At 71.2% G+C, this 230,686-nt stretch carries 191 protein-coding genes, 3 tRNA genes, 1 other RNA gene and 1 riboswitch (2 of these 196 running past the window's edge); of the genes, 125 read left to right on the top strand and 70 right to left on the bottom strand.

From position 1 onward, the window contains the following. A protein-coding gene (locus ABIC29_RS03815; protein WP_199471325.1) for a LacI family DNA-binding transcriptional regulator crosses the window boundary here: on the top strand, window positions 1-742 show its 3' portion. The gene continues 293 nt to the left of window position 1, outside the view; only the last 742 of its 1,035 coding nucleotides appear in the window; the start codon falls outside the window, past its left edge; the stop codon is at window positions 740-742. A 68-nt stretch (window positions 743-810) separates the two neighbouring features. On the opposite strand, the gene ABIC29_RS03820 is transcribed toward ABIC29_RS03815, so the two are convergent. The 5 genes from ABIC29_RS03820 to ABIC29_RS03840 all read right to left on the bottom strand — a co-directional run bounded on the left by ABIC29_RS03820 (window position 811) and on the right by ABIC29_RS03840 (window position 8,065). Further along, on the bottom strand, window positions 811-2,427 hold the full coding sequence (locus ABIC29_RS03820) for a glycoside hydrolase family 43 protein (RefSeq protein WP_354242894.1): 1,617 nt from the start codon (window positions 2,425-2,427) through the stop codon (window positions 811-813). Beyond that, a complete protein-coding gene (locus ABIC29_RS03825) occupies window positions 2,424-4,790 on the bottom strand; it encodes a beta-xylosidase/alpha-l-arabinosidase (RefSeq protein ID WP_502915462.1) in 2,367 nt (788 codons plus the stop codon). The genes ABIC29_RS03820 and ABIC29_RS03825 overlap by 4 nt, the downstream gene beginning before the upstream one ends. 62 nt (window positions 4,791-4,852) lie before the next feature. Next, on the bottom strand, window positions 4,853-5,722 hold the full coding sequence (locus ABIC29_RS03830) for a carbohydrate ABC transporter permease (protein WP_354242898.1): 870 nt from the start codon (window positions 5,720-5,722) through the stop codon (window positions 4,853-4,855). Beyond that, on the bottom strand, window positions 5,719-6,756 hold the full coding sequence (locus ABIC29_RS03835; protein WP_116080913.1) for a carbohydrate ABC transporter permease: 1,038 nt from the start codon (window positions 6,754-6,756) through the stop codon (window positions 5,719-5,721). Before ABIC29_RS03835 ends, ABIC29_RS03830 begins: the two co-directional genes overlap by 4 nt. A gap of 13 nt (window positions 6,757-6,769) precedes the next feature. Then, the gene (locus ABIC29_RS03840; RefSeq protein WP_354242900.1) at window positions 6,770-8,065 is read right to left on the bottom strand and encodes an extracellular solute-binding protein; all 1,296 of its coding nucleotides are present in this window, start codon (window positions 8,063-8,065) and stop codon (window positions 6,770-6,772) included. A 135-nt stretch (window positions 8,066-8,200) separates the two neighbouring features. On the opposite strand from ABIC29_RS03840, the gene ABIC29_RS03845 reads away from it, so the two are divergent. Further along, complete coding sequence (locus tag ABIC29_RS03845) at window positions 8,201-9,400, top strand: ROK family transcriptional regulator (RefSeq protein WP_116080914.1); 1,200 nt, start codon at window positions 8,201-8,203, stop codon at window positions 9,398-9,400. Window positions 9,401-9,469: 69 nt separating this feature from the next. Here the strand turns inward: ABIC29_RS03845 and ABIC29_RS03850 are convergent, their stop codons facing one another. Further along, complete coding sequence (locus ABIC29_RS03850) at window positions 9,470-10,054, bottom strand: TetR/AcrR family transcriptional regulator (protein ID WP_354242903.1); 585 nt, start codon at window positions 10,052-10,054, stop codon at window positions 9,470-9,472. A 56-nt stretch (window positions 10,055-10,110) separates the two neighbouring features. Between ABIC29_RS03850 and ABIC29_RS03855 the strand changes: the two genes are divergently transcribed. From ABIC29_RS03855 to ABIC29_RS03900, 10 genes are all read left to right on the top strand, one after another. Continuing rightward, window positions 10,111-11,823, top strand: a complete 1,713-nt coding sequence (locus tag ABIC29_RS03855) for an FAD-binding protein (protein WP_354242906.1) — start codon at window positions 10,111-10,113, stop codon at window positions 11,821-11,823. A 297-nt stretch (window positions 11,824-12,120) separates the two neighbouring features. After that, window positions 12,121-13,395 (top strand): multidrug effflux MFS transporter, encoded by a 1,275-nt coding sequence (locus tag ABIC29_RS03860; protein WP_116080917.1) that lies wholly within the window; start codon window positions 12,121-12,123, stop codon window positions 13,393-13,395. Window positions 13,396-13,490: 95 nt separating this feature from the next. After that, window positions 13,491-14,294 (top strand): phosphatase PAP2 family protein, encoded by an 804-nt coding sequence (locus ABIC29_RS03865; RefSeq protein ID WP_354242909.1) that lies wholly within the window; start codon window positions 13,491-13,493, stop codon window positions 14,292-14,294. 153 nt (window positions 14,295-14,447) lie between these two features. After that, window positions 14,448-15,479 carry a LacI family DNA-binding transcriptional regulator gene (locus ABIC29_RS03870; RefSeq protein WP_116080918.1) on the top strand — a complete coding sequence of 344 codons (1,032 nt, stop codon included), beginning with the start codon at window positions 14,448-14,450 and terminating at the stop codon, window positions 15,477-15,479. Window positions 15,480-15,849: 370 nt separating this feature from the next. Beyond that, complete coding sequence (locus ABIC29_RS03875) at window positions 15,850-17,181, top strand: ABC transporter substrate-binding protein (protein ID WP_354242913.1); 1,332 nt, start codon at window positions 15,850-15,852, stop codon at window positions 17,179-17,181. A 19-nt stretch (window positions 17,182-17,200) separates the two neighbouring features. Continuing rightward, window positions 17,201-18,217, top strand: coding sequence for a carbohydrate ABC transporter permease (locus ABIC29_RS03880; protein ID WP_354242916.1), 1,017 nt, complete (start codon window positions 17,201-17,203; stop codon window positions 18,215-18,217). Next, on the top strand, window positions 18,217-19,158 hold the full coding sequence (locus tag ABIC29_RS03885) for a carbohydrate ABC transporter permease (protein WP_116080920.1): 942 nt from the start codon (window positions 18,217-18,219) through the stop codon (window positions 19,156-19,158). Before ABIC29_RS03880 ends, ABIC29_RS03885 begins: the two co-directional genes overlap by 1 nt. Before the next feature lie 95 nt (window positions 19,159-19,253). Beyond that, window positions 19,254-20,765 (top strand): arabinosylfuranosidase ArfA, encoded by a 1,512-nt coding sequence (arfA, locus tag ABIC29_RS03890; protein ID WP_116082352.1) that lies wholly within the window; start codon window positions 19,254-19,256, stop codon window positions 20,763-20,765. Beyond that, the gene (locus ABIC29_RS03895) at window positions 20,741-21,754 is read left to right on the top strand and encodes an arabinan endo-1,5-alpha-L-arabinosidase (RefSeq protein ID WP_116080921.1); all 1,014 of its coding nucleotides are present in this window, start codon (window positions 20,741-20,743) and stop codon (window positions 21,752-21,754) included. The genes arfA and ABIC29_RS03895 overlap by 25 nt, the downstream gene beginning before the upstream one ends. 72 nt (window positions 21,755-21,826) lie before the next feature. Further along, entirely contained in the window at window positions 21,827-23,104 is a 1,278-nt protein-coding gene (locus ABIC29_RS03900; protein WP_354242920.1) for an FAD-binding protein, read from the top strand. Window positions 23,105-23,208: 104 nt separating this feature from the next. Here ABIC29_RS03900 and ABIC29_RS03905 read toward each other — a convergent pair whose 3' ends face one another. Next, on the bottom strand, window positions 23,209-23,457 hold the full coding sequence (locus ABIC29_RS03905; RefSeq protein ID WP_354242923.1) for a MoaD/ThiS family protein: 249 nt from the start codon (window positions 23,455-23,457) through the stop codon (window positions 23,209-23,211). 73 nt (window positions 23,458-23,530) lie between these two features. Here ABIC29_RS03905 and ABIC29_RS03910 point away from each other — a divergent pair, with 73 nt between their 5' ends. Then, the gene (locus ABIC29_RS03910) at window positions 23,531-24,745 is read left to right on the top strand and encodes a ThiF family adenylyltransferase (protein ID WP_354242926.1); all 1,215 of its coding nucleotides are present in this window, start codon (window positions 23,531-23,533) and stop codon (window positions 24,743-24,745) included. Between the two features lie 40 nt (window positions 24,746-24,785). Continuing rightward, window positions 24,786-25,400, top strand: a complete 615-nt coding sequence (locus tag ABIC29_RS03915) for an FMN-binding negative transcriptional regulator (protein WP_354242929.1) — start codon at window positions 24,786-24,788, stop codon at window positions 25,398-25,400. Here ABIC29_RS03915 and moaA read toward each other — a convergent pair. The 3 genes from moaA to ABIC29_RS03930 all read right to left on the bottom strand — a co-directional run bounded on the left by moaA (window position 25,385) and on the right by ABIC29_RS03930 (window position 28,713). Then, window positions 25,385-26,449 carry a GTP 3',8-cyclase MoaA gene (moaA, locus tag ABIC29_RS03920; protein WP_354242931.1) on the bottom strand — a complete coding sequence of 355 codons (1,065 nt, stop codon included), beginning with the start codon at window positions 26,447-26,449 and terminating at the stop codon, window positions 25,385-25,387. The genes ABIC29_RS03915 and moaA overlap by 16 nt on opposite strands. A gap of 88 nt (window positions 26,450-26,537) precedes the next feature. Further along, window positions 26,538-27,773, bottom strand: coding sequence for a DNA polymerase domain-containing protein (locus ABIC29_RS03925; protein ID WP_354242934.1), 1,236 nt, complete (start codon window positions 27,771-27,773; stop codon window positions 26,538-26,540). A gap of 10 nt (window positions 27,774-27,783) precedes the next feature. Beyond that, the gene (locus ABIC29_RS03930; protein ID WP_354242936.1) at window positions 27,784-28,713 is read right to left on the bottom strand and encodes a helix-turn-helix domain-containing protein; all 930 of its coding nucleotides are present in this window, start codon (window positions 28,711-28,713) and stop codon (window positions 27,784-27,786) included. 184 nt (window positions 28,714-28,897) lie between these two features. Between ABIC29_RS03930 and ABIC29_RS03935 the strand changes: the two genes are divergently transcribed. The 4 genes from ABIC29_RS03935 (at window position 28,898) to ABIC29_RS03950 (ending at window position 32,613) form a co-directional block, all read left to right on the top strand. Beyond that, a complete protein-coding gene (locus ABIC29_RS03935) occupies window positions 28,898-29,353 on the top strand; it encodes an SRPBCC domain-containing protein (protein ID WP_116080928.1) in 456 nt (151 codons plus the stop codon). A gap of 99 nt (window positions 29,354-29,452) precedes the next feature. Next, window positions 29,453-29,944, top strand: a complete 492-nt coding sequence (locus ABIC29_RS03940; protein WP_354242939.1) for a hypothetical protein — start codon at window positions 29,453-29,455, stop codon at window positions 29,942-29,944. Between the two features lie 72 nt (window positions 29,945-30,016). Next, window positions 30,017-31,891 (top strand): helicase HerA-like domain-containing protein, encoded by a 1,875-nt coding sequence (locus ABIC29_RS03945; RefSeq protein WP_354242942.1) that lies wholly within the window; start codon window positions 30,017-30,019, stop codon window positions 31,889-31,891. A gap of 56 nt (window positions 31,892-31,947) precedes the next feature. Continuing rightward, complete coding sequence (locus tag ABIC29_RS03950) at window positions 31,948-32,613, top strand: GNAT family N-acetyltransferase (protein WP_354242945.1); 666 nt, start codon at window positions 31,948-31,950, stop codon at window positions 32,611-32,613. A 79-nt stretch (window positions 32,614-32,692) separates the two neighbouring features. Here ABIC29_RS03950 and ABIC29_RS03955 read toward each other — a convergent pair whose 3' ends face one another. Next, entirely contained in the window at window positions 32,693-33,247 is a 555-nt protein-coding gene (locus ABIC29_RS03955) for a hypothetical protein (RefSeq protein ID WP_354242948.1), read from the bottom strand. A gap of 149 nt (window positions 33,248-33,396) precedes the next feature. Between ABIC29_RS03955 and ABIC29_RS03960 the strand changes: the two genes are divergently transcribed. Continuing rightward, window positions 33,397-33,972: an AAA family ATPase gene (locus ABIC29_RS03960; RefSeq protein WP_354242950.1), complete on the top strand. Its 576-nt coding sequence runs from the start codon at window positions 33,397-33,399 to the stop codon at window positions 33,970-33,972. Between the two features lie 80 nt (window positions 33,973-34,052). Here the strand turns inward: ABIC29_RS03960 and ABIC29_RS03965 are convergent. Further along, window positions 34,053-34,140: transfer RNA gene (locus ABIC29_RS03965), tRNA-Ser, on the bottom strand. Beyond that, window positions 34,139-34,235, bottom strand: an RNA gene (ffs, locus tag ABIC29_RS03970) — signal recognition particle sRNA small type. The genes ABIC29_RS03965 and ffs overlap by 2 nt, the downstream gene beginning before the upstream one ends. Window positions 34,236-34,263: 28 nt before the next feature. On the opposite strand from ffs, the gene ABIC29_RS03975 reads away from it, so the two are divergent. From ABIC29_RS03975 to ABIC29_RS03995, 5 genes are all read left to right on the top strand, one after another. Next, on the top strand, window positions 34,264-34,674 hold the full coding sequence (locus ABIC29_RS03975) for a hypothetical protein (protein WP_354242953.1): 411 nt from the start codon (window positions 34,264-34,266) through the stop codon (window positions 34,672-34,674). A 71-nt stretch (window positions 34,675-34,745) separates the two neighbouring features. After that, window positions 34,746-36,911 (top strand): phosphate acetyltransferase, encoded by a 2,166-nt coding sequence (gene pta / locus ABIC29_RS03980; protein ID WP_116080935.1) that lies wholly within the window; start codon window positions 34,746-34,748, stop codon window positions 36,909-36,911. Beyond that, window positions 36,908-38,116 (top strand): acetate/propionate family kinase, encoded by a 1,209-nt coding sequence (locus tag ABIC29_RS03985; protein ID WP_116080936.1) that lies wholly within the window; start codon window positions 36,908-36,910, stop codon window positions 38,114-38,116. The genes pta and ABIC29_RS03985 overlap by 4 nt, the downstream gene beginning before the upstream one ends. A gap of 104 nt (window positions 38,117-38,220) precedes the next feature. Then, a complete protein-coding gene (locus ABIC29_RS03990) occupies window positions 38,221-38,862 on the top strand; it encodes an ArsR/SmtB family transcription factor (RefSeq protein WP_158551757.1) in 642 nt (213 codons plus the stop codon). Further along, on the top strand, window positions 38,859-40,439 hold the full coding sequence (locus ABIC29_RS03995; protein WP_354242958.1) for an MFS transporter: 1,581 nt from the start codon (window positions 38,859-38,861) through the stop codon (window positions 40,437-40,439). Before ABIC29_RS03990 ends, ABIC29_RS03995 begins: the two co-directional genes overlap by 4 nt. Window positions 40,440-40,474: 35 nt before the next feature. Here the strand turns inward: ABIC29_RS03995 and ABIC29_RS04000 are convergent, their stop codons facing one another. Continuing rightward, the gene (locus tag ABIC29_RS04000) at window positions 40,475-40,849 is read right to left on the bottom strand and encodes a TraR/DksA family transcriptional regulator (RefSeq protein WP_354242961.1); all 375 of its coding nucleotides are present in this window, start codon (window positions 40,847-40,849) and stop codon (window positions 40,475-40,477) included. A gap of 79 nt (window positions 40,850-40,928) precedes the next feature. On the opposite strand from ABIC29_RS04000, the gene ABIC29_RS04005 reads away from it, so the two are divergent. From ABIC29_RS04005 to ABIC29_RS04015, 3 genes are all read left to right on the top strand, one after another. Continuing rightward, the gene (locus ABIC29_RS04005; RefSeq protein WP_354242964.1) at window positions 40,929-43,499 is read left to right on the top strand and encodes a DNA polymerase III subunit gamma and tau; all 2,571 of its coding nucleotides are present in this window, start codon (window positions 40,929-40,931) and stop codon (window positions 43,497-43,499) included. A 3-nt stretch (window positions 43,500-43,502) separates the two neighbouring features. Beyond that, window positions 43,503-44,099: a recombination mediator RecR gene (gene recR, locus ABIC29_RS04010; protein WP_055855830.1), complete on the top strand. Its 597-nt coding sequence runs from the start codon at window positions 43,503-43,505 to the stop codon at window positions 44,097-44,099. A gap of 82 nt (window positions 44,100-44,181) precedes the next feature. Continuing rightward, window positions 44,182-44,544, top strand: a complete 363-nt coding sequence (locus ABIC29_RS04015) for a nuclear transport factor 2 family protein (protein WP_055855833.1) — start codon at window positions 44,182-44,184, stop codon at window positions 44,542-44,544. A gap of 20 nt (window positions 44,545-44,564) precedes the next feature. Here the strand turns inward: ABIC29_RS04015 and ABIC29_RS04020 are convergent, their stop codons facing one another. Continuing rightward, a complete protein-coding gene (locus ABIC29_RS04020; protein ID WP_116080940.1) occupies window positions 44,565-45,065 on the bottom strand; it encodes a hypothetical protein in 501 nt (166 codons plus the stop codon). Window positions 45,066-45,200: 135 nt separating this feature from the next. Then, on the bottom strand, window positions 45,201-48,056 hold the full coding sequence (locus ABIC29_RS04025; RefSeq protein ID WP_354242968.1) for an alkaline phosphatase family protein: 2,856 nt from the start codon (window positions 48,054-48,056) through the stop codon (window positions 45,201-45,203). A gap of 246 nt (window positions 48,057-48,302) precedes the next feature. Between ABIC29_RS04025 and ABIC29_RS04030 the strand changes: the two genes are divergently transcribed. The 5 genes from ABIC29_RS04030 to ABIC29_RS04050 all read left to right on the top strand — a co-directional run bounded on the left by ABIC29_RS04030 (window position 48,303) and on the right by ABIC29_RS04050 (window position 54,520). Beyond that, window positions 48,303-49,577: an aspartate kinase gene (locus ABIC29_RS04030; protein WP_354242971.1), complete on the top strand. Its 1,275-nt coding sequence runs from the start codon at window positions 48,303-48,305 to the stop codon at window positions 49,575-49,577. Between the two features lie 214 nt (window positions 49,578-49,791). Further along, entirely contained in the window at window positions 49,792-50,847 is a 1,056-nt protein-coding gene (locus tag ABIC29_RS04035) for an aspartate-semialdehyde dehydrogenase (RefSeq protein ID WP_354242974.1), read from the top strand. A gap of 56 nt (window positions 50,848-50,903) precedes the next feature. Then, on the top strand, window positions 50,904-51,653 hold the full coding sequence (locus tag ABIC29_RS04040) for an SGNH/GDSL hydrolase family protein (protein ID WP_354242977.1): 750 nt from the start codon (window positions 50,904-50,906) through the stop codon (window positions 51,651-51,653). 75 nt (window positions 51,654-51,728) lie between these two features. After that, a complete protein-coding gene (locus ABIC29_RS04045) occupies window positions 51,729-53,369 on the top strand; it encodes a sensor histidine kinase (protein ID WP_354242980.1) in 1,641 nt (546 codons plus the stop codon). Further along, window positions 53,366-54,520, top strand: coding sequence for a diguanylate cyclase domain-containing protein (locus ABIC29_RS04050; protein WP_354242983.1), 1,155 nt, complete (start codon window positions 53,366-53,368; stop codon window positions 54,518-54,520). Before ABIC29_RS04045 ends, ABIC29_RS04050 begins: the two co-directional genes overlap by 4 nt. Window positions 54,521-54,542: 22 nt before the next feature. On the opposite strand, the gene ABIC29_RS04055 is transcribed toward ABIC29_RS04050, so the two are convergent. Further along, on the bottom strand, window positions 54,543-55,139 hold the full coding sequence (locus ABIC29_RS04055) for a hypothetical protein (RefSeq protein ID WP_354242985.1): 597 nt from the start codon (window positions 55,137-55,139) through the stop codon (window positions 54,543-54,545). Window positions 55,140-55,323: 184 nt separating this feature from the next. Here ABIC29_RS04055 and ABIC29_RS04060 point away from each other — a divergent pair, with 184 nt between their 5' ends. Beyond that, window positions 55,324-56,820, top strand: coding sequence for a glycosyltransferase (locus ABIC29_RS04060; RefSeq protein ID WP_116082363.1), 1,497 nt, complete (start codon window positions 55,324-55,326; stop codon window positions 56,818-56,820). Window positions 56,821-56,968: 148 nt separating this feature from the next. Beyond that, complete coding sequence (locus tag ABIC29_RS04065) at window positions 56,969-57,337, top strand: hypothetical protein (protein ID WP_147309122.1); 369 nt, start codon at window positions 56,969-56,971, stop codon at window positions 57,335-57,337. Window positions 57,338-57,418: 81 nt separating this feature from the next. Here the strand turns inward: ABIC29_RS04065 and ABIC29_RS04070 are convergent, their stop codons facing one another. The 7 genes from ABIC29_RS04070 to ABIC29_RS04100 form a co-directional block, all read right to left on the bottom strand. Next, window positions 57,419-58,318 (bottom strand): esterase/lipase family protein, encoded by a 900-nt coding sequence (locus ABIC29_RS04070; RefSeq protein ID WP_354242988.1) that lies wholly within the window; start codon window positions 58,316-58,318, stop codon window positions 57,419-57,421. A 45-nt stretch (window positions 58,319-58,363) separates the two neighbouring features. After that, on the bottom strand, window positions 58,364-59,254 hold the full coding sequence (locus ABIC29_RS04075) for a response regulator transcription factor (protein ID WP_116080949.1): 891 nt from the start codon (window positions 59,252-59,254) through the stop codon (window positions 58,364-58,366). 15 nt (window positions 59,255-59,269) lie between these two features. Further along, window positions 59,270-60,481, bottom strand: a complete 1,212-nt coding sequence (locus ABIC29_RS04080; protein WP_354242992.1) for a glycoside hydrolase family 6 protein — start codon at window positions 60,479-60,481, stop codon at window positions 59,270-59,272. Window positions 60,482-60,545: 64 nt separating this feature from the next. Continuing rightward, complete coding sequence (locus ABIC29_RS04085) at window positions 60,546-60,929, bottom strand: RidA family protein (RefSeq protein ID WP_067874113.1); 384 nt, start codon at window positions 60,927-60,929, stop codon at window positions 60,546-60,548. A 46-nt stretch (window positions 60,930-60,975) separates the two neighbouring features. After that, window positions 60,976-61,707, bottom strand: coding sequence for an IclR family transcriptional regulator (locus ABIC29_RS04090; protein WP_158551758.1), 732 nt, complete (start codon window positions 61,705-61,707; stop codon window positions 60,976-60,978). Window position 61,708: 1 nt separating this feature from the next. Continuing rightward, entirely contained in the window at window positions 61,709-63,436 is a 1,728-nt protein-coding gene (locus tag ABIC29_RS04095) for an N-acyl-D-amino-acid deacylase family protein (RefSeq protein ID WP_354242997.1), read from the bottom strand. Then, window positions 63,436-64,767: a type III PLP-dependent enzyme domain-containing protein gene (locus tag ABIC29_RS04100; RefSeq protein WP_354243000.1), complete on the bottom strand. Its 1,332-nt coding sequence runs from the start codon at window positions 64,765-64,767 to the stop codon at window positions 63,436-63,438. The genes ABIC29_RS04095 and ABIC29_RS04100 overlap by 1 nt, the downstream gene beginning before the upstream one ends. Before the next feature lie 154 nt (window positions 64,768-64,921). Between ABIC29_RS04100 and ABIC29_RS04105 the strand changes: the two genes are divergently transcribed. From ABIC29_RS04105 to ABIC29_RS04150, 10 genes are all read left to right on the top strand, one after another. Continuing rightward, window positions 64,922-65,818, top strand: a complete 897-nt coding sequence (locus ABIC29_RS04105) for a sugar kinase (protein WP_354243002.1) — start codon at window positions 64,922-64,924, stop codon at window positions 65,816-65,818. Beyond that, on the top strand, window positions 65,815-66,492 hold the full coding sequence (locus ABIC29_RS04110; protein ID WP_354243005.1) for a bifunctional 4-hydroxy-2-oxoglutarate aldolase/2-dehydro-3-deoxy-phosphogluconate aldolase: 678 nt from the start codon (window positions 65,815-65,817) through the stop codon (window positions 66,490-66,492). Before ABIC29_RS04105 ends, ABIC29_RS04110 begins: the two co-directional genes overlap by 4 nt. 350 nt (window positions 66,493-66,842) lie before the next feature. Further along, window positions 66,843-68,507 (top strand): ABC transporter substrate-binding protein, encoded by a 1,665-nt coding sequence (locus ABIC29_RS04115; protein WP_116082368.1) that lies wholly within the window; start codon window positions 66,843-66,845, stop codon window positions 68,505-68,507. Between the two features lie 51 nt (window positions 68,508-68,558). Beyond that, the gene (locus tag ABIC29_RS04120; RefSeq protein ID WP_354243008.1) at window positions 68,559-69,563 is read left to right on the top strand and encodes an ABC transporter permease; all 1,005 of its coding nucleotides are present in this window, start codon (window positions 68,559-68,561) and stop codon (window positions 69,561-69,563) included. Then, on the top strand, window positions 69,556-70,653 hold the full coding sequence (locus tag ABIC29_RS04125) for an ABC transporter permease (protein ID WP_116080956.1): 1,098 nt from the start codon (window positions 69,556-69,558) through the stop codon (window positions 70,651-70,653). The genes ABIC29_RS04120 and ABIC29_RS04125 overlap by 8 nt, the downstream gene beginning before the upstream one ends. Continuing rightward, window positions 70,650-71,549, top strand: coding sequence for an ABC transporter ATP-binding protein (locus ABIC29_RS04130; protein ID WP_354243011.1), 900 nt, complete (start codon window positions 70,650-70,652; stop codon window positions 71,547-71,549). Before ABIC29_RS04125 ends, ABIC29_RS04130 begins: the two co-directional genes overlap by 4 nt. Then, entirely contained in the window at window positions 71,546-72,394 is an 849-nt protein-coding gene (locus ABIC29_RS04135) for an ABC transporter ATP-binding protein (RefSeq protein WP_354243014.1), read from the top strand. The genes ABIC29_RS04130 and ABIC29_RS04135 overlap by 4 nt, the downstream gene beginning before the upstream one ends. 68 nt (window positions 72,395-72,462) lie before the next feature. Beyond that, window positions 72,463-73,617 (top strand): ROK family transcriptional regulator, encoded by a 1,155-nt coding sequence (locus tag ABIC29_RS04140; protein ID WP_354243017.1) that lies wholly within the window; start codon window positions 72,463-72,465, stop codon window positions 73,615-73,617. A gap of 105 nt (window positions 73,618-73,722) precedes the next feature. Next, window positions 73,723-74,982, top strand: coding sequence for a family 4 glycosyl hydrolase (locus ABIC29_RS04145; RefSeq protein ID WP_354243020.1), 1,260 nt, complete (start codon window positions 73,723-73,725; stop codon window positions 74,980-74,982). Then, window positions 74,979-75,992 (top strand): N-acetylglucosamine kinase, encoded by a 1,014-nt coding sequence (locus ABIC29_RS04150; protein ID WP_502915442.1) that lies wholly within the window; start codon window positions 74,979-74,981, stop codon window positions 75,990-75,992. The genes ABIC29_RS04145 and ABIC29_RS04150 overlap by 4 nt, the downstream gene beginning before the upstream one ends. A 28-nt stretch (window positions 75,993-76,020) precedes the next feature. On the opposite strand, the gene ABIC29_RS04155 is transcribed toward ABIC29_RS04150, so the two are convergent. Beyond that, entirely contained in the window at window positions 76,021-76,641 is a 621-nt protein-coding gene (locus ABIC29_RS04155; protein WP_116080962.1) for a MerR family transcriptional regulator, read from the bottom strand. Window positions 76,642-76,724: 83 nt separating this feature from the next. On the opposite strand from ABIC29_RS04155, the gene ABIC29_RS04160 reads away from it, so the two are divergent. The 7 genes from ABIC29_RS04160 to ABIC29_RS04190 all read left to right on the top strand — a co-directional run bounded on the left by ABIC29_RS04160 (window position 76,725) and on the right by ABIC29_RS04190 (window position 85,189). Then, complete coding sequence (locus ABIC29_RS04160) at window positions 76,725-77,144, top strand: hypothetical protein (protein ID WP_116080963.1); 420 nt, start codon at window positions 76,725-76,727, stop codon at window positions 77,142-77,144. Window positions 77,145-77,229: 85 nt separating this feature from the next. Continuing rightward, complete coding sequence (locus ABIC29_RS04165) at window positions 77,230-78,729, top strand: malate:quinone oxidoreductase (protein WP_354243026.1); 1,500 nt, start codon at window positions 77,230-77,232, stop codon at window positions 78,727-78,729. Between the two features lie 304 nt (window positions 78,730-79,033). Beyond that, window positions 79,034-80,935: an ATP-binding cassette domain-containing protein gene (locus tag ABIC29_RS04170; RefSeq protein ID WP_354243029.1), complete on the top strand. Its 1,902-nt coding sequence runs from the start codon at window positions 79,034-79,036 to the stop codon at window positions 80,933-80,935. Window positions 80,936-81,011: 76 nt separating this feature from the next. Further along, the gene (locus tag ABIC29_RS04175; RefSeq protein ID WP_354243032.1) at window positions 81,012-82,076 is read left to right on the top strand and encodes an Rv2578c family radical SAM protein; all 1,065 of its coding nucleotides are present in this window, start codon (window positions 81,012-81,014) and stop codon (window positions 82,074-82,076) included. A gap of 114 nt (window positions 82,077-82,190) precedes the next feature. Next, a complete protein-coding gene (locus ABIC29_RS04180) occupies window positions 82,191-83,387 on the top strand; it encodes a sensor histidine kinase (RefSeq protein WP_354243034.1) in 1,197 nt (398 codons plus the stop codon). Next, window positions 83,384-84,544: a hypothetical protein gene (locus ABIC29_RS04185; protein WP_116080968.1), complete on the top strand. Its 1,161-nt coding sequence runs from the start codon at window positions 83,384-83,386 to the stop codon at window positions 84,542-84,544. Before ABIC29_RS04180 ends, ABIC29_RS04185 begins: the two co-directional genes overlap by 4 nt. Before the next feature lie 30 nt (window positions 84,545-84,574). Beyond that, a complete protein-coding gene (locus ABIC29_RS04190; RefSeq protein ID WP_354243037.1) occupies window positions 84,575-85,189 on the top strand; it encodes a thymidine kinase in 615 nt (204 codons plus the stop codon). Window positions 85,190-85,235: 46 nt separating this feature from the next. Here ABIC29_RS04190 and ABIC29_RS04195 read toward each other — a convergent pair whose 3' ends face one another. Beyond that, window positions 85,236-85,910, bottom strand: a complete 675-nt coding sequence (locus tag ABIC29_RS04195; protein WP_354243040.1) for a CPBP family glutamic-type intramembrane protease — start codon at window positions 85,908-85,910, stop codon at window positions 85,236-85,238. A gap of 153 nt (window positions 85,911-86,063) precedes the next feature. Here ABIC29_RS04195 and ABIC29_RS04200 point away from each other — a divergent pair, with 153 nt between their 5' ends. From ABIC29_RS04200 to ABIC29_RS04245, 10 genes are all read left to right on the top strand, one after another. Continuing rightward, complete coding sequence (locus ABIC29_RS04200; protein ID WP_354243043.1) at window positions 86,064-87,566, top strand: tyrosine-protein kinase domain-containing protein; 1,503 nt, start codon at window positions 86,064-86,066, stop codon at window positions 87,564-87,566. Further along, complete coding sequence (locus ABIC29_RS04205) at window positions 87,563-88,165, top strand: arsenate reductase/protein-tyrosine-phosphatase family protein (protein WP_354243046.1); 603 nt, start codon at window positions 87,563-87,565, stop codon at window positions 88,163-88,165. Before ABIC29_RS04200 ends, ABIC29_RS04205 begins: the two co-directional genes overlap by 4 nt. Further along, the gene (locus tag ABIC29_RS04210) at window positions 88,155-89,081 is read left to right on the top strand and encodes a beta propeller repeat protein (protein WP_354243048.1); all 927 of its coding nucleotides are present in this window, start codon (window positions 88,155-88,157) and stop codon (window positions 89,079-89,081) included. The genes ABIC29_RS04205 and ABIC29_RS04210 overlap by 11 nt, the downstream gene beginning before the upstream one ends. A gap of 26 nt (window positions 89,082-89,107) precedes the next feature. Further along, on the top strand, window positions 89,108-90,544 hold the full coding sequence (locus tag ABIC29_RS04215) for a sugar transferase (RefSeq protein ID WP_354243051.1): 1,437 nt from the start codon (window positions 89,108-89,110) through the stop codon (window positions 90,542-90,544). Window positions 90,545-90,735: 191 nt separating this feature from the next. Next, window positions 90,736-91,704 carry a glycosyltransferase family 4 protein gene (locus ABIC29_RS04220; protein ID WP_354243054.1) on the top strand — a complete coding sequence of 323 codons (969 nt, stop codon included), beginning with the start codon at window positions 90,736-90,738 and terminating at the stop codon, window positions 91,702-91,704. After that, a complete protein-coding gene (locus tag ABIC29_RS04225) occupies window positions 91,704-92,771 on the top strand; it encodes a polysaccharide pyruvyl transferase family protein (RefSeq protein WP_354243057.1) in 1,068 nt (355 codons plus the stop codon). Before ABIC29_RS04220 ends, ABIC29_RS04225 begins: the two co-directional genes overlap by 1 nt. Further along, a complete protein-coding gene (locus ABIC29_RS04230) occupies window positions 92,768-93,862 on the top strand; it encodes a hypothetical protein (RefSeq protein ID WP_354243060.1) in 1,095 nt (364 codons plus the stop codon). The genes ABIC29_RS04225 and ABIC29_RS04230 overlap by 4 nt, the downstream gene beginning before the upstream one ends. Then, window positions 93,859-94,947 carry a glycosyltransferase gene (locus ABIC29_RS04235; protein ID WP_354243063.1) on the top strand — a complete coding sequence of 363 codons (1,089 nt, stop codon included), beginning with the start codon at window positions 93,859-93,861 and terminating at the stop codon, window positions 94,945-94,947. Before ABIC29_RS04230 ends, ABIC29_RS04235 begins: the two co-directional genes overlap by 4 nt. A 96-nt stretch (window positions 94,948-95,043) precedes the next feature. Next, window positions 95,044-96,240, top strand: a complete 1,197-nt coding sequence (locus tag ABIC29_RS04240; protein WP_354243066.1) for a polysaccharide pyruvyl transferase family protein — start codon at window positions 95,044-95,046, stop codon at window positions 96,238-96,240. Between the two features lie 81 nt (window positions 96,241-96,321). After that, window positions 96,322-97,320: a glycosyltransferase family 2 protein gene (locus ABIC29_RS04245; RefSeq protein ID WP_354243069.1), complete on the top strand. Its 999-nt coding sequence runs from the start codon at window positions 96,322-96,324 to the stop codon at window positions 97,318-97,320. A gap of 83 nt (window positions 97,321-97,403) precedes the next feature. On the opposite strand, the gene ABIC29_RS04250 is transcribed toward ABIC29_RS04245, so the two are convergent. After that, on the bottom strand, window positions 97,404-98,381 hold the full coding sequence (locus ABIC29_RS04250; RefSeq protein ID WP_354244595.1) for a glycosyltransferase: 978 nt from the start codon (window positions 98,379-98,381) through the stop codon (window positions 97,404-97,406). Between the two features lie 775 nt (window positions 98,382-99,156). Between ABIC29_RS04250 and ABIC29_RS04255 the strand changes: the two genes are divergently transcribed. The 6 genes from ABIC29_RS04255 (at window position 99,157) to ABIC29_RS04280 (ending at window position 107,808) form a co-directional block, all read left to right on the top strand. After that, window positions 99,157-100,551: a Coenzyme F420 hydrogenase/dehydrogenase, beta subunit C-terminal domain gene (locus ABIC29_RS04255; protein ID WP_354243072.1), complete on the top strand. Its 1,395-nt coding sequence runs from the start codon at window positions 99,157-99,159 to the stop codon at window positions 100,549-100,551. Between the two features lie 36 nt (window positions 100,552-100,587). Then, the gene (locus ABIC29_RS04260) at window positions 100,588-102,057 is read left to right on the top strand and encodes a lipopolysaccharide biosynthesis protein (RefSeq protein ID WP_354243075.1); all 1,470 of its coding nucleotides are present in this window, start codon (window positions 100,588-100,590) and stop codon (window positions 102,055-102,057) included. A 418-nt stretch (window positions 102,058-102,475) separates the two neighbouring features. Continuing rightward, the gene (locus ABIC29_RS04265; RefSeq protein WP_354243078.1) at window positions 102,476-104,203 is read left to right on the top strand and encodes a DUF4012 domain-containing protein; all 1,728 of its coding nucleotides are present in this window, start codon (window positions 102,476-102,478) and stop codon (window positions 104,201-104,203) included. A gap of 94 nt (window positions 104,204-104,297) precedes the next feature. Continuing rightward, the gene (locus ABIC29_RS04270) at window positions 104,298-104,798 is read left to right on the top strand and encodes a hypothetical protein (RefSeq protein ID WP_147309124.1); all 501 of its coding nucleotides are present in this window, start codon (window positions 104,298-104,300) and stop codon (window positions 104,796-104,798) included. Between the two features lie 120 nt (window positions 104,799-104,918). Then, a complete protein-coding gene (locus tag ABIC29_RS04275) occupies window positions 104,919-106,016 on the top strand; it encodes a heparan-alpha-glucosaminide N-acetyltransferase domain-containing protein (RefSeq protein ID WP_354243082.1) in 1,098 nt (365 codons plus the stop codon). A gap of 1 nt (window position 106,017) precedes the next feature. After that, window positions 106,018-107,808, top strand: coding sequence for a glycoside hydrolase family 15 protein (locus tag ABIC29_RS04280; protein ID WP_354243085.1), 1,791 nt, complete (start codon window positions 106,018-106,020; stop codon window positions 107,806-107,808). Here ABIC29_RS04280 and ABIC29_RS04285 read toward each other — a convergent pair. Continuing rightward, window positions 107,742-108,224 carry a VanZ family protein gene (locus ABIC29_RS04285; protein ID WP_354243088.1) on the bottom strand — a complete coding sequence of 161 codons (483 nt, stop codon included), beginning with the start codon at window positions 108,222-108,224 and terminating at the stop codon, window positions 107,742-107,744. The two genes, ABIC29_RS04280 and ABIC29_RS04285, sit on opposite strands and share 67 nt — an antisense overlap. 242 nt (window positions 108,225-108,466) lie before the next feature. Between ABIC29_RS04285 and ABIC29_RS04290 the strand changes: the two genes are divergently transcribed. Beyond that, a complete protein-coding gene (locus tag ABIC29_RS04290; RefSeq protein ID WP_116080988.1) occupies window positions 108,467-109,714 on the top strand; it encodes a hypothetical protein in 1,248 nt (415 codons plus the stop codon). 87 nt (window positions 109,715-109,801) lie between these two features. Here ABIC29_RS04290 and ABIC29_RS04295 read toward each other — a convergent pair whose 3' ends face one another. The 7 genes from ABIC29_RS04295 to ABIC29_RS04325 form a co-directional block, all read right to left on the bottom strand. Further along, window positions 109,802-111,103, bottom strand: a complete 1,302-nt coding sequence (locus tag ABIC29_RS04295; RefSeq protein WP_116080989.1) for a UDP-glucose dehydrogenase family protein — start codon at window positions 111,101-111,103, stop codon at window positions 109,802-109,804. 50 nt (window positions 111,104-111,153) lie between these two features. After that, window positions 111,154-112,917 (bottom strand): S8 family serine peptidase, encoded by a 1,764-nt coding sequence (locus ABIC29_RS04300; protein WP_354243090.1) that lies wholly within the window; start codon window positions 112,915-112,917, stop codon window positions 111,154-111,156. 93 nt (window positions 112,918-113,010) lie between these two features. Then, complete coding sequence (locus tag ABIC29_RS04305; RefSeq protein ID WP_354243093.1) at window positions 113,011-114,144, bottom strand: glycosyltransferase; 1,134 nt, start codon at window positions 114,142-114,144, stop codon at window positions 113,011-113,013. After that, window positions 114,141-114,740 carry an acyltransferase gene (locus ABIC29_RS04310; RefSeq protein ID WP_199471332.1) on the bottom strand — a complete coding sequence of 200 codons (600 nt, stop codon included), beginning with the start codon at window positions 114,738-114,740 and terminating at the stop codon, window positions 114,141-114,143. Before ABIC29_RS04310 ends, ABIC29_RS04305 begins: the two co-directional genes overlap by 4 nt. A 4-nt stretch (window positions 114,741-114,744) precedes the next feature. Then, window positions 114,745-116,058, bottom strand: a complete 1,314-nt coding sequence (locus ABIC29_RS04315; protein ID WP_116080992.1) for a wax ester/triacylglycerol synthase domain-containing protein — start codon at window positions 116,056-116,058, stop codon at window positions 114,745-114,747. Continuing rightward, window positions 116,055-116,990 (bottom strand): glycosyltransferase family 2 protein, encoded by a 936-nt coding sequence (locus ABIC29_RS04320; protein ID WP_158551766.1) that lies wholly within the window; start codon window positions 116,988-116,990, stop codon window positions 116,055-116,057. Before ABIC29_RS04320 ends, ABIC29_RS04315 begins: the two co-directional genes overlap by 4 nt. Continuing rightward, window positions 116,974-118,188, bottom strand: a complete 1,215-nt coding sequence (locus ABIC29_RS04325; RefSeq protein ID WP_354243097.1) for a glycosyltransferase family 4 protein — start codon at window positions 118,186-118,188, stop codon at window positions 116,974-116,976. The genes ABIC29_RS04320 and ABIC29_RS04325 overlap by 17 nt, the downstream gene beginning before the upstream one ends. Window positions 118,189-118,450: 262 nt before the next feature. Here ABIC29_RS04325 and ABIC29_RS04330 point away from each other — a divergent pair, with 262 nt between their 5' ends. From ABIC29_RS04330 to ABIC29_RS04360, 7 genes are read left to right on the top strand one after another with little or no spacing between them, the layout of a single operon-like run. Then, the gene (locus ABIC29_RS04330; RefSeq protein WP_116080995.1) at window positions 118,451-119,305 is read left to right on the top strand and encodes a YveK family protein; all 855 of its coding nucleotides are present in this window, start codon (window positions 118,451-118,453) and stop codon (window positions 119,303-119,305) included. 7 nt (window positions 119,306-119,312) lie between these two features. Beyond that, complete coding sequence (locus tag ABIC29_RS04335) at window positions 119,313-120,935, top strand: O-antigen ligase family protein (protein ID WP_354243100.1); 1,623 nt, start codon at window positions 119,313-119,315, stop codon at window positions 120,933-120,935. Further along, a complete protein-coding gene (locus ABIC29_RS04340; RefSeq protein WP_354243103.1) occupies window positions 120,932-121,792 on the top strand; it encodes a glycosyltransferase family 2 protein in 861 nt (286 codons plus the stop codon). Before ABIC29_RS04335 ends, ABIC29_RS04340 begins: the two co-directional genes overlap by 4 nt. Beyond that, complete coding sequence (locus ABIC29_RS04345; RefSeq protein ID WP_354243106.1) at window positions 121,789-123,444, top strand: lipopolysaccharide biosynthesis protein; 1,656 nt, start codon at window positions 121,789-121,791, stop codon at window positions 123,442-123,444. Before ABIC29_RS04340 ends, ABIC29_RS04345 begins: the two co-directional genes overlap by 4 nt. Further along, window positions 123,441-124,307 (top strand): SGNH/GDSL hydrolase family protein, encoded by an 867-nt coding sequence (locus tag ABIC29_RS04350; RefSeq protein ID WP_354243109.1) that lies wholly within the window; start codon window positions 123,441-123,443, stop codon window positions 124,305-124,307. Before ABIC29_RS04345 ends, ABIC29_RS04350 begins: the two co-directional genes overlap by 4 nt. Then, window positions 124,304-125,272 (top strand): glycosyltransferase, encoded by a 969-nt coding sequence (locus tag ABIC29_RS04355; RefSeq protein WP_354243112.1) that lies wholly within the window; start codon window positions 124,304-124,306, stop codon window positions 125,270-125,272. The genes ABIC29_RS04350 and ABIC29_RS04355 overlap by 4 nt, the downstream gene beginning before the upstream one ends. 40 nt (window positions 125,273-125,312) lie before the next feature. Further along, the gene (locus ABIC29_RS04360; RefSeq protein WP_199471335.1) at window positions 125,313-126,272 is read left to right on the top strand and encodes a glycosyltransferase family 2 protein; all 960 of its coding nucleotides are present in this window, start codon (window positions 125,313-125,315) and stop codon (window positions 126,270-126,272) included. Here ABIC29_RS04360 and ABIC29_RS04365 read toward each other — a convergent pair. The 5 genes from ABIC29_RS04365 to ABIC29_RS04385 form a co-directional block, all read right to left on the bottom strand. Further along, window positions 126,221-127,378, bottom strand: coding sequence for a glycosyltransferase (locus ABIC29_RS04365; protein WP_116081002.1), 1,158 nt, complete (start codon window positions 127,376-127,378; stop codon window positions 126,221-126,223). The two genes, ABIC29_RS04360 and ABIC29_RS04365, sit on opposite strands and share 52 nt — an antisense overlap. A gap of 37 nt (window positions 127,379-127,415) precedes the next feature. Beyond that, window positions 127,416-128,933, bottom strand: a complete 1,518-nt coding sequence (locus ABIC29_RS04370) for a sugar transferase (RefSeq protein WP_116081003.1) — start codon at window positions 128,931-128,933, stop codon at window positions 127,416-127,418. Window positions 128,934-129,257: 324 nt separating this feature from the next. Further along, a complete protein-coding gene (locus tag ABIC29_RS04375; RefSeq protein WP_116081004.1) occupies window positions 129,258-130,475 on the bottom strand; it encodes a glycosyltransferase in 1,218 nt (405 codons plus the stop codon). Continuing rightward, window positions 130,472-131,032 (bottom strand): acyltransferase, encoded by a 561-nt coding sequence (locus tag ABIC29_RS04380; RefSeq protein WP_116081005.1) that lies wholly within the window; start codon window positions 131,030-131,032, stop codon window positions 130,472-130,474. The genes ABIC29_RS04375 and ABIC29_RS04380 overlap by 4 nt, the downstream gene beginning before the upstream one ends. 136 nt (window positions 131,033-131,168) lie before the next feature. Then, window positions 131,169-132,410 (bottom strand): polysaccharide pyruvyl transferase family protein, encoded by a 1,242-nt coding sequence (locus ABIC29_RS04385; RefSeq protein WP_158551768.1) that lies wholly within the window; start codon window positions 132,408-132,410, stop codon window positions 131,169-131,171. Between the two features lie 235 nt (window positions 132,411-132,645). Between ABIC29_RS04385 and ABIC29_RS04390 the strand changes: the two genes are divergently transcribed. From ABIC29_RS04390 to ABIC29_RS04410, 5 genes are read left to right on the top strand one after another with little or no spacing between them, the layout of a single operon-like run. Next, complete coding sequence (locus tag ABIC29_RS04390; protein ID WP_158551769.1) at window positions 132,646-134,373, top strand: fatty acyl-AMP ligase; 1,728 nt, start codon at window positions 132,646-132,648, stop codon at window positions 134,371-134,373. Continuing rightward, window positions 134,370-136,130: an acyl-CoA dehydrogenase family protein gene (locus ABIC29_RS04395; protein WP_354243119.1), complete on the top strand. Its 1,761-nt coding sequence runs from the start codon at window positions 134,370-134,372 to the stop codon at window positions 136,128-136,130. The genes ABIC29_RS04390 and ABIC29_RS04395 overlap by 4 nt, the downstream gene beginning before the upstream one ends. Beyond that, window positions 136,127-137,875 (top strand): acyl-CoA dehydrogenase family protein, encoded by a 1,749-nt coding sequence (locus ABIC29_RS04400; RefSeq protein WP_354243122.1) that lies wholly within the window; start codon window positions 136,127-136,129, stop codon window positions 137,873-137,875. Before ABIC29_RS04395 ends, ABIC29_RS04400 begins: the two co-directional genes overlap by 4 nt. Then, window positions 137,872-138,123 (top strand): acyl carrier protein, encoded by a 252-nt coding sequence (locus ABIC29_RS04405; protein ID WP_116081009.1) that lies wholly within the window; start codon window positions 137,872-137,874, stop codon window positions 138,121-138,123. The genes ABIC29_RS04400 and ABIC29_RS04405 overlap by 4 nt, the downstream gene beginning before the upstream one ends. Further along, complete coding sequence (locus ABIC29_RS04410) at window positions 138,120-138,851, top strand: 4'-phosphopantetheinyl transferase family protein (protein WP_354243125.1); 732 nt, start codon at window positions 138,120-138,122, stop codon at window positions 138,849-138,851. Before ABIC29_RS04405 ends, ABIC29_RS04410 begins: the two co-directional genes overlap by 4 nt. A 121-nt stretch (window positions 138,852-138,972) precedes the next feature. Here the strand turns inward: ABIC29_RS04410 and ABIC29_RS04415 are convergent. The 3 genes from ABIC29_RS04415 to ABIC29_RS04425 all read right to left on the bottom strand — a co-directional run bounded on the left by ABIC29_RS04415 (window position 138,973) and on the right by ABIC29_RS04425 (window position 142,734). Next, a tRNA-Pro gene (locus tag ABIC29_RS04415) sits at window positions 138,973-139,046 on the bottom strand. Window positions 139,047-139,108: 62 nt separating this feature from the next. Then, window positions 139,109-140,086: a metallophosphoesterase gene (locus ABIC29_RS04420; RefSeq protein ID WP_116081011.1), complete on the bottom strand. Its 978-nt coding sequence runs from the start codon at window positions 140,084-140,086 to the stop codon at window positions 139,109-139,111. Next, window positions 140,083-142,734, bottom strand: coding sequence for a transglycosylase domain-containing protein (locus ABIC29_RS04425; protein ID WP_116081012.1), 2,652 nt, complete (start codon window positions 142,732-142,734; stop codon window positions 140,083-140,085). The genes ABIC29_RS04420 and ABIC29_RS04425 overlap by 4 nt, the downstream gene beginning before the upstream one ends. Window positions 142,735-142,900: 166 nt before the next feature. Between ABIC29_RS04425 and sp36 the strand changes: the two genes are divergently transcribed. The 13 genes from sp36 to ddaH all read left to right on the top strand — a co-directional run bounded on the left by sp36 (window position 142,901) and on the right by ddaH (window position 158,213). Beyond that, the gene (sp36, locus tag ABIC29_RS04430; protein ID WP_116081013.1) at window positions 142,901-143,134 is read left to right on the top strand and encodes a Sp36 family protein; all 234 of its coding nucleotides are present in this window, start codon (window positions 142,901-142,903) and stop codon (window positions 143,132-143,134) included. Next, window positions 143,134-143,604, top strand: coding sequence for a RidA family protein (locus ABIC29_RS04435; protein WP_116081014.1), 471 nt, complete (start codon window positions 143,134-143,136; stop codon window positions 143,602-143,604). The genes sp36 and ABIC29_RS04435 overlap by 1 nt, the downstream gene beginning before the upstream one ends. Window positions 143,605-143,678: 74 nt before the next feature. Continuing rightward, window positions 143,679-146,162 carry an ATP-dependent helicase gene (locus tag ABIC29_RS04440; RefSeq protein ID WP_116081015.1) on the top strand — a complete coding sequence of 828 codons (2,484 nt, stop codon included), beginning with the start codon at window positions 143,679-143,681 and terminating at the stop codon, window positions 146,160-146,162. Beyond that, the gene (locus ABIC29_RS04445; protein WP_116081016.1) at window positions 146,159-146,701 is read left to right on the top strand and encodes an NUDIX domain-containing protein; all 543 of its coding nucleotides are present in this window, start codon (window positions 146,159-146,161) and stop codon (window positions 146,699-146,701) included. Before ABIC29_RS04440 ends, ABIC29_RS04445 begins: the two co-directional genes overlap by 4 nt. Continuing rightward, window positions 146,698-147,810: an FUSC family protein gene (locus ABIC29_RS04450; protein ID WP_116081017.1), complete on the top strand. Its 1,113-nt coding sequence runs from the start codon at window positions 146,698-146,700 to the stop codon at window positions 147,808-147,810. Before ABIC29_RS04445 ends, ABIC29_RS04450 begins: the two co-directional genes overlap by 4 nt. Window positions 147,811-147,955: 145 nt before the next feature. Then, complete coding sequence (sucC, locus tag ABIC29_RS04455; protein WP_055856035.1) at window positions 147,956-149,122, top strand: ADP-forming succinate--CoA ligase subunit beta; 1,167 nt, start codon at window positions 147,956-147,958, stop codon at window positions 149,120-149,122. Between the two features lie 21 nt (window positions 149,123-149,143). Next, complete coding sequence (gene sucD, locus ABIC29_RS04460) at window positions 149,144-150,046, top strand: succinate--CoA ligase subunit alpha (RefSeq protein ID WP_116081018.1); 903 nt, start codon at window positions 149,144-149,146, stop codon at window positions 150,044-150,046. Between the two features lie 186 nt (window positions 150,047-150,232). Then, on the top strand, window positions 150,233-151,828 hold the full coding sequence (locus ABIC29_RS04465; protein WP_147309125.1) for a hypothetical protein: 1,596 nt from the start codon (window positions 150,233-150,235) through the stop codon (window positions 151,826-151,828). A gap of 31 nt (window positions 151,829-151,859) precedes the next feature. Next, window positions 151,860-153,431 (top strand): cell division protein PerM, encoded by a 1,572-nt coding sequence (locus tag ABIC29_RS04470; protein WP_354243133.1) that lies wholly within the window; start codon window positions 151,860-151,862, stop codon window positions 153,429-153,431. 9 nt (window positions 153,432-153,440) lie between these two features. Beyond that, window positions 153,441-154,031: a phosphoribosylglycinamide formyltransferase gene (gene purN / locus ABIC29_RS04475; protein WP_116082376.1), complete on the top strand. Its 591-nt coding sequence runs from the start codon at window positions 153,441-153,443 to the stop codon at window positions 154,029-154,031. Continuing rightward, window positions 154,028-155,638 (top strand): bifunctional phosphoribosylaminoimidazolecarboxamide formyltransferase/IMP cyclohydrolase, encoded by a 1,611-nt coding sequence (gene purH / locus ABIC29_RS04480; protein ID WP_354243136.1) that lies wholly within the window; start codon window positions 154,028-154,030, stop codon window positions 155,636-155,638. The genes purN and purH overlap by 4 nt, the downstream gene beginning before the upstream one ends. Before the next feature lie 188 nt (window positions 155,639-155,826). Then, a complete protein-coding gene (locus tag ABIC29_RS04485; RefSeq protein WP_354243139.1) occupies window positions 155,827-156,927 on the top strand; it encodes a Glu/Leu/Phe/Val dehydrogenase family protein in 1,101 nt (366 codons plus the stop codon). Window positions 156,928-156,959: 32 nt separating this feature from the next. Next, window positions 156,960-158,213, top strand: a complete 1,254-nt coding sequence (ddaH, locus tag ABIC29_RS04490) for a dimethylargininase (protein ID WP_116081023.1) — start codon at window positions 156,960-156,962, stop codon at window positions 158,211-158,213. Here ddaH and ABIC29_RS04495 read toward each other — a convergent pair. The 4 genes from ABIC29_RS04495 to ABIC29_RS04510 are packed head-to-tail and all read right to left on the bottom strand — an operon-like array spanning window position 158,185 to window position 165,756. After that, on the bottom strand, window positions 158,185-158,883 hold the full coding sequence (locus ABIC29_RS04495) for an ABC transporter ATP-binding protein (RefSeq protein ID WP_354243142.1): 699 nt from the start codon (window positions 158,881-158,883) through the stop codon (window positions 158,185-158,187). The two genes, ddaH and ABIC29_RS04495, sit on opposite strands and share 29 nt — an antisense overlap. Continuing rightward, window positions 158,880-159,947: an ABC transporter ATP-binding protein gene (locus ABIC29_RS04500; RefSeq protein ID WP_354243145.1), complete on the bottom strand. Its 1,068-nt coding sequence runs from the start codon at window positions 159,945-159,947 to the stop codon at window positions 158,880-158,882. The genes ABIC29_RS04495 and ABIC29_RS04500 overlap by 4 nt, the downstream gene beginning before the upstream one ends. Then, a complete protein-coding gene (locus ABIC29_RS04505; protein WP_354243148.1) occupies window positions 159,944-162,724 on the bottom strand; it encodes an FtsX-like permease family protein in 2,781 nt (926 codons plus the stop codon). Before ABIC29_RS04505 ends, ABIC29_RS04500 begins: the two co-directional genes overlap by 4 nt. Continuing rightward, complete coding sequence (locus tag ABIC29_RS04510; RefSeq protein WP_354243151.1) at window positions 162,721-165,756, bottom strand: hypothetical protein; 3,036 nt, start codon at window positions 165,754-165,756, stop codon at window positions 162,721-162,723. Before ABIC29_RS04510 ends, ABIC29_RS04505 begins: the two co-directional genes overlap by 4 nt. Before the next feature lie 450 nt (window positions 165,757-166,206). Here ABIC29_RS04510 and ABIC29_RS04515 point away from each other — a divergent pair, with 450 nt between their 5' ends. Together ABIC29_RS04515 and ABIC29_RS04520 are read left to right on the top strand one after the other, a co-directional pair. Then, window positions 166,207-168,105 carry an ABC transporter ATP-binding protein gene (locus ABIC29_RS04515; protein ID WP_354243154.1) on the top strand — a complete coding sequence of 633 codons (1,899 nt, stop codon included), beginning with the start codon at window positions 166,207-166,209 and terminating at the stop codon, window positions 168,103-168,105. Beyond that, entirely contained in the window at window positions 168,102-169,907 is a 1,806-nt protein-coding gene (locus ABIC29_RS04520; RefSeq protein ID WP_116081029.1) for an ABC transporter ATP-binding protein, read from the top strand. Before ABIC29_RS04515 ends, ABIC29_RS04520 begins: the two co-directional genes overlap by 4 nt. Window positions 169,908-170,044: 137 nt before the next feature. On the opposite strand, the gene ABIC29_RS04525 is transcribed toward ABIC29_RS04520, so the two are convergent. Together ABIC29_RS04525 and ABIC29_RS04530 are read right to left on the bottom strand one after the other, a co-directional pair. Then, window positions 170,045-171,460 carry a type III PLP-dependent enzyme gene (locus ABIC29_RS04525; RefSeq protein ID WP_354243157.1) on the bottom strand — a complete coding sequence of 472 codons (1,416 nt, stop codon included), beginning with the start codon at window positions 171,458-171,460 and terminating at the stop codon, window positions 170,045-170,047. Then, on the bottom strand, window positions 171,457-172,029 hold the full coding sequence (locus ABIC29_RS04530; RefSeq protein ID WP_116081031.1) for a hypothetical protein: 573 nt from the start codon (window positions 172,027-172,029) through the stop codon (window positions 171,457-171,459). Before ABIC29_RS04530 ends, ABIC29_RS04525 begins: the two co-directional genes overlap by 4 nt. Window positions 172,030-172,247: 218 nt before the next feature. Between ABIC29_RS04530 and ABIC29_RS04535 the strand changes: the two genes are divergently transcribed. Further along, complete coding sequence (locus ABIC29_RS04535; RefSeq protein WP_199471338.1) at window positions 172,248-172,910, top strand: response regulator; 663 nt, start codon at window positions 172,248-172,250, stop codon at window positions 172,908-172,910. Next, entirely contained in the window at window positions 172,910-174,718 is a 1,809-nt protein-coding gene (locus tag ABIC29_RS04540; protein ID WP_354243161.1) for a sensor histidine kinase, read from the top strand. Before ABIC29_RS04535 ends, ABIC29_RS04540 begins: the two co-directional genes overlap by 1 nt. Before the next feature lie 60 nt (window positions 174,719-174,778). Here ABIC29_RS04540 and ABIC29_RS04545 read toward each other — a convergent pair whose 3' ends face one another. Together ABIC29_RS04545 and ABIC29_RS04550 are read right to left on the bottom strand one after the other, a co-directional pair. Beyond that, on the bottom strand, window positions 174,779-175,093 hold the full coding sequence (locus ABIC29_RS04545; RefSeq protein WP_116081033.1) for an MGMT family protein: 315 nt from the start codon (window positions 175,091-175,093) through the stop codon (window positions 174,779-174,781). A gap of 55 nt (window positions 175,094-175,148) precedes the next feature. Further along, window positions 175,149-175,601: a GNAT family N-acetyltransferase gene (locus ABIC29_RS04550; protein WP_055856075.1), complete on the bottom strand. Its 453-nt coding sequence runs from the start codon at window positions 175,599-175,601 to the stop codon at window positions 175,149-175,151. Between the two features lie 196 nt (window positions 175,602-175,797). Between ABIC29_RS04550 and ABIC29_RS04555 the strand changes: the two genes are divergently transcribed. The 9 genes from ABIC29_RS04555 to ABIC29_RS04595 all read left to right on the top strand — a co-directional run bounded on the left by ABIC29_RS04555 (window position 175,798) and on the right by ABIC29_RS04595 (window position 186,914). Continuing rightward, window positions 175,798-177,015 carry an NADP-dependent isocitrate dehydrogenase gene (locus ABIC29_RS04555; protein ID WP_116081034.1) on the top strand — a complete coding sequence of 406 codons (1,218 nt, stop codon included), beginning with the start codon at window positions 175,798-175,800 and terminating at the stop codon, window positions 177,013-177,015. 132 nt (window positions 177,016-177,147) lie between these two features. Then, window positions 177,148-179,031 (top strand): heavy metal translocating P-type ATPase, encoded by a 1,884-nt coding sequence (locus tag ABIC29_RS04560; RefSeq protein WP_354243166.1) that lies wholly within the window; start codon window positions 177,148-177,150, stop codon window positions 179,029-179,031. Window positions 179,032-179,107: 76 nt separating this feature from the next. Beyond that, window positions 179,108-180,343 carry an ROK family transcriptional regulator gene (locus ABIC29_RS04565; protein ID WP_116081036.1) on the top strand — a complete coding sequence of 412 codons (1,236 nt, stop codon included), beginning with the start codon at window positions 179,108-179,110 and terminating at the stop codon, window positions 180,341-180,343. A 64-nt stretch (window positions 180,344-180,407) separates the two neighbouring features. Next, entirely contained in the window at window positions 180,408-181,655 is a 1,248-nt protein-coding gene (locus ABIC29_RS04570) for an extracellular solute-binding protein (RefSeq protein WP_116081037.1), read from the top strand. A 130-nt stretch (window positions 181,656-181,785) separates the two neighbouring features. After that, the gene (locus ABIC29_RS04575; RefSeq protein WP_354243169.1) at window positions 181,786-182,769 is read left to right on the top strand and encodes a carbohydrate ABC transporter permease; all 984 of its coding nucleotides are present in this window, start codon (window positions 181,786-181,788) and stop codon (window positions 182,767-182,769) included. Then, window positions 182,766-183,695 (top strand): carbohydrate ABC transporter permease, encoded by a 930-nt coding sequence (locus ABIC29_RS04580; protein ID WP_354243171.1) that lies wholly within the window; start codon window positions 182,766-182,768, stop codon window positions 183,693-183,695. Before ABIC29_RS04575 ends, ABIC29_RS04580 begins: the two co-directional genes overlap by 4 nt. Then, window positions 183,692-185,221 (top strand): glycoside hydrolase family 3 protein, encoded by a 1,530-nt coding sequence (locus ABIC29_RS04585; RefSeq protein ID WP_354243173.1) that lies wholly within the window; start codon window positions 183,692-183,694, stop codon window positions 185,219-185,221. The genes ABIC29_RS04580 and ABIC29_RS04585 overlap by 4 nt, the downstream gene beginning before the upstream one ends. Further along, window positions 185,218-186,144, top strand: coding sequence for an ROK family protein (locus tag ABIC29_RS04590; RefSeq protein WP_116081041.1), 927 nt, complete (start codon window positions 185,218-185,220; stop codon window positions 186,142-186,144). The genes ABIC29_RS04585 and ABIC29_RS04590 overlap by 4 nt, the downstream gene beginning before the upstream one ends. After that, a complete protein-coding gene (locus tag ABIC29_RS04595; protein WP_116081042.1) occupies window positions 186,129-186,914 on the top strand; it encodes a glucosamine-6-phosphate deaminase in 786 nt (261 codons plus the stop codon). Before ABIC29_RS04590 ends, ABIC29_RS04595 begins: the two co-directional genes overlap by 16 nt. Window positions 186,915-186,918: 4 nt before the next feature. On the opposite strand, the gene ABIC29_RS04600 is transcribed toward ABIC29_RS04595, so the two are convergent. Next, on the bottom strand, window positions 186,919-187,509 hold the full coding sequence (locus ABIC29_RS04600; protein ID WP_116081043.1) for a TetR/AcrR family transcriptional regulator: 591 nt from the start codon (window positions 187,507-187,509) through the stop codon (window positions 186,919-186,921). Between the two features lie 98 nt (window positions 187,510-187,607). Between ABIC29_RS04600 and ABIC29_RS04605 the strand changes: the two genes are divergently transcribed. Beyond that, the gene (locus ABIC29_RS04605; protein WP_354243176.1) at window positions 187,608-188,660 is read left to right on the top strand and encodes an ABC transporter permease; all 1,053 of its coding nucleotides are present in this window, start codon (window positions 187,608-187,610) and stop codon (window positions 188,658-188,660) included. Between the two features lie 81 nt (window positions 188,661-188,741). Here ABIC29_RS04605 and ABIC29_RS04610 read toward each other — a convergent pair whose 3' ends face one another. The 9 genes from ABIC29_RS04610 to ABIC29_RS04650 all read right to left on the bottom strand — a co-directional run bounded on the left by ABIC29_RS04610 (window position 188,742) and on the right by ABIC29_RS04650 (window position 198,123). After that, entirely contained in the window at window positions 188,742-189,107 is a 366-nt protein-coding gene (locus tag ABIC29_RS04610) for a YrdB family protein (protein WP_354243179.1), read from the bottom strand. 131 nt (window positions 189,108-189,238) lie between these two features. After that, the gene (gene purU / locus ABIC29_RS04615) at window positions 189,239-190,111 is read right to left on the bottom strand and encodes a formyltetrahydrofolate deformylase (protein WP_116081046.1); all 873 of its coding nucleotides are present in this window, start codon (window positions 190,109-190,111) and stop codon (window positions 189,239-189,241) included. 61 nt (window positions 190,112-190,172) lie between these two features. Then, on the bottom strand, window positions 190,173-192,062 hold the full coding sequence (locus ABIC29_RS04620; protein WP_354243182.1) for a sigma-70 family RNA polymerase sigma factor: 1,890 nt from the start codon (window positions 192,060-192,062) through the stop codon (window positions 190,173-190,175). Between the two features lie 345 nt (window positions 192,063-192,407). Further along, the gene (locus ABIC29_RS04625; RefSeq protein ID WP_116081048.1) at window positions 192,408-193,574 is read right to left on the bottom strand and encodes an N-acetylglucosamine-6-phosphate deacetylase; all 1,167 of its coding nucleotides are present in this window, start codon (window positions 193,572-193,574) and stop codon (window positions 192,408-192,410) included. Continuing rightward, window positions 193,571-194,359: a DeoR/GlpR family DNA-binding transcription regulator gene (locus ABIC29_RS04630; protein ID WP_116081049.1), complete on the bottom strand. Its 789-nt coding sequence runs from the start codon at window positions 194,357-194,359 to the stop codon at window positions 193,571-193,573. Before ABIC29_RS04630 ends, ABIC29_RS04625 begins: the two co-directional genes overlap by 4 nt. Beyond that, on the bottom strand, window positions 194,356-195,210 hold the full coding sequence (locus ABIC29_RS04635; protein ID WP_116081050.1) for a class II fructose-bisphosphate aldolase: 855 nt from the start codon (window positions 195,208-195,210) through the stop codon (window positions 194,356-194,358). The genes ABIC29_RS04630 and ABIC29_RS04635 overlap by 4 nt, the downstream gene beginning before the upstream one ends. Next, on the bottom strand, window positions 195,207-196,229 hold the full coding sequence (locus tag ABIC29_RS04640) for a 1-phosphofructokinase family hexose kinase (protein WP_354243186.1): 1,023 nt from the start codon (window positions 196,227-196,229) through the stop codon (window positions 195,207-195,209). The genes ABIC29_RS04635 and ABIC29_RS04640 overlap by 4 nt, the downstream gene beginning before the upstream one ends. Window positions 196,230-196,237: 8 nt before the next feature. Continuing rightward, entirely contained in the window at window positions 196,238-197,251 is a 1,014-nt protein-coding gene (locus tag ABIC29_RS04645) for an ROK family protein (RefSeq protein WP_116081052.1), read from the bottom strand. A gap of 2 nt (window positions 197,252-197,253) precedes the next feature. Then, window positions 197,254-198,123, bottom strand: a complete 870-nt coding sequence (locus ABIC29_RS04650) for an SIS domain-containing protein (protein ID WP_116081053.1) — start codon at window positions 198,121-198,123, stop codon at window positions 197,254-197,256. A 397-nt stretch (window positions 198,124-198,520) separates the two neighbouring features. On the opposite strand from ABIC29_RS04650, the gene ABIC29_RS04655 reads away from it, so the two are divergent. The 3 genes from ABIC29_RS04655 to ABIC29_RS04665 all read left to right on the top strand — a co-directional run bounded on the left by ABIC29_RS04655 (window position 198,521) and on the right by ABIC29_RS04665 (window position 201,758). Beyond that, window positions 198,521-199,765, top strand: coding sequence for an extracellular solute-binding protein (locus ABIC29_RS04655; protein ID WP_116081054.1), 1,245 nt, complete (start codon window positions 198,521-198,523; stop codon window positions 199,763-199,765). A gap of 179 nt (window positions 199,766-199,944) precedes the next feature. Next, the gene (locus ABIC29_RS04660) at window positions 199,945-200,847 is read left to right on the top strand and encodes a carbohydrate ABC transporter permease (protein ID WP_354243189.1); all 903 of its coding nucleotides are present in this window, start codon (window positions 199,945-199,947) and stop codon (window positions 200,845-200,847) included. 2 nt (window positions 200,848-200,849) lie between these two features. Beyond that, window positions 200,850-201,758 carry a carbohydrate ABC transporter permease gene (locus ABIC29_RS04665; RefSeq protein WP_354243192.1) on the top strand — a complete coding sequence of 303 codons (909 nt, stop codon included), beginning with the start codon at window positions 200,850-200,852 and terminating at the stop codon, window positions 201,756-201,758. A 120-nt stretch (window positions 201,759-201,878) separates the two neighbouring features. Here the strand turns inward: ABIC29_RS04665 and ABIC29_RS04670 are convergent, their stop codons facing one another. Together ABIC29_RS04670 and ABIC29_RS04675 are read right to left on the bottom strand one after the other, a co-directional pair. Next, window positions 201,879-202,775: a DUF559 domain-containing protein gene (locus ABIC29_RS04670; protein WP_354243195.1), complete on the bottom strand. Its 897-nt coding sequence runs from the start codon at window positions 202,773-202,775 to the stop codon at window positions 201,879-201,881. A gap of 240 nt (window positions 202,776-203,015) precedes the next feature. Then, window positions 203,016-204,746, bottom strand: a complete 1,731-nt coding sequence (locus tag ABIC29_RS04675; RefSeq protein WP_354243197.1) for a beta-N-acetylhexosaminidase — start codon at window positions 204,744-204,746, stop codon at window positions 203,016-203,018. A gap of 143 nt (window positions 204,747-204,889) precedes the next feature. Further along, window positions 204,890-204,971: riboswitch (ZMP/ZTP riboswitch) on the top strand. 71 nt (window positions 204,972-205,042) lie between these two features. Between ABIC29_RS04675 and glyA the strand changes: the two genes are divergently transcribed. From glyA to ABIC29_RS04700, 5 genes are all read left to right on the top strand, one after another. Beyond that, entirely contained in the window at window positions 205,043-206,317 is a 1,275-nt protein-coding gene (gene glyA / locus ABIC29_RS04680; RefSeq protein ID WP_116081057.1) for a serine hydroxymethyltransferase, read from the top strand. 7 nt (window positions 206,318-206,324) lie between these two features. Next, a complete protein-coding gene (locus ABIC29_RS04685; RefSeq protein ID WP_354243199.1) occupies window positions 206,325-207,200 on the top strand; it encodes a bifunctional methylenetetrahydrofolate dehydrogenase/methenyltetrahydrofolate cyclohydrolase in 876 nt (291 codons plus the stop codon). 185 nt (window positions 207,201-207,385) lie between these two features. Next, complete coding sequence (locus tag ABIC29_RS04690; RefSeq protein WP_354243202.1) at window positions 207,386-208,693, top strand: cytidylyltransferase domain-containing protein; 1,308 nt, start codon at window positions 207,386-207,388, stop codon at window positions 208,691-208,693. 16 nt (window positions 208,694-208,709) lie between these two features. Beyond that, window positions 208,710-209,582 (top strand): N-acetylneuraminate synthase family protein, encoded by an 873-nt coding sequence (locus ABIC29_RS04695; protein ID WP_116081061.1) that lies wholly within the window; start codon window positions 208,710-208,712, stop codon window positions 209,580-209,582. After that, the gene (locus ABIC29_RS04700) at window positions 209,582-211,105 is read left to right on the top strand and encodes a DUF6716 putative glycosyltransferase (RefSeq protein WP_354244599.1); all 1,524 of its coding nucleotides are present in this window, start codon (window positions 209,582-209,584) and stop codon (window positions 211,103-211,105) included. The genes ABIC29_RS04695 and ABIC29_RS04700 overlap by 1 nt, the downstream gene beginning before the upstream one ends. Here ABIC29_RS04700 and ABIC29_RS04705 read toward each other — a convergent pair. After that, complete coding sequence (locus ABIC29_RS04705; protein WP_354243205.1) at window positions 211,061-211,597, bottom strand: gamma carbonic anhydrase family protein; 537 nt, start codon at window positions 211,595-211,597, stop codon at window positions 211,061-211,063. The two genes, ABIC29_RS04700 and ABIC29_RS04705, sit on opposite strands and share 45 nt — an antisense overlap. A gap of 32 nt (window positions 211,598-211,629) precedes the next feature. Beyond that, window positions 211,630-212,943 (bottom strand): APC family permease, encoded by a 1,314-nt coding sequence (locus tag ABIC29_RS04710; RefSeq protein ID WP_116082386.1) that lies wholly within the window; start codon window positions 212,941-212,943, stop codon window positions 211,630-211,632. Window positions 212,944-213,016: 73 nt separating this feature from the next. Between ABIC29_RS04710 and ABIC29_RS04715 the strand changes: the two genes are divergently transcribed. Both ABIC29_RS04715 and ABIC29_RS04720 read left to right on the top strand, forming a co-directional pair. Beyond that, on the top strand, window positions 213,017-213,511 hold the full coding sequence (locus ABIC29_RS04715) for a YbaK/EbsC family protein (protein ID WP_116081064.1): 495 nt from the start codon (window positions 213,017-213,019) through the stop codon (window positions 213,509-213,511). After that, window positions 213,508-214,098 carry a GNAT family N-acetyltransferase gene (locus ABIC29_RS04720; RefSeq protein ID WP_354243209.1) on the top strand — a complete coding sequence of 197 codons (591 nt, stop codon included), beginning with the start codon at window positions 213,508-213,510 and terminating at the stop codon, window positions 214,096-214,098. The genes ABIC29_RS04715 and ABIC29_RS04720 overlap by 4 nt, the downstream gene beginning before the upstream one ends. 16 nt (window positions 214,099-214,114) lie before the next feature. Here the strand turns inward: ABIC29_RS04720 and galK are convergent, their stop codons facing one another. Continuing rightward, window positions 214,115-215,278, bottom strand: a complete 1,164-nt coding sequence (galK, locus tag ABIC29_RS04725; RefSeq protein WP_354243212.1) for a galactokinase — start codon at window positions 215,276-215,278, stop codon at window positions 214,115-214,117. Beyond that, complete coding sequence (galT, locus tag ABIC29_RS04730; RefSeq protein WP_354243215.1) at window positions 215,275-216,534, bottom strand: galactose-1-phosphate uridylyltransferase; 1,260 nt, start codon at window positions 216,532-216,534, stop codon at window positions 215,275-215,277. Before galT ends, galK begins: the two co-directional genes overlap by 4 nt. An 82-nt stretch (window positions 216,535-216,616) precedes the next feature. Between galT and ABIC29_RS04735 the strand changes: the two genes are divergently transcribed. Both ABIC29_RS04735 and ABIC29_RS04740 read left to right on the top strand, forming a co-directional pair. Further along, window positions 216,617-217,504, top strand: a complete 888-nt coding sequence (locus ABIC29_RS04735) for a DeoR/GlpR family DNA-binding transcription regulator (RefSeq protein ID WP_116081067.1) — start codon at window positions 216,617-216,619, stop codon at window positions 217,502-217,504. After that, entirely contained in the window at window positions 217,501-218,433 is a 933-nt protein-coding gene (locus ABIC29_RS04740) for an aldose 1-epimerase family protein (protein ID WP_116081068.1), read from the top strand. The genes ABIC29_RS04735 and ABIC29_RS04740 overlap by 4 nt, the downstream gene beginning before the upstream one ends. A gap of 10 nt (window positions 218,434-218,443) precedes the next feature. Here the strand turns inward: ABIC29_RS04740 and ABIC29_RS04745 are convergent, their stop codons facing one another. Further along, on the bottom strand, window positions 218,444-219,622 hold the full coding sequence (locus ABIC29_RS04745) for a MarP family serine protease (protein WP_354243218.1): 1,179 nt from the start codon (window positions 219,620-219,622) through the stop codon (window positions 218,444-218,446). A gap of 310 nt (window positions 219,623-219,932) precedes the next feature. Here ABIC29_RS04745 and ABIC29_RS04750 point away from each other — a divergent pair, with 310 nt between their 5' ends. The 3 genes from ABIC29_RS04750 to ABIC29_RS04760 all read left to right on the top strand — a co-directional run bounded on the left by ABIC29_RS04750 (window position 219,933) and on the right by ABIC29_RS04760 (window position 222,565). Continuing rightward, window positions 219,933-220,982: an LLM class F420-dependent oxidoreductase gene (locus ABIC29_RS04750; protein ID WP_116081070.1), complete on the top strand. Its 1,050-nt coding sequence runs from the start codon at window positions 219,933-219,935 to the stop codon at window positions 220,980-220,982. Window positions 220,983-221,446: 464 nt separating this feature from the next. Continuing rightward, window positions 221,447-221,519: transfer RNA gene (locus tag ABIC29_RS04755), tRNA-Lys, on the top strand. Between the two features lie 401 nt (window positions 221,520-221,920). Beyond that, window positions 221,921-222,565 (top strand): DNA-directed RNA polymerase subunit beta, encoded by a 645-nt coding sequence (locus ABIC29_RS04760; RefSeq protein ID WP_116081071.1) that lies wholly within the window; start codon window positions 221,921-221,923, stop codon window positions 222,563-222,565. Window positions 222,566-222,864: 299 nt separating this feature from the next. Here ABIC29_RS04760 and ABIC29_RS04765 read toward each other — a convergent pair whose 3' ends face one another. Continuing rightward, complete coding sequence (locus ABIC29_RS04765) at window positions 222,865-223,848, bottom strand: transglutaminase-like domain-containing protein (RefSeq protein ID WP_354243222.1); 984 nt, start codon at window positions 223,846-223,848, stop codon at window positions 222,865-222,867. 77 nt (window positions 223,849-223,925) lie between these two features. Next, window positions 223,926-224,780, bottom strand: coding sequence for a MerR family transcriptional regulator (locus ABIC29_RS04770; protein ID WP_116081073.1), 855 nt, complete (start codon window positions 224,778-224,780; stop codon window positions 223,926-223,928). A 120-nt stretch (window positions 224,781-224,900) separates the two neighbouring features. On the opposite strand from ABIC29_RS04770, the gene ABIC29_RS04775 reads away from it, so the two are divergent. From ABIC29_RS04775 to ABIC29_RS04785, 3 genes are all read left to right on the top strand, one after another. Next, window positions 224,901-225,782 carry an aminodeoxychorismate lyase gene (locus tag ABIC29_RS04775; protein WP_116081074.1) on the top strand — a complete coding sequence of 294 codons (882 nt, stop codon included), beginning with the start codon at window positions 224,901-224,903 and terminating at the stop codon, window positions 225,780-225,782. 166 nt (window positions 225,783-225,948) lie between these two features. After that, window positions 225,949-228,462 carry a helix-turn-helix transcriptional regulator gene (locus ABIC29_RS04780; RefSeq protein WP_354243225.1) on the top strand — a complete coding sequence of 838 codons (2,514 nt, stop codon included), beginning with the start codon at window positions 225,949-225,951 and terminating at the stop codon, window positions 228,460-228,462. Between the two features lie 103 nt (window positions 228,463-228,565). Continuing rightward, window positions 228,566-230,686: the 5' portion of a glycosyl hydrolase family 18 protein gene (locus ABIC29_RS04785; RefSeq protein ID WP_354243228.1), read on the top strand. 468 nt of this gene lie beyond the right edge of the window; only the first 2,121 of its 2,589 coding nucleotides appear in the window; it begins with the start codon at window positions 228,566-228,568; its stop codon lies off the right edge, out of view.

The following is a 230,686-nucleotide window of genomic DNA, read 5'->3' on the forward strand; positions in this document are numbered from 1 at the left end:
CGTGCTCACCGTCAGCGGCGACCGTCATGCGCCCGATCCCGACTGGATCGACGGCGTCATCCGCCGCCGGCCCGTCGGCGTGGTGCTCGTCTTCTCCGAGCTCTCGCCCGAGTACCGCGAGCGCCTGCACGCGAGGGCGATCTCGTACGTGATCGTCGACCCCGCCGGCGACCCTTCGCCCGACGTGCCGAGCGTGGGCTCGGCCAACTGGTCAGGCGGGCTCGCCGCCACCCGGCACCTGATCGAGCTCGGCCATCGCCGCATCGCCGCGATCACCGGGCCGGAGGACATGATGTGCTCGCTCGCGCGGCTCGACGGCTACCGGAGCGCCATGAACTCGGCGGGGCTGGCCATCGACCCCGACTGGATCCACTTCGGCACCTTCGAGGTGGGCGGCGGACGCGACCACGCGAGGGCGGTGCTCGCGCTCCCCGCCGAGCAGCGCCCCACCGCGATCTTCGCGGGCAGCGACCTGCAGGCCCTCGGCGCGCTCGACGCGGCACGCGAGGCCGGCCTCTCGGTGCCGGCGGACCTCTCGATCGTCGGCTACGACGACATCACGCTCGCGCCCTGGGTGAGCCCGCCGCTCACGACCGTGCACCAGCCGCTGCGTCGCATGGGCGAGGAGGCCGCCCGCCTCGCGATCCGGCTGAGCGGCGAGCCGCAGCCCGAGACCACGCCGCGCATGGACCTCGCGACGAACCTCGTCGTGCGCGAGAGCACGGCGCCGCCCGCGGCGTAGGGCGGCGCCCGCGGGCGCGCGCCCGCCGCGGCACGCCGTGGCGGGCGCCGTGGCGCATGTCGCGGCCGTCAGGCGGGGTGCACGAGGCTGAGCAGGTCGAAGTCCGCCCACGCCGCACCGACCGCGCCGACTCCGCCGACCGGTGCGCCCGCGTCGACGGCGAACACGCCCGCGACCACCCCGACGAAGCCGCCGGCCTCGCTCGGGCTGAGCGGAGCGAGTCCGGCTTCGCCGACGACGACGCGGCGCTCGTCGTGCCCGATCCGCGCGACGGCGTCGAATCCGTCGATCTCGAGGGAGAGGGCCACGGGTCCCGCGGCCGCCTCGGTGCGGCCGAGCAGCCGATCCTCGCCGTCGACGTGGAGGACGAGTTCGACGACGCGCCCCGCGGCGGCCTGGCGCACCCCGAACGTCAGGTGGCGGCGTTCGGACAGCCGTAGCGCGAGCCCGGCGAGCAGGCCGGCCGGCGCGGCATCCGAAACCTCGACCACGGTCGCGACCGTCGCACGCACCTGCTCGAGGCGGAAGCCAGCGAAGGCGTGCGGCGTGCCCTCGCCGAGGCCGCGCGAGACGGGGTGCAGGCGCAGGTGCCCTGGCCGCACGCCGAGCTGCCACCGCCGGACGGCGGGCATCGTGCGCACGGTCAGCAGTTCGCGATGCGGAGCCGGCCCGTCGAAGTCGTCGAGGACGGTCCTCCCCCGGGCGCCCGGCCCGGTCGTCGGCCCGCTCGCCGGCGAGTCGGCCCACGGCACGTCGACCTCGTCCGCGAGGAGGCCGGTTCCCGGGGCGAACACGGGCCAGCCGTCCTCGAACGCGACAGGGACCAGCCAGGCCTCCCGGCCCTGCAGGGCGTCGGCGCGGCCTCCGTCGAGGGGCAGTCGCCTCGTCGCGAGCGCGGTCGCCCACCAGCCGCCGCGTCCGTCGTCGACGAGGTCGGCGTGCCCGACGTTCGCCACCGCGGCGTCGCCGCCGAGATGCCGGTGGGTGAGCAGCGGGTTGGCCCGCGACCCGGTGAAGGGCCCGGCCGGGCTCGCGCCGCGCGCCGCGCTCACGGCGTGGTGTCGCTCCGTGCCGCCCTCGCTGGCGAGCAGCAGCACCCCGTCGGCATCGCGGTAGAGATGCGGTCCCTCGGCCCAGACCGCGCCCTCGACCGCGCCATGCCAGACGACGTGCTCGTCGCCGATGAGCGACATCGTGGCGAGGTCGAGCTCGCGCACCCACACCTCGGTCTGCTCCGGCCAGGTGCCCGGGTCGGCGAGCCGCGTGCCGCACCACCAGGCCCGCCCGTCGTCGTCGAAGAGGATCGACGGGTCGATGCCCGGTGCGTGCTCGATCCACGCGGGCTCGGACCACGGCCCGGCCGGGTCCGTCGCGGTCACGACGAAGCTGCCCTGCCGGCCCTCGCCGCCCACGAGCGTGCATGCGACGTGGAAGCGCCCGTCGTGGTGGCGGATCGTCGGCGCGAACAGCCCGCCCGACGCCGCCACCGTCGACAGGTCGAGCTGTTCCTCCCGATGCACCGCATGCCCCACGAGCTCCCAGGAGACGAGGTCGCGCGAGCGATGCACGGGCAGCCCGGGGAAGTACTCGAAGGTCGAGGTCACCACGAAGAACTCGTCGCCGACCCGGCAGATGCTCGGATCCGGATGGAACCCGGGCAGCACCGGGTTGCGCGCCGCGGTCACCGTGCGTCGGCTCCCGCCGGATCGACGGACCAGGTCGGATGCAGCGCCCGCGTGTGGTCGACCACCCGAACCGGGCCGGTGAGCTCGACCGTCGCCTGCAGCGGCAGGTCGGCGCTGGATCGCCCGAAACCGAGCACGAGCGTGCCCGGCTCGACGACCCGGAGCCCGTCGCGGCCGGTGAAGGCCGCGAGGTCCGCGGGCACCTCGACGCGCAGGCCGACGGATGCCCCGGGCTCGAGCACGACGCGACGGAAGCCGACGAGGCGCTGCACCGGCCGGACGACCGAGGCCACCGGGTCGTGCAGGTACAGCTGCACGATCTCGGCGCCCGCACGGTCGCCGGTGTTCGTCACCGTCAGCGACATCCGCACCGCGCCGTCCGTGCTCGCCTCGCCCGACTCGACGAGCAGGTCGCTCCACGCGAACGAGGCGTAGCCGAGGCCGTGGCCGAACGGGTAGCGCGCTGTCGGGTCGATGTTCGACACCTCGTTGCGTCGGGCGAGGGTCGACGCCAGGTACGTCGACGGCTGCGCGCCCGGCGTCGCCGGCACGCTGACGGGCAGGCGCCCGCTCGGGTTCACGCGTCCCGCGAGGATGCCGGCGACCGCGCGGGTGCCCTCCTCACCGGGGAAGAACGCCTGCACGATGCCGGCGGCGCGCTCGGGCGCGGTGCCGAGCACGTACGGGCGGCCGGCGAGCAGCGTGAGCACGGTCGGCGTTCCGGCATCGAGCACCGCCTCGAGCAGGGCGCCCTGCGCACCGGGCAGGTCGAGCGTCTCGGCGTCGCAGCCCTCGCCGCTGGTGCCGCGGCCGAACAGGCCGGCCCGGTCGCCGAGCGCGAGCACGACCACGTCGGTGGATGCCGCGAGCTCCACGGCCTGCGCGATGCCGTCGGTCTCGCCGCCGTCGATCGAGGTTCCCGCGGCCACGCCGATCTCCGCGGTCGGGAACTCGGCGCGCAGCGCCTCGACGAGGGTCGGCAGCTCGATGCCGAGTCCGCTCTCGGGGTGGTGCACGCCGACATGCGTCGGGAACGCGTAGCAGCCGAGCACCGCGAGCGGGTCGTCGGCGGTCGGGCCGACCACGGCGATCCGCCGGGGCGCAGCGAGGGGCAGGGTCCCGTCGTTGCGGAGCAGCACGATCGCCTGCTCGGCGATGCGACGCGCGAGCGCGCGGTTCTCGGCGGGGTCGAGGTCGACGGCCCCCTTCTGCGCCGCGGCGGCGGCAGGTGCGGCGGGGTCGTCGAGCAGGCCGACCTCGACCTTCTGCACGAGCACGCGGAGGAGGGCCCGATCGATGACCCGCTCGTCGAGGCGCCCGTCGGCGACGGCGCGCACGAGCGGCGCGCCGAACGCGTGCACCGTCGGCAGTTCCACGTCGATGCCCGCCTCGAGGGCTGCGGCGGCCGCATCGCCGAGGTCTCCGGCCGTGCCGTGCAACGTCTGGAGGAAGGCCACCGAGAAGTAGTCGGCGACGACCGTGCCCTCGAAGCCCCAGGTCTCGCGCAGCAGGCCGGTCAGCAGCTCGCGGTCGGCGGCCGTGGGCACGCCGTCGAGATCGGTGTACGCGTTCATCACCGATCGCGGCTTCGCCTCGCGCACGACCATCTCGAACGGGGGCAGCAGCACGTCCGCGACCTCGCGGGCGCCCATCGACACGGGCGCCAGGTTGCGGCCCGCCCGCGAGGCCGAGTACCCGACGAAGTGCTTGAGGGTCGCCACGATGCCGGATGCCTCGAGCCCGCGCACGTACGCCGTGCCCACGCTGCCGACGAGGTACGGGTCCTCGCCCATCGTCTCCTCGACGCGGCCCCATCGGGCGTCGCGCACGACGTCGAGCACGGGCGCCAGCCCCTGGTGCACGCCGACCGAGCGCATGTCGTCGCCGATGCGGCGCGACATCCGCTCGATGAGCTCCGGGTCGAACGTCGCGGCCCACGACAGCGGCACGGGGTAGGCGGTGGCACCGTACGCGGCGAACCCGGCCAGGCACTCCTCGTGCACGAGCGCGGGGATCCCGAACCTGCTCGATGCGACGATGCGCTCCTGCAGCCGGGCGAGCGACTGCGCCCCGAGCGCGGGATCGACCGGTGCGGTGCCGAAGGCCCGCGTGATCTGCCCCAGTCCCTTCGGCAGCAGCGCGTCGAGGTCGACCTCTCCGCTCATCTCGTGCTGATGCGGGGCCACGTCGTCGCCGTCGTCGGAGGCGCCGATCCAGATGCCGTAGAGCTGGGCGATCTTCTCGTCGAGGGTGAGCTCGGCGATGAGGGCGGTCGCGCGCGCGGCAGCGGTCAGCGATCGGTCGCGCCAAGGGGCATCCGTCGCGGCGTCCGTCCTCGTGGTCGTCGTCGTGGCATCGGTCATCGGGGAATCCGCCGTCTCGGTGTCGTTCTCGGTCTCGGTCGTGGCATCCGTCGTCGGCTCGGTCATCCCTTGACCGCCCCGGTGAGGCCGCCGACGATGCGACGTTCGAAGATGCTGAAGAAGATGAGCGCCGGGATCATCGACAGCGAGGTGAAGGCGAGCACCTTCGCCGTGTCGACGGAGTACTGCGATGCGAACGCCTGCACGCCGAGCGGCAGCGTGAACGTCGCCTCGTTGTTCAGGATGAACAGCGGCAGGATGTAGCTGTTCCAGCTCGCGATGAACGCGAGGATGCCGACCGTGATGACGCCGGGCAGCGCGAGTGGCAGCACCATCCGCCAGAAGAAGCCGAGACGCGAGCAGCCGTCGATCGAGGCGGCCTCCTCGATCTCGTCGGGGATGGCGCGCAGGAACGGCACGAGGATGATGATCGTCGTCGGCAGGGCGAACGCGATCTGCGGCAGGACGATGCCGCCGAGCGAGTTCATCAGGCCGAGGTTGCGCACCACGAGGTAGAGCGGCGTGATGGCGACCGTCATCGGGAACATCAGTCCGGCGGCGAACATCGCGTAGAGCACGCCGCGGGCCTTGAACCGGTAGCGCGCGAGCACGTAGCTGGCCATGAGGCCCAGCGCGACCACGCCCACCGTCGTGACGACCGCGGCGACCGTCGAGTTGAGCACCTCGCCCCAGAACGTGGTGCTCACGAGCACGTCGGCGTAGTTCGTGAAGACCCACGGTGCGGGCAGCGCCGAGGGATCGGTCGTGATCTGGGAGTTCGTGCGGAAGCCGCCGATGATGATGTAGGCGATCGGGGCGAGCATGAGGGCGATGACGATGAAGCCCACGAAGTAGATGGTGGGGCTGCCCCAGGGGAGCCGCCCGTTGCGCGGCCGACGGGCCCGGGGGATCGCGATGGTCGAGGCGGTCACTTCTCGCTCCGTTCGGTGAGGGCGCCCGCCGTGTCGCGGCGGAGCACGAAGCGCTGGTAGACGAGGGCGACGACGAGCGAGATGAGGAAGAGCACGACGGCGACGGCGTTGCCGTAGCCGTAGTTGCCGGCGTTGCGCCCGTTCGCGACCATGTAGGTCGCCATCGTCGACGTGCCGGCCGTCGAGGCGACGTACTGGCCCCAGATGATGTACACGAGGTCGAAGAGCTGCAGCGAGCCGATGATCGACAGGAACGCCCAGATGCGCAGGGTCGGCCCGAGCAGCGGCAGCGTGATGCGGCGCTGGATCTGCCAGTAGGAGGCGCCGTCGATCTGCGCCGCCTCGGTGAGCTCCTGGGGGATGCCCTGCAGGCCGGCGAGGAAGAGGATCACGGCGAAGCCGATGTACTTCCAGGTGATGATGCCGAGCAGGGTCCAGATGGCGATGCTCGGGTCGGCGAGCCAGTCCTGGGTGAAGGCGCCGAGCCCCAGTTTCTCGAGGAGGCCGTTCAGGGCGCCCTCGCTCTGCAGCATGAGGCTCCAGCCCGTGCCGACGACGACCTCGGCGATGACGTAGGGCACGAAGATGAGCACGCGGATGGCGGACTGGCCGCGCATCGGGCGGTTGAGGAGCAGGGCGAGCAGGAGCGCGGCCGGCCCCTGCAGCACGAGCGACATCACGACGATGACCGCGTTGTGCCAGAGAGCCTCGTGGAACGAGGGGTCCTGGAAGATCGTGACGTAGTTCTGGAGACCGATGAAGTCGGTGGGCGGGCCGAAGCCCTTCCACCGGAAGAAGCCGTAGTAGCCGGCCATGACGACCGGGAAGATGACGAAGGCGAGGAAGACGAGGAGCGCCGGGCCCACGAGCACGGCGATCTCGATCGTCTTCCGGAGGTCTCGGCGGGGGCGACGTCGGGCGCCGGGCGACGTCGCGACGACCCGGCCGGCGGCCGGAGACGGCGAGCCGCCTCCGGCCGTGACGTCGTCCGCGTCGACTCGTCCCTCTGAGGGAGAGCTGGTGCGAACGCTCATGATGATCTCGGCCTCAGCCCTTCTTGATCGCGTCGTCGACCGCGTCGACGATTCCCTGGGGCGAGCCCTTGCCGGCGAGCAGGTCCACGACGCCCACGTTCAGCGCGTTGCCGACGTTCTGGCCGAGGAGCGTGTCGAGCCAGACCGAGACGTACGGCGCCTCGTTCACGGAGGCGAGGACCTCCTGCAGGGCCGGGTCGGTGACGACGCCCTGGGCATCCTTGTTGGCCGGGAGCGTGACGAAGGCGTTGGCGTAGCCCTCCTGGTATTCCTTCTGCGAGGCGAACTCGAGGAACTCGCCGCACTCCTCGGGGGCATCGACATAGCACGAGAACCCGTCGACGCCGCCCATCATCGCGCCGGCCTCGCCGTCACCGCCGTCGACGGCGGGGAACGGGAACCAGCCGAGGTCGGCCAGCGGCTTCTCGTCGGGCGTGAGCGAGGCGATCACTCCCGGGTCCCAGGCGCCCATGAGCTCCATCGCGGCCTTGTGGTTCGCGATGAGGCCGGCGGAGGAGCCGGCGCCCTGCTGCGCGGTGGTGGTGAGGAAGCCCTGGTTGAACGGCTCGATGCCCGCGAAGTCCTCGAGGTCCTCTCCGGCGCGCAGCCAGCACTCGTCGGAGAAGCTCGGGTCGTCGGTGAGGCCCGTGATCACGTCCTGGCCGCACTCGCGGAGTGCGAAGAAGTAGAACCAGTGCGCGGCCGGCCAGGCGTCCTTCGCGCCGAGCGCGATGGGGTCGATGCCGGCGGCCTTCAGCTTGTCGACGGCGTCGCCGAGCTCGTCGAAGGTGGTCGGGGTCTCGGTGATGCCGGCCTGCGCGAAGAGGTCCTTGCTGTAGTAGATGCCGCCGGGGAGCACCGAGGACGGAACTCCGTACAGCTTGTCGTCGACCGTGAACGCCGAGAGGGCGCCCTCGCCGAGGGCGGTCTTCGTCTCGTCGGAGAGCGCGGAGCTGAGGTCCTGCGCCTGGCCGGCCTCGACGACGGCCGCGAGCTTGCCGCCGCCGCGCGCCATGAAGATGTCGGGGGCATCGCCGGAGTTGAGGGCGGTCTGGAGCTTGCCGTCCATGTCCTCGTTCTGGATCGCCTGGATCTCGATCTTCACGTTCGGGTGCTCGGCCTCGAAGTCGGCGGCCGTCGCCTCCCAGTACGCCTTGCCGTCGCCGGTGGTGGAGTTGTGCCAGAAGGACAGGGTGACCGATCCGTCACCGGAGTCGTCGCTGCCGGCGCTGCATCCGGCCAAGGCGCCCACGGCCAGTGCTGCTGCGGCGCCGATGGCGGTGACCCTGCCCATGCGTCGTCTGTTCATCATCGAACCTCTCGAAAGTTTCGGCCTCAACGCCGAAAGTGATCTGGACGTTGGAACTCTAGCCGCGAGGGGATTTGCCGTCAAGAGCAACAAATACCCGCGCGCCGCCCGGCCGGTGGCGGGCGGGACCATAGAGTGGCATCCGTGGTCGATCGACTCGGAACCTTCGACGGCGTGCATCGTCGAAACCTCTCGAAACTTCTCGCACTCGCGCACCTCGAGGGGCCGCTCTCGCGAGCCCGGCTGACCTCCGAGACGGGGCTCAACCGCTCGACCGTCGCCGCGCTCGCCACCGAGCTCGTCGACCTCGGGCTCGTCGAGGAGCGGGCCCCCGACCCCACGAAGCGCGTCGGGCGCCCGTCGCCGGTGGTCGCGGTGCACCCCGGCGTGCAGGTGATCGCGGTCAACCCCGAGGTCGATGCCGTGACGGTCGCGGCGGTCGGCCTGAACGCCCGCATCGTCGTGCGGGAACGCCTCGAGGTCGACCACCTCGTGACGCCCGATGAGACCGCCGAGCTCGTGGCCGGGGCGATCGCGCGCTGGCGTCGCGCCGAGCTCGCCGGCGTGCGGCTCATCGGCGTCGGCCTCGCGGTGCCTGGCCAGGTGCGCCACTCCGACGGCCTCGTGCGCTGGGCGCCGCACCTCGAGTGGACGGATGCCCCGGTGCGCGCGCTCGTCGAGGCCGCCACCGGCCTGCCGACGCAGGTCGCCAACGACGCGACGCTCGGTGCGAGGGCCGAGCACCTCTTCGGCGCCGGACGCGGCGTCGACGACCTCGTCTACCTCAACGGCGGTGCGAGCGGCATCGGCGGCGGCCTCGTCGTCGAGGGTCGCCTCGTCGGCGGCGCCCGCGGCTACGCGGGGGAGTTCGGCCAGAACCGCCCGGGCATCTCGAGCGCAGGCGACCGGCGCGCGCCCGACGGCGTGCTGGAGGACGAGGTCAGCCGGGCGCGGCTGCTCGAGGTCGTTGGCCGTGCGAGTGCCGACGAGCCGACGCTCGCCGGCCTGCTCGCGGCATCCGAGGACCCGGCCGTCGCCGACGAGCTCGCGAGGCAGCAGCGCATCCTCGCGACGGCGCTCGGCAATGCGATCAACGTGCTCAACCCGTCGCTCATCGTGCTCGGCGGGTTCCTCGCCACGCTCGCCGAATGGAACCCCGACGCGCTCGACGCGGCCGTCGCCGCGCAGGCGCTGCCGGTCGCGGCCGAGGGGCTGGAGATCCGCGTCGCCGAGCTCGGCGAGAACCGCCTGCTCATCGGCGCGGCCGAACTCGCGTTCGCCGACCTGCTCGCCGACCCGCTGGCCGAGCAGCTCGTCGATCCGCTCGTCGGCTGACACGGGCGGCCCGCGCGGCGGCTCCCCTCGCCGGGCGCGAGGCGCGGCAGCGGGCCCGCGCCAGGGCGCTCAGCCGCGGGACGGTGCGAACGACCTGCGGAAGATCGCCCAGGCCCGGTCCGCGAGCGGACGGCGCTCCGCGGCATCCGCCCTGGAGAGCAGGTCGGTGAGCATCGTGATCGCGAGCAGCACGTCGTCGTCGGTGACGTGGTCGCCGAGCAGGCCGGCCGCGCGTTCGCGGGCGACCACCGTGCCGACCACCCCGGCGAGCCTCGTGGTCAGGTGCGCGACGCGCTCCTCGTGCTGGTGCTGCCAGATCAGGTCGATGAGCGCGGTCGAGACGGCGGCGAGGTCGATGATGTCGTCGATCAGGTCGTCGAGCGTGGTGTCGGGGGAGGCGACGGAGGCCTCGAGCGCGTCGAAGTTCTCGTCGAACACGGCGAGCGCGAGCGCGACCCGGTCGGGGAAGTGGCGGTAGAGACTGCCCTGCCCGACGCCGGCCTTCTTGGCGACGGCGTTGAACGGCGCCTGCAGGCCGGATTCGGCGAAGATCTCGCGCGCGGCGGCGATGATGGCGCGGCGGTTCTCGGGGCCCGCGCCGGGCCCCCGGTTGGCCTTCGCTGGCGGGTTCTCGCTCTTCCCTGGATCCGACACGGGTGTTAGCGTACAACCGGTGACCGGACAACGATGTCCGGTTGAAGGAGGAAGCAATGACCGGATCCTGGGACCGCGAGGTCGACGTGCTCGTCGCCGGAACGGGCGCCGCGGGCATGACCGCCGCGATCACCGCCGCCGACCGCGGGTCGTCGACGCTCATCGTCGAGAGCACCGACCGCTGGGGCGGCACGACGATGCGCAGCGGCGGCGGGCTGTGGATGCCGAACAACCCCGTCATGAAGCGCAGGGGCATCGCCGACTCGCGCGAGGAGGCGCTCACGTACCTCGAGTCGGCGATCGGGCCGGTCGACGCCATCGGCCCCGCGAGCTCGCAGGCCAGGCGCGAGGCGTTCGTCGACACGATCCCCGAACTCGTGACGCGACTCGAGCAGCTCGGCGTGCGATGGGCCGTCGCGAAGGACTACCCCGACTACTACCCCGATCGGCCGGGCGGCAAGATCGGGCGCGGCATCGAGTCCAAGCCGTTCGACGCGAAGAAGCTCGGCGAGTGGCGCGAGACCTCGCGCACCGTCGACTCGATCCCGGCGCCCATGCAGACCGACGACGTGTGGCTGCTGATGCGCGCCTGGTCGTCGTTCTCGGGGTTCGCGCGCGGCGCACGGTTCGTCTTCCGCACGATCGGCGGGCTCCTCGCCGGCAAGAAGCTCTACGGGTTCGGCGGCGGCCTCATGCTGCAGCTCGGCCACATCGCGAAGCAGCAGGGCACGGAGATCCTGCTCGGCTCGCCGCTCACCGAGCTCGTGAAGGACGACGACGGACGCGTCATCGGCGCGGTCGTGGCGGCGCCGGGCGGCCCACTGCGCATCCGCGCCAGGCAGGGCGTCATCCTCGGCGCGGGCGGATTCGCCGCGAACACGGCCTGGCGGCAGAAGTACCACGGCATCCCCGGCTACACGTCGGCCGCGGAGGGCGACCTCGGCACCGCGATCGAGGCCGGGGTCGAGGCCGGCGCCGCCGTCGCGCTCATGGACGACGCCTGGTGGGGCGCGTCGGTGCCGATCCCGGGCAAGCAGGCGCAGTTCGTGCTGAACGAGCGCTCCGACCCGTTCAGCCTCGTGGTCGACCAGTCCGGCGCCCGGTACCTCAACGAGTCCGAGAGCTACATCGACTTCGGTCACCACCTGCTCGAGCGCAACCGGGTCTCGCCCGCGAATCCGTCGTGGCTCGTCGTCGAGAAGCGGCACCGCCAGCGCTACATGTTCGGCGCGCTGCTCATGGGCGGCAAGGCGCTCGTCGAGCAGGGCGTCGTCGTCAAGGCCGCCACGCTCGAGGAGCTCGGCGAGAAGATGGGCGTCGACCGGGCGACCTTCCGCGCGACGATCGAGCGGTTCAACGGACTGGCCCGCGGGGGCGTCGACCTCGACTTCGGCCGCGGCGACACCGCGTACGACCGCTACTACAGCGACCCGCGCGTGAAGCCGAACCCGAACCTCGCCGCGCTCGAGCGAGGCCCGTTCACGGCGGTGCAGCTCGTGCCCGGCGACCTCGGCACCAAGGGCGGCCTGCTCACCGACGAGCATGCACGCGTGCTCGACGCCGACGGCGAGGTCATCAGCGGCCTCTACGCGGCCGGCAACACCACGGCCTCGGTCATGGGTCGGACCTACCCGGGCCCTGGCTCGACCATCGGTCCCGCCGCGGTGTTCGGGTACCGCGCGGCGGTGCACGCCGCGCAGTCGGCGTCGGCCGGTGCGGCCGCGCCTGCGGCCTCCGGCGAATCGTCGGTGGAGGTCCCGGCCGCCTGAGCGGCGGGCGGGCATCGGCCCCGCAGATCCGGTGGGCGGATGTCGCGACGGCGGGTCGCGGCATCCGCTCACGTGCGCGTGGCGAGGGGCGCGCGCGTGCGGTGGCGCGAAACCCGAATGCGATTCGGGCTTGCGTCGGGGGAGGGGGCAGCGGCTACACTTGAAGGCAGTCGAATCGATTCGAGCCCGTCGCGCGGCCGAGTCGCACCACGGCGGCGCCTCACGGGGCGCCGTCTTCTTGTCTCCCGGCGTCCGAGGGCGTGCGCCGCCGCACTCGAGCACGCCTTGGACACCCGCATGTCATCAACCGCCTCCATCCCCATCCTCCGACCGTCCGACTACGAGGCCCCCACCCACCCCGGCGACCTCCTGAGCCGTCGCCAGCGCCTCGTCTACGTGCTCGTGCTCGGCGCCCTCACCGCGCTCGGGCCCTTCACGATCGACCTCTACCTGCCCGCGTTCCCCGTGCTGCAGGACGAACTCGGCGTCTCGGCCGCGGCCGTGCAGCTCACCCTCACGGGCACCATGATCGGCTTCGGCCTCGGCCAGCTCATCGTCGGCCCGTGGAGCGACAAGGTCGGTCGCCGCCTGCCCCTGATCCTCGCGACGATGCTGCACATCGCGGCATCCGTCGGCGCGGCCTTCGCGCCCGACATCGTGTGGCTCAGCGTCTTCCGCCTGCTCCAGGGCTTCGGCGCCGCGGCCGGCGGCGTCGTCGCGATGGCCATGGTGCGCGACCTGTTCGGCGGCAAGCCGCTCGTGCGCATGCTCTCGCGCCTCGCGCTCGTGAACGGCCTCGCGCCGGTGCTCGCGCCCGTCATCGGATCGCAGCTGCTGAACGTCATGGACTGGCGGGGCATCTTCGTGGTGCTCGCGGTCTACGGCCTCGTCGTCGTGCTCGCCGTGTCGTTCCTCATCGTCGAGACCCTTCCGGCGGCGCGCCGACACGTCGCGGGGCACTCGACCCTGCGGGACCGCTACGCGGCGCTCTTCCGCGACCGCGTCTACCTCGGCGCGGCGATCATCGGCGGCATGACCTTCACCGGCCTGTTCGGGTACCTCTCGACGTCGTCGTTCCTCTTCCAGGAGGTCTACGCCTTCAGCGCGCAGCAGTACGGCCTCCTCTTCGCCGTCAACTCCGTCGGCGTCATCATCGGCGTGCAGACGAGCTCGCGCCTCATGCGCGGAAGCGTCGCGCCGCAGTGGATCCTCGCGATCGCCACGGTCGTGCACCTCGCCATGGCGGTCGCGATCATGGTGCTCGACTCGTCGGGCGCCGGATTCTGGGGCACCGCGATCCCGCTCTGGATCTACATCCTCGCCTGCGGCTTCTCGTTCCCCGCCGTGCAAGTGCTCGCGCTCGCGCATCACGGCGCCGAGGCCGGTACCGCGGCGTCGCTGCTCGGCGCGCTGAACTTCGGCCTGGCCGGCCTCATCTCGCCGCTCATCGGCCTGATGGGCGTCGGCAGCGCGGTGCCCATGGCGATCGTGCAGGTCGGTGCCGCACTGATCGCGATCGGCGCGCTCTGGCTGCTCGTGCGACCGAAGACGGTCCCGCCGCTCAGCGACTGACGAGCGGAGGTCGCGGGCCGGCCGTTCGTCGCGGGCGGTGACGGATGCCGCGTGCCGCGCGCCGCGGCATCCGTCACCTCGCTAGCGTGGGGCCCATGACCGAGCCGACCGAGCCCGACGGACCCGCCGCGCCCGACGACGCCGCCCTGCCGGATGCGACCGCGGCGCCGGCCGACGACCTCTCGCCTCCGCAGCGCACGGTGCGCGTGCGTCGCATGGGCCGCCGGGTGCCGCTGATCGCGGGCGGCATCGCGGTCGTGCTCGGCGCGCTGCTCGGCCTCGTCATCGCGGTGCGTGCGGGCGGGCTGCCGCTCGGCATCGACGAGGAGTGGTCGGTCGAGCTGATCGAGACCCGCTCGGCGTGGGCCGACGCGTTCGCGCTCTTCATGAACATGCTCGGCGGCGGCATCGTTGGCGTGATCGTGATCCCGGTCGCGATCACGATCGCGCTGATCGCGCTGCGGCGTCCGTGGGCCGCGTTCTACTTCGCGCTCGCCTCGGCGGCGAGCGCCCTCGTGGTGCAGGTGCTCAAGGAGTGGTACGGGCGTCCGCGGCCCGAGGACATGATGGTCACGAGCGATTTCGGCTCGTTCCCGTCGGGGCACGTGGCCAACGCCGCGACGATCGCGGTGGCGCTCGGCGTCATCTTCCCGCGGGTGTGGGTGTGGGTTGCGGGCGCGATCTACACGGTGCTCATGGCGATCAGCCGCACCTACCTCGGCGTGCACTGGCTGACCGACACGATCGGCGGAGCGCTGGTGGGTGCGGGCGTCGCCCTCGTGCTGTGGGCGGCGTTGGCGGTGCCGCTCGAGCGGGAGCGGCTGGCGCGGCTCGCGCGCATCTCCGAGCGCAATGCGGCGTTCGCCCAAGCGCACGTGACTCCGCCGGCCGGTCGGTGACCGCGGAGCCGTCACGCCGTCACCCCGTCGCCCGGTCACGCCGTCGTACGAGCGGGAGCACGGGCAGGGTGCGGTCGAGGGGGAGTGCGGCGACCTCGGCGACGATGCTGGGGTACAACGTTGTAGAGTACCCGCAGGAAACCGGGAGGCGACATGGCTGTGACCTTGCACGACGTGGCGCGCGTGGCCGGCGTCTCGATCAAGACGGTCTCGAACGTGATCAACGCGTACCCGCACATCCGCCCGGCGACGCGAGAGCGCGTCGAGGCGGCCATCGCCGAGCTCGGCTACGTGCCGAACCTCACGGCGCGCAGCCTGAAGTCGGGGCGCACTGGCGCGATCGCCCTCGCGGTGCCCGAACTCGGCCTGAGCTACTTCGCCGAGCTGGCGGCGGCCGTCATCGAGGCGGCCGAGGCGGCGGGGCTCGTGGTGCTCGTCGAGCAGACCGGCGGTGATCGCGATCGCGAGCTCGAGCTGCTGCGCAGTCCACGCCTCAAGATGACCGACGGCCTCATCTTCAGCGCCCTTGGCATGAGCGAGGCGGATGTCGCGAGCCTCGACGTCGACTTCCCGGTCGTGCTGCTCGGCGAGCGCATCTTCGGCGGCCCGACCGATCACGTCACCATGCGCAACGTCGAGGCGGCCAGGGCGGCGACGGAGTACCTCATCGCGTCGGGTCGCCGCCGCATCGCCGTGGTCGGCGCGCACGAGGGCGAGGTCGTCGGATCCGCTGCGCTGCGCATGCAGGGGTACCTCGAGGCGCTCGAGGCGCACGGCATCGACTACGACGAGTCGCTCATCGGCTACACGACGCTCTGGCACCGGTCGAACGGCGCCAGGTCGATCACCGAGCTGCTCGATCGTGGGGCCGAGTTCGACGCGGTGTTCGGCCTGAACGACACCCTCGCGCTGGGCGCGATGCGCGTGCTGCAGGCGTCGGGCAGGCGGGTGCCGGAGGATGTCGCGGTCATGGGCTTCGACGACCTCGACGAGGCGGGGTACTCGATTCCGTCGCTGACGACGGTGGATCCCGGCCAGCGGTGGATCGCGCAGACCGCCGTCGCGACGCTCATGGAGCGCATCGCGACGGGCGCCGAACTCGGCCCGCCGCGCCTGCTGCTCGCCGATTTCCGCATCGCCGAGCGTGAATCCGCGGGCGCCGTGCGCGCTCAGCGTGTCTCCTGAGCGGGCTGCGCCCGAGCGACGCACTCCGTCTCCTCACCGCTCCGGCACCCGTCCCGCGACGACGCGCTGGGAGCGAGCCGACGAGTGGTCACGATCGGCTGGAATGGGTGCGACCGAAGCGACAGATCGTGACCGGTCGGCGCCGTGCCTCGGCGTGTCGCACTGCCGCGGCAGGCCTGGAAGCTCCGGTAGCCAGGTGTCCTGGGCGTGCACCCGTGCACCCGGGAACCGCTGTCCCGAATGGACTTGACAGCGCGCGCGCCCTTCGGCATCATGTCTCTACAACGTTTACTTTACAACGTTGTACAGACCCGGAACCCGGGCGCACCACAGACAGAGTTGTCCACCGCAACAGAAAGAGCACCGCACGATGAAGAGCAAGCTCCTCGCCGTCGGCGGCACGGTCGCCATCGCCGCCGCAGCCCTCACCGGCTGCAGCGCAGGCGAATCCTCCGCCACGGAATGCACCAACAAGATCGTGAACGCCGACGCCACGCAGGTGAGCGTCTGGGCCTGGTACCCGGCCTTCGAAGACGTCGTCGACCTGTTCAACCAGAGCCACGACGACGTCCAGATCTGCTGGACCAACGCCGGCCAGGGCAACGACGAGTACACGAAGTTCTCCACCGCGCTCGAGGCGGGCTCGGGCGCGCCCGACGTCATCATGCTCGAGTCCGAGGTGCTCTCGAGCTTCTCGATCCGCGACGGCCTCGTCGACCTCACCGAGTTCGGGGCGGACGACGTCAAGGGCGACTACACCGAGGGCGCCTGGAAGGACGTCTCGAGCGGCGACGCCGTCTACGCGATCCCGGTCGACGGCGGCCCCATGGGCATGCTCTACCGCCAGGACATCCTCGACCAGTACGGCATCGCCGCCCCCACCACGTGGGACGAGTTCGCCGCCGCCGCGCAGACGCTGAAGGACGCGGGCGCGCCCGGCGTGCTCGCCGACTTCCCGACCAACGGTCGCGCCTACAACCAGGCGCTGTTCGCACAGGCCGGCTCCGTGCCGTTCGAGTACGACAACGCGAACCCCACCGAGATCGGCATCGACGTCAACGACGAGGGCTCGAAGAAGGTCAACGCCTACTGGAACGACCTCGTCTCGAAGGGCCTCGTCGCGACCGACGACGCGTTCACGGCCGACTACAACACCAAGCTCGTCGACGGCAGCTACGCCATCTACGTCGCCGCGGCCTGGGGCCCCGGCTACCTCGGCGGCCTCTCGGATGCCGACAGCGACGCCGTGTGGCGTGCCGCACCGGTACCCCAGTGGGACCCGGCCAACCCGGTGCAGATCAACTGGGGCGGCTCGACGTTCGCCGTGACGAGCCAGGCGAAGGACAAGGAGGCCGCGGCCGTCGTGGCCAAGGAGGTCTTCGGCACCGAGGAGGCGTGGAAGATCGGCATCGAGAAGGCCGCCCTCTTCCCCCTCTGGAAGCCGATCCTCGAGTCCGACTACTTCCGCGACCTCGAGTACCCGTTCTTCGGCGGTCAGCAGATCAACAAGGACGTCTTCCTCGACGCCGCGGCCGGCTACACCGGCTTCACGTTCAGCCCGTTCCAGAACTACGCGTACGACCAGCTCACCGAGCAGCTCTACGCGATGGTGCAGGGTGAGAAGGACTCCGACGCGGCGCTCGACGACCTGCAGGCCTCGCTCGAGAAGTACGCGGGCGAGCAGGGCTTCACCCTGAAGTAGCAGGCGGGGCGGATGCCTCGTGGCCGACCACGAGGCATCCGCCCACCTCTTCACCCCCGACCGCCTCGACGAGGAGACGAGCATGACCACCCAGACCAATGCCGGGCTGCAGCCTGTCGCGACGCGCCCCACATCCGCGCCGCGACGCCGCGGCTCCCGCCTCGAGCAGCGGCGCCAACGCTGGGGCTGGCTCTTCGTCTCCCCGTTCCTCGCGGTGTTCGCCCTGTTCCTGGTGTTCCCGCTGTTCTACGCCTTCGGCATGAGCCTGTTCACGTCGACGCTCGCGACCGGCACGAAGTTCACGGGCCTCGAGAACTACGCGAAGGCCTTCACCGACCCGCTCTTCCTCGAGGGGCTGCTGCGCGTCGCCGCGTTCGCGATCGTCATGATCCCGGCCCAGCTGATCGTCGCCCTCGCGGCGGCGCTCGTGCTCGACTCGCTCACCTCGTGGCTGTCGAAGCTCTCGCGGCTGCTCATCTTCGTGCCGTACGCCATCCCGGTCGTCATCGGCGCGCTCATGTGGAGCTTCCTCTACAGCCCGAAGTTCGGCCCGAGCGCGACGCTCTTCACCGCCGTCGGCCTGCCGACGCCCGACTTCCTCGCCTCCGACACCGTGTTCGGCAGCCTCGTGAACATCGTCACGTGGCAGTGGTCGGGCTACTACATGGTCGTCATCTACGCGGCGCTGCGCTCGATCGACCCGTCGATCTACGAGGCCGCCCGCATCGACGGCGCCAACGGCTGGCAGACCGCCACGCGCATCAAGCTCCCGATGATCTCGTCGTCGATGGTCATGGTCATCACCTTCGCCCTCATCGGCACGCTGCAGTTCTTCACCGAACCGGTCGTGCTGCGCAACATCGCGCAGGGCGCCATCGATGCGGCGTACACGCCGAACATGTACGCGTACTCGCTGGCCTTCTCGTACAGCCAGTTCAACTACGCCTCGGCGATCGCGTTCTCGCTCGGAGCGCTCGTCTTCGCCGGGTCGTACCTCTTCCTCTTCCTCACCCGCAAGCAGAGCGGACTCAAGTGATGGCCATCTTCGCCAACGACGCCGCCCCCAAGGACGCCCTCACCACGGTCACGGGCGTTCCCGACCACGTGTTCCGCGGACCGCGCGGCAACCGCCGCTCTGGCGGACGCCGCATCGGCTCGCACGTGTTCCTCATCATCCTCGCGATCTACTTCATCGTGCCGATCTGGTGGCTCTTCGTCGCCGCGACGAAGGACACCGCCGGCCTGTTCGGCAGCCCAGCGTTCTGGTTCGACGGCAACTTCGCCTTCTTCGCGAACGTCGCCGAGCTGTTCACCCACCAGGGCGGCATCTACTGGCGCTGGCTCGCGAACTCCTTCCTCTACGCCTTCGCGGGCGGCATCGGGGCCACGATCCTCGCGATCCTCGCCGGGTACGGCTTCGCGAAGTACAACTTCCGCGGACGCAACGGCGTGTTCGGCGTCATCCTGGGCTCGGTCATGGTGCCGCTCACGGCGCTGGTGATCCCGACGTTCATGCTCCTCAGCCAGTACGGCATCATCAACACGCCGTGGGCCGTGATCCTGCCGTCGCTGCTCAGCCCGTTCGGCGTCTACCTGATGCGCGTCTACACGCAGGACGCGGTGCCCGATGAGATGCTCGAGGCGGCCCGCATCGACGGCGCCGGCGAGATCCGCACCTTCTTCCAGGTCGCGCTGCCGATGCTGAAGCCCGCCATCGTGACCGTGCTGCTGCTCTCGGTCGTCGGCACGTGGAACAACTTCTTCCTGCCGCTCGCCGTGCTGACCGACCCGCAGTTGCTGCCGGTCACCGTCGGCCTGAACCGCTGGACGGCGCTCTCGAACGCCGGCGCCGGCGGCGAGCAGGTCTGGAACCTCATCACCTCGGGCGCCTTCATCTCGGTGATCCCGCTCGTGCTGTCGTTCCTGTTCCTGCAGCGCTACTGGCAGGGCGGCCTGGCCATCGGCTCGATCAAGTAGCCGGGCCGCGGCATCCGGACCCCGACCTCCCCGATTTCTCGACCTCTCGATCTCCACGCCTCGATCTCTCGAGCCTCAGACCTGAAATGAGCATCATGACCTCCGCACGCCTCACCGTCGACCCGCACTTCGCGGTCGGCCGCATCGATCGCCGCGTCTTCGGCGGGTTCGTCGAGCACCTCGGCCGCCACGTCTACGACGGCATCTACGAGCCCGGTCACGAGCTGGCGGATGCCGAGGGCTTCCGTTCCGACGTCGTCGAGCTCGTGAAGGAGCTCGGCGTCTCGACCATCCGCTACCCGGGCGGCAACTTCGTGTCGGGCTTCCGCTGGGAGGACTCGGTCGGGCCGCGCGAGCAGCGTCCGCGCCGCCTCGACCTCGCCTGGCACTCGACCGAGACGAACGAGGTCGGCCTGCACGAGTTCCAGGGCTGGCTCGACAAGGTCGGCAGCGACCTGATGCTCGCCGTCAACCTGGGCACGCGCGGCACCCTCGAGGCGCTCGACCTGCTCGAGTACACGAACATCGCCAGCGGCACGGCGCTCTCGCAGCTGCGCATCGACAACGGCCGCACCGACGCGTTCGGCGTGAAGATGTGGTGCCTCGGCAACGAGATGGACGGCCCATGGCAGCTCGGCCACCGTTCGGCCGAAGACTACGGCAAGATCGCGAGCCAGACGGCGAAGGCGATGCGCCAGCTCGACCCGTCGGTGGAGCTCGTGGTCTGCGGCTCGTCGAGCGCGCACATGCCGACCTTCGGCGAGTGGGAGCGCGTCGTGCTCACGCACGCCTACGAGGACGTCGACTACATCTCGTGCCACGCGTACTACGAGGAGCGCGACGGGGATCTCGGCTCGTTCCTCGCGTCGGCGGTCGACATGGACCACTTCATCGAGTCCGTCGTCGCGACGGCCGACCACGTGAAGGCCGTGAACGGCAGCTCGAAGAGCATCAACATCTCGTTCGACGAGTGGAACGTCTGGTACATCGAGCGGTTCCACGGCGTCGACAAGATCGAGGGCCTCGACAACTGGCCCGTCGCCCCGCGCCTGCTCGAGGACGTCTACTCCGTCGCCGACGCGGTCGTCTTCGGCAACCTCATGATCTCGCTGCTGAAGCACGCCGACCGGGTGACGAGCGCCTCGCTCGCGCAGCTCGTCAACGTGATCGCGCCGATCATGACCGAGCCCGGCGGCATCGCCTGGCGCCAGACCACCTTCTTCCCGTTCTCGATCACCTCGCGCCTCGCGCAGGGCGAGGCGCTCGAGCTGAAGCTCGACGCGCCGACGTTCTCGACGAAGGCGTACGGCGAGGTGCCGCTCGTCGACGCGGTCGCCACGCACGACGCCGAGACCGGTCGCTCCGCGGTGTTCCTCGTGAACCGCTCGCAGACCGAGGCGCTCACCGTGACGGTCGACGTCTCGGGCCTCGGCGAGGTCTCGGTGCTCGAGTCGCACACCCTCAGCGACGACGACGTGTACGCCAAGAACACGCTCGAGCAGCCCGAGCGCGTCGCCCCGCGTGCAAATGACTCGGTCGCGATCGACGGCGGCGAACTCACCATCACCCTGCCGCCCGTGTCGTGGTCGGCGCTCTCGCTCGGCTGAGCGGGGCGACGTCCCGCGTCGCGGCCGCGCTGCTCGCGGTGGGTCTCCTCGGGGGCCTGACCGCGTGCAGCGCGGGCGGCGGCGTGTGGGAGGCCTCCGGCGACCTCGCGACCCACGACCCGGCGCTCGCGCGCGACGATGACGGCACGTGGTGGGTCTACTCGACCGGCAACGGCACCGTCGCCGACGGCAACATCCAGATCCGCTCGTCGTCCGACGGCAAGGCCTGGCGATACGAGGGCGAGGTCTGGGACGAGAAGCCCGAGTGGCTCACCGATGCCGTGAAGGGCGTCGACAACCTCTGGGCGCCAGAGCTCGTCGAGCACGACGGCACCTGGTACCTGTACTACTCCGCCTCGCGGTTCGGCAGGAACACCTCGCTCATCGCGGTCGCGACGAACACGACGCTCGACCCCGACGACCCCGACTTCGAGTGGGTCGACGGCGGCGCGGTCATCGGGTCGACCACGGCCGACGACTTCAACGCGATCGATCCCGGCGTCGTCGTCGACGAGCAGGGCACCCCGTGGATGGCCTTCGGTTCGTTCTGGAGCGGCATCCGCATGGTCGAGCTCTCGTGGCCGACCGGGTTGCGCGCCGACGACGCCGAGCCGCTGCGCATCGCCGACCGCGGTGCGCCGCCGAACGCGATCGAGGCGCCGTACCTCGTCGAGCACGACGGCGACTGGTTCCTCCTCGTGTCGCGCGACGCCTGCTGCCAGGGCGCGAAGAGCACGTACAACATCGCGGTCGGCCGAGCGGATGCCGCGACCGGGCCGTTCCTCGATCGCGACGGCGTGCCGCTGCTCGAGGACGGCGGCACGCCGCTGCTCGAGACCGACGGCGCCCGCGTGGGCCCCGGAGGGCAGTCCGTGGCCGACGGCGTGCTGGCGTTCCACTACTACGACGCCGATGCCGGCGGGGCGTTCCGGCTCGCACTGGCGAGCATCGACTGGGACGACGAGGGCTGGCCCGTCGTACGGTGGTGAGGCGGGCCCGCTGCACCGCGGCATCCGCAGCGGCGCAGCGGCATCCGCGTGGCGCATGACGACAGGAGCACGATGACCGAACGCAACTGGGCCGGCAACCTCGCGTACGGCGCGCGCCGCTTCGCACGGCCGGACACGGTCGACGGGCTCGCCGAGCTCGTCGCGGCGACCGCGCACGACGGCACGCGCGTGCGCGCGCTCGGGTCGCGCCACTCGTTCAACCGCATCGCGGACACCGAGGGGCTCGCGATCGAGACCGGCGGCCTGCCCGTGACGGTCGATGTCGACGAGACGGCGCGAGCGGTCCGCGTCTCTGCCGGCCTGCGGTACGGCGAACTCGCCGAGGTGCTCGACCGCCACGGCTGGGCGCTCGCGAACCTCGCCTCGCTGCCGCACATCTCCGTGGCCGGCGCGGTCGCGACGGGCACGCACGGGTCTGGCGACCGCCTCGGATCCCTGGCGGCCGCCGTCGCCGCGATCGAGCTCGTCACGGCCGACGGCTCGACGCTCGCGCTCCGCCGCGGCGACCCAGACTTCGACGGCGCCGTGGTCGCGCTCGGCGCGCTCGGCATCGTCACCGCCCTCGAGCTGGACATCGAGCCGACGTACGACGTCGCGCAGACGGTGTTCGAGCGCCTCCCGCTCGACGCGGTCCTGGCCGACCTCGACGCCGTCACGGGGCTCGCCGCATCGACGAGCCTGTTCACGACCTGGCGTGACCCCGACGTGATCGACCAGCTGTGGCTCAAGCGGCGAACGGATGCCGCGGCATCCGATGCCCTTCCCGCCGCGCTCGCGGCCATGGGGGCGGGGCCGGCGACCGTGAAGCGGCACCCGCTGCCCGACGTCTCGGCCGAGCACTGCACCGATCAGCTGGGCCTGCCCGGGTCGTGGTTCGAGCGGCTGCCGCACTTCAAGCTCGCGTTCACCCCGTCGAACGGCGACGAGTTGCAGTCGGAGTTCCTCGTGTCGCGGACGCGGGCCGCCGAGGCGCTGCGCGTCGTGCGGTCGCTCGCCTCGTCGATCGCACCGCTGCTGCAGGTGTGCGAGATCCGCACGGTCGCCGCCGACACGCTCTGGCTGTCGCCCGCGTACGGCCACGATGCCGTCGGCATCCACTTCACATGGCTGCCCGACCAGCCGGCCGTCGAGGCGCTGCTGCCGCGCCTGCAGGCCGCGCTCGCCCCGTTCGACGCGCGCCCGCACTGGGGCAAGCTCTTCGATCCCGCCGATGCCGTCGAGCGGATGCCGCAGCTCTACCCCCGATGGCACGACTTCGCCGGGCTCCGGGCGCGACTCGACCCGAACGGCGTGTTCCGCAACGGATTCCTGGAGCGGCTCGGGCTCTGACGCGGGGCGCGGAGACGGCATCGGCGCGGCGGCCGTGCGGCGCTGATGCCGCGCGGCGCTGATGCCGCGCGCGCCACCGGCTCGGCCGCGACGTCGATGCCGACCTACCCGCCCGCGAAGGGCGGCAGGATGTCGACCCGTTCCGAGAGCTCCGTGGCAGGGTCGCGTTCGACGCGCCCGCCGACGAGGAACGAGCCCGATCGCAGCACGCGCTCCATGGGCGCGCCGTACCGGACGAGGAGCAGGTCGCGAAGGTCGCCGACCGTCGGCGAGCCGTCGAGCTCGAGCAGCTCCTCCTCGCGCCCGGCCGCATCTGCGGCGGCGGCGAAGTAGCGGACGGTCACGGCGGTCATGGCTTCGATGCTAGCCCGCGTCGGAGGCCGCCTCGCCGGGCCAGGGTGTCGCCCACCGTGCGAGGATTGCAGCATGGATCCGGTGTCGCCATCACAGGCCCCCGCGCGTCCCGGCCCGCTCGTGCCGCCCGGGCCGCCGCTCACGGCCGAGCGCGTCTCGCGGTTCAGCCGGCAGCTGATGCTGCCCGGGTTCGGCGAGCTCGCGCAGCGCCGGCTCGGTGCGGCCCGAGTGCTCGTCATCGGCGCGGGCGGCCTCGGCAGCGCCCTCGTGCCGTACCTCGCGGGCAGCGGCGTCGGCACGATCGGCATCGCCGACGACGACACCGTCGAACTGTCGAACCTGCACCGGCAGGTGAGCCACGGTGTCGCCGACCTCGGCCGTGCGAAGGTCGACTCGCTCGCCGACACGGTCGCGGCGATCGATCCCGAATGCCGGGTCGTGCGGCACCCGGAGCGCCTGACCTCGGCGAACCTGCGCGACCTGCTCGCCGACTACGACCTGCTCGTCGACGGCAGCGACAACTTCCCGACGAGGTACCTCGCGAACGACGCGGCGGTGCTCGCCGGCATCCCGCTGGTCTGGGGCTCGATCCTCCGCTTCCACGGGCAGGTCGGCGTCTCGTGGCGCGAGTTCGGCCCGACCTACCGCGACCTCTTCCCGGTGCCCCCGTCGCCCGACGAGGTGCTCTCCTGCGAGCAGGGCGGCGTGCTGCCGAGCGTCTGCGCGCTCGTCGGCGCGCTCATGGCGACCGAGGTCGTGAAGGTCGTCACGGGCGTCGGCGAGCCGCTCCTCGGTCGGGTCACGACCGTCGACGCGCTCTCGGGCCGCTCGCGCGAGATCACCTACCAGGCGATCGCGGATGCCCCCGAGATCACGTCGCTCATCGACTACGAGGTGTTCTGCGGGCTCGCGTCCGAGCCGACGAGCGCGACGGCGGATGTCGCGGCCGCCCCGCTCGCCGCTGCGTCCGCGCCGCGTGGGGTCACCGCCGCCGACCTGCTCGCCCGGGTGCGCGGCGGCGAGCCGGTGCGCCTGCTCGACGTCCGCGAGCCGGCGGAGGCCGAGCTGCGCCGTATCCGGGGGAGTGCGCTGCTGCCGCTCGGCGAGCTCGCGGCCGGCGGGGAGCCTCCGGCCGGCGTCGGCACGCTCGTCGTCTACTGCGAGCAGGACCTCCGTTCGCGCCGCGCCGCGCGCCTGCTGCTCGCGCGCGGGCACGAGGACGTCGTCTTCCTCGTGGGCGGCATCGACCGCTTCGCGAGCGTCGCCGACGACCTCGTGCAGCGCTGAGCCGAACGCCCGCCCCGCCCCCATCCGGAGGACCGAACGCATGCGCCACACCCCCCACTACCTGATGACCGACCCCGACGAGGTGAAGCGCCTCATCCGCGCCAACGCCTGGGCCACGTTCGTGTCGCCCGCGAGCACGGGACTCGTGGCGTCGCACTACCCGGCCATCCTCGACGAGGAGGCCGACGGCATCACGATCATCAGCCACTTCGGGCGGCCAGACGAGGTGCTGCACGAGCTCGGCTCGCACGAGGTGCTCGTGATCATCCAGGGCCCGCACGACTACGTGTCGCCGAGCTGGTACGCACCGGGCGAGGTCATCCCGACCTGGAACCACGTCACCGCCCACCTGTACGGCACCCCCGAGATCCTGGGCGACGACGAGAACTACGCGATGCTCGGCCGGCTCACCGACCACTTCGAGCATGACCGGGTCGGCGGCCGCAGCCTCGCCGACGACGAGGCCGGGACCCGTCGCGTGGCGAAGGGCACGGTCGGCCTGCGCATGCGCGTCGACCGCTTCGACGCGAGGGCGAAACTGAGCCAGAACAAGGCTCCGGATGTCGCGGCGAACGTGATCGCCAACCTCGACGAGCGCAACCCGGGTCTTGCCGACGAGATGCGCCGAGTGCACCCGCTTCAGCCGCCGATGTAGCTCATCTCGACCTTGGGCCGCGCGGCGCGCAGTTCGGGCGTGAGGGTCGCGCGCACCTCGGAGTAGCGGTCGTCGCGCGCGCCCCAGATCGCGCCCATCGCGTCGGCCAGGTCGTCGTCGTCGATGCCACCGCGCAGCAGGGCGCGCAGGTCGTGGCCCTCCGAGGCGAACAGACAGGTGAAGAGGCGTCCCTCGGTCGAGATCCGGGCCCGGTTGCAACTGCCGCAGAAGGCCTGCGTGACGCTCGAGATCACGCCGATCTCGCCGCCGCCGTCGAGGTAGCGCCAGCGGGCGGCCGTCTCGCCGGGTGCCGTCGCGCCGACGGCGGCCAGCGGCATCCGCTCGCCGATGCGCTCGACGATCTCGGCCGAGGGCACGACCTCGCCGAGCTCCCACCCGTTCGACGTGCCGACATCCATGTACTCGATGAAGCGCAGCGTGAACGGGGTGCCCTTGAAGTACTCGGCCATCGGCAGGATCTCGTGGTCGTTCAGCCCGCGCTTGACGACCATGTTCACCTTGACCGGGCCGAGGCCTGCCTCGTGGGCGGCCTGGATGCCGTCGAGCACGCGCCCGACCGGGAACCGCACGTCGTTCATCGCCTGGAACAGCTCGTCGTCGAGCGAGTCGAGCGACACCGTGACGCGCGTGAGCCCCGCGGCCTTCAACGAGGCGGCCTTCATCGCGAGCGCCGACCCGTTCGTCGTCAGGGCGATCTCGAGGGGTCGGCCGTCTGGCGTGCGCAGTTCGGCGAGCTGCGCGATGAGCTCCTCGAGCCCGCGTCGCAGCAGCGGCTCGCCGCCGGTGAGCCGAAGCTTCTCGACGCCGTGCGCGGCGGCGACGCGCGCGATGCGGGTGATCTCCTCGAAGCTCAGCAGCTCGTCGCGGTCGAGGAACGCGTAGTCGCGCCCGAACACCGCCTTGGGCATGCAGTACACGCAGCGGAAGTTGCACCGGTCGGTGACCGAGATGCGGAGGTCGCGCAGGGGCCGGTCGCGCACGTCGGCGAGCCGCCCGGTCGAGGGCAGACGCATCGCCGTGCTCGTCATCGCATCCCCTTCCGTGGCGTCAACGCTAACACCGGGGTGCGGATGCCTCGGGCGAGCGGTGCGCCCAGGCGGGCGGACTCCGAGCGGCCTACTCCCAGGTGCGACCGGCCCAGGGGTCGTAGTCCGCCTCGAGCTCGCCCTGCGGGGGGCGCTCGGCCTCCGGCACGTGCTGCAGGTTCACGCGGATGCGGTACCAGAGCGAGCTCGACCCGCGCATGCCGTCGACGAGCACGTCGGCCGGATGCAGCTGCTCGACGACCTCTGGGTGCTTCGCCTTCCACCGCTCGAGCGCCTCGAGCGCCTCGGGCTTCGTCTTCGTGCGCGCGATCTCGATGAGCGGCATGGTCGACGACCGCCTGCCGGAGCCGTCCTTCGCGGAGGGCGGCTTCTCGGCGGGGCCGAGCTCCTCGGCGAGGCGCAGCAGTCGGTCGAGGCTCCCGATGGCGCCGGGCTCGTCGATGCCGGATGCCGCGTCGCCGCGTTCGGCGTACCGCTCGAGCACGGTGGCCACCGTGAAGCGCTCGGGGCGGGACTCGCGCACCTCGCTCCAGTCGAGCGGGGTCGACACGCGCGCGTCTGGCAGCGGGCGCACCGAGTAGGCGGATGCCACGGTGCGATCCTTCGCGTTCTGGTTGAAGTCGACGAACACGCTCTCGCCGCGCTCCTCCTTCCACCAGCGGGCCGAGGCCATGCCGGGTGCACGATTCTCGACCTCGCGCGCGAGCGTCTCGGCGGCGAGCCGCACCTCGCGGAAGTCCCACCTCGGCTCGATGCGCACGTTGATGTGCAGGCCGCGCGACCCGGACGTCTTCGGCCAGCCGACGAGTCCGTGGTCTTCGAGCACCGCGCGGGCCACCATGGCGACGTCGATGATCTGCGCCCATTCGACGCCGGGCATGGGATCGAGGTCCACGCGCAGCTCGTCGGGGTGCTCGAGGTCCTCGGCGCGCACGGGGTGCGGGTTCAGGTCGAGGCATCCGAGGTTCACGACCCAGGCGAGCGCCGCCCGGTTGCGGATCACCGCCTCTTCGGCCGAGGTGCCCCGCGCGTAGTGCAGCGTCGCGGCGTCGACGAAGTCGGGGTGGTTCTCGGGCACGCGCTTCTGGAAGAACGCCTCGGCGCCGATGCCCTTCACGAAGCGCTTCAGCACCATCGGGCGCCCGCCGGCACCTCGCAACGCCCCGTCGGCGACGGCGAGGTAGTAGTGCACGAGGTCGAGCTTGGTGATGCCCGGTTCGGGGAACACGACCTTGCCCGGGCTCGAGATGCGCACCTCGTGCCCGTCGACCTCGATCGTCGTGGCCTCGCCCTTCGAAGGACTCACGGGATCCACACTATGGCGCGCGCCCGCCCTGCGACAGGGCGGCGAGCGCGTACCGGCGGGGCGTCTCGCCGATGACCGCGCGGAACTGACGCGAGAAGTGCGCCTGGTCGGCGAAGCCGAGCGACGCGGCGAGGTCCGCCAGCGGGGGAGCGTCGGGCGCCGCGAGCGCCTGGGCCGCCTCCTGCATGCGGTATCGGCCGATGAGCCACTTGGGCGTCAGCCCGAGCTGCTCGCGCACGAGGCGCTGCAGCGCTCGGAGGCCGAGCCCCGTCGCGTCGGCGAGGTGTTCGGCCCGCAGGATCGTGCGATCGGTCTCGGCGAGCTCGACGATGCGGCGGAGCAGCTCTGCGTCGGCCCCGAGCGTGAGGTGCAGGCTGCGCAGCCAGCCCTCGAACACCTCGATCGCGCCCGCGTCGTCGCCGGCGGAGAGCGCCGAGCGGATGTCGGCGACGAGCGTGGCGGCGCTCGCGGCATCGACGCCACGCAGCTCGTCGAGCGGCGCCGTCGACCCGATGAGCGCGCTCATGGAACGGGGTGCGAGGCCGTGCGCGACCCCGGGTTGCAGCAGTGCGCCGAACGCCGAACCCTCGCCCTCGAGCCGCTGGAACCCGCGCCCGAGGGCCGGCCCGTGCAGCGCCGCGGAGGTCGCGTCGATCACGAGGTTCGCCGACGGGTACTCGAGCACGCCCTGCTCGATCACGACGCCAGGCGGCAGACGCCAGCGAGGGATCCAGACGTGCCGCACGAGCGGAGCCAGGTCGGTGCTCACGGCATGGCGGGCGAGTCGCACGGGAGCGGCCGACGATGCCGCCTGCTCGGCCGCCGCCTCGGCGAGCGGGGCGATGCCGGGCTCGCCGGCGGGCCCCGCGAGCACGCCCTTCACGGCCGCGCCGGCGCGCGAGCGCCAGTAGTCGTCGCCCGTCGGCCCGCCCTGCTGCATGCCCCAAGTATGGCCAGCACCGCCGACGTGCGCCGCGTGGGTCGGGCCGCCCCACGCGGACGGCCGGGCCGCCACCCATCGGCGTCGCGTTTGTTCAAGACGCCCGCCCGCGGCATCCGTAGCGTGACCGAGGTCACCGGAACCCGTCACCACGACCGGTCGTGACGCCGACGAGGAGGAGACCATGAGCGACTTCGAGATGACCCTGTACATCGCCGCCGGGCCCCAGCGCGTGTGGGACGCGATCACGGGAGAGGAGGGCAGCCGCGCCGTGATGTGGGGATCGGCGCTGCGCGGCGAGCTGACCCCCGGCAGCCGGTACGAGTACGTCGGCCCCGGGCAGGACGGCGACGAGACCGTGCACGTCTACGGCGAGGTGCTGGAGGCCGAGCCCGGCGCGCTGCTGCAGCTCACCGAGCACCCCGGGCCGACCTATCGCGAGAACCACGCCGAGCTCACGAGCCGCATGACCTGGCGCCTCGAGGGCGCTGGCGACGGCCTCACGAAGCTCACCTTCACGAACGACCAGTGGAGTGACGCGCACCCGGCCGAGGCCGAGACGGCCGGCACCTGGCCGCTCGTGCTCTCGAGCTTCAAATCGTGGATCGAGACGGGCCGCGCGCTGCCGTTCCCGTCCTGAGCGGGCCGTGTGCTGCGCGTGGGCGGACGGCCGCTGCAGTAGGTTGAGGCGACCACCCGGTGACGACGTCGGAGCCGGGACGAGCACCAGGGAGCGATCATGCGGCGGATCCTCGACTTCCGGATCGTGCGCTGGGAGTTCAAGGTGCTCTACATCGCGGTCGCGTGGATCGCCGGGTACGTGGTGGCGGACCTCGTCCGTTCGACCGGTGCCCCGGCGATCGTGATCACGCTCGTCAACCTCCTGACGACCTTCGTGCCGTTCGCGCTCGCCGTGCGCATCTTCCGCGGCGCCGACGAGCCGGTCGAACCGCCTCGTCAGTGGTGGCGCATGACCGCCTGGCCGACGCTGAGTCGTCGGCTCGGCATCCTGTTCGCCGTTTCGGCCACGATGGGCCTGCTCGGGATCGTGCTGGCCCTCGTCGGCGCGCCCGCCTTCGAGGTGCGTGCGGACGCGCTGTCGACCACGGTGGAGGGCACGGTCACGTTCGCGGCGTTCGCATGCCTCTACGTGAACTCTGCGGTGCGGATGTCGCGGCTCGGCATCGCGAAGCCCGTACGGTTGCGGCCGAACGCGAAGCTGAAGTTCTAGCCCGCCGTCGTGCGGATGTCGCGATCGATGGGTTCCGAGATCGGCGGCGACCCCGTGGCTAGGATCGAGCCCATGGGGGACGACGCGGTCAAGCAGGCACAGGAAGCGGCGGCGGCAGCCGCCGAGGCGGCGGAGGCGCTGCAGGCTCGGGCGCAGGAGGCGATCCGCAAGGCGGAGGAGGCGGCGGCGCTCGCGCAGGCCGCGGTCGACGCGCAGCAGCAGGCGGCGGATGCCGATGCCGGTGCATCTGCTCCAGCGGCCGCGGCTGCGCCCGCACCCACCGCCGACGGGCCGCTCGACGCCGACGGCGTCGCCGGCATCCGCTCGGGGTACACGTTCGAGGGCGCCGCGCTCGAGATGGGCGCGCTCGTGAACGGCGAGGCCCTGCCCGATGTGCAGGTGCGGATCCCGCTCGCGATGACCAACCGGCACGGGCTCGTCGCCGGCGCGACCGGCACGGGTAAGACCCGCACGCTCCAGGTGCTCGCCGAGCAGCTCGCCGCGAACGGGGTCGCCGTGTTCGCCGCCGACATCAAGGGCGACCTGTCGGGCATCGCGACCCCCGGTGAGGGCAACGAGAAGCTGCTGAAGCGCACCGCCGGCATCGGGCAGGCGTGGGAGGCGGCATCCTTCCCGGTGGAGTTCTTCTCGCTCGGGGGCATCGGCAAGGGCGTGCCGATCCGGGCGACGGTCGCCGGCTTCGGACCGCTGCTGCTCAGCAAGGTGCTCGGCCTCAACGACACGCAGGAGTCGAGTCTCGGACTCGTGTTCCACTACGCCGAGAACCAGGGGCTCGCGCTGCTCGACCTCGAGGACCTCCGGGCCGTGCTGCAGTACCTCACGAGCGCAGCGGGCAAGGGCGAGCTCGAGGGACTCGGCGGGCTCTCGAAGGCCACGGTCGGCGTGATCCTGCGCGAGCTCGTCGCGTTCGCCGAGGCGGGCGCCGACGCGTTCTTCGGCGAACCCGAGATCGACACCGCCGAGTTCCTGCGCATCGCACCCGACGGGCGCGGCATCGTGAGCCTGCTCGAGGTGCCCGGCGTCGCCGACAAGCCCGCGCTCTACTCGACGTTCCTGATGTGGCTGCTCGCCGACCTCTTCAACGACCTGCCCGAGGTCGGCGACCTCGACCAGCCGAAGCTCGTGTTCTTCTTCGACGAGGCGCACCTGCTCTTCGCCGACGCGTCGAAGGACTTCCTGCAGCAGGTCGTGCAGACCGTGCGCCTCATCCGCTCGAAGGGCGTGGGCATCTTCTTCGTGACGCAGACCCCCAAGGACGTCCCGGCCGACGTGCTCGCGCAGCTCGGGTCGCGCGTGCAGCACCAGCTGCGCGCCTTCACGCCCGACGACGCGAAGGCGCTGAGGGCCACCGTGTCGACCTACCCGAAGTCGGGCTACGCCCTCGAGGAGGTGCTGACCACGCTCGGCACCGGCGAGGCGATCGTCACGGTCATGAACGAGAAGGGCGCGCCGAGCCCCGTCGCCTGGACCCGACTGCGCGCACCGCAGGCGCTCATGTCGCCGACGACGGATGCCGCGATCGACGCCGCCGTCGCGGCCTCGCCGCTGCAGGCGAAGTACGGCGCGGCCGTCGACCGCGAGTCCGCGCACGAGATCCTCACCGCGAAGATGAACGCCGCGGCGGCCGCGGCGCAGGCCGCCGAGGACGCGGCCGCGAAGGCGAAGTCCGACGCCGAGCTCGCCAAGCAGCAGGCCGCCGTCGACAGGCAGCGCGCCAAGGAGGAGAAGGCCGCGCAGGCCGAGTACGACCGGATGATGAAGCGCACGTCCGGCACGTCGAGCAGCTCGCGATCCGGCTCGTCGCGCAGCACGAGCACCTCGCGCAAGGACGCGTCGGTGCTCGAGCAGGTGCTCGGATCGAAGGCCACGCGCGACGTGCTCACGAGCGTCGTGCAGGGCATCTTCGGCACGCGGCGCCGAAGGTGAGCGCCCGCGTCGGCGGGTCAGGTTCGGGGCGGACGGATGCCGTAGGCTCACCGTTCGTGCCCGAACAGTCGCCTGCCGAAGCCGCCGCCGCCGCGACGCGGCATCCGTTCATCCGGAGCTACCGCCCCGAAGACCGGGCCGACGTCGCGCGCATCTGCCTGCTCACGGCCTCGGGCGGCACCGACGCCAGCGGCGTCTACTCCGACGACTCGCTCATGCCCGAGGTGTTCGCGCTGCCCTACGCGACCTACGCGCCCGACCTCGCGTTCGTCGTCGACGACGGCGCCGGGCGCGCGATCGGCTACATCATCGGTGTCGCCGACACGGCGGACTTCATCGACTGGTGGAAGCGCGAGTGGACGCCCGGCTTCACGTCGCGGCATCCGTCGCCCGGCCCGGCCACCGCGCACGCGCCGAGCTTCACCGAGGCCGACCTGCTGAAGGCGGGCGCCGACCCCGAGCGCATGCGCATCGCCGAGCTGGGGCAGTACCCCGCGCACCTGCACATCGACCTGCTGCCCGAGCTGCAGGGCAAGGGCTTCGGACGCCGGCTCATCGACACCCTCCGTGACGCGCTCGCCGAACGCGGCGTGCCGGGCGTGCACCTCAGCATGGACCCGAACAACACGAGTGCGCGGGCGTTCTACGACCGCCTCGGGTTCCACGAGCTCGCCGCGCACACGCCGGACTCCCCGCTGCTCGGCATCTCGACGACCCGGTAGGCGCCGCCGATCGTGGAGCGCGACGGGTCTCGAGACCAGCACCTGGCCGTGGGCGCACAGCGCGTCTCGAGATCCCTGGTCAGCGCGTGAGCGACCGGCGCTCGAACCAGTAGAGCAGGTTCGGGTCGGTCTCGCGCAGCTCGGCGAGCGTCACGGGCTCGGTGCGCACGATCTCCTCGACGTCGAGGATCTTCGCGACGCGATCCATGCTCGAGGTGTTCCAGAAGCGTCCGCGCATGCGGAACACGCCGCGACCGGCGCGGTTCACCACGAACAGCTCCTGCGTGGTGTCGAGGCTGCTGCCGCGGTAGAGCTGGATGCGCAGCACGGTCGCGATGTCGCTCGCGGGCACCGTGTACGTGCCGCCGAAGAAGCCGCGCTCGACGATGCCGTACCGGCTGACCGACGCCTGCGTGCGCTGGTAGGAGATCCACGCGACCACGAGCAGGGCGGCGATGATCGCGCCCGCCCAGGCCACGAGCGACCACGCCCCGGTCGGATCGAGCACCCAGAGCTGCGTCGCCAGGATCGGCAGCACGAGGGCCGCGATCGAGAACCCGATGTTGCGTCCGAGCGTGCGACGCGGCCTCAGGGTGTACACCCTGAGGCCGTCGCCCCTTACTGCCCCGGCCACGATGGAGGAGCCCCCTGCGTCCCCACTCCGTGTATCCACCTTCGCCGCTGACATCTCTGAAATCATCCGGGAGACGCGGCCCCTCGCGCTATTCGGCATTAATGAGGACACGGATGCCGCGGCGCGCCGTCCGGCCATATGCTGACCCGATGTCGACCGCCGATGCCGCCCCGAATCACGCCCGCGTCGAGGCCGCCGAGGTGTTCCTCATCACCGGCGTCATGGCGGCCGGCAAGTCCACCGTGGCGCAGGCGCTCGCCGAGCGGCTGCCGTGCGCCGCGCACGTTCGCGGCGACGGATTCCGGCGCATGATCGTCTCGGGCCGTGCCGAGATGTCGAATCCGCTGAGTCCGGCGGCCGAGGCGCAACTCGAGCTGCGGCATCGCCTCGCGGCGACCGTCGCCGACGCCTATGCCGATGCCGGCATCTCGGCGGTCGTGCAGGACCTCTACCTCGGCGGCGACCTCGAGCGCATGGTCGGCCTGATCCGCCACCGTCCGCTCTCGGTGATCGTGCTCGCCCCGCGGCCGGACGTCGTCGAGGCGCGAGAGGCGTCGCGCCCGAAGCGCGGCTACGGCGACTGGTCGGTCGCGGACTTCGACACGGCGGTGCGTGCCGAGACGCCGCGACTCGGGCTCTGGATCGACTCCTCGGAGCTCAGCGTCGAGGCGACGGTCGACCTGATCCTCGAGCGACGTGCCGAGGCGCGCATCGTGGCCGGCTGACCGCTGACGCACCCGCGGGAGTGGTCAGCCGGGGAATGCGAAACGGCCCGATCACATGTGATCGGGCCGTTCGGTCGTGCTGGCGGAGGATGGGGGATTCGAACCCCCGAGGGCTTGCACCCAACACGCTTTCCAAGCGTGCGCCATAGGCCACTAGGCGAATCCTCCTGATGACCCCTCACGCACCCGCCAGAGCCCGGTTACCCTTGCTGCGTTTCCGCCCTGGGGGAGTTGGCCTGGATGGCGCCACGTGAGGAGCCTCGGACAGTCTACCCGAGCCGCGGGGCCGAAATGGACGCGAGCTCCGGATGCCGCGCCGCGAGGTACGTCTCGTCCGCACCCGTCGTCGCCGTCCCACCGACCCGTCCGGCCCGGCTCCAGCACCCGGCGGCGACGGCCCTCCGCCTCGCCGGCACCAGCCTGGTGCTGCTCGCGCCGGGCACGATGTGGGCGTCGCGCATCGTCTTCCAGGGCAACACGTCCGTGAGCGGGCTGGGTGCGGCGGGGGAGATCACCGCCCTCGCCCTCAACATCTCGCTCGGGATGGTCGCGCTCGGCGGCGCGGCGTCCGCCTTCGGGCTCTGGGGCCTGCGCAGCGGCCGTGGCCTCTTCGGGGCGTGGGCGGTCAGCACGAGCCTCGTCGCCGCGAGCGCCATGTTCGCCGTCGGCGCGTCGCGTGGGCGACGCAGCACCAGGTCATGACGGCTCCCCGAGTCATCGATCGATGGGAATCTCCCAGTCCGCATCGAGTCCCCGCCCAATAGGCTTGGAGGGTGGCGCACGGGATCTACATCTGCTCGGCCGAAGGCAACACCGGGAAGTCGACGGTGGCCCTCGGGGTGCTCGACACCCTGACGAGGCGTGCGACGCGCGTCGGCGTCTTCCGGCCGATCGCGAGGTCCACCGATGAGCGCGACTACGTGCTCGACCTGCTGCTCGCGCACGACGCGGTCGTTCCGCTCGCCTACGACGAGGCCATCGGCGTCGACTACGACGCCGTGCACGCCGACCCCGAGGGCGCGCTCGCCGAGATCGTGCGCCGCTACAAGGCGATCGAGCACCGCTGCGACGCGGTCGTGATCCTCGGCTCCGACTTCACGGATGTCGGCAGCCCCACCGAGCTGGCCTACAACGCCCGCATCGCGGCGAACCTCGCCGCCCCCGTGCTGCTCGTGCTCGGCGGCCGCGTCGGCGGCGGGCGCCAGCGCGCCGAGCACCTCGGGCAGGCCGAGGCCCGCACCCCCGACGACGTCGCCCAGCTCGCCGACCTCGCGATCGAGGAGCTCGCGCGCGAGCACTCCACGCTGCTCGGCGTCGTCGTCAACCGGGCCGACACCGAGCGGCTCGACGAGATCGTCGCCGCCGTGCAGCCCGTCATGAAGCGCGTGCCCGCGCACGAGGCGGCCGGTCGAGACGCCGAGGGCGCGGCATCCGTCGCCGTGTGGGCGATCCCCGAAGACCAGGTGCTCGTGTCGCCGTCGGTGCGCTCGATCATGGCCGCGGTCGACGGCGAGCTCGCGACGGGCGATCCCGACCTGCTCGACCGCGAGGCGCTCGGCGTCGTGATCGCGGCGATGTCGATGGAGAACGTGCTGACCCGCCTCATCGAGGGTTCCATCGTGATCATCCCGGCCGATCGCAGCGAGGTGCTGCTCGGGGTGCTCACGGCGCACGCCTCGGCGAACTTCCCGTCGATCTCGGGCATCGTGCTCGTCGGCGGCTTCCCGCTCTCCGAGCAGGTCGAGCGGTTGGTCGAGGGCCTGCGCGCCGGCCTGCCGATCATCCGCACGACGCTCGGCAGCTACGACACGGCCGTGGCGATCACGCAGACCCGCGGGCGCCTCGCCGCCGAATCGCAGCGCAAGCGCGACACGGCGCTCTCGCTCTTCGAGAAGCACGTCGACGGGCAGGCGCTGCTCGACCTGCTCGACGTCGCCGCGCCGGAGGTCGTGACCCCGCTCATGTTCGAGTACGGCCTGCTCGAGCGCGCCCGCAGCGCCCGCAAGCACATCGTGCTGCCCGAGGGATACGACGACCGCGTGCTGCGCGCCGCGGCGACCCTCCTCACGCGCGACGTGGCCGACCTCACGATCCTCGGCGAGGAGATCGAGGTGCGCTCGCGCGCGATCGGCCTCGGCCTCGACCTCTCGCGAGCCACGGTGCTCTCCAACCACGACTTCGTGCACGTCGCCCGCTTCGCCGAGGAATACCAGCGGCGCCGTGCGCACAAGGGCATCACGCTCGAGCAGGCCCGCGACACCGTGCAGGACGTCTCGTACTTCGGCACGATGATGGTCGAGCTCGGACTCGCCGACGGCATGGTCTCCGGCGCGGTCCACACCACGGCCCACACCATCCGGCCCGCGTTCGAGATCGTGAAGACGAAGCCGGGCGTCGAGGTCGTCTCGAGCGTGTTCCTCATGGCGCTCGCCGATCGCGTGCTCGTCTACGGCGACTGCGCCGTCGTTCCCGATCCGACCGCCGAGCAGCTCGCCGACATCGCGATCTCGTCCGCCCGCACGGCGGCGCAGTTCGGCATCGAGCCGCGCATCGCGATGCTCTCGTACTCGACCGGCGAGTCGGGCTCGGGCGCCGATGTCGACAAGGTGCGGCGCGCCACCGAGATCGTGCGGGAGCGAGCGCCCGAGCTGGCGGTCGAGGGGCCGATCCAGTACGACGCCGCCGCCGATGCGGCGGTCGCGCGCACGAAGCTCCCCGAGTCGGATGTCGCGGGGCGGGCGACCGTGTTCATCTTCCCCGACCTCAACACGGGCAACAACACGTACAAGGCCGTGCAGCGCTCGGCAGGCGCCGTGGCGATCGGCCCCGTGCTGCAGGGCCTCAAGAAACCGGTGAACGACCTCTCGAGAGGGGCGCTCGTGCAGGACATCGTGAACACCGTGGCGATCACGGCGATCCAGGCGGCCGACGCGTCATGAGCATCGTGCTCGTCGTCAACTCGGGTTCCTCCTCGCTGAAGTACCAGCTGCTCGACGTCGAGACGGGGCATCCGCTCGCCGGCGGGCTGGTGGAGCGCATCGGCACGGGCGACGGCCACGTGAAGCACACGGCCGAGACACCGGGCGGTGGCGAGCCGGCGGTGTGGGATGCCGCGGTCGAGGCACCAGACCACGACGCCGCCTTCGCGGTCATGCTCGAGGCGTTCGCGTCGCACGGCCCGTCGCTCGAGGAGCACGCGCCGGTCGCCGTCGGACACCGGGTCGTGCAGGGCGGAGCCAGGTTCTTCGAGCCGACCGTCATCACCGACCTCGTGAAGATCAACATCGACGAGCTGTCGGTGCTCGCGCCGCTGCACAACCCCGCGAACCTGGCCGGCATCCGCGCAGCCGAGCGCGCGTTCCCCGATGTGCCGCACATCGCCGTCTTCGACACGGCCTTCCACCAGACCATGCCGCCCGCCGCCTACACGTATGCCATCGACCGCGCGCTCGCCGAGAAGCACCGCGTGCGCCGGTACGGGTTCCACGGCACCTCGCACCGCTTCGTCTCGCGTGCGGCGGCCGAGTTCCTCGGACGTCCCGTCGAGGAGCTGCGCCTGATCGTCCTGCACCTCGGCAACGGCGCATCGGCGTGCGCGATCGCCGAGGGGCGCTCGGTCGATACGAGCATGGGCATGACGCCGCTCGAAGGGCTCGTCATGGGCACCCGGTCCGGCGACATCGACCCCGCCGTGCTCCTGCACCTGCAGCGTCGCGCCGGCCTCGACGCCGACGCCACCGACCGCCTGCTGAACTCGGGCAGCGGTCTGCTCGGCCTGAGCGGGCACGCCGACATGCGCGACCTCGAGGCGGCGCGCGCGGCCGGCGACGAGGCATCCGTCATCGCGTTCGACGTGTACGCGCATCGCCTGCGCTCGTACGTCGGCGCCTACGCCGCGCAGCTCGGGTGGGTCGACGCGATCGTGTTCACGGCGGGTGTCGGCGAGAACTCGGCGACCGTGCGCGGTGCGGCGCTCGCCGGGCTCGAGGGGTTCGGCGTCGAGATCGACGACGAGCGCAACCGGTCGTCCGAACGCGGCGCGCGGCGCATCTCGACCGACGCCTCGCGCACGGCCGTGCTCGTGGTGCCCACGAACGAGGAGCTCGAGATCGCGCGGCAGGCGCTCGAGGTCGTGCGGGGCTGACGCCGAGGGTGCAGGCCGGGTGGGGCGCCGGGCCGGTGACGCGGCATCCGAAACTTCCGCAAGAAGCATTGTGCAAGGATTCTTGCTGAACTACCATGGCGGGCATGGACGCTTCCGCATCCGACCCGACGGCCCCATCGCGTGGCGCGCCCACCGGTGGCGACGCCCCGGCCGATCGCCGCATCGACCTGCACGACGCCGGCTCGATGCGGGCGCTGGCGCATCCGCTGCGGCTGCGCATCCTCGGGTTGCTTCGGGTCGGAGGCCCGCACTCCGTCGGCATGCTCGTCGAGGCCACCGGTGCGGCATCCGGATCGATCAGCTACCACCTGGGCACGCTCGCGAAGCACGGCTTCGTGGTGCCCGCGCCCGAGCGCGAGCGCGACGGCCGCGAGCGGTGGTGGAAGTCCGCGCACGAGATGACGGTGATGCACTCCGAGGAGTTCCTCGGCGACCCCGATCGGCGCGAGGCGGCCGAGGCGATGCGGCGCACCGTGCTCGAGTCGTACCACCGCGAGCTCCTCGATGCCCTCGATGCCGAGATCACGCTCGAACCCCAGTGGGTCGCCGCCTCCGACTCGAGCGACGGCGGGGCGCACCTCACCATCGACGAGATGCGCGAGCTCACGGCCGAACTCGACGCCGTGCGCGAGAAGTGGTGGGCCCTCGGTCGCGGTCGCGAGGCCGGCGCCGACACGCGCCTGGTGCGGTGGATCACGCACGTGTTCCCGCGGAGCGGGTCGTGAGCGGCGCGTCGGGTGCGGCATCCGGCGGTTCGGTCGCGTCGGAGGAGACCGACGTGCCCGGGCTGGAGGAGGCATCCGGTGCGCCCGGCGTGCCGGGAGCCGCAGCCGCAGCCGCAGCCGCAGCCGCGCCGGCACCGGCAGCCGCAGCCGCGCCGGCACCGGCAGTCGCAGCCGCGCCGACCACCGCCGAGGCGCCGTCGGGGCCGCGCCGCCGCCTGCCGATCTTCGCGCTGTTCGCGGCGCAGTTCTTCTCGCTGGCCGGCAACGCCATCGCGCTCATCGCGATCCCGATCATCGCGCTGCAGCAGACCGGCTCCCCGCTCGCCGCGGGCGTCGCGGGCGTCTTCGCGACCGTGCCGCTCGTGATCGGCGGCGCGCTCGGCGGCGTGCTCGTCGACCGCTTCGGCTACCGCCTCTCGAGCATCGTCGCCGACATCGCGAGCGGCCTCACGGTCATCGCGATCCCGATCCTCGCGGCCACGACCGGACTGCACTTCGGCGTGCTGCTCGCGCTCGTCTTCCTCGGAGGGCTCCTCGACCCGCCCGGCGACACGGCGAAGACCGTGCTCGTTCCCGATCTCGCCGGCCTCGCGCGGATGCCGCTGGCTCGCGCCGCGGGCGTGCAGTCGACCGTGCAGCGCACCGCCTCGATGATCGGCGCGGGCATCGCCGGCGTCGCCGTGGCGCTCGTCGGGCCGATGCCCGCCCTCGTGTTCGACGCGGTCGGCTTCCTCGTCTCCGCGGTGCTCGTGTTCCTCTTCGTGCCGCGCGCCGCCGTCCTCGCGCACGCGGCGAAGCCGGGGGAGCCCGCCGAGCCCGCGGAGCCCGCCGAGGCGACGGGCGGCTTCGTCGCCGGCATCCGCTTCATGGTGCGCTCGCCGTTGCTGCTCGCGGTCGTGCTGCTCGTGACGCTCACGAACTCGATCGACGCCGCGGGCGTCACCGTGCTCAAGCCGGTCTACGCGAGCGAGGTGCTGGGCGAGCCCGGACTGTTCGGCGGCATGGTCGCGTGCTTCGCGGCCGGCGCGCTCACCGGATCCGCCGTGTTCGGCTGGGTGGGCCACCGACGCTCGGGGCGCGGGCTGTTCGCGGCCTGCTTCATGCTCGCGGGGGCACCGCCGTACCTCGCGATGGCGGCGGGCGTTCCGCTGCCGGTGCTGCTCGTGGTGCTGCTCTGCTCCGGCCTCGCGGCCGGCATGCTGAACCCGATGATCGCGACGGCGATGTATCAGGAGGTGCCCGACGGCATGCGGGCCAGGGTGTTCGGCGCGATGACCGCCGGCGTCGCCGCCTCGATGCCGCTCGGCGCGCTGCTCGGCGGGTTCGCCGTCGAGCAGGTCGGGCTCACGGCGACTCTCGTCGGCGCCGCGTGCCTCTACCTCGTGCTCGGTGCGAGCCCGCTGTTCATCAGGGCGTTCGCCGGCCTCGCCGCCGCCGCCGCCGCCGGCGGCACGGCCGGCACGGACGCGCACGATGGCGCGCCAGACGATGCGGCGCGCCGAGGCGCCGACGCCGAGCGGTCGCGTTCTGCGGATTCCGACCCGCTCGAAGCGGCAGAACGCGACCACTCGCGGTAGGGCGACGGCATGTCGCCGAGGCGGTCGAGGCAGGCTCAGCGCACGTGGCGCGCGCAGTCGATGCAGAGCTCGGCGGTCGGGCGCGCGTCGAGGCGGGCGACCGTGATGCGCTTGCCGCAGTTCGCACAGACGCCGTAGGTGCCGTCGGCGATGCGCGCGAGGGCGTGCTCCACGTCGGCGAGCTCGGCCCGCACGTCGGCCAGCACCGCGCTGCGCTGCGACCACTCCTGGGTCATCGTCGGACCCTCCGGGTCGTGCTCGTCGTCGGCCGTGGCATCCGATCTCGCGAGGCGGACCGCCGTCATCGCATCGTCGAACTCGGCCAGGCGCTGCTCGGCGTCGGCGCGCTCGGCGCGCAGCCTCGCCTCGAATCTCGTGAGCTGAGCCGGTGTCATCGTCGTCGCCGTCATCACGCCTCCTTTCGATCTCCGCATGGTACGCCCACGGCATCCGGAACCGGTGTCAGACGCGGCAACTACGATGAGAGGCGTGGTCACCGCCCTGTATCGCCGTTACCGGCCTGAGACGTTCGCCGAGATGATCGGACAGTCGCAGGTGACCGATCCGCTGATGACGGCCCTGCGCACCGATCGCGTCAATCACGCCTACCTGTTCAGCGGCCCGCGCGGCTGCGGCAAGACGACGTCGGCGCGCATCCTCGCCCGCTGCCTGAACTGCGCAGAGGGCCCGACGGATGTCCCGTGCGGCACGTGCCCGAGCTGCGTCGAGCTCGCCCGTGGCGGCGGCGGTTCGCTCGACGTGGTCGAGATCGACGCCGCGAGCCACAACGGCGTCGACGACGCGCGCGACCTGCGCGAGCGCGCGGTCTTCGCCCCGGCGCGAGACCGCTACAAGATCTTCATCCTCGACGAGGCCCACATGGTCACGCCGCAGGGCTTCAACGCCCTGCTGAAGCTCGTCGAAGAACCGCCCGAGCACGTCAAGTTCATCTTCGCGACGACCGAGCCCGACAAGGTGCTCGGCACCATCCGCTCGCGCACGCACCACTACCCGTTCCGGCTCGTGCCGCCCGGCCCGATGCTCGAGTACGTGCAGCAGCTCTGCACCGAAGAGGGCGTCGAGGTCGCACCCGGCGTGCTGCCGCTCGTCGTCCGCGCCGGCGGCGGCTCGCCGCGAGACACGCTGTCGCTGCTCGACCAGCTCATCGCCGGCTCCGAGGGCACGAGCATCGACTACGAGCGTGCCGTCGCGCTGCTCGGCTATACGCACGGTGCGCTGCTCGACGAGGTCGTCGACGCCATCGGCCAGGGCGACGCGGCCGGCGCCTTCGCCGCCGCCGACCGGGTCGTGCAGACCGGTCAAGACCCGCGACGCTTCGTCGAAGACCTGCTCGAGCGCCTGCGCGACCTCATCGTCGTCGCCGCGTCGACGCCCGAGGCCGCGGCCGCCGTGCTGCGCGGCGTCTCGGCCGACGAGCTCGCGCGCATGAGCACGCAGGCGTCCGCATTCGGGGCCGCCGAACTCTCGCGCGTCGCCGACCTCGTCAACCAGACCCTCACCGAGATGAGCGGCGCGACCTCGCCCCGCCTGCACCTCGAGCTCATGCTCGCCCGCGTGCTCGTGCCGGCGATCGACGACACCCAGCGCGGCGCGCTCGCCCGCGTCGAGCGACTCGAGCGCCGGGTCGGCATGGCGGATGCCGCGGGCGAGCCCGCCGGCGGGGCGGCGCAGGCCGCACCTTCGCCCGCAGCTGCGACCGCGCCCGTGCGGTCCGCCGTCCAATCCGCGCCCCAGGCGCCGCCCGAGCGCCCGGCGGCGGAGCGCGCATCCGTCGCGGCTCCGGTCGCCCCTGCCGCCGCATCTGCCGCGCCGACCGAACCGGCGGCTCCCGCCGCTCCTGCTGCGGCCGCTGCGGCTCCGGCTGCGGCTCCAACCGCCTCGGCCGCCGCTGCGGCTCCGAAGCCCCTCGGCCCGGTCACCGCGCAGCAGATGCGCGACGCCTGGCCCGAGGTGCTCGCCGCGCTCCAGCGCGTCAAGCGCACCGCGTGGATGGCCGCGCTCACCGCGCAGGTCATCGACTACCGCTCCGATGACGGCGTGCTGGTGCTCGGGTTCCCCAGCCAGAACGACGTGAACGACCTCCGCGGGTCCGCCGGCGCGCAGAGCCCGGCCGAACTCCTGCGCGCGGCGATCACCGAGGTGCTCGGCATCCAGGTCAAGTTCATCCCGCGGGTCATCGCCGCGCAGGCGCCCGATGGTCAGGCTTCCGGCGGCCAGGCCCCCGCCCGGTCGGCCGACGGAGGCGACGCACCCCAGGCATCTGGCGCGTCGGCGTCTGGCGCGTCGGCGCCCACGACGTCGACGCCCACCTCGTCCGGACCATCCGCTGCGGTTCCCCCCACGTCGAGCGGGGCGGCACCGGCATCCGCTCCGGCGTCGACCAGCAGGCCCGCTTCGACGTCGTCGCCCTCGGCATCCGCCGCGAACGGCGGAGCCGCGCGCGACGGCGGTCGTTCGGGCCCCGCTCCGGCGACCTCGTCCAAGAGTTCCAAGGCCGAGGCCGCGACCTCCGCACCGGTCGACTCGTGGGCGACCGTCGCGATCCCGGGCGACCCGTCCGCCGGCGCGGCATCCGCAGACGCATCCGCTGCGGCCTCGGGCGCCGTGCACACCGCGACACTCGAGGCCGAGCGGCCCGCGGTATCGCCATCAGCAGAGTCCGCCACCTCCGCCGCACCCGTCGTCGCACGCGAGGCGACACAGGTCGATTCCCCGATCGCGCCCGACGACGCCGACGCCCCTCCGCTCGACGAGGAGCCGCCGTTCGATCCCGACTTCGATCGCGCCCCCGCCGACAAACCCGGCGGAGGCAGGCCGCAGACACCCCAGCGGCCGGCACCGTCCCCGCAGCCACGCGCCGACGCGCCTGCCGAGGCATCCGCCGCGGCGCCGCAGCAGCGCCGGGCAGCCCCCGGTCGGAGCGCGCCGAACGGCGGCATCCAGCGCTACGGCGAGGCCGTCGTGCGCGAGGTGCTCGGCGCCACCTTCCTCGAAGAGGTCGAAGCGCCCGCACGCCCCGGCTTCGGGGAGCGTGGGTAGCGCATGTACGAGGGCATCGTCCAAGAACTCATCGACGAACTCGGCCGCCTTCCGGGCATCGGGCCGAAGTCGGCGCAGCGCATCGCGTTCCACATCGTGCAGACCGAGCAGTTCGACGTGAGCCGGCTCGCCGAGATCCTCATGGACGTGCGCACGAAGGTGCGCTTCTGCGCGATCTGCGGCAACGTCTCCGAACAGGAGACCTGCTCCATCTGCCGCGACCCGCGGCGCGACCCCGCCCTGATCTGCGTGGTCGAAGAGGCGAAGGACGTGGTCGCGATCGAGCGCACGCGCGAGTTCCGCGGGCTCTATCACGTGCTCGGCGGCGCCATCAGCCCGATCGATGGCATCGGGCCCGATGAACTCCGCATCCGACAGCTCATGCAGCGCCTCGCCGACGGCACGGTCACCGAGGTCATCATCGCGACCGACCCGAACCTCGAGGGGGAGGCCACGGCGACCTACCTCAGCCGGTTGCTGACGACCCTCGAGATCCGTGTCACTCGCCTCGCGTCCGGGCTGCCCGTCGGCGGCGACCTCGAGTACGCCGACGAGGTCACCCTCGGCCGCGCGTTCGAGGGGCGGCGCGTCGTCGGCTGACCCGACGAGGGCCCTGTCAACCCTGCGGTCGGTTGGCCCGAGGAGGTTGACGTCGGTCGCGCAGTGGACTGGACTGGGGGCTATGGCCGTCAGTCGAGGTGCCGAATGGGTTGCGGGGTACGTCGCCGCCTGGCAGTCGAACGACCCCGACGAGATCGGCGCGCTGTTCACCGACGACGCCGTCTACCTCACGAGCCCCGACTCGCAGCCGCGCGTCGGGCGAGAGCAGATCGTCGCGGGCTGGCTCGAAGACCTCGACGAGCCGGGCACCTGGGCCTTCGACTGGAAGGTGCTGCACGAGCACGACGGGTTCGTCGTCGTGCAGGGGCGCACCGTGTATCCGGCCCGCAGCGATTACCTGAACCTCTGGATCATTCGCCTCGCGCCCGACGGCCGGGCCACCGAGTACACCGAGTGGTACATGGCGCGAGGCCACAAGGACTGAACGCCGGCCACCGGCATCCGTCAGCGCAGCACCTCGACGAGCACGACCCAGGCGAGCACGATGGCCGAGACGATCGCGAGGATCGTCGCGATGCCGAGCACGACCAGGCCCGCCGGCACGACCCCGGCGAGCAGCAGCACCGCCCCGATCAGGTACGCCACGATGGGCAGCAGACCCGCTGCGGACTTGGCGAAGAGCTCGCGCGGCGTGCCACGGTGCAGGTCGTCGCGGAAGATCGCGCGCACGGCATGCACCTCGAACCCAGCGGCGATCGCGAGCGCGACGAGCACCTCGACGCCGTAGGCCCACAGCGGCTGGCCGGGGGCGAGCCCGAGGCCGGTCACCACGATCGCGAGCACGAGCGTCGCGATCGACGCGGCCGCGCGGGCGGGGAGCGTCTTCGAGGCCATGATCGCGCCGATGTTCACCGACATCGCGACGATGAGCAGGCCGGCGAGCGCCGCGGTCGCCCCGACCATCGCGACGTTGAACTCGGACCACGGTTCGAGCGCCTCGGACATGCCCGCACTCTATCGGCGTCGGCCCGTCGATGGCGAGGCCCGTGCAACGCAGGAAGGGCCGGGGACTCCCGACCCTTCCTGGACCTCACCGCGGTGCCGTCACGCGCATTTCGACGACGGTCGGTGCGGCATCGACTACGGGATCGTCACCGTCGAGGTGACCGTACGGGTGTTGCCCGACAGGTCGGTGACGGCTGCGCGCACCATGTAGGTGCCAGAGGCGAGGCCGCTCGGCAGCGCCCATCCACCGGTCCACTCGGTCGCGCCGATCGCGGTCGAGGCCGAGGTGGAGCCGATAGCCTTCAGCATCTTGGCGTTCGCGGCGTCGTAGAGGTTCACGGCGACGCGGCGGATGCCGACGGCGTCGGTCGCCACGAGGTCGGCCCGACCGTCGGCGATGCTCAGGTCGAGCGTCGGTCGGGTGTTGTCCACCACCACCTGGACCTTGAGCTCGCCACGAAGCCCGCTCGTGGCCTTGGCTGAGAACACGAAGGTGTACTCACCGTCGGCGAGCGTGCTGAAGTCGACCGCCGGGAGGGTGAGCGAATCGGTGCTCGGCTCCCACTGGTAGCCCTTGACCGACGGGACCTGAGCGCCGTCGGCGGTGTAGAGCTGGGCGTGGAACGCCTGGAGGCTCTCGCCGGCGACGGTCATCGAGACATCCGCCGTGCCGCGGAGGATCGCACCGTCGGTGAGCGAGCTCGTGATGACGGGGGCGATCGCGGGGTCGGGGGCGTCCGCGCGGATCTCGGGTGCGTCGACGGCCCAGTAGCCGTTGTTCGCGCCGTCGGAGAGTCGCCAGCCGATGCGCACCTTGCTCACGTCACCTGCCGGTGCGGTCGTCGAGAACGCGACGGGCTGGTTGATCTCGAACAGGGCGCCGTCGGCGACGCCGTCGCGGGACCACAGCACCTGGCTCGTGCCGTCGTCGTACTCGGCGATGACCTCCGCATGCTGCGGCACACCGGCCGTGATTTGCCGGTAGTGCTGCAGGAACGACACGTCGACAGCGCCGCCGGGGCGCACGTCCTGCCACGGCGAGTACAGCGTCGAGTCGAAACGGGCTCCGGATGCCGTGGGGTTGCCCTTGTCGTTCCACTCGTCGGGGTCGGCGACCGCGATCACGTCGCGGGCGCGCACGAACGAGCCACGTCCCTGGCCCTCCTCGCTGGTCGCCCAGAACTCGCCGTCCATGAACGACCAGCCGCGGTACTCGGCGACGCCGAGGTCGGGCGTCTGCTCGTCGATCTGCCAATCCCGGGGGGCCTGCTTCGTCCATCCGCCGGAGAAGACCGGCTTCGGTGCTTCGTCGACGACGTCGCCGAGCGACCCGACGAGCGTGTCGAACGGGTCGGTCGACTCGGTGCCGATGGGCACGCCTTCGAGGCCCCACTCGGGGTCGATGTCGACGCCGAGGTGCGCCAGCGTGGTCGGCGCGATGTCGACCTGTCGCCACTGCCGGGTCGCCGTGCCCGAGACGGGAACGTCGCCGCCGGAAGCGAGGGTCCAGATCATGCGGGTGAGGTGCTGGTCGCCGCCGTGACCGTACCCGGTGAAGCCGTGGTCGGTGGAGGCGAGGATCAGCCAGTCCTCGTCGGATGCCGCCTCTCGCGCCTCGATCGCGGCGACGAGTTCGCCCACCTGCGCGTCGAGCTTCTCGATCGTGGTCTTGTACTGGGGCGATTCGGCCGTGTAACTGTGCCCGGTGGCGTCGCCGTTGTGGAGGTACACGACCATCGCGTCGGGGTTCCGGGTTCCGAGCACCTCGAGGGCGTCGGCGACGCTCTGCTCGTCGGTGGCTGCGGGGGAGGCCCCGGTCTGCTGGATCTTGACATCCGGACGGAGGATCAGGTGCTCGTTCAGCGGCTTCCAGTCGGCCGTGGAGAACGTCGAGAACCCGGGATCGACCTGTTCGAGCCGCGTGAGGACGTCGGGGTAGGCCTCGATGTTCGGATTGGTGAAGTTGTTGTCCGGGGACTGGTGCTTGTCGACCCAGACGCCTGAGAGCAGGTTGGCGTGGCCGTGACCGGAGACGGTCGGGCCGAGCGCGTTGTCCTGCATGTAGCCGACGCCCATCTGGCCCTTCGCTGCGAGCGCGTCGAGGTTCGGCGTCGCGTACTCGGTGAGCTTGTCGAAACGAACGCCGTCGAAGTCGATGAACAGCACCTTGCGGGAGCTGATGCCGTCGGGCACATCGGATGGCTGGGGGCCGGGATCGGGCAGCGGCGATTCGGCTCCGGCGCGCGGCTCGGAGTCCACGCTGATGTTGTCGACGGCCCAGTACCAGTCGTTCGTCGCCTTCTCGATGACCCAACCGAGCTTCATCGACGTGGCGCCGGCCGGCACGGGGACGGGCTGGGTGAGTGTGCGGTCCTGCAGGTACACCTGGTCGCCGAGGACCGCGGTCGAGTATTCGAAGAGCCGCTCGGGAGCGGCACCGTCGAACGACACCTCGAGCGCGGCGACCTGGGGTCCGGTCTGGCGGTAGTTCGAGTCGAAGTTGACGTGCACCGTGGAGCCGCCAGTGACGGCGACGGACGGCGACGTGAGGGTGCTCGCGAAGAGCTGCTCGCCGGGGTTGTTTCCGTCGTCCCATTCGTCGTTGTCGGCCACCGCGACGACGCCGGTGCCCTTCGCGAAGGCCTCGCGGCCCTGCCCGCCCTGAGCCGCAGCCCAGAACGACGGGGTCGCGAACGTCCAGCCGCGCCATTCGCTCTTGCCCTTGGCGCCCATCGATGCTTCGTTGGCGACGGTCCAGCCCGTGGGCGCAGTGGAGGTCCAGCCGAGCGTGGCCTTGGGGATGTGGGTCTCGTGGACCGACGGCCCGAGCGAACCGCTCAGGGAGTCGAAGTCCTCGGAGAACGAGGTGGTCGCGGCCGTGGTCGCGGCGATTTCCTCGCCGTCGTGGGCGATCGCGGGGGTGGCGGGCAAGAGGAGTCCGATGCCGAGGCAGCCGGCCGTGAGCATCGCGGCGCGGTTTCGTGTTCGCACGATTCTGGTCCTTTCCAGATGGGTGGATTTCCGAGTCTGTCGGCGTTGGCGGCCGATTCCGAGCGAAACCGGGGAACACGTAGGTGAACATCTTCTGAGCATTCGAGATTCATGTAGATACAACTTCGAGGGCGCCGTCGGGGGCGCCGTCACATTGCCGGAGGGGTATACGCGCCGCACGTATGATGGGGGTTCCGGCGTCCCGAGGTGCAAACCCGGCGCCCCACCCACCCCCTTGGAGACCACGTGAGCTTGATCGTGCAGAAGTTCGGCGGGTCGTCCGTCGCCGACGCGGAGAGCATCAAGCGCGTGGCCAAGCGCATCGTCGAGACCCGCAAGGCGGGCAACGACGTGGTCGTCGCCGTCTCCGCGATGGGCGACACGACCGACGAGCTGCTCGACCTCGCCGGCGAGGTCTCGCCGATCCCGGCCCCCCGCGAGCTCGACATGCTGCTCTCGGCCGGCGAGCGCATCTCGATGGCGCTGCTCGCGATGGCGATCAAGAGCATGGGCCACGAGGCCCGCTCGTTCACCGGCAGCCAGGCCGGCATGATCACGGATGCCACGCACGGCGCCGCGCGCATCGTCGACGTCACCCCGGTGCGCCTCCGCGAGGCGCTCGACGACGGCGCGGTCGTCATCGTCGCCGGCTTCCAGGGCTTCAGTCGCGAGTCCCGCGACATCACCACGCTCGGCCGCGGCGGCAGCGACACGACCGCCGTCGCGCTCGCCGCGGCGCTCGACGCCGACGTCTGCGAGATCTACACCGACGTCGACGGCGTCTTCACCTCCGACCCGCGCATGGTCAAGCGGGCGCAGAAGCTCGACCGCGTGACGAGCGAGGAGATGCTCGAGCTCGCGGCATCCGGTGCCAAGGTGCTGCACATCCGCGCGGTCGAGTACGCCCGCCGCCACGGCGTGACCCTGCACGTGCGTTCGTCGTTCAACAACAACGAGGGGACGATCGTCTACGACCCCTCGCGTCTTCCCGAAGGAGCAGCTGTGGAAGAGTCCGTCATCGCCGGAGTCGCGGTCGACCTGTCCGAGGCCAAGATCACCGTCGTCGGGGTTCCCGACAAGCCGGGGGTCGCGGCGAAGATCTTCAAGATCGTCGCGAACACCAACGCGAACGTCGACGTGATCGTGCAGAACGTCTCGGCGGCGACCACCGGTCGCACCGACATCTCGTTCACGCTGCCGAAGGCCGACGGCGAGCGCGCCCTCACGGCCCTCGCCAATGCGAAGGACTCGATCGGCTTCGAGTCGCTGCAGTACGACGACCAGATCGGCAAGCTCTCGCTCGTCGGCAACGCCATGCGCAGCGCCACGGGCGTCTCGGCGAAGCTGTTCGAGGCGCTCTACGAGGCCGGCATCAACATCGAGATGATCTCGACGAGCGAGATCCGCATCTCGGTGGTCACGCGCGCCGACAGCGTCGCCGACGCCGCCCGCGCGGTGCACACGGCGTTCGGGCTCGACTCCGACGTCGACGCGGTCGTGCACGGCGGCACCGGCCGCTGAGCCGGACATCGGCCTCGGTCGATCGGATGCAGCGGCATCCGTCGCACCGCGGCCGCCCGCGGCATCCGTCGACTGCCGCAGATCAGGCGAAAGCTGCCAGAACAGGACGAATGCTCGGATTCGGTCCTGAACGGGCGCCGACGTCCTGCACACTGGAATCACGATCGTCCGGGTCGCGGTGACGCCGCGAGCCCGAAGAGATAGGGAATCACGCATGGCACATGGAGTGAACATCGGCGTCGTCGGCGCCACCGGTCAGGTCGGCGCGGTCGTGCGCCAGTTGCTCGAGGAGCGCGACTTCCCGGTCGCGAGCATCCGCTACTTCGCCTCGGCCCGCTCGGCCGGCTCGACCCTCCCCTGGAAGGGTGAGGACATCGTCATCGAAGACGCTTCGACGGCCGACCCGTCGGGCCTCGACATCGCGATCTTCTCGGCCGGCGCCACGCTCTCGAAGGCGCAGGCCCCGCGCTTCGCCGCAGCCGGCGTCACGGTCGTCGACAACTCGAGCGGCTGGCGCATGGACCCCGAGGTGCCGCTCGTCGTGAGCGAGGTCAACCCGCACGCGATCGACGAGGCCGTCAAGGGCATCATCGCCAACCCGAACTGCACGACGATGGCGGCCATGCCGGTGCTCAAGGTGCTGCACGACGAGGCCGGGCTCGAGCGCCTCATGGTCTCGACGTACCAGGCCGTGTCCGGCGCCGGTCTCGCGGGCGGCGAGGAGCTGCTCGCGCAGGCGCGCGCCGCCGTCGCGCAGGACGCGATCGCCCTCGTGCACGACGGCCGTGCGGTCGAGTTCCCCGAGGCCGAGATGTTCCCGCGCACGATCGCGTTCGACGTGATCCCGCTCGCCGGCTCGATCGTCGACGACGGCGACCTCGAGACCGATGAGGAGAAGAAGCTGCGCAACGAGAGCCGCAAGATCCTCGAGCTGCCCGGCCTCCGCGTCGCGGGCACCTGCGTTCGCGTTCCCGTGTTCACGGGCCACTCGCTCTCGATCCACGCCGAGTTCGCCAACCCGATCACGCCCGAGCGCGCGACCGAGCTGCTGTCGGATGCCCCGGGCGTCGCGCTCAGCGACGTGCCCACGCCGCTGCAGGCCGCCGGCACCGACCCGAGCTACGTCGGCCGCATCCGCCAGGACCAGTCGGCCGATGACGGCAAGGGCCTCGTGCTCTTCATCTCGAACGACAACCTGCGCAAGGGCGCGGCCCTGAACGCCGTGCAGATCGCGGAGCTCATCGCGGCGAAGCTGCCCGCGGCGGTCTGACGCCCCGAGGCGAGCACGCCGGCCATCCGAACGCCCGTCGGCCCCGAACCACCTCCATGAGGACTCGGGGCAGGCGGGCGTTCGGCATCTCCGCGAGCCGGGGCACCGGCGGGGGTGGCGCATTCGGCGCGGTCGTCGCCGTCATCGGACTCGGCGCGGTCGGCGCGCTGCTGGCCGCATGCGCCGGCGCACCGGCATCCGATCATGGTGATGACGGGCTGCCGCCCGGCGCCCCCGTCGTCGCGTTCTACGGCGATTCGTACACGCTCGGCACCGGCGCGAGCGCGCCCGAGCACCGATGGTCGAGCATCGTGGCCGCCGACCGAGGCTGGGCCGAGTTCAACCCGAGCGTCAACGGGCTCGGGTTCGTGACCAACCGGGACCCGGGTGCGGGCGGTCCGGTGCCCGACCTCGTCGAGGCGATCATCGCGCACGAACCGGCGCCGGACCTCGTGTTCGTCACGATGGGACTGAACGACAACTTCTCGATGCCCTCGCGGGGCGACGACATCCGCGAGGCGATCGACGCGGACCTCGACCGGCTGTCCGGCGCGCTGCCGGAGGCCCGGCTCATCGTGGTCGAGCCGTTCTGGTACACCGACGCACGACCGGCCTCGGTGGAGCAGATCATCGCCTGGGTGCGGGCGGGCGCCGAACGCGTGGACGCCGACTGGATCCCGGGGGCCTCGGACTGGCTCGAGGGTCACCCCGAGTGGATGGCGGACGACGGCCTGCACCCGAACGACGAGGGGTACGCCGAGATGGCCCGCCGCATGGACGCGGAACTGCGGGCGCTCGGGCTGTGACGCCGAACGTGCTCGGGCTGTGACGGGCCGGAACGCGCTCGGCGCCCGATCCGCTCGCCCGGGTAGGCTCGCTGCATGCGGGCATCGGGGGAGCCTCAGCCGGAGAGCGGCACGCTCGACCGTTCGGTGATCCGCTCGCAGCTGCTGTTCGGCGCGGCGCTGATCGTCGTGGTCTTCGTCCTCCAGGCGTTCGCGCCCGGAACGATGGCGCAGCCGCTCGTGTTCGCGGGCATGGTCCTGGCGTTCGCGGTCACCGGCGTCACTCTCGTGACGCCGTGGCATCGGCTGCCACGCGACCTCGGGATCATCGTGCCGGTGCTCGACATCCTCGCCATCGGCCTCATGCGCATCGGCGACCCGCAGATCGGCGTGGGCCTGCTCTGGATCCTCCCCACGATCTGGCTTTCGACCTACTTCGGGGTGCGCGGGGCCATCATCGCGGTCGGGTCCTCGTCGGTGCTGGTCTGGACGTCGGAGATCGTCGCGCAGCGGGAGTTCGCCGCTGCAGGCATCCCAGGCGTCGTGCTGTTGCCGATCGCGCTGTTCTTCGTCGCGACGAGCGCGGTCCTGTCGAGTCGGCGTACCGCCGCGCAGCGCGTGCTGCTGCGGTCGCAGGCGACCCAGCTCGAGCGGGCGCTCCGGCGGGCGAGCCGACAGGAGGCACTCCTCGCCGACGTGCTGAACGCGGTCGAATTCGGCGTCGTCCGGCTCGACCGCGATGGTCGGGGTGCGATCATGAACGCGGCATACGCGAGGCTCTACGGGTTGGAGATCGGGCGACCGGATGACGCCCGCCACGGCACGGCGTTCGCAGAAGACCGGGAGACCGCCCTCGAAACCCGCGAGCTCCCCTTCAACCGGGCCGCCGACGGCGAGGAATTCGACGACGTCATCACGTGGATCCCCACGGAGACGCACGGACTGGCGGCCGTGGCTGCGACGGCACGCCGCCTGTTCGATGTCGACAATGAACCGGACGGCAGCGTGCTCGTCGTGCGCGACGTGACCGCCGAACTGCGAGCGATCCGCGCCCGCGACGACCTCGTCGCTTCGGTCTCGCACGAGCTGCGCACGCCCATGACCTCCGTGCTCGGATACATCGAGCTCTCGCTCGACGACCCGAGGCTGCCGGCCTCGGTGCGGCGCAACCTCGAGATCATGGAGCGCAACGGCGAGCGCATGCTCGAGCTCATCGCGAGCATCCTCCAGAGCGCGCGTCAGGGCGAGGCGCCCACGATCCTGCAGGTCGTCGATGCCGATCTCGGGTCCATCGTGCGCGACTCGGTCGAGTCGCTCCGTCCTCGCTCCGACGAACGGGGCATCACGGTCACGATCACGACGGCCGAGCGCGTGATCGTCCGCGCCGACTCCTTCCGCATCCGGCAGGTCGTCGACAACCTGCTCTCGAACGCGATCAAGTACAACGACGAGGGTGGGGAGGTCTCGATCGGGGTGACCGCCGACGACGGCACCGCATGGATCGTCGTGCGGGACTCGGGCATCGGCATCGCCGAGGCCGAGCTGCCGAAGATCTTCGATCGGTTCTACCGTTCCGAGTCCGTGCGCAAGGGGAGCGTGCACGGCAGCGGCCTCGGCCTCGGCATCGCACGCGAGTTCGTCGAACGGCACGGGGGTCGATTGACCATCGAGAGCGAGCAGGGCGTCGGGACGACCGCCATCGTCACGTTGCCGACCGCGGGCCAGGGGGAACCATGATCATCGATCCGTACACCGTGCAGCTCGCGGTCATCACCGTCGCCGTCGTGGCGGGTGTGATGTTCATCCTCGATACGGTGCTCCGCACGGCGGACGCCGCCGGGCGGGTGTGGGCGGTCGCGTTCATGTCGGGCATCCTCGCGTCGTTCTCCTACGCGACGTGGATCGTGAGCCCCGAGGCGTGGTGGGCCGTCGCGGTCGGCAATGCCGCCGTCGTGTTGAGTCCGGCTCTGCTCTGGTGCGGCGCGCGGGCCTACAACGGGCGACGGACGTTCGCCTGGATCGCCCTCGTCGCGGCGGGCGCGGCAGCCGTCGCCGTCCTCGCCGAAGGAGCGGAGGGCGGCGACTGGGCCGGTGCGCTCGTCATGTTCTCGTTCATCGCACTCTTCGCCGCGCTCGGCGTGTGGGAGACCCTGCGTGCGCCGATACGAGTGCATTGGGCGGCTCGCGGGCTGACGGTCATCTTCGTGATCGTCACCGTGTACTACTCCACGAGAGCGGTCGGGTTCGTCGTGCTCGGCCCTGAAGACCCCTGGTTCAGGGCGGCGCTCGGCACCGAGGCGGCCGGATTCGTGCTCATCTCGCTCATGATCGTCGCCGTCGTGAGCCTCGTGATCCTCCAGGGTGAGCGCGTGCCGCGGACCTCGGGCCGCCGGGACAGCGCCCCGTCGTACTCGGCCGACGCCGTGCTGAACGACGATCCCTTCCGCGAGATCGTCGGCGACTGGCTCGAGCGTGCCAACTACCACGACGAGCAGCTCGTCCTCATGCGCATCGAGGTCGACGAGCTGGACGCGTTGAACACGGCGTTCGGTCGATCGGTGGGCACTCAGCTCCTGGCCGAGTTCACCGAGGTCGTGCGGCGCCATGGCTCGCCGAACTCCGACATCGGCCACGACGGGCCGGGAGCGCTCGTCATGGTGGCGCCGTTCGCGAGGCTCGACCTGGCCGCCGACGACGCCGAGGCGGTGCAGCGCGGGCTGCGGGAGCATCGCATCGAGGCCGCGCAGGGCCTGCGTCTCTCGGCGAGCATCGGCATCGCCGGCACCGATCGCTTCGGCTACGACTTCGACGCGCTGATGATGGCCGCAGCGGATGCCGCGGCGAACGCTCGGGCGAAGGGCGGCGGTGTGGTCGCGGTCGCCGACTGATGCCGGCGACTGATGCCGGCGCTCAGCCCTCCGGGGCGATCGCGATCGACAGCGTGTCGACGGCGGTCTGCTTCGCGTAGTCGCTCGACGTGGGCGTGGACTGCAGCAGGAGCTCGTACTTCACGGTGAGTTCGAGGCTGGTGGCCGCGCTGTCGAGGGGCGGCACGATGAAGGTCTGGCTGTAGCTGTAGGGGTCGAGCACGAGGTAGCCGGGGGCGACGCTCGCCTGGTCGACGATCGGCTCCGGTGCGGGCAGCGATCCTCCGGGGCCCGCGACGACCGGCACCGCCGTGACCTTGGCGAGGTAGACCTTCTGGCCGTCGGCGGGGGTCACCACGGCATGCACCGAGAAGCTCAGGGGCTTGTTCGCGGCGGCGGTCCACTGATCCATCGGCAGCGTCGACCAGTAGTCGATCGTCAGGGTGATCGCGCCGACCTCGATGGTGCGGGTGACGGCGCCGGCCGCGAGGTCGTTCTGCACGGGAGCGGCGGTGCTCGTCGCCGACGGGGTTGGCGACGGGGTGCCGCCTCCGGAGAGCCACGGCGGTGCCGAGCATCCGGCCAGCAGGAACGCCGCCGCCGAGATCGCCGCGACGGCTGCGATGCGACGGACGGACACGTGATTGGGATGCTCGCGCACGGGATGCCTTCCGGTCCGGCGACGTCTGGCCCCCCAGACGCCGGAAATCTTGAGCAGATCTTGAGCCGACGCTATCGCATCCCAGCGCTGAACCCGAGGTCGCCCCGCCAGACTCGGAACGTGGTGCGGGGACGCTGCACCAATACATCGAAGGAGTTCCATGATGACCGGTGTCGTCGCCAGCCCCATCGCCCACGGGGCCGTCAAGCGAGACGGCTCGGGCATCGCAGACTCGTACGTCCGGCCGCTTCCCGCTCCCGAACTCGAAGCGTACGTCGACGACTTCGCCGCGCTCGTGGACACCCTCCCGTCCACGCGCACGACGATCGGCTGCATCGTCCCCGCCTACAACGAGGAGGCGTCGATCGGCGCCGTCCTCGAGTCGCTGCTCGCCCAGACGCGGCTGCCCGACGTGGTGCACGTCGTCGTGAACAACACGACCGATCGCACCGTGGAGGTCGCCGCGACGTTCGCCGGGGCGCACACGCGTGTCGACGAGAACGGCCTCGAGCAGTTCACCGAGATCTTCGTGCACGACATCGGCAGGAATCCCGACAAGAAGGTCGGTGCCCTGAACTACGGCTACACGCTCGTCGAGGGCCTCGACTTCCTCCTCGGCGTCGACGGCGACACGGTGGCCGACGAGCGAGCCGTCGAGTTCCTCGAGGCCGAGATCGCCTCCGACAGCCGCATCGGCGGCATCTCGGCGATCTACTCGATCGACGACCAGGACCTGACCGGCGTCGTCGCACCGTTCCTCATCGCCGGCCAGCGGGCGCAGTTCGCCGCCTTCAACATGCAGAACATGCTGCGGGGCCGCAACATGGCGGTGCTCGGCGGCCAGTACTCGATCTTCGCCACCCACGCGCTGCGCGACGCGATGGCCGCGAACCGCCAGACCACCCCGTGGGTCAAGGACAGCGAGGTCGAGGACTCGCTCCTCTCGCTGCAGATCAAGAGCGCCGGCTACCTCACCAAGATCAGCGCGCGTGCTCGGGCCGACGTCGGCGGCATGACGACGCTTCGGGCGCTCGACGCCCAGCAGGTCAAGTGGAACTACGGCGCGATCGAGCTCATGTGGCCCGGCCAGCGCGGCGACACGAAGGGCCAGCCCTTCCACCCCAACCTGCGCCTGCGCTGGTGGGAGAACGCGTCGATGGCGATCAACGCCCTCAGCCGCATCCTCTTCCTCGTGCTGCTCGCCGGGTCGCTCTCGATCGGCGCGTTCGTGTTCAGCCCCGTCTGGCTGATCCCGCCGGTCGTCGCGATCCTCCTGAACCTCCGCATCGCCCTGTCGATGGAGAACCGCACGGTGCGCGACATCCTGTTCGCCGTCCTGCTGGTGCCGGCAGAGGTGTACATGTGGGTGCGCATCGGGCACTTCGCCCGCGCATGGACGAAGTTCGCCAGCAAGAAGCAGGTCGACAACTGGGCGGCCCAGGCCAAGGCGGAGCGCGGCTCGGGGCACGCCTACCTGGCTCCGCTGCTCATCGCGCTCGCCGCGGTCATCGCCATGGTCGCGATCTGGACCCAGCTCAGCCCCGTCGTGCAGTCGTCGATCCTCTGGGCCGGCTGGCCCGTGCTCGGCATCATCACGGTGCTGCAGACGCTCAGCATGTTCGGCAAGCTGGTGCGTCGCCACCACGGCTACAAGGTCTGATGACGGATGCCGCGGGCATCACGGATGCCGCGGAACGACTGATGCCCCGCCTCGAACTCCGAGGTGGGGCACGGTGGATTGACGGCGATGCTATGTTGACCACGACGATCCGACAGCAGGGGGTTCACGCATGGTTCTCGGCCGGCGCATGCTCGCCACGATCGTGATCGCCGCCGCCGTCTCGGCGACGGTCGCCTGCAGTTCCAGCGGAGGAGGCGATGATCCGAGCGTTCTGCCTCCGGTCATGGCTGATGTCTCCACCATCGACGGCACGACGGTTCAGGTTCCCAACGGCGGCACGCTCGACATCACCGGCGACGACGAGACGTATACCGACTGGACCGCCGAGATCGCCGACGAGGACATCCTCTCCTTCACACCCGGAAAGGATGACGGGAGTGCGACGTTCAACCCCGGGTTCGAGGCGAAGAACGAAGGCACGACCGACGTGGAGATGAAGAACTCCACCAGTGGCGACGAAGTCCACTTCACCGTCGAAGTCACGCCCGCGAAGTAGGGCGCCTCCTGCTCCCGGCAGCCCGCGACCGCGGTGCACCGGGCCGAGGTGCTCGACGTGGTCTCGTCGGACGGCGACGATTCACGATGCCACGTGCGGCCCCGTGCCGCGGTTGGCGTCCAACGTGTCGCTGACCGTGGCGAGCACCTCCGGATCCCATGTGATCGCCCGCTCCCACGGCAACTGCACGGAATCCGCGACGAAGATGCTGTGCACGTCATCGAATCGATGCTCCGTCCGCCCCGGGAGCACGGCCTCGTGAACACGCCGAGCGAGCGCGCTCGTGGCCGTCACCAAGCCATCATGCGGCCAGAGGATGTCCGGTGCGCTGTACGCGTCGAAGTACTCGCCCGCGATCACGGTGACGGACGTTCCCGCGAGGGCACCGGCCTGTCGGTCGTTCCAGCCACCCGCACCGGCCAGGAAACGCCGGCCCGCCTCCTGGGCGGCGCCCTGGTCGTTCTCGCGGGCGAACGCTTCGGAGTCTTCGAGGATCCGGACGGCAACGGCATCCCCGTGGGCGTCGCCCACCGCGATGTCGCCGTTCCAGTAATCCCCCAGGATCGCCCCGGTCCACGGCGTCCCGAGGGTGATCAGACTGCGGACGGTCAGCGGCGAATCGGGGTCGAGAGTACGGCGGATCGCCGCCCGAGAGAAGAGCCCGCCCATCGAGTGCCCCACGAGATCCACCTCATCGACCGCGTACGTCTCCGCCAGATGCACGAGGAACCCGTGCAGCGCCGCGCCGGCGTCCTCGATGCGGCCGACGGCGTTGATCGTCAGGTCTGCGGGAAGCACCTCGGGAACCGACGAGAAGCCCTGCCATCCGAGGTCTTCCGACACCTCCCCCGGACCGATGCGCGCGGGCGCTGAGAACGTCGTGAAGCCGCGCCCGAGGAGGTGGGATCTGAGGGCGGTCATGGTGTTGCCGGCGGGCAGGCCGCCGGCCGCAGCGACATCCGGGGTGGTGAACGGCGTCACGGCCGCACCACCCGACACGAGAACGACAGCGCGAGACATGCTTCGTCAGGCCCCGTCGTCGGCGGTGAGCCGGTACCCGACGCCGCGGACCGTCTCGATCCAGCGCGGCTGGGCGGCGTTCTCGCCGAGCTTGCGTCGCAGGTTGGCGAGGTGCACCTCGACGGCTCGCTTGTCGGCGTCGCTCACGTAGTACGACGTGACGTAGCTCTCGCCGCGGAGCGCGAGGGCGAGGTCGGCCTTGCTGCGCACGCGCCGCCGCGACGAGATGATGAGGCTGAGCAGGTCGAACTCGCTGCGCGTCAGGTCGACCTCCTCGCCGTCGACGACCACGAGGCGCATGTCGGGTTCGACTCGCAGGCCCCGGTGCTCGATCCATCCCTCGTCGCCGGCCGCGGTCGCCGGCACGACGACGGCGGCCGGCGGCGGTGTCGGCCCCGGTGCTGTCGCGGGATCGGCGGATGCCCCGGACGCCCCGGGCACAGCCCCGCCGGCCGCGGCGCCGGGCGTCGCTGCTCCAGCCGGAGCCGGTGCGCCCGCCTCGCCGTCGACGCCCGAGGCGGCGAGGCGAGGGCGACGCAGCATGGCGTCGATCCTGGCGCGGAGCTCGCGCGGGCGGAACGGCTTCGCGATGTAGTCGTCGGCCCCCGATTCGAGGCCCATCAGGGTGTCGATCTCCTCGGTCCGAGCCGTCAGCATGATCAGGTAGGTGTCGCTGAACGCCCGGATGCGCTTGGCCGCCTCGAAGCCGTCGATGCCGGGCATGCTGACGTCGAGGGTCGTGAGCGTTGGTCGGTAGCGGCGCACCTTCTCGACGCCGTCGAGGCCGTTGCCGGCGCTGTGCGTCTCGAATCCGCCCTGCTCGAGCACCTCCTCGAGGAGGCGGCGGATGTCCGCATCGTCCTCGATGATCACCGCGACGCGGTCACGTGCCGTCATGTGTTCCCCCGTTCATCATGATCCTCCCGCGAGCCGATCCGCGTTCGCCACCAGCTCCACGGCCTGCTCCGGCCACCAGGTCCCCGCGGGGGGCCCGCCATTGCACGTCCCGTCGCTCTCGCCGGGCGGCTTCACCCACAGCACCGCGTCGACGACCCGGTCGTCGAGCGCGTGGGGCTCCTCGCCGAGCGCGAGACCCGGCGCGTTGCACCACTCGCCGTCGGCGGGCGGCCCCGCGCCGTTGCGAGACGTGTCGATGATCGCGTGCGCGCCGCCGAGTGCCTCGGAGACCCGTGCGGCGTACGCGGCCTCGTCATCGGTCGCCTGGGCATTGGACACGTTGGTCGCGAACCCGCGGGCCTCGTCGACCCCCGCGGCGCGGAGCGACTCCGCCATCGCGGCGGCGGGCAGCCACGCGGAGTGACCCCCGTCGAGGTAGACCGCCGCGCCGGTGCCCGAGAAGCGCGCCAGCGCGGAGCGCACGAGCGCGGTGCGGGCGTCGGGGTCGGGGCACTCCGAGGCGAGCGCGAGGGAGTCGGGCTCGAGCACGACGATGCTCCTCCGATCGCCGAGGCCGTCGGCGATCTCGTCGACCCAGTCGAGGTACTCGTCGCGCGGCAGGCCACCAGATGAGAAGCCGCCGCAGTCCCGGTCGGTGATGCCGTAGACCACGAAGACCGGGAGCGCGCCTGCGGCTTCCGCTTGCGCCACCGTGTCGGCGACGGTGGCGGACGCGGTCCCGGGGAGCACGCGCTCGGGCGTCAGCCAGATCGCGGTGGGTGATGCCGCGATCCGCGCCGCAGCCTCGCGTTGCTCGTCGCTGCCGGACCCCTCGGCCGCGCGAGCGGCGTTCGAATCCGGGTCGACGAAGAGCGCGCGATCCCGGAACGGATTGCCCTCGGCCTGCTGCGACACGACGATGAGCGTCGTCGCGAAGGCGGCGAGGGCGAGGAGCAGCAGGGCTGCGACGGCGATGAGGGCGATGGGCACGGCGCGACCCGGTCGCCGTGCTGCTCGTTTCGCAGCGGGGACGGCGCCACCGGGGGGAGCCCCGGCGGCGGTCCCGACGGCCGGGCTTCCGGCGGTGCCTGCCGTGGCGCGGGGCTCGTCGACCGGCGTCGCCGTCGGCGTTGCCGCGGGCGACTCCGGACCGCGGCGCACGTAGCGTGCGTCGTCGCGGTCGTGGCGCACGACGGGGCCGTCGCCGCGTGCGGGATCCTTCGGCACGTCGCCCCCTCCCCAGCGGCCGGTGTCGGCCCAGTCTACGAGGGAAGGGGCGGCGTGCGCCGGGTCAGTCCTGCGGGATCGCCGCGACGACGTCGATCTCGACGAGGATGTTCGCGAGGCGCGAGCCGACCGTGGTGCGCACGGGGTACGGCTCGGTGAAGAACTCGGCGTACGCGACGTTGTACTCGGCGAAGTCGGCGAGGTCCTCGAGGTGGGCGGTGACCTTCACGACGTCGTCGAAGCCGAGGCCGTACTCGGCGAGCACGGCACCGATGTTGCGCAGCACCTGGCGGGTCTGCTCGGCGGCGCCGCCCTCGACGACGAGGCCCGTCGCCGGGTCCTGCGGGCCGAAGCCCGCGGTGTACAGGAAGCCGTTCGCGACCACGCCGTGGCTGTAGGGGCCGGCGGGCTTGGGCGCGTTCGAGAGGGTGACGGCGGTCTTGGGCATGGGTTCCTCCAGTGGGTGGTGCGGTCGGTGGTGGGTGGTCGATGGGTCAGGCGATCTCGGCCGAGATCGCGGCGGCGGCCTCGCGGAGCGCCGGCAGGTGGGACTTCAGTCGGTCGAGGTCGGCGACCATGCGCACGGCGGTCACCGAGATCGCGCCGACGACGCCGAGCGGGCTCTCGATGGGCACGGCGAGGCAGTTGACGTAGGGCTCGAACTCGCGGTCGTCGGTCGCCCAGCCCCTGGCGCGCACGCGCGCGAGCTCCTCGTCGAGGCGTTCGCGGGTCGTGATGGTGAGGTCGGTGAAGCGCTCCCAGGTGACGCCGTCGAGCACCGCGTCGCGCCGGGGCACGTCGAGGTTCGCGAGGATCGCCTTGCCGACCGCCGAGCAGTAGGGGATCACGGCCTTGCCGACGCGCGAGTACATGCGCACGCCCGACTCGTCCTCCGCCTTGTCGACGTAGACGATCGAGCGGTCCATGAGCGCGGCGAGGTGCACGGTGTTGCCCACCCGCCGCTGCAGCCGCCGCACGTGCGCGGAGCCGGCCTCGCGCAGGTCGAGCGAGTCGAGCGCCTCCTTCGAGAGCGCGGCGAGCCGGGTGCCGAGCGTGTAGCGCCCGTTGCCCCGGCGGCGCACCCAGCCGACCTCCTCGAGCGCCTGCAGCTCGCGGAACATCGTCGACCGGTGCAGGTCGAACGCCTCGGCGAGTTCGGCGACCGTGCGCGGATCGGCGGCGATCGCGTCGATGATGCGCGCGGCACGGGTCACGGACTGGGACATGTCAGGCCTTCCTGCCGGTCGAGGAGGCGCGCAGCGCCGTCTCGAGACCATCGTCGATCACGAGTTCGCTGCGGGAGCGACGGATGCCGCGTCCGGGCGTCGCGCCGGTGAGCCGGCCGCCGGCGAGCACCGGCACGCCCGCGACGAGCACGTCGTCGATGCCCTCGGCGAGCGCGAGCGGCTCGTCGTAGGTCGCGCGATCGTCGACGCGCGCCGGATCCACGAGCACGAGGTCGGCGACGGCCCCAGGCCGCACGCGCCCCCGGTCGCCGAGCCCGAATCGGTCGGCCGCCCTCGTCGAGACGAGCGCCGCGGCATCCGCCCACGAGAGCGCCCCCCGCTCGACGACGAGCGAACGCAGGTAGCGGGCGAACGAGCCGCGGGCGCGCGGGTGCGGGTGGGCGCCGACGAAGATGCCGTCGGACCCGCCCATCGCGAGCGGGTGGGCGAGGATCGAGGCGAGGTCGGCGTCGGTGCGGGCGTACCGCACGGCCATGACGACGTTGACCTCGAGCCGTGAGGCGGCGAGCACGTCGAGCGTGAACTCGGCGGGCGTCGCGCCAGCTCGAGTCGCGGCGGCGCCGATCGTGAGGCCGTGCGCCCAGGCGAACGCGGGGGCCGCGACGTGCGCGAGCGTGAGCATCTCGGGCCAGTCGGGGCCGAGGCTCGGGTAGTCGACGATCGTCGGGAACCACGCGTCGAGCAGGCGTCGTCGCTCGCCGGGGTCGGCGAGCACGGCGAGGACCTCGGCGGTCGGCCGCACCGTGAGCGCGGCGGGCAGCACCGGCATCGCGAGGATCGAGCAACCGCGCGTGTACGGGTACGCGTCGAAGCTCGCATCGACGCCGGATGCCGCGAGCCCCGCCATGAGCCCGTGCACGAGGTGCGGCTCGGCGTGGAAGTGCGACACGTGCACGCCGACGCCCGCGTGCTGCGCGATGGCCCGGATCTCGTCGATGCCCGTCTGCGAGCCCGACTCGTAGCCGCCGCGCATGTGCGAGACGTACACGCCGCCCGCCGCGGCGACGGGCTCGGCGAGGCGGGCGAGCTCGTCGGTCGTCGCGAACGCGCCAGGCACGTAGTCGAGCCCGGTCGACAGGCCGACGGCGCCGTCGGCGAGGCCCTCGGCGACCAGCGCGAGCATCGCGTCGAGCTCGGCGGGGCTCGCGGCATCCGTCGACCGTCCGCAGACGAGCCCGCGCACGGTGCCGGCGGGCACGAGCAGGGCCTGGTTCAGGGCGGTCGCGTCATCGTAGGAGGCGAGCAGGTCGCGGATGCCGCCGCCCCGGTACGTCGGGTGCCGGCCGTTGATCGCGGCGAAGTACTCGCTCGCGTACGCGCCGTCGCCGGGCGCGTACGAGACGCCGTCCTGCCCGCCGATGACGGTCGTGACCCCCTGCCGCAGCAGCGCGAGCTGCACGTCGGGGTCGAAGAGCAGGCCGTCGGCGTGCGCGTGGGCGTCGACGAACCCGGGTAGGAGCAGGCGCCCGTCGCCGTCGACGACCTGTCCGTCCGCGTCGGTGTCGGCGTCCGCGTCGGTGTCGGCGTCGCGCGTCGTGCCGCGGGGTTCGACACGGGCGATGCGGCCGTCGCGGCCGATGACGACGTCGACCGGCTCGCCGTGCTCGGCACCCGCGCCGGACCCGCCGTCGACGACGATCACGTCGCGGACGATGCGCAGGGCCCCGCTCGTCGGTGCTGGCGTCGGTGCTGGCGTCGGCGAGGGCATCAGAAGAACGTCCGCACGAGGTCGACGACGACGTCGCTGCCGGCGCGCTCGACGACGGGCAGCCAGCGCCGCTTGTCGAACGCCGTGCACGGGTGCGAGAGCCCGAGCGACACGACGTCGCCGATCGCGACGGGCAGGGCCGAGCCGGGCTCGTCGGCGCGCAGGAACGCGTGCTGGTCGTTCAGCGCGGTGACGGATGCGGCGGCGAGCTCGCGCGAGTCGTCGCCACGGGTCGCGGCGCCGGTGAGGGTCGCGGCGACGCCGAGCGGCACGGGGAGGCCCTCGTCGTACGGGAAGTCGCGCTTGCCGCCGTCGAGCAGGGCGAGACCGGGTTCGGGGTGCGAGACGACGCGGGCGAAGCCCCGCATGGCCGGTTCGAGCAGGTCGTCGAGGGGCGAGATGCCGCGGTAGAACCCGTGGTCGTGCAGCAGGGATGCGCCCGAGCGCAGGATCCACCGCGTGCGGCGGCCGGCCGCGGCATCCGCTTCGATCGCGGGGGCGAAGGCCTCGGCGACGAGGTCGAGGTAGGCGCTGCCGCCCGCGCTCACGATGACGTCGTCGGCGGCGATGCTGCCGGGCGTGAGGAGCCCGCGGTCGAGGAGCAGGTCGCGCAGGGCGACGAGATCCTCGAGGTAGGCGCGCACGGCGGCCAGCGCCGACGGCGAGCGGTCGTGGCCGAGGCTGCCCTCGTACCCGGCGACGCCCACGAGTCGCAGCACGGGGGAGTGGACGACGCGCTGCGCGAGCTCGACGGCCTGCTCGAGCGTCCGGGCGCCCGTGCGCCCGCCGGGCGCGCCGAGTTCGACGAGCACGTCGATCGGGCGGGGGAGCGCGGCATCCGTGCCCACGGCCTCGGCGAGCCCCCGCTCCATGGCCTCGACCGTGCCGATCGAATCGGCCCAGCAACGGAACGAGACGTCGGGGTCGGCCAGCTCGCCGGCGATGAAGGCGAGCGCGCCGGGCGCCACGACGGCGTTCGCCAGCATGATGCTCGAGACGCCGAACGCGCGTGCCGTGCGCACCTGCCCCGGGGTCGCGAGGGTGAGCCCGGTCGCCCCCATGTCGAGCTGCAGGTTCCAGAGCGCCGGCGCCATCGTCGTCTTGCCGTGCGGCATGAGCTCCATGCCCTTCGACTCGGCCCACGCCTGGATCGTCGCGGCGTTGCTGCGCATCGCCTCGGCGTCGAGCACCGTCAGCGGAGTCCAGAACTCGCCGAGGCGGGGCGCCGTCGCGAGGAACTCGCGCACGGTCAGGCCGGCGGCGCGTGCCGGCAGGCCGGTGTCGCCCGGCGAGAGCACCTCGTCGGGGAGGTCGTCGATCCGGCGTGACATCCGCTGCTCCTCACTGCTCTTGGTCGGTCCGTGGTGCAGGTCGATGCGTCTCGCTGCTGCGTGCGTCTCGCTGCCGCGTGCGCCTCGCTGCCACCATGTTGCACATGCTGCAACCGGCTTGCACCGAATCTGCACACCAGACAGCATAGGGGTCGTGACCCCGCGCCCAGAAGTGCTCACCGTCGGCGAGACGATGGTGCTCGTGACGCCGGCCGTCGCCGAGCCGCTCGAGTCCGCCACCGCGTTCCACCTCGACCCCGGCGGGGCCGAGTCGAACGTCGCGTCGCACCTCGCGGCCCTCGGCACGCCGACCGCCTGGGCGAGCGCGGTCGGCGACGACGCCCTCGGCCGACGGCTCGTGCGCCAGATCCGGGAACGCGGCGTCGACACGTCCTGGGTGCGCTGCGACGCATCGGCCCCCACCGGCCTCTACGTGAAGGACCCGGGCAACGGCGTGCAGTACTACCGCGCCGGCTCCGCGGCCTCCCGGCTCGAGCGCTCGTTCGTCGATGCGCTGCCGATCGCCGACGTGCGTCTCGTGCACGTGTCGGGCATCACGCCGGCCCTCTCGGGCACGTGCGACGCGCTCACCGACGAGATCCTCGACCGTGCCGCCGCGGCCGGCGTGCCGGTGAGCTTCGACGTGAACCACCGGCCCTCCCTCTGGCCGTCGACGGATGCCGCGGCCCGGCGACTGCTCGCCCTCGCCGCGCGCGCCGACATCGTGTTCGTCGGGCTCGACGAGGCCGACGGGCTCTGGGGCACGCCGTCGCCCGACGACGTGCGCCGGCTGCTGCCCGACGTTCGCGAGCTCGTCGTGAAGGACGGCGCGGTCGGTGCGACCTCGTACGAGCGCGGCGCCGACGGCGTGCACGTGCCCGCCCACGTCGTCGACGTCGTCGAGGTCGTCGGCGCCGGCGACGCGTTCGCCGCCGGGTACCTGCACGCCATGCTCGGGGGCGCCGCCCTCGACGAGCGCCTGCGCGCGGGCCACGAACGCGCCGTGCTCACCATCGCCGACACCGCCGACTTCCCGAGAGGCACCCGATGACCAGCCAGACTCCTTCCCTCGCGCCTGCCTCACCTGCCGGGCCTGCCGCGCCTGCCTCGCCCGAGACGGCCGCCGTCTCGAACGCGGAGTTCGACGACCTGTTCGCCGGTCGCCCGCTCATGGCGCTCTTCCGCGGCCTCGGCGAGGCGCGCAGCCTCGAGCTCGCCCGCACCGCGTGGGACCTCGGCATCGACCTCGTCGAGCTGCCGATCCAGTCAGAGGCGGATGTCGCGGCGCTCGCGGCGGTCGCCGAAGCCGCCCGCGCCGAGGGCCGAGTCGTCGGCGCGGGCACCGTGCTCTCGACGCGTCACGTGGACCTCGCGGCGGCGGCGGGCGCCGCGTTCACCGTGAGCCCCGGATTCGACCCCGCCGTCGTGCGCGCCTCGACGGCCGCCGGGCTGCCGTCGCTGCCGGGCGTCGCGACGGCGACCGAGGTGCAGGCCGCGCTCGCGCTCGGGCTCACGTGGATGAAGGCGTTCCCGGCGTCGCTGCTCGGCGTGCCGTGGTTCCGCGCGATGGCGGGCCCGTTCCCGCAGGCCCGATTCGTGGCCACCGGCGGCATGGACGCGTCGAACGCCCGCACCTACCTCGACGCCGGCGTGCGGACCGTCGCCGTCGGCTCCGCACTCGAGGACCCGGCGCAGCTGCCGGCGCTCGCCGCCCTCCTCGCCTGACGCGCCCGCCCCTTCGGGGGGAGGCCGCAGAGCCCCGAACACCTTGTCGACCAGGGGGTTCGGGGCTCGTTCGCGTGCCCGGACACGGCTGGCGGCCCGGGGGTCGCGGGCCCGCCTGCCTCCGCGCCCTCCGCGCCCTCCGCTGCTCGCCGCTGGTGCGAATCTCGTCGCCGACCTGATTCCGACGCGCATCCGAAACGCTCGGGAAACAATAACTGAATGACTTGTTTCCAGTTACTACCTTTTCTGTTAGGGTCGCTTCCAGTAACGCATGAGCACCGAGATCCTGCGCGCGGCGTCACTGCACTGCACCACCTTCCACGCAACGAAGCACGAGAGGAATGCCGGAGATGACTCGAACCAAACGCTCCTTCGCGGTGGCACTCGCCGCCGGAGCGGCCGTGATCGCACTGGGAATGACGGGCTGCGCCCCGTCGGCCGGGGGCGGCAGCGGCGACGCCGCCGTCCTGCGGGTCTGGGCGGGCAGCGCCACCCCGATCAACAACAACTTCAACCCGTTCGCGGTCGACACGGCCGTGCACGCGACCTTCGGTGCGATCTACGAGCCGCTGTTCTTCTTCAACCAGCTCTCGGCCGACGCACCCATCGGGCTCATCGGCGACTCCTACGAGTACAGCGAAGACGGCCGCACGCTGACCGTGACGATCAAGCCCGACCTGAAATGGAACGACGGCGAGGCGCTCACCGCCGCCGACGTCGCCTTCACGTTCGGCTACGGCTCGAACAAATCCGAGCAGTTCGTCTCCGCCGAGGCGACCGACGACACGACCGTCGTGCTCACCTACACCGAACCGCAGTTCACGAGCGCCTCGCTCACCCTCGGCTCGACCTACATCATCCCCGAGCACGTCTGGGCCGACATCGACGACTTCATGTCCGAGACCAACCCCGAACCCGTCGGCTCCGGCCCGTACAAGCTGAAGAGCTTCTCCGACGCGGCCTACACGGTCGAGGCCAACGACGAGTTCCGCGACGGCGCGCCCGCCGTCGAAGAGGTCCAGTACGTGGGGCTCGACTCGAACCAGTCGTCGCAGGACCTCCTGACCACCGGCAAGATCGACTGGGTCGGCCAGTTCATCGCGAACCCCGACGCCGTCACCGGCAAGGGCGACATCACGACGATGAACCAGCAGCAGGACCCGACCACCATCACGACCTGCGCCAACGCCGACCTCGGCTGCGAGGGTCCGCAGACCGACCCTGCGGTGCGCCAGGCGATCAACGTGGCCATCGATCGTGCCACGATCGCCGACAAGGCGTTCGCGGGGCTCGCGGGCGAGTCCTCGCCGTCGTTCACGCTCCAGCCGCGCGACGAGCAGTGGCTGAGCGACCCCGAGCTCGCCACGAGCCCGCAGGAGTCGAATGCCGCAGAGGCCGGCGAGATCCTCGAGGCGGCCGGCTACACCAAGGACGCCGACGGGTTCTACGGCAAGGGCGGCACGGCCTTCGAGATCGACCTGTTCTCGCCCGACGGCTGGACCGACTACAACGACGCCGCGAAGCTCATCTCCGAGCAGGCCGCTGAGGCGGGCATCCGCATCAACGCCCGCACGGTCTCCGACGCCGAGTACTGGACCCCGATCCAGAACGGCGACTTCCAGATGGCCCTGTACGGACTCACGCAGAGCCTCGTCGCCGACCCGTACTCCAACTACCACGAGTACTTCGCCGGCACCTCGACCGCGAAGGTCGGCGAGATGCCGCTCGTCGGGCAGAACTACTCGCGATACACGAACCCGATCGTCGACGCGGCCGTGCTCGCGGCCGGCTCGACCCAGGATGTCGCGGCGAAGCAGGAGGCGTACTCCGCCATCCAGACCGAGATCGCTCGCGACCTGCCGTACATCCCCGTGGTGCTGAACGCCTCGCAGTCCTTCTTCAACACCGAGAAGTTCAGCGGATGGCCGACCGAGGACGACCTGTACGCCGCGCCGCTGCCCTACCTCGCGGTGGCCAACGCGGTCGTGCTCGCGCACCTCTCGCCGGTGAAGTAGGCCGGCGCGTCCCATGGAACGAACCTTCCCCGACTCGAGGACGGCAGCGGCATGAGCTTCTACCTTCGGCGGATCGCCTTCTACCTGGTGACCCTCTGGGCGGCGATCTCGCTCAACTTCCTGCTCCCACGGCTCCTGCCGGGCGACCCCGCGGCGATCATGCTCGGCAAGCTGCGGCGTGCGAGCGGCGGGCGTCCCCTCTCCGAGGAGACGATCGCGGCCATCACCTCGATCCTCGGCGCGGGCAAGGACATGTCCCTCTGGGACCAGTACCTGGCGTACTGGGGCCGGTTGCTTCAGGGGGACCTCGGCGTCTCCTCGACGAGGTACCCGGCCACGGTCGCCGACCTGATCGCCGCGGCCCTGCCGTGGACGATCATCCTGGTCGGCGTCGCGACCGTCATCTCATTCCTGCTCGGCATCATCGTCGGCGCATGGGTGGGGTGGCGGCGCGGCACCTGGCTCGACCACCTCGTGCCCGTCACCACGGTCTTCCAGTCGATCCCGTACTTCTGGCTCGCGCTCGTGCTCGTCGCCGTGTTCTCGGTGCAGCTGGGGCTCTTCCCGATCGTCGGCGGCTACGACGTGTTCGAGTTCCCGGCGGGCCCCGAACTCAGCTGGGCGTTCGTCGGCAGCGCCGTCTACCACGCGATCCTCCCGGCGGTCACGATCGTGCTCTCGTCGGTCGGCGGCTGGCTGCTCGGCATGCGCAACATGATGGTCTCGACGATGTCGGAGGACTACGTCGTCACCGCCGAGGCCAAGGGCCTCACCCCGCGCCGCGTGCGCACGAAGTACGCCTCCCGCAACGCCGCCATCCCGAGCCTCGCCGGCTTCGGGATCGCGTTGGGCTTCGTCGTCGCCGGTTCGATCGTCATGGAGCAGGTGTTCAGCTACCCGGGCATCGGCAAGCTCATGATCCAGGCGGTCCAGGGGCTCGACTACGCGCTCATGCAGGGCGTGTTCCTCGTCATCACGCTCACGGTGCTCGCGGCGAACTTCTTCATGGACCTGATCTACGGCTTCATCGACCCGAGGGTGCGACACAATGGATGACTCCCGACCCACGCTCGTCCGTCCCGACGAGGACTCCGGCTACGCCACGGGCGACGACGCCCTGTTCCAGGCTCCGGTGTCCGCCGAGGCCGTGCGCGAGACCGCCCGCGAGGCGTCGGCCACCGCGGCGCTCGCGGTCGCCCGCTCGACCCGCGGAGGCCGGTTCCGCCACCTCCTCCCGAGTCGCTCGGGCAAGCTCGTCACGGGCGTCGTGATCGTCGCCCTCATCACGCTCTTCGGCATCTTCGGCCCGATGATCGCCCAGCCGCCGCGCGACTCCAGCAACGAGGCGCTGCAGCCGCCGTCGGCCGAGCACTGGCTCGGCACGACGAAGCTCGGCTACGACGTCTTCTCCCAGCTCGCCTGGGGCACGCAGGGCTCGCTCTTCATCGGCCTCGTCGCCGGCATCGTCGCGTTGCTGCTCGCCGTGGTCTTCGGCGTGTTCGCCGGATACTTCGGCGGTGTGCTCGACGAGGTGCTCACCCTCTTCACGAACATCGTCCTCGTCATCCCGGGCCTCCCGGTCGTCATGGTGATCGCGGCGTACGTGCAGAACGCCGAGGGCCTGGGGCCGCTCGCCCGGAGTTCCCTCCTCGTCGCCCTCGTGCTCGGCATCACCGGCTGGGCCGGATCGGCGGTGGTGCTCCGCGCACAGGCCCGTTCGTTGCGCACCCGTGAGTACGTCGCCGCGGCGCGCGTGGCCGGCGAGAAGCCGGGCCGCATCATCTTCGTCGAGATCCTGCCGAACCTGGTGCCGCTGCTCGCCGCGCAGTTCATCTTCGGCGTCATCTTCGCGGTGCTCGGCGAGGCCGGGCTCTCCTACCTCGGCCTCGGGCCGACGGGGTCGATCACGCTCGGAACGATGCTGAACGACGCCCAGACCGGGCAGGCCGTGGGCACGGGCGCCTGGTGGTGGTTCGTGCCGCCGGGCCTCATCATCGCCGCCCTCGGGGCCGGCCTCTCCCTCATCAACTTCGCGATCGACGAGGTCGTGAACCCGAAGCTCAGGCTCGCGCCTGAGAACGCGAAGCGCCAGCGCAGGGCCGCGAAGGCCGGCAAGGGCGTCGCCGACACCGGAGCATTCGCATGAACGCCATCCATTCCGCCCCGAGCAGCCTCGGCGTCGCCTCGACCATCGGTGAACCGGTGCTCACCGCACGGAACGTCTCGATCGAGTACGAGGTGGACCCGCCGGTCAAGGCCGTGCGCGGGGCATCCATCACCCTCCACCGGGGTGAGATCCTCGGCCTGGCGGGGGAGTCCGGTTGCGGCAAGACGACGCTCGCCTACGGATTGAACCGCCTGTTGAAGGCGCCGGCGCTCATGACCGGCGGCGAGGTGGTCTTCCACGACGCATCCGGGCGTGACATCGATGTCGTGGCGCTCGACGGCGAGGCGCTGCGCACGTTCCGCTGGAACAAGGTCTCGATGGTCTTCCAAGGTTCGATGAACTCGCTGAACCCGGTCATGAACGTGCGCAAGCAGCTGCACGACGTCTTCATGACCCATCGGCCGTCGATGAAGCGCGCGGAGCGGGAGTCGCGCAGCGCCGAGTTGCTGACGCTCGTCGGCGTGGACCCGTCACGGCTCTCGAGCTTCCCGCACGAACTCTCGGGGGGCATGCGCCAGCGCGTCATGATCGCCATGGCCCTCGCCCTCGATCCGCAGGTGATGATCATGGACGAGCCGACCACCGCGCTCGACGTCGTCGTGCAGCGCGGCATCATCCGTGAGATCATGCGGCTCCGGGAGCGTCTCGGCTTCGCCGTGATCTTCATCACCCACGACCTGCCGCTGCTCATCGAGATCAGCGACCGCATCGCGATCATGCTCGACGGCGAGATCATCGAGCAGGGCGCCTCCGAGCAGATCTACCGCTCCCCGGAGCATCCGTACACGAGGCGTCTGCTCTCGAGCTTCCCGAGCCTGCGCGGCGAGCGCGGCGACTTCATCCGCACGGGCGCGGCGAGCGGGGGTGCGGCATGAACGGGCGGGGCTCGGTGCCCGAGCGCACGACGCTCGAGGCGCGCAACCTGGTCAAGGACTTCCGGCTGCGCAGCGGCGTCAGCGTGCGCACCCTGCACGCCGTGAAGGACGTCTCGTTCACGCTCGAACCGGGGCGCACGATCGCCCTCGTGGGCGAGAGCGGGTCGGGCAAGTCGACGGTCGCGCGCATGATGGCCAAGCTCGAGACGCCGACGTCGGGTGAGATCCTGCTCGACGAGCGCCCGAGCGCGACGCGAGGCGCCGCCCTCGCGAGGTACCGGCGCGACGTGCAGATGGTCTTCCAGGACCCGTTCAGCTCGCTGAACCCGTTCCACCCGATCCGGCACCACCTCGAGCGGCCGCTGCGCATCCACAACCCCGGACTCTCGACGCGGCAGATCCGTGAACGGGCCGACGAACTGCTCGAGCGGGTGCGGCTCTCGCCGGCCGCGACCTTCGCCGATCGTCGACCGCACGAGCTCTCGGGCGGTCAGCGGCAGCGGGTCGCGATCGCGCGTGCGCTCGCGCCAGGGTCGCGGTTCATCATCGCCGACGAGCCGGTGTCGATGCTCGACGTGTCGATCCGCCTCGGCGTGCTCAACCTGCTCGCCGAGCTGCAGCGGCAGGAGCAGTTGGGCGTGCTCTACATCACGCACGACCTCGCGACGGCACGGCACTTCTCCGACGAGATCCTCGTGATGTACCGCGGTGAGATCGTCGAGCGGGGGCCGAGCGAGCAGGTGATCCTCGACCCCCGCCACGAGTACACGACGTCGTTGCTCGAGGCGGCGGCCGATCCCGAGCGCCTCGGACGGTTGCGTGATGAGGTGCGGAGTGGCGGGTGAGTCGACAATCAGTAAACATTCTTTTCAGATAGAGTGACCAAGAAACCGATACCAGGAGGGCAGACGGCATGAGCCAGATCGACCCGGGCACCCCGACGTGGCTCGCGGCGCGCAACGACCGCGCCGCCTTCCGCCTCCTGCTCGAGCACGGCCCGTTGACCAGGTCTCGCCTCGGCGAGCTGACCGGCCTCTCCAAGCCCACGGCGTCGCAGATGCTCGCGCGACTCGAACGTGTCGGACTCATCCATCCGGTCGGCGAGCGATCGGCCGGCCGAGGACCGAATGCGATCACGTACGGCGTCCGCACCGATCGCATCACGGGCGTCGCCATCTCGATCCTCGACCGCGCCATCCAGGCCGTCGTGGTCGACGCCGTCGACCACGAGCACCCGATCGTCCAGATCGCGACCGACGGGCTCGATCGCTCGCCCGAGGGCGACGTGCGCGTGGCGGTGCGTGCGGCCTGCGCCGAGGCGGGCATCGCCGAGGACACGGTCAGCCGCGTGATGATCGGCGTGCAGGCGGCGTTCTTCGTCGACGGCGACGAGCTCTCGTTCACCGACACCCTGCCCGGCTGGCCGGCCGTGGGAGCGCGCGCCCGCATCGAGCGCGAGCTGGGCCTCGAGGTGACGATCGACAACGACGTGAACCTCGCCACCATGGCCGAACGCTCATCCGGCGTCGCGCAGGATGCCGCGAGCTTCGCGCTGTTCTGGATCGGCGACGGCCTGGGCGTCGGCCTCGACCTCGGCGGCGTCGTGCACCGCGGCGCCTCCGGCGGTGCCGGCGAGATCGGCTACCTCGCGGTGCCTCGCACGGCAGAGCCGCTCGCGCCCGGGGCCAACGACTTCACCGACCTGCTGGGCGGCCCCGCGGTGGCGAGGCTCCTGGGTTCCGACGGTGAGACGCTCGCCGACGTGCTGCCGCGCCTCGCCCACGTCGACGCGGCGATGTCCGCCCTCGCCGATCGCGTCATCCTCGCCGTCAACCCGCTGCTCGCGATCCTCGATCCCTCGATGATCGTGCTCGGCGGGCCGACCGGCACGGCAGGCGGAGCCCGGCTCGTCGAGCTCGTCGCCGAGCGCGTCGACGCGGCCGCCCACCCGAAGCTCGCGCTGCGCACGAGCGGCACGGGCGCCCAGCCGGTGCTCCTCGGTGCGCGCCAACAGCTCGTGGAGCAGATCCGCGACCACCTCGAGGCCGACATCTCGCTCTCCACCTGACCCGACCGACCGTCGAACGGCGGATGCCACGGGGCATCCGCCCTGATCATCGACCCCGCATCTCGCGCCCGGCGCGAGGTGCCATACGAACCGAATCGAGGACCCATGAAGCTCGCCATCGTCGGCGGAGGCTCGACCTACACCCCCGAACTCATCGACGGGTTCGCACGCCTTCGCGACACGCTCCCGCTCGAGGAGATCCGCCTCGTCGACTCCGACCCGCAGCGCCTCGCGCTCGTCTCGGGCATGTCGCAGCGAATGCTCGAGCATGCGGGGCACCCCGCGAACGTGATCGGCACGTCCGACCTCGTGGCGGGCGTCTCCGACGCCGACGCCGTGCTGATCCAGCTCCGGGTCGGCGGGCAGGACGCCCGTCACGCCGATGAGACGTGGCCGCACGAGGCCGGATGCATCGGCCAGGAGACCACGGGGCCCGGCGGGCTCGCGAAGGCGCTCCGCACGGTGCCCGTCGTGCTCGGCATCGCCGAGGTCGTGCGAGCCCACGCCAAGCCCGACGCGTGGATCGTCGACTTCACGAACCCCGTCGGCATCGTGACGCGCGCCCTGCTCGAGGCGGGCCACCGCGCCGTCGGTCTCTGCAACGTGGCGATCGGCTTCCAGCGTCGCTTCGCCTCCCTCTTCGATGTCGAGCACGACCGCGTTCGCCTCGGGCATGTCGGCCTCAACCACCTGACCTGGGAGCGCAGCGTCGTCATCGACGGCGACGACAAGCTGCCGGGTCTCCTGCAGCACCGGCTCGGCGAGCTCGCCGACGAGGTGCACCTCGCCGCGGGGCTCATCTCCCAGCTCGGGGTCGTGCCCTCGTACTACCTGCGCTACTACTACGCGCACGACGAGGTCCTGCGCGAGCAGTTGCACGAGCCCACGCGGGCCGAGGCGGTGCGCGCGATCGAGCGCGAGCTGCTCGAGCTCTACGCCGACCCCGCGCAGCACGAGAAGCCGGCGGCGCTCGAGGGCCGCGGCGGCGCCTTCTACTCCGAGGCGGCGATCGAGCTGCTCGCGGCGATGCGCGACGGCGCGAGCCGCTCGCGCGTGGTCAACCTTCGCAACGACGGCGTGCTGCCGTTCCTGCCCGACGACCATGTCATCGAGGTGCCCGCCGTGTTCCGCGACGGGGGATTCGTCGCAGATCCGGTCGCTCCGCTGCCCGACGACATCCGCGGACTCGTCTCGAGCGTGGCCGGCTACGAACGGCTCGCCCTCGACGCTGCGGTGCACGGCGGTCGCGACCGCGTGCTCCGGGCGATGCGCGCGCACCCGCTCGTGCTGCAGCACGACCGGGCCGAGCGACTCACCGACCTGCTCATGGCCGAGAACGCCCCGTTCCTGGAGTGGGCGCGTTGAGCGGGGTCATCGTCGCGGTCGACGCGGGCGGATCGAAGACCGACGCCGTCGCCCTCACGATCGACGGCGAACTCGTCGCCCATGAGCGAGGCGGAGGCTCGAGCCCGCACTTCGAGGGCCTCGGCGAGGCGGTCGCCGTCGTCGACGGGCTCGTGCGCGCCGTCGCGGGGCGGTCGCGCGTCGTGCACGCGGGCCTCTACGTCTCGGGTCTCGACCTGCCCGTCGAGGTCGATCGGTATGCGACCGCGGTCGCGGGACTCGACTGGGCCGGCGATTCGACGGTCGTCGCCAACGACCTCTACGCGCTGCTGCGCGCCGGCACCGACGAGCCCGATGCCGTGGCGATCGTCTGCGGCACGGGCGTGAACGCGGTGGGCGTGCGCGCCGACGGGGCCGAGGTGCGCTTCCCCTCCCTCGGCGGCCTCTCCGGCGACTGGGGCGGCGGAGGCGGGCTGGGCGAGCAGGCGCTGTGGCACGCGGCGAGGGACGTCGACGGACGCGGCCCGCGCACGGCGCTCACGACGGCGATCGTCGATCGGCTCGGCGTGGCCTCGGTGCAGGCGCTCATCGAGGACCTGCACTTCGGCCGGCGTGACTCGAACGACCTCGCCGCGCTCGCCCCCGCAGTGTTCGAGGCCGCACGGTCGGGCGACGCGGTGGCGGCCGAGCTCGTCGACCGGCAGGCCGACGAGATCGTGGCCTTCGCCCGCGCGTGCGTCACCCGCCTCGGGCTCGGCGACCTGGCGATCCCGATCGTGCTGGGCGGCGGCATCATCCGTGCGGGGGATCCACGACTCATCTCTGGCATCGCATCCGGCCTCGCCGCCGTCGCGCCGCGCGCGAGGATCGAGATGCTCGACGCGTCCCCGATCGTCGGTGCGGCCCTGCTCGCGCTCGGTTCGGCGGGCGCGAGGCCCGAGGCCCTCCACCGGGCACGCAGGGCCGTGACCCGCGGAACGCGGGCCGAATACGCGGATGTCGCGCGCGAGACGGAATCCGTCGGCTCCTGAGGCCCGGCTCGAGCGGCGTCGCGGCCGCTCAGTCCGACTGGGCGAGGCGTCGCACCGCGGCGTCCTGGTGCGCGAGGCGGCGCAGCGCGAGCAGCACGGGTTCGTAGAGCGCGGTGCCGAGCACGGTGTACTCGACGGCGGCGTGCGGTTCGGCCGGCATGCGCGAGAGGTCGTACGCGGCGATGTCGGAGGCGGCGCGGCCGTAGGCGGCGAGGCGGTCGGCGCTGATCGGCAGCCCGGCGTCGTCGGCGGCCGCGAGCGCCCCCTCGAGTTGCGCGACGGCGGCGTACTCGGGGTCGTAGACCTGGCCGAGCGCCTCGAGGGCGGCGCGGGCGCGCGGATAGGGGTCGGATGCCTCGCCCGGCGGAGCTGCGGCCGGCGGGAGCGTGCCCACCGCGCGGCCGAGCGTCGTGTAGAGGTCGCCGCCGGGCGCGTCGATGAGCTCGAGCACGGTGCGCGCCTGCTGCACGCTGAGGCCGACGGGGCCGACGAGCGCGCGCACGAGCCGCAGTCGCCGCACGTGGCCCTCGTCGTAGACGGCCTGGGTGGCACCGGTCGCGGTGCCGGCGTGCAGGAGCCCCTCGCGCAGGTAGTACTTGACGGTCGCGACGGGCAGGCCCGCTTCGGCGGCGAGGGCTGACATGCGCATGCGGACTCCTTGCATTGGATAGTGCAACTCTCTAATATTGGAGAGCACCACTATCCAATCACGGACTCCGGAAGGAATCGAGCATGAACCACGCGATCGACGTCATCCTCATCGGCACGCTGCTGCTCGCCCTCGTCACGGTCGAGAGCGGCGGGTACTTCCTCACGAGGGTCGTGCGCGGGCTCGCGCCGGCCAACCGCCTGCAGCAGAACTTCTTCCGGGCCGGACACGCGCACGCCGCCGTGCTGCTCGTGCTCTCGGTCGCGGTCCTCGGCGTGCTCGAGTCGGCCGCGCTCGACGACGCGTGGATGTGGGTCGCCCGGCTCGGCGCCCCGATCGCCGCGATCCTGATGCCCGCAGGGTTCTTCCTCTCGGTGCTGGGCGCCGACCCGCAGAAGCCCGGCCGTGCGATCGCCCTGCTCTGGATCGGCGCGCTCTCGCTCACCGTCGGCCTCGTCGTCGCGGGCGTCGGGCTCATCGGCGGCGGCATCGCGGCGCTCTGAGGCGGGCCGCGCGCCCGGTCAGCGCCGCATTCCGACGCAACCGAGGTCTCTCGACGTCGAGCGGACGTGGTCGGGCGCACCCTCCATGGCGCATACACTGGAATCCGTGAATTCAGCGGAAACGGTCGACGTCGTTCTGATCGGCGGGGGCATCATGAGCGCGACGCTCGGCTCCCTCATCTCCAGGCTGCAGCCCGACTGGTCCATCCGCGTCTACGAGCGCCTCGGCGAGGTCGCGCAGGAGTCCTCGAACGCGTGGAACAACGCGGGCACCGGCCACGCCGCGCTCTGCGAGCTGAACTACATGCCCGAGAACCCCGACGGCAGCGTGAGCGCCGCCAAGGCCGTCTCGATCAACGAGCAGTTCCAGATCAGCCGCCAGTACTGGGCGTACCTCGTGTCGATCGGGGCGCTGCCCGAGCCGCACAACTTCATCAACACCGCACCGCACATGACCTTCGTGCGCGGCAAGGCGAACATCGAGTACCTGAAGAAGCGCGTCGCCGCGCTGAAGGACCAGCCGCTGTTCCCCGACATGGAGTACACCGAGGACCTCGAGCGCATCGCCGAGTGGACCCCCCTCCTCGCGAAGAAGCGCAACGTCAAGCAGAAGGTCGCGGCCACCCGCATCGTCTCGGGCACCGACGTCGACTTCGGCGCCCTCACGAGGTTCCTCCTCACCGACATCGCCGACCGCGGTGCCGAGATCCACACGAACCACCAGGTCACGCGGCTGAAGCGCCAGAAGGACGGCACCTGGCGCCTGCGCGTGAAGCACCTCGTCGGCGGCACGCCCAAGACCGTGAACGCGCGCTTCGTGTTCGTCGGCGCCGGCGGCGGCGCGCTCGCCCTGCTCCAGCACTCGGGCATCCCCGAGATCAAGGGTTTCGGCGGGTTCCCGATCTCGGGGCAGTTCCTGCGCACCACGAACCCCAAGCTCGTCGCCCAGCACCAGGCCAAGGTCTACGGCAAGGCCGCCGTCGGCGCCCCGCCGATGTCGGTGCCGCACCTCGACACGCGCGTGGTCGACGGCGAGACCGCGCTGCTCTTCGGCCCGTACGCCGGCTTCACGCCGAAGTTCCTGAAGACGAGCACGTGGTTCGACCTGCCGTTCTCGATCCGCCTGCACAACCTCGGGCCGATGATCCAGGTCGGCCTGAAGAACTTCGACCTCGTGAAGTACCTCGTCGGCGAGCTCATGGCCAACCGCGAGAAGAAGATGCAGGCCCTGCGCGAGTTCATGCCAACGGCGAAGACCGAGGACTGGGAGCTCATCACGGCCGGCCAGCGCGTGCAGGTCATGAAGAAGGACCCCGAGAAGGGCGGCATCCTGCAGTTCGGCACCGAGGTCATCACGGGCGCCGACGGCACGATCGCGGGCCTGCTCGGCGCCTCGCCGGGTGCGTCGACGGCCGCGCCGATCATGCTCGACGTGATCGCGCGCTGCTTCCCCGACCGCATGGTCGAGTGGGAGCCGAAGCTCCGCGAGATGATCCCCGGCTACGGCACGACGCTCTCGAGCGACCCGGCCGCGGCCGAGGCGTCGCTCGTCGCGACGGCGAAGACGCTGCAGATCACGGCCTAGCTTCTCGGCCCGACTCACGGCCTGGCCTTCTCGGCAGGTCCTCTGCTATCGTCGTACCCGCTATGAAGTGAGTACTCCCACCGTCCCGCGCCTGAGGCGCCGTAGACATCGGGTGTACCCATTCCACTGTTCGCGACGGTGACGGCTGCATCCATCTCGGCAATGCCCGGCGGGATCCTTCTCCGCTCCCGGGCCGTCGGCGCTGTCATGCGCTGCGACGGCACCGTGCGGTGCACCGTTCGACCGACCGCCTGCGCGCGGCATCCGTCGACGGCTCGGGAGCATTCGTGAAAGGGCGTTCCGCATGTCGGTACACGTCTCGTATTCCTCCTATCTCCGCGTCGACGACCTGTCGGCGCGTTACCCCGATCGCCGCGTCTTCAGTGATCTCGGCTTCTCGGTCGCCCCTGGCCAGCGTCTCGGCCTCATCGGCGAGAACGGCGCGGGCAAGTCGACGCTCCTGAGGCTGCTCGCCTCGGGTTCGACGACGGATGCCGCGGCCGGCCCGAGAGTCGGCGACCCGCCGGGTTCGGGCTCCCCGCTCGACGCGGGCGTCGCGGCGCTCGGCGCCCGCGACGCGACGGACCTCGTCGCCGACGGCCGCATCACCCGGCCGCTGCGCACCGGCCTGCTCTCGCAGGAGCTGCCGTTCGCCCCGCACGATGGCCTCGGCGATGTGCTCGAGCACGCGCTCCGCGAGGTGCGCGCCATCGAGCGCGAGCTCGACGAGGCGGCGGCCGCGCTCGCCGACGGCATGGCCGACGGCGGGTCGCGTGGCGACGAACGCGCGGCCGCGGTATCCGCCGACCGGTATGCGCGGGCGCTCGCCGCGGCCGAGCATGCCGAGGTGTGGAGCGCCGACGCGCGCCGCGACGAACTGCTTCGCGGGCTCGGCGTCGGCGACGTGTCGCTCGAGCGCCGGGTCGCCGAGGTGTCGGGTGGCCAGCGCAGCCGGTTCGCGCTCGCGGCGCTGCTGCTGCGTGCACCGGAAGCGCTGCTGCTCGACGAGCCGACGAACCACCTCGACGACGACGCCGCGGCGTTCCTCGAGGACACGTTGCGCGCGTGGAGCGGGCCGGTGCTCTTCGCCAGCCACGATCGGGAGTTCCTCGATCGGCTGGCGACGGGGCTCGTCGACCTCGATCCGGCTCGGCTCGGCGCGGTGGCCGCGGTGGAGTCGGGCCCGTCCGCCGGGCGGGCGGGTCCGCCGATCTACGCGAGCGCCGAGCGCGCGAGCCACGACGACCTGCTCGCGGCATCCGGTGGCACGGTGTTCGGCGGGGGCTTCACCGAGTTCCTCGCGGTCAAGGCCGATGAGCGGCAACGCTGGCAGCGCCAGTACGAGTCCGAGCAGCAGGAGCTCCTCGGGCTCCGTGCCGACCTCGATCGCAGCGGTGCGGCGCGAACCGTCGCGCACGGCAGGGCGGCGACCGACAACGACAAGTTCATCCGTCACTTCAAGGGCGAGAACGTCGATCGCACGATCGCGAGGCGGGTGCGCAACGCCGAGGTGCGGCTCGAGGTGCTCGAGCGCGACCAGGTGCCGAAGCCGCCTGCACCGCTCGCGTTCGCGGGCATCCCGCAGGGGTCGCACGCGCTCGACGAGGCACCCGGCCTGCTCGTCGAGGTGACGGATGCCGTGGTCGATGGGCGCCTCTCGGTGCCGTCGCTGCGAGTGCCTGCGATGGCCCGAATGCTCGTCACGGGTGCGAACGGTGCGGGCAAGTCGACGCTGCTGAACGTGCTCGCCGGCATCCAGCGCGTCGATGCCGGCTCGGTGCAGCGTCGCCGCGGGCTTCGCGTGCAGTTGCTCGAACAGGACGTGCGCTTCGGAGACCCGGATGCCGCGGTGCACCGCATCTACGAGCGCACCCTCGGTGAGCGGCGGGCCGAGCAGGTGCCGCTGTCGAGCCTGGGACTCATCGCCGCCCGCGACGAGTCGAGGCCGATCGGGGCGCTCTCGGTCGGACAGCAGCGGCGTCTCGCGTTGGCGCTGGTGTTCGCGAGGCCGCCGCACCTGTTCCTGCTCGACGAGCCGACGAACCACCTCTCGCTCGCGCTCGCGACGGACCTCGAGGAGGCGCTGGGCGCCTACCCGGGTGCGGTCGTGGTCGCCAGCCACGACCGGTGGCTGCGTCGCCGATGGGCGGGGGAGCGGCTCGAGCTCGCGGCCGGGCGGGCGGCTCGCGCCACCGTGCCGGCGTGAGCGACGGCGCGCCGCGGCATCCGGATGTCGCGGCGCGCCGCTTGCAGCACGTTCGAACATGTGTTCGAATGTCTGCATGAGGTGGAGCGGGCAGCAATTGGGCGTCGACCAGGCGGGCACCCTGCCGGGGCTCGCGCGGCTCAACAACCTCGTGCGCTCGGTGCAGACCCCCGACTTCGCGGGCATGACGTTCCATGAGGTGCTCGCGAAGTCGGCGCTGAACCACGTGCCAGGCCCCTCGTCGATGCCGTTCAGCTGGACCGTGAACCCATATCGGGGCTGCAGCCATGCTTGTGTGTACTGCTTCGCCCGCCCCACGCACACCTACCTCGACCTCGACGCGGGCGATGACTTCGACCGGCAGATCATCGTGAAGGTGAACGTCGCCGAGGTGCTCGCGGGCGAACTCGCGAAGCGGTCGTGGCGGCACGAGCCCGTGGCGCTCGGCACGAACACCGATCCGTACCAGCGCGCCGAGGGGCGATATCGGCTGATGCCGGGCGTCATCGACGCGCTGGCCTCGAGCGGCACGCCGTTCAGCATCCTCACGAAGGGGTCGTTGCTGCGGCGCGACCTGCCGCTCATCGTCGACGCGGCGGGGCAGGTGCCGGTCGACCTGGCCATGTCGATCGCCGTCTACGACGACGAGCTGCAGCAGTCGCTCGAGCCGGGCACGCCGAGCACGAAGGCGAGGCTCGCGACGGTCACGGCCGTGCGCGAGGCCGGGCTCGACTGCACGGTGTTCCTGATGCCGATCCTGCCGTACCTCACCGACACCAGGGCGCACCTCGATGACGCCCTCCGGCAGGTGAAGGCGGCCGGTGCGACGAGCGTCGTGTACTCGGCGCTGCACCTGCGGCAGGGCGTCAAGCCGTGGTTCATGCAGTGGCTCGCACGCGAGCATCCCGAGCTCGAGTCGAAGTACCGGTCGATGTACTACGGCCAGAACGCATACGCGCCGAAGGAGTACCGCAAATGGCTGGCGGCGCGGGTCGCACCGTTGCTGCGCGCGCACGGCCTCGCGCGCGGGCAGGAGGATCCCGCGACGGGCGGCGTTCGGTCGGCCGCGCTGACGGATGCCGCGGCGCGGCGATCCGCCTCGCGCACCGAGTTCGCGGCCGCCCCAGACGCCCTGTTCTGACGCTCGGCGCCGTGCCGCGGCCGGCCGCCGGTTGCGCGTAGCGAGGGGTTTGCTGGGATAATCCGGAGAGTCCAGTGTGAACCCGATCCACCGGCACGAACACCGGAGGTCCCCATGACGCTCGGGCTACCCGGCGATGTGTCGCGCGACTCCGTGAACCGGGCGCTCGTGCACGCGGGGCATGTCGGCGCCTGGGTGTACCTCGGCATGGGTGCGGTCGTCGCGATCTCGCTGGCGATCGGCGGTTCGCCGAAGGGCTGGATCGCAGCGGGGCTCGCCCTGCTGATGGCCGGAACGCTGAGTCTCGTGGCGGTGTACCGATCGGTGTTCTGGAGCGTGCTCTACCTCGTCGTCGGGGGTGGCGTCACGTTGGTGCTGACCGTGTTCGCGATGCAGTCCGAGCATGGCCTCGCGACGACCGACAACGCGGTGATCGCGATCCCGTGCATCGCCCTGCTCCTCGTCGGCGGTGCGGGCGCCGGGTCGGTGGCCGCGAGCCTCTGGGTCGTCGCCGCCTACGCCGTGGGCCAGGTCGCGACCTACGCCGGGTCCGTGGTGAGCGATTCCGAGTACCGGGTGAGCACCGCGGCCACCATCCTGGCCCTGTTCATCGTCGTCGTCCGCACGGTCGACGGCGTGACGCGGCATTCGGGCCTGCGCCGACAGGCGGCCCTCGTGCGGGCGAACGTCGCCGCCCGCGAGGCGACCGCCCGACGCGATCACGAGCTCGAGGCGATCACGCGCCTGCACGACACGGCGATGGAGCACCTGCTCGCGATCGCGTCGGCGGGGTCGGGGCCGATCGATGATCGCCTCCGCGCTGACATCCGGCAGGACCTCTCGCTGCTCGTGGGTCGCGACTGGGTCGAGCAGCACAGCGGGGGGTTCGGTGACGCGTCGAACGCGTTCGACATCGCCGACGGCACGCCCGTGCTCGACCAGGCGTTCGCGACCGCCGCCGATCTCGGGCTCGACGTGAAGATGACGGGCGATCTCGCGGTGCTCGGGCTGCTGGGGCCGCACCGGGCGACCGAGCTCGACCTCGCCGTCGCGGAGTGCCTCCGCAACGTCGCGAGGCACGCTGGGGTGCAGGAGGCCGAGATCATCCTCGGCAACGGCGGCGGCGAGGTCACCGTCGCGGTCATGGACGTCGGCGCCGGCTTCGAGCCCGAACGGGTGCCGGCCGCCCTCCGCGGGCTCAGGGTCGAGGTGGTCGAACGGCTCGAACGCGAGCTCGGCTCCGCTCGCGTGTGGTCGGCGATCGGCTTGGGAACGACCATCGTGCTCACCATGCCGGAGGGCGGCGCATGAGAACCGATCGCCTCGCCCCCCAAGACGTCGACCCGATCGTCCCACTCGCCTCGTCGTCGATCCTGCAGCACGTCGCCGGCACCGCCGCCTGCGTGACCGCCGTCGTGCTGACCGCCGCGCACTGGTCGGAGGTCGATTCCCCGCTCGCGGCGATCATGGCGATCGCGTTCGTGGTCATCTCGGCGATCGCGGCCACCGTCGGCACGCGTCCCTCGCGGGCGCCGTTCACGCCAGAGCGACTGTGGGTGGTCATCGTGTTCAGCCTCGGCGGGGCGGTCGCCGAGTACCTCAGCACCGTGGGCAACAACCAGTTCGTCTACGACGACTTCGGCCCGGTCGTCATCGGCATCATGATGGTGTCGGTCGCGCCGTACTGCAGCTGGACCACGCTGTTGAGCGGCGGTGTGCTCTCGGGGGCCGTGCTCGCGGTGCTCGTCGCCGGTGCGCCGAGCGACGCGTGGCAGGACCTGCCGACCGCCGTCGTCGTGCTCGTCTTCGTCGCTCCGACCGTCGTGGCGAGTTCGGCGGCCGCCGGCTACTCGTGGGCGATCGTGCACATCACGCTCGCGTGGCAGCGCAAGGCCAACCAGGTGCTGCTGCAGCGCGACGCCGAGCTCAGGGCGGGGCTCGCGCGTTCGTCCGACCACGGCAGGGTCGCGGTGCTCCGACGCGAGGTGCTGCCGTTCCTCGCCTCGATGCTGACCGCCGAGCGGGTGTCGGTGACGGATGCCGCGCGCGCCCGTCAGCTCGCCGACGCCCTCCGTTCGACGCTCCGCGACGAGATCGCCACGACCTGGCTCAGCGACCTCGCGGCCGACCTCGAGCGCCGGCATGGCGTGCCCGTCGAGGTCGTCGAGACCGACACCGCCGTCGCCGTGCTGCACGACGACCAGCGGGCGGCGCTCGCCGCCCTGCTGAACTGGCTCGCGGTCGACGACCGTGCGGCGTCGATCCGCATCGACGTGACCCGCGAGGACACGGAGCTCTCGAGGGGGCGCGTGGTGCGCATCTCGGTCGAGGCCCTGTTCGGCGCCCAACCGCCCGCCCGACGGGCGATCGAACGCTTCGCCGCGGTGGCGCGCGCGCTGGGGTTGGCTGCGGAGGTCTCGACGAGCAGGCAGAATGTCACGGTGGAGTTTCGTCATGGCATCAGCTGAGGTCCGTCGGTCGAACGGCGAGGTCGCCTGATGGCGAAGCTGTACTTCCGCTACGGCGCGATGAACTCGGGCAAGTCGACGGCGCTGCTGCAGGCCGCCTTCAACTACGAAGAGCGCGGGCACGGCGTGCTGCTCGCCAAGCCGTCGGTCGACACCAAGGGCGATCGCGACATCGTCTCGCGGCTCGGCGTGGTGCGCGAGGTCGACTTCGTGATCGCGCCCGACGCGAATGCGCGTGAGCTGTTCGAGCAGCGGCGCGCGATCTCGGCGGCCGAGAACGGGCGCGACGTGAGCTGCCTCCTCGTCGACGAGGCGCAGTTCCTTACGGGCGAGCAGGTCGACGACCTGCTGCGCATCGCGCTCATCGAGGGCATCCCGGTGCTCGCCTACGGCATCCGCACCGACTTCCAGACGGTCGCGTTCCCCGGCAGTCGTCGGCTGCTCGAGGTCGCGCACAGCCTCGAGGAGCTCAAGACGATCTGCCGCTGCGGCCGCAAGGCGATCTTCAACGGTCGCACCATCGACGGCCGGTTCGTGTTCGACGGCGACCAGGTCGCGATCGACGGCGAGACCGTGACCTACGAGTCGCTCTGCGGGGTCTGCTACCTCGAGGAGTCCGGCGGCGTGCTCAACGGCCGCCACTGAGCGCGCCGTCTCGGAAGCATGCGTCCGCAGCACCCGGCGCCCGGCCTCAGCTCACGATCGCGAGCACCAGCAGTCCGTTGAACACCATGTGCGCGATGATCGCGCCGCCGAGGCGGCCGGTCGCCGCGGCGAGGGCTCCCGCCGCGAGGCCGAAGGCGAAGGTGCCGACGAAGGTCACGGCCGCCGCGGTCGGGGAGAGCGCGGCGCCCTGGGCGAGGTGGGCGAGTCCGAAGACGAGCGCGCTCACGACGACGGCGACGGATGCCGCGACGAGCGGCCGTCCGCCGGTGCGCCGGACGACGGCGCGCAGCACGAGGCCGCGGTAGAACGTCTCCTCGATGATCGGCCCGAGCAGCACGGGCGCGAGGACAACGCCGAACCAGAACGCGAATCCGGTGGGCAGCGCGAGCACGCCGCCGTCGAGCGAGGTGCGTCCGATCCACGCGAGTTCGAGCAGGGTCACGAGTCCGCGGGCGAGAAGTCCGATGCCGACGCCCCAGAGCAGGTCGATCCAGCGCACGCGGAGCCCGAAGTCGGACGCGAACGATCTGCGCCCGCGCGCGACATCCGCGATGCAGAGCACCACGACGAGCGGCACCCAGACGGCGAGGTACGCGCCCAACACCTGCAGCCATTCCTCGATGACGACGGTGCGGGTGAGCCACGCCCAGCCGAGCGAACACGCCGCCGCGAGCAGGATGCCGATCGCGGCATCCGTCACGCCCCAGCGCTGCCCGGCGGCGTCGAAGACTCCGATTGGGGGAGTGTCGGTTGTTGACAGGCCCCCACTCCGCGGGGCATGTTGAGAGGGTGCCACGGGGCTTAGCGTATCCGTGTCACGTTTCAGCACGCTGTGGGGACGGGGCCTGAACACGTGGAACTACGCGATTACATCCGCATCCTGCGGCAGAGCTGGGTGTTGATCGTGTTGCTCACGCTCTTCGGCGTCGCTGCGGGTGCCGTCTTCTCGATCATGCAGACACCGCTGTACAGCTCATCGGCGAAGGTGTTCGTCTCGACGTCGAACGGCGGCTCGATCGGCGAGATGGCACAGGGCAACGCGTACACGCAGCAGCGCGTGACGACGTATGCCGACCTCGCATCGACGCCCATCGTGCTGCTGCCCGTGATCGCCGACCTGCAGCTCGACACGACGAGCGACGAGCTCGCCCGCGAGGTCGTCGCGACGACGCTCGCTGACACCTCGCTCATCGAGATCACGGTGACCGACGAGAATGCCGCGCTCACGGCCGAGGTCGCCACGGCGGTGTCCGAGAGCCTGACGAACGTCGTCTCGGCGATCGAGACGACGGGCGTGAGCACCGGCGCAGAGGCCGAGGGAGACGAGGCAGCTGCGGCCTCACCGGTGCGGCTCACGCTCGTGCAGCACGCCTCGGTTCCGCAGAAGCCGGTGAGCCCGAACGTCATGCTGAACATCGTGCTCGGCGGCCTGATCGGCCTCGCGCTCGGCGTCGGCGCGGCGGTGCTGCGCGAGACGCTCGACACGCGCATCCGCAACGAGCGCGATATCGAGCAGGTCACCGACGTGCCGGTGATCGGCGGCATCGTCTTCGACCCGAAGGCCAAGGATCGCCCGCTCATCGTGCACGCCGACCCCCACTCGCCGCGCGCGGAGTCGTTCAGGGCGCTGCGCACGAACCTGCAGTTCCTCGACGCGGGCCGGCCCGATCGCTCGTTCGTCGTGACGTCGTCGATCGAGTCCGAGGGCAAGTCGACGACGGCCGCGAACCTGGCGATCGCCCTGGCGGATGCCGGTGCGCGCGTGCTGCTCGTCGACGCCGACCTCCGTCGCCCGAAGGTCGCGTCGTACCTCGGCATCGAGGGCGCGGTCGGGCTCACCGACCTGCTCATCGGCCGCGCAGAGCTCCAGGACGTGATCCAGCCGTGGGGCCGCAGCCAGATGTACGTGCTCCCGGCCGGTCGCGTGCCACCGAACCCGAGCGAGCTGCTCGGGTCGGTCGTGATGGCCGAGACCGTGAAGGAGCTGAACCGGGCCTTCGACGTCGTGCTCTTCGATGCGCCGCCGCTGCTGCCGGTGACGGATGCCGCGGTGCTGACGCGGGCGGCGGGCGGTGCGATCCTCGTGGTCGCGGTGGGCCGAGCGCACAAGGGGCAGGTCAAGGGCGCGTTCTCCGTGCTCGAGAACGTCGACGCGAACGTGTCGGGCATCGTGCTCACGATGCTGCCGACGAAGGGTCCCGATGCCTACGGCTACGGCCGGTACGGCTATGGCTACGGGTACGGCCACGGCTACGCCCCCACGTCATCGCCGACGTCGCCGACGGCCGGGCCGTCGCCTGAGTCCTCGCCCGCGTCGAAGCCCGAACCGAAGCAGGAACCGGTGGCCGGCGCGTGAACGTGCTCGTGGTGTGCACGGGCAACATCTGCCGGTCTCCCGTGGCCGAGCGGGTGCTCGCGGCGAGGCTCGCGTCGGCCGGCCTCGGCGACGTGATCGTGTCGAGTGCGGGAACCGCCGCGTTGGCGGGCCAGCCGATGACGCCCCAGGCCGCCGCGCAGGCGCTGCGATTCGGCGCAGACCCGGCCGGGCATGCGTCGCGACAACTCACCGAACGCCTGGTGGAGGACGCCGACCTCGTGCTCACCGCGACCCGGGCCCACCGGGCCGAGGTCGCCGAGCTCGTTCCCCGTGCGGCTCGCCGCGCCTACACGCTGCGGGAGTTCGCACGCGTGCTCGACTTCCTCTCCGCCGACGGGGCCCTCGAGCCACCCGCCGCTGCCGCCGGTTCCCGCCTGCAGCAGGCGACGGATGCCGCGGCCAGATCCCGTGGCTTCGCACCACCGCCGTCCGACCCGAACGACGACGACATCCTCGATCCGTACCGCGCTCCCGACGCGGTCTACGACGAGGCCGGCCGACTGATCGACGACGCCGTCGACCGAATCGTGTCCGCGCTCGCTGCTCCGTCGGTGTCGGGCGGTCGCAGTGCAACGTAACGAGACCGTGCACGCACGCCATTCCATCGCCCCGTGGGCGGTCGTGGCGATCGTGGTGTTCGTGATCGTCGACGCGGGCCTCGTGTGGTGGGCCCTCGCCTCGTTGCGCTCCGACGCGGGCACGCCGCAGGGCGAGGTGCTGCCGACGCTCCCGCCGTCGACGACTGTGCCTGCTTCGACCTCGCCGACCTCGACGGGCGAGCCCGCGGCGCCCGTCGCTGTCGCGCGCCCGACGGTGGTGCTGGCGGCCCTCGACGCGAACCTCGCCTACCGCGGAGTCGTCGGACGCTGCCCCGATGCCGCGGCGACCCTGGAGGTCACCACCGACGGGGGAGCGACGTGGACGCCCGCGTACACGGCCGGCCTCTCCGACCTGCAGTCGATCGAGCCGGCCGACGTCGACATCGTCACGATGGTGGCCCGCGATCCCGCTGCGTGCGGCGTCGGGCGCTACCGCAGCTTCGTGCAGGGTGCCGACTGGGAGCCCACGAGCGAGCTCGAGCCCACGTGGTACCTCGACGGCGGGCAGGTGGCGGCGCCCACCGGATCCTCCGACCCGTGCGGTGGCGCTGCCGTTCAGGTCGAGGCGACGTCAGCGGAATCCGCCGCGGTGCTCTGCGGATCGGGCGCGGTCGCGACCACTGTCGACTCGGGCGTGAGCTGGGCCGACGCAGGCGCTCCGCCGACGACGATCGCGCTCGCCTCGACATCCGGCGGATACCTCGTCGCGGTCACCGATGACGGATGCCGCGGCATCCGAATCCAGGCACTCGCACCGGATGCCGCGCCCGGCGCCTGCCTCGAGGCCGACATCACCACCGGCACGACCGCGATCGACGCGGCATCCGATGGCACGCTCTGGGCCTGGACCGGGGGAGTACTCGCCCGTTCGGCGAACGGGGGTGCGACATGGTGATGGGCCGGTTCTACGCAGCCGCGACGATGTCGACCACGGCGTGGGCCTCGAAGCTCGCTTCGCGGGTGCGCATCACCGACCTGCTCGTGCTGCTGTGGGTCGTGTTCGGCACGCAGATCGCGTGGGTCGGCCTCGACTACACGGCGACCGGGTTCAGCGGCTCCCGCGGCGACATCGCGATCAGCTACACGATCGTGTCGTTCATCATCGTCGGAGCTTGGATGTTGGCCCTCGAGCTGTACGACACGAGGTCTCCGCGCGTGCTCGGCCTCGGCACGCAGGAGTATCGAGCCGTTGCGGATGCCGCACTGCGCCTGTTCGGCCTCGTCGCGATCGTCGCGTTCCTCTTCAAGATCGACATCGGCCGCGGGTACGTCCTCGTCTCGTTTCCGCTCGGTGTGCTCGTGCTCCTGTTCTCGCGATGGATGTGGCGCCAATGGCTCGGCGTGATGCGCAAGCGGGGCGAGTATTCGTCGCGGGTGCTGCTGGTCGGGTCGGAGGCATCCGTCGCCCTGATCGCCCGAGAACTCGAGCGGATGCCCGAAGCGGGCTACCGGGTCGCGGGAGCCTGCCTGCCGGGACACGGTGCGCCCTATCTGGCGGGCACGCAGATTCCCGTGGAGTACGGCATGCAGCACGCGCTGGCCGTCATGCGCGACTTCGGCGCGGATACGGTGATCATCACCAGCGCCGATGAGCTCGGGCCTGAGCGGGTACGCGAACTCAGCTGGGGCCTGATCCCGGGTGCCGAGCACCTCGTCGTCGCGCCGAGCCTCATCGACATCGGTGGCCCTCGCATTCACACTCGCCCGGTCGCCGGCCTGCCGCTCATGCACGTGGAGACACCGAAGTTCGAGGGGCGAAAGCTCGTCGCGAAGCGGGTGTTCGACCTCATCGTGGCGTTCGCGCTGGTGGTGGTGTTCGCGCCGCTCTTCATCGTGCTGGCGGTGGCCGTGAAGGCATCCTCGGCGGGGCCCGTGTTTTACCGGCAGGAACGTGTGGGCCTCAAAGGAAGTCCGTTCATGATGCTGAAGTTCCGCTCGATGAGCGACGGCGCCGACGCGGAGCTCGCGGGGCTTCTTGCCGCGAATGGGACCGACACGGCACCTCTCTTCAAGGTGCAAAATGACCCGAGGGTCACACGCATCGGAAGGGTGCTGCGCAAGTACTCGCTCGACGAACTGCCGCAGTTGTTCAATGTGCTGCACGGCACCATGAGCCTTGTGGGACCGAGGCCGCAGCGTCGTGCGGAGGTCGAACTCTACGACCGAGCCGCCGGGCGGCGCCTGTTCGTGCAGCCCGGAATGACCGGACTCTGGCAGGTCAGTGGCCGCTCGACCCTCTCGTGGGAAGAGAGCGTACGCCTCGATCTCTACTACGTCGAGAACTGGTCAATCACGGGCGACCTCGCGATTCTCTGGCGAACCTTCCGCGCGGTTCTGGCTCACACGGGTGCGTACTGATGGGGGAAACGGTGGAAAACGGGCAGACGACGCCGACCCATGATGTCGGGGTTACGAAGTCAGGGAGCGCGGGGGTACCCGTACCCATCGATTTACTCTGGCTCGAACCGACTAGCCCAGGTACGGCTCCGCGCACTCATCTCGATGGCACACGTGAACGCCTCCGTGTCGCCGGATTTGTGCCTCGTTCGGTGCTCACGTCGCCAGTCCCGAGCCCGAAGCTAACGCAGAAGCTCCGACGCGTTGTCCAGCTGATCCGCCGCGCCAGGAAACTCGAGCCCAAGGGCGTACTCGTTGCGCGATGGCATCCGTTCCTCGGGCTGGTTAGCCCGATCTGGCGACGCCGTGGTGGTGCCGTGATCCTCCTTGTCCAGGGAAACGATGAGTCGCTCTACGAGACCTATCCATGGTTCCGCTACGTTCCGACCTCGAGATCGCTTATTCGCCGGAGCCTCATCGAGGCAGATGACGTCCTCGTTTTGAACAAGGGGTTGGAGGCATGGGTCGACGAGATACGAGGCACACGTCGAACGAAATCGGTGCCGCTGCAGACGGGGGTCTCAGAAGTCTTCTTGAAGGCTTCACCCGGAGAGGCTCCGGAGCGACCCTATGTACTCTTCTTCGGGAATCTGGCTCCGTGGCAAGGTATCCGCTACCTTCTCGATGCGAAGAGCAGCCATATCTGGCCCACTGCAGTTGATCTTTGGATTGTCGGCGACGGTGAGGATCGATCGCTCGTCGAAGCGTCGCAGGGCGACTCGATTCGATTTCTAGGCCAGTTGCCTCAGGAAGAACTCGCCGAGATCGTAGTGAACGCGGTTGCAACGGCTTGCACTAAGCGTGCGACCGGTTCCATGGCGGAGACCACGACACCATTCAAGATGCTGGAGAGCGCTGCGGCAGGGGTCCCCGTGATTGCGACTGACATTCCCGCCCAGCGACGACTGCTTGAAGCGACGAATTACGGCCTTCTCGTGAACGTCGATGACCCAGATGATTTCGCGCGGGCTGTTGCGAGACTCGCCGCGGACCCCGCACTTCACGCATCACTTGCCGCAAATGCGAGGTCGATTCGTTCGAGCCTGTCGTGGGCTGCGGGCGCGGAGATAGTCGAGCGATCAATCAGTCGAGCGATGGATTCAACAACGAGGTCCGCTTAATGAGCGCTCCGTCGGTCTTCATCGTGCTCGTCGGAGGTTACGGCAATATCGGCGACGCTGTCATCCGACGACGTTCGTTGGAAGCCTTTCGCGGCCTCGGGCCGGTTCATGCGTACGTGGGCAATGCCCCGGCTGACTGGATCGATCAGATCGGACTCGATGCGTTGAATGACACGATCTATGATGCGTCTCAGTCACGGCGCTGGGTTCGCAATATGGCGAGCAATCGAGGACGAAAGGTACTCGTGCTCGATCCGGGCGAAGTGTTGTTGACGAAGCGGCAGCTCCCGAAAGAGCTCGGCTTTCTTGCGATGACAATCCTCGCGCGCGCGTCGGGTGCCGAGGTACTTCGAATGCCCCGCGCAGTGAGATCACCGTCCCCGATGGTCACGAGTGTCCACCGGCTGGCGTGTCGCTTCTCGAATCTCGTCCTGTGGCGGGAAAAGGCGAGCTTGGACCTGATTGGCCGTGGCACGCTCGTAGCCGATATCGCATTCACAGAGCCAGTCGACGAGAAGGAGTTCGACCGCGGGCTGATGGTGGTCAGCATGCGAGGCCCTCGGCAGTTCCCAAATACGGCGTGGTTTGAGGGGGTACTGCTCGCGGCGGCTCAACTCCGGCTTCAACTCGTGGTTGTCAGTCAGGTTCGCGAAGACGAGATTCGAGGCGAGCAGATCGCTCGTCGACTTCCTGGAGCTGTCTTTCAACCGTGGGGCGAGCGATCAGACGCGGGCCAGGAACGGTTCGTTCGGACTCTCTACGATCGGGCGAGCTTGGTCGTCAGTGATCGCCTCCACGCGCTGATACTCGGGTTGCTCCACGGAGCAGGTGTAGCGGAAGTCGTACCCCAGCCGTCAGGCAAGGCTGCATCGCATTTCGCAACGATCGGCGACGAGGATGTTTCGAGGAACTCGATGGCGACGAGCCCCGAGGATATCGCGTCGTTCCTCTCCGAACGGGTCCGAACCAAGGATGAAGCTCGACTCCGCGTTGAGAATGCACGGCTCGAACTCGAGCGGGAGTTGCTCTTTGCTCAAGCCCATGCCGTCGGGCAGGGCGGGAAATGACCGTCGATCGGGCGCGACTGAGGCAGGCGCCAGCCGCTCGCATGCATGACCGAGCTCGGTCGAGCATCCTCCTCAAACAGTTAGTTATCTTCTACGCCGCGATTGCAGCCTTGCTACTGGCGCTGTTTAGCCGCGACTACCTCCCTGCGCAAATGCTGTGGGATGACGGCACGCTTCAAGAAATCATTCACACAGGTCGCGCCGGATTCGGCACGAAATACGGTGCGACCGCGATTCTGTATGTCTGGCTGGGGCTGGGGAACTCGCCAGTTCTTGTAAGCATCGTGGCAGTGGGGATGCTCCTCGTATCGGTGCTCCTGGCGTTGAAGGTTGCTGGACCGTTCGGGCGAACGTGGCCGGCGACCGCGCTCGCTAGTGGGACGCTCGTTCTTGGTGGAATCTACCTCGGTATGTACACGAAGGAGTTCTTCGTCGTGCCCCTAGTGGCACTGTTCATTGCATCGCGGGGACGTTGGTGGCAGGAAGCAATTTGGATTGGTGCCTGCCTGCTCTATGCGGCCCACGTGCGGGAGTACTGGTTCCTTGTGGCCGCGCTATACGTCGCGTTTCGCATCGGTACCAGTCGAGTTCGCTCGTTCGGATGGTTCGTGGCTGGTTGGGTTGTCCTACTCGGGATGGTCGTTGTTGCGATGAATGTTTTTCTTGGTCAGGCCGCCACGTACTTTCGCTTCTCGACCAATGACAAGCTCTGGACGGACCGAGAAACAATACTGCAGGACCCGATCGTTTCTTCGTTGATCCCGGCGCAGTGGCTGAATCTGATTCTGGTGGTGCTACTGCTGCTCTTTCCAGTGATTCTCTTGCTGGCCGGCTCTGCCCTGCACGTCGTATCGGCGCTTGCCATCGCGACAATGTGGACGTTCGTCCTGCGTAGTGTCCATACCTACTTCAATGGTCGAGTTGCCCGTGAGATTCAGTTCGAACGTGCACTTAGCCTCCTGCTGGCGTTCCTGACGGTTCAAAGCCTCTTCGAGCCCGACTACGGCTCATACCTGCGTCATCTCATACCTCTAATGCCGCTCGCCATTATCGTCATAGGCGTGGCGGCGCGGCCGCGGCAAACGAAATGACACGAATCATTCACGCCACTGAGACGCTCAGCAGCGGAGTGCTCACGAGTCTCGTTGAGTTGACGTCATCTCAGATCGAGATGGGTGCCGACGTTACGTTGGTTCACGCTCGGAGAGCAGACACGCCGTCGACAGATCAACTCGATCGCATCTTTCCTGACCAACTCAAGCGGGTCGAGATTGCGCAAGGTGGCCTCGTCACTGTGCTCACCACAATGGGTAGGTCCCTGCAGGACCTCGTCCGAGGTGAGCCTGCAACGATCGTTCACCTCCATTCCACATACGCCGGCGTCGCTGGTCGTCTTCCACGACTTGGTAGGTCAGTCGGCAATCACGGTCGGCTGTTCTACTCGCCCCATGGCTACTCATTCCTCCGGGAAGATCATTCGAAACTTGCTCGTCTCGCGATGCTGGTCGTCGAGCGGGTTCTTGCACGGAGAGGCACGTCAGTGCTCGTCTCGGATTCTGAAGCAGCCCTTGCGCGGAAGAACCTGAGGGTCCAGCATCCGACCGTTCTGATAAACGCTGTGGATACCGTTCGACTCGGGAACATAGCCGACATGGCCAGTCGTTCAACTCACGCCCTCCCGCGGGTCGCCATGGTCGGGCGCGTCAGCTACCAGAAGGCACCCTGGCGATTTGCGGACTTGGCCCGACAGTTGAGCGACAGGGCCGAGTTCACGTGGTTCGGGGACGGTGATCCCGATGACCTGCGCCACTGGCTAGGCAACAGCCCAGTGAAAGTCACAGGCTGGCTCGATAGAGACGTCCTGCTGCAAGAACTCGCAGCAACCGATTTGGTCGTGTTTCCTACGCTGTGGGAGGGAATGCCCTTGGCGCTCATCGAGTCGCACGCACTCGGCGTTCCTGCTGTCGCCTCCAACATTGTCGGGAATAGGGACGTCGTGGTTGACGGCGTGACTGGCGTCCTCGTAGTCGACGATGTGCAACTCGTGCGGGCGACGGTCGAGCTCCTATCCAATCCTCACCTTCGTTCGAACATGGGAAGGGCTGCCCGTACTCGTGCCGAAGCGAACTTCAGCCGCGCCCGACTTCGGCGTGAGTGTCTGCGTATCTATCAATGAGCTCAAGCGAAGGTGGGCGCCTCCGAGCTGGCGAGGTGGGCGAGATATGGTCGACGACCAGAATTGCGCGAGTGGTGGACGGAGAATGAACGCACGATGAGTCCCAATGGAAGAGTACTTATCCGCACCTTGCCGCTGAGCGACAACTTCGGAGGGGTCTTGCAGGCATACGCACTGCAAGAGGTCTTGCGGCAACTGGGAGCAGATGCGGTGACGGACGTTAGTCGCTCAGACCGTCCAGATGGATTGCGCTCCTGGGGGAAGATCCTCATCAAGTCAGGGGTCTGTCGCGTTCCAGTACTGCAGCGATTCGCACCGATTGCTTGGCATCGCCAATTGATCAGGCGAGATCGCGCAAGGCCTATTCGGCCTTTCGTTGCTGCGAAGATTCGTACCGTGCGTATTTATCGGGGGCGGCGACCGCGCCTCGACGAGCTTTCTGACGTCACCCTGTACTTGGTGGGAAGTGATCAAGTGTGGCGAAATGCGTATGCCGATGTTCGTTCGTATCTTTTCGACTTTGCACCAGATGGCGCGAAGATGGCGTCATATGCTGCATCGTTCGGGCGCGACAATCTGGATGAGTACCCCTCGCAGTTAGTTGAGGATTCGCGAGCGCTCGCTCAGAGGTTCGAGGCGATATCGGTGCGCGAGGCGGAGGCGATATCCCTCTGCAGAGATCATTGGGGCGTGGATGCGGTACAACACATCGATCCCACATTGCTGCTTACCGTGGATCACTATCAAGAAATCTCCGGGCCAAGCGCTGACAATCTGACGCGGAAGTCGAACGTGCTGTCGTACATGCTTGACCCCACGATAAAGACAGGGGCCTACATCGACTACGTTGCGAGAGTACTTGAACTCCGCCGTTGTGATCTCTTGCCCCCAAGGCCAGCCAGGGCCAAGAGTCTTCGGCCGGATGCGGCTGGAGTTCCAACCGTTCATGGATGGCTTCGAGCTTTCGGCGACGCATCGTTCGTCGTCACCGATTCGTTTCACGGCACGGTCTTCGCATTGCTCAATGGAAAGCCATTCATCACATTGGTGAATGAGTTTCGCGGGGTGTCACGGCTGTCCTCCTTGCTGAACCTCGTTGGGCTGGCCGACCGTCTGCTGGTTGATGCTAGCGAGGAAGACATCGACGCGACGTTGAGCCGCGCGATCGATTGGGCAGATGTCAATCGGCGTCTGGAACAGGAGAGGGCGCGGGGCCGTGATTACCTAGCGTCCCTTGTTGCGTGGTCGAGATCGAGCCACCAACGACTGGATGGACGTTGCGCAGCGTCGTGAGGAATCACGCGGGCTAACATCTACGGATTGCTCCAGTCGTCGCGCGCATGTGCCCAGCCTCTAGCCGGATAAGGATCGACAGTGCACGGTACCGACCCAGAAACAGACATCGGGGAGCGTCTAGTCGAAGGCCGGCCCGATCCTTTAGTAACGGTGGTGATTGCAGCTTTCAACGCAGAACGGGTGATCGAAGAAGCCCTGAAGAGCCTCTCTGATCAGACATACGGAAACTGGGAGGCAATCGTTGTGGACGACGGGTCCGTCGATCAAACCGGCAGCGTAGTGACCAAGCTGGCCGCGAACGAACCGAGGATCCGATTGCTAAAGCTTGCCACGAATGGAGGACCCGCTCGTGCCCGGAACGAAGGAATCAGTATCGCTCGAGGCGACTGGATCGCTGTCTTGGATGCCGATGACACTTGGCTGCCTGAGCGCCTTCGCCGAATAGTCGATGCCGCTTTCGCCCATCAAGCTGACATTGTCGCCGACCAGATTCTGCTGCGCCGACTAGGTTCCATCTCCGGAAGAGAATCAGCGTGGCGTTGGCTGGGTGAAGAGCAGCGCATTTCGTTGCGGCAGCTGGTCTGGCGTGATCTCCCCGGTACCGGGCGCCCGATTGGATGGGCGCATCCCATGTTCAGCCGTCGGCTCATCGCGTCGCTTGGTGTCCGGTATGACGAGCGTGAGCGATATGGCGAGGACTGGTTGTTGTTGTTTCGCGCAGTCTCGCGTGGCGCGAAGATGTGGCTCATTCCCACGGCCGGCTACGTCTATACAGTAAGAGCCTCGAACTCGGCGAGCCAGACCACGCCGGACTTTGCAAGTCTCGCTCGCATCTCGGCGGCGCTCGGGGGGGACCGCCTTCTCAGAATGGACATCCGCCTACTTCTGCGATTTCGTGCTCGGCTGTATCTGGCACTCATGGTGCGCGATTCGTTCTTGGATGCGGTACATCGCCGCCGAATCGCCTCGGCTGCGTCGATCTTGATCCGTCGGCCAGCGCTTGTTCCGCTCCTGTGGAGGCAATGGCGGTCGCGGGAGCGACACGCTATGCATTCGCCGCGATCTGAGGCTAGCTGAGTATTCCGTCTTGATCAGGGCGCAAAGGGGACTTAAAGCCAATCGGAGAGGGGGATTCGACGGGAGGACATTTTGTGTACGGGCTATTGGCCCGGAGTGTGAGCCCTGTTCGTAGTCCGCCCTTCTTCCGCGATCTGGCGTAACCGTGTGGCAAAGGAACCAAAGTTCTTGGTATCTGCCCATGCGTGCTCCCAATATGAGCGGCTTGCGACAGCGAAGCGACAGTACTCTGCATCGCTCACAGTGAACAGATCCTCGAGACGGTCGGCGATGTCGCGCGCCGTTGGATCCGCTTTCAAGAGTCCAGGAAACATTCCCGCGGTGGTGTTGATCGTCTCGGTGCTCCCGCCGACATCGGTCGCAATCACAGGAAGCCCCTGGGCGAGCGCCTCCAAAATAGAGACGGGAACTCCTTCGGATTCAGATACATTCACAAATACCGTTGCCGCGTGATCAGCATGCCATTCCCGGACGCCGGTGTTGCTCATGGCACCTAAGAATGAAAACGTCCCGCTACGAAGTCGCTCCTCGGCAAGATCACGTACAGTGCTCGCGTAGGCTCCATCGACACTGCCGATGTGCTCCCATCTAACGTGAATCCCACGCCGTTGGACTTCGGCTAGTGCGTCGATTAGCAACGGGATTCGCTTGAACGGCACAATGCGCGAACACGAACGTACTAGGAGCGCCCGACGATCGGAATTCATCTCGCCGAGTGCCGCTGGTGCCCCAAGGCGGGACACAATGACTTTTCCGTCAACAGCGGGCCATCGGTCGCTAAGGTAACGCGCCCCGGCCTCCGACACGGCTGCCACCTCGTCGACCATTGAGATAATCTCTTCGCGCTGGGGGAGGTAGCCCCTTGATCCTTCGCCGTAAATGTCGAATCGGTGGGCTCGAGAAACTACAGGGACCGTTGGGAGTCCAAGACGTTCTCGAACGCCGATCGCAATCGAGGCAGGTAGATGAAGCCAGTATGCGTAAAGCACTAGCGCAGAGTTTGTCGAAACGAAGGCACTGAGCATGCGAGCGAGATCGCGCGTTCGAGCCGCGGCTAACATTCGATACTTCAGGTCGAGGAGTTTGTCGGTAGGCGGCTCATTTGTTCTCAGCACAGTCAGCAGAATGCGCCCGGACTGAATGGGATGGAGAACGCCGAATCGTGCCGCGCTGACCAGGGCAGATCTCTTTGCTGGCCGCACCACTAGTACTTGAGGTGGTACTTCGCGAGCATGGACAGCGGACGGATCTGCGTTGACAGGAGCGATTATCACGCTAGCGAATTCACTCGCCAAGTACTGGAGCTCCGCTTCGATAAAGGGTTCTCCGGAACCGAAGGGAAACGAGCGCGTGAACAAGACGACTGACGGTTTCACGCGCCCAGGAATGGACGATGGTGCATCGCGGGACAATAGCTCTCCTTAGGGCCCGAAAAGATGGGACCGGCCCAGATTGGGCCCAATCCTACTCAGGTCAGGTAATCGAGCGAGTTCATTCGACATTGGTTTGACGCGTGGGCGGAGCGTGCTCGCAAGCGCCGATCTGAAGGGCTCCGGCTCCTGGATGTTCGACTTGGCGAGACGTCCAGTGACCTGCCTGTCGCGGTCCACGAAGGCTGTACCTGGCCGACTGTGGCGCTCGCCATCTTGAGCGACCAATCGAACCTGGCAAAGTGCAGGATCAGAACCATCAATGTATTGAGACACCCGTCGCGCTAGATTCGGACGACGACGTGTTTCGTCATGCTCGAGTCAAGTTCCGGGGGGAAACGATGAAACGACAGGCCACGATCATCAGACCGAAATGCTTCGGCGGAGAGATCGAGTAGGCGTCTCGATGGCGCACGGGATCGAAGAGACCGTCGCGAGAGGTATCTGCATCGGGTGCGGCGCCTGTTCAGTTGCCACGGGTGGCGCGATACCTGTGCGACTCGGGCGAACCCGACTCTACGAGCCGGACATTAGTCTGGTCGCAGACGATCAACTCGCGCGGGCGACTCGTGTTTGTCCATTCTCGGACGATGCCGCTGATGAGGACGAGTTGGGGCCGCCCCACAAAGGCGAAGAGTCAGACCTCAGCCACGATCACCGGTTGGGTGGCTACAGCAGAATCGTCGTTGGGCGCCATCTACGGAATGAGCAATTACTCAAGAGCAGTTCAGGTGGCCTGTGCACCTGGCTGCTCCAAGAACTCGTCGAGAGTGGGCGAGTCGACGCAGTCATCCATGTAGGGCGCCAACCAGGTGAGGAGCTTTTCAGCTACAACGTTTCCGAAACCTCCGTTGAGATCGCATCTAAGCGGAAATCTCAGTACTACTCGGTAACCCTTTCTGAGGCACTAGCCCGAATAAAAGGTGACGGCCGCCGGTACGCGATTGTAGGCGTGCCGTGCTTTATCAAAGCTGCGCGTCTGCTCTGCAGAGAAGATTCGGAGCTGGCGACTCAGCTCCAGATCTTTGTTGGGTTGGTCTGTGGGCATCTGAAGAGCCAGTTTTATGCGGAATCGCTCGCGTGGCAGGTTGGCGTCCCGCCGGCGGAACTGGCCGAGGTGGATTTTCGAGTCAAGAATCCGACTCGAGGGGCAGATGACTATGATTTCGGCGCACGAGCGCGTGGGCAGGATGAGTGGTCGTATCAGAGGACTACGGAACTAGTCGGAGGTAACTGGGGTCACGGAGCGATGCACCCGGAGGCGTGCAATTTCTGCGATGACATCTTCGCTGAGACGGCCGATATCGTGTTCGGCGACGCTTGGCTGCCGGAGTTTCGTGACGAATGGCGAGGCACGAACATCGTAGTCTCTCGAAACCCGATGATCGATGCGATGCTCGACCAAGCTGTAGCTCTGGGCGAGATCGAAATTCGGGACGTCTCTGCGGACACTGCCGCGGAAACTCAGGCAGGCAATTTCCGGCACCGATGGATTGGCCTGGCGGTTCGTCTCGCGGACGATATCGCTAAGGGTCTGTCGGTGCCGAAGAAGCGGATCGCGCCGAACAACCGCTCGGCGTCGGTGCATAGACGCCGACTCATCCGTCAACGGCGCCGTATGTCCGTGCTGAGCCTCAGCGCTTTCGAGGAGGCGCGGGATCGTGGCGATCTGAGTCTGTACACCCGCGTGATGTCGCGCGAAATTTCGAGGTATAGGCGGATCGATCGGCCGTTCGGATGGAAGCTGATGGTTCGACTCAAGAAGGTGCTGGATGGCTTCAGTGCCGACCGCGACGCGTAGCAATCAACGGTCGGGCCGACGGAAGTCACGCGGCGCATGACGGACGAACTGCTCCATCGAGGAGCGCGCGGAGGTGGCTTAACCATTGTTGTGCAGGGAGTCAAGATCTTCCTCCAGCTGCTTTCAGTGATGGTGCTTTCGAGGCTACTTACCCCCGAGGATTTCGGGCTCATCGCCATGGTTGCCGTCGTGTTGGCTCTAGGAGACCTTCTCCGTAGTTTCGGGATGCCAGTTGCCGCGCTTCAATCGAAGTCGCTGTCAGCACAGCAAGCGTCCAATCTCTTCTGGGTGAACGTGGTGCTTGGGACTCTTGCTGCCGCAGCTATCGCATTGGCCACGCCATTGCTCATCGGGCTGTACGACGAGCCGAGGCTGGCCGCGATCACACCCGCTCTCGCGCTGGTTCTGGTCATCAATGGAGTACAGGTGCAAGTCGGCGTGCAGCTAGCAAGGGACCAACGTTTCGTTGCTCTGAACGCGACAGACATCGTTTCGCTCGTCATCGGTTTCGTTATCGCTGTAATCCTGGCGAGCTCTGGATTTGGGTATTGGGCCCTCGTAGCACAGGCGCTTGCAGTCCCGTTCTCATTGTTCGTCCTTCGGACCGTGATCGCGCGTTGGGTTCCAAGACGGCCCCGGAGGGGATACGGCACCGCTGAGATTGTTCGCAGTGGTGCGCACATTGGGGCAGCCCAGCTTCTTACCTTCGCCGCGAGCAATGTGGACACGGTCTTGATCGGCGCACAGTGGGGTGCGAGCAGCCTGGGATATTACAACCGTGCCTTCCAGCTTCTGAGCGCGCCAGTCGGGAGGCTGTTAGGCCCGCTGACTCAGGTCGTAGTCCCGTCCTTCTCGCAGAGTGACCTCCGGCTTCAAACGATGTATTCAGCGCTTCTCAGAGTCCAGTTTCTATTGGGTGCCGCAGGAATCTGGTTGTTTACTACTGCGGCGGCCATTGCCGTGCCGCTCGTTCATCTGGCGCTCGGCCCGCAGTGGACTGCTTCCGCTCCGATCTTTGCAATTCTCGCGGTCGCAGGCTGCTTCAATTTTCTTTCGTATGTCAGCTACTGGGTCTTCCTGATCACTCAGCAGGCCCGACAACTGCTCCTATATAACCTGGTGACCAAACCGATTTGCATTGCGCTGGTCGTGGTCGCGTCTTTCCAAGGCGTCGAAGCCGTCGCTTGGGCTTACTCGATTGGTCTTGCGATGAGCTGGCCAGTGAACATCTTCTGGCTGAAATGGACGGCCGGGCTACCTGCGAGACCATTTCTCATCTCCGGAATTCGCCTACTCGCCGCAGGAGCTGTGGGCTTTTTGCTTGCATCAGCGCTATCGAACGCCGTCGCCATCGAGAACGATATTCTCGAGGTCGCAGGAGGAACTGTGGTCGCGAGTATCGGATTCGTGGGTGTAATCGTTGCTCTTCCTGAGGGACGTCGACAGCTGAAGGAAGCGATCGTCTTTGTCTGTCGACTGATTCGTTCCCAAGGCCAGAACGGTTAGTTCCTTTAGGAACCCGCGATCAATTAACTCGGGTGGGCTCGTCGTTTACGTTGGTGGTGGACATACCGAAGGTTGGCGCGCTTGGGCCATACCGCGGGCTACGCTACTGATCGTGACGCCGTCTTCCGGTGGTTCGGAGTCGTCGGGTCGGGACCATGGGGATGGGTCATCCGACCGGCGCGATGAGTCGAGCCGCTCCGGCGACTCGCACCATTCGAGTTCGGGCCGTTCGCACGGCTCCAGTTCGGGCTCGCGCTCGGGCTCAAGTTCCGGATCGGGCCGTTCACATGGCTCCAGCTCGAGCTCGAGCTCCGGGCGCTCGCGCAGCTCGAGCTCCGGCCGCTCGCACCACCACAATTCCAGCAAGCGGCGCAGGCAGCAGCGCCGGAAGCGCATCATCACCTGGTCGATCGTCGGCGTGCTCGCGCTGCTGGTGTTCGCCGTCGCGTGGATCGGCATCCGCGGGTTCCTGGCCGTGAACGAGTTGCAGGCGGCGGTGCCGCTCGCGAAGACCGCCCAGAAGCAGATCGTGGCGGGCGACGTCGAGGCGGCTCAGCGTGCGGCCGACGAACTGGCCGGGCACGCGGCATCCGCTGCCTCGTTGACGGGTGACCCCATCTGGCGCGGTGCCGAGGTGCTGCCGCTGCTCGGCCCGAACCTCGAGGTGGTGCGGGTCGTGTCGGCGTCGGTCGATCACATCGCGCGCGATGCCGTGGTGCCGTTGGCGATGTCGGCCGGAGCGATCGACCTCGCCGCGTTCGCGCCGAGCGGGGGAGCGGTCGACCTGCAGGCCATGATCGACCTGCAGGAGCCCGTGCACGCGGCCCGCATCGCCTTCGACACCGCCTCGGCCGCACTCGAGGGCGTGGCCGATGCCCCGGTGGTGCCGCCACTCGCCGATGCGCGCGACGAGCTGACGGCCATGGTCGACGAGACCGGGGGCGTGGTCGTGGGGTTCGACAACGCGGTGCGACTGCTGCCCCCCATGCTCGGTGCCGACGGGCCGCGCGACACGCTGCTGCTGTTCCAGAACAATGCCGAGCTGCGCTCCCTCGGCGGTGTGCCGGGATCGATGGCGCTTGTGCACGCCGACGGCGGCGCGGTCGCGATGACACAGCAGGCGGGGACACTCGACTTCCCGGTCTATCCCAAGCGGGTGGTCGACATGCCGGTCGAGACGCGCGCGCTGTGGGGCGAGAACACCGCGCGCTACATCCAGGACGTCACATTCACGCCGCAGTTCCCGCTCGCGGCGACGATCGCTCGCGAGATGTGGAAGCGCGAGTTCGGCACCGAGGTGCAGTCGGTCGTCGCCGTCGACCCGGTCACGCTGAGCTACCTGCTGCGGGCGACCGGGCCCATCACCATCAGCACGGGCGACCAGGTCACGAGCGAGAACGCCGTGCAGTACCTGCTGAGCGACGTCTACGCGCGATATCCGGTCTCGCAGCAGGACGCGATCTTCGCCGAGGTCGCGTCGACCGTCTTCGCGAGCCTCATGGGGGGCGCCGCCGACCCGCAGGCCCTGATCGAGGCGTTCGCGCAGGCCGGCGCCGAGCGCCGCATCCTGGTCTGGAACACGGATGTCGAGGAGCAGGCGGTGCTGGCCGGCACCGCGATCGCGGGCGGCCTGCCCGAGAGCACCGACGACGAGCAGGCGTTCGGCGTCTACCTCAACGACATGACCGGGTCGAAGATGGACCCCTACCTCGACGTGCAGGTCGGCGCGGGCGTCGTCACGTGCCGTAATGATGGGCTCCCGAACTACGACATCGTCGTGAAGCTCACGAACACCGCGCCGGCGGATGCCGCGACGAGCCTCTCGGCATACGTCACCGGCGGTGGCGACTACGGCACCCCGCCCGGGTCGATCACGACGTCGGTGCACGTCTACAGCGCCCAGGGCACGTACAACCTGGGCGTGCTGCTGAACGACGAGCCCGTCGGCTACCACCCGACCTCGGACTCGGGCTACACGTTGAGCAAGGTGGTGTCGCGCCTGGCGCCGGGCGAGAGCGCCGAGTACCGGTTCGGGTTCCTCGGCGGCGAAGCGGGCGAGAAGCGTACTCTCCTCGAAACGACTCCACTCGTTTACACGCCCGAAACATTAAGGGTCGCGCTTTCCTGTGAATCTCCCCTAAGGTGAGGGGGTGTCGTCTTTCGGAAGGGCGGCACCATCGGGGGGTTCCGAATCTTGGGGTTTCTCGATGCTCATGAAGCATACGAGGGGTAACGCAATCATGATCCGAAAGATCCTTGCAACCGTCGCTGTCGTTGCAGCCGCGTTGATCGGGGCGCCCGCAGCGGCCCAAGCGGCCGGCGGCGCCGGGTACACCGGTCAGGGCACCAACGTCACGTTGACCGTCGGCGAGGTCGGCACGATGACGTTCAGCGGACTGCCGCCGAACACGCCGTCGACCGCGACCGCACCCGATGCCGTCACGCTCGCCGTGCTGAAGGCCGCGACGGCCTCCCGGCCGACGGACGCCTCGGGAACGGTCTCGTTCCAGGTGTCCTCCAACACGCCGGGAACCTACACGATCACGGACACGGCGGGTGACTGGGTCGCCACCGGCACGCTCACCGTCGTCCCGGCCGACACGGCCAGCACCGGGGGCATCGCCACGACCGGCTACGACGCTCCCGTGCTCTGGATCTGGATCGGCGGCGGCGCGCTGCTGCTCGGTGCGGCACTCGTCGTCGTCATGATGACGGTGCGCCGAGCACGCCAGCAGGGCTGACACCGCCAGGCTGCTGCGCAACCTCTCGGCACGAACGTTCACGACGAAAGCCCGGATCGGTGATCCGGGCTTTCGTCGTGTCGGCGCGGTGATGCGACCGGATGCCTCGAACATGGGGTCATGAGCACCGCAGGCGCCGCACCGGCGCGCGTCATCGGCGTCGATGCGGCGCGCGGGCTCGCGCTCATCGGCATGTTCGTGGCGCACGTCGCACCCATGGTCGAGGATCCGACGACGATGGCGCTCATCGGCATCGCCGACGAACGGCCGCGCCTGCTGTTCGCACTCACCGCCGGCATCGGGCTGGGCTTCATCTCAGGAGGGACGCGCCCGATCGCCGAGGCGGGGGAGCGCGGCATCCTGCGTCGCCAGATCGCGATCCGCGCGGTCATCCTCATCGCGATGGGCCTGCTCATCGCCGCCACCCTGCATCCGCTCGTGTTCATCATCCTCGACGTCTACGGCATCGCGTTCCTCCTCATGCTCCCCCTGCTGTTCCTGCCGCCGCGCGCCGGCCTGGCGGTCGGCATCGTCCTGCTCGCGATCACGCCGGCGCTCGCCGAGATCGCCTCCCGCACGCCGTTCGTCGCCGAGACGCGGCAGGGCGCGTTCCGCATCCCGATCGACTGGGTCGTGAGCGGGGCCTACCCCGTGATCGTCTGGGTGCCGGTCATGCTCATCGGCCTCGCGCTCGCACGCCTCGACCTCGCGGCGCGCACCACGGTCTTCGCGGCGGGGCTCATCGGGGCCGCGGCCGCCTGCATCATGCTGCCGCTCTCGACGCTGCCGCCGCGGCCGGAGATGGTGGCGGATGCCGCGTGGTCGGTGCCCCTGCGCGCCTCCCTCGAGACCCTCGGCAACACGGGCGTCGCGGTCGCGGTGGTCGCCGTGCTGCTCGTGCTCACGGGACTCGCGGCGCCGGGGGTGCGCCGGGCCTCGATCGCCGTCACCTCGCCGGTCGCGGCCATGGGCTCGATGCCGCTCAGCGTGTACACGCTGCACCTCGTGGTCATCGCCCTCGCCGTGCGCGTCGACCCGGCGACGGGCGTGGTGACGGATGACTCGTGGCCGCTGCTCATCGGCCTGATCGTCGGCTCGATGCTCTTCGCCTGGCTGTGGCGGCGCTTCATCGGGCGCGGACCGCTCGAGACCCTGCTTCGGTGGGCGAGCGGGCGCTCGCGGCACCGCGCGGACCGCACCGCCATCGGGGAGGCCTGAAGTGCCGGCGCCGATCGAGGAGTACGCGGTCATCGGCGACTGCCGCACCACGGCGCTGCTCGATGCCGGCGGATCGATCGACTGGTACTGCCCGCCGCGGTTCGACGCGGCATCCGTCTTCGGGGCCGTGCTCGGCGATGCCGACCAGGGCCGGTGGCTGCTGCGACCGGAGGACGCAGGGGCGACCGCCGTGCGCCGCTACGAGGAGGACACCTTCACGCTCGTCACGAGGTGGACGACGGACGCGGGCGAGGTCGAGGTGACCGACCTCATGCCCATCGGCGGCGGCAGCAACGACGCCCGGAGCGACGTGATCCGGCGCGTGCGCGGCATCCGGGGCACCGTCGAGCTGCGGCAGGAGCTGCGCGTGCGGTTCGGGTACGCGGCCACCCTGCCGTGGATGCGGCAGCACACCACCGCCGACGGGCCCGCGCTCCTCGCGATCGCCGGCCCCGACGCCCTCGTGCTGCGCGGACCGCGGCTCGCGGCGGAGGACCACGCCCACGTCGGCACCTTCACCGTGGCCACCGGCGAGACCGTCGACCTGCGGCTCACCTGGTATCCGTCGCACCTCGAACCGCCGGAGCCCGTCGACGTCGACGATGCGATCGAGCGCACGAACCGCTGGTGGCGCGAGTGGGCCGCCCGCTCCACCTCGTTCGGCGCCTACGACGACGCAGTGCGCCGCTCGCTGCTCGTGCTTCGCCTGCTGACCCACGAGGACACCGGCGGCATCGTCGCCGCCGCGACGACGAGCCTGCCGGAGGAGTTCGGCGGCTCGCGCAACTGGGACTACCGCTACGTGTGGCTGCGCGACGCGTCGCTCACCCTGCAGGCGCTCATGGTGCACGGCCTCCACGAGGAGGCGCAGGCGTGGCGGCGCTGGCTCGAGCGCGCCGTCGCCGGCGACCCGGCCGACGTGCAGATCATGTACGGCGTCGCCGGCGAACGGCGGCTCCCCGAGTGGGAGGCCGACACGCTGCCCGGCTACGACGGCGCCGGCCCCGTGCGCGTCGGCAACGCGGCATCCGAGCAGTTCCAGGCCGACGTGTTCGGCGAGGTGCTCATCGCGCTGGACGCCGTGCGGCACGCCGAGGCCCACGACGACGGCCTGTCGTGGCCGCTGCAGCGCGCACTGCTCGAGGAGGCCGAGCGCAACCTCGATCGGCCGGACTCCGGCATCTGGGAGATCCGCGGCGCGGAACGCCACTTCACGCATTCGCGCGTGATGCTCTGGGCCGCCTTCGACCGCGCCGTCTGCGCGGTCGAGAACGACGGCCGACGCGGACCCGTCGCGCACTGGCGCGCGCTGCGCGAGCGCCTCGCCGACCGCATCGAGCGCACCGGGTACGACGCCGGGCTCGGCGGTTACGTGCAGTCCGAGGGGAGCCGCGAGCCGGATGCCGCGCTGCTGCAGTTGGCGCAGGTCGGCTACGTCGCCTTCGACGACCCGCGCATGCTCGGCACCGTCGCACACCTCGAGCGCACCCTCATGCGCGACGGGCTGCTTCGCCGCTACCGCACGGAGGCCGAGGTCGACGGCGTCGAGGGCGACGAGAACGCGTTCCTCGCGTGCTCGTTCTGGCTGGTCGAGCAGTACGCCCGCAGCGGCCGGCTCGACGACGCCGAAGCGCTCATGCGACGGCTGCTCGGCTTCGCGAACGACCTCGGCCTGCTGGCCGAGCAGGTCGACCCGCGCACCGGCAGGCAGGCCGGCAACACGCCTCAGGCGTTCTCGCACCTCGCGCTCGTGCGGGCCGCCGATGCGATCGCCGCGCGGCGGCGCGCGTAGTCGATCGCGACGACGAAGCCGGCCCCGACGCCGGCGCCGAGCGCGTTCGCGAGCACGTCGCGCACGTCGGTCGTGCGATCCGGGAGGAAGAGGTGCTGCACGAGTTCGGCGAGGCAGCTCACCACGAGCCCGATGCCGGTGGCCGTCACGATGCGTCGCACGCCCGACCGTGTCGACCCGATGGCGAGCAGCAGCCCGAGGGGCACGAACAGGGCCATGTTGAAGGCGAACTCGACGAACGGGTAGCTCGCCCACTGGGGGATGCCGAGCAGCGCGATCGCATCGAGGAGCGGCCCGAAACGCACGAATCCGCCGGCGCCGTCGATGTGCACCGGCCAGAACAGCACGACCGCCAGCACGGCCGCGTAGACCAGCGCGAGCACGATGCGTCGCCGAGGGAATGCCTGGCCGGTCATGCGACCACCATAGGCCCAGGCGATGTCGCCGCGGTTTCCCGCGCGAATCCTGCGGGTGTCGACGACCTGTGCGCGCGCCGAGCGTTGTGGGGCCGTCGCACATTCGTAATGACGGGTTAACGCGGCGCGACTATCGTCGAACTGTCGCACAAGGGGGCTCGCGCGACAGTTCTCAAGGATCTGGCGCGTCACGTCGACACCGATTGCGCCACGGAGTCCATCCGAAGGATCGGAGAAAGTGCATGACGAAGTCCATCTCTCGACGCACACTGCTCACCGGTGCCGCAGCCCTGGCACCGATCGCACTCGGGCAGGCGGCCTACCTCGATCCGCTCGTCCCGGTGTTCTGGCGGCCCGACACGAGCACGACGACGAGTGCGCAGGGCGCGGTCGCGGCGAGCACCATCCGCTCGTTCGGACCGAACGGCACCCACTGGCCGACGCACACGCCCAAGATCGGCAGCACGTTCGGCAAGGTCATCGACGTCGCCTGCGACTGGACCGCGATCGGGACCGCGATCGCCTCGGTCACCGACGCGCAGATCAACGCGGGCGTGCACATCCGCGTCGCATCGGGGACCCTGCCCGGCTACGGGGCCTCGTCGGGATCGGCCGCCGCGCTCCAGCGCGTCGGGCGCGGCACCGCGACCAAGAACATCCTCGTCTCGCCGAAGAACGGCTGGGGCTCAGTCACGGTCGCCGACTCCGCGCGGCTGGTCGGGGTCAAGGGCGTCACGTTCGCGCGCATCAACGGCCGGTTCATGCTGCTCACCGACTGCTCGCGCACCGCGTGGGCGCAGTCGAAGGTCTCGCACGGCTTCCGCATGACCTCCTCGAGCGGCATCCTCGAGGGGTGCTCCGCGCACGAGGTCGTGATGGCCGATGCGAAGGTCGACATCAACGACCCGTTCGGCTACGCGGCCGGCTCCAACTCGATGATCACCGATTCGCTCTGGGAGGGATGCTACTGCGCACCCGTCTTCCGGCCGAGCGGCGCCAAAGACCACATCGACACGCTGCAGATGTACGGCAACGGCGCCTACCGAGGGCTCACGATCCGCGACTCGACCTTCTTCGGATCGCTGAACAGCGCCCTGCAGGTCGGCGGTTCGAAGCCGCAGGACCCGCGTCTCGGCACGCCGTTCCTGACGCTCGACCACACGATCCTCGCGGCGCAGATCTTCGCGATCCGCGCGCGCTACCCCCTGCCGTCGGGGGCGCAGGGCCCGACCATCGGCCAGGCGATCAACGGCAGCGGCGAGCCGGGCCAGCTCTACGCGAACGACTCGTTCGTCTTCGGATCGATGTACGACACGCAGTGGGCCTCGGTCACCAACAGCTCCACCTCGTACGACAAGGCCGCCTCGAAGAACCCTGCGGCCACAGGCGGGTGGCGGGTCGACCCGGCCATGAGCTCGTACGGCGCCGCATGGTTCGACCAGCAGACGCCGGCGCCCACCGACGCGTATCTGGCGCGCATCTGGGCCTGAGCCCGATCCCGACGACGAACGGGGGTGCCGCTCGTCGAGCGGCACCCCCGTTCGCGTTCGCCCGTGGCGCCCGGACCGGGCTCGGCGTCAGCTGCGGCCCATGCCCACGTACTGCCAGCCGGCGGCCTTCCAAGCCGCGGCGTCGAGCGTGTTGCGCCCGTCGATGATGATCGAGCCGCGCGCGATCGACTTCACGTGCGCCGGGTCGAGCGAGACGTACTCGGGCCACTCGGTCACGAGCACGACCAGGTCGGCATGGCGCAGTGCCTCTTCGGTGGCCGACGTGTAGAGGAGCTGCGGATGCCGCAGGCGCGCGTTGTCGATGCCCTCGGGGTCGGTGACGACGACGTCGGCGCCGAGCCCCTTGAGCTGCACGGCCACGTCGAGCGCGGGGGAGTCCCGGACGTCGTCGGAGTGCGGCTTGAACGTGACGCCGAGCACGGCGACCTTCTTGCCGTAGGGCGAGCCGCCGAGGGCGTCGACCGCGAGGTCGACCACCCGCACGCGACGCCGCAGGTTGATCGCGTCGACCTCCTTGAGGAAGGCGACCGACTCGCCGCGACCGAGTTCTTCGGCCCTCGCGGTGAACGCGCGGATGTCCTTCGGCAGGCATCCGCCGCCGAAGCCGACACCGGCGTTGAGGAAGCGGCGGCCGATGCGCGCGTCGTGCCCGATCGCATCCGCCAGTTGCGTGATGTCGGCGCCGGTGACCTCGGCGATCTCGGACATCGCGTTGATGAACGAGATCTTCGTGGCCAGGAACGCGTTCGCGGCGACCTTCACGAGCTCCGCCGTGGCGTAGTCGGTGACGATGCGCGGCGTGCCCGCGCCGATCGCCGTCGCGTAGACGCCGTCGAGCACCTCGACGTCGCGCTCGTCGTCGACGCCGTAGACGAGCCGGTCGGGCTCGATGGTGTCCTTCACGGCGTACCCCTCGCGCAGGAACTCGGGGTTCCACGCCAGCCGCGCGCCCGTGCCGGACTCGGCGACGCGATCGGCGAGACGCCGTGCCGTGCCGACCGGCACGGTGCTCTTGCCGACGATCAGGTCGCCCTCCTTCAGGTACGGCAGGAGCGCCTCGATCGCGGCGTCGACGTACTTCAGGTCGGCCGCGTAGCCGTCGGCCGACTGCGGCGTGCCGACCGCGATGAAGTGCACGGTCGCCTCCGCGACCTCGGAGATGTCGGTCGAGAACCGCAGGCGACCCGTCGCCCCCGCCGAGGTGAGCACCTCGGGCAGCCCGGGTTCGAAGAAGGGCGGGCGGCCGGCCTGCAGCGCCTCGACCTTCGAGGGATCCACGTCGATGCCGATCACCTCGTGGCCGAGCTCGGCCATGGCGGAGGCGTGGACCGCTCCGAGGTAGCCGCATCCGATGACGGAGAGCTTCATGAGGGGTTCCTTCCTTCGGGGACGAGCCGGTCGACGTGCGGCCGCGGGAGTCAGTTGCGCACCGCGATCGTGATCGGTGCGCTCGTTCCGACGTTGCCCGCGGCATCCGTCGCCCTGGCGGAAACGCCGTAGGCCCCGTTCGGATACAGGCGCGAGTTCATCAGTGCGCGCCATGATCCGTCCGCCTGCTTCGTCGCGTTGCCGAGCTTAGTGGTGCCTGCCCACAGCGAGACGGCGGTGACACCCACGTCGTCGGTCGCGGTGATGAACACGGCGACGGATGTCCCGGACACCGTGCTGCCGGAGACCGGCGACGTGATCGCGGCCACCGGGGCCGTGCGGTCGGGCGTCGGGGTGGGCGTCGGCGTCGGGGTGGGCGTCGGAGTGGGCGTCGGAGTCGGCGTCGGCGTGGGCGTGGGCGTCGGCGTCGGGGTGGGCGTCGGCGTCGGGGTGGGCGTCGGCGTGGGCGTCGGGGTGGGCGTCGGAGTCGGCGTCGGCGTGGGCGTCGACCCCGACGGCACGGCCGAGACGAGGTACCCGAAGTACTTGCCGGCGACCGGCTTCGTCGGGTCGCCCGTGAAGACGTGCCCGCGCGCGGCGGCGGCCGCGGCCTGGCTGCGGATGATGTCGATGACCTGGTCGGTCGAGCGCCCGTCGCAGGGGCCGAACGCGTAGCACGCGGCCACGACGCCGCTCGCGGCGCCCGTCGCCATGCTCGTGCCGGTCGCGACGTAGCCGTACCGGTTGCCCTTCTTCGTCGTGTACGGGCAGACGCCGGGAGCGGCGACCGTGTGCGCCTGATCGGCCGCGCTCACCGCGTAGTTCGTCGAGACCGCGTAGGCGTCGTCCTTCGTGGTCACGCTGCACGGAGCCGTGCCGAGTCCGCCGGGCCTGCCGTCGAAGTCGGCCATGTTGGTCACCACGAGCACCTCGTCGAAGTTGCCGGGCGAGTAGAGCGCGAGGTCCCTGCTCGAGTTGCCGGCGCCGGCGACGATCGAGATGCCGTCCTCGGTCAGCGCGCAGACGGCCTGGTGCACGGCGTCGCCGTTCGTCCGGCCGCAGTTGCCGTCATCCGTTCCCGTGTACGCGATGCTCATGTTCACCACGGCGATGTCCTTCGCCGCGGCGTTGTCGGCCACCCACTCCAGTCCGCAGAGCAGCGACTGCACGGTGCCGAGCAGGTCGTCGCCGAGCACGCGCACCGAATGGATCGGCACGCCGGGCGCGGTGCCGAGGATGCCGGTCGTGTTGTCGATCGCGCCGAGCACGCCGGCGACGCCGGTTCCGTGTCCGTCGCCGTCGGCCGCGGTCCCCGTCGGCAGGCAGTTGACGGCCGTCGCGAGGTTGAGGTCGGCGTGCGTGCTCACCCCGGAGTCGATCACGGCGACGCCAGGGCCGTTCCACGCGGCACCGCTGCCGGCACGGACGGGCGGCTCGTCGGCCTCCACGGCCCCGACCGCGGGCGGCACGGTCTGCGCGAGCGCCGTCACCGGCGCCTCGGCCATGAGGCCGAGCACCGACGCGTCGCCGTCGAGCGAGGCGGCCTGCTCCGACGACAGCGTGGCGGAGAATCCGGCGAAGATGGAGTCGTACAGGCGGGTGGGCACGACGCCGGTCGACCCGATCGCCGCGTCGCGTGCTGCGACATCCGTGAACGTCACCGTGTACGCGCCCGCTGCCGGCGGCTCGGCCGCCGAGGCCGGTGCGACGATGAAGGCCGCGGTGGCGACCACGGCGGCGGCCAGGCTCGCGAGCGCGGCGACGCGGCGGCCGATGCGGCTCGTCGATCGCGGCGGGGACTCGAGTTCGGACATCGTGCTCCTCGGTTCTGTCGGGTGCTTCGAGTGGATGACGGTGCAGGGCTACGGGGATCCGGCGGGCCGACGGCGGAGCGTCGGCGGGCCGTCTCAGCGGTTCACGGGCGCGGGTGCCGCCGCCTCGGGAAGCGGATCGTCGATCCATGCGGGATCACGCACCCGCCGATACGCGGCGACCGTCTCGCGGGCGATGCCGCCCCAGTCGAGTCGATCGAGCGGCGCCCGATCCGGGCGCGGGGTCGCGGCCCACTCGAGGGTGCGGGCCAGTTCTGCCGCGTCGAAGTCGCCGTCGTAGCAGCGCACCCAGTCGGGGCCCACCAGCTCCTGCAGTTCGCGCATCGCGCCGAGCGCCGGCACGACGACCGGGCGGTCGGCCGAGAGGGCGAGGATCGCCGATCCGGAGTTCTGGATCGCCCGGTACGGCAGCACCACGACATCCGACGCCCTGATCCAGGCCATGATCGCGGCGTCGGACTGGAACGCGAGATCGAGGAGCACGCGCGGGTCGGCATCGGCCGCCGCGACGATCTCGGCCGCGAGCTCGGCCCCCGCCGGCTTTCCGGCGATCACGAGGCGCACCTCGTCATCGCCGCCGACGACCGTGCGCACGAGGTCGGGGATGTTCTTGTAGCTGCGGATCATGCCGACCGAGGCGACGACGAGCGCGTCGGCGTCGATGCCGCGCTCGGCGCGCGCCTGCGCCTTCGGAACGGTGACGTCGTAGTCGAGCCGGTAGTGGCCGTGCGGCGTGACCGTGCCCGGCTTGCCGGCGAGCTCGGGATACGCCTCGCGGGCGGCATCGAGGCCGCCGGCGCTGAGCGAGACCAGCGCGTCGACCTCCTCGACGAGCAGCCGGCGGTGCATGGCCCGCAACCGCGGCGTCGAGCGCTGCTCGTGCGAGGCGACGTTGTGCACGGTCCAGACGAGCTTCGTGTCGTTGCGGAGCCGCGCGACGCGCAGTCCGGCGCGGAACAGCAGCAGTCGAGCCAGCACGCGCCACCGCCGCCCGGTGAGGAACGTCAGCTCCGGCCAGTGCAGGTGCACGACGTCGACCGGCCGGGTGAACAGGCGCAGGTACGAGAGGTCGCGCACGGTGTGGCCCTCGGCGGCGATCGTCGAGTACAGGCGCGCGTTGTACGGATTCGCGTGCGCCGTGCGGAAGGCCGGCTCGGCCTCGATCACGAGCGGGCGGTCGGCCGCGGCGGACCCGCGCTCGGCCGTCATGCCCGCACCGCCGTCGGAACGCCGGAATCGGCCGTCGGCAGCCCGGCATCCTCGGTCGGACGCCCGGCATCCGCCTTCGGCCGCTCGCCGATCAGCTTCGCGGGCACGCCGCCCGCGATCGCCTGGGCCGGGACGTCCTTCGTCACCACGGCCCCCGCGGCGATGACCGCGCCCGCCCCGATCGTGACGCCGGCGAGCACGACCACGTTCGCGCCGAGCCAGGCGCCGTCGCCGATCACGATGTCCTGCTCGACCTTCGGCTGGTCCATGATCGCGACCTCGCCCTGCACGATGCCGTAGTTCGACGCCGTGAGCGTCACGTTGGGCGCGAACAGGCACTTCTCGCCGATGACGATGCGACCCGTGTCGTTGCCGGCCCAGATCACCGAGTGCTCGCCGATGTGGCTGCCCGCGCCGATGCTGATGCGCTCCGCGTTGCGGAACGACACGTTCGGGGCCATCGAGACGCCCTCGCCGAGCTGCAGGCGGCGCACCTGGCGGACATGCGAGTAGCTCGAGAAATGCGCGAGCCGGAACGCGTGCAGGTAGGTGCGCAGGTCGAGGAGCGACTGGGCGGCGCCGGAGAGTCTGGGCATCAGGTCACCGCCCGACGATCGAGGGCACGCCCGAGAAGGACTCGGCGATCACGGCGAGCACGGCGTCGACGTCGGTCGTCGCGCGCGCGGTCACCGAGATGGAGAGCGTGCTGCCGTACGAGCACGAGAGGCAGGCGAGGTCGTCGCGGGGGTCGCCGGCCGGCCAGCCCGTGACGGACGCGATGGGCGCCTCGCCGAAGAACCGCTGCTTCGGGCCCCACGTGATGTAGGTCGCGTAGCCCCGCCAGTCGGCCGCGCCGAGGTCGCGATGCGAGCGGTCGTCGACGGCGGCCTGCACCTGCGCCCGCACCGACGGCACCACGAGCTCGAGCGGGTCGGCGGTCGGAACGGTCACCTTCACGATGCTGATGTGGTTGCGCGCCGCGTCATCCGTTCGCGTGCGACGTGAGATCGGCACGAGCAGCGACACCGTCTCGGAGTCGGGCTCGAGCATCGCGACGGCGCGGAGGGTCGCCGCCACGGTGAGGTCGTGGATCGTGCCGCCGAGCCGGTACGCGAGCTTCATCGCCGGCCCGAGCTCGACCTCCAGGGAGCGGGAGTGGCGCGGCACGAGCAGGCGCTCGGCCTCGCCCGACGTCACGATCGCCCGATTCTTCACGGGACGGATGACGCGGCCGCCCCACCGGCGGAGGCGGCGGGTGAAGGGCTTGCGCCAGTACTCGTGCCACGCCGCGCCCGGGCTGCCCTGGTCGGCCCACCAGGCGCGCCAGGCGATGGCGAGGATGCCGACACCGGTTCGCGGGGCCACGCCCACGGCGTCGCGCTCCGCAGCGGTGACCTCCGGAATGAACGGCGTCGGCGTCGTGCCGGCGACCACGTCGCCGATCTTCAGGCCGAAGAGCGCGTCGCCGATGACGTGGTGGTAGCGGGCGACGATCGCGACCCGGCCGCTGTCCAGCTCGACGACGCGGAAGTCCCACAGCGGGCGCGAGAGGTCCATGGGTCCGTTGAGGCGGCCCGTGAGGATCTCGACCCGCTTCGGGTCGTCGGGCTCGATGCTCGGATGCAGCGTCACGTGCTTCGCGATGTCGATCTCCGCGACGGGCACCCAGGCGGGCGTCGTCGCGCGAAGGGGCGTGGGGGCGAGCCGCTGCCGCATCGCGGGAACCTGCCAGGTCAGCGCCGCGAGGCGGGCCTGCACGGCGGCGAGGTCGATCGCCCCGTCGGCCCCGCGCATCCGCTCGCCGTCGAGGATCAGCGCGGCCGCGGCGATCATCGACTCGAAGGCGATCACGTTGGCCACGTACTTCTCGTCGAGCGTGCCGATCAGTTCGGCCTTCACCTCGGGGTCGCTCATCGTGCCCTCCCGGGGTCTCGATCGATCGGGGACTCGAGGGGCGTCGTCGGCGGCGGATGCTCGTCGACGAACGTCGAGCCGTCGAGGCGCATGCCGGCGCCGGCGAAGAACCCCTGCCCGATGCCGCGCAGCATCGCCCGGTCGGCCTTGCCCTTGCGGGGGTCGCGGAGGTGTCGGAGCGCCCGGCCGCCCGTGCGCTTCAGGAGCACGGCCAGTGCGGCGACGCCGACGGTGAAGCGCAGGCGCAGGAGCTTGTTGGCCATGGCGCCGAGCCCGAGGCCGTAGCCGTGGTGCAGCTCCGTGTACGAGTCGCCCTGGCGGGTGTTCATGTGGTGGATCACGCAGGAGGGGTCGTGCACGATCGCATGCCCGGCCTCGAGCACGCGGCAGAACATGTCGAGGTCCTCCGCCCCGGCGAGCCTGCGCCCGGCGCCGAGCACCGGGTCGAATCCGCCGAGCTCGAGCACGAGCTCGCGCCGGAACGCCATGACCGCGCCGTGCCCGGCGTCGATGCCCTGCACGGTGCGCGTGTACCGCTTCGGCGGCGCGACGCCGCCGGTGCCGACGAGCGTGTGGTCGAGCATGCGCCCGGTGACGGCCCCCACGAGCTCGTCGCCGAAGTGCTCGAGCACCGGGTCGATCCAGCCGGCCACGGCGACGCAGTCGTCGTCGGTGAACAGCACGAGCGGCCGGGTGCTGGTGCGCAGGCCGAGGTCGCGGGCGATCGAGAGGCCCCGGATGTCGCTGCGCACGTACGCCGCGCCCGCGGCGATCGCGGCGTCACGGGTCGAGCCGTCGTCGGAGGCGGAGTCCACGACGAGCACCTCGACGTCGCCGGGCACGGACGCCAGGATCGACTCGAGTGCGGCTCCGAGCATCGTGGCACGGTTGCGCGTGCAGACGATGACGGCCAGATCACGCGGCGTCGGCACGCACCATTCCATTCACTGCGAGGGTCGGCTGCGACGTGTACGCCTCGACGAGGCTCGCCGCCGCCGCCGCCCAGGTGAGCTGCGGACCGTGCGCGAGTGCGTCGCGACGGAGTCGCGCGAGGACCTCCGGACTGCTCGCGAGCAGGTCGAGCTGGGCGGTGAGGGTCGCGACGTCGCCGGTCTCGTGCACGAGGCCGTGCACGTCGTGCTCGAGCAGCGCGCCGGCCGCGGTCGAGACGAGCGGCACGCAGCCGACCGCCTGCGCCTCGTAGGTCACGAGCGCGCTGCCCTCCTCGATGCTCGGCAGCACGAGCACGTCGGCCCGTGCGAGCTCGTCGAGGGGTGACGCGGTGAGGCCGCGAAGCTGGACGCTCGGGTGCGCGAGGCGATCGCCGAGCACCGCGAGGTACGCCTCGTCGACCGCCCCGAAGACCAGGAACGTGCCATGCTCGCTCGCCTCGGAGGCGAGCCAGGCGTCGAGCGCGAAGTGGAGGCCCTTCCGCGCCTCGACCCGCCCGAGGAACACGGCGGTCAGCGGGGCGCCGTCGACGTCGTGGCGGTCGACCGGGCCTGGCGGCGTGCACCCGTACCGGTGCCGCCGCAGCCGGGACTCGTCGAATCCGCGGTCGAGGAACGTGGTCGCGACGGCGTCGGAGGGCACGAGCAGCGCGGTCGCGGTGGCCCACTCGCGTTCCTCGGTCGCCAGCCGCACGGGGTCGGCCGCATGCGAGGACCCGTCGCGCGGTGCGATGCCGAGCCTGGCCGACTCGGCCGCGACGACCTCGTAGGCGTTCGCCGTGTGCGTGTTCGGCACCTCGCGGAACGAGCGGATGCCGCGCGCCCGCGCCGCCTCGATGGTGCGCGTCGCGGCGAGCGGCCAGACGTGCACGACGTCGGGTCGGCGCCTGGCGACGGCCCGCGCCGCGAACCGGTCGTGCCAGGCGAGCGAGCGATCGCGGCCGAGGACCCGATGCGGGATGCGCCGTCCGGCGACCTCGAGCGAGGTCGCCACGGAGGCGAGGCCGTCGACCGGTCGCGCGATGCTCGTGGTCGCCAGGTGCACGTCGTGGCCGGCGCGCACCAGCTCGTTCACCTGGTTCCAGGCGGTCCACCCGATGCCGGGGGCACCGAAGGCGTGCGGGAAGCTGTAGAGGATGGAGAAGCGCTCGCCGTCCCTCGCCGATCTCGTAGAGCCCATGGCAAACCCCCGTGACGCCGACTGTGTCCTTCCAACCATCGAGGTCGAGCGCGACGGGCACAACGACGTGCGTCGTTTCGACTCGGAGAGTTAACAGGCCCGCAACAGAAAGCGGTGACGTCGTTAATACCCCGGCCGCACTATGAGCATGACGAAGTGTTCCTCTATCTCACTGCGATGGCGCACCGGATTCCGAGCGATCGGAACGGGGAGCATCGGCAGTCCACGACAGTCCTGTCGCGAACGTGAGGGAGACGAACACATGGAGACTCCGAAGTACCTGCAGACGCTGTGGAGCTACAAATGGCTGCTGGCGTTCGGGCTGATCGTCGCTGTGGTGGCCGCGTTCTTCGCGGGCTTCACCATCACGAACGGCCAGGTCCAGTCGCGTGCGGTCCAGTCGTACACGGCGAGCACGACCGTGCTCGTGACGAGTCCGAACGACACCCTCTACCAGTCCCAGGTCCCCGGCCAGACCATCGAGGAGGGGGTGACCGCGCCCGAGCCGCTCGACCTCGCGGCCTCGACCCAGATCTACGCGTACCTCGTCTCGAGCGAGGAGATCATCTCCGAGGTCGAGGCGAGCACGGGAGAGCTCGACGAGGACACCGAGTCGATCACCGCGATCCGCCGCACGACCCAGCCGGCCGGCGACGAGCGCTTCCCCGGCTCGCTGAAGCTCCCGGTCCTGCAGATCGTGGGCACCGCAGCGACACCTGAACGTGCCGAGGAGCTCAGCTCCACGGCGACGGACGTCTTCGTCGGCTACGTCGGCGACCAGCAGACGGCTCAGCAGATCGCCCCCGAGAACCGCGTCGAGCTCGAGGTCCTCGCCTCCGGCGCGGCGGTGGCCGGCGAGACGAGCAATCCCGCCATCCCGATCGTCGTGACCGGCTTCGCGGTCTTCCTCGGCTTCGTCGCACTGGCCTTCGTGCTCGCCGCCTTCCGGTCTAAGCGCTCGAACCGCGGCACGCGGAGCCGATCGCGTCGACGCTCGAGCGCGCCGACCACGGCCGGCGGCTCCGCGGAGGCCGCACCTGAGGCGACGGACACCGAGGACCTCGAGAACGCCGATGACGACCAGGTCCTGGTCGGCGCCGGCACCCGGTCGGACTGAGGCTCGCATGAGCGTCGCTCACGCCCCGGGGGCGCTCGACGCCCGCGACGGCGAGCAGCGCCTCGGACCGACGCCGCCCGCAGCCGATCGGCCGAGTCGTCGTCGCGTGATCGCCGCGGCGACCGTGCTCGCGGTCGTCTCCCTCGCGGCCGTGCTGCTGCTGCCGCCGCTCATGGCGGCAGCGGCGATCGGGCTCGTCGCGGCGATCGTGCTGCTCCGGCGGTTCATCTTCACCTGGACGGCGATGATCATCGGCCTCGCCGCGGTCATCATGCTCGTTCCGGCCCGGCGGTACGCGATCCCGATCCCGCTGCCGTTCCAGCTCGAGCCCTACCGGCTCGTGCTCGGCATCGTGATCGTCGCGCTCGTGGTCTCGCTGATCCTGAAGCCCGAGGTGCGCTGGCGGCCCGTCGCGTTCGGATGGCCGATCGGCATCTTCCTCGTGACCATCGCGGTGTCGTTCGTCGTCAACGTCACGGGGCTCGCGAACCAGGCGCTCATCGGCACCGCCGTCGGCGGCATCGTCCAGATGCTCTTCATGCTCGCGGTCTTCTACGCCTTCCGCCTCCTGCTGCGCAGCGAGCGAGACGTCATGCTGCTGATCACGTTCGTCACCTGGGCCGGCGTGGTCGTCTCGTTCTTCGCGCTCATCGAGCGGTTCTCACGGTTCAACGTGTTCCTCGTGCTCGGCAACTTCCTGCCGTTGACCCTCCTCCGCGAGGGCGGCGACGTCAGCAGGGCCGGCGTCGCACGGGCGTTCGGCTCGGCGCAGCATCCCATCGCCCTCGCGGTCGCACTCTGCATCCTGATCCCGCTCGCGATCTACCTCGCGAAGTACGCGGCCTGGCCGCTCAACGAGATCAACCGCAAGATCGTCTACGGCGGCGCGACCGTCATGCTCTTCGGCGGCATCATGGCCGCGATCTCGCGGACCGCGGTGGTCGTGCTCGCGGTCATGTTCCTCGTGACGCTCGTCTTCCACCCGAAGGTGGCCGGGGCGATCTTCGCGCTCGCCCTGCCCGTGCTGCTGCTCGCGGCCGCCGTCGTGCCCAAGGTGTTCGAGTCGATGGTGCTGTCCTTCCTCGACGTCGACTCGCTCGTCGCCTCGCAGTACACCTCCGCCGGAATGGGCGGCGCCGGCCGCCTGGCCGACCTCGAACCGGCGATGGCCGAGGTGCAGCAGCATCCGTTCTTCGGCAGCGGGTTCGGCAGCCGCATCGTGATCGGCGACGAGGCGAACGCGTTCATCCTCGACAACCAGTTCCTCGGAACCCTCATGGAGACCGGCGCGCTCGGCGTGCTCGGCCTCGCCGTGTTCCTGCTCGTGCCCCCGATCATGCTGCTGCGGTTCGCCTTCGCGCAGGCCGCGGAGCGTCGTCACGCGGTGCTCGCGCTCGCGATCGCCGTGGCCATCTCGGGCTACATCGCGGCGATCTTCTTCTACGACGCGTTCGGCTTCTTCCAGACCTTCTTCATCCTCTGCATCCTGCTCGCCGTCGGCGCGTGGCTGCTCACCGAGGCGCCGAGGCGGCCGGTCGTCGAACGCGCGGCGGCCGCGGCATCCGTCGACGAGCCGAGCGCCGACGAGGCATCCGGCACCGGCGTCGCGCTCGAGGGGGCGACGCGATGACGGCGAGGATGTCGATCGTCATCCCGGCGCACGACGAGGCCGCCATCATCAGCCGGCTGCTCGAGGCGCTCGTGGCCGACCCGCGCGCGGCGGAGTGCGAGATCATCGTCGTCGCGAACGGCTGCACCGATGCGACCGTGCGCATCGCCAGGACCTTCGAGCCGACCGTGCGCGTCGTCGAGATCGAGACCGCGTCCAAGATCGCGGCCCTCGAGGCCGGGGATGCCGCGGCGACCGCGTTCCCGCGCGCCTACGTGGATGCCGACGTGCTCCTCGACCTGCCGGCGCTGCTCGCGCTCGCCGACCTGCTCGACCGGCCGGACGGCCCGCTCATCGCCTCGCCGCGCTTCGAGGTCGACACCGCGTCGTCCTCGTGGCCCGTGCAGGCGCACTACCGCATCTGGGAGTTGACCGACTACCGCCGCCAGGGTCACATCGGGTCGGGCGTGTACGCGCTCTCGCAGGCCGGGCGCGAGCGGTTCGGATCGTGGCCCGACGTGATCGCCGACGACCGATACGTGCAGCAGCTCTTCGCGCTCGACGAACGCGGCACGCTCGACGGACACGTCTTCACGGTGCGCAGCGCCCGGACCCTCGGCTCGCACCTGCGGAGGACGACGCGCATCGCGCGCGGCAACCTCGAACTCCCCGATGACGAGCGACTGCAGTCCGACGACCCGATCGGAGACCGGATGGGCAACCTGATCCGCCGCGTGGCGAGGCGCCCGTCGCTCTGGCCCGCGTTCGCCGTGTACTGCGCGACCTCGACGATCCCGCGGGTTCGTGCGCACCGGGCGATCGTCGCGGACGCCTCCCGGGACTGGGCGCGCGACGACACCAGCCGGGTGACGGCATGAGCGGCCCCGGTACCGACCGGCTCGCGCACACCTCGTCGCGCGGGGTGTTCGTGACGATGGGCGGGTTCGGCGGCAAGACGCTGATCCAGGTCGCGTCGACCGTCGTGCTGGCGCGCATGCTGACCCCGGCCGACTTCGGACTCGTGGCGATGGTCACGGCCATCGTCGGCGTCGCCGACCTCGTGCGCGACTTCGGGCTCACCGGCGCGATCATCCAGGCCAAGAAGCTCAGCGAGCGCATGTGGATGAGCGTGATGTGGCTCTCGGTCGCGCTGGGCGTCGGGCTCATGGTGCTCATCGCCGCGTGCGCCCCGCTCATCGCGTTGCTCTACGACGAGGAGCGGCTGGTCCCGCTCACGCTCGCGATCGCGCCGATCCTGCTCATCAACGGCCTCTCGATGCCCATGCAGGCGCGGGTGCAGCGCGACCTCAGGTTCGGCACGCTCGCGAACATCGACGTCGTCTCGATGCTCTGCGGCGTCGTGCTCGGCATCGGCGCCGCCGCGCTCGGATGGGGCGTCTGGTCGCTCGTCGTCATGTCGGGCGCGGGCCAGCTGTACCGGCTCATCGCGCTCTGGGTCGCGTCGCGGCCGAAGTTCGGGCGACCGCACATCTCGCGCGACGTCGTGCCCCTCGTCACGACCGGCGGCAGCATCTTCGGCGTCCAGCTGCTGAACTACGCGGCGAAGAACGCCGACAACGTCATCATCGGCCAGCAGATGGGACCGGCCGCCCTCGGCCAGTACTCGCGTGCGTACGCGCTCTACCTGTTGCCGATGCAGCAGCTGAACGGCACGCTCGGCCGCGTCGCGCTGCCCGTGCTGAGCAAGCTGCAGGACGACGGCGACCGCTACCGCCGGTACATCCGCGGCGCGCTCATGATCATCGGGTACCTGACGATCCCCGTGTACGCGGTGGCCGCCGCGGTGTCCGAGCCGCTCATCGCGATCCTGCTCGGGCCCGGGTGGGAGCAGGCGGCGACGCTCTTCAGCCTGCTCGCGATCGCCGGCATCGCCCAGTCGATCGGCAGCGTGCTCGGCTGGCTGTACATCACGCTCGGGCGCGCGCACCGCCAGCTCGTCTACTACCTCGTGACCCGACCGATGGTGATCGCCGGCTACTTCCTCGGCATCTGGTGGGCGGGGGTCGAAGGACTCGCCCTCGTCTACGGCCTGCTCACCATGGTGCTGCTCATCCCCGGCTTCTACTACGCGACCGTCGGCACGTTCGTGCGCGTCGGCGACATCCTCAAGCCGATCTACCGGCCCGTCATCCTCGCGCCGCTCTGCTTCGGCGCCGCCTACGGCGTCGAACGCCTGACCGACGGGCTGCCGAACATCGTGCAGCTGCTCCTCGGCGCCGCAGCCGGCGTCGTGCCGCTGTTCCTCTGCCTCGCGATCCCCGCCTATCGCCGCGACCTCGCCGCGATCATCGGCTTCGTCAAGCAGGTGCGCAAGCCGGCCGCAGCCAGGGCCCAGGGCGGGGCGGATGCCGCGGCGCAGGCGGAGCCGGCCGAACCGGCCGATCTCCGCGACCCGGTCGACCTGCTCGAGCCGGTCGAGCCGCGCGACCCGGTCGACCTGCTCGACCCGCGCGACTCGGGCAGGCAGCTCGCCGAACCGGCGACCGACCACAGGAAGGCCGATTCGTGACGAGATCCTCGAAGCTCCTCGGCGCGGCGCTCGCCGTGCTGGCGATCGCGGCGCTGGCCGGGTGCGCCCCGAGCGCCGCGGCGCCGCCCGACCTCACCGAGCTCGAGCAGCCGACCGGGGCGCCGACCGTGGCCACCCTCGGGATCCTCGGCGACTCGGTCTCGCTCGGCGTCAACGCCTGCGCCGAGCCCGGGCAGTGCGCGAAGGCGTCGTGGTCTGGCGGCAGCGACCCCGCCGTCGGCTCGATCGCCGCACGCCTGGCCGCGGCATCCGGAACCGAACCGAACGTGGTGAACGCGGCCAAGGACGGCGGCGACGTCGAGGACGCGCTCGGGCTCGCCGACGAGGTCGTGGCCGCCCAGCCCGAGCTCGTGACCGTGCTGCTCGGCGGCAACGACGCGTGCGCGCCCACCCTCGGCGAGATGACCTCGACGGCCGACTACGAGGCTCGGCTCGGGCAGCTGCTCACGAGGCTGAACGACGACGTGCCCGGCGCGACGATCCTCGTGCTCTCGGTGCCCGACCTGCACCACCTCTGGGAGATCGGGCGCAGCGACGGCGGTGCGGTGCAGGCGTGGAACTCCAGTCCGTCGTGCAAGAACCTGCTCGGCTCGGCCGACGACGACTCCGCCGAGGCGAACGAACGGCGCGACGCGGTCGCGGCCAGGGTCGTCGAGTACAACGCGGTCATCCAACAGGTCTGCGCCGCCGCCGAACGCTGCATCGACGACGAAGGGGCGGTCTACGCGTACCCGTTCACGACCGACGAGATCTCCTCGATCGACCACTTCCACCCGTCGATCACGGGCCAGCAGGTGATCGCCGAGATCGCCTGGCAGGCACTCGAGAAGGGCGTCGCATGACCACCATGCTCGTGGCCATCTCCGGAGGGCACCTCGCCCAGCTGCACATGCTCGCACCGCGCATCGCCGCGGGCGACGACGTCGTCTGGATGACCGACGACACCGCGCAGAGCCGATCCCTCCTCGACGGCCAGACGGTCGTGCACGTGCCGACGAGGCCGCCCCGGGACACCATCGGCGTGCTGCGCGACACCCGCATCGCGACGCGTGCGCTCTCGGACCACGGGGTCGACCGGGTGGTCAGCTCCGGGGCGCAGATCGCCCTCTCGGCGCTCATCCCCGCGCTCCTGCGACGCGTGCCGTTCAGCTACGTCGAGAGCGCCACGCGCGTGACCGACCTCTCGACGACGGGCAAGCTCATCGACCGCATCCCGAACGTCCGCCGCTACGTGCAGTATCCGAATCGCACGTCGGAGCGGTGGGGTTACGCGCTGTCGGTCTTCGACGGGTTCCAGGTCGAGGCGGTGCCCGACGCGCCGGCGACCGGGGCCGGAGCCGGCACGGTCACGACGTCGATCGGACGCGCGGTCGTGACCGTCGGCGGCAACGGCGAGTACGGGTTCCGCCGCCTCATCGAGTCGGCCGTGCGGGCCCTGCCCGCCGACGCCGAGGTGCTCTGGCAGACCGGGTCCACGGATGTCACGGGCCTCGCGATCGACGCGAAGCCCACCGTGCCGTCGGCCGTGCTCTCGGCCGAGCTCGAACGCGCCGACGTCGTCATCGGCCACGCCGGAACGGGCACCGCGCTCGCCGCGCTCAGCGCCGGGCGGGTGCCCGTGCTCGCGGCGCGCTCGGTCGGGCACGGGGAGCACGTCGACGCCCACCAGGACGACCTGGCCGCGTTCCTCGCCGAGCGCGGCCTCGCGATCGTGCGCCCGGCCGACGAGATCACCGCGGCCGACCTCGAGGAGGCGTCCCGCTGGCGCGTCACGCGGCGCGACGACCTCGAGCCCGTGAGCATCTGAGGCGCGACGCGACATGGACCGAGCCGTGAGTGGAGACAGTGTGCCGGAACTCAGCATCGTGGTCGTGAACTACAACACGCGCGAGGCGACGGCCGCGTGCCTGCGGTCGGTCCTCGACGCATCGCCCGACGTCGACCTCGAACTCGTCGTCGTCGACAACGGCTCGACCGACGGGAGCGTCGAGGCGTTCCGCGAGCGGTTCGCCGACGCCCCCGTCACGGTCATCCCCGCGGGGGAGAACCTCGGCTTCGCCCGCGGCGTGAACCTCGGTGCGCGCGCGGCGTCCGGCTCATGGGTGCTGCTCCTGAACCCCGACACGATCACGCTGCCCGGCTCGCTCGGGGCGCTCCTCGGGTTCGCACGAACGCACCCCGAGTACGGCGTCTTCGGCGGCCGCACGCTGCGCCCCGACGGCACCGTCGACCCCAGCTCGTGCTGGGGGGCTCCCAGCCTGTGGTCGCTCGCGATGTTCGCCACGATGGCCTCGACGGCCTTCAAGCACTCGCCGGTCTTCGACCCGGAGTCGCTCGGCTCGTGGCCGCGCGACACCGTGCGCGAGGTGCCGATCATCACCGGCTGCCTGCTGCTCACGCGTCGCGACGACTGGGAGCGGCTCGGCGGCATGGACGAGGAGTACTTCCTCTACGGCGAGGACGCCGAGTTCAGCCTCAGGGCCGGCCGGTCCGGCCTGCGGCGGGTCGTCGTGCCCGCCGCCGAGATCGTGCACGAGGTGGGCGGTTCGAGCGACGCCGGCGGGGCGAAGGGCTGCATGGTCATGGCCGGCAAGGTCACGCTCCTCCGCAAGACCTGGTCGCCGGTGCGCGCCTCGATCGGCGTGTTCCTCCTCGTCACGGGCGTCGGCGTCCGGGCAGGGCTCGAGACCCTCACCCGGCGCAGCAGGGCGCCGTGGCGCACCGTGTGGCGCCGCCGAGCCGACTGGCTCGACGGCTACCCGCGGGCCGAGGCCACGCTGTTCGGACGCGAGCTCGCGACGGCCTGATCGCCCAGCACCCAGTCGCGCACCTCGGCGACGAAGCGGGTCTCGTCGAACTCCAGCGCACGTGCCCGCGCGGCATCCGGAGCGATCGCCCTGACGGCCTCGACCGCCGCCGCGAAGCCGCTCGGGTCGTCGGGGTCGTAATGCACCCCGGTGACGCCATCGATCACCGACTCGGCCGCACCGCCCACCCGGTTGACGATCACCGGGCAGCCCGCGGCCATCGCCTCGACGGGGATGATGCCGAAGTCCTCGACGGGCGGGAACACGAACGCCAGCGCGCGCTGGAACAGCGCCCGCATGAGCTCGTCGGAGACCCGCCCCAGCACGTGCACCGGAACCGGTGCCGACGCGGCGAGCGCGTCGAGCCGCTCGCGCTCCGGTCCGGAGCCGGCGACGACGACGGGGATCCCGAGGTGGGCGCCCATGCGGATCACCGCGTCGTGGCGCTTGTACGGCACGAGGCGCGACGCCGCCATGAGGAACCCGCGATCCGGCAGCGACTCGAGGAGCTCGCGCTCGGCGGGCGCCAGGTGCACCGACCAGTCGGGCACGCTCGCGATCGACGCCGCGTCGACGGGCGGGTGGATGACCCGCGCGTCGCGATCCCACGCGCGCCGGATGCGGTCGCGGACGAACGCGCTGTTCGCGGCGAGCGACCCGGACGACGCCGAGGCGCGGCGATCCACCCCTCGCAGGTAGGCCCGCGCGAGGCCGGCCAGCGGCACGACGGTCCGGCTGTCGAGGTCGGGCTCCCAGAGGTACCTCGCCGGCGTGTGCACATACGAGAACTTCGGGATGCCGCGCGACGTGCCGAACCCGGCGTGGTGCGCGAAGACGTAGCTGCTCGTGACGACCCATTCGGGCTCCAGCGACCCCCAGCCCCGCCTCCAGGTGCCGGACATCAGGGGGAGCGAGAGGGCCTTGCGCCCGCGGAGCGGGGTGCGCGCGAGCCACGACTCGTCGACGGTGTGCGCGGGGAAGCGCGTCTGGTCGTCGTTCCAGAGGCACGCGACGCGGGCATCCGGCAGTGCCGACCTGAGCCCGTCGAGCACCTGTTCGGCGCCGCCCGACTCCTCGATCCATTCCTGGACGATCAATCCGGTCATGTGCTGGTCCGATCTGCTCGCAGCGAGGGCTGGGTGGTCAGTACGCGCCGTGGCTGCCGACGACCGCTCGCGCGGTCTTCAGCAGGATGACGATGTCGCCCGTGAGCGACCAGTTCTCGACGTAGTAGAGGTCGATCTTCACGCTCTCGTCCCACGTGAGGTTCGAGCGGCCGCTGACCTGCCAGAGGCCCGTGATGCCGGGCTTGGTGAGCAGGCGCCGGTTCACGTCCTCCTCGTAGCGGTCGACCTCGGCGGGCAGCGGCGGGCGAGGGCCGACGAGGCTCATGTCGCCGATGAGCACGTTCCACAGCTGCGGGAGCTCGTCGAGCGAGTAGCGGCGCAGGGTCCTGCCGATCGGGGTGATGCGCGGGTCGTCCTTGAGCTTGAACAGCACCCCGTCGGACTCGTTGCGGGACTGCAGCTCGGCCAGGCGGGCCTCGGCGTCGATGACCATCGAACGGAACTTCAGCATCGTGAAGCGCGACCCGCCCACGCCCACGCGTTCCTGGCGGAACAGCACGGGGCCGACGCTCGTCAGGCGCACCGTCATGGCGATGCCCGCGATGAGGGGGAGCAGCAGCAGCAGGATGCCTCCGGCCACGACCACGTCGAAGACCCGCTTGAGCGCGTGCGCGAATCCCGAGTACTGCGGCAGGTCGACGTGCACCATCGGCAGCCCGTTGATCGGGCGGAGGTGGATGCGGGGGCCCGCGACATCCGTCAGCCGCGAGACGAGGATGAGCTCCGTGTTCGCGTTCTCGAGGTCCCACCCGAGCCGGCGGATGGTCGCGTTCCCGCCGGGCAGGTCGCCCGCGACGATCACGGCGCGGGTCCTGGTGCGCTTGGAGGTCGCCGCGAGGTCCTTGAACTCGATGGCGGGCAGGTCGATCTCGTCGCGCTTCGCGGAACGCGAGGTGCCCGCGTACGTCGCCCCGATCGGCCGGTAGCCGACGCGGTACTTGCGCCGGAGCTCTCCGGCGACCCTGGCCACGTCGTCGGGGCGGCCGACGATGATCGCCCCCGTCGTGCAGCGGCCGACGCGGCGCATCGAGTGCAGGGCCCCGCGCCAGGCGACGCGACCGAGCAGCAGGAGCACGAGGCCGAGCGGGAACGCGACGGCGAGGTAGCCGCGTGCGATGTCGATCTGGAACAGGAACGCGACCGCCGCGAGGGTGCCGAACGTGAGGAAGGTCGCGTTCACGACGCGCTGGTACTCGACCAACCCGGTGCCGATGTTGCGCAGCAGGCGCGACCGCGTGGCCGAGAGGGCGACGAGCCATCCGACCGCGATCGCCGCGGTCAACGTCAGATACGCGAGGTCGGACTGGGGCGTCGACGCGCGGAACCCGTTGGTCTGGAAGCGCAGCAGCTGGGCGACGAGCAGCGCGGACAGCACGACCGCGGCATCCGTGATCGAGATCGCGACCACGAGACGGCGACGCCACCCCAGTCGCCTCGGCTGGGCGACCACCCGCTGCCCGACGGCCGACGCCCGTTCGAGCAGGCGCTCGCCGGGAATGCCGATTCGGGTGATCGGTTCGGCCTCACTGGACATCGGGCCCCCTGGACGTCAGTCAGCGTGCAGCGGATCCCGAGGTCACGGATGACCGCCGGAGCCCGCATGGAATGGGTACTTGGCTAGGCGGTCGTTGCCTGTTGGGAGATCGAGCGGCTCCTCCGGTTCCTGACCGACCGTCGATCGGGAACCGACGTCTTCGAAACTCGCTCTGCGCCGATCAAAGCAGCCACGACCAGTCGCCGTAAGGCTCGTGCCCCCCTGTTCACAGGCTCTTCAGCCGGGTGATACATCCTCGACACAAAGCGGCGCGCGGTGCCCTCCGAACGGGGGGCAAATCCCGTGGAACGGGGGGTGGCGGGGTCAGGCCCGTGCGAGCGCGAACACCATCTCGTGCCTCGCCGACCACGAGTTGGCCGCAATGAAGTCGATGCGGCATTCCTCGGGCACCCGGCCCAGCTCGAGCGCGTCATCGACGACGTCGGCGAAGTCGGCCACGCTGTCGACGAGCAGCACGCGGTCGTCGATGCCGCGTACCGGCGGGAGGTCGATCGAGACGACGGGCATGCCCGCCGCGAGGTACTCGTAGACCTTGAGCGGGCTCATCGCCTCGGTGAGCGGCGTTCGCCGATGCGCCAGCAGGCACACCTCGGCGTTCCGCAGCGTCGCGACGAGCTCGGCCCTCGCGACGCTCGGGTGGATGTGCACGTTCGCGAACCGGCGAAGCGCAGCGACGTACTCGGGATCGGGGCATGGACCGAGCAGCACGACCTGGAGCTCTGGCCTGCGCGTGGCGAGGTCCGCGATGCCGGGCACGTCGAGCCGCGAGTCGAGCGTGCCGACGTAGACGGCGCGCGGACCGGGGATCTCGGCGAACCAGGCCGGGGCCGCGGGCAGCAGGCCGAGCCATTCGTCGGGCTCGACGCCGTTCGGCACGACCATCGCCGGCCCGGTCGGCCCGATGCGGTCGATGATCTCGGCCGAGACCGCGGCGACGGACCGGCCCGTCTCGGCGATGCGTCGATACGCCTCGCGGTACGCGGGCCAGTACGCCTGCCTGGCCGGCGAGCTCAGCCAGTCGTCGCGGGCGAAGAAGGTCACGCCGGAGGCCCAGTCGGCCGGCGCGAAGCCGGCGACGAGCGGATTCGTGGTGAGCAGGTGCGGCGCGATCAGGCCCTGGCGGCTCGCGGCACGCTCGAGCGAACGAGCGTAGCGGGAGTACTCGGTCGCGACGCCCGGCAGGTCGACCGGATCCTCGCGCCGGAGCCGAGCGGGCCGGTGGTACGCGATGCGCTCGTCCTCGGGGAACCGCACATCCCGATCGAGCAGCGGCGATGCGGCGACGCGCGGCATCCAGCGGTACGGGTCCGCGACGAGCAGGCGCCGCACCTCTGGGCTGCGCATGAGGCTCGACAGGATCCGGTCGGGCGGTCGCATCATGCCGCGCCGGACCGCATCGGTGTAGGTCTCGTAACTGAACGTGAAGACGAAGTCGGTCGGGTCGGGTCGGCTGTTCCGGTCGGCCTCGGCTCCGGCGTCGTCCTCGGACAGGGCGTACGAGGCGTCGGTGTGCTCGCTCACGCCGTCAGCTCCCGGATGACGCGGGCGGGCGCACCCGCGACCACGCACCGCGCCGGCACGTCGTCGCGCACCACGGAGTTCGCGCCGACGACGGCGCCCGCGCCGATCGTGACGCCCGGCATGATCACCGCGTTCTGGCCGATCCACGCTCCGCGGCAGATGCGCACGGGCGCGACGCGGGAGAGCGGCTGGTCGCGGATGAAGACGTCGGGGTCGTCGAATCCGTGCGTGTGATCCGAGATGTACACGCCCCGTGCGATCGCCACGCCGTCTTCGAGGACGACGCTCTGCACAGCCGAGATCGAGGTCTGGTTCATGCGCACCCGGTCGCCGATCGTGATCGTGGGCGACGGGCCGTCGAGTCGGGGGACGATCAACCACGAACCCGGACCGATGAGCACGTCGGATCCGATCGAGATGCGGTGGGCGTTGCCCACTCGGAACGGCAGCAGGATCCGCGTTCGCGCGCCGAAGCTCGCGAACCCCGTCGAGGCGATCTTCGAGAAGACCGCATCGCGTGCCCGCTGCATCAGCAGCACCAGCTTCAGACCGTTCACATCCGCCTCCCCGACGGGCGACCCGGCATGACGCCCGAAACCGAATACGTCCTTCGAGCGTCCGTCATCGGCCGAGTCGCCAGCCCGCTCAGCGTATCCGCCGGACGCGGCGAACCGATGGCCGTGAGCCGATTGTTTACCCGGAGGTAACAGTCCGATCCCTGAGGGGGAGGCGCGCGAGGTTGCGGCGGGCGAGCACCTGCACGTCGGGGAGCCGCGACGCGATGCGCCGCGAGAGCGCCTCCGCGTCGTCGGCGGTCTCTCCTGCGACGCGAGCGAGGTCGATCGCGAGGCGATCGCTCGCGACGCAGAGCTGCGGTGCGTCGAAGAGGTCCATGAGGCCCTCGACCTTGCCCTGCGTCGCCACGGTCACGGCGGGCACGCCGTGCATGAGGCTCATGACCGCGAGATGCATGCGCCCCGTCACCGTGAGCCTCGCGCGACCGGTCAGGCCGCGGATCGCCGAGGGCGAGAGCAGGTGATCGACGAGCACGACGTCGGCGTCGTCCTCGAACCGCTCGGCCACCGCCCGGCAGATGGGCAGGTCGTCGGCGCCCGGCCGGGAGACGTGCGGCACCAGCAGGACGCCGTGTCCTCGATCGCGGAGGGTCCGGACGACCTCGATGTACGGCTCGAGCCCGCCGTCGGCCGGCACGAGCCCCGAGAAGTTGACGAGCGCGAGCGGGCCGCTCACCCGGTCGGCCCAGGCCGCCGCGGCCTCGGCATCGGTGCGCTGCGCGAGGAAGACGATGTCGGCGCCGTCGACGACGGGGGCGACGCCGTCGGCGCGGGCGCGCGCGGCCGAGCGCGGATCCCGCAGCACCGCCTCGACCCCGTGTCGCGCGGCGGCGCGCACGGCGTCGAGTGCGACCGGGTGCGGCGAGGCGTTCCAGCTGAAGCCGAGGATCCGGGCGTCGATGCCGACCTCGGCCGCACGCCTGGCGAGGTTCGCGCGGTTGGCCGAGGCCCGGTATCCGTAGCCGCCGTCCATCACGTCGGCGCCGACGACGGAGAACGAGGTCGCGGTGCGCAGGAGTGCGCGGAAGGTGCGCATGTCGCGTGCGTGGCCGATCAGGTCGCCGTAGGCGAGCGAGAGCAGGGGCACGACCCGCACCCGGTCGTCGCCGATCGAGTAGTCCGTCGGCCGCCGGCAGATGACGGTGACCCGGCCGTCGACGTTCTCGATGAACGCCTCGACCAGTGCCTGGTCGCCGATGTTCCCGCCGCCGGCTGGCGCGAGCAGCACGTGGTGCTCGCCCTCCCTCGCCCCGGCGACGTGGCGCCTCGACAGGAGGATGCGATCGGCTGCCGCGAGCAGCCCCGGCGACCGCAGCGGCTTCGAGAGGCGTTGGCGGAGTGCGCCGAGTCCGTTGGCCATCGAGGGTCCTTCCAGTGGCGTGGGTGCGGCGAGCGCCGCCGACAGGCGGACAGCATATCCACACCCGGATCGCGCCCCCCGAGCTGGGGGTGCCGCAGGGGCGAGCCGTAACATGCGCGCAACACGGCGTGTGCACGGTGTTCAACTCGGCTCCATATGCTCGGGCCACCCGGGGCTACGCCGGACGACGTCGTTCCTCTCTGCCGGGCGGCCGACAGGGGAGGGAGCCGACGTGATGAGCACGACCTTCGTCGACATCATGATGCGAACGGCCGCCACGGCGGGCGAGGATCGCGGGATCAGGTTCTACTCGAGCCCGACCGATTCCGAGTTCAGGTCGTACGCGGCCTTCGACCGGCAGGCGCGTGCCGACGCCGCGACGCTCACGGCGCGCGGGCATGCCGCAGGCGAGGTCGTGATCCTCGCGTTCGATCCGGGGCTCGCCTTCATCCGGGCGCTCTACGCGACGTTCTACGCCGGGTTGATCGCGGCCCCCGTGCCGGTCGCGGCGATGCGCCAACCGGGCGCCGCGCTGGGTCGCCTCGAGGCGATCATCGCCGACTCGCGCAGCGCGCTCGTGCTCACCGACGGCACCGCGCTCGCCGCGATGGGACTGGAGCCCGGCGGCGCCCCCGCCGGGGCGACCGTCACCCAGGTCACGACCCTCGCGGGCGAAGCGGATGCCGCGTCCTGGACGCCCCCGCCCATCACCGCCCGGTCGCTCGCCCTCCTGCAGTACACCTCCGGCTCGACCGGAACGCCGAAGGGCGTGATGGTCAGCCACGGCAACCTCGTGGCCAACGAGGCCGCGATCACGGCGGCCGTCGGCATCTCCGCGGCGTCGCGCACGATGGGCTGGCTGCCGCACTACCACGACATGGGGCTCGTCGGTCAGCTGCTCCAGCCCATCTTCGCCGGCGCCGACAGCGTGCTCACCTCGCCGAGCCAGTTCCTGCGGCGTCCGCTGCTCTGGCTGCGGCTCATCAGCCAGTACCGCTCGACGCACACGGTGGGTCCCGACTTCGCCTACGGCCTGTGCACCAGGCTCGTCACCGACGAGCAGCTGGCCGAGCTCGACCTCTCGGCGCTCGAGGGCGTCATCACGGGCGCCGAACCGGTGCGCGGGTCGACGCTCGCCGCCTTCTCCGATCGGTTCGCCGCGGCGGGGTTCGACGGCCGGGCCTTCATTCCCGCCTACGGCATGGCCGAGACGACACTGCTCGTGACGGCGAGCGTGCGGTCCGCGCCGGTGGACCCGATCCGGGTCGATGCGGCCGGCGTCGAGGCCGGGGAGCTGCACGAACCGACCTCCGACGATCGGGTGGTCGACCTCGTCTCCTGCGGGCCGCCGGCCGAGGGCCACGAGATCGCGATCATGGATCCAGCCTCGGGGCTGCGTGCGGCCGAGGGGGCGATCGGCGAGATCCTGGTGCGCGGTCCGAGCGTGGCGCAGGGATACTGGGACCGCCCGGAGGAGACCGAGCGCGTGTTCGGCGGAACCCTCGTGGGCGAGTCTGGCGATCGGCGCTACCTGCGCACGGGCGACCTCGGCTCGCTCGTCGACGGCGAGCTCGTGATCACGGGCCGCATCAAGGACCTCATCATCATCCGCGGGCGGAACCTGTATCCCCAGGACCTCGAGACGACCGCGGAGTCGTTCCTGCAGTCCGGATGCCTCAGCGCGGCGTTCGAGGGCCTCGGATCCCAGCCTGCCGTCGGGCTCGTCGCCGAGGTCGACGCGGCGCGGGTGCCGCTCGACGAACTCGAGCGGCTGGCCGAGGCCGTGCGCAGGAGGGTCGTCGACGAGTACACGCTGCCCGAGCTCGGCATCGCCTTCATCCGCAAGGGCACGCTGCCCCGCACGACGAGCGGGAAGGTGCAGCGCGCGCTCACCCGTTCGCTGCTCGCCGACGAGCGCCTCGCGACCGTGCTGAGCGTGGGATTCGACCGGAGCCTCGCATGACCGGCTCGATCCCGGCCTCGACGATCGACGCGACCGAGGCTGCCGTCGCCGCCGAGGCGGTCGAGGCTGCCGAGGCGGTCGGGCGGCTCGATCGCGCTTCGGTGGGCGCGTTCGAGGCGTTCCTCGGCGAGCCGGGCGAGCCGGGCTCGCTGATCTCGACGGATCGGTCGATCGAGCTCGACGAGGCCTCGGCCTTCCCCGGCGATGTCGTCGACGCCGTCGACGGGTGGGGGCTGCAACGCGCATACGTGCCGGAGGCGCACGGCGGCGGCCTCGGCGACGTGTTCGTGCCGATGATGATGATCCGGCGCCTCGCGGGTCGGGACCTCACGGTCGCCGTCGCGCACGGCAAGACGTTCCTCGGTGCCGTCGGCGCGTGGATCGCGGGCGGGCCGATCGCGGGCGAGATGGCCGAACTCGTCCTCGCGGGCGAGCCGGTGTCGTGGGGGCTCACCGAGCCGGGCCGGGGCTCGGACCTCTCGAACACGGCGACCGCGGCCGCCATCGGCGGCGACATCCGGATCACCGGAACGAAGTGGCCGATCAACAACGCGACGCGCGGCCGGGCGATGACGGTGCTGGCCCGCACGTCCGACCAGGCCGGCCCGCGCGCGTTGTCGCTCGTCCTGGTCGACAAGGAACGGGTCGACCCGAGCACGCTGGGGTACCGGCCCAAGGTCGCGACCCACGGCATCCGCGGTGCCGACATCAGCGGACTCGAGCTGCGCGGAACGGTCGTCGAGGGCGACCGACTCGTTGGCGCGCCGGGCCACGGACTCGAGATCGTGCTGAAGAGCCTGCAGCTGACGCGGCCGCTCACCACGGCGCTCTCGCTCGGCGCGGCCGATCACGCGATCGCCATCGCCACCGGGTTCGCGTCGAACCGCCGCCTCTTCGGACGGTCGCTCGCGGGACTCCCGGCGGCCCGGGCGACGCTCGGAGCCGCGATCGCGGATTCGCTGCTCGCCGAGGCCGTCATGTACGCCGGTGCCCGTGGGGCGCACCGGACCCCAGAGGAGATGTCGCTCGTCAGCGCGCTCGTGAAGTTCCTCGTGCCCGACACCGTCGACCTTCTGTTCCGGGACCTCACGCCGTTCGTCGGGGCGAGGTCGCAGCTGCTCGGCATCGCGGGTGCCGGCGCGTTCCAGAAGGCGGCACGCGACAACCGGGTCGTCGGCATCTTCGACGGCAACTCCGTCGTCAACCTGAACATGATCATCAACGAGTTCCCCTCGATCGCACGTGACACCGACCCGGTCGACGCCGAGGAGATCGTCGCCGACTTCGGCTTCGAGGCGCACGACGGCTGGGTCGACACCACCAGGCTCCGCCTCGTCACCAAGCGCGGATCGCGGGTGCTGCGCGCGCTGCCCGCGCTCGTCGACCTGCTCGGCGCGCGCCCGTCCGCGGTGCCCGCGAGGCGCATCGCCGCCGAGCTCGACCGGCTCACGGCCGCGGCCGGCGCCGCGCCGCGGGAGTCCGCACCGTCGGCCGCCTCGTTCGACCTCGCCGAGCGGCTCGCCCTCTGCTTCGGCGCCGCGTGCGCGATCGCCACCGACCTCGCCTCGCCGCAGGCCGCGAGCGCACCCTCCGAGGTGCGCCTGACCGCGGTGCTCGACCGGCTCGCGGTGCGACTCGGCCTGCTGCCCTCGACCGCGGCGGCGCCGTCGGCGTCGGCGCTCGCCGAGCTGGCCCTCGAGGAGGCCGCGCGCGCACGGGCGGTCTCGATGCTCGACGGATGGACGGAGGCCGCATGACGATGCTCGACGGCCGCGCCGACGCGGGGATCTCGACGGCGGCCGCGCCGGACGACCTCGACGAGCTCTTCGGCGACCCGCGGCATCCCGGACCGTTCGACTACGCGTCGATCGTGGCCGACGACGACGCGCGGAGGCTGAGCACGACCGCCGAGAGCCTGCTCGACGAGTGGGAGGCGGCGGCGGAGTTCGTGCCGGTGTCGCTCGGCGGTCGATGGGCCTCCACCGAGGACCTCGTGCGCCGCTGGCGTCCGATCTTCCGCCGCGACCCGGCCCTCGGACTCGGGTACGGCGTCACCTCGCTCATGGCGGCCCTCAACGTCTGGGTCGCCGGCGACGAGGCGCAGCAGCGCGAGGTCGCGGCGCGGCTGCTGCGCGGCGAGCGCATCGCCGTCGGCTTCCACGAACTCGATCACGGAAACGACCTGCTCGCGAACGAGTTCACCGCGCAGCCCGACGGCGAGGGCGGATGGGTGCTGACCGGGGTCAAGCAGGTGATCAACAACGTCGATCGCGCCGAGTCCGTGCTCGTGATGGCGAGGACCTCGCCCGAGCCCGGCGCCAGGAGCCATTCCCTGCTGCTCTGGCACAAGGATGCCGCGACGAGGCTGTTCGTCGACACCGGCCGTCGCGTGCTCACGGCCGGCATGCGCGGCTGCCGCATCGGGGTCGCCGAGTTCCGCGAGCTGCCGGTGCCCGCCGGGGCGGTCGTCGGACCGACGGGCACGGCGGCCCAGACGGCGCTCACCGCGTTCCAGGTGAGTCGCGCGGTGATCCCGGCCCTCGCCGTCGCGACCGTCGACGCGACGCTCGACCTCGCCGTGCGGTACGGCCGCGAACGCGCGCTCTACGGTGGCGCGGTGCTCGACCTGCCGCACGCCAGGGCTCTGTTCGCCGGCGCGCTGGCCGACCTCTGGCTCGCCGACGCGCTGAGCGCGGTCGTCGTGCGTGCGCTGCACCTGGCGCCGGCCGAATGCCTCGTGCTGACCGCGGCCTCGAAGTACCTCGTGCCGCAGTTGCTGCAGTCGGCGATGCAGGACCTCTCGGTGCTCTTCGGCTCGACCTTCTACGCGAGGGTCGCGCCGTACGACATCGTCGAGAAGTTCGTGCGAGACCTCGCCGTCGTGCCCATCGGGCATGCCGGCTCCACGGCCTGCCTGCTGACGATCCTGCCAAACCTGCCCGCGTGGGTCCGACGTTCGCGCCGCACGACGACGACCGACCCCGGCCTGTTCCGGCTCGGCGACCCCCTCGACGAGCTCGACTTCGGCCGGCTCTCGCTCGGGGCGGGGTCGAGCGACCCGCTCGGCGCGGCCCTGACGGATCCGATCGTTCGCGAGGGGCTCGACGCCGACACGGTCGAGGTGCTCGATCGGCTCGCCGTCGAGCTCGATCGGCTCCGGACCGAGGCATCGGAGGTCTCGCCGTCGCTGCTCGGGGCGGACGCCCCGCCCGAGGCGTTCGCGCTCGCGCATCGACTGACGCTGCTCTTCGCCGGTGGCGCCTGGGCCGGCGCGTGCGCCGCCGCACCGCCAGGGTCCGTGCTGCGCGACGAGGTCGTGCGCAGGGCCGTGCTCTCCAGGCTCGAGGCGCGGCTCGCCGGTCGGATCCCACCGCTCGGCCCAGACGAGGTCGATCACCTCGTCGGCATCGCCGGCGACCTCGTCGACCGCGACGTGCGGTTCACGATCTCGGAACCGGCGGCGACGCCGCCCGTTCCACTCGAAGAAGGAGACACCAGATGACCACGGATGCCCCGACCATCGAATCCTGGCTGATGGGCCGCGTCGTGGCCTACGGCAAGGTCGACGCCGGCACGTTCGACGCGACGACGCCGCTCGCGGACCTCGGACTCGACTCGGTCTACGCCCTGACCCTCTGCGGCGACATCGAGGACGAGTTCGAGCTCGACGTCGATCCCACGATCGTCTGGGACTACCCGACGATCGGGGAACTCGCCGAGGGCATCTCCGAACGGCTCGCCGCGGCGTGACCGGCATCGGCACCGCGACCGCGCCCGCCCCGGCGCGTGCCCGGGCGCGTGCCCGGGCGCACGGCGGTGCCGACGGCCTGTGGTGGTGCAGCGGTGACTGGACGCTCGAGGTGAGCGACCTCGACCCGCTCGCACCGTCGCGCTCCGTTCAGGGGGAGCGCCGCCGCCGCCTCGTCGCGCGACGCGCGATCGGGCGGGCCTGGGCGCGCGAACTCGTGCGCGAGCACCTGGACGGCGTCTGGCCCGGGTTCCGTGCGCATCGCCCCGGCGAGAAGCCGAGGCTGCGCGGCGATCAGCCGATCGACGTCAGCATCGCGCACAGCGGTGCGTCGATGCTGGTCGCGATCGGTCGAGGCGTGCTCGTCGGCGCGGACCTCGAGGCGGCCCCGTTCGAGGCCTTCTCACGGCCGCAGCTCGTGCGGCGCATGTGCTCGCCCGAGGAGCTCGCCCGCTTCGGACGGGTCGCCGACGGAGCGGTCCGGCGTCGAGCGCTCGCGCGCGCGTGGACCGTGAAGGAAGCCGTGCTGAAGGCCCGCGGCGTCGGACTCGCGGTGGACCCCAGGAGCGTCGCCGTCGATGTCGAGGCGATCCTCGCCGACGTCGAGGCGCGGTCGGCCGACGCCGACGCCGCATCGGCGCCCGAGATGTCGATCGTGCGGCTTCTCGCGGAGTCCGGCGCCGGCGGTGCCGACGGTCGTGCGGTCGAGGTCGTGCATCCGCGGGGCTGAACCACGCCGAATCCGCTCGCCGATCTCACGTCGGGACAGCATGGCTGGACCCGGCCGGCTGCTGAACGCACCGTGGAAACGACGAAGGCCCCCGCTCTCGCGGAGGCCTTCATCATGTGTGTCGGGGTGACAGGATTTGAACCTGCGACCTCGTCGTCCCGAACGACGCGCGCTACCAAGCTGCGCCACACCCCGGTGCCCTTGCGGGCCTCAACAAGGATAGCCGATAAACCGAGGCCCGCCGACCACTCGGCCGGTCAGCTCGATGCGACCAGCGTGATGAGCGTCGCCTCGGGAGGGCAGGCGAAGCGGACGGGCGCGTAGATCGACGTTCCGAGGCCCGCCGAGACGTTCAGGAACGCCGACCGAAGGCCGTGACGCCACACGCTCAGGCCCTTGACCTGGTCGCGCGGGATGTCGCAATTCGTGACGAGTGCGCCGAAGCCGGGCACGCACACCTGGCCGCCGTGCGTGTGCCCGGCGAGCATCAGCTGCGCGCCGTGGTTCACGAACGAGTTCAGCACCCGCTGGTACGGCGCGTGCGTCACGCCGACGGTCACCGTCGGCCGAGAAGCGGTGGGGGATGCCGCGTCGGGCCACGTGTCGTCGGCGAGCGGGTCGTCGGCGCGCAGGTCGTCGATCGCGCCCGCGATGAGGTCGAGGCGGTCGAAGCCCTTGTGAGGATCGTCGACGCCGAAGAACTCGAAGTGGGTGCCATGCAGGTCGAGCGTGGTCGCGGTGTTGTCGAGGTCCTGCCAGCCGAGCTCGGCGAAGAAGGCGTGCAGCTCGTCGATGTCGAGCCGCTTGCTGCGGCGGACGTGGCCGGACGGGCCCGAGAAGTAGAGGAACGGATTCTTCAGCACCGGTCCGAAGTAGTCGTTCGAGCCGTTGACGAAGACGCCCGGAACGCCGTGGAACGGCTCGAACGCGGCCCGGATGCCCTCGATGCCGCGCTCATGGCCGAGGTTGTCGCCCGTGTCGACGACGAGGTCGGGTTCGAGCGCGGCGAGCGAGCGCACCCACGCCTGCTTCTCGCGCTGCCAAGGGGCCATGTGCAGGTCGGAGAGGTGCAGCACCTTGATCGGGCTGGAGCCCGCGGGGAGCACCGGGACCTCGACCCGGCGCAGGGTCCACCTGGTGCGCTCGACGAGGGATCCCCACGCGAACGCGGCAGCGCCGGCCGCGCCGATCGCGATGGCGATCTGCGCGGCCGGCGCCAGCTTCGAACGGCTCAATCGTCGCCGCCGGGTTGCGCGCCGGTGCCTCCGCCGGTACCGCCGCCGCTGAGCTTGCCGACCCCGATCGTGATCGTGTCACCCGGCTTGGCGGCGCCGTCGGCCGCGGGGTTCTGCGAGATCACGGTGCCGACCTTCGTCGGATCCGTGGTCGCCTCGTCCTGGCGCTTGACCTTGAACCCCGCCTGCTTCAGCGCGTTCTCGGCGGCATCAGCCTGTTGGCCCACCACGTTCGGCACGGCCTTCTGGGAGCCGTTGCTCGTGTAGACGGTGATCGTCGTGCCGCGACCGGCCTGGCCGGTCGGGTTGGAGCCCGTCACGGTGCCGGCGGGAAGGGCCGAGTCCTGCGGGCCGCCGTCGGCGAAGACGAATCCAGCGGCCTCGATCGCCTGCTTGGCCGCGTCGATCGTGAGCCCGGCGACCTGCGGGATGTCGACGAGCACCTCCTTGAACATGCTGGTCGGCGCGTCGGGGAAGTCGGCGCCGCCGTACTTGTTGTCGGCGACCGACATGATGGCCGGCCACATGCGGTGTCGAGCGGTGGCCGCGGCGCCGCTGTCGAACCGCAGCTCGCGCAGGTTGGCGTCGCCGGTGACGTTGCCGACCCACACGGCCGTGGACGCCATCGTGCTCGCCCCGATCATCCAGGTGTCCTTGGCGCCGTCGGTGGTACCGGTCTTGCCGATGTGGGCGACGCCGGTGTCGGGGTCGGAAGCGGACGTCGTGCCGCCGTTGAACGTCTGCTCCATGGCGTAGTCCATCGCGTGCGCGACCTCTGCGGTCACGGACTGCGAGCACGTCGTGGCCGGCGGCGCGACCTCTTCTCCGCTCGCCTTCACGATGCGGTCGATCGCGATCGGCGTGCAGGTGAGGCCGTTGTTCGCGATGCCGGCGAAGGCGGTCGCCATCGAGAGCGGCGCGACCTCCTCGGTGCCGAGCACGGCGCTGGGGCTGAACACCTCGTCGGGATTCACCATGCGCGTGCCGTCCGCGTTGTACACGGGACCGTTCTCGTCGTACTCGAACTTCTGGCCGAGGTCGAGGCCGTCGGCGCGGCGGACGCCGAAGGCCTGCGCCGTGTCGCGGATCTTGCAGAGGTCGAGCTGCTGGGCCATCGCCATGAACGAGGTGTTCACCGAGTACTTGGTGGCGTCGACGGCGTTGTTCGCCCCGGTCGCGTCGTCGTTGCGCGGGTTGAAGTTGCCGGTCCAGCCGCCGTAGCAGGCGGCGGGGAACGACGTGAAGTCGCGGCGGGCGCCGTTGAAGGTCTCGCGCAGCGAGTGTCCCTCGTTCAGCCACTCGGCGAGCGTGAAGACCTTGAACGTCGAGCCGGGCTGCAGGCCGCTGGACCCGCCGTAGTCGAAGTCGGTGTTGTAGTTCACGGCCGTGTAGGAGGCATCGGCCGCGGCGACCTCTGCGTCGTTCGTGAACCGCTTGTTCTGGGCCATCGCGAGGACGCGCCCGGTGCCGGGCTGGACCGTGACCGTCGCGGAGCCGACGTCGAACCGCGGATCGGTGAACGGGACGTTCTCGGCCATCGTGGCCACGGACGCCGTCTGCAGGTCGAGATCCAGCGAGGTGTAGATCTGGAGGCCGTCCTTCTGCAGCATCTCCGCGCCCTCGTTCACGTCGGTCGTCGCCGGGTCGTCCATCTGGTTCTTGATGATCCACGTGACGTAGTCGCAGAAGTACGCGTTGTCGCCGGCCGTCTGGCAGCCGGTGCTCGGCGGGGTGATCGCCGGGGCGATGACGGTCGCGACCGCGGCGTCGTGCTCCTCCTGCGTGATCTTCTTCTCGTTGAGCATCTGGTCGAGGATGTAGTCGCGCCGGGTCTTGTTGTCGGCGTACGGCACGGGCTGCCCGTCGACGACGGTCGCAGCGCCGTTGGTCTCGCTGTCGGGCTCGTCGAGGCGGAACTTCTCCGGCCAGTTCACGATGGCGATGAGGCTCGCGGCCTCGGCGAGGGTCAGGTCGGCGGCGTGCTTGCCGCCGTAGTAGTACTGCGCGGCGGATTCGATGCCGTAGACACGGCCGCCGAACGCGGCGATGTTGAGGTAGCCCCGCAGGATCTCGTCCTTCGAGTACTCCTTCTCGAGCGTGATCGCGTAGCGCATCTCCTTGAGCTTGCGCTCGGGCGTCGTGGCGGTGGCCTCGTCGTACGCGGCCTCGCGCTCCTCCTCGGTCTTCGCGGAGTTGACGCCGTTGTTGATGAGCACGTTCTTCACGTACTGCTGCGTGATCGAGGATCCGCCCTGCGTCGCGCCGCCGATGACGTACTCGTTGAGGGCCGCTCGCAGCGTGCCCTGGATGTCGATTCCGCCGTGCTCGTAGAACCGGGGGTCCTCACCGGCGACCGCGGCGTCCTTGACGTACTGGCTGATGGCCTCCCACGGCACCTCCTCGCGATCCTCGTCGAAGAACGAGGCGAGGTGGATGGTCGAACCGTCGGACTGCGTGGCGTAGATGTCGGTCTTCTCCGACAGGTCGCCGATCTGCAGCACGCCGGGGAGGTTCTCGAACATGGTGATGCTGTTGTTCGCGGCCAGACCGGTGACGGCGAGGGCCGGGGTCACGGCGGCGGTCACGAGAATGCCGGCGAGAGCGCTCATGCCGAGGAATGCGAGCACCCCGGAGCCGACATCGCTCATCGTACGTTTTTGGGCAGACATATAGTGGAGCTTAACGGAGAAGGCTGGCAAACAACGGCACGGATGCTGGGCAAACGATCTGCCCGCACCGGCGCCGACGTCGCCGCGTGCCCGGCCGCCGGCCGACTCCGACCAAGCCGCCTGTCGACGGAGAGACGAGGATCCCATGGCCACCTGGGAGTACATCACCACCCCGCTGCTGATCCACAACACCGCCGCGATCCTCAACAACTGGGGATCCGAGGGCTGGGAGCTCGTGCAGATCGTGCAGGGTCCCGAGGGCGGCCTCGTCGCGTACCTCAAGCGGCCGGTCGGCGGCTCCGAGTCGGTCGCGGCATCCGCGGGCGCCGCTGCGGCCGCGCAGGCCGCCAAGGCCTTCGAGGGCGAGGGGCACGCCTGATGGCCGGCTTCGAGGCCCGTCTCGTCGAGCTCGGCATCGTGCTCCCGGATGTCGCGCCGCCCGTCGCCGCGTACATCCCCGCCGTGGCGACCGGCTCGTACGTGCACACGTCTGGACAGCTGCCGTTCACGGCCGGGGCGCTGCCCGCGACCGGCAAGGTCGGCGACGGCCACGGCCTCGTTCCCGCAGACGACGCGAAGGCCTATGCCCGCACGTGCATGCTCAACGCCCTCGCGGCGGTGCGCGCCGAGATCGGATCCCTCGACCGCATCACGCGCATCGTGAAGGTCGTCGGCTTCGTGGCGTCCGACCCGTCGTTCACCGGCCAGCCCGGGGTCGTCAACGGCGCGTCCGAACTGCTCGGCGAGGTGTTCGGCGAGACCGGGCGCCACGCGCGCTCGGCCGTCGGCGTCGCGGTCCTGCCGCTCGACTCGCCCGTCGAGGTGGAGCTGCTCGTCGAGTTCGCCTGACGTCCGGCGTCGCTCCCGCGTTCCATGCGAGGCGGGGGAGCGCTGTCGGATGCCGCGCCTAGACTTGTCGGGACATGACGCTGATCCTCGACCCCGACGACCCGGCCGGCTGGCGCGAGGCGCCTGCCGCAGACGGTGCACCCGCGGTGCACGGCACGCCCGCGGCATCCGGCAACCGCTTCACCGACGGCCTGAACCCCGAGCAGCGCGAGGCGGTCGAGTACCGCGGCCAGGCCCTGCTCATCGTGGCCGGCGCCGGCTCGGGCAAGACCCGCGTGCTGACGCATCGCATCGCGGGGCTCATCGACAGCCGTGAGGCGTGGCCGAGCCAGATCCTGGCGATCACGTTCACGAACAAGGCCGCGGCCGAGATGCGCGAGCGCGTCGAGGCGCTGCTCGGCGAGGGCGCGTCGGGCATGTGGATCTCGACGTTCCACTCGGCGTGCGTGCGCATCCTGCGCCGCGAGGCCGAGGCCATCGGGCTGTCGTCGACCTTCACGATCTACGACTCGGCCGACACCCGCACGGTCCTGAAGCGCATCATCAAGGAGCTCGACGCCGACACGATGGGGTTCACCCCTGCGGGCGCGCAGTCGAAGATCTCCAAGCTCAAGAACGAGCTCTCCGACGTCGAGTCGTACGCGCGCAACGCGAACATGAACGACCCCCAAGAGGTCATGTTCCTCGAGATCTTCCGGCAGTACACGCGGCGCCTCCGGGCGGCCAGCGCGCTCGACTTCGACGACCTCATCGCCGAGACGGTCTACCTGTTCCGCGCGTTCCCGAAGGTCGCCTCGCTCTACCAGCGACGCTTCCGCCACATCCTGGTCGACGAGTACCAAGACACGAACCACGCGCAGTACTCGCTGATCCGCGAGTTCACGCAGCCGATCCCGGCCGAGCGGGTCGCCGAGATGGCCGACCACGGCTTCAACGTCAGGGCCGTGGCCGACGCCACCGGCGGCATCCCGGGCGCGAGCCTCACGGTCGTCGGCGACTCCGACCAGTCGATCTACGCCTTCCGCGGGGCCGACATCCGCAACATCTCGGAGTTCGAGCGCGACTTCCCCGGCGCCAAGGTCGTGCTGCTCGAGCAGAACTACCGCTCGACGCAGAACATCCTCTCGGCCGCCAACGCCGTGATCTCGAACAACTTCGACCGCAAGGACAAGAAGCTCTGGACCGCGGTCGGCGACGGCGACAAGATCACGGGGTACACGGGCTACACCGCGCACGACGAGGCGCAGTTCGTGGCCGACGAGATCGAGTCCCTGCACCGGTCGGGCGTCGCCTACCGCGACATCGCCGTGTTCTACCGCACCAACGCGCAGACGCGCGCGCTCGAGGAGATCTTCGTGCGCTCGGCGCTGCCGTACCGCGTCGTCGGCGGCACGAAGTTCTACGAGCGAGCCGAGATCAAGGACGCGATGGCGTACCTCATCTCGGTGGCCAACCCGCTCGACGAGCTCGCGCTGCGCCGCATCCTGAACACGCCGAAGCGCGGCATCGGCCCCGCGACCGAGACCGCGCTGGCGAGCTTCGCCGAGGCGAACCAGGTCACGTTCCGCGAGGCGATGCGCTCCGCAGACGCGCTCGGCCTCGGGCCGAAGGTCACGGGCGCGATCACGACGCTCGCGGCGGTGCTCGACGAGGCGGCCGCCATGCTCGCGCCCTCGGCCGCCGGCATCGCGGCCGGCACCAACGAGGGCGCCTCGAAGGTCTCCGACGTGCTCGTGTTCCTGCTCGAGCGCTCCGGGCTCATCGAGGCGCTGCGCCGCAGCCGCGACCCGCAAGACGAGACGCGCGCCGAGAACGTCGACGAGCTCGTGGCGCAGACCCGCGACTTCGACCGCGACAACCCGCTGGCCACGGTCGTCGACTTCCTCACGCAGGTCTCGCTCGTCGCCGCGGCCGACGAGCTCGACGACGCGTCCGGAACCGTGTCCCTCATGACGCTGCACACCGCCAAGGGCCTCGAGTACCACGCGGTGTTCCTCACGGGCCTCGAAGAGGGGCTGCTGCCGCACCAGATGTCCGCGTCCGAGCCCGGCGGTCCGGCCGAGGAGCGTCGCCTCTTCTACGTCGGCATCACGCGTGCGCGCCAGCGCCTCTACATCTCGCTCGCGATGAGCCGCGCCCAGTTCGGCGAGGTCGCCGTCGCGATGCCGTCGCGCTACCTGCAGGAGATCCCCGAGGGCCTCGTCGACTGGAGGCAGTCTCCCGGCATGGCCACCTCGCGCGGCGGCACCCAGCCGCGCGCTCTCAACGCCAGGCGCCCTGGCGGCGCGTGGGGCACGCGCGACCGCGACCTCGAGCGCTTCAGCGTCACCGCGTCGGCCAAGCCGAAGGCCGAGTGGGCCAACCGGGTCACCGGCACGGTCCGCGACAACGGCGACCTCACGCTCGAGGCGGGCGACCGCATCCGGCACGTCGACTTCGGCGAGGGCCGGGTCAACCAGGTCACCGGCGAGGGCACGAAGCGCATCGCGCACGTCAGCTTCGACACCGCGGGGCAGAAGAAGCTGCTCATCAAGATCGCCCCGATCGAGAAGCTGTGACCTGGCCCACGCGCGCGCGGCGCACCGTGTACGAGAACCCGTGGATCAGCGTCGTCGAAGACGAGGTCGAGCGGCCCGACGGGGAGCCCGGCATCTACGGCGTCCTCGAGATGCGGCATCCGGCGGTGTTCGTGGTCGCCATGACCGACGCCGACGAGGTGCTGCTCGTCACGATCGACCGGCACACGGTCGGCCCCTCGATCGAGGTGCCCGCCGGTGGCACCGACGGTGAGGACGCGCTCGTCGCCGCGCGGCGGGAGCTCCTCGAGGAGACCGGGTACGCGGCCTCCGAGTGGCATGAGATCGGCCGCATGAACGCGCTCAACGGTGTTGCGCGCGCACCCGAGACGGTGTTCCTCGCCACCGGGCTCGAGGTCGCGGCATCCGCGGGTCACTCGCAGCACGAAGAGGGCATCAGCCAGATGCGGGCCGTGCCGTGGGCCGAGGTGTGGCAGCTCGTGCGCGACGGCGCCATCACCGACGGCGAGACCGTCGCCGCCCTCGCCTACGCGGCCGTGCACCTGGGCCGCATGTCATGAGCGCGACGCGCCCGACCCGAGGGTGGTGGCGCGAGTTCCGCACGCTCGACGTCGAGGTCGCGCTGCGCGCCGCCGTCGCGGCCGTCGTCCCGCTCTCCATCCTCGTCGCGACGGGGCGCACCGAATGGGCGGCGTACGCCGCGTTCGGCGCCATGACCGCGATCTTCGGTCGCAGCGAGCCCTACGCCACGCGCATCCGCACCGTGACGACCGCCGCGGTCGTGCAGATCACGGCGACCGGACTCGGCATCCTGCTCTCGGTCGCGCACGCCCCGCTCGGCGTCGAGGCCGCGGTGCTCGCCGTGCTCGTCACCGGTGTGATCGTCACCTTCAACCTGCTCGGGGTCACCCCCTCGGGGCCGCTCTTCGCGGTGTTCGGCCTGCTCGTGTGCGCGGCCCAGCCGATCGACGACGGCACGGGCTGGCAGCGCTGGGGCATCGCATGGGCGGCGGCCGCATTCGCGTGGCTGCTCGCGATGTCGGGGTGGGTGCTCCGACGTGCGGCGCCAGGGCGCACCAAGGCCGTGTTCCGAGACCTGCCTCGCCGCACGCCGGTCCGCGTCCGCGGTTGGTCCGACCCGCGCCTGTGGCTGAACGTCGTGCAGAACGTCGCGGCCGCGCTCCTCGCGGGGGCGGCGGCGATGGCGCTCGGCATCGGGCATCCGTACTGGGCGGTCGTGAGTGCCGTCGCGGTGATCCCGCCCGCGCGCGCGGCGCACACCGCGCAGCGGGCCGTGCACCGGGTGACCGGCACCCTCGTCGGCGTCGTGGCGACGGCGCTCGTGCTCTGGCCCGACCCGCCGGTCTGGGTGCTCATCCTCGTGATCGCCGTGTGCCAGTTCGGCGCCGAGCTGCTCGTCGGCCGGCACTACGGCGCGGCCCTCGTGTTCATCACGCCGCTCGCCCTCACGGTCGTGCACCTCGCGTCGCCCGTTCCGTTGTTCGGGCTCCTCGCGGACCGCGTGGTCGAGACCGCGCTCGGCGCCGCCGTCGGCATCCTCGCGGTGCTCGCCGCACGGCGGTTCGTCGAGGTGCGGCCGATGCCGCCGCCGACGAGCGCGACGCCGACCGTCGGGCCATCGACATCCGACCGCCCTGATCGCCCCTGATCGCGGGCGGGTTCGGAGCCGCCATGCGAGCGGAGTAGCATTGACCCGGCCCCAGCGGATATCTCGAGATCGAGACATTCCAGTCGGGCATACACCCACCAGCCACTGTGCGCGGTCGCGCGTGCGGACCGATTGGAAGTAGAGCGTGGATCTTTACGAGTACCAGGCCAGAGACCTGTTCGAACAGTACGGGGTCCCGGTGCTTCCGGGCATCGTCGCCGACACCGCCGAGGAGGTGCGCGCCGCAGCCGAGAAGCTCGGCGGCGTGGTCGTCGTCAAGGCGCAGGTGAAGACCGGCGGCCGCGGCAAGGCGGGCGGCGTCAAGGTCGCCAAGAACCCCGACGAGGCGTTCGAGGCGGCGCAGGCCATCCTCGGCCTCGACATCAAGGGCCACGTCGTCAAGCGCGTCATGGTCGCCGGCGGCGCGCGCATCGCGCAGGAGTTCTACTTCTCGGTGCTGCTCGACCGGGCCAACCGCTCCTACCTCTCGCTCACGAGCGTCGAGGGCGGCATGGAGATCGAGCAGCTCGCGGTCGAGAAGCCCGAGGCGCTCGCCCGCATCGAGGTCGACCCCATCGCCGGCATCGACGCGGCAAAGGCCCGCGAGATCGCGGTCGCCGCGAACTTCCCGGCCGAGCTCGTCGACAAGGTCGCCGACGTCTTCGTGAAGCTCTACGAGGTCTACAAGGGCGAAGACGCGACGCTCGTCGAGGTCAACCCGCTGATCCTCGACGAGGACGGCAACGTCATCGCCCTCGACGGCAAGGTCACGCTCGACGAGAACGCCGAGTTCCGTCACGCCAACCACGCGCTGCTCGAGGACAAGGCCGCGGCGGACCCGCTCGAGGCCGCCGCGAAGGAGCTCGACCTCAACTACGTCAAGCTCGACGGCGAGGTCGGCATCATCGGCAACGGCGCAGGACTGGTCATGTCCACGCTCGACGTCGTCGCGTACGCCGGCGAGAACCACGGCGGCGTCAAGCCCGCCAACTTCCTCGACATCGGCGGCGGAGCCTCGGCCGAGGTCATGGCCAACGGCCTCGGCATCATCCTCGGCGACCCGCAGGTCAAGAGTGTGTTCGTGAACGTCTTCGGCGGCATCACCGCGTGCGACCAGGTCGCCAAGGGCATCGTCGGCGCGCTCGCCGAGCTCGGCTCCACCGCGAACAAGCCGCTGGTCGTGCGCCTCGACGGCAACAACGTCGTCGAGGGCCGCCGCATCCTCGAGGAGGCAGCGCACCCGCTCGTCACCCTCGCCGAGAACATGGACCAGGGCGCCGACAAGGCCGCCGAACTGGCCAACGCCGCGTAGTAGAAGAAGGACTGCAGAGCAATGACGATCTTCCTCAACAAGGACTCCAAGGTCATCGTCCAGGGCATCACCGGCGGCGAGGGCTCCAAGCACACCGCGCGCATGCTCGCGGCGGGCACCCAGGTGGTCGGTGGCGTGAACGCGCGCAAGGCCGGCACCAAGGTGCTGCACACGGATGCTTCGGGCAACCCGGTCGAGCTGCCCGTGTTCGCGTCGGTGGCCGAGGCCATCGCCGCGACCGGCGCCGACGTGTCGATCGCGTTCGTGCCGCCGGCGTTCACCAAGGACGCCGTGGTCGAGGCCATCGACGCCGAGATCCCCCTCCTCGTGATCATCACCGAGGGCGTGCCCGTGCAGGACTCCGCGGAGTTCTGGGCGTACGCCAAGGAGAAGGGCGACACGACGCGCATCATCGGCCCGAACTGCCCCGGCATCATCAGCCCCGGTGAGTCGCTCGTCGGCATCACCCCGGCGAACATCACGGGCAAGGGCCCGATCGGCCTCGTGTCGAAGTCGGGCACCCTGACGTACCAGATGATGTACGAGCTGCGCGACCTCGGCTTCTCGACGGCCATCGGCATCGGCGGCGACCCGATCATCGGCACGACGCACATCGACGCCCTCGCGGCGTTCGAGGCCGACCCCGAGACGAAGGCGATCGTGATGATCGGCGAGATCGGCGGCGACGCTGAAGAGCGCGCGGCCGACTTCATCAAGGCGAACGTCACCAAGCCGGTCGTCGGCTACGTCGCGGGCTTCACCGCCCCCGAGGGCAAGACCATGGGCCACGCCGGTGCGATCGTGTCCGGCTCGGCCGGCACCGCGCAGGCGAAGAAGGAGGCCCTCGAGGCCGCCGGCGTCAAGGTCGGCAAGACGCCGTCCGAGACCGCGCAGCTCCTGCGCGAGGTCTACGCCGCCCTCTGATCCCGGATGCCGCGGGCCGGCGTCCGTTCGCCGCCCGCACCGCATCCCGAAACGCCCGCTCCGACCGCTCCGTGCCTCGCACGGCGGCCGGGGCGGGCGTTTTCGCGTCGCCGCACGTCGGATCGCTGCGCTCGTCGGGTCCGCGCCGATATGGTGTGGATGACGGGCGAGTCCGAGGGGGACGGCATGGCTGCGACAGACGATCAGGAACTGCTTGCGCGCATCGAGGCCCTCGAGGCCGAGAACGCCCGACTCCGGGTCGTGGTCGAGGCGCCGCCCGCAGGCGCGGCCGCCCCGGCTCCTGCTCCGCGGGAGCGTTCGTCGGGCCGTGCGCGCGTGGCCGTGGCGACGATCCTCGTCCTCATCGGCGCCATCCTCACCCCGGTGGCCGTCCTCGGCGGGTGGGCGAAGAACCAACTCGTCGACACCGACACGTTCGTCGCCACGTTTGCGCCCCTCGCCGACGACCCCGCCGTGCAGGCGTACGTCGCCGACGAGGCCACGGAGGCCATCATCGCGGCGGCCGACATCGAGAGCCTGACCTCGTCGGTCTTCGAGGGCATCAGCCAGCTCGGCCTGCCCGATCGGGCCGAGCAGGCACTGCAACTCCTCGAGGGCCCGGCGACGCAGGGCATCGAGTCCCTGATCGGGCAGATCGTGAACCGGTTCGTCACGTCCGAGGCGTTCGGCGACATCTTCGAGCAGGCGCTGCGCACGACCCACACCGCGACGATCAAGGCCCTGCAGGGCGACCCGGACGCGGCGCTCCAGATCACCGATTCCGGTGAGATCGGCATCCAGCTCGGACCGATCGTCGAGGCGGTCAAGCAGCGCCTCGTCGATGCGGGCATCGGGTTCGCGTCGGCCATCCCCGAGGTCGACAGGACGATCGTCGTGGCCAAGTCCGACTCGCTCACGACCGTGCAGCTCGCGTACACCCTCGCCGTCTCGGCCGGAACGTGGTTGCCGTGGGTCGCGCTGGCGTTCCTCATCGGCGGGATCCTGGTCGCCCCGCGACGGCGGACGGCCATCATCTGGACGACCTCCACGCTGGCGGTGACGCTCACGATCCTCGCGAGCGGGTTCGGCATCGGGCGGCTCTACTTCATCAGCACGGTCTCGCCGAGCATCGTTCCGACCGCGGCCGCGGAGGTGATCTACGACCAGATCGTCGATCGCATGTTCGCCACGACCATCGCCTTGGTCGTCTTCGCGGTCTCGGTCGCGCTGATCGCCTGGCTCAGCGGTCCTGGGACGATCCCGACGAGGTTGCGCGGGTTCGCCGACGCCGGATTCGGCGCGGTGCGTCGCTCGGCCGCGGCGCGAGGCCTGACCACCGGTTCGTTCGGAGCCTGGCTGGGCCGGCAGCGCACCGTCGTCTTCAGCGTCATCATGCTCGGCGCGGTCGCGGTGATCCTCTTCGTTCGACCCGTCTCCACGGGACTCGTCGTGTGGACGATCGTCATCGCGCTCATCCTCGTGGCGATCGTCGAACTGCTGCAGCGCCCGCCCGCCGAGGTCGCGGAGGCCCAGGCGGCGGCGGAGGCCGCCGCCCTCGAGGCCGAGATCGCCGCGGCCGCGGCCTCCGTTCGGGTCGGCGATGAAGGCCCGACGGATGTCGCAGCCGACGACGACGGCGACACCGCCGTGCTCGTCGAGGTCTCAGGGGTCGAGGCGCCGGCAGCGGAGGCCGACGCGAAGACGACGGATGTCATCGACGTCGACGGGGGGTCGGCGGCGCCGCGGACGAGTCCGAAGAAGCGCGGGCGTCCTGTCGAGTGAGCGCCTCCCTCCGGGCTAGGCTCCCGGAGGAATGAGACGCACCACGATCGCCCTGCTCGCCTCGCTGGAGGCCCTCGTCGCAGCGCTCATCGGGTTCGCGCTCGCCCTCGTCCCGCTCATGCTGCTGTGGGCCGTGCACTTCGGGCTCGCGGTCGACGCGATGGTCTTCGTGCACGCGGCGGCGGGCGTGTGGCTGCTCGGGCACGGCGTCGACCTCACGGTGCAGGTCGACCCGGTCACGGCATCGCGCACGGGCCTCGAGGGCGCCGGCGACCCGTTCGCGATCGCGATCGCGCTGCTCGGCATCGCGCTGCTCTCCCTCACGGCCGGCGTGCGGATCGGGCGCCGTTCGGCGGCCGCCGACCACGCGGTCACCGGTGCGCTCGCGGCGATGGCGGTGTTCGCGCTCGCGGGCGCCGGCGCCGTGCTCCTGGTCGATTCGCCCGCCCTGCACGCGGATCCGTGGTGGGCGATCGGCCTGCCCGCCTTCGTCGTCGGGCTCGGCGCGCTCATCGGCTCGGTGGGGGAGTCCGTGCGCAATCCCTCGACGGATGTCGCGCGCGCCGGGTTCGTGCGCCGGGCGGTCGCCTCGCTGCCGCCGACGGCGACCGAGGTGGTCGCCGTCTCCGTGCGGGTCGGAGCCGGCGCGGTCTTCGGCGTCCTGGCCGTCGCGGCGGTGCTCGTCGCCCTCGCCATCACGCTCGACTACGCCACGATCGCGGGCCTGTACCAGGTGCTCGATCCGGGCATCGACGGCGGCATCGCCCTGACCATGGCGGAGCTCGCGCTGCTGCCGAACCTCGTCGTGTGGGCCGCGGCCTGGCTGCTCGGGCCCGGCTTCGCGCTCGGCGCGGGGTCGGTCCTCTCGTCCGGGAGCACGGTGCTCGGACCCGTGCCCGGGATCCCGCTGCTCGGAGCCCTGCCCGAGTCCACCCCCGCGCTCGGCGGACTGTGGTTGATCGTGCCCGTGCTGCTGGGCTTCGTCGGCGCGTGGATCGTCGCGACCGCACGGGGACGGGCCGCGCACGGTTCCGGCACCGAGTGGTGGCGTCCGCTCGTCGTGGCGGCGGGGTCGGCGGTCGTCGCCGGCGTGACGCTCGGAGTGCTCGCCCACTGGTCGTCGGGGGCGGTCGGCCCCGGCCGTCTCACCGAGATCGGCCCCGACGGGTACGCCGTCGGGCTCGTCGCCGCGGCGACCGTCGGCATCGGGGCGCTCGCCGGCGGCTACGCCGCGCTCGTGCGCACGCGCGAGGTCGCAGGATCCGGGCTCGCGCTCCGCGACGAGCGGGTCGACGAGCGCGTCGAGCGGCCGAGGCCGCGGTTCGAGCCGGTTCTCGACCGGGAGCCGGTTGCGCCGGTCGTCCGCGCAGCGTCGGCCGCACCGGCGCCGTTCACCGTCGGCGTCGTCGATGCCGCGCCCGTGCACGGACCGGAAACGTCCGCCGCTCCCGCGCCTGCGGCGCCGGCCCACCCGGTCCCGACCGATCCGGACGTGCCGTGGTGGCGCAGGGACGCCGCCCCCGCCCACGACGACCGCGGCGACGACCGCGGCGACGACCGTGGCGACGACCAGGACACCGAGGCGTTCGACACGACCCGGTAGGCTCGTATGGTGCTGAAGCTCGTCGTGCTCATCTCAGGCACCGGATCCAACCTGCGCTCCCTCCTCGAGGCCTCGCGAGACGCCGCGTTCCCCGCTCGGGTCGTCGCGATCGGCGCCGACCGCGACGCCGACGGCCTCGCGCTCGGCGAGGAGTTCGGCATCCCGACCTTCACGGTGCCGTTCACCGCGTTCCCCGACCGCGACGCCTGGGGCGCCGAGCTCATCGAGCAGGTGCGCCTCTGGGAGCCCGACCTCGTGATCCTCTCCGGGCTCATGCGGCTCGTGCCGCCCGCGGTGGTCGACGCGTTCTCGCCGGCGCTCATCAACACGCACCCGGCCTACCTGCCGGAGTTCCCGGGCGCGCACGGCGTGCGCGACGCGCTGGCAGCCGGCGTCGACCAGACCGGCGCGAGCCTCATCGTCGTCGACAACTCGGTCGACGGCGGCCCCATCATCGCGCAGGAGCGCATCCCGGTGCTGCCGGGCGACACCGAGTCGACCCTGCACGACCGCATCAAGCCCGTGGAGCGCCGCCTGATGATCCAGGCCGTGCTCGACATCGCCAACTCCCATCTCGACCTGAAGGAACTCGCCCGATGAGCGGACACACGATCGACCCGAGCCTCTACCGCCCCCGCGACGTCGTGCCGGTGCGTCGGGCGCTCATCGCCGTGAGCGACAAGCGCGGGCTCGTCGAGCTGGCGTCCTCGCTCGTCGCCGCGGGCGTCGAGCTCGTCTCGACGGGCGGCACGGGCAAGGCGATCTCCGACGCCGGGCTCCCCGTCACGCAGGTCGCCGAGGTCACGGGCTACCCCGAGCACCTCGACGGGCGCGTGCGCACGCTCCACCCCGCCGTGCACTCGGGCCTGCTCGCCGACCTCCGGCTCGAGCACCACGAGACCCAGCTCGCCGAGCTCGACATCAAGCCCTACGAGCTCGTCGTCGTGAACCTCTACCCGTTCGCCGAGACCGTCGCGTCGGGCGCCGGCGAGGCCGAGGTCGTCGAGCAGATCGACATCGGCGGCCCCGCCATGGTGCGCGCCTCGGCGAAGAACCACGCGAACGTGGCCGTGGTCGTCTCGCCCGCCCGCTACGACGAGATCGCGGCGGCCGTCGCCGCCGGCGGCACGACGCTCGCGCAGCGCGCCGTGCTCGCACGCGAGGCGTTCCGCCACACCGCGTCGTACGACGTGGCCGTCGCCTCGTGGATCGGCAGCGTCGTCGCTCCCGACCAGTCGGCCGAGGAGTCGCCGTTCCCCGCATGGGTCGGCGGCACCTGGTCGAAGGACGCCGACCTCCGCTACGGCGAGAACTCGCACCAGAAGGCGGCGTTGTTCGCCTCGAACGGCGGCCGCCCCGGCATCGCCCAGGCCGTGCAGCTGCACGGCAAGGAGATGTCGTACAACAACTACGTCGACGCCGATGCCGCCGTGCGCGCCGCCTTCGACTTCGACGAGCCCGCGGTCGCGATCATCAAGCACGCGAACCCGTGCGGCATCGCCGTGGCGTCGGCCGGGGCATCCGACCCCATCGCCGACGCGCACGCCCGCGCGCACGAGTGCGACCCCGTCTCGGCCTTCGGCGGCGTGATCGCGGCCAACCGCACGGTCACGCTCGCCATGGCCGAGACCGTGTCGGGCATCTTCACCGAGGTGCTCATCGCGCCCGCCTTCGAGGCCGAGGCGCTCGAATTGCTCACGAAGAAGAAGAACATCCGCCTGCTCACGCTGCCGGAGGGCTTCGAGGCGACGACCGTCGAACTGAAGCAGGTCTCGGGCGGGCTCCTGCTGCAGCAGGCCGACCGCCACTTCGCCCCGGCCTCCGAGTGGACCCTCGCCGCCGGCGAACCGGCCGACGAGGCCACCCTCGCCGACCTCGAGTTCGCCTGGCGCGCGTGCCGTGCCGTGAAGTCGAACGCGATCCTCCTCGCCTCGGGCGGCGCCTCGGTCGGCGTCGGCATGGGCCAGGTCAACCGGGTCGACTCGTGCAAGCTCGCCGTCGAGCGCGCGGGCGACCGCGCCGAGGGCTCCGTCGCGGCATCCGACGCGTTCTTCCCCTTCGCCGACGGCCTGCAGATCCTGCTCGACGGCGGCGTGCGCGCGGTCGTGCAGCCCGGCGGTTCAGTGCGCGATGAAGAGGTCGTCGCGGCCGCGCGGGCCGCCGGCGTCACGATGTACTTCACGGGCGAGCGTCACTTCTTCCACTGATCGGCGACGGACGCCGCGGGCGGCCCCGGCTGCATCCGTGTCGTCTCGGGGCATTCGCGTCGTCCCGGCTCCGGGCCGTCGTCAACCCCGTCGACGCACCGCCCGATCGACGTATCCTTGAGGTGAAGGCGCTCATGAGGCGCCGGCACCGTTCCGCCCACAAGGCGGATGAACAAGGAGAACGATCGATGACGATCACCCACGCCCCGGCCGACCCCTTCGTGGCCCGGGCCACCGCAGCATCCCTCCCGCTCGAAGCCCCCGATCACGAGCGCGTGCTCATCTCGCACGGACGCCGATCGGGACTCTCCATCATCGTGGCCGTGCACTCGACCCGCCTCGGCCAGGCGCTCGGCGGCGCCCGCCTCTGGCGCTACGCGAGCTGGACCGACGGCCTCGCCGACGCGCTGCGCCTCTCGCAGGCGATGACCATGAAGAACGCGGCCGCCGGACTCGCACGCGGCGGCGGCAAGGCCGTCGTCGTGATCCCCGCCGATGCCGCCCTCGACCGGCGCGCCATCCACGACGCCATGCTCGACCTCGGCGATGCGGTCGAATCGCTCGGCGGCGCCTACATGACCGCCGAAGACGTCGGGACGAGCGCCGAGCTCATGGCCGTCGTCGCCGAGCGCACCGCGCACGTCTGCGGCCTCCCCGCCGAGCAGGGCGGCGTCGGCGAGCCCGCCGATGCGACCGCCGCCGGCGTCCACGCCTCGATCCTCGCGACGCTCGAGCACGTGTTCGGTTCGCGCGACCTCGCCGGTCGGCACCTCGTCATCTCGGGCCTCGGCCAGGTCGGCGGACGGCTCGCCCGCTCGCTCGCCGCGGGCGGAGCCCGGCTGACGGTGACCGACGTCGCCCCGGAGAAGCGCGCACTGGCCGACGAGCTCGGCGCCGCATGGGTCGACCCCGCCGATGCCCACCTCGTCGAGGCCGACGTGTTCGTGCCGTGCGGCCTCGGCGGCGTGCTGACGCCCGCGGTCGCGCGCCACCTGCGCGTGCGCGCCGTCGTCGGCGCCGCGAACAACCAGCTCGCCTCCCGCGACGTGGCCGGGCTGCTCACCGAGCGCGGCATCGTCTGGGCGCCCGACTTCGTCGTGAACGCCGGCGGGGTCATCTACCTCGACGTGGCGAGCGGCGAGAACGCCGACGCCGCGGCGCTCGACGCGCGCATCGCCGCGATCGGCGACACCGTGACATCCGTGCTCCGATCGGCCGACGAGCACGGCACCACGACGCTCGCGGCCGCCGACCGACTGGCGCACGCGCGACTCGACGCGGCGAACTGAGCGCGGCGGCGGGGCCGCTAGGCTCGAGTCCCATGACGTCCCCCGCCGCCACGCCCGCCGCCCCTGCCCGGTTCAAGCCCGAGCCGACGCTCGGACGCCGCGTGCTCGCCGTCTTCCTCGCCTCGGCGGCGGTCGCGGCCCTCGCCGGGGCGGTGGCCGTGGTCGCCTTCTTCATCGGCAACGGGCAGTCGCCGCAGGCGTTCGCCCAGATCTCGGGTCACTTCGCGCTCGTGGCGTTCATCACCTGGGCGCTGCTCTCGGTCGGCAATGCCGCCGGCGCGACGCGCGCGTGGTTCCTCACACTCATCACCGGGTTCACGTCGGCCTGCCTGGCAGCCCTGATCGGCACGACCGTCACCGCGACCTCCATCGGCGTGCCGTTCTCGGGGCCGCTCTTCCTCTTCGTCCTCGGCTCGCTCGTGAGCCTCAACCTGCTGTTCATCCTCGCGGTCGTCGCGGGCGAGGTGTTCCTCGCGCCGCGCGTGCTGCGCGGCATCCTCGACTACGCCCCGCAGCGCGCGCCGCGCCGCATCGCGCTCGTCCGCATCCCGGCGACGAACCTCGACGAGGGCCTCCTGACGCACCTCGAACGCCGCCCGGTCGACCACGCCCTCGCCGACGACCAGTGGGACAACTACTGCGCCGCACTCGTCGCCGAGGGCTGGGAGACGGTCGAGGTCGACGCCGCGCCCGACCTGGCCGACTCCGTGTTCGTCGAAGACGCGGTCGTGATGTTCGGCGACCTCGCCGTGATCGCCCATCCGGGCGCCGAGTCGCGGCGCCCCGAGACCGAGGCGGTCGAACGCGCGGTGCGCGCCATCCCCGGTGTCACCGTCGCGAGCATCCTCGCGCCCGGCACCCTCGACGGCGGCGACGTGCTCAAGGTCGGCTCGACGGTCTACGTCGGCGCGAGCGCACGCACCAACGCCGAGGGCATCCGCCAGCTTCGCGCGCTGCTCGCCCCGCACGGCTACGAGGTCGTCGCGGTGCCGCTCACCAAGGCCCTGCACCTCAAGAGCGCCGTCACCGCGCTGCCGGACGGCACCGTGATCGGCGACCCCGAGCGCGTCGACGTGCCGAGCCTGTTCCCGCGGTTCCTGCCGGTGCGCGAGCCCGAGGGCGTCGCGGTCGTCGCGCTCAGCGACGAATCGCTCCTCATGTCGTCGGCGGCGCCGCAGACCGCCGCCATGCTGTCGAACCTCGGCTACCGCGTCGTGACGGTCGACATCAGCGAGTTCGAGAAGCTCGAGGGCTGCGTCACGTGCCTGTCGGTGCGGGTGCGCTGAACGATCGCACCCGCCCGTCGTGCAGTTCGAGCACGCGGTCGGCTCGCTTCGCGAGCGCGGGATCGTGCGTGGTGACGACCGCGGCCACGCCGCGGGAGTGCACCAGGTCGCCGATGAGGTCCATCACGGTGGCCGCCGTGGTGCTGTCGAGCTGACCCGTCGGTTCGTCGGCGAGCAGCAGCGGCGGCCTCGCGACGATCGCGCGGGCGATGCCGACACGTCGCTGCTGACCGCCAGAGAGCTCGTAGGGGCGCTGAGCGCCGTGCGCGCCGAGTCCGACGGCGTCGAGCGCCTCGGCCACGCGCGTGTCGCGCTCGCCCGGCGCCAGGCGGAGCAGCCGCAGCGGGACTTCGACGTTCTCGGAAGCGGAGAGCACCGGGATCAGCCCGAACGACTGGAAGACGTACCCGAGTCGGTCGCGCCGCAGGGCCGCGAGTTCGTCGTCGCCGAGCGTGGAGAGGTCGACGTCGCCGAGCAGCACGCGCCCCGAGGTGGGTCGATCGAGCCCGCCGAGCAGGTTCAGCAGGGTCGTCTTGCCCGCACCGGACGGACCGGTGACGACGACCAGTTCGCCGGGGCGCACCTCGAGCGAGACGTCCGAGACGGCGTGCACGACCCCGGCGTCCGTGGCGAAGTCCCGGCTGACGTGCTCGGCTCTGAGCGTGGTCATCGCGGCTCCTCGGTCGTGGGACGGTCATCGCCGTCGGTCGCGGCATGCGCGAGCGTCTCGTCGGGTGCGTCGGGTGCGTCGGGTGGGTCGGTCGGGGCGTCCCCTTCGGCGACCGTGCCGCCCGCCGCATCCGCAGAGCCCATGCCCGAGCCGGTGCCGGAACCCGAGCCGGTGCCGCTGCCGGGCCAGACGCCCACGTGATCGGGCTCGAGCGCGAGGCGCACGCGGTCGCGCAGGTCGAGCCGTTGCACGAACTCGTGCGGGAGCTGCAGGCGGCCCACGCGGTCGAGCACGGCGAACTCCTCGGCGACGTGCTCCTCGCCTCCGTGCTCGTCGAGCCTGGTCGAGCGCAGCACCTCGGTGGACGTGCGGCCGTCGCGGATCTGCACCGTGCGCCGCACATGGCCCGACACGGTCGGGTCGTGGGTGACGATGAGGGTGGTGACGCCGAGCTCCTCGTTGACGCTGCGCATGGCCTCGAGCACGCTCGCGGAGGTCGCTTCGTCGAGCTCGCCGGTGGGTTCGTCGGCGAGGAGCACGAGCGGCGAGTTCGCGAGGGCGACGGCGATCGCGACCCGCTGCTGCTGCCCGCCAGAGAGCTCCGCGGGCCGGCGGTCGCGGAACGCGCCGACCTGGAGCAGGTCGAGCAGGCCGTCGATGCGCGACGCCCGTGCGGCGCCCCGCACCGTGCCAGCCACGGTCATCGCGAGCGCGATGTTCTCGGCGGCCGTGAGATAGGGGAGCAGGTTGCGCGAGGCCTGCTGCCAGACGAACCCGACGGTTCGGCGGCGGTACTCGACGCGCTCGCGCGCCCGCATCGCGAGCAGATCGTGACCGGCCACGCTCGCGCTGCCGGCCGTGGCGGTGTCGAGGCCGGAGAGGATGGTGAGGAGTGTCGACTTGCCCGAGCCCGAGGCTCCGACCACGGCCACCATCTCGCCGGGATCGACGCGCAGGTTCAGGCCCTGCAGCGCCTGCACTTCGACCCCGTCGGCCGTGAAGATGCGCACCAGGTCGTTGCACAGGATGTGCGGGCCGGTCGGCGTGTCTGCCACGGTGTTCATCCTTCCTCCTCCTTGCGCAGTGCGCGTGCCACGTCGATGCGCGACCCGAGCGATGCGGCCAGCGTCGACGCGACGACCGTGACGACGACGGATGCCGCGAGCACGGTCGTGATGAGCCAGGGATCGTAGGCGACCTCGGGCTGCGTTTCGCCGCCGGTGAACGCGCTCAGGTCGATGCCGCCGAGCACGACGTACGGCAGGACGGCTCCCAGCGCCGCGCCGACGAGGAGCGAGATCGCCGTCACCGGTCCGATCTCCCAGGCGACGAGCGCCCGTCGCCCGCGGCGGTCGAGCCCGAGCGTCGCGAGCACGGGCAGCAGGCGGTCGCGACCAGGGCGTCCGACCACGAGGGTCAGCACGATCGCGAATGCGGTCAGCAGGCTCGAGAGCACGATGGCGGCGGTGAGCGCCGCGACGAGCCCGCGAACGGTCGTCGTGGACCCGAGCCGGTCGGCGACGCTCTCGGCGGTCTCGATGGTGCTGCCCTCGCCGACGATCTCGGCCAGGTCGCCCACGATGTCGTCGTCCTCGACGTCGGCGCCCGCGTCGAAGCGGACGAGGACCGTGCGCGGCACGAGCGTGGACGTGTATGGGGCGGCGTTCGCCTGGTCCATGAGCATCCAGTTCACTCGGGGCGAGTAGGCGGTCGTGCCGTCGACGACGCCCTCGACCACGTACGGGTCGCCCTCGATCGTGACGTCGGCCGCGTCGACGGTGCCGGCGGCGACGAGGCCAGAGACGAGCACGGGGACGCCGGCGTCGCCCGGTGGGGCGGTGAGCGAATCGGGGAGCGGCGTGGCATCCGTTCGGCCGGCCTGGACTGCCTGCATCTCGGCCACGTCGATCACGATGAGGGTCGTCGTCCGCTGGCGCCCATCGACCGAGAGCGAGACGCTGCGGGTCGAGTAGACGGGGGCGATCACGTCGACGCCCGGCACCTCGCGCATCGCCTCGAGTTGCACCCGCGTGAGCGGAAGGCCGGAGACCGAGGCATCCGCCCCGACACGGTGGGATGCGACGGCCTCGACGCCGGAGCGGATGGTGCCGAGCAGCACCGAGGAGAACACCGCCACCGACACGCCGACGACGACCGCGAGCACCGGGACGAGGCCGGCCGAGGGATCGCGGAGCGCGCGCGCCGAGCCGAGGAACCCGACGAGGCCCGGCCGTGCGGCCATCGACCTGACGATGCGGCGGAGCGGGACGGGGTAGATGCGGAGCACGACGATGCAGGCCACGAGCGCGAGCAGCAGGGGCACGGCCGCGAGCAGCGGGTCGACGCCGACGGTCGCTGCCGAGCTCGCGAGACCGCGCCGGAGCAGCAGGGCGACGGCGGCCGCGGCGAGGAGCAGGACGACGAGCTCGCCGAGGCGGCGCAGGCGACCGCCGCCCGTCGTGCCGAGGTCGGTGCGAGCGCGGCGGAGCGGGCTCAGCGACGGAGCCGAGGCGAGCAGCAGCGCCGCCGGAGTCAGGGCGAACACCGCGGCGACGGCGATGCCGACCGAGCCGCCGTCGGCCGCGACGGCGAGGGCTCCGCCGATGCCGCCGACGATCGCCGCCGGGACGCCGATCGCGAGTCCTTCGAGGGCGAGGATGCCGCGCAGTCGGCCGGTCGAGGCGCCGCGGGCGGCGATGAGCTCGAGGCTCTGGCGGCGACGTTCGAACACGGTCCGCCCGCCGAGGACCAGCACCGCGATCATCACGCCGATCGGGCCGGAGGCGACGGTGGCGAGCACGGCGTCGCCCGCGGTGGCTGCGGTCGCGGCGATCGCGAGCTCGTCGCGCAGGCTGCTCGAGAACGACAGGTCGCCGACGATCCCGTACTCCTCGAGCCAGGTGCCCGACCCGACCGTGTGCGGATCACTGGCGAACCGGCCGAGCCGGCTCTGCAGGTCTGCGGACCCGTCGGCGGTGATGCGCGTGGGCTCGACGGGGACCCAGACGGTCAGCGTGAGCGGCACGTCCGCCGTCGCGAATGCGGGCCACGAGACGGGGTCGAGGAACGCGACCGCGGTGATCTCGGGAGCGGAGATCCCGTTGTCGACGACGGAGGGGGCGAGGGCGGGGAGCACGTGGGTCCAGACGCCGGCGCCGGCGTCGACGGGTGCGACCGTCCCCGAGAGGACGACGCGCTGTTCGCCGCCCCCGACCGCGATCGTCCGCGCTTCGTCGACCGGCCACTCCATGCGCTCGGCCACCGGGTCCGTCAGCACGATCGCGATCGGCGCGGAGGAGGGCACGTCCGCATCCACCGGTGCGGGCCAGGTGCCTGACGTGAGTTCGAGGTCCTCGCGCATGTGCGGGTCGAAGCCGGGCATGATCCGATACGAGGGCGATCCGGCCCCGGCACCGTCGACCTGCGCGCGGATCGGCCCCACGGTGAGGACGGCGCGAGGTGGAGCCATGACGGCCGCGAGCTCGGCGGGCATGTCGTCGACGACGGCCGTGAGGCGGTCCTCGGTCGCGCCCCAGACGGCCGCGACGTCGTCGTCGAGCTCGGTCGGGCCCGTGGCCGGGCCCGTTTCGGGGTGGTCTCTCGACGTCGCGGTGAGATCCAGTTCTGCGGCGGGCACGTCGGCGAGTTGCTCGTGCACGGCCTGCGTGTGCAGCAACGTGGCGGCTCGGGGCACCGCGACCGCGAGGAATGCGCCGATGAGCACGAGCAGGGCGAGCGCGATCGACGCGCCCGGCGCGTCGGCGAGCTGCCGTCGGAGGAGGCCCGCCGACGAGAGCGTCGAGCGCCGGTACCGGCGACGTCGCGGATGCCGCGCGGTCATCGTTCCTCCTCGCGGATTCCGGGCGTCGCGGCGAGACGCCGGACCGCCGCCGCTGCCGCCCAGCCGATCGCGGCCGAGGCGACGAGGAAGGCGAGCAGGCCGAGCGCCCATGGCGCCGCGTCGAACTCGAGGTCGACCGCCAGCGCACCGGGCGCGCCGGAGACGGCCGCCCTGGCGAGCTCGCGCGCGGTCACGGCGGCGGAGACGACGCCGATGACGACGCCGATGAACGTCGCCGTGAGGAGCGAGACCGAGAGCTCGGCGAAGCGCGCCCGTGCCTGGATGCCGGCCGGCACGCCGAGTGCGCGCAGCACGACGACCTCGCCGAACCGGGCTCGCGCGAGCGCGGTCGTGAGCGCGGCGAGCGCGACCGCGGCGAACAGCAGTGCGCCCGCAGCAGCTGTCCAGAGGGCCTGGACGGCGGGGCCGATGAGCGGCGCGGAGGAGGCGTCCGCACGAGTGGTGGCGGTGAGCGCGACGGCGGACTGCTGCCGGACCTCGTCGGCGACCGCCGGGGGATCCAGGGTCGAGAGCCAGCGTTCGGTGTAGGCGGGAACGCCGGCGTCGGCGTCGAACGCCGCTCGCGAGATCTCGGCGAGGTCGGCGAGCAGGCCGGAGTCGCCGGCGCCGGGCACCGCGGCGACGACGTCGGCCACGGTCGCGTCGACGTCGGCGCCACCGGTGATGATCCGGAATGCGAAGGTGTCGCCGGGGCGCACGTCGATGCGCTCCGCGAGCGCGGCGCCGAGCACGACGGGCACCGGGGCGCGCGGGGCGGTGCCCGCGATGCCGACCCTGCCGGTCGGCTGCGTCGCGTCGAGCGTGGTCTCGCCGTCGACTTGGAGGCCGGATGCCGCGGGCACGCCGTCGATCGAGAGCGGGCCGAATCGTGCCACGACCTCGCCGACGCCCTGCGACCCGGAGAGCGACGCGTCGAAGCCGAGCAGCTGCAGGCCGGCGGCATCGGGCAGCTCGACCCGCGCCGTGCCGCCGCCGGCACCGACTGGAATCGTTCCCGCGTCGAGTCGGCTCGCCTCGCCGTCCGCGCCGAGAAGCCAGGCGGAGACGGCGACCTCGCCGGGCGTTCCCTCGGGGGAGGTGAGGCTCACGTCGACCTCGAGGCTCGATGCACCCGAGGGGAGCGCGGACGCGTCCGAGTGCGGCGGGAGGCCGGAGGCGACCGCGCCGAGTCCGGGACCGAATCGCGCCGCATCCGAGGCCGACAGGGCGATGAGCGTCGTCGGGTCCGAGCCGATGCGGGCCTCGCCGCGGAAGACCGGGAGGTTCGCGTCGACGGCGGCGAGCGTCGCGAACGGGTCGTCGAGGGCGAGCGGGTCGGCGCCGAGGACGACCGTCCGACCCGCGTAGGCGATGCGCACGTCGCCCCCGACGGCGACCGACGCGGCCGTCCGGTCGAAGGCCTGCCAACTGCCGGCGAACGCGGCCGCGAGTGTCAGGGCGCCGACGGCGAGCATCGTCATCAGCGACGCCGAGGCGTAGAGGCCCGCGCGCCGGGCGAGCTGGCGCATCGGCAGCGACGGCACCAGTCCGGGACGCGCTGCCGCGATCCGTTCGAGCAGGCGCGCAACCGGGCGCACGAGGCCGTTGCCGACCAGTGCGAGCGCGATGAGCACGAGGACCGGCGCGAGCACGGCGATGGGATCCACCTCGAGACCGCCGGAGGCGTTCGCGACGAGCGGCGACCCGTACAGCCGGAACTGCCAGAGGGACACCGCCGCTGCGATGACGACGAGGAGCACCCCGCCCGCGGTCGCGGCTCGGGGCACGCGCCCGACCTCGTCGCCCGAGCCGCGGAGCATCGGCCTCGTCGCCTGCCACCAGGCCCGACCGGCCAGGAGCGCGACCGCGCCCAGCAGGCAGGTGGCCGCGACGGCGGCCGCGATCGACCACGATGCCGCCTCCCCGGGGCGCGCGATGGCGAGCACGGCGTCGGCGAGCACGACGCCGGCGATCGCGGCGGGGGCTGCGACGGCGACCGCCTCGAGGGCCGCGGTCGCGGCGAGTCTGGATGCCGAGGCGCCACGTGCCCGGAGCAGCAGCGTCTCGCCGCGCCGGCCGGCGGCGAGGAGGGCCGAGAGGCGGTCGAGCGCCGCGAACCCCGCGAACGCGAGGACCAGCACGGGCAGCGGCAGGATCGCGCGCACCGTCGTGAGTCTCGCGAGCAGGCGGTCGAGCGTGAGCACGAGCGTGCCCGACGCGCCGAGCCCGTCGTCGCCGAGGTCGTCCTGCGCGCGCAGGGTGGGCTCGACGTCCGGCAGGGCGGAGCGCAGATCTGCGGCGAGTTCGGGCGTCATCCCGCCTGGCGCGACGGTCGCGGTCCAGCGCACCACGACCGCGGCCGGCAGGTCGACGAGGTCGGCCTCGTCGGCCACGACGAACGGGCCGGCGACGCCGTCGAGCACGCCGGCCGAGACGATCGGCTCCGCGAACCACGCCGGATCCGCCGGATCGGACGGCATCCACGTGCCGACGACCCGCAGTCGCACGGGATCGGTGCCGCCGACGACGAGCTCGTCGCCGAGTTCGAGGCCGAGTTCGTGCGCGGCCGTGGCCTGCACCGCCGTGGGCACCGCGCCCGGTCCGCCACCGGTCTGCCGGGCCTCGGCGCCATCGGGCCAGACGCCGCTCACGAGATCGGCGCGGGCCGCCGCTGACGCGTCGGCGAGCAGCACCGCGTCGAAGGCGGCGTCGTCGGCGCTCGCGTCGACGGGCGCGGTCTGCACGGACCTGCTCCACGCCGCGCCGTTCGGCACGAGCATGCGGTCGAGGACGGATGCCGCGGCATCCGCCTGTGCGACGGGATCGCCGGAGAGACGGATCTGCCATCTCGCGGCGCCCTCGGTGCCGGTCGCCGACGCGAGGCCGCTGCGCAGGCCGCTCAGCGAGGCGCCCGCGAGGGAGTCGATGATCGCCGTGCCGAGGAACGCGAGCACGAGCACGGCCGCCGCGATCGCGGCGAACACGCCGCGGTGGGCGCCGGCGCGCGCCACAGCGGTCGATGTCGCTCCCACGCGATCTCCTCGTTGAAGGTTCGGGGTCGCGCCGTGGAGGAATGGTCGGGGCGGAGCAGTGCAGGGCGCCCCTCAGCGCATGACGAGTCCGCACAGCCTATCCGCACCGGTGGTGTTGCGTGCGACGCGTCGAACGTCGTAGTCTGTAGGGCTGGCTGCGCTCGCGCCGCCGGCTGGTGAAGAAGACGATGACGCAGGAGGACACCATGCAGACAGACAGCTACGCCCGCCCGTTCGTGGCCGGTAGCGCTCTGCGTCCGGTCTCCCGGGTCACGGGCATCTCAGGGTAGTTCGCACCCGGCCCCGCAGGCCCCGCCTGCCTGATCAGCGGTAGCCCCGCATCCGCGTCGCTCGCGACGCCTTTCAGCGCCACGACCCGAGTGGTCGGCGCGCTGCCGAACCGCACAGACACGCGGTCGTCTCGCACTCACTCTCGAAAGGGACACGGCTTTGTCCGCCACCCAGCACCACCACCACCAAGATCCCGCCGCCCCCAACGCCGTGCGCGCGCTCTGGCGCCTCCGCGTCTTCATCGGCCGGGCCGCACCCGCGTTCGTGCTGAGCGCGGTGTTCGCCTCTGCCGGCCAGCTCATCGGCCTCTCCATCCCGCAGGTGCTCGAGTCGATGGTCGACGGCCCGCTCGCCGACGGCGAGGCGGCCGCGGTCGTGCCGTTCGCACTGCTCATCTTCGGCCTCGGCGTGCTCGAGGCCCTGTTCTACGCGCTCCGTCGCTGGGTGGTCGTCGGCCCGGGCACGCGCGTCGAGTCGCGCATGCGCAACGCCCTGTACGCCAAGCTGCAGGACCTGCCCGTGAGCTTCCACGACAAGTGGCCGAGCGGCCAGCTGCTCTCGCGCGCCGTCAGCGACCTCGGCCTCGTGCGCCGCTGGCTCTCGTTCGGCCTCGTGTTCACGTTCGTGAACCTGCTGACGATCGTCGTCGGCATCGGCATCCTCGTGTCGATGAACTGGATGCTGGGGCTCGTGTTCCTCGTCTGCGCGATGCCGCTGTGGATCATCGGCTACCGGTTCGAGGGCCGCTACTCCGAGATGTCGCGGCTGAGCCAGGACCAGGCGGGCGACCTCGCGACGGCGGTCGAGGAGTCGGTGCACGGCATCCGCGTGCTGAAGGCGTTCGGGCGCGGCAAGCACGCGCTCTCGAGCTTCCGCAAGCAGGCGGAGTCGCTGCGCAGCACCGAGATCGAGAAGGCTCGCCTCGACGCGAACATCTGGGCGTGGCTGCTGCTCGTGCCGGCTCTGTCGGTCTCGCTCTGCCTCGGCCTCGGCATCTGGCTGACCGCGAACGGCGAGCTCAGCGTCGGCACGCTCGTCGCGTTCTTCGCGACCGCGACGATGCTCGCGTGGCCGATCGAGTCGATCGGCTTCCTCCTGGCCTTCGCGCTCGACGCCCGCACCGCGACCGACCGCTTCTTCGAGGTGATCGACAGCGAGAACACCGTCGTCGACCCCGAGGTGCCGCGCGTGCTCGGCGAGCCGGTCGGCGCGCTGAGCTTCACCGACGTGCGGTTCCGCTACCAGGACTCGCCCGAACGGTTCGGCGACCTGCTGCAGGGCGTCGACCTCGACATCCGGCCCGGCGAGACCATGGCGCTCGTCGGCCTCACCGGCTGCGGCAAGACGACGATGACCGCGCTCACCACGCGCCTCTACGACGTCACGGGCGGCTCGATCACGCTCGACGGCGTCGACGTGCGCGCGTTCTCGCGTGAGGAACTGCGTCGGCACATCGCGATGGCGTTCGAGGACGCGACCCTCTTCAGCGACTCGGTGCGGGCGAACGTGCTGCTGGGCCGCCCCGGGCTCGAAGGCGAAGCCGCCGAGCAGGTGCTGCACGAGGCGCTGCGCATCGCGCAGGCCGGCTTCGCGTACGACCTGCCCGACGGCGTCGAGACGAAGGTCGGCGAAGAGGGCATGAGCCTGTCCGGCGGTCAGCGCCAGCGACTCGCGCTCGCTCGGGCCGTCGCGGCCAAGCCCGCCGTGCTCGTGCTCGACGACCCCCTGTCGGCGCTGGATGTCGCGACCGAGGCGAGGGTCGAGGCCGAGCTCCGCGCGGTGCTCGCGTCGACCACCGCGCTCATCGTCGCCCACCGGCCCTCGACCGTGATGATGGCCGACCGGGTCGCACTGCTCGAGGACGGCCGCGTCACGGCGGTCGGCACGCACTCCGAGCTCCTCCGCGAGAGCGAGCACTACCGCTTCGTCATCTCGAGCCTCGAAGACGACGCCGCGAACCAGCCGGGCTTCGGCGAGGTCGATCCCGACCGGTCCGAGGCATCCGACCACCACCCGAGAACGTCAGGGACCCAGATCAGCGAAGGAGCCGCATCATGAGCGTGACCGGCGTCCAGGGCGAAGAACGCCTCGACTACACGAAGGCCGAGTCCCGCGAGATCCGCAGGCGCTCGCTGCGCCTGCTCGGCTCGCTGCTGCAGCCGCAGCGCACGCGTCTGTGGTTCACGGCCGCGGCGATCGTGCTCTCCTCGGCCGCGCAGGCCGCCGGCCCGGCGATCATCGCGTTCGGCATCGACAGCGGCATTCCCGCGCTGCTCGAGCAGAACTGGTTCCCGGCGGGCCTCTCGGCCCTCGCGTACCTCGGCACCGGCCTCATCGGCGCGTTCATGATCGCGATCTACATCCGCCTCTCGGCGCGGGTCAGCCAGGCCGTGCTCATCGACCTGCGCACGCGGGTGTTCCTGCACACGCAGAAGCTCAGCCTCGAGTTCCACGAGTCGTACACGTCGGGGCGCATCATCTCGCGTCAGACGAGCGACCTCGATGCGATCCGCGAGCTGCTCGACGAAGGCCTGACCCTGCTCGTGCGGTCGTTCATGTACATGCTGTTCACGGCGATCATGCTCGTGCTGCTCGACCCCCTCTCCGGTCTCGTGCTGCTCGGCGCGATGATCCCGATGAGCCTGCTCACGAGATGGTTCCAGGTGCGCTCGCAGGCGCTGTTCCGTCGCTCGCGCGTGGCGTCGGCGAGCCTCATCGTGAAGTTCGTCGAGACGATGACGGGCATCAGGGCGGTGCAGGCGTTCCGCACCGAGAAGCGCAACGAGGACGAGTTCGGCGAACTCGTCGAGGACTACCGCGACGTGAACGCGAAGGTGCTCGGCCTCTTCGCCGTGTTCAACCCGGGTCTCGCGTTCGTTGGGGCCACCGCGGTCGCCGTGACCATCCTGTTCGGCGGGTTCCGCGTCGCCGAGGGCAGCCTCGCGATCGGCGTGCTGCTGGCCGCGGTGCTCTACGTGAAGCGCTTCTTCGACCCCATGGAAGACGTGGCGGTGTTCTACAACGGCTACCAGTCGGCGTCGAGCGCGCTCGAGAAGATCTCGGGTGTCCTCGAGGAGGAGCCCAGCGTGCCCGACCCCGCGCACCCGGTCGACCTCTGGAAGGCGTCGGGCCACGTGCGGTTCGAGAACGTCGAGTTCGCGTACACGCCCGATCGCGTCATCCTGCCGCGCTTCGGCCTCGACCTGCCCGCCGGGCAGACGATCGCGCTCGTCGGCTCGACCGGCGCGGGCAAGACGACCCTCGCGAAGCTGATCGCCCGGTTCTACGACCCGAGCGACGGCGCGATCGAACTCGACGGCGTCGACCTGCGCTCGCTGCACCCGAAGGACCTTCGCCGGGCGATCGTCATGGTCACGCAGGAGGCGTACCTCTTCTCGGGCTCGGTGGCCGACAACATCGCGCTCGGGAAGCCCGACGCCTCGTTCGACGACATCGTCGCCGCCGCGAAGGCGGTGGGCGCGCACGAGTTCATCGAGGGGCTGCCGAACGGGTACGACACCGACGTGAACAAGCGCGGCGGCCGCGTGAGCGCGGGACAGCGCCAGCTCATCTCGTTCGCCCGTGCGTTCCTCGCCGACCCGGCCGTGCTGATCCTCGACGAGGCGACGAGCTCGCTCGACATCCCGAGCGAGCGACTCGTGCAGGAGGGGTTGCAGACGCTGCTCGCCGACCGCACCGCGATCATCATCGCGCACCGCCTGTCGACGGTCGCGATCGCCGACCGGGTGCTCGTCATGGAGCACGGCCGCATCGTCGAGGACGGCGCGCCCGCCGACCTCATCGGCGGCGAGGGCCGGTTCGCGGCGCTGCACGCGGCCTGGCGCGACTCGCTGGTCTGAGCCCCCAGGTTCGATACGGCCGCCCGCGGCATCCGTCTCCTCCATGAGCGGATGCCGCGGGCGGCCGTCGGCGTGCGGGTGCGCGCTCGCCGGGGGCCGCCGCGGGTGGCCGCGCGCTCGGCGACGGTCGGCGCGGCTCAGCGCGTCACCGCGTGCCCGTCGCGGCCGACCACGTGGATCGGCGTCGGATCGATGCCGTTGAACCGGGTGGCGGTCGCCGACGTGTAGGCGCCCATCATCGGGCTCACGAGCAGGTCGCCGGTGGCGAGCGGCGGCAGCGACAGCCCGCGCGCGATCACGTCGACGCTGTCGCACGTCGGTCCGGCGAGGGTGACCCGCTCGTTCGAGCGCTCCCGCAGGCGACGGACGGCGCGCTCGGCGCCCTCGTCGGCCGGCGGCCGGTACGCGAGCTCCGACGCGGCGAACACCAGCGCGTGCACGCCCTCGGCGGGGATGTTCGAGTAGGCCCCGTACAGGCCGTCGTCCAGGTGCGCCCAGCGACCGTCGACCCGCGTCGCCGTGCCGATCACCCGGGTCACGAGGGTCATCGCGGGGGCCGCGACGAACCGTCCGGGCTCGATGATCACGCGGTAGCGCGCCGGAACGGCGGCGAGGGCGTCGCGGATCCCGTGCGCGAGCACCGCGAGCGCCGGCACCGGCTCGTCGTACGCGACGGGGAACCCGCCGCCGATGTCGAGCGTGTCGAACTCGACGCCCAGTCGGCCCTCGACGTCGCGCATGAGCCGCAGCGCGCGGGCGATGGCGCGCCGCCACGGCTCGGCGCTCGTGGTCTGGCTGCCGACGTGGAACGTGAACCCGGCGACGTCGAGGCCCGCGCGCAGGCAGTGGGCGACGAGGTCGGGCGCCGCCTCCGGCACGACGCCGAACTTCGAGGAGAGGTCGGAGACGGCATCCGGGTTCGGGAACGAGAGCCGCACGAGCACGCGCGCGTCCGACGGCAGGCCGGCGAACTTGTCGACCTCGCCGGGGTCGTCGACGACGAAGGTGCGGACGCCGCGAGCGTACGCGCCCGTCAGCTCGGCGATCGACTTCACCGGGTGGGTGTGCACGCAGCGCGCGACGTCGACGCCCTCCGCCTCGAGCAGGTCGAGTTCGCCGCGCGAGGCCACGTCGAAGCTCGCGCCGAACGCGTCGACGGCGCGGACGAGCTCGGGATGGGGGAGCGCCTTCAGGGCGACGTTGATCTCCACGCCGGGCAGGTGCCGGCGCAGTTCGAGCAGTTGCGAGGTGATCCGGTCGGCGTCGAGCACGAGCAGCGGCGTTCCGTGCCGTTCGACGAGGCCGGCGAGGTCGAGGCGTCGCGCGTCCTCGGCGAGCTGCCGCCGTGCGAGTTCGCGATGCGGCGGCACCTCGGGCGCGGCACCGACGTTCGTCGCGGCGCCGTCTGCGTCGGGGCGGCCGGTTGCGGTTCCCGCCGGCCCGACGGTGCCGCGTCGCGCGGCTCGGCGCTCCGCCGGCGTCGGGCGCCGGCGGCGGACCCCTGACGGTCCTCGGTCGGCATGGCGGCCGTGCTCGGTGGTGGTGACGGTCATCGTGGGGCTCCAGTGGTCAGCGGCCGATCGATCGGCCGGAGGATGGCGGTGGGGGAGGGTCGGCCTGCCGCGGCGGCGGCGGAAGCGGAAGCAGAAGCAGAAGGCAGCACGATCCGCCGGCCGAGCTCGAACGACACGATCGCGATCGCGTAGAAGACGGCGTCTGCGGCGAGCTTGCCGAGGAGCCACGCGCCCGGGTTCGCGCCCCAGACGGCGCCGGCGGCCCAGAGCAGGGCGGGTCGGACGAGCACGGAGTCGACGACCTCGGCCGGGCCGAACTCCACGGCGACGCTGCGCAGCGTCAGCCCCGAGGTGGCGAGCGCGGCGCGGACGCCGCCGCCGAGCCGCAGCACGCGATCGGAGGCTGCATGGCCGCGAGCGGTCCGCACCACGACGATCGCGTAGTAGCCGACGGACTCGGCGAGGCTGCCCACGAGGGCGGCGACCGCGAGCGAACCCGACGCGTCGAAGGCGAGCCACGCCCCGACCAACGCCGCGATGGTGCCGCACACCTCCAGCGGGAGGTAGCGCAGCAGCCACCCACGTGCCCGGGCGCGGTTCGAGGTCATGGCATGAAGCCTCCGCGAGGCGGAGGAGCGCGGCATCCGTGCCTCCACGCATTCGGCGTCTGGGCTGGCACTGAGTCGCCCGACACGGTGCACGCCGCGACGACCGGTTCTCGACACCCCTAGTTTGGGGGTACTGCGCTCCGACGCCGTGGCGGTATGGTCGCCACAGCGGGCGAGCCCCCGCTGCTTGCGTGCCTGACGACCGGAGGGTGCACCCGATGAACGATGCCCGCCCGTTGCGCGTCGCGATCGCCGATGACGCCCTCCTGCTGCGTGAAGGCATCGCGAAGGTGCTCGAGGGCGGCGGCATCCAGGTCGTCGCCTCGGTCGGCACGGGCGACGAACTCGTCGAGGCCGTGCGCGGCGGCGGCATCGACGCGGCGGTCCTCGACATCCGGATGCCGCCCACGCACCGCGACGAGGGCGTGCGCGCCCTCGAGACCATCCGCGCGAGCGGCTCGACGATCGGCGTGCTGCTGCTCTCGATGTACGCGACGCCCGAGTACGCGCTGCGCGTCATGCAGGCGGGCAGCGGCACCGGCTACCTGCTGAAGGAGCGCGTCTCCGAGCCCGAGACGCTCGTACGGGCCGTCGAGACCGTGGCGTCCGGCGGTTCGGTCGTCGACCCCGAGGTCGTCGAGCAGCTCGTGAAGCGCACGCGCGCCGACGACCCGATCTCCAGGCTCACCGAGCGCGAGCGGTCGGTGCTCGAACTCATGGCGCAGGGGTACTCCAACGGAGGCATCGCGCAGACCCTCTTCCTGGGGCTGAAGACCGTCGAGACGCATGTGCGGAGCATCCTGCAGAAGCTCGACCTCGAGGAGTCGCCCGAGCACCACCGGCGCGTGCTCGCCGTGCTCACCCTCCTCGGCGAACGGTGATGGCCCCCGGCCGCAAAGGCCGGATCGTCAGGCGCACGCTCACCATCACCATCGCGGTCGCCCTCAGCCTCGCGATGGAGATCGGCGGCTTCCTCGCGACGCCCGCCCCCGAGCATCCCGAGGTCTCCTATACGACCCTGCACGCCCTCGTGCCGCTCGTGTTCGCCGCGTGCGCGGGCGTCGCGTGGCAGATCGGCCCCGCGCGCACCCCAGCCCGGCTCATGATCGCGTTCGTCGTGCTCTGGATCCCGCAGTCGATCTACTACGTCATCGGCGGATGGCAGTGGGTGTGGCCCGTCGTGCGCGGCGTCGACCTCGCGTGGGCGGTCGTGGCCGGCGTCCTCGTGCTCGTCTATCCGAAGGGCGGCCTGAGCGGACGGTTCGACCGGTGGATCGCCGGCATCGCGATCGTCTCGTTCATCGTCAACCTGCTCGTCGTCGTGCTCTTCGCCGGGCCCGACGCGAACCCGTGCGGCTGCTCGCCGAACGGATACCAGCTCGCCGAGGCCCCGCTGCTGTTCGCCGTGACCGACATCGGCTACCGCATCATCGGCGTCGGACTCGCGCTCGTGATCGCCGGGCGCCTGCTCGTGCGCTGGGTGCGCGCGAGCGTCCCCGCCCGCACGGTCGCGTTCCTGATGCCCGTCGCGCTGTTCGCGTGGGCGACGACCCTCGCGGCCCAGGCCGTCGCCTACGTCTTCACGCCCACGACCGACATGGTGCTCCGCACGGTGTCGCTCATCGCGATCGCCTCGATCCCGGTGAGCTTCGACGCCGGGGTCTCGCACGCCCGCAACATGCGCGCGCGGGTCGCCGACCTCATGCGCATCACGCGCGAAGGCGCCGACCGCGGCCTCTGGGCGGAGTCCCTCGCCCGCACGCTGCGCGACGCCTCGGTGCGCGTCTTCTGGTGGGACGAGGCCAGAGGCAGATATGCGGATGCCGCGGGCGACCCCATCTCCGACGAGGACATCGGCTCGCGGGCGGGCCACAGCATCCTCCCGGTGTCGTCGCCCCTCGGCGCGCCGATCGCGCTGATCCGCCACGACCGGGTGCTCACCGACAACATGCGGCTGCTCGACGGCGTCTCGAGCGCCCTGCGCCTCTCGGTCGACAACGGCCGCCTGCGCTCCGAGATCGAGCGCACGCTCGAACAGGTGCGCCAGTCGCGCCAGCGCATCGTCGAGGCCGGCGTCGAGGCGCGGCGGCGCATCGAGCGCGACCTGCACGACGGCGCACAGCAGCACCTCGTGTCCCTCGGCATGCAGCTCCGGCTGTCGGCGAACGCCGCGAGGACCGCAGGCGAGACGGGGCTCGCCGACGAGCTCGAGCAGACGATCCTCACCCTGAACCAGGCGCTGCGCGAACTCCGCGAACTGGCGCACGGCATCCACCCGAGCCTGCTCAGCTCCGGCGGGCTCGTGCTCGCCGTGCCCGAGCTCGCCGGTCGATGCCCGGTCCCCGTCGAGGTCGAGGTGCAGGGCGAGGGCCGGCTGCCGGAGCTCATCGAGTCGACCGCCTACTTCGCCATCGCCGAGGCGCTCGCGAACGTGGCCAAGCACTCGTGGGCGACGAGGGCGTGGGTGCGCGCCCACGTGGTCGACGGCGATCTCGTGCTCGAGGTCCGCGACAACGGCGTCGGCGGCGCGTCGGTCGACGGCGGCACGGGCATGCTCGGCATCGGCGACCGCATCGAGGCGGTCGACGGGAGCCTGACCGTCGAGAGTCCGCCGGGTGCGGGCACGACCCTCACGGTGCGGATCCCGCTCGGCGAGGCCCGGTGGGGCGCAGCCGCCTGGGGCCTCTGATCCCGGACGGCAACCGGCGGGCAGGCGAGCAGTCGATCAACCGATCACCCGATCACCCGATCAGGCGCGCCAGCGGGCCGTGCGCAGGTCGATGCGGTAGCCGTCCTCGTTCGCGGCGGGCAGCAGCGGCGTGCCCTCGGCCTCGTAGTGCGGCCGTGCGGACTCGGCGTGCCCGGCAGGCGGGCGGCCGCCCGCGCGGATGACGCGCCACCACGCGACGTCCGACCCGTGATGGGCCATGACGCTGCCGACGGCGCGCGCTCCACGCGACCCGAGCAGCGCGGCGACGTCGCCGTACGTCGCCACCTGCCCTGGCGGGATGTCGGCGACCACGACGAGCACGGCCTCGACGAAGCCCACGGGGTGCTGCGGCATCCGCTCGCCCACGATGGTCGGTGCCCGGCCGGGGATCAGGTGCGGAGCTCGGCGCTCAGAGCGCGAGCGCGCCGATCACGTCGCCGTACGCGGTCTCGCCGACGTCGGCGAAGCCGATGCGGTGGAAGAACGCCTCCGGACCGTCTTCGCCCGGCTCCCAGAGCACGGTGATGCGGTCGAAGCCGCGACGCTTGGCCTCCTGGGCGAGCGACTCGGCCAGGAACCGTCCGACGCCCTTGCCCTGCGCGCCCGCGTCGACGTTGATGCGCCAGATGCAGGCGCGGAACTCCTCGTGGGCGTTCTCGGGGTCGAAGTTGCCGTGGATGAAGCCGACGACGCGGTCGTCGAGCGTGACCACGCGCTGCCACGACGTGATCGGATTCACCACCGAGGCCTCTGCCGAGTAGGTGACCGGAGCGATGAACTGCTCCTGGCCCGGCTTCAGCGAGAGCGTGTTCGCCGCCACGATGTTCGACGCGGACAGTTCTTCCAGTCTCAGCTCAGCCATGCTGCCAAGGCTAACCTGTGGGGAGCCGGAGTCGGTAGCGATGGCGTCATGAACACTCGGCGCGGCCTCCGATCAGGCCCGGGATGTCTCGATGTCAAGATATTCCGACCGACGAGGTAAACTCATCGGTGGCGTTCGCGCGCCCGCTCGAGGCTTCCTCGAATCTTCCCGAACGACCGCAAGGAGACCACCCAACGTGTCCAAGATCAAGGTTGAAGGCACCGTCGTCGAACTCGACGGCGACGAGATGACCCGCATCATCTGGCAGGCCATCAAGGACCAGCTCATCCACCCGTACCTCGACGTGAACCTCGAGTACTACGACCTGTCGATCCAGAAGCGCGACGAGACCGACGACCAGATCACGGTCGACGCCGCGCACGCGATCCAGAAGCACGGCGTCGGCGTCAAGTGCGCCACGATCACGCCCGACGAGGCGCGCGTCGAGGAGTTCGGCCTGAAGAAGATGTGGCGTTCGCCGAACGGCACGATCCGCAACATCCTCGGCGGCGTGATCTTCCGCGAGCCGATCATCATCTCGAACATCCCGCGCCTCGTGCCCGGCTGGAACAAGCCGATCATCGTCGGCCGCCACGCGTTCGGCGACCAGTACCGCGCCACCGACTTCCGCTTCGAGGGCGAGGGCACGCTCACGATGACCTTCACCCCGAAGGACGGCTCCGAGCCGCAGCAGTTCGAGGTCTTCCAGTCGCCGGGCTCCGGCGTCGCCATGGGCATGTACAACCTCGACGAGTCCATCCGCGACTTCGCCCGTGCCTCGCTCAACTACGGCCTCTCGCGCAACTACCCCGTGTACCTCTCGACGAAGAACACGATCCTCAAGGCCTACGACGGCCGCTTCAAGGACCTCTTCCAGGAGGTCTTCGAGGCCGAGTTCAAGGAGGCGTTCGACGCCGCCGGCCTCACCTACGAGCACCGCCTCATCGACGACATGGTCGCGGCATCCCTCAAGTGGGAGGGCGGCTACGTCTGGGCGTGCAAGAACTACGACGGCGACGTGCAGTCCGACACCGTCGCGCAGGGCTTCGGCTCGCTCGGCCTCATGACCTCGGTCCTGGCCACGCCCGACGGCAAGGTCGTCGAGGCGGAGGCCGCGCACGGCACCGTCACGCGCCACTACCGCCAGCACCAGCAGGGCAAGCCGACCTCGACGAACCCGATCGCCTCGATCTACGCCTGGACGCGCGGCCTCGCGCACCGCGGCAAGCTCGACGGCAACCAGGAGCTCATCGACTTCTCGCTGACCCTCGAGGACGTCGTCATCAAGACGGTCGAGTCGGGCGCCATGACGAAGGACCTCGCGGCCCTCGTCGGCCCCGAGCAGGCCTACCAGACGACCGAGGAGTTCCTCCAGACGCTGGCCGACAACCTCAAGGCCCGCATCGCGGCATAGCCGACGGGTCGCACACGAGGGGCGGATGCTGCGGCATCCGCCCCTCGTGTCGTCTCCCGGCGCGCCGCGACATCCGCGGCCACGCCCCGCGGGTCGGCCGCACCACCCGCGGTCGGGCGGGAGGATGGGGGCATGGCCCGCATCCTGACGCTCGCCCGTCGCTACTGGGCGGTCACGCTCACCATCGCGATCGGATGCCTCGGCATCGTGCTCGCGATGGCCGGGGCGGGGGCCGCCGTGGTCTGGATCTTCAGCGGGTACGCCCTCGCCATCGCGACATGGCAGGCCGTCGGCATGGTTCGCGACATGCTCCGCGGGCACTGGGGCCTCGACGTGCTCGCGATCACGGCGATCGTCGCGACGGTCGCGGTCGGCGAGTACATCGCCGCGCTGCTCGTCGTGCTGATGCTCACGGGCGGTGAGGCGCTCGAGGATTATGCGAACCGCCGCGCCAAGCGCGAGCTGGACGCCCTGCTCACGCGGGCGCCGCAGCTCGCGCACCGCGTCGAGGGTGACTCGATCGTCGACATCCGCGCCGACCAGGTGCGGCCGGGGGACGTGCTGCTCGTGCGGCCGAGCGAGATCCTCCCGGTCGACGGCACCCTGCGGTCGGCCGAGACGACGCTCGACGAGTCCTCGATCACGGGTGAGAGCGTGCCCGTCGAGAAGCGCACGGGCGATGCCCTGCTGAGCGGCGCGGTGAACGGGTCGACCGCGGTCGAGATCGTCGCGACGGCGACCGCGGCGCGCAGCCAGTACCAGCAGATCGTGGCGCTCGTGGCAGAGGCCGCCGAGTCGAAGGCGCCCGTCGTGCGCCTCGCCGACCGGTACGCGGTGCCGTTCACGGTCTTCTCCCTGGCGCTCGGTGCCGTCGCCTGGTGGGTCTCGGGCGACCCCGTGCGCTTCGCCGAGGTGCTCGTGCTCGCGACACCGTGCCCGCTGCTCATCGCCGCGCCCGTCGCGTTCATCGGGGGCATGAGCCGCGCTGCGCGAAATGGCGTCATCGTCAAGGGCGGGGGAGTGCTCGAGCAGCTCTCCTCGGCGAAGACGGCCGTGTTCGACAAGACGGGCACGCTCACGCGGGGCGAGCCGACGCTCGTGGCGATCCGCGCGGCAGGTGGCGTCGGAGCGGACGAGGTGCTCGCCGCCGTCGCCACCGCCGAGCAGTACTCGTCGCACGTGCTCGCAGCCTCGTTCATCGCGGCGGCGCGCGATCGCGGCCTGCCGCTGGGTGAGGCCGAGTCGGCCGAGGAGACCGCGACGAACGGGGTCCGGGCCCGCATCGACGGGCGGGAGGTCGTGGTCGGCAAGTTCGCCTTCGTGCGCGAACACGCACCGGACGCCGTGCGCACCGTCATCGCCCCCGGCGAACTCGCGGTGTACGTGGCGATCGACGGGACGTACGCGGGTGCGCTGCTCGCGAGCGACCGGGTGCGGGACAACGCCCGTGCCACGCTCGCGGAGCTCGCGGAGCTCGGGGTGCGGCGGACGATGATGCTGACCGGCGACGCGCAGGCGACGGCGGAGCACATCGCAGCGGAACTCGGCATCGGCGACGTGCGTGCCGACTGCCTGCCCGCCGACAAGGTGCAGGAGGTGGCCCGCATCGCCGAGCGGCCCGTGATCATGGTCGGCGACGGCGTCAACGATGCGCCCGTGCTCGCCGCGGCCGATGTCGGCATCGCGATGGGGGCCAAGGGCGCGACGGCGGCGAGCGAATCGGCGTCGGCCGTGATCCTCGTCGATGACCTCTCCAGGGTGGCCAAGGCGGTCCGGATCGGCCGCGATACCGTCCGCATCGCGCTGCAGAGCATCTGGGTGGGAATCCTGGTGAGCGTCGCACTGATGCTCGTCGCCGCGTTCGGTGTGATCCCCGCGACCGTGGGAGCGATCCTGCAGGAGGTCGTCGACCTCATCACGATCCTCGCAGCGCTGCGCGCCATCGGCGGGCGACTCGATGCCGAGGCCTCGCGCGAGGCGGCATCCGGCGCCGCGGCCGAGGTCGTCGCGCGCTGATCACGGTTGGATAACGGGCAGGAAAAGCTCTGGCGAACGGTTGCAATTCGTTTGTTCGTAAGCTTTACTAACAAACATGTCAACGGAGGCGCAGCGAGGTCAGATCCTCGAGAGCCCGACCCCCACCGGGGTCGGCGCAGACGTGCTCACCGCGCCGTTCGACAACGCGCCGATCTTCACCAGGTCGCGTGCCCTGCGTCCCACCGGCAAGGTCCTTCCGGAGCACGCACGCAGCCACAACCGGGCGCTCGTGCTGCAGACGCTCTACACGATCGGCCCCCAGAGCCGGGCCGACGTCGCCCGCGAGACCGGCCTCACCCGCGTCACCGTCTCCGACCTGGTCGCCGAGCTGATCGCCGAGGGCCTCGTCGTCGAGCTCGGGCAGCGCGAGGACTCCCGCCCGGGCAAGCCGGCGATCCTCATCGACGTCGATCGCGTCGCGTTCCAGATCATCGGCATCGACCTCTCCGACCACGAGCGCTTCCTCGGCGCGATCGTCGACCTCGACGGCGGCATCGTCGCGCGGGCCGAGGTGCCGCGCGACGGCGCCACCGGCGACGCCGCGGTCGCCCTCGTCGACGCCCTGGCCGCCCGGCTCGTGGCCGCCGCGACCGCGCCCGTGCTCGGCATCGGCGTCGGCTCGCCCGGTGTCGTCGACCCGCAGGGCGTCATCCGCTCGGCGCCGAACCTCGGCTGGCAGGACCTCGACCTGCAGGGTCGCCTGAACGCCGCCTTCGACCTCCCCGTGCACGTCGGCAACGACGCGAACGTCGCCGTGCTCGCCGAGCACGGCGTGTCGACCGCCGACGACCTCCTGCTCGTCAAGGTCGGCCACGGTGTCGGCGCCGGACTCATCATCGGCGGGCGCCCCGTGATCGGCGGCGGATTCGCCGCGGGCGAGATCGGCCACGTCACCGTCGGCACCGACGGCGGCCCGCGCTGCGCGTGCGGCAAGCACGGCTGCCTCGAGACCTGGCTCGCCGTGCCCCGGCTCACCGCACAGCTCGACGCCGTCGAGGCGGGCGAGCACGCGGCATCCGAGCGCGAGGCCATCCTCACCGAGGCCGGCCGCCGGCTCGGCATCGTGCTGGCACCCGTCGTGGGTGCCCTCAACCTGTCGGAGGTCGCGCTCAGCGGCCCCGCCGAACTGCTTGACGGCCCCCTCGCCCTGGCGGCCGTCGAAACGCTCCGGACGCGGACGATGGCGGAACACAACCGTGATCTGAGGCTCCGGATGACCGAGCAGGCGCAGGACATCGTCCTCCGCGGCGCGGCCGTCATGGTCCTCTCCGGACAACTCGGGGTCTCCTAGGCCCCACGCACCAAGGGTGCAGCGAACCCCCGCTGCCACCCACATCCCATGAAAGGAAACGCAAATGAGGAAACTCGGCATTGTGGCCCTCGGCGCCGCCGCTGCCCTGACCCTCGCCGGCTGCAGCACCGGTGGCGGCGAGTCGACGTCGGCTGACGGCGGCGAGATCACCGTCTGGGTCGTCGGCACCGACACGCCCAAGGATGCGCGCGCGTACCTCAAGGACACCTTCGAGTCCGAGAACGACGGCTGGACCCTCACGGTCGAGGAGAAGACCTGGGCCGACGTCAGCGACACCTACGCGGCAGCCCTCCAGTCGAACGACTCGCCCGACGTGGTCGAGGTCGGCAACACCCAGACCGCGAGCTTCGCGGACCAGGGCCTCTTCCTCCCGCTCGACGACTTCGCGACCGACGACTACCTCCCGGGCCTCGTCGAGTCGGCCACCTACGACGGCGACCTCTACGCCGCTCCGTACTACGCCGGCGGACGCATCGTCTTCTACAGCCAGCAGATCCTCGGCGACACCGCGGTCCCCACGACGCTCGACGAGTACGTGGCGACCGGCAAGGCTCGCAAGACCGACACCCTCTCGGGCATCTGGGCTCCGGGTCGCGACTGGTACAACGCGCTGCCCTACGTCTGGTCGCACGGCGGCTTCATCGCCGAGCAGGACGGCGACACCTGGAAGGCCGGCTTCTCCAGCGAGGGCGGCATCGAGGGCCTGACCCAGCTCCAGGACGTCTACCTGAACGCGTCCAACGCGGCCAAGGACGGCGACGAGACCGACCCGCAGGTTCCCTTCTGCGCCGGTGAGGACCTCTTCCTCTCCGCGCCGGCATGGGTGCAGTGGTCGATCAACGCTCCGGCCGACGCCGACGCGCCCGGCTGCCCCGACACCTACGGTGCCGACCTCAAGGCCTTCGCCCTCCCGGGCGCCGAGGCCGGCGAGACCGCCCCGATCTTCGCCGGTGGCTCGAACGTCGCCGTCGCGACGAAGAGCGCCAACCCCGAGCAGGCCCGTGCCGCGCTCGACATCATGGCGAGCGCCGGCTACCAGGACCTCCTGGCCGCCGGTGGCCTGACGCCGGGCCTCACCGCCTCGGCGGCGAACCTCCCCGACACCGAGATCGCCAAGGCCCAGGCCGTGGCGCTCGAGAACTCGAAGGTCACCCCGACGACCCCGAAGTGGGCCGAGGTCGAGGCAGCGCAGATCATCCAGGAGGCGCTCGTGAAGATCGCCCAGGGTGGCGACGTGACGTCGATCGCGACCGACCTCGACGCGCAGATCGAGGACATCCTCAACAGCTAGCCTGTCGAGCCCGACGCGGGGGGCGGAGACCCACACAGCTCCGCCCCCCGTTCCCCTGCCGGGAATCGTCCCGCCCCCGTACCATCAGTCCCACCCGCGATCCCCTCGCGACCACCCCGAGGAGCAGCCGATGAGCGCAACCCTCACGGAACACGACGCAGCGCCGCGCACGCCCGGTACCCGCCCTCCGCGACCCGACACCGCCGCGGGCCGCAGCCCCAGGAAGAAGAAGTTCCCCTTCGCGCCCTGGATGCTGCTCGCCCCGAGCATCGTCCTCCTCGCCGTGATGGTCGTCTACCCGACGATCGTCATGTTCATCACGTCGTTCACCGACCTCCAGATCAAGAACAAGATGCTCGGCACGCCGGCGAACTTCGTCGGCTTCGACAACTACCTCGAGGTCTTCACCGAGTCGGACTTCCCGGCGGTGCTCGCCCGAAGCCTCGCCCTCATGGTCATCCTGACCGTGCTCATCGTCGTCGGCGGCATGCTGATCGCCCTGCTGATGCTGAAGCTCACGAAGGGCTGGCGGCTGCTCGTCTCCGTCGGCCTGCTGCTCGCCTGGGCGATGCCGCCCCTGTCGGCGACCGTCGTCTTCGGCTGGATCTTCGACACCGACTACGGCATCGTGAACTGGGCGCTGAACACCATCACGCAGTCCAACGACTTCCGGGGTCATTCCTGGCTCATCGACCCGCTGTCGTTCTTCTTCGTGCTCATCCTCATCGTGGTCTGGCAGGGCATCCCGTTCGCGGTGTTCACGCTCTACGCCGGCCTCGGCCAGGTGCCGGAGGAGGTGCTCGAGGCGTCGCAGCTCGACGGTGCGAACGCCTGGCAGCGGTTCCGGCTCATCGTGCTGCCGTACCTCCGCAACGTCATCACCGCGGTGATCGTGCTCGAGACCATCTGGAACCTCCGCATCTTCACGCAGGTGTACGCGCTGCAGCAGCAGGGCGGCATCGCGTCCGAGACGAACGTGCTCGGCACCTACCTGTTCCGTCAGGGCCTGGGCGAGTTCGGCGTGACCGCCGCCATCGGCGTGTTCATGGTGATCCTGCTCATGGGCATCTCCTACTTCAACGTCCGCAACAGCCTGAAGGAGGAGACGGCATGACCACCCAGATCTCTCCCGCCGTCCAACTCGCCGAGACGCCGGGGCGCATGACGCCCCGCACCCAGAAGCCTCGCCGGACCCTCCGCAGTCGCGCCCCGCGGGCCGTGATCAACACGGTCGCGATCCTCGTGTTCCTCTGCTCGGTGTTCCCGGTCTACTGGATGGTGAACATGTCGTTCACCCCGCCGAACCAGATCATCAGCCGCAACCCGAGCTTCTTCCCGGCCGAGTTCACGATGAAGAACTACGTGACGGCCTGGACCCGCGAGGCGGCGCCCGGTCAGACCGACTTCCCCCACGCCCTCGGCTCGAGCGTCATCGTCGCGATCGCCGTCGTCATCGTCTGCGCGATCTTCGCGTTCCTCGCGTCGATCGCGATCGCCCGGTTCGCCTTCCGCGGCCGCTACGTGTTCATCGTGAGCGTGCTCGTCGTGCAGATGGTGCCCGGCGAGGCCATGATGTTCACGATCTACAACATGATCGACGACTGGCGCCTCATGAACACGCTCATCGGGCTGTTCATCGTGCACCTCGCCTCGGTCGTGCCGTTCACGATCTGGACCCTCCGCGGGTTCGTCGCCGGTGTTCCCGCCGAGCTCGAGGAGTCCGCCCAGATCGACGGCTGCACCAAGGCGCAGGCATTCTGGAAGGTCACGTTCCCGCTGCTCGCTCCCGGCCTGGTCTCGACGGGCATCTTCGCCTTCATCCAGAGCTGGAACGAGTTCACGATGGCGCTGCTGCTCATGAAGGGCTACAACCTCACGCTCCCGCCGTGGCTGAACTCCTTCCAGTCCGCCACCGAGGCGACGAACTGGGGTGCCGTCATGGCCGGATCCACGCTCATCGCGCTGCCCGTGGTGATCTTCTTCCTCTTCGTGCAGGGACGCATGACCGGCGGCCTCGTGAGCGGAGCCGTCAAGGGATGAGCGCGCAGCACCACACCGACGCGGGCGCCGACCTGCGCCGGGACATCCACACGACCCTGCTCCCCGGCTTCGCCGGGACGACCGCGCCCGACTGGCTGCTCGCCCGCCTTCGAGGCGGACTCGGCGGCGTGTGCGTGTTCGGTCCGAACATCGTCGACGCCGCGCAGCTCCTCGCGCTCAACGCGAGCCTGCGCGACGCGAACCCGCTCGCGGTCGTCGCGATCGACGAGGAGGGCGGCGATGTCACCCGCCTGTTCTACGACCGGGGCGCGCCGTACCCGGGCAACGCCGTGCTCGGCCGACTCGACGAGACCGAGCTGACCGAGCGGGTCGCCCACGAGGTCGGCCGGGCGCTCGCGGCCACCGGGTGCACCGTCACCTTCGCACCCGACATCGACGTGAACTCCAACCCCGACAACCCGGTCATCGGCGTGCGCAGCTTCGGCGCCGACCCAGAGCTCGTCGCGCGGCACACCTCGGCGTGGGTCCGCGGCGTGCAGTCCACGGGCGTCGCCGCCAGCGCGAAGCACTTCCCGGGCCACGGCGACACCGCGACCGACTCGCACCTCGCGCTGCCCGTCGTCGACGTCTCGCTCGAGACGCTTCGGGAGCGCGAGCTCGTTCCGTTCCGAGCCGCGATCGCCGCCGGCACCCGAACGATCATGACCAGCCACATCCTGCTCCCGCAGCTCGATGCGGAGCATCCAGCCACCCTCTCTTCCCGCATTCTGCAAGGCCTGCTCCGCGGGGAGCTGGGGTTCGAGGGCGTCATCGTCAGCGACGCCCTCGACATGAAGGGGGCGAGTGGCGTGCACGGCATCCCCGAGGCGGCCGTGCTCGCCCTCGCCGCCGGTTGCGACCTGCTCTGCATCGGCTCCGACAACTCCGACGCGCAGCTCGACGAGATCGTGGCCGCGGTCGAGGGCGCGGTGGCCGCGGGTCGCCTGCCCGCAGCGCGCATCCGCGAGGCCGCGTCCCGCGTGCGGTCGCTCAGCGCCGATGAGCCGTCGATCCCGGCTGCGGTCGCGGTCGTCGAGCCCGCGCATGACGCCGAGGAGCTCACGGCCTTCGCCGCGTCCTTCGAGGTGTCGGATGCCGCGCGCACGCGCCTGGCGTCGGCATCCCGCATCGGCACGGTCGTGCGCGTCGACACGGTGGCGAACATCGCGGTGGGCGTCGCGCCGTGGGGTCCGTTCGCGAGCTCGCTCGTCGAGGGCGTCCCCGAATGGTTCGAGGATGCCGCGGTCGTCCGCGTCGCCGACGGTTCGCCGCTCGACCAGGTCGCCGACCTCGCGGGCCCCGTGCTCGTCGTCGGCAAGGACCTGCACCGGCATCCGTTCGCCGTCGACGCGATCGAGCGCCTGCGCGCCGGGCGCGACGACGTCGTGACCGTCGACATGGGCTGGCCGTCGAACGATCGCGCCTACGCCGACGTGTCGACGTTCGGCGCCTCGCGGCTCATCGGCTCGGCCCTGCTCTCGTTCGTCGGGTCGGCGCTCGCCCCCGAGACGGCGGGCGTCGCATGAGGCTCGGCATCGACATCGGCGGCACGAAGACCGCCGCGGTCGCGATCGGCGCCGACGGCGAGCTGAGCGACCTCGTGTCGCTGCCGACCGGCTTCGGGGCTCCCGAGGTCGTGTCGACCGCGCTCCAGGTCGTGGCGCGCATGAGCGAGCTCGCCGGGGTGACGGCCGCGTCGTTCTCGTCGATCGGCATCGGCATCCCCGGCGCCGTCGACAGCACGACCGGTCGGGTCGAGCACGCCGTCAACCTCGGACTCGAGGGCCTCGACCTCGGCCCGCGGCTCTCCGATGAGCTCGGGGTCGCCGTGCGCGTCGAGAACGACGTGAAGGCGGCGGCGCTCGGTGCGCACCACCTGCTCGGCGTCGCCGACGGCATCACCGCGCACTCGATGGCCTACCTGAACCTCGGCACCGGTCTCGCCGCGGGCATCGTGCTCGACGGCGAGCTCCTGCGCGGCGGACACGGGGTCGCCGGCGAGATCGGGCACATCCCGGTCGACCCCGCCGGCGTGGTCTGCGGCTGCGGTCAGCGCGGCTGCCTCGAGACGCTCGCCTCCGGGTCGGCGATCGCGCGCATGTGGCCGACCGAGCACCCCCTGCCCGCCCGCGAGCTCTTCGACGCGGCCGACGCCGGCGACGAGCGCGCGATCGAGGTGCGCGACCGGTTCTTCCGCGGCGCGGCCTCCGCGGTCCGCCTGCTCGCCCTCACGACGGATGTCGACGACATCGTGATCGGCGGCGGACTCGCGTCGCTCGGTGAACCGCTCCTGCTCGGCATTCGCCGTATCCTGAACGAATGGGCGGGGGGATCACCCTTCCTCGCCTCGACCGATCTCGCAGGGCGGGTGCAGGTCATCCCGCTCGGATTCCCCGCGGCCGCCGTCGGTGCCGCACTCGTTGGAGAACCTTCATGGCTGAACTCGTAATCGTCGAAGACGAGCGCGCGGCTGGCGACCTCGTCGCCGACTCGATCGTCTCGCTCATCCGTCGCAAGCCCGACGCGGTGCTGGGCCTGGCGACGGGCTCGACCCCGCTCGCCACCTACCGTGCACTCGCCGACCGCATCTCCGCGCAGTCGCTCGACGTGCGCGGCGTCCGGGGCTTCGCGCTCGACGAGTACGTCGGCCTTCCGGCCGGTCACCCCGAGAGCTACCGCGCCGTCATCACGCGCGAGGTCGTCGAGCCGCTCGGGCTGACGCCCGAGCTCGTGCGCGTGCCGAACGGCGAGCCCGGTTCGATCCAGCACGCCGGAGCCGACTACGAGGCGGCGATCGACGCGGCCGGCGGCATCGACATCCAGATCCTCGGCATCGGGCGCACCGGGCACATCGGCTTCAACGAGCCCGGGTCCTCGCTCGCCTCGCACACGCGCGTGAAGACGTTGACCGCGCCGACCCGCGCCGACAACGCGAGGTTCTTCGATTCGCCCGACGAGGTCCCGATGCACTGCATCACGCAGGGCATCGGCACGATCCTGCGGGCGCGCCACCTCGTGCTGCTCGCGTTCGGCGAGGCCAAGGCCAAGGCGATCGCGGCTGCGGTCGAGGGGCCGGTGACCGCGAGCCAGCCCGGATCCGCGGTGCAGCTGCACCCGCACACGACCGTGATCGTCGACGAGGCGGCGGCGTCCCTCCTCGAGAACCTCGACTACTACCGCCACGCGTGGAACAACAAGCCCGGGTGGCAGGGCATCTGACGCGTCAGCGCGGGAGCAGCTCGGGCATCGTCGCGAGGTAGGCGTCGGCGTCGAAGCCGTCGATGAGCGCTCGCTGCAGCAGGAACCCGGGCCCGAATCCGAGCACGACGGGTGCGGCACGCTTCGCCCACTCGGCCGGGTCGCCCTCGACGCGGTCGGGGTTCGCCAGAGCCCAGGCCAGGATCCCGTGCTCGAGGATGCCGCGGAGCCGCGCGAACACGCCCTGCACCATCGATCGGATCTCGGGATCGATCGCCGCGTCGCCCCAGAGCTGCACGACGACGTCGGCGAAGGGCTCCCGGCTCATGCCCCTGAGCAGGGAGGCCATGAGCTCGCCGGGCGACGGCACCGCGCCGTCGCGCCCGAGCTCCTCGAGCTCGGCCGACCGTGAGTCGAGCACGCGCTCGGCGACGGCGGTGAACAGTTCCTTCTTGCCGGCGAAGTGCCCGTAGATCGCGCCGGCGGAGAGTCCCGAGCTCTCGATGACGTCGGCCATCGACGTGCGCTGGATGCCGCGCTCGGCGAAGCTCCGCAACGCGGCCTCGATGATCTCGTCGCGGCGGGCCGCGCGATACTCGGCGGTGACCTTCGGCATCCGTGCCTCCTCGCAGCCCAAACCGAACGGGCGTTCTTGACAAGCATAGAAGCTCCACGGACAATAAAGAACGAATATTCGTTTTTATTGGAGGAACCATGTCGCATCCGGATGCCACGACGGCGCACACGCCGCTGGCGCGGGTCGCCGCGCTCGCCCTCGCGCTCGTCGCCCTCGTCGGCGTGCTCGTGCTCGCGTTCTCGTGGCCGACCGTCACGATCGACCCGAAGGATGTTGCGGTCGCGATCACCGGCCCCGAGTCGGCCGTCGCGGCGGCATCCGAGGCCATCGACGAGAAGGCCGATGGCGCCGTCGCGCTCGAGACGGTCGCCGACCGCGACGCCGCCGTGCAGGCCATCGAGCAGCGCGACGTCTACGGCGCCGTGATCCTGGGCGAGAAGCCAGAGGTGCTCGTCGCCTCCGGCGGCGGACTCGCGGTCGCGCAGCTGCTGACCGGCGTCGCCGCGAGCCTCCAGGAGGGCGTGAACGCGCAGGCCCAGGCGGCTGCGGCGGCTGCCGGGGCGCCCGCGCCCGACACCATCGTGGTCGCGGTGACCGACGTCGTGCCGCTCGCCGAGACGGACGCCCGCGGCACCGGCATCGCCACGGCGATGTTCCCGCTCGTGCTCGGCGGCATGATCGGCGGCATCGCCGTCTCGATCGTCGTCATCGGGGCGCTCCGCCGTGTGTTCGCCGTGGTCGTCTACGGCGCCGCAGGAGGCCTCCTGCTCGCCTGGATCCTCGGCGGCTGGTTCGGCTCGCTGCAGGGCGACTACTGGGCGGATGCCGCAGCCATCGGCCTGACCCTCATCGCCATCGCCGCCCCCATCACGGGCCTGGTCGCCCTCATCGGCCGCGCGGGCATCGCGTTCGGGCCCGTCGTGATGCTGCTCTTCGCGAATCCGCTCTCGGCCGCGGCCGTGCCGAAGGAGTTCCTGCTCGCACCGTGGGGCGAGGTCGGCCAGTGGTTCCCGCCCGGGGCTGCGGCGACGCTGCTCCGCGATCTCTCGTACTTCCCCGAGGCCGACGCGACGTTCCCGTGGCTCGTGCTGGGCGCATGGGCGGTCGGCGGGCTCCTGCTCTCGGTCGTCGGACACTTCCGCACCGCCGGCGGCGCCGAGCCCGACGCCGAGGCGGCGGTAGCGGCCTGAGCGCCGCGCTCGATCACGCGACGAAGGCCCCGAGATCCGGTCAGCGGATGTCGGGGCCTTCGTGCATGCGATCGACGGCGCTCAGTCGGCCAGCTGGCTGCGTCCGTGCAGGATGCCGCTCACCGCGGCGACCACGGCGAACACGATCGCCACGATGGGCTGGCCCAGGGTCCACCAGGCGATCGCGACGGTCGTGAAGATGACGATCTCGACGATGGCCCGCCCGAACACGTCGATGCGGAACACCGACTTGGGCGACAGGAACAGCGCCCACGCGAGGACGGCGAGGGCCGGAGCGGCGAGGCCGATCAGCACGCCGGGCCACGGCAGCGGGAACGACATGAAACCCCAGATGCCGAGGCTCACGAACGCGAAGAGCTCCAGCAGGAAGCGGAGGATGTCGTTCGGACCGATCTTGGGCTGGGACTGGGGGAGTGCACTGCTCACGGGAGACCAGCCTACTTCGCCCGACGGGGTGCAACCGCCTCGAACGGTGTCGAGGGCGCCGACGCCCGCGCGCGGCATCCGCTCGCCGACCGATCGGACCGAGCTGGTCGCGCACGGTCGCCCCGAACGCCTCAGCGGAAGATGATCGTGCGCGCGCCGTCGAGCAGCACGCGGCGCTCGGCGAACCACTTCACCGCCTGGCTCAGGGTGCGGCTCTCCTCGTCCTGCCCGATCGCGACGAGCTCGGCGACCGAGCGCGAGTGCTCGACGCGCACGACGTTCTGCTCGATGATGGGCCCCTCGTCGAGGTCGCTCGTGACGAAGTGCGCGGTCGCGCCGATGAGCTTCACGCCGCGTGCGTGCGCCTGACGGTAGGGGTTCGCGCCCTTGAAGCCCGGCAGGAACGAGTGGTGGATGTTGATGCATCGGCCGGCGAGGGCCGCGCAGAGCTCGGGCGAGAGGATCTGCATGTAGCGGGCGAGCACCACGAGCTCGATGTCGTGCGCGTCGACCGCCTCGAGCACGCGCGCCTCGAACGCGGCCTTGGCCGCGGGATCGGTCACGGGGGATGCCTCGAACGGCACCCCGTAGAAGTCGACCAGGTCGCGAAGGGTGCCGTGGTTCGAGAGCACGAGCGGGATCTCGATCGGCAGCTGTCCGGCGCGCTGGCGGAACAGGAGGTCGTTGACGCAGTGGCCCGCGGTGGAGGCGAGCACGAGGGTGCGCAGCGGCCGCCCGACCTCGTCGAGCTCCCACGTCATCTGCCAGCGGGCCGTGATCGGCTCGAGCGCAGCCTCGAACTCGGCGCGCAGTGCGGGCGACTCGATCTGCACGCGCATGAAGAAGCGGCCGGTCTCGGTGCTCGCGAACTGCTGGCTCTCGGTGATGTTGCCGCGCGCGGCGACGATCGCTCCGCTGATGGCGTGCACGATGCCCGGCGAGTCGACGCAGCTCAGCGTGAGGACCCAGTGGTTCAGGTGGTCGGTCGAGGCATCCGAGGTCATCCGCCCAGCGTACCGGGGAGGCGACGCCGGGGAACGCGCCGGCGGCCGGGCGCCGGCCGCGCTAGTCGAGCCAGGTGACGCCGGCCGCGGGGCCGCTGCGGTCGTCGACCACGTAGCGCACCGTGACGTCGATGAAGTTGGACACGAGGGCCAGCAGCGCTCCGGATGCCGCGGCGCGGCCGCTCCCGTCGAGCACGACGTCGCTCGTGTACCACCCGCCGAGGCTCACTCGGACGACGGCGTTCGCCGCGCCGACGTACTCGCCCTGCCAGCCGAAGCGCCCCCAGCCGAGCCGGAGCTGCGGACTCGAGAGCGCCACCTCGATCGTGGTCGCCGCGGAGACGTTGCCCGCGGTGTCGGTCTGCACCACGGCGATGGCCGTCGTGGCGGCGGGCAGGCCGTCGACCGTGATCGTCCACGCGCCGTCGGCGGTCGCCGTGGTGGACCACGTGCGGCCGTTCGCCGTGACCAGCACGCTCGCGCCGGGCTCGGCGGTACCGGAGAGGATCGGGTCGACGCGGCCGTCGGCGGTGTCCGGCTCCGCCACGCCCGGCGGCAGTGCGACGGCGTCGACGGGGTCGACCGGGTCGACGGGGTCGACGGGGTCGACCGGGTCCACGGGGTCGACCGGGTCCACGGGGTCGACCGGCTCCACCGGCTCGACGATCGGCGGATTCGGGTTCGTCGGGGTCGCGGCCTCGCGCAGCGGCGAGGCGGGGAGCGGCTCGGACGGGCCCGGTTCGGTGTCGGGCTCCGGTTCGGGCTCGACGCTCGGCGCGGGGGCCTCGGGCGTCGGCGCGGGCGGCGCTGTCGGGGCCGGGCCTGCGGCGGGCTGCTCGGACGACTCTGCGGCCACCGCCGCGGCCGGTGGCGCCTGGTCGGGCGAGGCCGGTCCGAAGTTCGGCGCGACGACGACCGCAGCCGCGACGGCGGCGGCCGCCAGGGCGAGCACGCCGATGCCGCCGCCGATCGCGACGCCGCCGATGCCCGCGGTCGCCGCGCCCGAACCGGCGGCCACGGCCGCCGATGACCCGGCGGCACCGCCGGAGGCCGCGCCGCCACTCGAGGCTCCGGCTCCGGAGGCTCCGGCGCTCGTCGAACCAGCCCCTGCACCGCCCCCGGCTCCCGCACCCGCCACCCCGAGGGCGACGTCGGCCACCGGCACGCCCTGCGAGAGCCACGCCGAGTACGCCGTGGCGCCGCCGACGCCGGCCACGAGGGGCAACAGCACGAGGGCGAGTCGCGAGCCGACCTCGCGTGCCTCGGCCGCGATGATCGTGCACTTGGCGCAGCCGTCGAGGTGCGTCTCGAGCCGTGCGGTGTCACGGGTGCCGAGCTTGCCGCGCGCATAGGTGCCGAGCCGCTCGATGGTCCAGCCGCACTCGGGCTCGGTCTTCGCATCGCGCAGGTGCGCACGGATCCACGCCTGGCGCAGTCCCTCGCGCGCCCGGTAGGCGAGCGCCGCGGTGCTGTTCGCGCTCATGCCGACCAACGGGGCGACCTGTTGCGGGGTCATGCCCTCGACCTCGCAGTACCAGAGCACCTCCTGCCACCGCGTCGGCAGCGAGCGGAACGCGCGCGCGGTCGTCGACCGGTCGAGCGCGTCGAGGGTCGCCGCTTCGCTCGTCGCGGGATCTTCGAAGGACTCGAGCGTCTCGAGGTTGGTCTCCTGCCGCGCGCGGCCCCAGCTCGAGGCCGTGTTGCGGATGGTCGTGAACAGGTAGGGCCGGAACGCCCCCTGTGGGCCGCCGCCGGCGAGCAGGATGTCGTAGATGCGGGTGAACGACTCCGAGACGAGGTCGTCGGGGTCGAGCGAGCTGTACGAACGTGCCACGGTGCGCGCCGCGGCCGCGTGACGGTTCCAGAGCTCCCCGTATGCGGCGCGGTCGCCCGTGCGGACGCGCGCGATGAGCGCGGCGTCGGCGGACGGTTCTTCGCGCAGGCGGGCCATGCCGCCTCCTTCGGGTTCGGGCGAGCGGGGGTTCACCTGAGAGACGCGTCGGAGGGCGGATCATGACGCGATTCAGGACGGGTAGGGCTATTTCACCAGATTTCCTCAGGAACCGCGTCATGAATCGGGCGCCGAGGCGTCTCATAGGTGAGGGCGACCGAGAGGTGCCCTTGCGGCCGGCCGGCGCCGGGACCCCAACCCCACGCCGGTCGGACGCCGGGATCGGCTCGTCGTGGGGGCGATGACCGATCGCCTGAGCGGGTCCGGAGGTGAAGGGGAACACACCTGCGGACCCGCTCTCGGGGCGGGCCGTCGCCCGGGTGCGCCACGACGATGCGCGACGCGTCAGGCGAGTTCGGTGCCGGCGCCCCACACGCGCTCGACCGAGAGGTCGTCGCCGAGCAGCACCGCGTCGGCCGCGAAGCCCACGTCGAGGCGGCCGAGGTCGTGCGCGCGACCGATCGCGGCGGCCGGCACCTCGGTGAGGGCGGCGATCGCGACCTCGACCGACAGGCCGCTGACGGCGACCGCGCGCTGCAGCGCGACGTCGAGCGTGAGCGTGGAACCGGCGATCGACCCGCCGTCGACGAGTCGTGCGACGCCGTCGACCACGTCGACCTCGAGCGATCCGAGGAGGTACCGGCCGTCGGCAGAGCCCGCCGCGGCCATCGCGTCGGTGATGAGCGCGATGCGGCCGGGCGCCCCGGCGAACGCGAGGCGCACGACGTCGGGATGCACGTGCACGCCGTCGTTGATGACCTCGAGGGTCACGTGTGGTGCGTGCATCGCCGCGACGACGGGCCCCGGCATCCGATGGTGGATGGCCGGCATCGCGTTGAACGCGTGCGTGAGCAGTGAGGCGCCGGCGTCGAAGGCCGCGAGAGCGGTGTCGAAGTCGGCGCCGGTGTGGCCGACGGCGACCCGGACGTCCGCGCCGACGAACCGGGCGATCGCCGCGGACGCGCCCTCGTGCTCGGGGGCGATCGTGATCTGCCTGAGCGTGCCGTCGGCCGCGTCGAGCAGGCGGTCGACGGATGCCGCATCGGCCGCCCGGAGCAGCGCGGGGTCGTGTGCGCCGCGGAAGCCGTGGTCGAGGAACGGCCCCTCGAGGTGCGAGCCCAGCAGCCGAGGGTCGCGGCGGCTGATGGCGGCGATGGTCTGCACCTGCGAGACCAGGTCGTCGATCGACGCGGTCACGAGGGAGAGCACGCTGCGCGTGGTGCCGTGCCGGTTGTGCACCGAGAGGATGCGTTCGATCGCCTCGACGCCCTCATCGGCGGCGGCCCCGCCGGCCCCGTGGCAGTGCAGGTCGATGAACCCCGGCGCGAGCAGCCGCCCCGCGGCATCCGTCACGTGGACGTCGGGCGCGTCGAGGCCCGAGGGCTCGGCCCAGGCGCCGCCCGTGCCGACGGCGGCGATGCGGTCGCCGTCGAAGCGCACCCAGGCGTCGTCGACGATGCCGGAGGCGCGAACGAGGCGCGCGGAATGGATGACGGTCGTGCCGGAGCTCACGAGGCAACGATAACGTCGTAGCCGTGCTCGCTGAGCCGTTGGCGCTGCTCCTGCGTCGCGCCCTCGTCGGTGATGACGGTCGTGAACAGCCGGCTCGGACCGATTGCGGCGAAGGCACGCTTGTCGATCTTCGAGGAGTCGGCGACGATCACCGCGTGCGCGGCACGTGAGGCCATGAGCGTGTTGACCGCGGCCTCGCGCTCGTCGTGCGAGGTCGGCCCCACGAGCGCGTCGATGCCGTTGACGCCGATGAACGCGAGATCGAGCGTGATGTTGCCGAGCACCGCGTCGACGTAGGAGCCCACGAGCTCGTAGGACCGCGGGTGCACGACGCCGCCCGTCACGACGGTCTTGATCTGCGGCCGCACCGAGAGCTGCATCGCGATGTTCAGCGCGTTCGTGACCACGGTGAGTCCGGGGTCGGGCGCGGGCTCCATGATGTCCGCCCGCGCCATGAGCGCGTCGGCGATCGCGGTCGACGTCGTGCCTCCGCAGAGGCCGATCACGGCGCCGCGCGGCACGAGTGCGCTCGCGGCCCTGGCGATGGCCGCCTTCGCATCGGGGTTCTGCTGGTTCTTGTAGCGCAGGGGCAGGTCGTAGGCGACGGAGTGGGCGACGGCGCCGCCGCGAGTGCGCGTGAGGAGCTGCTGCTGGGCGAGCGCGTCGAGGTCGCGGCGCGCGGTCGCCGGCGACACGGCGAGCCGATCGACGATCTGCTCGACCTCGACCTGGTTGTTCTCGGCGAGCAGGTCGAGCACGGCGCTGAGACGCTCGGCACGGTTCATCCGTTGGGGTCCTTTCCGGCGGATCCGAAGAGCTCGAGGAGGCGCGCGGCCTCGAGGGCGACCGCATCGCGCCCGGCGGCGAGATACGTTCGCGAGTCTACGACGGCGGGGTTCGCGTCGAGGGAGGCGCGGATCGCCCTCGTGAACTGCGCGTTCAGGTGCGTCGACACGTTGACCTTGACGAGCCCCGAGCGGATGCCCTCGACGAGCAGGTCGTCGGCGACGCCAGACGATCCGTGCAGCACGAGTGGCACCGGCACGGCACTGCGGAGACGCGCGATGAGGCCGAGGTCGATGGCGGCGACGCGCTCGGTCATCGCGTGCGAGGAGCCCACCGCCACGGCGAGGGCGCCGACGCCGGTCTCGTCGACGAAGCGGGCGGCCTCGTCGGGGTCGGTGCGCACGCCAGGAGCGTGGGCGCCGTCCTTGCCGCCGATCTCGCCGAGCTCGGCCTCGACGAGCACGCCGGATGTCGCGGCGTGGGCCACGACGCGACGCGTGGTCGCGACGTTCTGCTCGAACGGGAGCTTCGCGCCGTCGTACATGACGGAGCCGAAGCCGAGGTCGATGGCCCGCAGCGCCAGGTCGGGGTCCTCGGCGTGGTCGAGGTGCACGGCCACCTGCGCGCTGGAGGTGTCGGCGACCGCGAGGGTCGCACGGGCGATCGGGTCGAGTCCGCCGTGGAACTTCACGCAGTTCTCGGAGAGCTGCAGCACGACCGGCAGCCCGGTCTGCTCTGCGGCGGCCACGAGGGCCTCGGCGGTCTCGAGGTGCAGCACGTTGAAGGCGCCGAGTCCGCGTCGCGCGGCGACGGCCTCGTCGAGCAGGCGGCGGGTGGGGGCGAGCGTCATGCGGGATCCTCGTGGGTCTCGGCGGTGCGGGGGAGCAGGGGCTCGACGACGACCTCGCGTTCGAAGGCGTCGTGCTCGGGTGAGAGGGAGCCCGCGAGCGGTGCGAGCACGGCGGATGCCGACCACGCGACCGCCTTCCGCGCCAGTCGGCGTCGAGCCTCGGCGGCGGGCACGGTGTCGGCGTCGAAGGCGATGGGCTCGACGAGGGTCGCGGCGATCGCGGCGACGGCGGCGTCGCCCGCCCCGGTCGCATTGCCGCGGAGCACACGAGGAAGTCGTGCGCGGACCGGTCGACCGCCCTCCGCCCGGCTGACCAGCATGAGCCCGTCGCCGCCGAGCGAGACGACGACGAGCGTCGCGCCGAGGTCGAGCAGGATGCGGGCACCCGCCAGCGGGTCGTCGAGCCCGGTCGCTGCGGTGAGCTCCTCGCCGTTCGGCTTCAGCGCGTAGGCGCCGGCGCGCGCGGCCTCGAGGAGCCCGGGGCCGCTCGTGTCGACGATCACGCGCACGCCCGAGGTGTTCAACGCGGTCACGAGCGCGCCGAGCTGCTCGGGCGCGTAGCCGGGCGGGAGGCTGCCCGCGATGACGACGACGTCGACGCGGGCGGCAGCGTCCGGGGCGGCCGCGGCCAGGGCGGCCGTGTCGAGGGCGGCCGCGGCCAGGGCGGCCGTGTCGAGGGCGGCAGCCTCGTCTGGGGTGAGCGGGGAGCCGTGCTCGTTGAGCACGGCGGTGTGCGCGGCATCCGTGTCGACGATGGCGACGCTCCGGCGCGTGGCGCCCGAGACGGGCACGAGTCGATGCGGGACGCCGCTCGCGACGAGCTCCGCGGCGAACTCGGCACCGGTCTGGCCGCCGGCGGTCGCGAGTGCGAGCACGTCGATGCCCTGCCCGTGCAGCACCCGGGCGACGTTGACGCCCTTGCCGCCCGCACGGGTCGTTCCCGTACCGACGCGATGCGTCTCGCCCGGGACGAGCCGGTCGACCTGCCACGTCAGGTCGAGCGCCGGATTCGGCGTCACCGCGACGATCATGCGGTCGCCCCCGTCGCCCGGCCCGTCGCGAGGTCGCGGGCCGCGAGCGCCGTGCCGAGCAGGCCGGCGTCGTCGCCGAGGCTCGCGCGGAGCAGCGCGGGGCGGCGGTGGAAGCTGAGGCGCGCGTCGAGACGCTCGCGCAACGGGTCGAACAGGGCCGCGCCGGCCTGCGAGAGCCCGCCGCCGATGACGACCGCCTGCGGCGCGATGGTGGCGGTGAGCCTGGCGAGCGAGTCGGCCAGTGCGTCGAGGGCGTCGTTCCAGACGCCCGCCGCGATCTCGTCGCCGGCCGTGGCGGCCGCGAGCACCTCGCGGGCACCGAGGACGGGGATGCCGGATGCCGCGGTGTAGCGCCGCGCGATCGCACCGGCCGAGGCGATGGTCTCGAGGCATCCGATCGCCCCGCATGCGCACCGCTCGCCATGCGGATCGGACAGCGAGTGGCCGATCTCGCCGGCGAACCCGCCGCCGGCGAGCGGCCTGCCGTCGAGCACGATCGACCCGGCGATGCCCGTGCCGATGGCCAGCACGATCACGTCGTCGTAGCCCTGCGCGGCCCCGAGGCGGTGCTCGGCGTCGCCCGCGGCCCGCACGTCGTGCCCGAATGCGACCGGCAGGCCGAGCGCGCGCTCGCCGTGGGCGCGGATCGGCGCGTCGCGCCATCCGAAGTTCGAGGCGAAGACGCCCACGCCGGCAGTCTCGTCGACGATGCCGGGAACGCTGAGGCCCACGGCGACCGGTTCGACGCCCGGATGCTCGGCGAGGAGGGCCGCGGCCAGCTCGGCCAGGGAGTCGACGACCGAGCGTGCCGGGTCGGCCGGATCGATCGGGGTCGCCGTGCGTCGGAGACCGACGACCCGCCCGGTCCGGTCGACCAGCGCCGACTTGGTGTCGGTGCCGCCGACGTCGAAGGCGAGCACCGCGGAGCCGGGCCCGAGCACGGGCCGGCCCGGCTCGGCGGCGTCGCCCGAGGGCGAGCCGTGCGCGGGGGAGCGGTCGTCGGCGGACATGGTCAGGCGTCGAGGATGACGGAACGCGTGAGGTTGCGGGGCGCGTCGGGGTCGAGCCCACGGGCACGGGCTCTGGCGAGTGCGACCCGCTGGGCGCGGACGAGCTCGGCCATCGGATCGAGCGTCCCGGCCTCGAACCTGGCGCCCGTCGCGTGCACGTCGCCTGCGAGTCCCGTCGGCGCCTCGCCGAACTGCCACGTCACGCGACCCGGTGCGGCGATCGCGATGGGTCCGTGGCGGTACTCCATCGACGGGTAGGACTCGGTCCACGACTGCGATGCCTCGCGCATCTTCAGCGCCGCCTCGTGCGCGAGGCCGACCGACCAGCCCTGCCCGAGGAACGAGTACTGCTCGGCGTCGACCAGCTCGGGGTCGAGCGTCTCGTCGACGGCCGCCGCGGCATCCGCGATCGCCCGCTCGAGGTCCTCGCCGAGCGAGGCGCGGAAGAGCGCGAGCGCGGTCGTCGCGAAGCGGGTCTGCACGACCGACTGCTCGTCGGCGAACGGCAGCGTGATCGCCTCGTCGACGAGGCCGACGAGCGGCGACGTCGGGTCGCCGATGACGCCGACCGTGCGCACCCGCCCGCGGAGGTGCTCGACGAGCTGCAGCACCTCGGTGGTCGTGCCCGACCGGGTCAGCGCGACCACGGCGTCGTAGCCGCGATCGACGAACGCCTCGGACGCCGTGAACGCGTCGGTCTCGCCGTGGCCGCCGGATTCGCGGAGCCAGGCGTACGACTGGGCCATGAACCAGGACGTGCCGCAGCCGACGACCGCGATGCGTGCGCCGTGCGCGGGCAGGGCTCGCTGCTCGTCGGTGAGTGCGGCGGCTCGGGCCCAGGTCGACGGCTGCGACTCGAGTTCGGCGGCCATGTGCGCTGCGGGCTGATGGGTCGGCGTGGAGGTCACGTGTTCTGCTCCCGGGGAGTCGGTCGGGCTCGCGAGGCGAGCGTGATGAATTCATGATTGCAGATGAGTGCTTGGCCTGTCTAACAATCATGCCTGCGCGTGTTTTGGAAAGCGTACGGCTGCCGACGTTGGTTTGTGAAGTTCCTGAACAAATTGCGTAACGATCGTTCGCGAGGGGTTGACGCCCGCTGGAGCGGAGTCGTAAGTTTTCCGCACCGAGTGAACGAATCTGCTCGTTTATCGGAGAAACGTTCATGAAACAGCACATCGCAGCGTGAATGTGCTCGATCGGAACACACGCACCGGGGCGTGAACGCTCGACGCGGCCGGTGCACCACCCATCAGAGTGAGGAAAGCATCCATGAAGAAGTCACTGCGTCTCAGCGCAGCGGTCGCGCTCGCGGCCACGGCCACGCTGACGCTCGCGTCGTGCGGGTTCGGCGGCGGCGGATCCGACGACAGCGCGTCGGGCAAGACCACGATCGACCTGCTCGTTCCCAGCTACTCCGATGCCACCCAGGGCCTCTGGGAAGACGTCATCACGGGCTTCGAGGCCGAGAACACCGACATCGACGTCAAGCTCGAGGTCCAGTCGTGGGACAACCTCGAGACCGTCATCGCCACGAAGATCCAGGCAGGCGAGGCGCCCGACATCTACAACGGCGGCCCGTTCGCCGGCTTCGCCGCCGACGACCTGCTCTACCCGGCCGAAGACGTCGTCTCGCCCGAGACCTACTCCGACTTCCAGGACTCGTTCATCGCCAACGCCGAGGTCGACGGCACCGCCTACGCGCTGCCGCTCATCGCGTCGGCCCGCGCGCTGTTCGTGAACAACGCCCTGCTCGAGCAGGCCGGCGCCCAGGCTCCCACCAACTGGGACGAGCTGCTCGACGCCGCCACCAAGGTCTCCGCACTCGGCGGCGGCGTCGCCGGCTATGGCATGCCGCTCGGCTCCGAGGAGGCGCAGGCCGAGGCGGCCGTGTGGCTCTGGGGCGGTGGCGGCACCTTCGGCGACGCATCGACGATCACGATCGACGACCCGTCGAACCTGCCCGGTGCCGAGCAGATCAAGAAGATGATCGACGCGGGTGCGACCCAGGCCGACCCGGGCTCGACCGACCGCTCGCCGCTCATGGACATCTTCATCCAGGGCAAGATCGGCATGCAGGTAGGCCTCCCGCCGACCGTCGGCCAGATCGCCGACAACAACCCCGATCTCGACTACTCGATCGTGCCCATCCCCACCAAGGACGGCAGCCCCTTCACGCTCGGCGTCATGGACCAGCTCATGGCCTTCCAGAACGACGGCGACAAGCAGGATGCGATCACGAAGTTCCTCGACTACTACTACTCGTCCGACGTGTACGTGCCGTGGGTGCAGGCCGAGGGCTTCCTGCCGGTCACGAAGTCGGGCGCCGAGGCGCTCGGCGGCGAGGAGGCGCTGAAGCCGTTCCTCGACGTGCTGCCCGACGCGCAGTTCTACCCGAGCACCAACCCCGGATGGTCGGCCGCGGACTCCGCGTTCAAGGCCCTGTTCGGCCAGATCCAGACGAAGCCCGCGCAGGACGTCCTCACCGAGGTCCAGGCGCAGGCCGACGCGGGCTGACCCGACCAGCGCACCAGCACCATCACGCACCAATCAGCACGACCGGAGGGATCGGTGACCACCGACTCATGAGCACCACGTCAGATGTGTCATCGACCCCGGCGGGGGCGGCCGACAGCCGCCCCCGCTCCGGCGGGTCGGGGTCGGGCCGAAGCGCCGGCCCGGAGCCAGAAGTCCCCGTGGGCGAGCGCCGGCCGCGCCGCCGCGGCCGCGACCTCCTCGCGGCCCTGCCCTGGATCGGCCCCGCCCTCGTCCTCATCTTCGGCGTCGTGCTGTACCCGGCCGTCGTCATGTTCTTCAACTCCACGCGGGACATCTCGCAGTCGGGCGTCGACAAGGGATCGGTCGGCTTCGACAACTTCGTCGAGGTGTTCAACTTCCCGTACTTCTGGCCGATCTTCGGCCGCACGATCATCTGGGTCGTCGTGGTCGTCGCGGTGACCGTGCTGCTCTCGCTCGGCCTCGCCCAGATCCTCGACAAGGCGTTCCCCGGCCGGCGCATCGTCCGCCTCGCCGTGATCATCCCGTGGGCCGCCTCGGTCGTCATGACGACGATGGTCGTCTACTACGGACTCGAGCCCTACTTCGGCATCATCAACAAGTTCCTCGTCGACGTCGGCCTCGTCGACACGCCAGAGGGCTACGGATGGACCCGCAACCCCGAGACGGCCTTCGCCTGGTCGATCGTGGTCGCCGTCTTCGTCTCGCTGCCGTTCACCACGTACACGATCCTCGCGGGCCTCGCGACGGTGCCCGGCGACATCGTCGAGGCCGCGAAGATGGACGGTGCCGGGCCCGTGCGCACCTACTTCAGCATCGTGCTGCCGCAGCTGCGCGGCGCCCTCAGCGTCGCCGTGCTGATCAACATCATCAACGTGTTCAACTCGCTGCCGATCCTGAAGGTCATGACCGGCTCGATCCCCGGCTACGACGCCGACACGATCATGACGCTGATCTTCAAGTACATCCAGAACCAGCACAAGCTCGACGTCGCGAGCGCGCTCTCGGTCGTCGCGTTCCTGATCGTGATCGTGATCGTCGCCGTGTACGTCCGGGTCGTCAAGCCCATGAAGGAGGTCTGACCGTGGCCGTCACCGCCCCCGCCTTCGAGACGATCGCCCCGCCCGCGGCATCCGCTCGCAAACGTCGCTACACCGAGGACCAGATCCCGCTCGGCCGTGTGCTGCTGCGCATGCTCGCCGGTCTCGTCGTGCTCGCGATCTTCATCCTCCCGTACACGATCATGTTCTTCGGCTCGGTCAAGACGAAGGCGCAGATCCGCTCGGTCGACCCGACCTACTTCCCCCAGGAGTGGCACTGGGAGAACTACATCACCATGTGGTCGACGCCCGAGACCCCCCTCGTGCAGAACCTCATCTCCACGATCGTGATCGCGGTGTTCGCCACGCTGCTCGTGCTGCTCGTGGCGATGCCCGCGGCGTACTACACGGCCAGGTACCTGTTCCCCGGGCGCATGGTGTTCCTGTTCCTCGTCATCGTCACGCAGATGCTGCAGCCGGCGGTGCTCACCTCGGGCCTGTTCCGCCAGTTCGTGGCAGTCGACCTCGTCGACACGTGGGCGGCGATGATCCTCATCAACGCCGCGTTCAACCTGTCGTTCGCCGTCTGGATCATGCACTCGTTCTTCGCCGGCATCCCGAAGGAGGTCGACGAGGCCGCGCAGATCGACGGCGCCGGGCGACTCACCGTGCTGTTCCGCATCCAGCTGCCGCTCGTGTGGCCCGGCATCGTGACCGCGATCGTCTTCACGTTCGTCGCCTGCTGGAACGAGTTCGCCGCCTCGCTCGTGATCCTCTCGACCGCGGGCAACCAGCCGCTGTCGGTCGCGCTCACGAAGTTCGTGGGCCAGTACGAGACGAGCTGGCACTACGTCTTCGGCGTCTCGGTCGTGGCGATCATCCCGGTCGTGATCCTGTTCATGCTCATCGAGAAGCGCCTCGTCGGCGGCCTCACGGCGGGCAGCGTCAAGTAACCCCGGTTCCGGATGCCGCGGCGCGCCGCCGCGGCATCCGGCACGCTGCACGTGCAAGCCGTGCGTGACGCCCCGGATCCGAACCGTGGTTCGCACCCTGCTCAGGCACCCGCACGCACGTCAGGCCGATTCCGCACGGCTGTGCCTGAGCAGCGTGCGATCGCCTGACGAGCGTTCGCCCAAAGAGCCATGCAGGCCGATCGCCACCGCCGATCGGATCTCGAGCTCGACTTCCTGCCAGCCGTAGAGCACCTGCCGGTAGTCGAATCGCAGCACCGTGAACCCCAGCAGGGCGAGCCGGCGGTCGTGGGCGAGGTCACGGCGCCGACTCGCGGCATCCCGGTGGAACTCGTAGCCGTCGAGTTGGATGACCAAGCTGGACCCGACGAGTCCGTCGACCGCGTGCCCTGCCAGGTGCACCTGCTGACGCACCGGCAGCCCGATGCGCCGGAGCCGGGCGACGGCGATCGACTCGAGTCCGGAATCCGAGAGTTGGGAGGCGCCGTCGCGGACCCGGCGCGCCGAGGCGTGCCGGAGCGGGAGACGTGCGAGGTACCGGTGGTCGACGGTTCCCTGCCGCAGAGCGGATTCCCACGTCGCGAGCGCGTGGTCGAGCGGCCGGCACTCGGCGACATGGACCAGCGCATCTACGACCGGCTCGACCAACTCGAATGTCCGGGCTCCGAGCGGCCCGGCGTTCCAGTGGATGCGCGCGCCAGCGGCGTCGAATCGCGAAGCGCCGTGGGCGACGGCGAAATGCGGCACGTCGTCGTCGATGACCCACAAGCCGTGCTCCCGTGCGGCCGTGACGCACGCGACACGTCCGCCGATCGCGGCTGCCGCGCGGAGCAGCGGCGGCGCGTCGGGGCCGGCGAGCCACACGCGCCGGAGTCGCTGAACGGACCCGGCGGCGACCGCGGCGCGGATCGAGTACTTCGTGAACCCCGCGGCGAGGGCCTGTTGGACGTGCCGGATGCCGCCTTCGGCCTCGAGCCATCGGGTGAGCGAATCGCGCATCGGTCCAGCCTCGCGGCACTGACACGTCCACGGCGGTGGTTCCGGCCGCCGGCATGGTGGGGCGTCCGCTGCGGGCGTGTGGAGGAACGATGGCATCACCCGTTCATCGAACGGTGCTCAGGCGAACGTTCGCTACTCAGGCCTGTTCTGCGGATTCGTGCCTGAGCAGCGCACGTTCGCCTGAATCCATGACGGGCAGGGGCGTGCCGAGCGGGCGGGCGGGCGGCCCAGCGGCCGCGCTCAGTCGACCCAGGGCACCCCGCCGACCTTGCGGTACGAGACCCCAAGGGCGTCGAGGTGGGTGCCGAGCGCGGCGAGGCGGGCGCCGAAGTCCTCGAGGTCACGCGCCCCGCCCTCGGTGACGGGACGGCCCTCGGCGAGAGCCGACGCCGAGGGTGCGGGCGACCACGCGATCTCGGCGATCGCCGCGATGCGGGGGAACACCATGAACTCGAGGTCGGGCGCGGCGGCGAGCGTCTCGGTCCAGACGGGTGCCTCGACGCCGAGGACGTCGGCTTCGGCGAGCCCGGGCACGATCGCGGTGGGCTCCCAGCCGTACGCCTCCTCGAGGGTCGTGCCGCCGTCGGCCCAGTCGAGGCCGAGCTTGCTGCCGAGCGGGCCGTCGGGGTCGTCGGGGTACTTCATGTCGAGGTAGGCGACGTCGGCGGGGGAGAGGATGACGCTGCCGCCCTGCTCGACGAACGACGTCGTGTGCTCGGCCGCGTCCTCCTGCGGTTCGACGTAGCTCCAGTACTGGCCGACGGTGCCGGCGGGGAGGTCGCGCGAGGCGCCCATCTCGTGCCAGCCGATGAGGGTCTTGCCGGTCGCGGCGCCGGCGGCCGTGATGCGGCGCACGAGGTCGAGGTAGTCGGCCTGCGAGGTCGCGAGGGACTCGTCGCCGCCCACGTGCAGCCACGGGCCGGGGGTGATCTCGGCGAGCTCGCGCGTGACGTCGGCGAGGAACCGGTCGGTGGCGACGGCGCGTTCGGGCGAGGCGCAGAGCGAGGAGAAGCCGACCTCGACGCCCTCGTAGGGCTTGGGCGCGACGCCGTCGCAGTTCAGCTCGGGGTACGCATGCAGGGCCGCGTTCGTGTGTCCGGGCAGGTCGACCTCGGGCACGACGGTCACGAACCGCCCCGCGGCGTACTCGACGATGCGCCGGTAGTCGTCCTTCGTGTAGAAGCCGCCGCCGTCTCCGCCCACCGAGGTCGTCGCGCCGGCCCCGGTGAGCTCGGGCCACGAGTCGATCTGGATGCGCCAGCCCTGGTCATCGGTGAGGTGCAGGTGCAGCACGTTGAGCTTCAGCAGCGCGATGCGGTCGATGTGGTCGAGCACGTCCTCGACGGGGAAGAAGTGGCGCGCGACGTCGAGCATCGACCCGCGGTAGGCGAAGCGCGGCGCATCGGCGACGGATGCCGCGGGCAGCGTCCATCCGTCGGCGGGCGGCGTCGCGGCATCCGTTCGCTCGATCTCGGCGGGCAGCAGCTGGCGCAGCGACTGCGTCGCCCAGAAGAGGCCGGCGGGCGTCTCGGCCCCGAGGCGCACGCCGTCGGATCCGGATTCGAGCGTGTACCCCTCTGCCGCGCCGTCGGGCGCCTCGCCGTCGGCGATCACGAACGCGATGTCGGATGCCGCGGCATCCGCCTCATCTGCGCCCTCGACCACGGGCAGCTCGAAGCCGGTCGACACCCTGGCGAGCGCGCCGAAGGTCTCGGCGACCGCCGCGGCCCCCTCGCCCGTGGCGACGAGCCTGGTGGTCTCCTGAAGCGTGAATGGCGCTCGGTCGGGGTAGTCGGCGCTGATCGGCGCCGGCACGATGCCGGTCATGGCGTCTCCGTTCTTGGCCGGTGCGGTGCACGCGGTGAGGGTCGCCGCGATCGCGAGGCCCGTGGCGAGGCCGAGGGCGACCCCGCGAGCGACGAGGGGTGCACGCCGTGCGCGGGGTGCGGCGGTGCGGGTGCGTCGTGGCATGCGTCCTCGGGGTGCTCGGGCTCCGCGCGGGAATGCGAAGGATTCCTAACACTGCGGCGTGATTCCATCTTGGCATCGAGGCGGCCCCGGCGACAGGGGTTCGCGCGCATCCATCCTCGCGCGCGCGGCATCCGTTGCTATGCTTGCGGGGTCGCGACTGGCGTTGAGATGGATTCCCATCGGGGAGCGACTGGCGAGTATCGACCGCACGCCTGGGCCGGTACGGATGCCTTGTCGCGCGAGTCGCGCGACGAGGAACCCTCGTTTGGTCCGTACCGTCACTGAAGGAGCCAGTCTTGGCCGAGTCCGTTTTCAACGCCCCCCTGTCCGAGGTCGATCCCGAGATCGCCGAGGTGCTCGAGCTCGAGCTCGGTCGCCAGCGCGACTACCTCGAGATGATCGCGAGCGAGAACTTCGTTCCCGTCTCGGTGCTGCAGTCGCAGGGGTCGGTGCTCACCAACAAGTACGCCGAGGGCTACCCCGGCCGTCGCTACTACGGCGGCTGCGAGTACGTCGACGTCGCCGAGTCGCTCGCGATCGAGCGCGCGAAGAGCCTGTTCGGCGCCGAGTACGCGAACGTGCAGCCCCATTCCGGCGCGACCGCCAACGCGGCCGTGCTCTCCGCGATCGCGACGCCGGGCGACACGATCCTCGGCCTCGAGCTCGCGCACGGCGGCCACCTCACGCACGGCATGAAGCTCAACTTCTCGGGCAAGCTCTACAACGCCGTGTCGTACGGCGTCGACCCCGAGACGTTCCTCGTCGACATGAACGTCGTGCGCGACAAGGCGCTCGAGCACAAGCCGCAGGTCATCATCGCCGGCTGGTCGGCCTACCCGCGTCACCTCGACTTCGCCGCGTTCCGTGCGATCGCCGACGAGGTCGGCGCGAAGCTCTGGGTCGACATGGCGCACTTCGCCGGCCTCGTGGCCGCGGGCCTGCACCCGTCGCCCGTGCCCTACGCCGACGTCGTGTCGAGCACGGTGCACAAGACCATCGGCGGACCGCGCTCGGGCTTCATCGTCTCGCGCGACACCGAGCTCGCCAAGAAGCTGAACTCCAACGTGTTCCCGGGCCAGCAGGGCGGTCCGCTCATGCACGTCATCGCGGCGAAGGCCACGGCGTTCAAGATCGCGGCGTCCGAGGAGTTCAAGAACCGGCAGGAGCGCACCATCCGCGGCGCGCAGATCCTCGCCGCGCGCCTCACGGCCGACGACTCGCGTGCGGCCGGCGTCGACGTGCTCACCGGCGGCACCGACGTGCACCTCGTGCTCGCCGACCTCCGCAACTCGAAGATCGACGGCCAGCAGGCCGAAGACCTCCTGCACGAGGCGCTCATCACGGTGAACCGCAACTCGGTGCCGTTCGACCCGCGTCCGCCGATGGTCACCTCCGGCCTGCGCATCGGCACGCCGGCGCTCGCGACCCGCGGGTTCGGCGACGCCGAGTTCACCGAGGTCGCCGACATCATCGCGCTCGCGCTCCAGGGCGAGGCGGATGTCGCCGAGCTCCGCTCGCGGGTCGAGGCGCTCACGGCGGCGTTCCCGCTGTACCCGGGCCTCGCGCAGTAGGCCGCAGATGACCGCCATCACGCTCGACGGCGTGGCCACGGCCACCGCCGTCAAGTCCGAGCTGGCGTCGCGCATCGCGGCGCTCCGCGCGAAGGGCGTCGTGCCCGGCCTCGGCACGCTGCTCGTCGGCGACGACCCCGGTTCGCGCTCGTACGTCGCGGGCAAGCACCGCGACTGCGCCGAGGTCGGCATCGAGTCGATCCGCGTCGACCTGCCGGCCACGGCGAGCCCGGCCGACGTGCGCGCCGCGATCGCCGACCTGAACGCGGCATCCGAGGTCACGGGCTACATCGTGCAGCTGCCGCTGCCGGCCGGGCACGACGAGAACGCGATGCTCGAGCTCATCGACCCCGACAAGGACGCCGACGGACTGCACCCGACCAACCTCGGGCGCCTCGTGCTCGGCGTCGCGGGCGAGCTCGCGTCGCCGCTGCCGTGCACGCCGGCCGGCATCGTCGAGATGCTGCAGCGCTACGACGTGCCGATCGCCGGCCGCCAGGTCGCCGTCATCGGCCGCGGCATCACGGTCGGGCGCCCGCTCGGCCTGCTGCTCACGCGCAAGGGCCTCGACGCGACGGTCACGCTCACCCACTCGCGCACGGTCGACCTGGCCGCCGAGGTGCGTCGCGCCGACATCGTCGTGGCCGCCGTCGGCGTGCCGCACCTCGTGAAGCCCGACTGGGTCAAGCCGGGCGCCGCGGTGCTCGACGTTGGCATCACCCGGGTGATCGACGAGGCGACGGGCAAGGGCCGCCTCACGGGCGACGTCGACCCCGCGGTCGCCGAGATCGCCGGGCACCTCTCGCCGAACCCCGGCGGCGTGGGCCCGATGACCCGCGCGATGCTGCTCGCGAACGTCGTCAAGGCGGCCGAGCGCGGGTAGCACTCGAGCGCCCGCACGGGCGAGCACCACGAAGCACGGCGGATGCCGCGGGCCGAGGCCTGCGGCATCCGCCGTCTCGTCGGGGCTTGTGGGGTCGACGACCGTCGTCTGCAGGTCGCCGGGCGTTCACCCGGTGATCATCCCGGCGCAAGGGCGCGTCAACGGGCCGCCCGTAGCGTCGCAGCATGCTCGAAGACGGGCGGCCGTCGGGTCGCGCCATGCACCCCGCACCGCAGGTCATCGCGGTGATCCCCGCGCGCGGCGGCTCGAAGGGCCTGCCGGGCAAGAACCTCGCGGAGGTCGGCGGCGTCCCGCTCGTGGCCCGCGCGGTGCGCGCGGCGGCGGCGGCCCGCCGCATCGACGCCGTGGTCGTGTCCACGGACGACGACCGCATCGCGGAGGTCGCGCAGGCGGCCGGCGCCGGCGTGGTCCGACGGCCCGCCGACCTGTCCGGCGACACGGCGACCTCCGAGTCCGCGCTCCGCCATGCGCTGCACAGCATCGCCGCGCACACGGGCGTGCGCCCCGACGTGCTCGTGTTCGTCCAGGCGACGTCGCCGTTCATCGACCCGACGGCGCTCGACCTCGCCGTCGATCGCGTGCAGCACGGCCACGAAGACGTCGTCTTCTCGGCGGTGCCGAGTCACGTGTTCCTGTGGCGGCAGACGGATGCCGGCGCCGACGGCGTCAACCACGTGGCGTCCACCCGCCCCCGCCGGCAGGATCGGGAGCCCGAGTACGCCGAGACGGGCGCGTTCTACGTCATGCGCGCCGACGGGTTCCTGCAGGCCGGGCACCGCTTCTTCGGACGCGTCGGCCTCGCGCCGGTGCGACCGGACCACGCGATCGAGATCGACGACGCCGCGGACCTCGAGCGGGCCCGCCTGCTCGCCCGGTCGGTCGACGCGCTCGATGCGAGCGGCGATCCGCGGCATCCGATCATCGACGTCGACGCGATCGTGACCGACTTCGACGGCGTGCACACCGACGACACGGCCTGGGTCGACACGCTCGGCCGGGAATCGGTGCGCGTGAGCCGCAGCGACGGCGCGGGCGTGGCGCGACTCCGGGCTGCTGGGGTCCCCGTGCTCATCCTGAGCGCCGAGGCGAACCCGGTCGTCGCCCGGCGCGCCGAGAAGCTCGGCGTCGAGTGCCTGCACGGCGTCGACGCGAAGGGGGAGGCGCTCGCCGAGTGGGCGCTCGCCCGCGGCATCCGCCTGGATCGCATCGCGTACGTCGGCAACGACCGCAACGACCTGCCCGCGCTCGAGCTCGTGGGCTGGCCCGTCGCCGTGCGGGACGCGGTGCCCGACGTGCTCGCCGCCGCCCGTCACGTGCTCGACCGCGCGGGCGGCCACGGCGCCGTGCGCGAGCTCGCCGACCTCGTCATCGCCGCGCGCGATCATGCCGCGACGGACGACCCGTCCGGGCCGGCCGACCACGGCCATCCCGATCACGACCACCCCACCCACCTGCGCGCTGCGGCGCGCTGAACATGAGGAGCAGCCCTTGTCGGTGCGCATCGGACGATCGCTGATCGGCCCCGGAAATCCCGTCTACGTCATCGGCGAGATCGGGCTCAACCACAACGGCGATGTCGATATCGCGAAGCGGCTCATCGACGTCGCGGTCGAAGCGGGTGCGCAGGCGGTGAAGTTCCAGAAGCGCACGCCCGAGATCGCGACGCCGGAGCACATGCGCGACGTGCCGCGCGAGACGCCGTGGGGCACGATGACCTACCTCGAGTACCGGCACCGCGTCGAGTTCGGCGAGGCCGAGTACCTCGAGATCGCGTCCTACGCGATGCGCGCGGGCGTCGACTGGTTCGCCTCCCCGTGGGACGTGCCGTCGGTCGCCTTCCTCGAGGGCCTCGACGTGGTCGCGCACAAGGTCGCGTCGGCCTCGCTCACCGACCTCGAGCTCCTCGACGCGCTCGCCGCGACCGGCAAGCCGATCATCCTCTCGACGGGCATGTCGACCATGGACGAGATCGATCGCGCCATCGACCGCCTCGACCGCGAGCGGCTCGTGGTCATGCACGCCACCTCGAGCTACCCGATGCCCGAGCACGAGGCGAACCTCCGCATGATCGAGACGCTGCGCTCCCGGTACCCAGGGGTGCCGATCGGCTACTCGGGTCACGAGCGCGGCCTGCAGATCTCGCTCGCGGCCGTCGCGCTCGGCGCCCTCGCCGTCGAACGGCACATCACGCTCGACCGCTCGATGTGGGGCTCCGACCAGGCCGCGTCGCTCGAGCCGCAGGGATTCGACCACCTCGTGCGCGACATCCGGATCATCGGCGACGCCATGGGCGACGGGGTCAAGCGCGTGTTCCCCGGTGAGGAGGCGCCGCGGGCGAAGCTCCGCCGGGTGCCCGCGTGATGTTCGCGAGGTCGAGCAGCGCGTCGGGAGCCTCGGATGCCGCGGGCCGGCGCCTGCTCGTCGTCGCCGACTCCGACTCCTACGTGAAATGGGGTGCGGCGCTCGCCTCGACGCTGCCGACGCCCTGGCAGGTGCAGCTCGTGGTGCTCGCGTCGCCCGTGCAGCCGAGTGCGACGCAACTCGAGCACGCGCTCGCGGGCACGCGGTTCTCGGCGGCCCGCACGAGGGTCGTGCACCTCGACGACCTCGACGGTCTCCTCGACGTGTTCGATCCGCACGCGGTGCTGCTGTCGTTGCGCGGCCCGTTCGTGCGGGTCGTCGCGCCGATCCTCGAACGCCGTGCCGATCGCCCGGTGCTCGTGAGCGGGTTCCCGGGCCTCACGATCCCCGCGGTGCCGAAGGCCGTGATCTACCGCGAGCAGACCGATCTCGTGGTGCTGCACAGCCGCCGCGAGGTGCGCGAGTTCCGGACGAACGCGGCCGAGCTCGGCCTCGGGACCACCTTCGCGCTCGCGACGCTGCCGTTCCTCGCCGGGGCCGGCGCGGGCGAGGCTGACGCCCGTGCCTCGCACGTCGGCGCACCGGCCGTCGCCGCCTCGCCCCGGACCGGAGCGACGGATGCCGCGGCGGGCGGGTCCGCGACGGCCGACGCCGGGCACGCGGCATCCGCTCGCACCGACATCGTCTTCGCGACGCAGGCCAAGGTGCCGGCGGCACGCGAGGACCGCGTGCACCTGCTCGGTGCGCTGGCCGAGCTCGCGAGGCGGCGACCGGACCAGCGCGTGGTCGTGAAGGTCCGCGCCCGCCGCGGCGAGGCGCAGACGCACGACGAGACGTTCGACTTCGCCGACCTGATGTCCGAGGTCGACGCGCCCGCGAACCTCGTCGTCGAGGACGGCCCGATGGCCGACAAGCTCGCACGCGCCGCCGCGCTCGTCACGGTGAGCTCGACGGCCGTGCTCGAGGCCGTCGCCCTCGACCTGCCCGCGCTCGTCGTCGACGACTACGGCGTCTCGCCGGCGATGATCAACGTCGTCTTCGAGGGGTCGGGGCTGCTCGGGTCGACCGCAGACCTGGTCGAAGGGCGGTTCAGGACCGCGGATGCCGCGTGGCGCACCGACAACTACTTCCACGCCGTCGAAGCGGCCGACTGGGTCAGGCGCCTCCACGCCTTCGTCGAGGCGCGCGACGTCGTGCCGCTCAGGCCGCTCGCGCGCCGAAGAGACCTGTCGGGCGGCGTGCTGCGCTCGGCGTTCGAGCGGCGGCGCATGCTCGGCGCGCACGACCGCAGCCTGCTGGGCTCGCTCGCGTGGGGCGTCGGGGTGCCGGCGCGCGGACTCGTGCGTCATGCACGCCGCCTTCGGGCGCGGCTCGCACGTGGCGGGGCGCCGGTCGCGGCGCCGCGGCGCGCCGACGGGTGGACCACGGTGCCGCCGCACGACGCGGCTCCCGAAGGACGAGTGCCGAACGCGGCGTCGTCAGTCGAGGGGCGCCGAGTGCCGCTCGACATGGCCGAGGTATGACTCGGCGTTGCGTCGGATGCCGGCCTGCTCGTCCGGGGTGAGCTCGCGGCGCACCTTCGCCGGCACGCCGGCCACGAGCGACCCGGGCGGCACGACCGTGCCCTCGAGCACCACGGCCCCCGCCGCCACGAGCGACCCGGCGCCGATGACGGCGCCGTTCAGCACGGTCGCGTTCATGCCGACGAGGCAGTCGTCCTCGACCGTGCAGCCGTGCAGCACCGCGCCGTGCCCGACCGAGACGCCGTCGCCGACCACGAGCGGGAACCCGCGGTCGACATGGCAGGCGACGGTGTCCTGCAGGTTCGAGCGCTCGCCGATGACGATCGGCTCCGCCTCGGCGCGCAGCACCGCGTTGTACCAGACGCTCGCGTCGGCGGCGAGGCGCACGTCGCCCACGAGCACCGCGCCGGCCGCGACGAACGCCGTCGGGTGCAGCTCGGGCGCTGGGACGCCGGGGATGGTGATGATGCGGGCGGACGGGTCTGCGCTCATGGCGCCAGCCTAGCCTCGGTCCGCGGGGCCGTTCAGGAGTCGGATCCGCCCGATCCGCCCCGTCCGCGCGGGTCCGTCGGCGGTCGCCGGCGCGCGACGCTCGTGCGCACGATGCGGGCGCCGACGCCGACCGCGAAGACGACGAGCCCGCCGAGCACCGCCTCGATCGGCAGCGTGACGACGAGCACGAGGCATCCGACCGCCCCCGCGGCGCTGAGCCATCGCGGAACGCGGCGTTCGGATGCGGGTTGCGTGAGCGCGGCGGCGTTCGCGACCAGGTAGTAGACGAGCACGCCGAACGAGCTGAACCCGATGGCGCCGCGCAGGTCGACGACCAGCACGAGCGCGACGACGATCGCCGCGACGACGATCTCGGCGACGTAGGGCACTTGGGCGCTGGGGTGCACCGCAGCCAGCGGTGCGGGCAGCTCGCGATCGCGCGCCATCGCGAGCGCCGTCCGGCCGATGCCCGCGATGAGCGCGAGCAGCGCGCCGCACGCGGCGAGGGCGGCGGCGACGCGCACGACGGGCACCATCCAGTCCCAGCCGCTCGCGGACACCAGGTCGGCGAGCGGTGCATCGTCGGCGGCCGCGAGGGTCGCCGGCCCGAGCACGAGGAGGAGCACGACCGCGATCGTCGCGAACAGGGCGAGGGCGATGCCGAGCGACGTCGCGATCGCGCGGGGGATGGTGCGCGCCGGATCGCGCACCTCCTCGCCGAGCGTCGCGATGCGCGCGTACCCGGCGAAGGCGAAGAACAGCAGGCCGGCCGACTGCAGCAGGCCGAACCACCCGAGGGACGGCGGCTCGACCTCTGCCGACGGCGGCAGGCCGACCTCGAACAGGTGGCCCGCCCCGGCGACGACGACCAGTGCCAGGACCGCGAGCACCACCGTGACGATCACGGTCGCCGCCCGGGCCGTGCGCGTGATGCCGAGCAGGTTGACGCCCGCGAGCACGAGCACCGCGAGCACGGCGACCGGCTTCTCCCACGGCCCGGGCACGAGGTAGTCGGCCGCGGTCAACGCCATCGCCGCGCAGCTCGCCGTCTTGCCGACGACGAACCCCCATCCCGCGAGGAACCCGGGCCACTCGCCGAGGCGCTCGCGCCCGTACCGGTAGGCGCCGCCGGACTCCGGGTACCGCGCGGCGAGCTGGCCCGTCGAGCTCGCGTTCGCGTAGGCGACGAACGCCGCGATCGCGAGACCGCCGAGCAGCCACGCGCCCGCCGCCTGCGCCGCGGGGATCCACACCGCGAACACGCCGGCCCCGATCATCGACGCGAGCCCGATCGCCACGGCGTCGCGGAGTCCGAGTCGGCGGGCGAGGGCGGGGCGGTCGGTCACGGTCGGCACCCTACGCCATCGGGATGTCGCGGCGGTGGCCCGCGGCATCCGTTCGCGTTCGTAGGATCGACGCATGGCAACCACCTCCCACCCTGCGGTCGACCGCGTCGCCGAAGCCCTCGCGAGCCAGGGGCTCGCGCCCGAGATCGTCTGGTTCGACGACGCGGTCACGACCGCCCAGCTCGCGGCCGACGCGCTCGGCGTCGAGGTCGGCCAGATCGCGAACTCGCTCGTGTTCACGCTCGACGACGAGCCCATCCTCGTGCTCACCTCCGGCGCGCACCGGGTCGACACCCAGTGGCTCGGCGGGCAGTTGGGCGGCGTCATCGGGCGTGCATCGAAGGAGACGGTGAAGGATGCCACGGGGCAGGTCATCGGCGGCGTCGCGCCCGTCGGGCACCCGACGCCCGTGCGCACCATCGTCGACGTCGATCTCGCCGGCTACGACGAGGTCTGGGCGGCCGCCGGACACGCCAAGACGGTGTTCCCGACCACGTTCGCCGACCTCGTGCGCATCACGGGCGGCACGCCGCACGCGGTCGAGCCGCCGCTGGATGCCGCGTCGTGACGGCCGGCACCGTGGCCTGGCCGCGCATCGCCGGGCCGCTCGAGCTCCGCGCTCCCACGCGCGATGACCTCGAACGCGTGCTCGAGTGGCGCAACGAGCCCGAGGTCACGCGATGGCTGCTGCGCACCACGGTCGATCCCGAGGCGTACGTGGCGGCGTGGCTCGAGACCCTCGATGATCCCGACCAGCACGCCGTCGTCGCCGCCGTCGACGGCATGATCGTCGGCACCGGCTCGCTCGACGTGAGCGACGGCATGGGACAGTTCGACGGCGATGCGTGGCGCCGGTCGGAGGGGTTGCTCGGGTACCTGATCGATCCGGCGCACGCCGGGAAGGGCTACGCCACCGACATCGCCCGAGCCCTGCTCGAGCTCGCGTTCACCGAGCTCGGGCTGCACCGGGTCACCGCCGGATGCTTCGCCGACAACCGGGCGTCCTGGCGGGTCATGGAGAAGCTCGGCATGCGCCGCGAGCAGCACGGGGTCCGCGACTCGTGGCACGCCGAACTCGGCTGGGTCGACGGATTCACCTACGCGATCCTCGCCGACGAATGGGCCGGCGGGGTGCAGGAGCTCAGGCAGCCGTGATCAGGCGGGCCCGACGTCAGACGTCGCGGCGCGCGCCCTGGCTCGGGCGCACGACGAACGTGGTCGGCGCGCGATAGCCCTCCGCGGCGAACGCGGCCTTCACCTCGCGCTCGATGACGGGCACGAGCGCATCGATCACGACGGCGATCGCCGAGCCGCCGAATCCGCCGCCGGTCATGCGCGCGCCGATCGCGCCGTTCGACTGGGCGATCTCGACCGCGAGGTCGACCTCGGGCACGGTGATCTCGAAGTCGTCGCGCATCGACACATGCGAGGCGTCGAGCAGTGGCCCGATCGCGCCGGCGCCCTGCTCGCGCAGCGTGCGGACCGTGTCGAGCACCCGCTGGTTCTCGGTCACGATGTGGCGCACCCGGCGGAACGTCTCGTCGTCGAGCACGGTCGCGGCGCGCTCGAGGTCGTCGACGCGCACGTCGCGCAGCGAGTCGACGCCGAGCGCCGACGCGCCCGCCTCGCACGAGGCGCGCCTGGCCGCGTAGCCGCCAGTGGCGTGGGCGTGCGACACGTTCGTGTCGATGACGAGGATCGAGAGGCCGTCGTCGACGAGGCCGAGCGGGATCACCTCGGCGTCGAGGCTGCGGCAGTCGAGGAACACGGCCGCGTCGGCCTCGGAGAGCAGCGAGGCCGACTGGTCGAGGATGCCCGTCGGTGCGCCGACGACCCGGTTCTCGGCGAGCTGCCCGACCTTCGCGAGCGTCGGCCGGTCGAGGCCGAGGCCCCAGTGCTCGTCGAGCGCGAGCGCGACCGAGCTCTCGATCGCGGCCGACGACGACAGGCCGGCGCCGACCGGGACGGTGCTCGCGATGTGCAGGTCGACGCCGCCGACGTGCTCGAGGTCGGCGCCGAACTGGCCGAGCGCCCACGCGACGCCGAGCGGGTAGGCCGCCCACCCCTCGAGGCGGTCGGGCGAGAGCTCGTCGAGGTGCACCTCGACGGGCTCGGCCGCGAACGTCGACGAGACCCTGACGAGCCGGTCGGCGCGGATGCCGAGCGCGACGCTCGCGCGCTGGTCGATCGCGAACGGGAACACGAAGCCGTCGTTGTAGTCGGTGTGCTCGCCGATGAGGTTCACGCGGCCGGGTGCCGACCACACGCCGACGGGCTCGTGCCCGTAGCGCTCGATGAAGCCGCTCGTCACGGTCTCGACGGGGGTCTCGGTCATGCTCGGGGTCCTTCGGTGTCGGATGCCGGCGCGGCCGGTGCGGTCGTGGTCGTGGTGTCCGTCGGCGCGGATGCCGCGGCATCCGGCGTCGGGTGCTCGCTCGTGGTCGCGTGCTCCTCGCCCGTTGCGGCCGCGATGGCCCGGCGGAGCGCCTCGGCCGCGGTCTCGGGGGCGACGTCGCCGATCCAGGCGCCCTTCGCGGCCTCGGACCCGGCGAGGAACTTCAGCTTGTCGGCCGCACGGCGGGGGCTCGTGATCTGCAGCATGAGCCGCACGTCGTCGCGGTGCTCGTGCACCGGCGCCTGGTGCCAGGCCGCGATGTACGGCGTGGGGGAGTCGTAGAGCCGGTCGATGCCGCGCAGCAGCTGCAGGTAGAGCCCGGCGAGCTCGTCGCGTTCGGCGAGCGTGGTCGCGGCGAAGTCGGGCACGTGGCGGTGCGGCAGCAGGTGCACCTCGATGGGCCAGCGCGCGGCGAACGGCACGAACGCGGTCCAGTGCTCGCCCGTGAGCAGCACGCGCGGGCCGTTGCGCTCGCGCTCGAGGATGTCGGCCATGAGGGTGGGGCCGTAGTCGTCGATCGCGGCGAGCAGGCGTTCGGTGCGCGGCGTGATGTAGGGGTAGGAGTAGATCTGGCCGTGCGGGTGCGGCAGGGTGACGCCGATCTCGCGGCCGCGGTTCTCGAAGGGGAACACCTCCTGCACGCCCGGCAGCGCCGAGAGCGCGGCGGTGCGGTGCGCCCACGCCTCGATCACGGTGCGTGCGCGCGACCGCGAGAGCGAGCCGAACGAGCCCTCGTGGGCGGGGCTGAAGCAGACGACCTCGCAGCGGCCGATCGACGTCTTCGTGCGCTCGAGCCCGATGCGACGGAGGTCGGCGAGGGCGTCGGCGTCGGACGCACCGGGGTCGCCGAGCGCCGGGCCGAACGAGGGCGAGCGGTTCTCGAAGACGGCGACGTCGTAGACGCTCGGGATCTCCGACGGGTTGTCGGGCGTCTGCGGGGCGAGCGGGTCGAGGTGCGCGGGCGGCAGCACGACCCGGTTCTGGCGTGCGGCCGCGATCGAGACCCACTCGCCGGTGAGCGGGTCCTGCCGCATGTGCGCGTTGGCCGGGCGCGGGTCGAGCGTGCGCGCGTCGACCGAGCGCTCGGCGCTCAGCGCGGTGTCGGCGTCGTCGAAGTAGATGAGGTCGCGGCCGTCGGCGAGCACGGCCGGGCGAACGGCGATGGCGGGGTCGAGGACCGGGTCGGTGTCATGCACGCGGCAACCCTACGCGCTTTTCGTTTTGCAAACAACCGGGTTTCGTATTGCAAAATCAGCCCCGGTCGCCGAAGATACGAGGATGACGGATGCCGCGCACGAGCCACCGCCCTCGACCGGCCCCGGGGGGGTGCCGGCCGCGCTGCCGGTCCCCGCGCTGCCCGCCCCCGAGCGCCGCGAACGCGCCCTCGCCCTCGTCGCCGAACGCGGGTTCGTGCGCGTCGCCGAGCTCAGCAGCGTCTTCGGCGTCACGACCGTCACCGCCCGAGCCGACCTCGACGCCCTCGAACGCCGAGGCTCGATCCGCCGGGTGCACGGCGGAGCCGTTCCGCTCGGCTCGCTCATCGAGGCCGAGCGGCCCGCACGGGAACCGAGTTTCGAAGAGGCGCTCGCGGCATCCGTCGAGCCGAAGCGCCTCATCGGCGTGCACGCGGCCTCCCTCGTGCGCAGCGGCCAGAGCGTCATCCTCGACGTCGGCACCACGACGCTGCAGATCGCTCGCGCGCTGCGCGCCCGCACCGATCTCGACGACCTGACGGTGTTCACGAACGGCCTGTCGATCGCGCTCGAACTCGAGCCCGAGATCCCGCGGTTCACGGTCATCGTCACCGGCGGCAGCCTGCGGCCGAAGCAGCACTCGCTCGTGCACCCGCTCGCGGGCTCGATCCTCGACGAGGTGCACGTCGACCTCGCGTTCATCGGCTGCAACGGCGTCGACCCGCTGCACGGGGTCACGAACGCGAACCTGCCGGAGGCGTCGGTGAAGGCCATGATGCTGAAGGCCGCGGCCCGTTCGATCGTCGTCGCCGACGCGAGCAAGCTCGGCGAGGTCCATCTCGGCCGCATCGCCGCCGTCGACGCCTTCGACACCCTCATCACGGATGCCGCGGCACCCGCCCCGCTCATCGCGGAACTGCGCGAGGTCGGCCTCGCGACGGCGATTGCGCGAGACCCTAGAGTGGATCCATGACGCTACCCACGGGCGAGCAGTTCGTGCTCGAGACCTCGACCGCGAGCGGTGATCTCCGCGCAACGATCACGGCCGTGGCCGCCGGCATCCGCACCCTCAGCATCAACGGCATCGACCTCGTTCCCGAGTACTCCGAAGACCTCCCGGCACCCATGGGTGCGGGCATCGTGCTCGTGCCGTGGCCGAACCGCATCCGCGACGGCATCTGGCGCGACGACGAGGGCGTCGAACACCGCCTCGCGATCACCGAGCCCAAGTACAACAACGCGATCCACGGACTGCTGCGCTACGCCGAGTACCGTGTCGTCGACCAGCAGCGCGACTCGGTCACCCTCGCGGCGAACATCTACCCGCAGCTCGGATACCCGTACCTGCTCGAGACCGCCGTGCACTACGAACTCGTCGCCGACGGCCTGCGCGTCACGCACCACATCGAGAACCAGGGCGGCGAGGCGGCACCCGTCGCCATCGGCACGCACCCGTACCTCAAGATCGGCGGCGTGCCGACGGGCGACCTCGTGCTGAAGCTCGACGCCGCCAGCCACATCGAGGTCGACGACCGCCTGCTGCCGACCGGCGAGGTGCCCGTCGACGGCACCGAATGGGACCTCCGCGAGGGCCGCCGGGTCGCCGACCTCTCGCTCGACGACGCGTTCGGCGAGGTCGCCGACCACGACGGCGAGGTCGAGCATTCGCTCACCGCGCCCGACGGCCGCAGCGTGTCGCTCTGGGCCGACGACGAGTTCGCCTACGTGCAGGTGTACACGTCGAACCGGTTCCCCGGCGAAGACGGGGTCGCGATCGCGATCGAGCCCATGACCGCGCCGGCCGAGGCGTTCAACTCGGGTCGCGGACTGCGCCTGCTCGACCCCGGCGAGGCCTGGGAGCTGTCGTGGGGCATCCGCTTCTCGGGGTTCACGGCCGAGTAGGGCCGACGGCTCAGCCCGTCGAGCAGCTGCCGGAGTCGACCGGCTGATCGAGCGTCGCCGCGGCGCCCGCGAAGGCGTTCAGGGTCGACACCGGGATCGCGAATCCCACGTTCTCGACCGTCTCCGACTTGGCGAAGACGACACCGCCGACCTCGCCGTCGCCCGTGAGCACCGGGCCGCCCGAGTTGCCGTGGTCGACGTCGGCCGCGAGGGTCATCACGTCGCGCGTCGACGTGCCGTCCGGCTCGCGGAACGTCACCTGGCCGACCGACATGACCTGCCCGGGCCGAAGGTCCAACGGCCCGCCGAACGGGTACCCGGCGATCGCGACGTCGGCGCCCGCCGCGGCATCCGCCACCGGCAGCGCCGGTGCGTCGAGCCCGTCGACGGCGATGACGGCAAGATCGAGGTCGGCGTCGAACGCGACGATCTCGCCGGAGCGCGCCCCGAGCCCTGGCGTCTCGACGACCGGCTCGTCGACTCCGGCCACGACGTGCGCGTTCGTCACCACGCGGTCGGGGGCGATCACGAATCCGCTGCCCGACATCGAGACGCCGCACTCGAAGGCGGTGCCGGTGACCCTGACGACGGATGCCGCGGCCCTGGCGATCTCGGCGTCGTCGACGCCGCCCGAGGGCAGCGTCGGCGCCTCCGATGGCACCTCGAGCACGTCGACGAGCCACGGCAGCGCCTCGCCGACCGCCGCGGATCGCACCTCGGCGAGGAACCGCTGCGCCGGCGTCGGCGTGAGCGCCTCGATCGTGCCGAGCACGCGGGAGCCGGCGATGGCCGGCGACACGACCGGCACGCCCATGGCCGAGACGCCGGAGGCCACGAGCACCACGACGAGCACCGTCACGAACAGGTTGCCGACCGCGCCGAGCAGGCGGTCGACGACGCCGAGCTTCACGGCCTCGGCGCCGCGCCCGAGTGCGGCGCCGAGGGCACCGCCGGCCGCGCCGCCGATCGAGACGAGCAGGAGCGCCGCGCCGATCGCCGCGGGCGCCCGCCACTCCGGCGCGGCGACGACCCCCATCACCCATGGCATCACGAACGCGGCGGCGACGGCGCCGAGCAGCACGCCGATGAGCCCGGCGGCCGTGCGGAGCAGCCCCGCGCGGTAGCCGTTCACGACGGCGCCGATGAACAGGAGCACGAGCAGGACGTCGAGCAGCAGGCTCCAGCCCATGGTCCTCCGTTCGTCGGCGTGATGATCCGGGTCTCGGTGATCGTCGTCGCGAACCCAAGCCTGAGGCATCCGCCTCGGAGCATGCTGCGAGCCGCGCCGCCGTGCCGTGCCGAACGCACGCCGCCGTGCCGTGCCGAACGCACGCCGCCGTGCCGTGCCGAACGCACGCCGTTCACGGATATCCACCACGGATGGCGCCGCCCGCGGTCGCAGCTCGTGGTCGCCGCACAATCGCCCGGCGCCCGCGCGACCCCTTCGGTTAGCCTCGGAGGGGTCGCGATCGTCGGCCGATCACACGATGAGGAGTGACATGCGCGTCGGGATGTTCCTGAACTACGCGGGCGGGTTCCGCGAGGTGGCCGACGAGGTCGCCGAACTCGAGCAGGCGGGCGTCGATCTCATCGCCGTCCCCGAGGCGTACTCGTTCGACGCCGTCAGCCAACTCGGATTCCTCGCGGCGCGCACCTCGAAGATCACGCTCGCCTCCGGCATCCTCCAGCTGTACACGCGCACGCCGACCCTGACGGCGATGACCGCAGCCGGACTCGACTACGTCTCGAACGGCCGCTTCGAGCTCGGCATCGGCGCCTCGGGGCCGCAGGTCATCGAGGGGTTCCATGGCGTCCGCTACGACGCGCCGCTCGGCCGAACCCGCGAGATCATCGACATCTGCCGCATGACCTGGCGGCGCGAGCCGGTCGTGCACGACGGGCCGAAGTACCGCATCCCCCTGCCCGCCGGCGAGGGCACCGGACTCGGCAAGCCGCTGAAGCTCATCAACCACCCCGTGCGCGAGCGCATCCCGATCACGGTCGCCTCGCTCGGCCAGAAGTCCGTCGAGCAGACCGCCGAGATCGCCGACGGCTGGCTGCCGATGTTCTTCCACCCCGAGAAGGCGGCGGATGTCTGGGGCGACGCGCTCACCGCGGGCACGGCGAAGCGGTCGGCGGACCTCGCCCCGCTCGACGTGTTCGCGAGCCCAGCGCTCGCGATCACCGACCGTCCCGAGCTCGCCGACATGGCCCTCGCCTCGGTGAAGCCGCAGCTCGCGCTGTACGTGGGCGGCATGGGTGCGCGCGGCAAGAACTTCTACAACGACCTCGTCTCGAGCTACGGGTTCGAGGCGGATGCCGCGCGCATCCAGGACCTCTACCTCGAGGGTCGCCGCGACGAGGCCATCGCCGCCGTGCCCGATGACCTCGTGCGCGCGATCTCGCTGATCGGATCGGCCTCCGAGGTCGCCGAACGGGTCGAGGTGTTCCGCGCGGCCGGGGTCACGACGCTCGCGGTCACGCCGCTTGCGCGCGACTCGGCCGAGCGCGTGGCGCTCATGTCGGGGTTCCGCTCGCTCGTCGGCTGAATCCTGCGTCGATCCGGGTTCCTCCGGCACGGATCCGGTGCGAGAGGCGCTGCTCGCGGTCGTTGCGAAGCGTGTTCGCGCTCTCACATGGAGGAGGGCGCGACGCCTGCCTCCATTTCCGCCTGATCAGGCGGAAAACTCCCGGAAAAACACTGGTGTTCGCGCGCACAGGAGCGTACGGTGAATCCCAATTCGCACGGAGTCGTGCGGACCAAGGGGACACTTGGGGAGGGGCCGTCGGGGCGGGAGCAGTCGTTCCTCGAGTGAGGGCGATCTCCCGCCAGACGGTGTCCAGTTCGCGAGGCTTCAAATGCCCGTGAAGCCGACGCCTCCGCTGTGTGCTGCTCATCGAGTGAGCGTTCGGCGTGGTGCGACATCTGTCGCGCGACCACGGCGAGTCGCGTCGTCGTGCTCGACTCCTCGCGTTTCGGCATGGCCCTCGGCTCATGGAACAATAGGCTCGCGCCCCTCTAGCTCAGTTGGTAGAGCAGCGGACTTTTAATCCGCGGGTCGTCAGTTCGAGCCTGACGGGGGGCACCCTCCCATGTCGGCGGTTGCTGTTGACGTCCTCGCGTGAAGACGTGTTCATCGTGTCGCCAGGTGCTTCCGGAGACCGCGTTCAATCGAAGATCGGCGTCGCCCGACGGGCGTCAGTCGTTCTGCCGTGATTGCAATGCGACGAGGGCTCGACGGTTCCGCGTGCTCGATTTCGATCACCGAGAGAACTGCGACAAGGCCGCCGAGGTCATGAAACTCGTGAAGGCGGCGTACTCGTGGGAGCGGATCACCTCCGAGATCGCGAAATGCGACGTGCGTTGCAGAAACTGCCACGCGAAGATCACCTCTGAGCGCATGGGCGCGAATTGGCGTTCCGCCCTCGGATCGCGGGCGCCGACCGAACGGGCGGGCGTCGCGGTCCAGCGGGTACTCTTGCCGCGATGGCTTCCGACGACTCCTTCCACCGTCCGACCAAGTTCCCGCCGCACAAGTTCGACTCGTTCCTCGGCGGCGAAGACCCCGCACGGCTGAGCCGCATGGCGCACGACACCGCCGCGGCGCTCCTCGCGCGCGTCCGCGAGGACCCCGATCCGCAGGTCGTCGCCCGGCTGATCTCGTACACCGACGAGCACGGCATCGACGCGATCGCCGAGCTGTGGTCGCAGGCGTCGGCGAAGAGCCTGCCCGGTGCGCTCTGGCGGGTCTACCTGCTGCGCACGCTCATCCGCCAGGATGCGCAGGGCGTGAGCCTCGGGTACCAGCGCGGCGCCGAGGTGTCGCACACGATCGACCAGGTCGTCGCGGGCGCTCCCGTGCCGGCGGGCCCCGACGAGGTGCGCGAGCTCGCCGATCGCATCCTGCACGGCCTGTTCGTGGGCGACTTCGCCGTCGCGCTCGACCGGGCGGCCGCCTTCTGCCGCCTCGTCGCCGTCGGCTACACGAGCCTCGCCGATGACGCCGACGCCGCCGACCACGTGCATCCCGACCGGCCGCGCGAGCTCACGCAGCGAGCCCTGCGGCTCACGCAGCTCGCCGACGAACTCGTCGCGTGCGCACGGCTCTGGCGGCGCGACGCGCTCGACTGAGCCGTCGCGACCGCCCGGTCGCGTTCGGGGCATGCGACCGCCCGGCCGCTCGAGGCGGTGCGACCGACCAAGGGCGGATGCCGCGGCATCCGCGCATCCTCACCTCCCTCGTTCGAGGTCACGCGGAATACCGCACCCCCTCGCCTCGTTTACACTTGACGTGGCCGGCCGCAGTAACCCCGGGCTCCAATATTCGCCGCTCCGAGCGGCCTCGCGCCGAGAGGCGTTCCTGCGGCCGGCCTCTTCATGCCCTCCGGCGGTTCCGAAGGGCCGAGCCCCGAGGTCGTGCGTCCTCGGCCTCAGCCGTTCGCCGCGGTCGCGAGCCGCTCGCCGGCGACCTCGCTCCACTCCGTGACCCGGCCCTCCAGATCGGTGCGGCCCACGCGGCCCACGGGGGAGTGGGTCGCGACGAAGCGGCCCGGGTGCACGCGCGGATCGTTCGCCCAGAGCTCGTCGAGCCGGGCCTCGGCGGCATCGTCACCGGCATCCGCCCGGCCGGTGAGTTCGGCGAGCAGGTCGGTGAGCACGACCTGCTCCGCATCGAGCTCGTCGCCGGGGAACGCCATGGCGCCCCAGCCGTCCCAGAGCAGCAGCTCGCAGCGCTGCCGATGGGCGAGGTCCGCGATCACGTAGCGGTGCACGAAGGATGGGCCCGAATACGGGGTGTCCGGCCCGACACCGTGGTCGGCGAGGTCGGTCGTGCCGGCCCGGTACGCGCGCCATGCCTCGGCGGCCGTGCGGAAGCCCGCGGCCTCCCCGCGCGGGAGGTCGTCGACCGCGAAGTCGTAGGCCGCCTGGTCGAGCTCGGGATCGAAGCGTCGCCAACGCCCGCTCGCGGCATCCCATCGCTCGGCGACGACGTGGTCACTGAAGTACCCGGGCGCGAAGTACCCGGCGAAGCCGAGCCGGGTGCGCGCCGGCACGCCGTGCTCGCGCAGGATCGCGACGGCGAGCAGCGAGTGGTCGCGGCAGCATCCGCCGAGGCGGCAGGCGGCCGGCCGCGGGCGCTCGAGCGCGCCGGGCTGACGGTCGGCCAGTGCACCCAGCTGCGAGGCGATCCAACGCCGGTCGATGTCGGCCAGCTGCTCGGGGCCGACACCGCCCGGCGTGGCCCGGTAGTGGTCGATGACGTTCTCGACGGTGCGGTGCAGCGCGCCGAAGTCGGTGCCGGAGCCGCGCAGCAGGTCGGCGTGGGCGCCCGGGTCGGTGAAGGGGGAGTGCTCGCGGTATCGGTCGAGCCGCGCGTCCGCGGCGGGGTCGGTGCGAGTGAGGTGGTCGGTCATGCCACGAGCGTGCGGCCCGCCCCTGGGGCGGAGTCAAGTGCCGTTCCGGATGTCGCGCGTCGGCGAGGGCCGACGGCTCAGGTGGCGGCGGTCGGCGTCGAGGCGGGCGTCCCGATCGGCGTCGCGATCGTCGCCACGAGGTCCCCCGGCACGGTGGACCACGGTCGTTCGTACAGCTCGCGCGGAGCGCCGGCCGCGCCGCCGTGCTGCTCGGCCGCTCGGCCGAGGGCGTCGTAGAACCGCAGCAGCGACGGGTACACGAGCTCGGCCGCGGTGACCTCGATCGCCACGAGGCTCGTCGCGGGTTCCGCGCGCAGCACGATCTCGCCGACCGGGTCGCACGAACCCGCGTACGGCACCGCGGACTCGATGCGCCCGGGCAGGCCGAAGCCCACGGGCTCGTGGAACACGAGGTGGTGCGCGTCCACGGGCCGTGCGCCCTGCTCGGCGAGGTGTCGTCGCAGTGCGATGACGTCGGCGATGCTCGTCGGCACGAGGTCGGCCTGCTCGACCAGGCGGGTGATCGACGCCACCTTCTGCTCGTCGCGGTGCACGACCCGGACGCGGGCCGCGTCCGCGCTCGCCGCGGTCGGGTCGAGGTGGGCCCTCGACGCGTCGTCGGCCACGACGTCCACCACCTGGCTGCGCTCGGCGAAGGCGGCGCGCTCGGCCGACCACCACGACGCGAGGTCGCCGCGCAGGCGGTCGGGCGGGGCGTCGAGCAGCTCATGCACCCGGGCCAGGGGCACGCCGATGCGGCGCAGCGCCTGGATCGACCGTGCCCGCGCGAGTTCGGCCTCGCCGTAGCGGCGGTAGCCGGTCGCCGGATCCACGGATGCCGGCACGAGCAGCCCGCTCGCCTCGTACACGCGCAGCGCCTTCAACGAGAGACCGGAGGCTCGGCTCATCCCGCCCGTGCCGAGTTCGCGCATGGGTCGACGCTAGCGTGCGAGGCCGGGGGAGGCGAGGCATCGGAAGGCCGGAGGGTGAGCACCCGGTCAGGTGCGCCGACGCGTGCCGGCCGGCCCGCGGCATCCGCGTAGCATCGAGGGATGACCGTGACCCTGCTGCTCGAGCCGCTGCCCGCGGATGCCCGTGTCGACGACCTCGCATCGACCTTTCGCGAGGTGCCGGCGGATGCCCCCGCGCTCCGCGTCGGCGAACTCTCGACGCAGCGCGGCGACGGCGTCTTCGAGACGATCTCGGTGTCGAACGGGCACGCGCAGGAGACGGGTCCGCACCTCGATCGCCTGCGGAACTCCGCGGTGATCTGCGAGCTGCCCGAGCCGAACCTCGCGCAGTGGCGCGCGGCCATCGCCCGTGCCGTCGAGCTGCTGCCCGCCACGGGCGAGTTCGCACTGAAGCTCGTGTTGAGCCGCGGGGTCGAGCACGGCCCGGCGCCGACCGCCTGGCTGCACGCGGCGCCCGCCGCCGACTTCAGCCGCCAGCGCGAGCAGGGCATCAGCGTCGTCACGCTCGACCGCGGCTACGCGCACGACGCCGCGGCCAAGGCCCCCTGGCTGCTGCTCGGCGCGAAGACTCTGAGCTACGCGACGAACATGGCAGCCCTCCGCGAGGCGCACCGCCGCGGCGCAGACGACACGATCTTCATCTCGTCCGACGGCTTCGTCATGGAGGGGCCGACGTCGAGCGTGATCCTCCGGCACGGCGAGGTCTACTCGACGCCCGCGCCATCGGGCGCGATCCTGCACGGCACCACCCAGATGAGCCTCTTCGACCACCTCGCCGAGACCGGTCGGCGGACCGAGTACCGCGACATCCTCGCCGACGAGCTCGGCACCGCGGATGCGCTCTGGCTCGTGTCGAGCGTTCGCCTCGCGGCCGCCGTGACCGAACTCGACGGTGCCGGGTTCCCGTACGACCTCGAGACGACGCGGGCGTTCAACGCCTACCTGCTCGAACCGCGCGACTGAGCCGAGAGAGCGGTTGCAGGCCCGCGACGCGGCTCGGGCATCCTGCGGCGTCCCCTGAACGGGGAATTGCGTTCCGGTGAATTCCCTCTCGACGGGCGTTTGTAAACGTTGCTAACATAACCGCACGCGATCAGTGACGTGAGCGAGCGGAGGGCCGATGCAACCCATGGACGAGACTTCACGTACGGAGCCACGCCGCCGCTCGAACGTCGAGGCGTTCGAGAGCTCGAGCGCCATCATCGAACTGCTCGCCCGGCACCAGCTCGTCGTCGCGCCGCACGTCGCCTCGCGACTCGGCCTCGGACTCGGCGGCGATGCCGACGCGATCATCGAGGTCACGACCCTGCTGCGGGCGGCCCAGCGACTCGGCCTCGCGGTGCTGCCCGACCCGCTTCCGCTCGTGCCCGCCATCTCGACCGCGATCGAACCGCACGCCGCCGGCCTCGCACCGTGGGAACGGCAGGTGCTGGTCGTCGCCTCCGTCTGCACCGACGACCGCATCGACGTGCTGCTCGCCGCGAGCGGCCGCTCGATGTCCGAACTCGTCGACGGATCGCTGAGCCGCCACCTGCTGCTCGTCGCCGGCCATTTCGCGTTCGCCGATCCGCGCATGCGGGTTTGGGCGCACGCCGAGGCGTCGCTCGCCGAACGCACGGCCGCGCACGCGTCGCTCGCCGACGCCTACGGCCGTCTCGCCGTCGACGACCAGGCCGTCTGGCATCGTTCCCTCGCCACGCTCGAGGGCTGTCCCGATCTCGTCGCCCCACTGCTCCGGATCGCCGGGCGAGCGGATGCCTCGGGCGAGGCCGAGCGCGCGCACGCCATCGCACGCGAGGCCGAGAGCCACGCGTCGGGCGCCCAAGCCGTGCTCGCGCGCAGGGTCGCGGGAGCCGCCGCGCTGCACGGCGGATTCGTCGAGGACGCGGAGCGGTGGCTCGGCGCCGTGCTGAGCCTCGGTGACGACGAGAGCCGGGCGAACGCGCTCGCCGACTACCTGGTGGCCGCGGCCCTCCTCGGCGGCGACGTGGCCGAACCCGAGCTCGACGCGCAGCTCGACCGCGCAGACGTCGTCGACGGGTCGGGTGCGACCGAGCCTCCACGGCACCTGCCGGCGCTCGTGCGCGCGACCGTGGTCGCGGCGGGCCTGCTCGCCGAACGCGGTGCGGCGCAGCGTGCGTCCCGGAGGCTCGACCAGGCGCGTGCGCTCGTCGAGCGGCACGGGGTCGGCTCCGACGAACTGGTCGTCGGGCGGGCGTGGTGCACGCTCTTCGCCGGGGACGCGCTCGCGGCGCCGGCATCCGGAGGCGAGCCATCCGGAGCCGAGGCACCGGGAGCCGTCGCACCCGCGGCGATCGCACCCGCGCTCGGGGGGCTCCACGCCATCGCGGCCGCCCTGGAGCTCGGACTCGCCGGCGAGCCGGCGGCGGCGATGCGCTGGCTCGGGGCGCGCCGGGAGGTCGCTCGCGACGCGCATCCCGGGCCCGGGAGCTTCGAACGGTCCCCGTTGCTGCGCGCCGAGCGAGCCGTGGCGATCGCGCTGCTCGACCTCTGGGCCGGCGAGGTGCAGCGAGCGGCGAACGGCCTGCGGCAGGCCGCCTGCGACCTGCCGATCGCGCTGACCTTCGGCGGCCTCGGCGCTGCGCTCGCGCGCCGGCTCGAACTCATCGAGGCCGGGGAGATCGGGCCGTGGGCGCGCGCCGTCGAGGCGAGCCTTCCGCCGTCCGCCTCCGGGGTCCGCCGCGAAGACCTCGTCGACCGTGCGGTCGAGGCGCACCTGCACGGCCGTCGCGCCGAGGCCGAGACGCTCGTCGCGCTCGCCGATGAGCGGGCGCGGAGCGGGTTCGGCTGCGGGCTGCACATCCCCGGGCTCGACGCCGCGGCCGAGAACGCGGCGCCGTCGACGCGCGACGCCGGCTCGGTCGGCATCGCGCGGCGCCCGCCCGACGTGCGCCTCGCGAGCGAGCTCCGGCACCGGATGCGCGGTATCGACCGCCGTGGTTTCGATGCCGAATACGCCGCGGTCGCCGATCGCGCCCGCTCGATCCGATCACCCTATGAACGCGCTCGAACCGAGCTCATGCTCGCGCGCACCTGCGCGGCGTTCGGGGTCGCCGATCCGGCCGGTCGGCACCTCGTCGCCGCCGAGCACCTGTTCGCCGATTGCGGCGCCGTGGGGTGGCTGCGCGCGGTCGCGGCCGAGCGGGTGTCGCAGATCGCGACGCATCGGGGGGTCGCGGCCTCCGCCGGTGCGCGGCTCGACGCCGATGCGACGCTCCACGTCGGCGCGGCGCTCCCAGGGCCGGCCGCAGTCGGGGCCGCAGGGAGCACGGTCGTGCCGGCGAGGTCGGTGCCGGCCGCCGGGTCGGCGCCCACCCCGCCGAATGAGCGATCGTCGCTGCACCGCGCCGCGGCGGCATCCGACGACCCCTCGACCGACGACGTGCTCGGCGAGTGCCGCAGCGCGTGGGCCGAGGTGCTCACCGAGCGCGAGCTCGAGGTCGCGATGCTCGTCGTCGAGGGCTGCTCGAACCGCGAGGCGGCCTCGCAGCTCTTCGTGTCGGTGCGCACCGTCGAGGTGCACGTCGGGCGGGTCTTCACCAAGCTGGCGGTGCACTCGCGGGTCGAGCTCGCAGTGCTCGCGCACCGCATGCGCAGTCGGCTGTCGCCATCGCGTACGTAGTCCTGCGTATGCGTGGATGTGCTGATTCGCCGCGGCGATCGGCGTCGTAGCGTCGGGCTGCCCGCGTCCGTGCGGGAGACCTCTCGACTCAGACAGGAACGACATGCGAACTCCCACTCTCACGCGCACGCGGCTCGCGACCGCGATCGCCGGGGTCGGTCTGCTGCTGGCGGCGTTGATCCCCGCCACGATCGCCAATGCCGCAGAGCCCTGCGCCCCGGCGTGGAACGCGACGACCGCCTACGCCGGCGGCGCCACGGCGTCGTACCAGGGCACCAACTACACCTCGAAGTGGTGGACCGAGAACAACGTGCCGGGCACCGAGCAGTGGGGCCCGTGGGCGAGCAACGGCGCGTGCGGCACGACCCCGACGCCGACGCCGACCCCCACCCCGACGCCGACGCCGACCCCGACGCCGACCCCGACGCCGACCCCCACGCCCACCCCGACGCCCACCCCGACCCCCGAGCCCGGCACCCCGTGGACCTCGAACCGCGACGAGAAGTGCCGCCCCGACGGCCTGTACCAGACCCCCGGCGTCGACGTGCCGTACTGCACCATCTACGACGAGCAGGGCCGTGAGAAGCTGCCGAACGGGTTGAAGAACCGCGTCATCGGCTACTTCACGAGCTGGCGCACGGGGGCGAACGGCGCCCCCAGCTACCTCGCGAGCGACATCCCGTGGACCAAGCTCAGCCACATCAACTACGCCTTCGCCCACATCGACGGGCAGGGCAAGGTCTCGGTGAACCAGACCGTCGCCGGCAACGCCTCGACGGACCTCACCTGGCCCGGCGTCGCAGGCGCCGAGATGGACCCGACGCTGCCGTACACGGGGCACTTCAACCTCCTCACGAAGTACAAGAAGGCGAACCCGGGCGTGAAGGCGCTCGTCTCCGTCGGCGGCTGGGCCGAGACCGGAGGCCACTTCGATGCAGCCGGCAACCGTGTCGCCGATGGCGGCTTCTACGCCATGACCGACTCGCAGGCCAAGATCGACACCTTCGCCGACTCGGCCGTGCAGTTCATCCGCACCTACGGCTTCGACGGCGTCGACATCGACTACGAGTACGCGAACAGCAACGGCAAGGCCGGCAGCCCCGACGACTTCTCGTTCTCCGAGCCGCGCCGTGCCAAGCTCTGGGCCGGCTACGAGTCGCTCATGAAGACGCTGCGCGAGAAGCTCGACCGCGCGGGCGCCGCCGACGGCACGCACTACCTGCTCACGGTCGCGGCGCCGGCATCCGGCTGGCTGCTGCGCGGCGCCGAGGTCTACCAGGTGACCCCGTACCTCGACTACGTCAACATCATGAGCTACGACCTGCACGGCTCGTGGAACGACTACGTCGGCGGCAACGGCCCGCTCTTCGATGACGGCAAGGACCCCGAGCTCGCCGCCGGCGGCGTGTACAACGCCTATGCGAACATCGGATACCTCAACACCGACTGGGCGTACCACTACTTCCGCGGCGCGATGCCGGCCGGCCGCATCAACGTGGGCCTGCCGTTCTACACGCGCGGCTGGGACGGCGTCCAGGGCGGAACGAACGGCCTCTCCGGCTCTGCGCCGCTCGCCGACCAGACGAAGTGCCCCGCGGGCACCGGACCTTCGAACGGCGGCACCTCCAAGTGCGGCAACGGGGCGATCGGCATCAACAACCTGTGGCACGACCTCGACAAGACCGGCGACGAGGTCGGCGCCGGAGCGAACCCGATCTGGCACGTGCTGAACCTGCAGAAGGGCGTCGTCGGCGACTACACGTCCGCCTACGGTGCGCCGGCGACGCTCACCGGAACGTACACGCACCACTTCGACTCGGTGACGAAGACCGAGTGGTGGTGGAACGCGACCACGAAGACGTTCCTGTCGGGCGACTCGAACCAGGCGATCGCGGCGAAGGCCGACTACATCGCCGACAACGGCATCGGCGGCGCCATGATCTGGGAGCTCGCAGGCGACTACGAGTACAACGCCCAGAAGGGGCAGTACGAGATGGGATCGACCCTCGTGTCGCTGCTGCACGACCGCTTCGCGACGTCGACGCCGTACGACGCGACGAAAGCCAACGTCGCGATGCCGACGAAGGCGATCGACCTGCAGGTGTCGTTCGGCGAGTTCGCGCTCGGCGACAACAACTACCCGATCAACCCGAAGGCGACCTTCACGAACAGGTCGAAGACTGCCATCCCGGCGGGTGCGACGATCACGTTCGACACCGCGACG

It is taken from the genome of Agromyces sp. PvR057, assembly GCF_040547485.1.
In the GTDB taxonomy this organism is placed as follows: domain Bacteria; phylum Actinomycetota; class Actinomycetes; order Actinomycetales; family Microbacteriaceae; genus Agromyces.

Excerpts from the sequence above, each read along its gene's own strand:
- ABIC29_RS03885 (WP_116080920.1), top strand. The coding sequence starts at position 18,217 with ATGGCCATCTTCGCCAACGACGCCGCCCCCAAGGACGCCCTCACCACG.
- ABIC29_RS04650 (WP_116081053.1), bottom strand. The coding sequence starts at position 198,123 with ATGGCCGCCGAACTCGAGTCGCAGCCGTCGACCTGGGCCCGAGCCGCC.
- ABIC29_RS04545 (WP_116081033.1), bottom strand. The coding sequence starts at position 175,093 with ATGCCGCAGCACCCCGTGGGCTTCGTCGAGGCCGTGCTCGTCGTGGTC.
- ABIC29_RS04370 (WP_116081003.1), bottom strand. The coding sequence starts at position 128,933 with ATGTCCAGTGAGGCCGAACCGATCACCCGAATCGGCATTCCCGGCGAG.
- ABIC29_RS04495 (WP_354243142.1), bottom strand. The coding sequence starts at position 158,883 with ATGACCACGCTCAGAGCCGAGCACGTCAGCCGGGACTTCGCCACGGAC.
- ABIC29_RS04600 (WP_116081043.1), bottom strand. The coding sequence starts at position 187,509 with ATGCCGAAGGTCACCGCCGAGTATCGCGCGGCCCGCCGCGACGAGATC.
- ABIC29_RS04175 (WP_354243032.1), top strand. The coding sequence starts at position 81,012 with ATGAGGTGGAGCGGGCAGCAATTGGGCGTCGACCAGGCGGGCACCCTG.
- sp36 (WP_116081013.1), top strand. The coding sequence starts at position 142,901 with ATGGCCACCTGGGAGTACATCACCACCCCGCTGCTGATCCACAACACC.
- ABIC29_RS04530 (WP_116081031.1), bottom strand. The coding sequence starts at position 172,029 with ATGACCTCGAACCGCGCCCGGGCACGTGGGTGGCTGCTGCGCTACCTC.
- ABIC29_RS04145 (WP_354243020.1), top strand. The coding sequence starts at position 73,723 with ATGAAGCTCGCCATCGTCGGCGGAGGCTCGACCTACACCCCCGAACTC.
- ABIC29_RS04550 (WP_055856075.1), bottom strand. The coding sequence starts at position 175,601 with ATGGCTGAGCTGAGACTGGAAGAACTGTCCGCGTCGAACATCGTGGCG.
- ABIC29_RS04110 (WP_354243005.1), top strand. The coding sequence starts at position 65,815 with ATGACCAGCCAGACTCCTTCCCTCGCGCCTGCCTCACCTGCCGGGCCT.
- ABIC29_RS04235 (WP_354243063.1), top strand. The coding sequence starts at position 93,859 with ATGACACGAATCATTCACGCCACTGAGACGCTCAGCAGCGGAGTGCTC.
- ABIC29_RS03860 (WP_116080917.1), top strand. The coding sequence starts at position 12,121 with ATGTCATCAACCGCCTCCATCCCCATCCTCCGACCGTCCGACTACGAG.
- ABIC29_RS04670 (WP_354243195.1), bottom strand. The coding sequence starts at position 202,775 with ATGCGCGATTCGCTCACCCGATGGCTCGAGGCCGAAGGCGGCATCCGG.
- ABIC29_RS04275 (WP_354243082.1), top strand. The coding sequence starts at position 104,919 with ATGAGCACCGCAGGCGCCGCACCGGCGCGCGTCATCGGCGTCGATGCG.
- ABIC29_RS04225 (WP_354243057.1), top strand. The coding sequence starts at position 91,704 with ATGAGCGCTCCGTCGGTCTTCATCGTGCTCGTCGGAGGTTACGGCAAT.
- ABIC29_RS04780 (WP_354243225.1), top strand. The coding sequence starts at position 225,949 with ATGGACGAGACTTCACGTACGGAGCCACGCCGCCGCTCGAACGTCGAG.
- ABIC29_RS04580 (WP_354243171.1), top strand. The coding sequence starts at position 182,766 with ATGACCACCCAGATCTCTCCCGCCGTCCAACTCGCCGAGACGCCGGGG.
- ABIC29_RS04260 (WP_354243075.1), top strand. The coding sequence starts at position 100,588 with ATGACGGACGAACTGCTCCATCGAGGAGCGCGCGGAGGTGGCTTAACC.
- ABIC29_RS04090 (WP_158551758.1), bottom strand. The coding sequence starts at position 61,707 with ATGTCCCAGTCCGTGACCCGTGCCGCGCGCATCATCGACGCGATCGCC.
- ABIC29_RS04605 (WP_354243176.1), top strand. The coding sequence starts at position 187,608 with ATGTCGCATCCGGATGCCACGACGGCGCACACGCCGCTGGCGCGGGTC.
- ABIC29_RS04345 (WP_354243106.1), top strand. The coding sequence starts at position 121,789 with ATGAGCGGCCCCGGTACCGACCGGCTCGCGCACACCTCGTCGCGCGGG.
- ABIC29_RS04440 (WP_116081015.1), top strand. The coding sequence starts at position 143,679 with ATGACGCTGATCCTCGACCCCGACGACCCGGCCGGCTGGCGCGAGGCG.
- ABIC29_RS03865 (WP_354242909.1), top strand. The coding sequence starts at position 13,491 with ATGACCGAGCCGACCGAGCCCGACGGACCCGCCGCGCCCGACGACGCC.
- ABIC29_RS04560 (WP_354243166.1), top strand. The coding sequence starts at position 177,148 with ATGGCCCGCATCCTGACGCTCGCCCGTCGCTACTGGGCGGTCACGCTC.
- ABIC29_RS03975 (WP_354242953.1), top strand. The coding sequence starts at position 34,264 with ATGGACGCGAGCTCCGGATGCCGCGCCGCGAGGTACGTCTCGTCCGCA.
- ABIC29_RS03905 (WP_354242923.1), bottom strand. The coding sequence starts at position 23,457 with ATGACCGCCGTGACCGTCCGCTACTTCGCCGCCGCCGCAGATGCGGCC.
- ABIC29_RS04300 (WP_354243090.1), bottom strand. The coding sequence starts at position 112,917 with ATGTCCGAACTCGAGTCCCCGCCGCGATCGACGAGCCGCATCGGCCGC.
- ABIC29_RS04595 (WP_116081042.1), top strand. The coding sequence starts at position 186,129 with ATGGCTGAACTCGTAATCGTCGAAGACGAGCGCGCGGCTGGCGACCTC.
- ABIC29_RS04140 (WP_354243017.1), top strand. The coding sequence starts at position 72,463 with ATGAGCCAGATCGACCCGGGCACCCCGACGTGGCTCGCGGCGCGCAAC.
- ABIC29_RS04425 (WP_116081012.1), bottom strand. The coding sequence starts at position 142,734 with ATGAGCGATGTCGGCTCCGGGGTGCTCGCATTCCTCGGCATGAGCGCT.
- ABIC29_RS03825 (WP_502915462.1), bottom strand. The coding sequence starts at position 4,790 with ATGACCGATGCCACGACGACGACCACGAGGACGGACGCCGCGACGGAT.
- ABIC29_RS04630 (WP_116081049.1), bottom strand. The coding sequence starts at position 194,359 with ATGAACCGTGCCGAGCGTCTCAGCGCCGTGCTCGACCTGCTCGCCGAG.
- ABIC29_RS04575 (WP_354243169.1), top strand. The coding sequence starts at position 181,786 with ATGAGCGCAACCCTCACGGAACACGACGCAGCGCCGCGCACGCCCGGT.
- ABIC29_RS04690 (WP_354243202.1), top strand. The coding sequence starts at position 207,386 with ATGCTCGAAGACGGGCGGCCGTCGGGTCGCGCCATGCACCCCGCACCG.
- ABIC29_RS04500 (WP_354243145.1), bottom strand. The coding sequence starts at position 159,947 with ATGAACACCGTGGCAGACACGCCGACCGGCCCGCACATCCTGTGCAAC.
- ABIC29_RS04160 (WP_116080963.1), top strand. The coding sequence starts at position 76,725 with ATGAACCACGCGATCGACGTCATCCTCATCGGCACGCTGCTGCTCGCC.
- ABIC29_RS04435 (WP_116081014.1), top strand. The coding sequence starts at position 143,134 with ATGGCCGGCTTCGAGGCCCGTCTCGTCGAGCTCGGCATCGTGCTCCCG.
- ABIC29_RS04270 (WP_147309124.1), top strand. The coding sequence starts at position 104,298 with ATGATCCGAAAGATCCTTGCAACCGTCGCTGTCGTTGCAGCCGCGTTG.
- ABIC29_RS04585 (WP_354243173.1), top strand. The coding sequence starts at position 183,692 with ATGAGCGCGCAGCACCACACCGACGCGGGCGCCGACCTGCGCCGGGAC.
- ABIC29_RS04020 (WP_116080940.1), bottom strand. The coding sequence starts at position 45,065 with ATGTCCGAGGCGCTCGAACCGTGGTCCGAGTTCAACGTCGCGATGGTC.
- ABIC29_RS04170 (WP_354243029.1), top strand. The coding sequence starts at position 79,034 with ATGTCGGTACACGTCTCGTATTCCTCCTATCTCCGCGTCGACGACCTG.
- ABIC29_RS04340 (WP_354243103.1), top strand. The coding sequence starts at position 120,932 with ATGACGGCGAGGATGTCGATCGTCATCCCGGCGCACGACGAGGCCGCC.
- ABIC29_RS04535 (WP_199471338.1), top strand. The coding sequence starts at position 172,248 with ATGAACGATGCCCGCCCGTTGCGCGTCGCGATCGCCGATGACGCCCTC.
- ABIC29_RS04645 (WP_116081052.1), bottom strand. The coding sequence starts at position 197,251 with ATGTCCGCCGACGACCGCTCCCCCGCGCACGGCTCGCCCTCGGGCGAC.
- sucD (WP_116081018.1), top strand. The coding sequence starts at position 149,144 with ATGACGATCTTCCTCAACAAGGACTCCAAGGTCATCGTCCAGGGCATC.
- ddaH (WP_116081023.1), top strand. The coding sequence starts at position 156,960 with ATGACGTCCCCCGCCGCCACGCCCGCCGCCCCTGCCCGGTTCAAGCCC.
- ABIC29_RS04365 (WP_116081002.1), bottom strand. The coding sequence starts at position 127,378 with ATGACCGGATTGATCGTCCAGGAATGGATCGAGGAGTCGGGCGGCGCC.
- ABIC29_RS04570 (WP_116081037.1), top strand. The coding sequence starts at position 180,408 with ATGAGGAAACTCGGCATTGTGGCCCTCGGCGCCGCCGCTGCCCTGACC.
- ABIC29_RS04765 (WP_354243222.1), bottom strand. The coding sequence starts at position 223,848 with ATGACCGACCACCTCACTCGCACCGACCCCGCCGCGGACGCGCGGCTC.
- ABIC29_RS04045 (WP_354242980.1), top strand. The coding sequence starts at position 51,729 with ATGCGGGCATCGGGGGAGCCTCAGCCGGAGAGCGGCACGCTCGACCGT.
- ABIC29_RS04470 (WP_354243133.1), top strand. The coding sequence starts at position 151,860 with ATGAGACGCACCACGATCGCCCTGCTCGCCTCGCTGGAGGCCCTCGTC.
- ABIC29_RS04310 (WP_199471332.1), bottom strand. The coding sequence starts at position 114,740 with ATGCCCAGACTCTCCGGCGCCGCCCAGTCGCTCCTCGACCTGCGCACC.
- ABIC29_RS04675 (WP_354243197.1), bottom strand. The coding sequence starts at position 204,746 with ATGCCACGACGCACCCGCACCGCCGCACCCCGCGCACGGCGTGCACCC.
- ABIC29_RS04745 (WP_354243218.1), bottom strand. The coding sequence starts at position 219,622 with ATGGGCTGGAGCCTGCTGCTCGACGTCCTGCTCGTGCTCCTGTTCATC.
- ABIC29_RS04715 (WP_116081064.1), top strand. The coding sequence starts at position 213,017 with ATGGCAACCACCTCCCACCCTGCGGTCGACCGCGTCGCCGAAGCCCTC.
- ABIC29_RS03935 (WP_116080928.1), top strand. The coding sequence starts at position 28,898 with ATGAGCGACTTCGAGATGACCCTGTACATCGCCGCCGGGCCCCAGCGC.
- ABIC29_RS03840 (WP_354242900.1), bottom strand. The coding sequence starts at position 8,065 with ATGAACAGACGACGCATGGGCAGGGTCACCGCCATCGGCGCCGCAGCA.
- ABIC29_RS04505 (WP_354243148.1), bottom strand. The coding sequence starts at position 162,724 with ATGACCGCGCGGCATCCGCGACGTCGCCGGTACCGGCGCTCGACGCTC.
- ABIC29_RS04130 (WP_354243011.1), top strand. The coding sequence starts at position 70,650 with ATGAACGCCATCCATTCCGCCCCGAGCAGCCTCGGCGTCGCCTCGACC.
- ABIC29_RS03910 (WP_354242926.1), top strand. The coding sequence starts at position 23,531 with ATGGATCCGGTGTCGCCATCACAGGCCCCCGCGCGTCCCGGCCCGCTC.
- ABIC29_RS04390 (WP_158551769.1), top strand. The coding sequence starts at position 132,646 with ATGAGCACGACCTTCGTCGACATCATGATGCGAACGGCCGCCACGGCG.
- ABIC29_RS04590 (WP_116081041.1), top strand. The coding sequence starts at position 185,218 with ATGAGGCTCGGCATCGACATCGGCGGCACGAAGACCGCCGCGGTCGCG.
- moaA (WP_354242931.1), bottom strand. The coding sequence starts at position 26,449 with ATGACGAGCACGGCGATGCGTCTGCCCTCGACCGGGCGGCTCGCCGAC.
- ABIC29_RS04620 (WP_354243182.1), bottom strand. The coding sequence starts at position 192,062 with ATGGCCCGCCTGCGCGAAGAACCGTCCGCCGACGCCGCGCTCATCGCG.
- ABIC29_RS04770 (WP_116081073.1), bottom strand. The coding sequence starts at position 224,780 with ATGCGCGAACTCGGCACGGGCGGGATGAGCCGAGCCTCCGGTCTCTCG.
- recR (WP_055855830.1), top strand. The coding sequence starts at position 43,503 with ATGTACGAGGGCATCGTCCAAGAACTCATCGACGAACTCGGCCGCCTT.
- ABIC29_RS03930 (WP_354242936.1), bottom strand. The coding sequence starts at position 28,713 with ATGCAGCAGGGCGGGCCGACGGGCGACGACTACTGGCGCTCGCGCGCC.
- ABIC29_RS04125 (WP_116080956.1), top strand. The coding sequence starts at position 69,556 with ATGGATGACTCCCGACCCACGCTCGTCCGTCCCGACGAGGACTCCGGC.
- ABIC29_RS04325 (WP_354243097.1), bottom strand. The coding sequence starts at position 118,188 with ATGGGCTCTACGAGATCGGCGAGGGACGGCGAGCGCTTCTCCATCCTC.
- ABIC29_RS04635 (WP_116081050.1), bottom strand. The coding sequence starts at position 195,210 with ATGACGCTCGCCCCCACCCGCCGCCTGCTCGACGAGGCCGTCGCCGCG.
- ABIC29_RS04750 (WP_116081070.1), top strand. The coding sequence starts at position 219,933 with ATGCGCGTCGGGATGTTCCTGAACTACGCGGGCGGGTTCCGCGAGGTG.
- ABIC29_RS04230 (WP_354243060.1), top strand. The coding sequence starts at position 92,768 with ATGACCGTCGATCGGGCGCGACTGAGGCAGGCGCCAGCCGCTCGCATG.
- ABIC29_RS04315 (WP_116080992.1), bottom strand. The coding sequence starts at position 116,058 with ATGAGCGACCCCGAGGTGAAGGCCGAACTGATCGGCACGCTCGACGAG.
- ABIC29_RS04040 (WP_354242977.1), top strand. The coding sequence starts at position 50,904 with ATGAGGACTCGGGGCAGGCGGGCGTTCGGCATCTCCGCGAGCCGGGGC.
- ABIC29_RS04525 (WP_354243157.1), bottom strand. The coding sequence starts at position 171,460 with ATGACCGTCACCACCACCGAGCACGGCCGCCATGCCGACCGAGGACCG.
- ABIC29_RS04240 (WP_354243066.1), top strand. The coding sequence starts at position 95,044 with ATGAGTCCCAATGGAAGAGTACTTATCCGCACCTTGCCGCTGAGCGAC.
- ABIC29_RS04740 (WP_116081068.1), top strand. The coding sequence starts at position 217,501 with ATGACGCTACCCACGGGCGAGCAGTTCGTGCTCGAGACCTCGACCGCG.
- ABIC29_RS04285 (WP_354243088.1), bottom strand. The coding sequence starts at position 108,224 with ATGACCGGCCAGGCATTCCCTCGGCGACGCATCGTGCTCGCGCTGGTC.
- ABIC29_RS04305 (WP_354243093.1), bottom strand. The coding sequence starts at position 114,144 with ATGACGGCCGAGCGCGGGTCCGCCGCGGCCGACCGCCCGCTCGTGATC.
- ABIC29_RS03870 (WP_116080918.1), top strand. The coding sequence starts at position 14,448 with ATGGCTGTGACCTTGCACGACGTGGCGCGCGTGGCCGGCGTCTCGATC.
- ABIC29_RS03960 (WP_354242950.1), top strand. The coding sequence starts at position 33,397 with ATGTCGACCGCCGATGCCGCCCCGAATCACGCCCGCGTCGAGGCCGCC.
- galK (WP_354243212.1), bottom strand. The coding sequence starts at position 215,278 with ATGACCGAGACCCCCGTCGAGACCGTGACGAGCGGCTTCATCGAGCGC.
- ABIC29_RS04355 (WP_354243112.1), top strand. The coding sequence starts at position 124,304 with ATGACCACCATGCTCGTGGCCATCTCCGGAGGGCACCTCGCCCAGCTG.
- ABIC29_RS03855 (WP_354242906.1), top strand. The coding sequence starts at position 10,111 with ATGACCGGATCCTGGGACCGCGAGGTCGACGTGCTCGTCGCCGGAACG.
- ABIC29_RS04180 (WP_354243034.1), top strand. The coding sequence starts at position 82,191 with ATGACGCTCGGGCTACCCGGCGATGTGTCGCGCGACTCCGTGAACCGG.
- purU (WP_116081046.1), bottom strand. The coding sequence starts at position 190,111 with ATGACCTCGGATGCCTCGACCGACCACCTGAACCACTGGGTCCTCACG.
- ABIC29_RS04685 (WP_354243199.1), top strand. The coding sequence starts at position 206,325 with ATGACCGCCATCACGCTCGACGGCGTGGCCACGGCCACCGCCGTCAAG.
- ABIC29_RS04485 (WP_354243139.1), top strand. The coding sequence starts at position 155,827 with ATGACGATCACCCACGCCCCGGCCGACCCCTTCGTGGCCCGGGCCACC.
- ABIC29_RS04250 (WP_354244595.1), bottom strand. The coding sequence starts at position 98,381 with ATGTTAGCCGCGGCTCGAACGCGCGATCTCGCTCGCATGCTCAGTGCC.
- ABIC29_RS04385 (WP_158551768.1), bottom strand. The coding sequence starts at position 132,410 with ATGGCCAACGGACTCGGCGCACTCCGCCAACGCCTCTCGAAGCCGCTG.
- ABIC29_RS04405 (WP_116081009.1), top strand. The coding sequence starts at position 137,872 with ATGACCACGGATGCCCCGACCATCGAATCCTGGCTGATGGGCCGCGTC.
- ABIC29_RS03990 (WP_158551757.1), top strand. The coding sequence starts at position 38,221 with ATGGACGCTTCCGCATCCGACCCGACGGCCCCATCGCGTGGCGCGCCC.
- ABIC29_RS04190 (WP_354243037.1), top strand. The coding sequence starts at position 84,575 with ATGGCGAAGCTGTACTTCCGCTACGGCGCGATGAACTCGGGCAAGTCG.
- ABIC29_RS04165 (WP_354243026.1), top strand. The coding sequence starts at position 77,230 with ATGGCGCATACACTGGAATCCGTGAATTCAGCGGAAACGGTCGACGTC.
- ABIC29_RS04095 (WP_354242997.1), bottom strand. The coding sequence starts at position 63,436 with ATGCCCTCGCCGACGCCAGCACCGACGCCAGCACCGACGAGCGGGGCC.
- ABIC29_RS04075 (WP_116080949.1), bottom strand. The coding sequence starts at position 59,254 with ATGACGGCACGTGACCGCGTCGCGGTGATCATCGAGGACGATGCGGAC.
- ABIC29_RS04100 (WP_354243000.1), bottom strand. The coding sequence starts at position 64,767 with ATGTCACGCCGGATCGACGACCTCCCCGACGAGGTGCTCTCGCCGGGC.
- ABIC29_RS04185 (WP_116080968.1), top strand. The coding sequence starts at position 83,384 with ATGAGAACCGATCGCCTCGCCCCCCAAGACGTCGACCCGATCGTCCCA.
- ABIC29_RS04255 (WP_354243072.1), top strand. The coding sequence starts at position 99,157 with ATGGCGCACGGGATCGAAGAGACCGTCGCGAGAGGTATCTGCATCGGG.
- ABIC29_RS04400 (WP_354243122.1), top strand. The coding sequence starts at position 136,127 with ATGACGATGCTCGACGGCCGCGCCGACGCGGGGATCTCGACGGCGGCC.
- arfA (WP_116082352.1), top strand. The coding sequence starts at position 19,254 with ATGACCTCCGCACGCCTCACCGTCGACCCGCACTTCGCGGTCGGCCGC.
- ABIC29_RS04060 (WP_116082363.1), top strand. The coding sequence starts at position 55,324 with ATGACCGGTGTCGTCGCCAGCCCCATCGCCCACGGGGCCGTCAAGCGA.
- ABIC29_RS04395 (WP_354243119.1), top strand. The coding sequence starts at position 134,370 with ATGACCGGCTCGATCCCGGCCTCGACGATCGACGCGACCGAGGCTGCC.
- ABIC29_RS03985 (WP_116080936.1), top strand. The coding sequence starts at position 36,908 with ATGAGCATCGTGCTCGTCGTCAACTCGGGTTCCTCCTCGCTGAAGTAC.
- ABIC29_RS04775 (WP_116081074.1), top strand. The coding sequence starts at position 224,901 with ATGACCGTGACCCTGCTGCTCGAGCCGCTGCCCGCGGATGCCCGTGTC.
- ABIC29_RS04540 (WP_354243161.1), top strand. The coding sequence starts at position 172,910 with ATGGCCCCCGGCCGCAAAGGCCGGATCGTCAGGCGCACGCTCACCATC.
- ABIC29_RS04035 (WP_354242974.1), top strand. The coding sequence starts at position 49,792 with ATGGCACATGGAGTGAACATCGGCGTCGTCGGCGCCACCGGTCAGGTC.
- ABIC29_RS04115 (WP_116082368.1), top strand. The coding sequence starts at position 66,843 with ATGACTCGAACCAAACGCTCCTTCGCGGTGGCACTCGCCGCCGGAGCG.
- ABIC29_RS04655 (WP_116081054.1), top strand. The coding sequence starts at position 198,521 with ATGAAGAAGTCACTGCGTCTCAGCGCAGCGGTCGCGCTCGCGGCCACG.
- ABIC29_RS04290 (WP_116080988.1), top strand. The coding sequence starts at position 108,467 with ATGACGAAGTCCATCTCTCGACGCACACTGCTCACCGGTGCCGCAGCC.
- ABIC29_RS04120 (WP_354243008.1), top strand. The coding sequence starts at position 68,559 with ATGAGCTTCTACCTTCGGCGGATCGCCTTCTACCTGGTGACCCTCTGG.
- ABIC29_RS03945 (WP_354242942.1), top strand. The coding sequence starts at position 30,017 with ATGGGGGACGACGCGGTCAAGCAGGCACAGGAAGCGGCGGCGGCAGCC.
- ABIC29_RS04735 (WP_116081067.1), top strand. The coding sequence starts at position 216,617 with ATGACGGATGCCGCGCACGAGCCACCGCCCTCGACCGGCCCCGGGGGG.
- ABIC29_RS04015 (WP_055855833.1), top strand. The coding sequence starts at position 44,182 with ATGGCCGTCAGTCGAGGTGCCGAATGGGTTGCGGGGTACGTCGCCGCC.
- ABIC29_RS04335 (WP_354243100.1), top strand. The coding sequence starts at position 119,313 with ATGAGCGTCGCTCACGCCCCGGGGGCGCTCGACGCCCGCGACGGCGAG.
- ABIC29_RS04700 (WP_354244599.1), top strand. The coding sequence starts at position 209,582 with ATGTTCGCGAGGTCGAGCAGCGCGTCGGGAGCCTCGGATGCCGCGGGC.
- ABIC29_RS04050 (WP_354242983.1), top strand. The coding sequence starts at position 53,366 with ATGATCATCGATCCGTACACCGTGCAGCTCGCGGTCATCACCGTCGCC.
- ABIC29_RS03900 (WP_354242920.1), top strand. The coding sequence starts at position 21,827 with ATGACCGAACGCAACTGGGCCGGCAACCTCGCGTACGGCGCGCGCCGC.
- ABIC29_RS04085 (WP_067874113.1), bottom strand. The coding sequence starts at position 60,929 with ATGCCCAAGACCGCCGTCACCCTCTCGAACGCGCCCAAGCCCGCCGGC.
- ABIC29_RS03835 (WP_116080913.1), bottom strand. The coding sequence starts at position 6,756 with ATGAGCGTTCGCACCAGCTCTCCCTCAGAGGGACGAGTCGACGCGGAC.
- ABIC29_RS04565 (WP_116081036.1), top strand. The coding sequence starts at position 179,108 with ATGTCAACGGAGGCGCAGCGAGGTCAGATCCTCGAGAGCCCGACCCCC.
- ABIC29_RS04000 (WP_354242961.1), bottom strand. The coding sequence starts at position 40,849 with ATGACGGCGACGACGATGACACCGGCTCAGCTCACGAGATTCGAGGCG.
- ABIC29_RS04760 (WP_116081071.1), top strand. The coding sequence starts at position 221,921 with ATGGCTTCCGACGACTCCTTCCACCGTCCGACCAAGTTCCCGCCGCAC.
- ABIC29_RS04065 (WP_147309122.1), top strand. The coding sequence starts at position 56,969 with ATGCTCGCCACGATCGTGATCGCCGCCGCCGTCTCGGCGACGGTCGCC.
- ABIC29_RS04215 (WP_354243051.1), top strand. The coding sequence starts at position 89,108 with ATGTCGACCACGGCGTGGGCCTCGAAGCTCGCTTCGCGGGTGCGCATC.
- ABIC29_RS04330 (WP_116080995.1), top strand. The coding sequence starts at position 118,451 with ATGGAGACTCCGAAGTACCTGCAGACGCTGTGGAGCTACAAATGGCTG.
- purH (WP_354243136.1), top strand. The coding sequence starts at position 154,028 with ATGAGCGGACACACGATCGACCCGAGCCTCTACCGCCCCCGCGACGTC.
- ABIC29_RS04705 (WP_354243205.1), bottom strand. The coding sequence starts at position 211,597 with ATGAGCGCAGACCCGTCCGCCCGCATCATCACCATCCCCGGCGTCCCA.
- ABIC29_RS04135 (WP_354243014.1), top strand. The coding sequence starts at position 71,546 with ATGAACGGGCGGGGCTCGGTGCCCGAGCGCACGACGCTCGAGGCGCGC.
- ABIC29_RS03940 (WP_354242939.1), top strand. The coding sequence starts at position 29,453 with ATGCGGCGGATCCTCGACTTCCGGATCGTGCGCTGGGAGTTCAAGGTG.
- ABIC29_RS03915 (WP_354242929.1), top strand. The coding sequence starts at position 24,786 with ATGCGCCACACCCCCCACTACCTGATGACCGACCCCGACGAGGTGAAG.
- ABIC29_RS04155 (WP_116080962.1), bottom strand. The coding sequence starts at position 76,641 with ATGCGCATGTCAGCCCTCGCCGCCGAAGCGGGCCTGCCCGTCGCGACC.
- ABIC29_RS04520 (WP_116081029.1), top strand. The coding sequence starts at position 168,102 with ATGAGCGTGACCGGCGTCCAGGGCGAAGAACGCCTCGACTACACGAAG.
- ABIC29_RS03875 (WP_354242913.1), top strand. The coding sequence starts at position 15,850 with ATGAAGAGCAAGCTCCTCGCCGTCGGCGGCACGGTCGCCATCGCCGCC.
- ABIC29_RS04465 (WP_147309125.1), top strand. The coding sequence starts at position 150,233 with ATGGCTGCGACAGACGATCAGGAACTGCTTGCGCGCATCGAGGCCCTC.
- ABIC29_RS04295 (WP_116080989.1), bottom strand. The coding sequence starts at position 111,103 with ATGAAGCTCTCCGTCATCGGATGCGGCTACCTCGGAGCGGTCCACGCC.
- ABIC29_RS04450 (WP_116081017.1), top strand. The coding sequence starts at position 146,698 with ATGAGCGCGACGCGCCCGACCCGAGGGTGGTGGCGCGAGTTCCGCACG.